We start from the raw sequence: 222,446 nt of genomic DNA on the forward strand, positions 1-222,446 counted from the left end.
CTTTCTTCGACAACCTGATCCGGGAACTCGACAAGGTCGAATTCCTGCGCCCGCCGGAAAAGCGGGAGACCATGCTGGTCAACCTGCGCAACATTTTTACGCGGATGGACCCGACCAAGCAGGACATGCATACTTTGCATGGGGTTGTTATGGCGATTGCCGAAGGCCGCAAAGGTCCGGCCAAGGGCGGCGTGCTCGACGGCGAACAGGCGACCCGGCTGCGCGCGCTGCTGGCCGAGCACGGGCAGGGCGCGGCGGCGCCCGGCGACAACAGCACGGTTCGCGGGCTGGCCCGGCTGCTGCGGCGCAACCCGACCGACGCCGAGCGGATCCTGTGGCAGGCACTGACCCGCGACCGCCGGTTCGCCGGACAGTTCAAGCGGCAGACGCCCGTCGGCCGCCACATCCCAGATTTCGTCTCCTTCGTGCACCGGATCGCGATCGAGCTGGTCAACGCCCACGAGTCGGAGGCCATCGTTGCCGACCGTGCCGGCCGAAGGGCATGGCTGGAAGCGCGCGATTACCGGGTGGTCGAGATGGCGGTGGCCGACGTCGAGCGCGACCTCGATGGCGAACTCGCGCGGCTGGAGGCCAGCCTTCGGCAGGCGAGTTAGTTAGTAGGGTGGGCAAAGGCGCGTAGCGCCGTGCCCACCACCCATCCAAACGGTTGTCTTGCATGGTTGGCACGCTTCCGCCTTCGCTCGTTGAGCTACGGCGGACAAGTCGCTTGGCGTATCCTACGTACCGGACAAAAAAACGCGAAAACAACCCCATGCAAAGTAGAACGGGCGCAAGCTAGACCGCCACGAGCTGCGCCGCCGGGCCAGCGGCCCGTTTCGGCTTCCTCGCCTTGGAAGGTCCGAACAGGTTGCCGGCGGCAAGGCCTGCGGTGTCGGCAACGCCGGGATCGCGGGTCACCATGGCGGCGACAATGGCGCCGTCGATCAACAGCGCGAGTTGATGCGCCAGCATTTGCGGCTCGCCCGCGCCCATTTCACCGGCGAGTTTCTCGATATGTGCGAGCACGACCTTCTTGTGCTTCAGCGCGATGGCGCGGAACTGCTTGGCGTCCTTGTCATGCTCGCCGACGGCGTTGATGAAGGGGCAGCCGTAGAAACGCTCTTCGGCGAACCATTGCTTCAATGCTGGAAAGATCCGCGTCAGCTTCGCCTGCGCGTCGCCGCCGCCGGTTTCGATCGATGTGATGAACCATTCGCGCCACTGCTTGCCCTCGCTTTCCAGCACGGCATGCACCAGGTTGGTCTTCGATCCGAACAATTTGTAGAGCGTGGTCTTCGCGGTGCCGGCTTCGTTGATGATGGCATCGATGCCGGTGGCGTTGATTCCGTATCGGCAGAACAGCCGCGTCGCCGCGTTGAGCAGGCGTCCGCGCGCGGATTCCTCGTCGCCTGCGCCATGCGCTGCCGCGACCGGTTTCTTCTTCGGAACTGATTTGCCCATGCGCGCCAGTTAATCGAACCGCGGCGCAATCATCAAGCTGCATCTTTGCGCTCAAATTAATCGCGCTGCCGCGGCAATTGCATCGCGCTTGTGCAACGCGGCGCTGACCGATTTCGAGGCAGAGACAGCTAAGCGGCGAGAGAAGTTCGGCTTTTGGCAAAGCTCGCGTCTGGCACGCTTCGTGCAGGAAACAGACCGTTCGGTATCCTACCCCCTAGGGAGAGAAATGATGACCGCGGTCGCACAAAAAACAGTACTCACAGGCTGCCTGGCTCCGATCGACAAGAACGGGCTGGAACAGCTGATTGCCAACGGCAAGGCCAATCCGAAGGTCATCAAGACCTTGAAGTGCAAGACGGTGGCGGAAGGCAAGTTCCGTCACGCCAACTACATCCGCAACCTCGCGCCCTATATCGTCGACGAACCGCCGGGCCTGCTCGGCGACGACACCGCGCCCAATCCGTCGGAAGCCTCGCTCGCGGCACTCGGTTCCTGCCTCGCGGTCGGCCTTCACGCCAATGCCGTTCACCGCGGCTGGATCGTCAACAAGCTCGAACTCGAGCTCGAAGGCGACCTCAACATCACAGCGGTCTGGGGCACCGGCGACGTCAGCGAGAAGCCGGTCGGCTTCACCGACGTCCGCGTCAAGGTCGACATGGAATGCGAGGGCGTTCCGAAAGCCGAGATCGATGCGCTGGTGGATCACGTCAAGAAGTGGTCGCCGGTCGCCAACACCTTTACCCGCCCGGTCAATCTCGAAGTCAGCGCTTAAGCAGCCACGACAGCCAAACGGGGTGCGGAGGGTTTCATGGGTTCATTGGCGGTATCCAGGCTCGCGGTTGACGACGTCCTGCCATCGGCATCGATCGCCGATCAGGTCGCCGTCATCGCGCGCAAGAACCTCGCACCCCAGGCGGTGGCGATCGACGAAGGCACAGTTTATCCCGACGAGTTGCTGCGGCGGCTTGGCGACGTCGGGGCTTGGGGCAGTCATCAGCCGGAGAATGGCGCAGCCGACCTGCGCTGCGCCATTCAGTCGATCGCAGCACTCGGCGAAGTCTGCGGCGCCACCGCCTTCATGGCGTGGTGCCAGAACACGCTGGTCTGGTACGCGTCCAACTCGGACAATCCCGCGCTCGTCGCCAAATTCGCGGAAAAATTTGCCTCGGGGCAAATTCTCGGCGGTACCGGTCTCTCCAATCCGATGAAGAGCTTCTTCGGCATCGAGAAGCTCAAACTGAAGGGACGCAAGGTCGAGGGCGGTTATGTCGTCAAGGGCGCGCTGCCCTGGGTCTCCAATCTCGGTCCCGACCATTATTTCGGCACCATCTTCGAACGCGAGGATGAGCCGGGCAGCATCGTGATGTTCCTGGCCGATTGCTCCAATCCCGGGATCACCCTGCAGCCGTGCAAACCGTTTCTCGCCATGGACGGCACCGGCACCTATGGCGTGCAGTTCCGCGACGTCTTCGTGCCGGATGAACTGATCCTAGCCGAAACCGCACGTCCGTTCGTCAAGAAGATCCGCGCCGGCTTCATCCTGCTGCAGGCCGGCATGGGGCTCGGCCTGATCAAGGATTGCATCCAGATCATGGACGAGGTCGACGCGCCGCTCGGCCACGTCAACCGCTATCTGCCGCAACAGCCGGTGCAGTTTCGCGAGCTGCATGCCGAGTTCGAGAAGGAGACGATGGCGCTGGCGCGCGATCCCTACAATGCCGATGACAGCTACTGGCGCCGCGTCGTGGCGCTACGGCTTCGTCTCGGCGACGCCAGCGTCGCGGCCGCGCATGCGGCGATGCTCCATTGCGGCGCGCGCGGATATCTGAAGAGCCATCGCGCCCAGCGCCGGCTGCGCGAGGCCTATTTCGTCGCCATCATCACCCCCGCCACCAAGCAGCTTCGCAAGATGCTGGCAGGCGATGAACACTAGAGGATTTCGGATCGACCACCCACTAGCAACCACAAAACAGGAGAGGCCTGCCATGACGGACGTGCTGATTTCTGCCGGTGAACTCGCCGAATTCTTGAAGAAGGAACCCTGTGTCGTCATCGACACCCGCAATCCCGATGCCTACGGCGCCGGACATCTCCCCAACGCCGTCAACGTCCACGAAATCTTCACCTACCTTGCGACCTCGACGCCGGAAGGCATGGCCGAACTGAAGACGAAGTTCGCCGATGCGTTCGGCGCCGCCGGATTGTCCGGCAAGGAAACCGCCGTCATCTACGAACAGTCGATGAATTCCGGCTTCGGTCAGTCCTGCCGCGGCTATTACCTCCTCACCATGCTCGGCTATGCCAAGATCAAGGTTCTGCATGGCGGCTACGACGCCTGGGCGGCTGCCGGACTGCCGGTGACGAAAGACGTGCCGTCGCCGGTGAAGGCGTCGTTCTCGATCGTGCCTGTGGCAGGCGACATCCTGATCGATGCCAAGACCATGCTGGCCGCTGTCGGCAAGCCCGGCATCGCGCTGCTCGACGTGCGCGATATCGACGAATGGATCGGCGAAAGCTCCTCGCCCTACGGCAAGGATTTCTGCCCGCGTAAGGGACGCATCCCCGGCGCGGTTTGGCTCGAATGGTACCGCATGATGAAGCCGACCGCCGAAGGGCCGCGCTTCAAGTCCAAAAACGAGATCCTGGCGGAATGCGCCACCGTCGGGATCACCCCGAACACGCCAGTCTATCTCTACTGCTTCAAGGGCGCGCGTGCCTCCAACACCTTCCTCGCTTTGAAGAACGCAGGGGTGAAGGACGTCCGGATGTATTTTGGCTCCTGGAACGAGTGGTCGCGCGATCCGTCGCTGCCGATCGAGGAGGGCTTGCCAACGGATGCCCGGATAACAGGCAGGGCGGCATAAAACGTGCATGTTGCTTACGGCCCGGCCAGCAAAGGCCGGGCCGTGAATCAATGACCGGATCGCGGCGGAATGGGACTTCCGCCGCGCCGGTGTGACAAAGGGGCGCAGCATGTCTACTTTCGATGATCCCTTCGATTCCGACCGCGCGCTTTCGCGGGCCGGCTGCATCTGCGGCCAGCATCGCTCCGCGGCCGAACATGAGCATGCGACGCTGGCGCTGCGCTGCGAACCGGTGCCGACCGAGAGTGAGGAAAAACGCTACCAGGGCGTCGTGGCCTCCGCGGTGGTTCGCGCGATGTTTCCCAGGGATGCCGCGCGCCGCGCCTTTCTGAGATCGGTCGGCGCCTCGACCGCGCTGGCCGCGATCTCGCAATTCTTTCCGATCAAGGCCGCGACCGAAGCGTTCGCCGACGCCGGGGTGCCCGAGAAAAAGGATCTCAAGGTCGGGTTCATCCCGATCACCTGTGCGACGCCGATCATCATGGCGTCGCCGCTCGGCTTCTATGCCAAGCAGGGCCTCAACGTCGAAGTCGTGAAGACCGCCGGCTGGGCCGTGATCCGCGACAAGACCATCAACAAGGAATACGACGCCGCGCACATGCTGGCGCCGATGCCGATCGCGATCTCGCTGGGACTCGGTGCGCAGCCGATCCCGTTCGCAGTGCCGGCGATCGAGAACATCAACGGGCAGGGCATTACGCTTGCCATGAAGCACAAGGACAAGCGCGATCCCAAGGACTGGAAGGGCATGAAGTTCGCCATTCCGTTCGACTATTCCATGCACAATTACCTGCTTCGCTACTACCTCGCCGAACACGGCCTCGATCCCGACACCGACGTGCAGCTCCGCTCGGTGCCGCCGCCGGAAATGGTCGCCAATTTGCGTGCCGACAACATCGATGGCTTTCTGGCGCCCGACAACATCTGCCAGCGCGCGATCTATGACGGCGTCGGCTTTCTGCATATCCTGTCGAAGGAAATCTGGGACGGCCATCCCTGCTGCAGCTTTGCCGCGAGCAAGGAATTCATCACGGGATCGCCGAACAGTTTTGCGGCGCTGACACGCGCCATCGTCGACGCCACCGCCTATGCCTCGAAGGCCGAGAACCGCAAGCAGATCGCGGAGGCGATTGCGCCTGCCAATTATCTCAACGCCCCGGTCACGGTGCTGGAGCAGGTCCTCACTGGCACCTACGCCGATGGTCTCGGCGGTATCAAGACCGACGCCAAGCGCGTCGATTTCGATCCGTTCCCCTGGCAGTCGTTCGCGGTCTGGATGCTGACCCAGATGAAGCGCTGGGGCCAGATCAAGGGCGATGTCGATTACAAGCAGGTCGCCGAACAGGTCTATCTCGCCACCGACACCGGCAAGGTGATGACCGAGATGGGACTGACGCCGCCGTCGTCCTCGTACAAATCCTTCGCCGTGATGGGTAAGACGTTCGACCCGACCAAGCCGGACGATTATCTGGCGAGCTTCAAGATCAGGAAGGTGACGTGAGCGAGGTAACTGCTTCTGCTTTGCCTCTCCCCGCGTGCGGGGAGAGGTCGGATGGCGCGCGGCAGCGCGCGATCCGGGTGAGGGGGACTCTCCACGAGCGCAGTCTGCGGAAGCAGCCCCTCATCCCGACCTTCTCCCCGCAAGCGGGGAGAAGGAGATGACCTTCTCTCTCCGCTTTCGCGCCGCCGTGGTTTCGATCGCGCTGTTCGCAGCGTTCCTCGGCATCTGGCACCTCGCCACGCGCTCGACGTCGGCTGTTGCCACCATGACGCCGGAATACGCCAAGCTGATGGGGCTGACGGCAACGCAGGGCAAGTCGGCGATGCCGGGTCCGCTCGATGTCGGCGCCAAATTGTGGGAGCACCTCAAGCGGCCGTTTTACGACAATGGCCCGAACGACAAGGGCCTCGGTATCCAGCTCGGCTATTCGATCGCGCGTGTCGGCCTCGGCTATCTGCTGGCGGTGATCGTCGCGATCCCGCTCGGCTTCCTGATCGGCATGTCGCCCTTGATCAACAAGGCGCTCGATCCGTTCATCCAGGTGCTGAAACCGATCTCGCCGCTGGCCTGGATGCCGCTCGCGCTCTACACCATCAAGGATTCCAGCATCTCCGCGATTTTTGTCATCTTCATCTGCTCAGTGTGGCCGATGCTGCTCAACACCGCCTTTGGGGTCGCCGCGGTGCGCAAGGAATGGATCAACGTCGCCCGCACGCTGGAGGTCGGCACCGTCAGGCGCGCCTTCACCGTGATCCTGCCGGCCGCGGCGACGACGATCCTGACCGGCATGCGCATCTCCATCGGGATCGCCTGGCTCGTGATCGTCGCGGCCGAGATGCTGGTCGGCGGCACCGGCATCGGCTACTTCGTCTGGAACGAGTGGAACAACCTCTCGATCACCAACGTCATCATCGCCATCCTGCTGATCGGGGTCGTCGGCATGTTGCTCGACCAGGTGCTGGCGCGCTTCACGCGCCTGGTCACGTTTCCGGAATGACCCTGACATGACCGACAAGTTCATTTCGATCGAAGGTATCGCGCGGCGCTATCCCGGCGTCGATGGGGCTACCACCACGATCTTCGAAAACCTGTGGCTGTCGATGGGACGCGGCGAATTCGGCTGCGTGATCGGCCATTCCGGCTGCGGCAAGACCACGGTGCTGAACATTCTGGCCGGCCTCGACCAACCGAGCGAAGGCACGGTCATTGTCGACGGGCAGGCGATCGAGGGCACCAGCCTCGACCGTGCCGTCATTTTCCAGAGCCATGCGCTGTTGCCGTGGCGCACGGTGCTCGGCAACGTCGCCTATGCCGTGACCTCGAAATGGCGCAACTGGGACCGCGCCAAAGTGAAGGCCCACGCGCAGACCTTTATCGACCTCGTGGGCCTGACCGGCTCGGAGCACAAGCGCCCATCCGAACTGTCGGGCGGCATGAAGCAGCGCGTCGGCATTGCGCGTGCGCTCTCGATCACGCCAAAAATCATGCTGATGGACGAGCCGTTCTCGGCGCTCGATGCGCTGACCCGCGGGACGCTGCAGGACGAGGTGCGGCGGATTTGTCTGGAGACCGGCCAGACCGCCTTCATGATCACCCACGATGTCGATGAAGCGATCTATCTCGCCGACAAGATCTTCCTCATGACCAATGGCCCCGGTGCCGTGCTGGCCGAGATCGTCGAAAATCCGCTGCCGAAGGACCGCGGCCGCATCGATCTGCACCGCCACCCCTATTACTACGCGCTGCGAAATCATATCGTCGATTTTCTGGTCAGCCGCAGCAAGACCTTTACCGCCACCGTGACCAACCACGACCCCCGCAACGTGCCGACGGTGCGGCCTGGTCTGCCGGATCTGGCGATTGCGTCGGTAGGAGATGATTCAAGGCAGGCGTCATGGCCGGGCATAGCAGGCGCAGACTGCGTAAACTTGTCTGCGTCCCGGCCATCCACGTCTTCCTAGACTGAACAAGAAAAGACGTGGATGCCCGGGACAAGCCCGGGCATGACGGGTGCCAAGGAGACGACACATGAAACGCGAAGACCTCACTGAAAAGCTGCTCGACATCAAGCGCGAGAAGGGCTGGAGCTGGAAGCACATCTGCGAAAAGATCGGCGGCTATTCCGAGGTGCTGATAACAGGCGCCATTCTCGGCCAGATGAAATTGACAAAACCGCAGGCCGCCAATGCGGGTGAATTGTTCGGGCTGTCGAAATCCGAGACCGCGATGCTGAACGAGGTGCCGATGCGCGGCACCGGCACGCCGATGCCGCCGACCGATCCCTTGATCTACCGCTTCTACGAAATGGTGATGGTCAACGGCCCGGCCTGGAAGGCGCTGATCGAGGAGGAATTCGGCGACGGCATCATGTCGGCGATCGATTTCGACATGGTGATGGAGCGCGTCGCCAATCCGAAGGGCGACCGGGTCAAGATCTCGATGTCCGGAAAATTCCTGCCGTACAAGTATTACGGCGCCAGCGGCAACGTGCCGGAATACGGGTTCAAGGAGGAGTAGCGGTCACGTCATTCCGGGGCGCGTCGCAGACGCGAACCCGGAATCTCGAGATTCCGGGTTCGCGCTTCGCACGCCCCGGAATGACGACAGGCCTTACGTCCCCGCCTTCACCTGCGTGACCGCGAGTGCCATCAGCTCGTCCATCTTGACGCGGATCTGCTGCTCGCTGAGGGCGACGCCCTTGGCCGTGATATCGCCCATCACCTTGCTGAGCACGTCGCCGTCGCCGGCTTCCTCGAAATCGGCGGCAACCACTTCCTTGGCGTAGGCGGTGGCGGCATCGCCGGTAATTCCGAGCTTTTCAGCCACCCATTGCCCGAGCAGCTTGTTGCGGCGCGCCTCGGCCTTGAATTTCAGCTCCTCGTCGAGGGCGAACTTCTTCTCGAAGCCTTCCTCGCGCTTGTCGAAAGTGGTCATTTCTGTGGTTCCAATCCCGGCAAATGGTAAACGCGGTCGCATTGCGGCGGTCCGCTCGCACACCTAGATAGAGGCGGCGAATCGGCAAAACAACGAGCCGTTAAGCCGCAGGGCAACCGGTATAAGTTGGGCCCAACCGGGCCGGATCGATTGTGCTGGATAGGCCAATCAGGTAGGTTGCCCCCAGGTCAGGTTCTTGTTCTGTTTCCAGTGCTTGTATTCGAGTTCCCGGCCTTCACGGCAGCTCCGTCGTGGTCGTAACCCTTGTCATCCGGAGCACACCAAATTCATGGATTTCAACAAAACACGGTACATCCCAATGAGCCGTCGACGCCGCATTTATGAAGGCAAGGCCAAGGTCCTGTATGAAGGCCCGGAGCCGGGAACCCTGATCCAGCACTTCAAGGACGATGCGACCGCGTTCAATGCCAAGAAACACCAGGTGATCGAGGGCAAGGGCGTCCTCAACAACCGGATTTCGGAGTACCTGTTTCAGCACCTCAACGACATCGGGGTGCCGACCCATTTCATCCGCCGCCTCAACATGCGCGAGCAACTGATTCGCGAAGTCGAGATCGTGCCGCTGGAGGTGGTGGTGCGGAACGTGGCGGCGGGATCGCTGTCGCAGCGTCTCGGCATCGAGGAAGGCACCCAACTGCCGCGCTCGATCATCGAGTTCTATTACAAGAACGACCAACTCAACGACCCGATGGTCTCGGAAGAGCACATCACGGCGTTCGGCTGGGCAACGCCGCAGGAAATCGACGACATCATGGCGCTCGCCATCCGCGTCAACGACTTCCTGACCGGGCTGTTCCTCGGCATCGGCATCCGTCTGGTAGATTTCAAGATGGAATGCGGCCGCCTGTTCGAGAACGACATGATGCGGATCATCGTCGCCGACGAGATCTCGCCGGACTCATGCCGGCTGTGGGACATCAAGTCGAACGAGAAGCTCGACAAGGATCGTTTCCGCCGGGATCTCGGTGGACTGCTGGAGGCCTATACCGAGGTCGCCAAGCGTCTGGGCATTCTGATGGAGAACGAGCGTCCGGCCGGCAGCGGCCCGGTGCTCGTCAAAAGCTAGGACGTCATTCCGGGGCGCGGGCGTAGACCGCGAACCCGGAATCCAGAAGTTTATTGCGCGAGATTCCGGATCGACCCGCTGCGCGGCTCGTCCGGAATGACGGGGTTGATATGAAAGCACGCGTTACCGTTACGTTGAAGTCCGGCATTCTCGATCCGCAGGGCAAGGCCATCGAAGGCGCGCTGAAAACGCTCGGCGTCGATGGCGTCGCCAGCGTGCGTCAGGGCAAGGTGTTCGACATCGAACTCTCCGGCTCCGACAAGGCCAAGGCGGAGGCGGCCCTGAAAGCCGCCGCCGACAAGCTGCTGGCCAACACCGTGATCGAGAACTACCGGGTCGAACTTCTCTAGGCTGCAATCAATGAAATCTGCCGTTCTCGTCTTTCCCGGAATCAATCGCGAGCGCGACATGGCGCGCGCCTTGAAGCTGGCATCGGGCCATGAGTCCGCGATGGTCTGGCATGCCGAGACCGCGCTGCCCAAGGGTACCGACCTCGTCGTGGTGCCCGGCGGGTTTTCCTATGGCGACTATCTGCGCTGTGGCGCGATTGCCGCGCGCGCGCCTGTCATGGATGCGGTGCGGGCGTTTGCCGCCGAAGGCGGCTTCGTGCTCGGCGTCTGCAACGGTTTTCAGATCCTCTGCGAAGCAGGTCTTCTGCCCGGCGTGCTGATGCGCAACGCGCGGCTGAAATTCATCTGCAAGGACGTGCATCTGCGGGTCGAACGGTCAGACACGCCGTTCACGCGCGGCTACAACGCCGGCCAGGTCATTCGGGTGCCGGTTGCCCATGGCGAAGGCAATTACGAGGCCGACGAAGAGACGGTGAAGCGGCTCGAGGGCGAGGGGCGGGTGCTGTACCGTTACTGCTCGGCGGAGGGTGTGGTCGACGAGGCCTCCAACATCAACGGCGCCGCGGATTCGATCGCCGGCATCGTCAACGAGCGCGGCAATGTGCTCGGCATGATGCCGCACCCGGAAAACCACGTCGAAGACATCATGGGCTGCACCGACGGCCGCGGCCTGTTTGCCGGCCTTGTGGCACACCTGGAAAAAGCCGCGTGAACTCATTCGTGGCCAGACTGGCGGTCGCGCTCGCGGCGCTCTCGTTCGTGATTCCCGCGCAGGCGCAGGATTTTCCGAAGCATCCCATCACCATGATTGTGCCGTTCGCAGCCGGCGGCACCTCCGACGTGATCGCGCGTGCGGTCGCCGAAGAGATGGGCAAGGCGCTGGGTCAGCCGGTCGTGATCGAGAATGTCGCGGGCGCCGGCGGCTCGACCGCACTGGCACGCGCCGCGCGCGCCGACGCGGACGGTTACACCATCGCGATCGGCAACGCCGGCACCAGTGCCGCGACCTACACGATCTATCCGAAACTGCCGTTCACGCCGGACTCGTTCGCCCCCATTGCCATGGTGGCGAAGACGTTCGGCATCGTCGCGCTGCGCAAGGACTTTCCGGCCAAGAACCTGCAGGAGTTCATCGCCTATGCGAAGAGCAATCCCGGCAAGATCAATCTCGGCCATGCCGGCGTCGGTTCGTCGAACTTCCTGATCTGCAAGAGCTTCGTGCAGGCCGCCGGCATCGACGTCACGCTGGTCGGCTATCGCGGCGCCGCACCTGCGCTGACGGATGCGATCGGCGGACAGATCGACGGCGTCTGCGATGCCGCCGCCTCGGTGTCGCAGGCGATCGACGACAAGCTGGTGCGGGGCCTCGTGGTCGGCTCGACCGTGAGGCTGGCAACCTTGCCCGATCTGCCGACGTCGGCGGAGGCGGGCCTTCCCGAATTCGAGGCGCAGGGCTGGAACGGCCTGTTCGCGCCAAAGGGCACGCCGCCGGCGATCATCGAGAAATTGAACGCGGCGGCACGCACGGCGGTCGAAAGCGAGCCGGTGAAAAAGCGCTTCTACGATCTCTCCACCGTCGCCCCCGACGCTAGCGAGCACACGCCCGACGTGCTCGGGAAACTGGTGACGCGCGATGTCGAGAAATACCGCAAGCTGCTGGAAGAGAAGAAGTAGGCGACAGAGCCTATTCGCCTGCGGCTGGGTCCGGAGTTTTGCCGCGCAACCGGTTGAGCCACTTCCCATACTGGTCTTTCGGAATCGTCATCGCGGCGACGCCGGCCATCACGAGCACGAGACCGAGCGCGAGATTCGCCGGTACGGATTCACCGAGCAGCAGCACCGAGAGGCCGACGCCGATCGGAATGCGCAAGTAGCCTTGCGCGTTGGTGGTCAGCGTGCCGAGCCTGCCGAGGCACATGTAGAACAGCATCAATCCGAACGCGCTGGAGAAGATCCCCATCGTGGCGGTGGCGATCAGGGCCTCGCGTGTCGGGTGCAAGGTCCAGGGATGCTCGACGATGAGCGCGACCGGCAATAGCAGCGTGCCACCGAACAGCAGCGATCCGGCCGCGACCACCATCGGGTCGTAATCGGACAGCCGCAATCCGAAGATGGTCGCGCACGCAAACGAGACGGTGGCGAGCAGGATCACCATTTCGGCAAACAGGTTGCTGGAGAGCCCGCCCAGCGCGTCGAGGCCGATGATCACGGCGGTGCCGGCAAGACCCAGCATCGCGCCGGCGAGCTTGAGCAGCGTCGCCGGCTCGTGCCGGGTGATGCCCCAGGTGATCAGGAACGCGAAGATCGGCGTCGTCGAGGCCAGCACCACGGTGGGGGCCGCCGGCACAAATTGCTGCGCCCAGGTGATCATCAGGAACGGGATCGTCGAATTGATGGTCTGCTGGAACGCGAACAGCTTCCAGGCCTTGATGTCGGTCGGGATCCGCAGGCCGCGCGCGTACAGGATCGCGAGCAGGAACAGCGCTGCGATCAGCGAGCGCGCCGAGATGAAGGTGATCGGCGGGATCGAACCGAGTCCGATCTTGGTCAGCGGATAGGTCGAACTCCAGCAGCACGCCAGCGCCAGCAGCAACGCATAATCGCGCCAGCCGCGCGGGGCTTTTGCAACGCCGGCCGGATCCGACGGTGATGCAGGCGTTGATTCGCCTTCGATCGCGGCATTGCTCTTCGGCAACTTGATGGCTCCCGGCACGTCCGCTTGTTTATCAGGTGGTGCGCGGAAGGTGCGAAAAAACTACGGTGTTGCGGGGGACGCTGCCGTCGGCGGCTTCCGCTTCACCCGCTTGATGGTGCCGGAAAACGTGAACAGCGAACGATCGCCGGATTTCAGCGTGCCGCGCAGGAAGATCAGCGAGCCGCCGGCGCGGGTGATCTCGCCGTCGCATTCGATCAACTCGCCCTCGCGGGCGGCGTCGAGGAATTCGCAGGAAAAGCCGATGGTGACGCCGGGGCTGTCGAGGTGGGACGAGGCGATCGCGAACAGGCAATAATCGGCGAACGACATGAAGGCGCCGCCATGGACGTTGCGCATGCCGTTGAGGTGCTTCTGTTCGACCCGGAACGCGCACTGCACCTTGCCGTTTTCGTCGATCCGGTGCCAGTACGGCCCGTTATGGGTCTCAAAACTGTCACGGGTCCAGGTGCGCCAGCCCTTGAATTCGCCCTTGGTTGCGACGTGCAGATCGGGGCGGTGGCGGAATGCATTTTTGGGGAGCTCGTTCACTAAAAATAGCCCTTCAATTGCGTGTTTCAGCCCTTAAATCCGATCCGGGAGCGATGTGCAAACGCCGATCCCGCAAGGCTCCCCCCGCAAAGCTCTGGACAGGGCGGAAATGCGCCATAAAAGGCCTTTTCGCACCCCGTCGATCTACCTAATAAGAGACCCATGAACCAACCCCAGATCACCCCCGAACTCGTCGCCAGCCATGGCCTGAAACCCGACGAGTATGAGCGCATCCTGAAACTGATCGGACGGGTACCGACTTTCACCGAGCTCGGGATTTTCTCGGCGATGTGGAACGAGCACTGCTCGTACAAGTCCTCCCGCATCCATCTCAAGGGGCTGCCGACCAAGGCGCCGTGGGTGATCCAGGGCCCCGGCGAGAACGCCGGGGTCATCGACATCGGCGACGGCCAGGCGGTCGTGTTCAAGATGGAGAGCCACAACCATCCGAGCTACATCGAGCCGTATCAGGGCGCGACCACCGGCGTCGGCGGCATCCTGCGCGACGTGTTCACGATGGGCGCGCGGCCGATCGCGTGCCTCAACGCGCTTTCGTTCGGCGCGCCGGAACATCCGAAGACGCGCCATCTGGTGTCGGGCGTGGTCGCCGGTGTCGGCGGCTACGGCAATTCGTTCGGTGTGCCGACGGTCGGCGGGCAGGTGCGCTTCCACACCCGCTACGACGGCAACATCCTCGTCAACGCGATGGCGGTCGGCCTCGCAGAGACCACCAAGATTTTCTACGCGGCGGCCTCCGGCGTCAACATGCCGATCGTCTATCTCGGCTCCAAGACCGGCCGCGACGGCATTCACGGCGCCTCGATGGCGTCGGCCGAGTTCGACGACGATTCCGCAGAGAAACGTCCGACCGTTCAGGTCGGCGATCCCTTCGCGGAAAAGCTGCTGCTCGAAGCCTGCCTCGAAATCATGGAAGCCGGTTGCGTGATCGCGATCCAGGACATGGGTGCGGCGGGCCTGACCTGTTCGGCGGTCGAGATGGGCGCCAAGGGCGATCTCGGCGTCGACCTCGATCTCGACGCGGTGCCGACGCGCGAAACCGGCATGAGCGCCTACGAGATGATGCTCTCGGAAAGCCAGGAGCGCATGCTCATGGTGCTCAAGCCCGAGAAGGAAAAAGAGGCCGAGGCGATCTTCAAAAAATGGGGATTGGACTTCGCGGTGGTCGGCTACACCACGCCGAGCAAGCGCTTTGTGGTCAAGCATGGCGGCGACGTCATGGCCGACCTGCCGATCAAGGAACTCGGCGACGAGGCGCCGCTTTATGATCGCCCGCATGTGGCGTCGGCATTGTTGCCGATGGTTCGCGCCCAGGACGTGAAGCCGCCGATCGGAATTATGCCCGCGCTGGAGAAACTGATCGGCACGCCGGAGCTTTGTTCGAGGCGCTGGGTCTGGGAGCAATACGACCACGTCATTTTGGGCAATACCGTGCAGCGCCCCGGTGGCGATGCCGCTGTCGTGCGCGTGCAGGACGGCCCGAAGGGGCTGGCGCTCACCGTCGACGTGACGCCGCGTTATTGCGAGGCCGATCCATATCAGGGCGGCATGCAGGCGGTCGCCGAAGCCTGGCGTAACATCACCGCCGTCGGCGGGCGGCCGCTTGCGATCACCGACAATCTCAATTTCGGCAACCCGGAACGGCCCGAAATCATGGGCCAGTTCGTCGGCTGCCTGAAAGGCATCTCCGAAGCCTGCCGCACGCTCGACTTCCCGGTCGTGTCCGGCAACGTCTCGCTCTACAACGAAACCAACGGCCGCGGAATCCTGCCGACGCCGTCGATCGGCGGTGTCGGCCTGCTCGACGATTTCACCAAGTCGGCGACGCTGGCCTTCAAGGCGTCGAACGAAGCGATCCTCTTGATCGGCGATACCCAGGGCTGGCTCGGACAGTCGGTTTACCTGCGCGACATCTGCGGCCGCGAAGAAGGCGCACCGCCGCCGGTCGATCTCGCAGCCGAAAAGCGCAATGGCGACGTGGTGCGCGGCATGATCCACGCCGGCACCGCGACCGCGGTGCATGATATCTCCGACGGCGGGCTTCTGATCGCGCTGGCCGAGATGGCGATGGCTGGTGGCATCGGTGCCCAGCTATTGGCAGCGCCGAGCTCGATCGTGCCGCACGCTTACTGGTTCGGCGAGGACCAGGGCCGCTACATCGTGACGGTGCCGGCGGCGGAAGCAGGTCTCGTACTGGCCAAGATGAAGGGCGCCGGCGTCCCCTGTGTGCGCATTGGTTCGACAGGTGGGGATGCGATTGCGGTCGCCGGCGAGGCGCCGGTCGCTGTGACCGCGCTCAAGTTAGCGTTCGAGCATTGGCTGCCGGCCTATATGAACGGCAAGGCGTCCTGATTTCGTAGCCCGGAAGAGCGAAGCGATATCCGGGATTTCCAGAGACACGGTCCCCGGATGTCGCGGAGCCCGTCATCGGGCGCGCCTTCGCGCGACCCGTTGGCTCATCCGGGCTACAGGGGTTAAAGTATCCGCGTCGCGCCGGGAATCTTCCGCAGCGCCGCCGTCGCGGCCCAGCTCAATATCACCGTTAGCACGAACGCCGTCATTGCCTTGACGACGGCGGGCAGGTCGTAATCGAACAGCCAGTATTGCAGCCACAGCACGATCGGATAGTGGACCAGGAACATGCCGTAGGCGTCCGCCTGCATGGGATCGAGCATGCTCCGGCCGGATTGCTTGAATCTCAGGAAGTAGGCCAGGATCAAAAACAGGATGGCCACGCTGAAGAGCGCGAAACAGAAACCGTAATCCGATTCGTACCATTCCGGCAGCCGCACCGGATTCCCCAGTATTTCGCGCTTGATGTAGATCAGCACCCACATCGCGCAATACGGAACGAGCGCCAGCAACACCCAGTTCCAGGTACGCTGAGCGAGCTTGCCGTCTGCCGCCAACAGCCCGCGATTCATATTCAGGACGCCGATGCCGGCGCCGAAAAAGAAATAGCTCGCATAGAGCAGCACGCGGCCATGCTGGACCGAGAACGGCCCGAACTCGAACCAGCTGCCAGCGCCAAAGTGAATTCGCCCGGGAACGTAGAGCGCGGCGGTGACAGCAAACATCACGACGAAGAATTCCCCGGGCCGGTCGTGACCGTTCAGCGACAGGCGGTTGATCGGCTCGAGCAGGGTGGGTGATAGCCGAAACAGCAGGCATGCAACGAGGTCGAAGCCGAACAGGACCCAGAGGAACCAGACCGGCCCGCTCGGCCACGGGCCGACCGTAATCGTCTTCCACCAGAACTCGGCGAAACCGATCTCCGGATTCTGCCGCAGCGAGATGGCGTAGTAGGCGATCGGAATGATCGTGAACGCGCAGATCACGAACGGCAGGCCAAGCCGAAGCAGTCGGTCCTTCAAATGGTTCGCTGGCCCCTTCCGGGTAATGCTCGGCCACACAAACAGCCCGGAGAGGAAAAAGAACATCGCCATGAAGAAACTGTCGGTAGCGAGCACGATCATGTCGAAGCCAAAGAAAGACTTCGGATCGGTGTGGCCGAAATAGGTATAGGGGATGATCGCGTGGTGAAGCAGGACCACGAGCGTCAGGAAGGTGCGGGCGCGATCGATCGAGAAGTTGCGCGCTTTGGCTTTGGGTACGGCGTGAACGTCGGCCGGTCCAACGGATGAAACGGTTGTCATGGGCACCCCGCGCAAGTTGATTCAAGCCAACTCTACCCGCAGGTACCGTCCGGGCCAAGCAGCCGGGCGACTAATTGAAGCAGGCTACGCCACTTCCTCGATCGTCACCTTGTCCGGATAGAACGCCAGGTAGCCGGCGATCTCCGCCATGGCCGGGAACGGCGTCTCATAGGTCCAGATCGAGTTCTCGAGGCTCTTGCCGTTGGCATTGACGCTGAAATAGCTCGCATCTCCCTTGTAGGGGCAATGCGTGGTCCGCTCGGTGCGGGCAAGCAGCGCCATATTGGCGTCCGTGCGTGGCACATACTGGACAGCTGGATAGCTCGCTTCCTTCAGGGTCAGCGCATGGGTGGTATCTGCAACCACTACGCCGCCGGCCGAGACACGGACGCGCTTCGGGTTTGCCGTAATGGTGATCGGGTGGTCGGGACCGGGGAGTTTCATGGCGGGCAGCCTCTTTTTCGGTCATTTCGTCGCAATACGACGTGACCGGATATCACATGTTCAAAACGTCTGGAGCGGGAATATAGTGCAGGAAAGGGTGACCTAGAAGAGCGTACGCGCTAGGTTCGGCTGTCACGGTTGCGCGAGCGGACCCTGATTCGAAGTATTTGCGTGATGCGAAACATCTGACGGAGACATGCTGGATGCCGATGGACGCCCACGATATCGAATCGATGATCAAGGCAGCTATTCCCGATGCCGAGGTGACGATCCGCGATCTCGCAGGCGACGGCGACCATTACGCCGCGACCGTGATCTCGGAATCCTTCCGCGGCAAGTCGCGGGTCCAGCAGCACCAGATCGTGTACCAGTCGCTGAAGGGACAGATGGGCGGCGTGCTGCACGCGCTGGCGCTGCAGACCGGCGTGCCGGGAGGCTAGCCGCAGGGTCGGGCGGAGCGGGGCGCACCGATGGCGGACAATCCACGCGGCGCGATGTGGCGCCCGATCATGCCGAACCAGCACAGCCGCGTCACCTATGCCGAGCTGTTCTTCGACCTCGTCTTCGTCTACGCGGTCACGCAGATCTCGCACACGCTGCTGGCCGACTTTACCCTGCTCGGCGTCGTGCATGTCACGCTGCTGTTTCTCGCGGTGTGGTGGGTGTGGGTCTTCACCTCCTGGATCACCAACTGGCTCGATCCCGAAAAGGCGCCGGTCCGGCTGTTGCTGTTTGCGCTGACGCTCGGCGGGCTGGTGCTCTCGACCTCGATCCCTTCGGCGTTCGACGGACGCGGTCTGTGGTTCGCCATCGCCTATGCCGCGATGCAGGTCGGCAAGACGGTATTTCTATGGATCGTGACGCCGTCTTCGCGGCCGCCGGCGCGCATGAATGCGGTCCGCATCACGACCTGGCTTGCGGTGTCGGCGATATTCTGGATCGCCGGCGGGTTGATGGAAGGTCAATCGCGGCTGGTGCTGTGGGCGATTGCGCTGGCGATCGAATATGTTTCGCCGGTGGTACGATTCTGGATCCCGCGATACGGCGCGTCCTCGATCGCGGACTGGGTCGTCGAGGGCGGCCACATGGCCGAGCGCTGCGCCGGCTTCATCATTATCGCGCTCGGCGAATCCATCGTCGTGACCGGTGCTACCTTTGCCGACCTGACCTGGACCACCGAAAACGTCGTGGCGTTCGCCTCGGCCTTCGTCGGCAGTCTGGCGATGTGGTGGATCTATTTCCACAAGGGCGCCGAAGCCGGCTCCGAGCAGATTTCCAGGTCGAGCGAGCCGGGCAGGCTGGCGCGGCTGGCCTATACCTACCTTCACATGCCGATCGTGGCCGGCATCATCGTGTCAGCGGTGGCCGACGAACTGGTGCTGAAGCACCCGGCCGGTCATTCCGATCTCAAGACGGTACTCAGCGCGATCGGCGGTCCGCTGCTGTTCCTGTTCGGAACGATCCTGTTCAAGCACAGCTTTCGCGGCTTTCTCCAGCTCTCGCACGGCGTCGGCATCGTCGCATTGTGCGGGCTTGCATGGTTCGCCGGCGATCTGTCGCCGCTGATGCTGTCGATCATCACATCGGCAATCATGGTCGTGGTCGCGGTGTGGGAATCGATTTCGTTGCGATCCAGGCCGGAAGAGCCGGAACAAGCCTGAAGCTATTTTTGCTCGACGACGTTTTTGAGGACGAGCGTCGAAAGCTGGACGACGAGCGCCCGGAGTCTGGCATTTTCCTCGAGCAGCGACTCCGTCTCGCTGCTGACCTCGGCATCCCAGCCATCGTCGTCATGGACGGACGGCGAATCCACGGGTTGTCCAGCATCGCCAGACAAAAAATACGCTTTACCCATCACTGGTACCCCCTGGCACGAACTCACCCCAGCCAAGTCGTCAGGACAGGATTGGCTGAGTCGGAGTCAAAATTTGGACGTTTCGGAGGGGAAACCGCAGCAGGGATGCAGCGATTTGCTGACGTAATCGATCAAGGTTAGGAATCGTTAACCATTCTCTGCCACATTCCACCTGCATGGTGTTGAGGCGCGCGGCGGCGCAGACACCATGCTTTCACTTTGACCAGCGCGACCACCCTCAGTCCCCACGGTTCCCGTGGCTGGGAACACGCGCCGATGAAACAAAGTGAAGCAAGAATTCTGATTATTCAGCAGTGGGATCTGTGGATTTCAACGCGGCCGCTCGATGCGGGCGGCCCCACCGGCAAAGACTCGCTGAAATTCTTCCACGAACTTCAGGACGCAAAGTCGCCGCTTCTGGATTTCCAGGCCCGCGGCCAGGATAAATGGCGAATCATTCACGCCTGGCTGCTGGATGCCGAGCGATTGTCCGACCACTGGATATCCCCGGCGCCGCGGATCGTGCCGGGCCGCAGGCCGCGACCGGCCCGTCACAAGTCCAAGGCCAGGAGCTGTGGCGGCGGGATCGAGTGACGGCTGGTCGCCGGGTGTCAGCCCTCGGCCACCAGCGCATGCACCGAAAACATCCGTTCGGCGTCGGTCCAGGAGTCGCGGATCGACCAGCCGGATTGGCGCGCGAGCGCGGTAAAGCGTTCGAGGCTGTATTTATAGCTCGACTCGGTGTGGATGCTTTCGCCGGGGCGGAATGAAAAATTCTGTCCCAAAATCCGCACCGACTGCGCCTTCTTGGCGATCAGGTGCATCTCGATGCGATGACGCTCGCGATTGTAGATCGAGCGATGCATGAAACCGGAAATGTCGAAATTGCCGCCGAGTTCGCGGTTGATGCGGACCAGCACGTTGAGATTGAAGCGTGCGGTGACGCCGGCGGCATCGTTGTAGGCATCGTAGAGCACGCGCTCGTTCTTTTCGAGGTCGACGCCGATGATCATCTGTGCGCCTTCGCCGAGAATCTGGCGCGCGCTGCGCAGGAAGGCGCTGGCTTCGTGCGGCTCGAAATTGCCGAGCGTCGATCCCGGAAAGAAGCCGACCTTCGGCGGGCCGGATATCTCGGCCGGCAGCGCGAACGGCGCGGTGAAGTCGGCAGCGACCGGATAGACCGCAAGATCGGGAAAATCCTTGCGCAAGGCATCGGCCTGGGCGTTGAGGAAATCGCCGGAGATATCGACCGGGACATAGGCGCCGAACTCACAGCGCTCCAGCAGCAGGCGAACCTTGGTGGTGGCGCCGGCGCCGAATTCCACCAGTGCGGCGCCCTTCGGGATGATCGCGGCGATCGCGTCGCCGCGGCTGCGCAAAATCCCGAGCTCGGTGCGGGTCGGATAATATTCGGGGAGCACCGTGATCTGCTCGAACAGCTCCGATCCCGCGGCGTCGTAGAAATATTTCGGCGACAGCCGTTTCGGATGCTGCGACAGGTTGCCGATCACGTCGCCGGCAAAGGCCGAGGTCGCTTCGTCGAACCGGTGCACTTGGGTCAAAGCGGCGGCATGCACATTCATGATACTCTCCTGAACGCGCTTTCCGGCGCGCCTTGATCGGCGGAAATTCAGACGTAGTCGGCGAGGCGTAACCCCGTAAATTGCCAGCGGTGGTGCGGATAAAAGAAGTTGCGGTAGGTAATGCGGCTGTGACCGGCGGGCGTTGCGAACGAGGAGCCGCGCAGCACCAACTGGTTGACCATGAACTTGCCGTTATATTCCCCGAGCGCACCTTCGATGGCGCGGTAGCCGGGGTAGGGCGAGTAGGAACTGCGGGTCCACTGCCAGACAATGCCGAAGGCATCGTTGAGCTGGCCGGCGCGGGCAGCGACCTCCCATTCCATCTCGGTCGGCAGATGCTTGCCGGCCCAGCGCGCGAATGCGTCCGCCTCGTAATAACTGACATGGCTGACCGGGGCCTGTCGGTCGACCGGCTGCAGGCCGCCGAGCGTCATGATCCGCCATTCGCCGCCTACCTGGCGCCAGTGGCCGGGCGCCTGCCAGCCTTCGTTATTGACAGCGGCAAAGCCGTCCATCAGCCACAGTGTGGCCGTGCCGTAGCCGCCATCCTTCATGAAGGCGAGCCATTCGGCGTTGGTGACGAGGTTGCGGGCGAGCCTGACCGGGCCGACCAGCGCGCGATGCGCCGGCTTTTCGTTGTCGAAATGAAAGCTGTCGTCGGTATGGCCGACGGTGTGGATGCCCTCGTTGAGGGCGACCCATTCCTCAGCCGTTCGCTGCGACGCCGGGAAGCGCCACGCCGCATCGTAGGCCGGCGGAATCGGGTTCTGCGCAAAGGCGTGCAGGATGTCGGTCAGCATCAATTCCTGATGCTGCTGCTCGTGATTGAGGCCGACCTCGACCAGGGGAACCAGTTTGGCCAGCGTGGCCTGATCGGCGGTCTGGAAGAATTTCACGACGGCGGCGTCGACATGGCGGCGATAGGCAGTGACTTCTTCCGCGCTCGGGCGGGTCAGATGGCCGCGCTGGTGGCGGGCGTGCCGCGGTCCGGCGCTGACGTAATAGGAATTGAACAGGAAGGCGTAGTCGGGATGAAACGGCTGATAGCCCGGGCTGTGCTCGCCGAGCAGGAATTGCTCGAAGAACCAGGTGGTATGGGCGCGGTGCCATTTCGCCGGGCTCGCGTCCGGCATCGACTGGATCAGCTGGTCTTCGGGGCTCAAGGGCGCCGCCCGGCGCTCGGTTTCGTCCCGGACGACGAGGTAAGCCTCGACCAGATTCTGGGCGAGGCTGCCGGAATCGGAGAAAAGTGACGGGGCTGACGTGGCCAACAAGGCCGCGGCGGATACTGATTTCGTCACTGGTGTCTCCGGTCAAGAGAGAGAACGTTAGTCTGGCGAACTGGTTCCTGACGGACAGTCCGTCCTAGATAGGGGTTCCGCTCCGGGAAAAAAGCCTCCCCGGGCGATGATATTGGTGCCGTCAGATGATGGCCGGTCCCGCCCCGGGCCGTGGACCGGGCCCCGCGCATGCCAGCTCCCCGGCATTTTACTTTGGATGCACAACGGTTTGGGCTACATATATGGCCAGTAAGCGGGTTAAATCGTCCCGTCAGACCTAGCGGCAGGGGGCGGTGCCCCAAAAGGAAATGAAGATGAGCATCGAACAATTCATCGACAATGAAGTGAAGTCGAACGACGTCGTGCTGTTCATGAAGGGGACGCCGCAGTTTCCGCAGTGCGGTTTCTCGGGCCAGGTGGTGCAGATCCTCGATCACGTCGGCGTCGGCTACAAGGGCCTGAACGTTCTGGAATCCGCCGACCTGCGCAACGGCATCAAGACCTATTCGAACTGGCCGACCATTCCGCAGCTTTACGTCAAGGGCGAGTTCGTCGGCGGCTGCGACATCATCCGCGAGATGTTCCAGGCCGGTGAATTGCAGCAGCTGTTCGCCGACAAGGGCGTCACCGTCAGCGCGGCGGCCTCGGCCTGAGCGACACCGCGCGCCTGATCGGCAAGGCGCGGCTGGAAGTTGTTGTTGCCGATATCACCGGTCTGCGCGTTGACGCCATCGTCAACGCCGCGAATTCGTCGCTGCTCGGCGGCGGCGGTGTCGATGGCGCGATCCATCGGGCTGCCGGTCCCGAACTGCTTGCCGAATGCCGCACCTTGCATGGCTGCGCCACCGGCGACGCCAAGATCACCAAGGGCTACCGGCTGCCGGCCAAACATGTGATTCATGCGGTCGGGCCGGTCTGGCACGGCGGCGACGCTGGCGAGGATCAATTGCTCGCTTCCTGCTATCGCCGCGCACTCGAACTGTGCCAGGCCAGCGCACTATCCTCCGTAGCCTTCCCTGCAATCTCCACCGGCGTCTATCGCTTCCCTGCCGATCGCGCGGCCGGCATCGCGGTTGCCACCGTCGCCGAGGCGCTGGCCACAGCGCCCGTTGTGACGCGCGTGGTGTTCTGCTGCTTCTCCCGCGACAGCGGCCGCTTGCATGAAGCGGCTTTGGCCGGGGTCGGGAGCCCTTGTGCCGGCTGACACCGCAGCTACACTCCCCGGCGATTTCCTGGGAGGGGGTCTAATGAATTCTCGTCACATGTTGCGTGCGCTGGCCTGCGGCGCGCTGTTGCTGGCGGTTGCGCCCGCGGTCCGCGCCGAAGGCACTTTCGATATTCCACCCGGCGCCCATTTCAATCCGGACAAGCTTGCGAAGGTCACGGAGTTTTTCAAGAACGAGGTTGCCACCGGCAAGATCTCCGGCGCAGACGTCCTGATCCAGCAGCGCGGCAAGCCGGTCTATCACGAGACGTTTGGCGTGCAGGACGTGGTGTCCAAGGCGCCGATCACGGACAAGACCATCTTCCGCTTGTCTTCGCTGACCAAGGCGATCACCTCGGTGGTCGCGATGGAGCTGATCCAGGACGGCAAGCTCAAGCTCGATGATCCCGTCTCGAAGTACATTCCCTCGTTCGCCAATACCAAGGTCGGCATCGAGAAGAAGGCCGAGGACGGCACCAAGACGCTTGAACTGGTGCCTCAAACTCGCCCGATGACGGTGCTCGACCTGATGCGCCACACCTCCGGCATCACCTACGGCTTCTACGGCGACAGTCTGGTGCGCAAGGCCTACAAGGACGCCAATATCTATGCGGGCGACTTCGACCTCGCCGAATTCGCCGAACGGATCGCCAAGCTGCCGCTGCACAACCAGCCCGGCGCGCTCTGGCAATACGGCCATTCCACCGACATCCTGGCGCGGATCATGGAGATCGTGTCCGGAAAATCGCTGTTCGAGATCGAGAAGGAAAAGCTGCTCGATCCGCTCGGGATGACCGACACCGGCTTCTTCGTCACCGAACCGGAGAGGCTCTCGCGGCTCGCCCAGCCATTGCCGAATGACAGTGATTTTCGTGTCGGGCGCCAATACCGGACTGAAGTGCGCCAGAAGTGGGAATCCGCCAGTGGCGGCATGGTCTCGACCATGGCGGACTTCTCGCGCTTTGCGCAGATGCTGCTCAATGGCGGCAGCTTCGAGGGCAAGACCTATCTCAACCCGAAGACATTCGAAATGATGTCTACCGACTATGCCGGCAAGGGCTCGGACGTCGAGCGGGACTATTTCTATTTTCCCGGCGACGGTTTTGGCATGGGGTTGGGACTTGCGGTGCGAACCGATGCCGGCAACGCAAAGCCGCCGCCGCCGGGATCGCTCGGCGAGTTGAAATGGGACGGCGCCAGCGGCTGCTACATGGTGATCGACCGCAAGCAGGAGATGATGTTCGTGTTGCTGGAGCAGACGCCGACCGAACGCCAGCGCGTCCAGCGAACCCTCAAGCAACTGGTCTATGAGGCGCTGGAGAATTAACCAAAGCGTTTTCAAGCGAAGTGGAGACCGGTTCGCGTCAAGAAAACGCGTCAAAATAAAAAATCTAGAGTCCGTTCCGATCTCATCGGAATGGACTTTAGTCAGCTTGATCTACCCGCTTCACTTTCTCGCGAAGTTCATCGACCAGCACGCGAATGTTCTCGCTGTAATCGATCGGCAGGACAACCAGGTGCACGCCGCCTGCGGCAAAGGCGCGCTCGAGCGTCGGGATGATCGCCTCCGTGCTTTCGATCCTTGCGCCCTTGGCGCCGTAACTCTCGGCGTACCGGACGAAGTCCGGATTTCCAAAGGTAAGGCCGAAATCGGGAAAACGATCGACCGCCTGCTTCCAGCGTATCATCCCGTAGGCGGAATCTTCCAGAACCAGCACCACGAGATTTAACTTGAGTCGTACCGCGGTTTCCATTTCCTGCGAGTTCATCATGAACCCGCCGTCGCCGCACACCGCGAGCACCCGGCGTTCCGGATAAAGCATCGCCGCCATCATCGCCGACGGCAATCCGGCCCCCATGGTCGCGAGCGCATTGTCGAGCAGCAGCGTGTTCGCGACCAGCGTTCGATAGTTCCGCGCGAACCAGATCTTGTACATGCCGTTGTCCAGCGCGACGATTCCGTTTTCGGGCATAACCTGCCGCACGTCATGGACAATACGTTGCGGCGTCGGCGGCCATCGCGCTTCCGTGGCCCGGTCGGCTATTCGGTTCAGAATGCCGTCACGGAGACTTAACAACGCGCCGGCATTGGGCAGGCGGCCCTCGAGGCGGTCGGCCAACAGTTCCAGGCTCGGGCCGACATCGCCGACCACCTCGCATTGCGGATAATAGACCTGTTCCACATTGGCAGGCGTGTAGCTGACGTGAATGACCTGCGGCCCGCCTGGGCCCATGATGAAGGGCGGCTTCTCGATCGTATCGTGGCCGATGGCGATGATCAGGTCGGCGCGGTCGATCGCTTCATGGACATAATCGCGTTCGCTGAGGGCTGCTGTCCCCATATACAATTTGGTGCCGCCGGGCGCGGTGCCTTTTCCCATCTGGGTCGTAAAGAACGGAATCTGGGTGCGTCGAACGAATCCAGCGATTCCCGTCGTGCTTCGCGGCCGGGAAGCCGCGGCGCCCAGCATGATCAACGGCCGCTTGGCCTTCAGGATCATCTCGGCCGCGCGATCGAGCGAAGCACGGTGGGCGACCGGAATTTCAATCGGATGCTGCGCGACCATCGCAACCGGTTCGGATTCTTCGCCGGCGATGTCCTCGGGCAATTCCAGCAGGACAGGGCCGGGCCGTTCCTGCGTGGCAATCCGGAAGGCATCGCGCACCAGGGTCGGAATCGTTGAGGTGCTGACGATCTGCAGCGAAAGCTTTGTCAACGGCTTGAACGTGCCGACCACGTCGACGATCTGGAATTTCGCCTGACGGCTGCTCATGATGCCTTTCTGCCCGGTCAGCATCACCATCGGCATCGCGCCCAGCAGCGCGTAGGCAGCACCCGTCGCGAGATTGAGCGCGCCGGGGCCAAGCGTCGTGATACAGACACCGGGCTTTCCCGTCAGCCGGCCGTAGGTGGCCGCCATGAAGGCCGCAGCCTGTTCATGCCGGGTCAGGATCAGCTGGATCGACGATTTCCGCAGGCTTTCGACGACGTCGAGATTCTCTTCGCCAGGAACGCCGAAGATGCGGTCCACGCCCTCGTTCTCGAGCGCGGCAACCAACAAGTCGGAGCCTTTGGGCATCGTAACCTCCGGCGATTTTTTCAACGGTGAGCCATAGCTGAATAACAGGATTCCGCTGCGATCTGTATGCCTTCAGTTGCCCTGACCGAAGGCAATCACACCCCGCGCACGATCTCGCGCACCAGTCCGACGGTTTCCTCGATCATCTCGGCCGTCACGTCGAGATGGGTGCAGGCGCGAATGCGGCCATCCATGACAGCCAGCAGCACGCCGCGCTTGCGCAACGCCTCGACCATCTTGTCGCCGCTGATCCCGGCTCCGTCAGGCTTGAAGAACACCAGGTTGGTTTCGGGCTGCTGCACCTCGACGCCGTTGATCTGCGACAGTCCGCGCGCCAGCGCCCGCGCATTGGCGTGATCGTCGGCGAGGCGGTCGACGTGATGGTCGAGCGCGTAGACACAGGCTGCGGCGCAAATGCCGGCCTGCCGCATCGATCCGCCGAGCCGCTGTTTCCAGCGCCAGACATCGTCGATGAATTGGCGGGTACCTGCGATCGCGCCGCCGACCGGCGCGCCGAGACCCTTGGAAAAATCGATCCAGGCCGAATCCCAGCCCGCGGCCATGTCGCGCGCGCTGATGCCGGTCGCGACGCAGGCGTTCAACAGCCGCGCGCCGTCCATATGGGTGACGAGCCCATGTGTCCTGGCGATTTGCACGATTTCATCGAGCGCCGTCTTCTTCCAGATCGTGCCGCCGCCGATATTGGCGGTCTGTTCGACGCTGACCACGGTTTGCGGCGGCTGGTAGCGCGAGCGCGGGTGAAGGGCGGCGCGAAAGGTTTCGGGCGAAAACTGACCGTCGTCGCCGGTCAGCGGCGTGATCTGGAATCCGCCGAGCGCTGCATGCGCGCCGCCTTCGCGGGCGATGATATGCGCGCTGACATGGGCGAGGATTTCATCGCCCGGCCGGCACCAGGCCAGGGTCGCCGCGACGTTGCACATGGTGCCCGACGGCATGAACACCGCGGCTTCCTTGCCGAGCAGGTCGGCGACGCGTTCGCACAACAGGTTGACCGTCGGGTCGTCGCCGATCTGCTCGTCGCCGACATCGGCCTTCGCCATCGCCTCGCGCATCGCTGGTGTCGGGCGCGTCTGCGTATCCGACAACAGGTTGATGCGGACAGGGGCAGCCTTGGGGTCGCGCGGGGCAGGGGTGTAGTGCATGGGATTTTTCGCTTGCCTTTACAGCGGCCATTCAGCCGTGGATGTGTATTTATACACTTGATACAGCAGTCTACAGTGTGTATAAATGCACATGAATTCGAAGGACATCATCTCCGCCTTGAGAGCGGATGGTTGGATTCAGGTTGCCCAAAAGGGGAGCCATGTCCAGTTCAAGCATCCGACCAAGTTGGGTCGCGTGACCGTGCCTCATCCGAAACGGGACATTCCGATGGGCACGTTCAGGAGCATCGAAAAGCAGGCCGGACTGAAATTGAAATAGCGAACGCACCGATGCGGTTGTCCGGAAGAGGAATAGAAAATGCGACAGTACATCGCCCTGATCCATAAAGAAGCCGACAGCGACTACGGCGTATCGTTTCCTGATCTTCCCGGCGTCATCAGCGCCGGAAAGACTCTCGACGAGGCGCGCGACATGGGCGCGGAAGCTTTGGCGCTGCATCTGGAAGGGCTTGCAGCAGACGGTGAAGCCGCGCCCGAGCCAAGTTCGTTGGAAGAGATCATGAAGGACGCGCAGAACCGGGATGGCGTTGCGGTGCTGATCGCGGCACCTGCCTCCGACGTAAAAAGCGTTCGCATCAATGTAACGATGCCGGCCGATGTGCTCGATCAAATTGATCGCTACGCCGAGCGAGAAGGCTTCACGCGCTCCGGCTTTCTCGCCCAGGCGGCAAAGAAGGCGATGGCGGTTTGATCAACGCGGGATCACCTCGATATTCAAACGATCTTGGTATCCTCGATAGGTTCAGCCACAAGTCTGAGGCCGAATGAAGCGATCACTTTTCTGACGGTGTCGAATTCGGGCTTCGTTGTGCCGCTCAGCGACTTGTAGAGACTTTCCCGGGAAAGACCTGTTTCTTTTGCGACCTGCGTCATGCCTTTTGCACGAGCGATCGTGTCAAGGGTATCGCAAATGGACTTCGGGTCGTCTGTCGCCAGCGCCTCCGAAAGGTAATAGGCCATCGCTTCAGGGCTTTTGAGATAGTCCGCGGCATCGAATTTTGATGTCTTGACCTTCGTCTTGCGTTTCATAAGTCGACGGACCGTTTTGTTTCGCACACCCTTCGATTGCTATCGTATCCTATAGGATACAATAGCAAGAAAGCAAACAAAAAGGCCCCGGAAAACCGGGGCCTTTGATGTCTCGTAACCGCTGTAATGATCAGCGCGAATAGAATTCGACGATCAGATGCGGCTCCATCTGCACGGCGAACGGCACGTCCGACAATGCGGGGATGCGGGTGAACTTCGCCGTCATCTTGGAGTGATCGGCTTCGATGAAGTCGGGCACGTCGCGCTCGCCGAGCTGGCTTGCTTCCAGCACGTGGGTGAGCTGCTTCGACGATTCCTTGACCTCGACGAGGTCGCCGGGCTTCAGCTTGTAGCTGGAGATGTTGACGCGGCGGCCGTTCACCTTGACGTGGCCGTGGTTGATGAACTGGCGCGCGGCGAACATGGTGGCGACGAACTTGGCGCGATAGACCACGGTGTCGAGACGGCGCTCGAGCAGGCCGATCAGGTTTTCGCCGGTGTCGCCCTTCATGCGGCCGGCTTCGACGTAGATGCCGTGGAACTGACGCTCGGAAATATTGGCGTAGTAGCCCTTGAGCTTCTGCTTGGCGCGGAGCTGCACGCCGAAGTCGGAGAGCTTGCCCTTGCGGCGCTGGCCGTGCTGGCCGGGGCCGTATTCACGGCGGTTGACGGGGCTCTTCGGGCGGCCCCAGATGTTCTGGCCCATACGGCGATCGATCTTGTATTTCGCCTCACTGCGCTTAGTCATCGCGTCCTCTGATAGGTTTGAGTTTTGAGGAAACGCGCCCTCCTGTGCACCGGGATTCCCGGGGCCGACAGGTCCGCCTCGAAAGCTCGGGGAGGACCACGGGTCGCGAAACGCAACGCGGGCCGAAAACGGCCCGCGAGCAGGCGGTTTCTAGGGATATTCGACCCCGCTGTCAAATCCTCTCCCGGCCCGCTATGACTGGTTGGCGCGGGCATCTCCAAGGCTTTTTTCCAGGGCATTTTTAGGCACAAAGGGACGGGTTTGGGAGCATGCAGCCTGCAGTGGTCGTTACCGGTGCTTCCTCCGGACTTGGTGTTGAATTCGCCCGGCTGGCGGTTGCCGAAGGGGCCAAAACGGTCCTGATTGCCCGCAATATCGGTGATTTGCAGCGATTGGCGGCCGAAATCGACCCTTCCGGGCAGTTCACGGTGGTGCTCAGGATCGACCTGGCCGCACCGGATGCCAGCGAGACCATCGCGCATGAGCTCAAGGTGCGCGATCTTTATTGCCACACTCTCATCAACAATGCCGGTTTCGGGCTGTTTGGCGATGCCGTGGAACTCGACCGCGGGCACCAGCTCGGGATTATCGCCGTCAATATCCGCGCGGCCACCGACCTCATGCTGCGATTCCTTCCCGACATGGTCGAGCGCCAGGCCGGCCGCATCCTCAACGTGGCATCGGTGGCCGGTTTTGCGCCGGGCCCCCGGATGGCCGTGTATTTTGCCAGCAAGGCCTATCTGGTTTCGCTCTCGCAAGCGCTCATGCGCGAGGTCAGGAGTAGCGGCGTCACGGTGACCTGCCTGTGCCCCGGGCCGCTGCGCACGCCGTTCCTGACCCGTGCAGACGCGCAGCAGGTGCGGCTGTTCAAGCTGTTGCGAAAGCTTCCCGTCGACGAGGTCGCGCACGAGGGTTGGGAGGCCATGAAGGCGGGCCGCACGCTTTGCATCCCCGGTATCGGCACCAAGGCGGCCATCGCCGTAACCCGGTTTGTGCCCCGTGGATTGCTGCTTGCCATGGTCACGCGGCTGCAGCGAGGCCGGTAGATTTCCGGTACCCACTTCGCTTGAAAACGCTACGCTTAGGTCTCACCCGGCGGGATGATCGGGCCGCGCGAGCGCCAGCCCTCGCGGTTCAGGAGATCGACGAGGCCGGGGAAGAAGCGGTTGAGGCGCCACAGCACGTGCGCCAACAAAGTCACCAGCACCAATCCCCGGTCGCGCTTGATGGCATCGACGGTGGCCTCGGCGACCCGCTCCGGCGTGGTGTAGAGCGAAGCCGGGATTTTGGGCAGCTTGGAATAGATTCTGGACGGGCCGTCCGGTTCGACCATCGGCGTCTTCACCAGGCCCGGACAGATCACGCTGACGCCGAAATTCTTGCGGTGATAGTCGTTGCGGATCGCGAGCGTAAAGCCCACCAGGCCGTATTTGCTGGCCTGATAGGTTGCGAGCTGTCGAACCGGCACCAGCCCGAAGATGCTCGACATGTTGACGATATGGGCTTCCTCGGCGCCCGCGAGTTTGTTGATCAGGTGAGTCGTGATCTGGATCGGCGCCAGAAGATTGATCGCCATCAACCGGCGCCAGTCGCTATCCGCCACATTGCGTTGCTGCCCGTACAGGGCGATGCCGGCACAATTGACCAGGATATGCAGCGGACCGGTCGAAAACAGACCGTCCAGCATCTTGGTGATTTCCTCGGGCTGCAAGAGATCGCAAACGACGCCGGTCACCTTGACGCCGTGTTGCTTGATCTCCTGCTCGGCCTGCGCGAGCTTAATCGCATCGATATCGCTGATGACGAGGTCGACACCCTCGCGCGCCAGCGCCACGGCAATCGCCCGGCCGATGCCGGAAGCTGCGCCTGTGACGAATGCTGTACGCCCGCGTAGAATCTTCATTGGCCTGCTGTCCGCCCGTCGATGCCGTCGCCAATATCCGGCGACCATCCATCGGGGCGTTTGGGTGAACTATCGGGAAATCCTGCCAACCTGTCGCGAGGCGATCCGCTCGTGCGATGCCGGCTCCTGTCCTTCGGGAGCCAGTGCGAGCAGTTCGTCCGCAACCTGGTTATTCAAGATTTGCTCAAGACGTGAAAGCGCGATGCCGATATCGGCGGCATCGGTGATGCGATGGTCCCAGCGAACCATCACATCGATGAAGCCGTCATCGGTAACCCTATCATAGCTGAAAATATAGGGACCGGGACCGAGCGCCTCGACTTCTCCGCCGCCAAAAGCGGCGACCGAAGTGATGAGGAGCGTGCCGAAAAAATTGCCGCGTTGCCGGCCGATATTGAGGCCGATCGTCCAAGCGAGGCGCCGCAATGGCAGCGGCAGCCGGGTCACGCTCAGGGTCTTGCGGAAAAACGGCGTCGATTCGATCGGCTCTGACTTGGCTTTTCGGAGCGAGGCATCGGCCTCCATCAGCGGAACGAGATCCGGCGCCTTGATGGGGAACAGCATCACGCCATCCGGCGACGCAGTTGGCGCCACCACGATATTCGCGACCGTTTGCGGCAACTCGTAAAAGCGTGCGTAAGGCCATTTCAGGAACACCGTGCGCAGGCGCGGCTCTTCGCGGGCCAACGCCGCAAAGCCCTTGGCGAAAATCACGGCCCAGGCCGGCCGTTGGCTCAGCGCGCTTCGGGCCGAGGCCAGCCGCGCGATGTTGAGCGTCCGGCGTACCGCGACGAAAGGGACGCCCCTGGAGGCGTGCATGAGATCGATGACGACGCGGCGCGGCGTTGTGATTTTTCGAACCGTTCCGCGCATCGCTCCGCTCTAGTTCCCGCCATAGGCCAATCAGAAGGCCGGCGGGCCCAGCCCGCCGACCTCTGATCTAGCACGAACCAACCGGTTTGACGCCAGATGGTTCACTTCAGGGGGCGGGCTTGGCCAACGGCTCGCCGGCCTTGACGATGTAAACCCCAAGCACTTTGAAGGGCTTGTCGCCGGCCTTGGCGTCGTGAACCGCGCCTTCCGGGATCTGGTAGGATTCGCCGGCCTTGATCTTCATTGGCGGCTTGCCGTCGATGGCGAGTTCGAGCTCGCCTTCGAGCACATAGCCGGTTTCCATGCCGGGATGGGTATGGCGGCCGGCGGCGCCGCCTGCGGGGACTTCGGCGATCGCGGTGACGGTGTTGTAGCCGGCGGGGAAGTCGAGCTTTTGCAGCGGCGTCCGCTTGATGCCGGGTTGCTGGGCGATGGCGACGCCGGCGATTGCTGCGATGGATAGTCCGAGCAGAATTTTCTTGATCATGTGTTTTCTCCCTGTGGAGAAACTCTAGCAGCGTCGACGCCGGGCGGAAAGCGCGCGGGCAGGGGCGCTTCGCCGGTTCTCATAATTTTTCTGGGCGCGATTTTTTCTACCGCTTGATGCCCTCGAAACTTGCCGCGATGCCGCGCTGGAACAGCGACGAGTCAAAGCCCAGCGCCAGCGCGACATAGCCGCGCTCGATCATCCGGTTGGCTTGTTCGGCGGTGCGGGCGACGCCGCCGATCGGCACGCCGCTTTTGAGGATACCGGCTTCGGCGCGCGCCATCAGCGCCTGTACTTCGGGATCGTCGGGCAGGCCGCGCTTGTTGATGGAGGTGGCGAGATCGCCGGGGCCGATCACCGCGAGGTCGATGCCGGGCGTGGCCATGATCTCGTCGATGTGGTTGACGGCCTCGACATGCTCGATGGTGATCATGCAGATCATGTCGTCGTCCGCGGTCGCCATATAGTCGGCCATCGACACGCCCCAGCGGAACGGCGCGTGAAACGGTCCCCACAGCCGGTCGCCCTTCGGCGGATAGCGCACGCTGCGCACGGCCTTTTCGGCATCCGCGCGGCTGCAGATCATCGGAAAATTGATCCCGAGCGCGCCGATGTCCATCGGTGCCTTGGCGAGCCAGGGTTCGTTGGCGGCGATTCGCACCATCGGCACGCATGGCGTGCCAGCGGTAGCCGTGATCATGCCATGCGCCGAACCGAGATCGATCGGGCCGTGCTCGAGGTCGACGATGATCCAGTCGATCCCGGACCGCGCCATGATCTGCACGGTCTGGATCGAAGGGATGGTCGCGATCGCGCCGAAGGTCGGGCGACCCTCCCGCCACAGTTGTTTGAGACGGTTGAGCGGCGCGGGCTGTGCGGAGGTCAAGGCGGAAACTCCCTGATCGTATGGTAGGTGAACGATATGATAGGGACAAATGCGCGGCGTTTCGAGCGGGATGTTTTCGAGCGCGTGCAGTTGAAGCGCCATCATTCTGTCGCAAGAAACCAGCACCGCATGCGCGGGTCTGGCTTCAAGGATATCTCTGTGATGATCGATCGACGTCATTTTCTGGTCGCGGCCTCGGGCCTGGTGCTTTCGCCTGTCCTGGCAGAGGACGCCCCGCCGGCGCTGGCGGCGTATGAACGCGACACCGGCGGGCGGATCGGCGTCTATGCCGAAAATCTTTCCACCGGTGCGAAGATCGCCTGGCGCGCCGAACAGCGTTTCGTCATGTGCAGCACCTTCAAGGCTTCGCTGGCCGCCTTGATGCTGGCGCGGGTCGACCGCGGCGAGGATCGTCTGGAGGACATGGTCGCCTACGGTCCAAAGGACATCCTCGATTATGCGCCGGTCGCGAAACAGAATCTGGCCCACGGGGCCATGTCGGTGTCGGACATGTGCAAGGCCGTCGTCGAACTCAGCGACAACACCTGCGCCAACCTGTTGCTGGCGCGGGCCGGCGGCCCCGCGGCGCTGACCGCGTTCTGGCGTTCGACCGGAGATACCATCTCGCGCCTCGACCACAACGAACCCGAACTCAATCGCTCGCCGCCGGGCAATCCCCATGACACCACCACGCCATCAGCGATGGCGGGAAACCTGCGCCGCTTCCTGCTCGGCCCGGTGCTGACGCCTCCTTCGCGCGAACATCTCACCGAGTGGATGGTGGGCTGCAAGACCGGCAACAACCGGCTGCGCGGCGGCCTGCCTGGGGATTGGAAGGTCGGCGACAAGACCGGCAACAACGGCAAGGACGCGTCCGGTGACATCGCGATCGCGTGGCCGAAATCAGGCGGCCCGGTGCTGGTCTGCGCCTACACCCAGGGCGGTTCGCCGACCGCGCCGCAATTCGAAGCCGTGTTCAAGGAGATCGGCGCGATGGTGGGCCGGCAGTTGGTCTAGCGGCGGAGGCTCACGCAGGGACACGGCCGCCGAAGAATGGCATCAGCGCCTGGCTCAGCGTGTGCGGCCGCTTCGACGTGAAGATCATTTCGGCGCCGGCCTGATCCGTTGGGCCGTTGGCCGGGCCGAGCAGATCGGACACGCGGCGGGCAATGGCGGGGGCGGGATCGATCCAGTCGACCGGCCATGGCGCGAGTTGTACCAGCCGGTCCAGCAGCAGCGGATAGTGCGTGCAGGCGAGCACGACGGTGTCGGTGCGGTGGGCATCGCTGGCGTCCTTGCCGACAAAGCAGGGCGCGAGTTCGGCGGCGATATCCTCGTCGCTCACGTCGTTGCCGCTGAGCGCGGACTCGGCGAGCGAGGCGAGTTCGGCCGAGCCCACCAGCGTCACCTCGCAGCCCTGCGCGAAATCCGCGATCAGCCGCTTGGTGTATTCGCGTTTGACCGTGCCCTTGGTGCCGAGCACCGACACGCGCTTGGTCTTCGAGCTGGCGCAGGCCGGCTTGATCGCGGGTACGGTGCCGACGAACGGCACCTGATAGGCATGGCGCAGATGCGACATGACCAGCGTGGACGCGGTGTTGCAGGCGATCACCACCAGATCGGGCGCATGGCTTGCGATCAGTTCGCCGATCAGCGGCACCACGCGCGCGATGATCTGATCCTCGCCATGATGGCCGTAGGGAAAGAACGCGTCGTCGGCGACATAGACATAATGGGCATCGGGCCGGGCGCGGACGATCTCACGCAACACCGTGAGGCCGCCGAGGCCGGAATCGAACACGAGGATCGTTGGGGGATAGGACACGCCGCTCTTTTAGCCGATCCACGGTTACCATTCAGTTGTTTTTGCAGGCCATGGGGCCCGCGCGATGAATGGCCCGCGGGTCGCACACGCAGTTTTGAACGATTCAAATCGCCTTGGAAGGAATGGAAAGCTATCAGGGCAAGTCATTGCAGATACGGACAAAACCGCAAACGTTCTGCTGCACGCGAGAGGCCGGGAGACTGAACTGAAATGCTGCGCAATACGTCATCGAGCTGGGGCCGCCTGTCACGCTGGTTCCACTGGGGCCTCGGCCTGGTCATTATTGGCATGCTCGCCTTTGGCTGGTGGATGAACCACATTCCGGCCCGGGCGGACCGGTTCTTCTACCGCTCCATCCATGCCGATATCGGCTATCTCGTGCTGTTTCTGATGGTGCTCCGCCTGATCTGGCGCGGCCTCAATCCGACGCCGGCATTGCCTTCGGACACGCCGCGGTGGCAGCGGTTCGCGGCAAGCATCAGCCATTGGTCGCTCTATGCCGTCACCATGGTGGTAGCCATGCTGGGCTGGGCGCATTCCGGCGCGCGCACCCCGGATTATTCCAGCTTCTTCGGACTGTTCCGCGTTCCGCAGATTACCTCGCCCGACAAGGCCGCCGCCGCGGCCTGGGAGGATCGTCACATCCTGTTTGCCTATGTGCTGCTGGCGCTGATCGTGATCCATGTCGGCGCGGCGCTCTGGCATCACTTCGTCAAGGGCGATCGCGTGACATCGCGCATGGTCGACGGGGCGCCGGGTTGAGCCCAAGATCTGGACGAAGATTTAGAACCTCTCCAATCAAAAGCGGCTTTTTGTCTCTTCACGGCGTGGCTGTCGGCAGCGTATGCCATCTCGCCTGATCTTCAGCCATCATTGAAAGAACCGACATGTCCCTTTCGCGAACGCTTTCGAAGGCCGTCATTTTCGCCGCCGTCGCCGCGCTGCTCCCGATCGCCGCCACCGCTGCCGCGAACGCGCAGGCCGCGACCGAAATCCAGCTCAGCTACAAGGACAAGAAGTTCGAGCCGGCGGAAATCAGCGCGCCCGCCAACACGCCGATCGTCATCAAGCTGAAGAACCTGGATTCCAAGCCGATGGAATTCGAAAGCAAAGCCCTGAAGATCGAGAAGGTGGTCGCCGGCTCCAGCGACGCCACCGTCAACGTCCGCGCGCAGAAGCCGGGCCGCTACGAATTCGTCGACGAATATAACGAGAAGACCGCGCGCGGCGCGCTGGTCGTGAAGTAAGAAAAAGCCGTGATTGCCGCACTGATCATCGTTTTCCGTGAAGTCTTCGAGGCCGGTCTGATCATCGGCATCGTGCTTGCGGTTACGCGTTCGGTGCCGCATCGCAATCAGTGGATCGGCGGCGGCGTGCTGGCCGGCGTGCTCGCCGCCTGCGTCGTCGCCGTCTTTGCGGGCGCCTTGTCGAACCTGTTTGCCGGCATGGGACAGGAGCTGTTCAACGCCGCCATACTCGTGATCGCGGTCGTGATGCTGACCTGGCACAATGTCTGGATGGCGCGTCACGGCGCCGAGCTTGCCGGTGAACTGCGCGTCGCCGGGCAGGCGGTGGTGGAAGGATCGAAATCGCTGCTCGCACTGGCGGTGGTGGTCGGCGTCGCGGTGCTGCGCGAGGGCAGCGAGGTCGTGCTGTTCCTCTATGGCGTGATCGCCACCGGCGGCGATACCGCTTGGGGCGTGGCGCTCGGCGGCCTCGCCGGCCTCGCGCTCGGTGTGATGATCGGTCTTCTGACCTATTTCGGCCTGCTGCGCATTCCCGCACGCGCGCTGTTTACGACCACGACGATCCTGATCGCATTGCTGGCCGCCGGCATGGCGGCGCAGGCGGCGGCCTTCCTGGAGAAGGCCAATTGGCTGACCGCGATGGACAACGTGGTGTGGGACTCAGGCTGGCTGCTGTCCGACTCCAGCATTCCCGGCAAGGCGCTGCACACGCTGATCGGCTACACCGACCAGCCGACCGCCATTCAGCTCACGGTCTATCTGGCGATCCTGCTGATCACCTTCGTGCTGATGCGGCTCTATGGCGCGCCGGCGAAGACGGTGGCGCCCGCGCGGGGCTGAGGCCAACGGGCGCAGCGGGGTTCAGCTCGCGCCGAACACCCGCTTGAAGATCGTGTCGACGTGCTTGAAGTGATAGCCGAGGTCGAACTGTTCCTCGATCTCGGCATCCGTCATGAGCTTCTTGACGTCGGGATCCTTCTTCAGAAGCGTCATGAAGTCGCCTTCGCCGCGCCACACCGGCATCGCGTTGCGCTGCACGAACTTGTAGGCGTCCTCGCGGCTGGCGCCCTTTTGCGTCAGCGCGATCAGGAGCCGCTGCGAATGCACGAGGCCGCCGAGGCGGTCGAGATTCTTCTGCATGTTGGCCGGATAGATCAGCAGTTTTTCGATCAGGCCGGCGAGGCGGTTAAGCGCGAAGTCGAGCGTCACGGTAGCGTCGGGGCCAATCATGCGCTCGGCCGATGAGTGCGAGATGTCGCGCTCGTGCCAGAGCACGACGTTCTCCATCGCCGGCATCGCATAGGCGCGCACCATGCGCGCCAGGCCGGTGAGGTTTTCCGACAGCACCGGGTTGCGCTTGTGCGGCATCGCCGACGAGCCCTTCTGGCCTTCGGAGAAGAATTCCTCGGCCTCCAGCACTTCGGTGCGCTGCAGATGGCGGATTTCGGTGGCGAGCCGCTCGACCGAGGAGGCGATCACGCCCAGCGTTGCAAAGTACATCGCGTGGCGGTCGCGCGGGATCACTTGCGTGGAGATCGGCTCCGGCACCAGCCCCATCGCTTTCGCAACATATTCTTCCACGCGCGGGTCGATTTGCGCGAAGGTGCCGACGGCGCCCGAGATCGCGCAGGTCGCGACTTCCTTGCGCGCGGCGATCAGCCGCTCGCGGGCACGGCTGAATTCGGCATAGGCGTAGGCGAGCTTGAGCCCGAACGTGACCGGCTCGGCATGGATGCCGTGGGAGCGGCCGATCGTCGGCGTCATCTTGTGTTCGAAGGCGCGCTTCTTCAGCGCTGCCAGAACCTTGTCGATATCGGCGATCAGAAGATCGGCCGCGCGGGTCAGCTGGACGTTGAGGGTGGTGTCGAGCACGTCGGAGGAGGTCATGCCCTGGTGGACGAAGCGCGCCTCGGGGCCGACGATTTCGGCGAGGTGGGTCAGGAAGGCGATGACGTCGTGCTTGGTTTCGCGCTCGATCTCGTCGATGCGCTCCACATTGAAGGTGGCGTCCTTGGCCTTGGCCCAGATCGTTTTGGCGGCCTCTTTAGGCACCACGCCAAGCTCCGCCTGCGCGTCCGCGGCGTGCGCCTCGATCTCGAACCAGATCTTGAATCGGGTCTGCGGCTCCCAGATGGAGGCCATTTCCGGGCGGGTGTAGCGGGGGATCATCGACGACTCCGGCGAATTGTTTTTTTACGCCGTGCTTTAACAGAGCGGTCCAAGCCAGACAAACGGCCAGAGGAAATCATCAGGGGAAGCCACACAAGAAACGTCAGGAGCGACAACGCGAGGGGCACGAGGGCAGCAAGAGGGCCTGCGGCGGGCAGGGCTGCCGGACCTTGAGGGGGGGGGGGACCCCAGCCTGGCCGTCCAGTCCCGCATCCAGCGCATCCCAGCCATCGCCGAACATTGAATGACAGATATTGAAATCTGTCAGCGAGACATGCTATATCCCTTTTCGACGCCATCGGGTGTCACCTCCTGCTCGTTGGCCCTGAGCCCGGGGATTTAAAGAGGACTACGCCAATGACCATCGAAATCATTCATTTGACTACACAAATCCAACTCTGGCTGAATCAGAAGGTGGCCCGCCATTTGGCGGCGCAGGCCCAGCGCCTGGAACCGGTAAAGCATTAACCCGTTAGGGGGACTGATGACCGCCCGTCTCGTCGTTTCGCAGGTACGCCAATGAACGAAGTCGTGGTTCTGACCCCCGAACGCATTCTGGAGGTGACGGAAGACGTTTTGCGCCGTTATGGGCTCGCCAAGGCGACCGTGGTCGATGTGGCCCGGGCGCTCGATGTCAGCCACGGCAGCGTCTACCGCCACTTTCCCAGCAAGGCCTCGCTGCGCGAGGCCGTCGCCAAGCGCTGGCTCGACCGCGCCAGCGCCCCGCTTCTGGAGATTGCCGAAGCGACCGGTCCGGCCCCCGAACGGCTGGAACGCTGGCTGCGCACCATGTTTGCGATCAAGCACAAGCGGCTTGGCGATGACCCCGAGATGTTCGCGACCTACCTGACGCTCGCCCGCGAAGCCTGCAAGGTCGTGAAGGGCCACAAGGATTGCCTGGTCGATCAAATCGCGCAGATGCTCTCGGATGGCGTGAAGCAGGGCGTATTCGAGGTCGCTGACCCCAAGGTTTCCGCGCGCGCCATTTTCGACGCCACCAGCCGTTTCCATCATCCGGCCCATGCCGACGAATGGAACGATCCGGATACGCAGGCCAGGATCGACGCGCTGCTGACGCTGCTGCTCCGGGGACTGGAAGCGCCCTGCAAGGGCTGATTGCTCTTTCTCTCGCGACCTATACCCTCTCTTTCGTCATGGCCGGGCACAGCCGTCCTAAGGACGGCGTCGCTTCCGCTCGCCTATGTCCCGGCCATCCACGTCTTCTTTAGAGACCGCAAAGACGTGGATGCCCGGGACAAGCCCGGGCATGACGGATGGATATTTGATATCCCTCAAGTCACGCCCACTACGCGGGCGCGATGATGGATGCGGAGGAACACTTGCGGCTCGCGGTCTTTGCCGACATCCATGCCAACCGGCAGGCATTCGAGGCGTGCCTCGATTCCGCGCGGGCGCGCGGCGCGGAGCGAATCATTTGCCTCGGCGACATCGTCGGATATGGCGCCGACCCGGAATGGGCGGTCGAGACGGTGATGGACCTCGTCAAGGACGGGGCGATCGCCGTCATCGGAAATCATGACCATGCCATCGGCACCTCCTCCGAAACCATGAATGCCGAAGCCCAGGCCGCCATCGAGTGGACGCGGGGCAGGCTAAGCGCGCCGCAGCGGCGCTTTCTGGCGGAATTGCCGCTGAAGCGCGAGCAAGACGATCGTCTCTACGTGCATTCGGAAGCTTCTCACCCGGCGCAATGGCATTACGTGCGCAGTTCATCGGATGCCGCGCGCAGCATCGAGGCGACCGCCGCCCATGTCACGTTCTGCGGACACATCCACAAGCCCGCGCTCTATTCGATGTCGTCTGCGGCCAAGATGACGAGCTTCATCCCGACATCCGAAACGCCGGTCCAGCTCCTGAGCGGACGCCGCTGGCTTGCGGTCGCGGGTTCGGTCGGCCAGCCGCGCGACGGCAATCCGGCGGCGGCCTTTACCATGCTCGATACCGCGACGCGCGAGATCACCTTTTACCGCGTGCCCTATGACGTCATCGCGGCGGCCGACCGGATACGCGCCAACGGCCTGCCGACTTGGCTCGCCGATCGCCTGCTGATCGGGAGGTGAAGGATGGCAAAACCTTCGATCGTTTCAGGCGCGCAACTGGACGGTTTTACGATCGGGGAATGCGTCCATCGCGGCGGCATGGCGACGCTGTGGACCGTGACCCACCCCGGCATCACGGTGCCGCTGCTGATGAAAGTGCCGCGCGTCTCCGAGGGCGAGGATCCGGCGGCGATCGTCAGCTTCGAGATGGAGCAGATGATCCTGCCGCGGCTGGCCGGACCCCATGTCCCCGGCTGTTTCGGCACCGGCGATTTCGCCCGTCAGGCCTATGTCGTCATCGAACGCATCGCGGGCCAGACGCTGTACAGCCGGATCAACGAACTGCCGATCCCGTATGAAGAGGCAAGGGGGATCGCCGGCAAGATCGCGACCGCGCTCGCCGACTTGCACCGGCAGAACGTCATTCACCACGACATCAAGCCGAGCAGCATCATGTTTCGCCCCTCCGGCGAGTGCGTGCTGATCGACTTCGGATTGTCGCACCACAACCTGTTGCCGGACCTGCTGCAGGAAGAGTTCCGTCTGCCTTACGGCACCGCGCCCTACATGGCGCCGGAGCGGCTGCTCGGCGTGCGCGACGATCCGCGCAGCGATCTGTTTTCGCTCGGCGTATTATTGTACTTCTTCACCACGGGCGTGCGGCCGTTCGGCGAGAGCGAAACGCTGCACGGCATGCGGCGACGGCTGTGGCGCGACCCGTATCCGCCACGCCAGTTGCGGCCGGACTATCCGCCCTGGCTGCAGGAGATCGTGCTGCGCTGTCTCGAGATCGAGCCGGTCTGGCGGCATCCGACGGCGTCGCAACTGGCGTTCGATCTGGCCTATCCCGATCAGGTCAAGCTGACCGCGCGATCGGAACGGCTGAAACGCGATCCGATCGGCACGGTGTGGCGCCGCCGCTTCAACGGCGGAATGACCCAGCCGAAACCGAAGTCGGACGTCGCCGTCCAGCTGGCATCGGGTCCGATCGTGGCCGTCGCGCTCGACACCGAGGATGGTTCGGGGCCGCTCAACGAGTGCCTGCGCATGACGGCGGCGCATCTGCTGGCGACACTGCCGTCGGCGCGGCTTGCCTGCCTGAATGTGCTGAAGCTCGGTCGCATCACCATCGACAAGACGCTCGACGAACAGGGCAACAACAAGCACATCGACCGCCTCGTCGCGCTCCGGCACTGGGCTTCGCCGCTTGGACTCGACGAGAGCCGGCTGACCGTTCATGTGCTGGAGGCGACCGATCCCGCGGCCGCGATCCTGGAATTCACCGGGATCAATCAGGTCGACCATATCGTGATCGGCGCGCGGCGGAATTCGATGCTGCGCACGCTGCTCGGCAGCGTCTCGGCCAAGGTCGCGGCTGAAGCCGCCTGCACCGTGACGGTGGTGCGGCCGCCGCGGTTGGCGGCGGCGCAGGAAACCGCCAACGGCTGACGCTACGTCGACAGGATATTGCGCTGCACCTCGCTATTCCCGGACCCGATGCTGGTAATTCAGGCTCAGGGCAAGCATAGTTGCGGCATCACAATTCCGGATGGATTCATCGGCGTCGATGATGCGGACTCTCCCCGATCAACGCCGGTGATTTGCGGAAATGTTGTTCGGACAACCGGAGTCCTGCCATGTCTCTTACGGTTTCCAGCGAATCAAACCCCCGCCACCCGTTCGATCCCGCCGAAATGGGCGCCATCGCGCATCTTTACCGGGGCGAGGTCTATCGCTCGACGATCTGGCGAACGCGGCTCGACAACACGACCAACTGGTCGATCGTCACGATGGGCATCGCGCTGTCGACGACCTTTTCGAGCCCGGAGGCGTCACCCCTGCCTCTTGTGCTGGTAGGGCTGCTCCTTGCGGTGTTTCTCGGCATGGAGGCGCGGCGCTATCGCTATTTCAATGTCTGGCGCGCCCGGGCTCGCTGGCTGGAGATGAATTTCTATGTGCCAATATTCACCGGTGAAGCGCGCGACGATAGCTGGCAGGTGATTCTCGCGCGCGACTACACGGCGCCGCGCCACCACATTTCGTTTTTCCGCGCGGCTGGACGGCGTTTGCGTCGCAACTACGTCTGGATTTTCGCCATCCAGGCAATCGCCTATTACGGCAAGATAGCCATCCATCCGACGCCTGCGGCGACCTTGGCCGAATATTTCGATCGCGCCGCCGTCGGACCGATTCCGGGCTGGATCGTTCTGATGACAGGCTTTGCCTACTATTTCGGCTGGCTGGCGTTCGCGCTCGGCACGATGTGGCTCGACCAACAGCAGCACGGGGCCAAGGGCGACACGGTGGCGATGGGTTAGCGACAGCGCGCAAGAGCCGGAACGCCAGAGCGTTTTCCAGCGAAGCATGCCCTCGGACTTGATCCGTGGGTGGAACCGGTTCGCGTCAAGAAAACGCGTCAAATCAAAAATCTAGAGCCCCGTTCCGATTCCATCAGAACGGAAACGACGCTAGTGCTCACTCGAGCGTCTGGACAGGCGGTGTCTTCGTTGACGGCGCGGGGGGTGCCGCAGCCGGGGCGGGGGCCGCGGCTTCGCTCCGGGAACTGGCGACGCGCGGATTCTTTTCGCCGCCCGGGCTCACCGCTTCTGCTCGGGCACCGCGCACGCTCTCGCTGGAAGCCTGCCGTCGCTGTCGCGAGGCGCGGGACCGGTCCAGTCCCCACGACCGCGCGATGGAAGGCCCGGCCGAATAGCCGATGAACGCGCCGGCGACCGCGCCGATCGGACCCAGCACCACGGCGCCGGAAACCGCGCCGAGCGCGGCGTCGCCGGCGCGGTTCTGCGCCGATGCCGCGGACGACGCGAGTAACAGGATTGTTGCCGCGCTGGCGAAGGTCTTGATCATCTTCCTGAGTCCTTTGAGTACAGTCATCAATGCTGGTCTGTCTTTGTGGCCACACCATGAAGCTTCGGGTTCCATTGCATGCGGTTCGGCATGCCGGAACAATCGCCCGCGCAGGGGATTGTTGAAGTCATCTCGGCGCTCTGACCCGGTTCACCGGATGTCCTGCGCGAGGTTCCTTCCGACCCGAGCGATTTCGCTCGAAACCAGACGAGGCTGAAATGAAGAAAGCTGTTCTTGTTACCGCCGCTCTCCTGATCGGAGCATCCCCTGCATTCGCACAGAAGAGCAAAGGCGCTTCCGAATTTTCGCCCGGCGACCAAATGCGGGATTCCCGAACGCAGACCACAAAGGGGGCGTCTGAATACGCGCCTGGCGATCGCATGAAGGAGCCGGGAACGACGGGAATGTCGAAGGGCGCCTCTGAACTGTCACCCGGTGACAAAATGAACGATCGGCGCAAGAAATAGCGCCGAGGGTTCCTGCGACTGAACCGGACAATTCGATTCCGAAACATGCGAGGCCGCCTCCCGGGGCGGCCTCATTGTTTTGGCTTCGTCTGCGGCCCGGACCGGAAACGGGTTTCGGGTGGTCGACACATCGATTGGCGGGCAATTTGTCGGCGTACTCTGAATTGGAAGGGACCAAGGATGCGCCTCTACTATCACCCACTATCGTCAAACGCGCGCCGCGTCGTGATGACGGCGATCCACTTGAACGTCAGCCTTGATCTGGTTGTGGTCGATCTTCTGAAAGGAGAACACAAAGGCGCTGAATATCAGCGACTAAATCCAAACGGAAAAGTCCCGCTGTTGGACGACGACGGGTTCATGCTGTGGGAGTCTCACGCCATCATGCAATATCTGGTGGATGGATCGCCGGGGCAGGATCTCTACCCGGGGGATGCCAAGGCGCGCGCTGACGTCAATCGGTGGCTGTTCTGGTCAGCCTATCACTTTACGCCGGCAGTCGGTTTCATCAGCAGGGAACGCGTCTCGAAGAAAATGGTTGGCGGGTCCGGCGGGCCCGATATGGCCGAGATCAAGCGCGGTGAGGCGTTGCTCGCGGCAGCAGCGCAGGTGCTCGACGATCACCTTGCTCGAAACAGGTGGATTGCGCAGGACAAGCTTACCTTGGCCGATCTGGCGATTGCCGCGCCGCTGATGCACACGGTCGCGGCAGAGTTGCCGGTCACGGGTTACGCGAACGTGCAGGCGTGGTTTGCGCGCATGCAAATGCTCGACGCCTGGAAGAAGGCGGCGGTTACTCCCTAGGCGCTCCTCCCGCGCCACGCGCTGCTTCGCTGCCTGTGCAAGCGCAATCTTCGCGCAGCCCCTGCGACAAAACAACCCGACGGGAAAATCACCAAAAGTCTGTCCAGCCCTTCGCGCAAAAATATTTCCGTTGCACCGTCGCGCAAATCAGAAGTCTAACTCCGCCCGTCTCGCGGCAACAAGAGGGGCGATCGCGATCGTCACGACGTGCGGTGGGATGCGGTGGATGCGAAGGCTGCGACTGACGAGCGTGGTCATTGCGTACGGTGAAATCGTTTGGGTCCGACGCCCCGGTGCTGGCGTCAAGTTCGAAGGCGGCTAACGCTGCTTAAGAGCGATGGTGGCAAGAAAGCCGGTCACCAGGACGAAATCGTATAAGCCGTAAAGCCATTGCGCAGGGGAGGCCGGTGTGTTTCCGCCAAACCTGTATGCTCGTGCGCGTGTTTGATGCACTGTTTTGCGCGCGAGACCGCGGGTGCAGCGTGCACCCGGTCTTCCCTGCGCCCTCTTCACTTCAAGAGGGCAAACGAAATGTGAAACTTCGGGCGCTATGCGCCGCGAGATCGAGAACACGTATTTGCTGTTTGGAAATTGAATCCGGACCTCGCCACGTCATGCGAGGAGCGCAAGCGACGAAGCAATCCAACTGTCCCTGAGCTGAGGTATGGATTGCTTCGCTTCGCTCGCAATGACGTTGGAAATTCGTAGGGTGGGTTAGCGAAGCATACCCCACCAATCCATACGCACGGACAGATGGTGGGTTACGCCTTCGGCTAACCCACCCTACAAAGCTCAAATCGCTTCGCCGCGCGCGAGTTCGGCCGCATTGCGGATCGCCGAAATATTGGCCTTGTAGGATTCCACCGTGCCGCCCTTGAACACCGCGGAGCCCGCGACAAAGGCGTTGGCGCCGGCGGCGGCGAGCTGGCCGGACACGTCAGGGCCGACACCGCCATCCACCTCGATGTCGATCGGGCGTCCTGCCGTCATCGCCCTGATGTCGCTGACCTTGCCGAGCGCGGATTTGATGAACGTCTGGCCGCCGAAGCCGGGATTGACCGACATCACCAGCACGAGATCGATCAGGTCGATGACATATTCGATCGCGCTCGCCGGCGTACCCGGATTGAGCGAGACGCCTGCCTTCTTGCCGAGCGCGCGGATCGCCTGCAGCGAGCGATGCAGATGCGGGCCGGCCTCGGCATGGACGGTGATGTGATCGCAGCCGGCCTTGGCGAAGGCTTCGAGATAGGGATCGCACGGCGAGATCATCAGATGCGCGTCGAAGATCTTCTTGGTATGCGGGCGCATCGCCTTGATGACGTCGGGGCCGTAGGAAATATTGGGAACGAAATGTCCGTCCATCACGTCGAGATGGATCCAGTCGGCGCCGGCCGCGTCCACGGCGCGGACCTCTTCGCCGAGCTTGGCGAAGTCCGCCGCCAGGATCGACGGTGCGATGACGAGGGGACGTGACGCGAATGGCTGAGACATGTGCGTTTCCCGAAGTTCTTGCAAAGGAGAGGAATAACTCCGCGTAACATGCAGCAGGGCCCAGGGCAATGCAGCGGCAAAGCTCTCCTGTGGGCGGAAAAATCTGCCGCATGCGGGCACCAATTGCCGACCCGGCGGGACCTTTGAGACAGAGAAAAGCCCGGTTCTATTGGGTTTTTCGCCGTGGCACGGGCCTTGCTGAGCTACTCCGCAGAAGCTGAGCCGCGCGATGCGGCATTGTCGGAGTTCGGCCATGTTACCTGCCTTAACCGCTGCGTCCGCGGCGATCGATATCCTCAAGTCGCTGACGTCGTCGAAGTCGTCGTCCACGACGACCACAGGCTTCACACAGGCCGCTTCCAATCCGTTCGATCTGTCGGGCAGCAGCAGCACCCAGGCCTCGACCGCCACGAGCACGGGTTCCAGCAGCGGCTGTTCGCAGATATCGCCGCAGACCATGAGCGCGCTGCTCGACGCCCAGAGCCAGTCCTCGACGGGATCGACCACAGCGTCGTCGGCCACGAGCGCCTCCGATGCGATGAAGGACCTGTTCTCCAAGATCGACGCCGATGGCGACGGCAAGATCACCAAATCCGAATTCGAGAACGCGCTCGGCGCCGGCGGCACCAACCTCAAGGCGGCCGACAGCGTATTCGCCAAGCTCGACAAGAACGGCGACGGCTCGGTCAGCCTCGACGAAATGTCTTCGGCGCTGAAGGGCGCCGGCGGCAAGGGTGGTCATCACCATCACGGTGCGGGCGGTTCCGGAAGCGCCAGCGGTTCAGGAAGCGCGGACGGATCCAACACCGATCCGCTGCTGGCGGCGCTGCAGGGCGCTTCCTCTACCTCCACCACCAACAGCGATGGCTCGACCACAACGTCGTTGACCTACGCCGATGGATCCAAGGTCACGATGACCTCGCCGGCCAGCAATAGCTCATCGAGCTCCGCGAGTTCGTCCTACAATTTCATCGAGCAGATGATCCAGCGCGAGGCCAACTCGATTGCGTCCTCGGCGAAGTCATCGCTGTCGGTCAGCGTCTGAACCTGAGATCCGGCGGGCATAGCGTTTTCGAGCGAAGTGAACACCGGTTCGCGTAAAGAAAACGCGTCAAACCAAAGAGCCCTAGCCGAAGCGATTCCCCCACGCCGGTAGCGCGCCCAGAAAGGGCAGCGCAGTCGCCGCATGGACGCCGCGCGCAATGGCGCGGGCGACCGTATTGGCGGCCACCATGCCGAGTTCGGTCAGACCGAACAGCGGATCGATCGGCTTCTGGCCGGTCGCCGCCGCAAACACCACGTCGCCATCGAGCGGTGCGTGGACGGGATAGATCGCGCGCGCCATTCCGGTTTGCGCGATCATCGCCAGCCGTCTCGCCTGCGGCTTGGTCAGCACGGCATCGGTCACCACCACGACGAGCGTGGTGTTTTCCGCGGCGTTCGCTTCCGGACCGCCCTTGAGCCGCGCCTTCAGCATGTCGGGATTGAACGACGGCGGAAGTCCGCGTCCGCCGAACTCGTGGCCCACTTCGAACGGGGCCGCCCAGAACCACGGGCCGTCGCCGACCGTGACGCTGCCGACGGCGTTGACCACGGCAAGTGCGGCGACCCCGACGCCGGCTTCGGTTCGCGCCGAAGCCGAACCAAGTCCGCCCTTGAAATTGGCCGTGGTGGCGCCGAGACCGGCACCGACGCTTCCCAGCGCGAAATCGGAGCTCGCGGCGCGGGCCGCGGCGTAACCGAGGTCGCGGTAGGGCGGAAAGCGCCCCCATGCCTTGTTGCCGCCGTTCAGGAGGTCGAAGCAGATCGCGCCCGGCACGATCGGAACGACGGCGTCGCGGATCCGCAGGCCGCGGCCCTGTTCGGCCAGCCAGGCCTGCACGCCGCCGGCGGCATCCAGGCCGAGCGCCGAGCCGCCAGAGAGCGTGATCGCGTCGATCGCATCGACGGTGCCTTCGAGGTGAAGCACCGATTCCTCGCGGGTGCCGGGGCCGCCGCCGCGGACATCGATCGACGCCACCGCAGGAGCATCGAAAATGATCGCGGTGACGCCGGAGGCGATCGCCGCATCGTCGGCATGACCGACGCGAACGCCGGCGATATCGGTGAGGAGATTTTTCAAGAAACCCTGTCCACTGGCCCGTCCAGGCGGGCCTTCTGCACCCGATATATCAGCCGCGCGGAATGCTTCAACTGGCAAGCGCCAGCCGGAGCATCCTGGCCAGCTCGGACTTGCGATAGGGCTTGGCGAGCAGCAGCACGCCGGAATCGAGACGGCCGTGATGGACGATGGCGTTCTCGGTATACCCTGATGTGTACAGGATCTTGAGCGAAGGCTTCCGCCTCAACGCCTCCTCGGCCAGTTGGCGGCCGTTCATGCTGCCCGGCATGATCACATCGGTGAACAGCAGATCGATCGGTGCGGTGTCGATGATCTTGAGGGCGTCGGCGGCATTGGCGGCCTCGAGCGTGGTGTAGCCCAGGCTCTCGATCTGGGTCACCACATAGCGTCGCACCATCGAATCGTCCTCGACGACGAGGACCGCTTCATGACCGCCCTCGACACTGGCCGAGATCAGTTCCTCCGCGGCGGTCTGGTTCAATCCGGTCGCGCGCGGCAGGTACATCTTGACGGACGTGCCGTGGCCTTCCTCGCTGTAAATCTTGATGTGCCCGCCCGACTGCTTGACGAAGCCGAACACCATGCTGAGGCCGAGCCCGGTGCCCTTGCCGACTTCCTTGGTGGTGAAGAACGGATCGAATACCCGCTCGAGCAGGGCTGCCGGGATGCCGGTGCCGGTGTCGCTCACGGCGACCATGACGTAGTTGCCCGGCGTTACCTCGCTGTGCATGTCGGCATAGTTTTCGTCGAGATAGACGTTGTTGGTTTCGAGCGCGAGCTTGCCGCCATGGGGCATCGCATCGCGGGCGTTGAGGGCCAGATTCAGCACCGCCGTGGTGAGCTGGCTCGGATCGACCAAAGCGGTCCAGGCGTCGTCGGCCAAGATCGGCTTGATTTCGATATGCTCGCCAAGCGTCGGATGCAACAGCTTGGCGGCCTCCAGCACCAGCGAATTGACGTCGATCTCACGGGGCTGCAGCGGCTGCTTGCGGGCAAAGGCCAGCAGATGCTTGGTCAGGCTGGCGCCGCGTTCGGCGGCTTCGTCGATCAGCTTGGCGATCGATACGAGCTCGGGCTGGCCGGCGACGGCCTCCTCGAGAATTCCGATGGTCCCGGTGATCACGGTCAGGATGTTGTTGAAGTCATGGGCGACTCCGCCCGTCAGTTGGCCGATCGCGTCCATCTTCTGCACATGCCGCATCTGGGCCTCGGCGTTCTGCTTTTCCGTCAGGTCGCGGCCGATGAAGAAGTGGCGCCTGACCGGTTCCGACCATGTCCCGCTCCAGTTCAGCGAGACCGCCTTGCCGTCCTTGCCGACGTAGCGGGTCTCGAAACTGCGCTTGCTCTGCCCCCGCCGCGCCGTTCGCATCTCGTTGCGGGTGTTTTCGAGATCGTCGGGGTGGATGAACTCGACCGCGCTGTGCCCGATCATGTCGGCCGGCGCATAGCCGAGAATGGTGGTGACGCTCGGGCTGACCTGGATGAAATTTCCGGCGGTGTCGGTCACCAGGATGAGATCGTGCGAGGTCTCGAAGATGCGCTGCCGCTCTTCGACTTCCCGGTTGAGCGCTTTCAGGGTCCGATTGCTTTCGGTGATGTCGCGCGCCGTCTTGGAAGCGCCGATGATGTCGCCGGAAGCCGACCGGATCGGGGAGACGCTCAAGGAAACCTCGACACTGCTGCCGTCCTTGTGCATGCGCGAGGTTTCGTAATGCTGGATCCGCTCGCTGTTGCCGACACGCGCGAGGATGTCGCCGACCTCGGCGCGCCGGTCCGGCGGGACGATGATGTCGATGTGCTTGCCGACGGCCTCGGCAGACGTATGGCCGAACAGGCGCTCGGCGGCCCCGTTCCAGCCGGTGATGGTGCCGTCGAGCGCCTTGGTGATGATGGCATCGTTGGATGATTCCACGACCGCGCTGAAAATGCGTTCGCGCTCGGTGCGAAGATTTCGTTCGGAGGCCGCCTGATGGCGGAGCTTTCCGAGCAGGCGCGCCAGTTGCGCCTGCAGGCTGACATTGTCGATCAACAGCACGGCCAGCACGAAACTGGCGGCGCACAGCCCATAGATGCGGCCGAGATAGAAGCCGAGATCGAAACGCGCCACATTGAGGATGGCCGACATGGCGATGTCGAACAACCAGGCGCAGAGCACGACCATCAGCCAGATGTCGAGGACGGAATGCGGCTTGCGAAACCAGAGCATGGCCAGGGCCGCGAGGCTGAGACACCATACGGTCGACACCACGCCGAGCATGACGGGCGTGTAATGCCCGTCTTTCAGCAGGATGGGCAGAATGTCATGGCCGCCGGTGGCAACCGCGGTGAATGCGGCCATCGCCACGGCCACCGCGGCAATGCTTACCCCGATCGCCCGCCCAGGCGAGGCCTGCATCCTCATGCCGTTATCGCGTGCCTTCAGCGCCGCATAGCCGAGCACCAGCAGCGGAAATCCGCCGTGCCAGACCATGTAGAGCCAGACGGTGGTTTGAGGGCCCGCGCCGAGCAACCCGCCGGGCGCGAACAGGCCGGGAAAGGTGAGGGCGTGGACCACGGCGGCGATGGCCGTGAACAGATAACCGCTTGCAAGCAGCAGCAGCGCCCGCGAGCGCGAAACCCCGAACTGCGAAAACAGCAGGACCGCGGTGATCAGGTCGTTGATGGCCAGCGCGGATTGATAGCTGGCGACGAACGCCGGCACCGGGGCCAGCGGCACGCCGGCAAAAGGCACGGCGCATGCGAACAGCAGCGCGGAGACGACGACGATCGAAGCAGCCGCCCTACGATCCCTGCCGGTCGCGGGCATGGTCGAGAGAAAGATGTTGCGCTCGCTACCTGTCTGCATTCTCGTCTCCGGCAAACTGGCATCGTACGCGCCAAAAGATTCGCATCGGTCACGCACCATAACGTATTCGCAGCGACCGGGAGTCCAGCCGATAAGTGGATATCAACCGGGAGGAATTCGTTGCAGTCTGTCTGTGATCGGGCGGCCCTGCAGGCCGGGCGAGCGCCGGTACCTCAGAGATCCGACGCGGGTTACGCGGAATCAACTCAAGGTTACATGTTACCTAATTGGTGCGGGGACGGAAAGGCGGCCGGGTGAGTAACCGGCTCTTTACCACCGGACGGAATAATGGTTGCGTCATTCCATAGAAAACCGGGAACTTCGCGTCAGGCTGTCGCACGATCGAGCCCGAGAGAATCTCATGCCCCGCGTCCTTGTCATTGACGACCAATCCGATGTGCGCGCGATGATTTCCATCGTGCTGCGGATCAACCAATTCGAAATCGTCGAAGCTGCCAGCTCGCCGGCGGCACTGAAGGCGTTCGAGGAGCAGGGCTTCGATCTCGCGATCGTCGACATCTTCCTGCAGGGCACCAATGGATACGATTTGATCGGCACGCTGCGCGAACGCATGCCCGATTTGCCCGTGGTCGCGATATCCGGAATGACGGCGCTGGACTTCCTGTCTGAGTCGCCCGGTCTGTCGGATGTGGTCTGCCTGCAAAAGCCGTTTCGGCCCCACGACCTGATGCGCGCGATCGAGGCGGCGCGGGGATCGGTCCGGCCATCGGTCGCCACGGCGCGCTAGCCTACCGTTCGGCACGTCGCAGACCATTGGCGTCGGCCGTTGCCTCCTGTGGCGGAAGGAGATCGGCCGCAGCATGGTGTGACGATAGCGGGACGGAGAGGCGGCAAATCAGGCCTTCGGGTCGCCAATCGAATTCCGCTTTGCCGCCCAGTTGTGACTCGATGCTCGCGATCACGCTTCGTGTTCCAAAGCCGCGCGTGGTCGGTTTCTCGACCCGCGGTCCGCCGGTTTCCGCCCACACAATTTTCAGAAGTCCCGCGTGGTTCTCCCAGTCGACCTTTAGCCGGCCCGACTGCGCCGACAGGGCGCCGTACTTGGCCGAATTGGTGACGAGTTCGTGCAGCGCCAGGGCAACCGTTTGCGCGGTGGCGGGCAACAATTGAACTTCCGGGCCGGACAGCACGACCTGTTCGCCCATCGCATAGGGCGCGAGTTCCTCTTCGATCAGCTTCCTTGTTTCGGCGCCTTGCCAGCTCGACAGCGAAAGCACGGTGTGCACCCGCGCGAGCGCATTGATCCGGCCCTCGACCGAGTGAATGTAGGACTTCACGTTTTCGCCGCGCGTCAGCCGGACGATCGACTGCGCCAGCGCGAGCGCGTTCTTGGCGCGGTGATCGACTTCCCGGGCCAGCAGGCTCTGACGTTCCTCGGCCTGCTTGCGCTCGGTGACGTCGACGGTGACGCCGCTGACACGGATCACGCGGCCGTCCTTGTCGGTGCTTGCCGCTGCCGTTCCGGTGCACCAGCGCACTTCGCCGGTAGGCCGCACGATCCGGAATTCCGCCTCGTATGATTTCGCGCCCCTGGCGAAGCTCGCCCATGCCTCGCGCAATTCGTGAAGGTCGTCCGGATGAAACACGCTCTGGATATTGCCCGGCGTCAGTTCAAAGCTGCCGGAATCGACGCCGAGAATTTGATACTGGCCCTCGTCCCACAAGCAGTCGCCATTGGTCCAGTCCCAGTCCCAGGATCCCATCTTACCGGCGGCGATCGCCAGGCTGCGGCGCTGCTCGCTCTCCACGAGACGGGTGTGGGATTCCTCCAGTTCGGCGGTGCGGGCGCGAACGCGGTCCTCGAGTTCGACGTTGAGCCGCTCGAGCTCCCGGGTCTTGCGGTAGAGCTCGGCGAACACCTTGATCTTGGCGCGCAACACTTCGGGCACGACCGGCACCGGGACGTAGTCGACCGCGCCCATTTCGTAGCCGCGCAGGCGGTCGATATCGCTGACCTGGATCGCCGAGATGAAGATCATCGCCGTCTTTTGGAAGCGGGGATGTTCGCGGATCATGGCGGCGAGTTCGAAACCGTCGAGTTCCGGCATGCAGACGTCGACCAGAATGATGGCGACGTCGTTCTTGAGCAGGAACTCGAGCGCTTCGCGGCCGGACGAGACCGAGACCAGGTTCTCGCCGAGTTCCTTCAGGATCACCTCGTAGGCGAGCAGCTTCGCCGGCTGATCGTCAACCAGAAGAATGTTTACTTTCGCATGTTCCATCATCTGCGTGCGCCGATCAGCGGTGTAGCCACATTCGAATGGCGAGCAGCAACTGCTCGGTGTTGACGGGCTTGGCGAGATAGTCGGACGCGCCGGCCTCGAGGCATTTTTCGCGGTCGCCCTTCATGGCCTTGGCGGTCAGCGCGATAATGGGAAGGCGGCCGAACAGCGGATTTTGCCGGATCACGCCCATGGTCTGATAGCCGTCCATCTGCGGCATCATGATGTCCATCAGCACGATGGCGATGTTGGGGGTCGACTCCACCAGCGCAATGGCCTCGTGACCGGTCGTCGCCGTCAGCACCTTCATGCCGCGCCGTTCCAGCACGCTGGAAAGGGCAAAGATGTTGCGGGCGTCGTCGTCCACCAGCAGCGCGGTCTTGCCAACGAGATCCTCATCGGAACTATTGAGCTTCTCCAGCATCCTCTGCTTCTCGACCGGCAATTCCGTGATCACACGGTGCAAAAACAGCGACGTTTCGTCGAGCAGGCGTTCCGGCGACTCCACGCCCTTGACCACGATGCTGCGGGCCATGGTGTGGAGTTCCGCATCTTCTTCCGCCGAAAGTTCCCGCCCGGTGAACACGACCACCGGAACATTCGACAGCGCTTCGTCGTTGCGGATCTGGTCGAGCACCTCGAAACCGCTCATGTCGGGCAGCCGCAGATCCAGCACGACGCAGTCGCACGGGGTGTCGCGCAGCATCGACAGCGCGCCGGCGCCGGTATCTGACGTCACGATTTCGATGTCGTCGTGATCGAGCAGGGCCTTGATGCTCAACTGCTCGGCGGCGTTGTCTTCGACGATCAGGAGGCGCTTGCGCCGCGGCCTGGCATATTCCCTGATCTGGCTTAGCGCCGCGCTGACGCCCTCGGTCGTCGTCGGCTTGTTGACAAAGGAGAACGCGCCGCGCGCCAGCGCGTGCTGGCGGTCTTCGTCGAGCGTGATGATCTGGACCGGGATGTGCCGGGTCAGCGGATTGTGCTTGAGCTGGCTCAGCACCGTCCAGCCCAGCATGTCCGGCAGGAACACGTCGAGTGAAACCGCCGACGGCTGGAACTGCTTGGCGAGTTCAAGCGCCTCGGCGCCGTGATTGGCGACCAATACCTTGAAACCCTTGTCGCGGGCGAGATCGATCAGCACCCGGGCATAATGCGGGTCGTCCTCGACGATCAGCAGAATCGTATCTCCCGGCTCGAGATTGAGCCGGTCGTCCGGCAATTGCTCGATCACCCGCTCCTGGGTTGCCGCGGCCTGCAACGCCGGTGCCGTGACGAAGGGCGACGGGGAGGGCGCGCGCGGCGCGATCGTGGGTCCGGCATATTTCAGCGGCAGATACAGCACGAAGGTGCTGCCCTTGCCCGGTGCGCTGCGCAGATGGATTTCGCCGCCGAGCAGGCTCGCGAGTTCGCGGCTGATGGCAAGGCCCAAACCTGTGCCGCCGTATTTGCGGCTGGTTCCGGCGTCGGCCTGCTGGAACGCCTCGAAGATCAGCTTCTGCTTTTCCAGGGGAATGCCGATGCCGGTGTCGGTCACCTCAAAGGCGACGACGGCGGGCGCGTGGTTCAGGATCGGGTGATCGGTGCTCCAGCCGCCGACGGCGGCCGACACGGTCAGCTTGACGCCGCCCTCGGCCGTGAACTTGAAGGCGTTCGACAACAGGTTCTTGAGAACTTGTTGGAGCCGCTTGGAATCCGTCACCATGCTGCGGCTCAGATTCTCGTCGACGCTGATGCCGAACGAGAGATGACGGTTTTCGGCTTCGTGCTTGAACGGCCGTCCGACGGTTTCCAGCAGGTTCTGCGTCAGGATTTCCTCGGCGTCGACGGTCACGGTTCCGGATTCGATCTTGGAGAGATCGAGAATGTCGCTGATCAGGTTCAGCAGATCGGTACCGGCGCCGTGGATGGTCCGGGCGAACTCGACCTGCTTCGGCGACAGGTTGCCGTCGGGGTTCTCGGTGAGCTGCTGGCCGAGAATCAGGATGCTGTTGAGCGGCGTGCGCAGCTCGTGCGACATGTTGGCGAGGAATTCCGATTTGTATTTCGAGGTCAGTGAGAGCTCGGTGGCCTTTTCCTCGAGCGCGCGCCGGGCCTGTTCGATTTCCTGGTTCTTTCGTTCCACCTCGACGTTGCGTTCGGCGAGCTGCTGCGCCTTCTGTTCGAGCTGTTCGTTGGTCTGTTGCAATTCCTTCTGCTGGGTCTGCAATTCGCCGGCGAGCTGTTGGGATTGCGTCAACAGGCCTTCGGTCTGCATCGTGGCCTCGATCGAGTTGAGCACAATGCCGATGCTGTCGGTGAGCTGCTCGAGGAAGGTCATCTGCGAGGTCGTGAACGAGCTGACCGAAGAGAGTTCGATCACGGCCTTGACCTGGTTCTCGAACAGAACCGGAAGCACGACCAGGTTTTTCGGGGTCACGCGCAGCAGCGCCGAATTGATCGGCGCGGCGTCGGTCGGGATGTCGGACACCAGCCGCTGCCGCTTGTCCATGGCGCACTGGCCGATCAGTCCGTCGCCGAATTGCACGGCCAGCGGATGGGGATTGATGCTGTCGCCGGCATAGGCCGAGAGCAGGCGCAATTGCGGATTCTCCGGATTCTCCACTTGGTAGATCACGCCCATATGGGCATTGATCAGCGGCGCCAGCTCGGTCAGCAGCAGACGTCCCACCGTGGTGAGGTCGCGCTGTCCCTGCAGCATGTTGGTGAACTTGGCGAGGTTGGTCTTCAGCCAGTCCTGCTCGGTATTGACCTGCGTCGTCAGGCGCAGGTTGCCGATCATGGTGTTGATATTGTCCTTGAGCTCGGCTACTTCGCCGCGCGCATCAACCTGGATCGAGCGCGTCAAATCGCCCTTGGTCACGGCGGTGGCGACCTCGGCGATCGCGCGGACCTGAGAGGTGAGGTTGGCGGCAAGCAGGTTGACGTTGCCGGTGAGATCCTTCCAGGTGCCGGCGGCGCCTGGCACGTTGGCCTGGCCGCCCAGCCGTCCCTCGACGCCGACTTCGCGCGCCACGCTGGTGACCTGGTCGGCGAAGGTGGCCAGCGTTTCCGTCATGTTGTTGATGGTATCGGCGAGCGCGGCCACTTCGCCCTTCGATTTCACCGTCAGGTTCTGTTTCAGGTCGCCGTTGGCGACCGCCGTCACCACCTTGACGATGCCGCGAACCTGTTCGGTAAGGTTGGCGGCCATGAAGTTCACGGTGTCGGTGAGATCCTTCCAGGTACCGGCCACGCCGGGCACCTGCGCCTGACCGCCGAGCTTGCCCTCGGTGCCGACCTCGCGCGCGACGCGCGTCACTTCGCCGGCAAACGCGTTCAACTGATCGACCATCGTGTTGATGGTGTTCTTCAGTTCGAGGATTTCGCCCTTCACGTCGACCGTGATCTTGCGTGAGAGGTCGCCGCGCGCGACGGCGGTGGTGACTTCGGCGATGTTGCGGACCTGCGTGGTGAGGTTGGCCGCCAGCAGGTTGACGTTGTCGGTGAGGTCCTTGAACGTTCCGCCGACGCCGGGCACCACGGCCTGGCCGCCGAGCCGTCCCTCGGTGCCGACCTCGCGCGCCACGCGGGTCACTTCGGCCGCGAACGAGCGCAGCTGCTCGACCATCGTGTTCAAGGTGTCCTTGAGCAGCAGGATTTCGCCGCGGACGTCGACCGTGATCTTCTTGGACAGGTCGCCGCCGGCGATGGCGGTCGCGACTTCGGCGATGTTGCGGACCTGGGCGGTCAGGTTCGAGGCCATGAAGTTGACGTTGTCGGTGAGGTCCTTCCAGGTGCCGGCGACCTCCGGCACTTCGGCCTGGCCGCCGAGCTTGCCTTCGGTGCCGACCTCGCGCGCCACGCGCGTCACTTCGGAGGCGAAGGCGTTGAGCTGGTCGACCATCGTATTGACGGTGTTCTTCAGCTCGAGAATTTCGCCCTTGACGTCGACCGTGATCTTCTTGGAAAGGTCGCCCTTGGCGACAGCCGTGGTCACCTCGGCGATGTTGCGGACCTGACCGGTCAGGTTGCCGGCCATCGAGTTGACGTTGTCGGTGAGGTCCTTCCAGGTGCCGGCGACGCCGGGCACGTTGGCCTGACCGCCGAGCCGGCCTTCGGTGCCGACCTCGCGCGCCACGCGCGTCACCTCGCCAGCAAAGCGATTGAGCTGGTCGACCATCGTGTTCAGCGTTTCCTTGAGCTGCAGGATCTCGCCGCGGACGTCGACCGTGATCTTGCGCGACAGGTCGCCGCCGGCAATGGCGGTCGCAACTTCGGCGATGTTGCGAACCTGTGCCGTCAAATTGCCGGCCATCGAGTTGACGCTGTCGGTGAGGTCCTTCCAGGTACCGGCAACGCCGAGCACGTTGGCCTGGCCGCCGAGCTTGCCTTCGGTGCCGACCTCGCGCGCGACGCGCGTCACTTCGCCGGCGAAGGCGTTGAGCTGGTCGACCATGGTGTTGAGCGTTTCCTTCAACTGAAGGATTTCGCCTGACACGTTGACGGTAATCTTCTTGGAGAGGTCGCCCTTGGCAACCGCCGTCGCGACTTCGGCGATGTTGCGGACTTGGCCGGTCAAATTGCTCGCCATCGAGTTGACGCTGTCGGTGAGGTCCTTCCAGGTGCCGGCGACGCCGCGCACCAGCGCCTGGCCGCCGAGTTTGCCTTCGGTGCCGACTTCGCGCGCCACGCGCGTGACTTCGCCGGCGAAGGCATTGAGCTGGTCGACCATCGTGTTGACGGTATCCTTCAGCTCCAGAATTTCGCCGCGCACGTCCACCGTAATCTTTTTGGAAAGGTCGCCGTTGGCGACCGCGGTCGTCACTTCGGCGATGTTGCGGACCTGCGCCGTCAGGTTCGACGCCATCGAGTTGACGCTTTCCGTCAAATCCTTCCAGGTGCCGGCGACGCCGAGCACGTTGGCCTGGCCGCCGAGCCGCCCTTCGGTGCCGACCTCGCGTGCCACGCGCGTCACTTCGCCGGCAAACGCATTGAGCTGGTCGACCATCGTGTTCAGCGTTTCCTTCAACTGCAGGATTTCGCCCGACACGTTGACGGTGATCTTCTTGGACAGGTCGCCGCCGGCGATCGCGGTGGCGACGTCGGCGATGTTGCGCACCTGCGCCGTCAGGTTGGAGGCCATGAAGTTGACGTTGTCGGTGAGGTCCTTCCAGGTACCGGCCACGCCGGGCACCTGGGCCTGACCGCCGAGCTTGCCCTCGGTGCCGACTTCACGCGCCACACGCGTCACTTCGGAGGCGAACGAGTTGAGCTGGTCGACCATCGTGTTGATGGTGTCCTTCAGCTCCAGGATTTCGCCACGGACGTCCACTGTGATCTTGCGCGACAAGTCGCCGCGCGCGACGGCGGTGGTGACGTTAGCGATATTGCGGACCTGTGCGGTGAGGTTGCCGCACATCGCGTTCACGGAGTCGGTGAGGTCCTTCCAGGTGCCGGCGACGCCGGGCACGATGGCCTGGCCGCCGAGCTTGCCGTCGGTGCCGACTTCGCGGGCGACGCGGGTCACTTCGGAGGCAAAGGAGCGAAGCTGGTCCACCATCGTGTTGATGGCTTCCTTGAGCTGCAAGATCTCGCCGCGAACGTCGACCGTGATCTTCTTCGACAGGTCGCCATTGGCCACCGCGATGGTGACTTCGGCGATGTTGCGGACCTGGCCGGTGAGGTTGTTGGCCATCGAGTTGACGCTCTCGGTCAAATCCTTCCAGACGCCGGTCACCTCCGGCACCTGGGCCTGACCGCCGAGCTTGCCTTCGGTACCGACCTCGCGCGCCACGCGCGTCACCTCGGAGGTGAACACGCTGAGCTGCTTGATCATGGTGTTGACGATGTTGGCCGACTGCAAAAATTCGCCGCCGAGCGGGCGGCCGTCGACATCGAGTTTCACGGTCTGCAGCAGGTCGCCCTGCGCGACCGCGGCGACCGCGCGGGTGACTTCACGGGTGGGCCACAGCAAATCGTCGATCAGCGTGTTGACCGAGCCTTCCATGTCCGCCCACGATCCGCTCGAAAGATCGAATTTGACGCGCTGTCGCGTTTTGCCTTCGCGGCCGACCACCTGTCCGACGCGCTCCAGTTGCTGCGCCATGCGCTGGTTGGCGGCGACGATTTCGTTGAAGGTGTCGGCAATCTTGCCCTCGATGCCGATGTGATCGCCGGTCATCCGTACCGAAAAATCGCCGGCGCGCATCGCCTGCAGCGCGTGCAACAGATCCTGCAGCGGGTCGGGCTTTCCGTTCGAGTTCGATTTTGCGTTCGCGGCTGGCTTGCGCTTGGCAGCGCGAGATGATGCTCCAGGGGAAAGGTCACTCATCGTGTTTCCTTGAGGCCGGTTCGCGCGAATCTAGCGGCAGGTGTGCGACTCCCCAGCATACAACTGCCAGCCCAGCTTCAGATCAAGCGGGAACCGTTGTAAGCGCAGTGAAATCAATGACATGGAACCTACCCGGGTCGCTAATGCGCTTGCGCGCCTTTGGTTCCATCGCGCGCGCCATATTTTTTGTCCGGAAAACAAAACAAAAACGCCCCGGCAAGCCGGGGCGTTTGCAGTTCCAATCGGGAACGATCGTCGGAAGCCCGATCAAGAGCCTTTGGGATTGATCTCGGTGTAGTTGCCCGTGGCGTCCCATTTGTAAACGACGTAGTCGAGCTGCTTGATGTCGCCCTTGGCGTCGAACTCCAGCTTGCCGATCACCGTGTCCCAGGCGCCGGCCTTGATCGCGTCCATGACTTTTTTCGGGTCGGTGGTGCCGGCCTTCGCCGCCGCCTGCGACCAGACCTGCATCGCGGCGTAGGTGTAGAGTGTGTAGCCTTCCGGATCGATGTTCTTGGCCTTGAAGCGTTCGACGATCGCCTTCGCGGTCGGCTTGTTGCGCGGGTCGGGGCCGAAGGTGAACAGGGTGCCTTCACCGGCGGGGCCGGTGATCGAAGCGAACTCCTTGTCGGCCAGCGCGTCGCCGGCCATCAGCACGGTCTTGAGGCCCTGGTCGCGCATCTGCCGCACCAGCAAGCCGGACTCCTGATGGTAACCGCCGACATAGACCAGATCGATGTTGTCGCGCTTCAGGCGCGAGACGATGGCGTTAAAATCCTTGTCGCCCTTGTTATAGGATTCGAACATCTTTTCGGTGAAGCCGGCCTTGTTCAGCGCCTTCTTGGTTTCGTCGGCGAGACCCTTGCCGTAGGTGGTCTTGTCGTTGAGGATGGCGACGTTCTTGTCTTTGTAGTTCTTCAGGATGTACTCGGCGGCAACCAGGCCCTGCTGATCGTCGCGGCCGCAGACGCGTGCCACGTTCCAGAGCTTGCGCTCGGTGAACAGCGGGTTGGTCGAGGCCGGCGTGATCTGCAGCACGTTGCCATCGGCATAAGCCTCGGAGGCCGGGATCGACGACGACGAACAATAGTGACCCGCCACGAACGGGACCTTGGAAGAGGCGAATTTTTCGGCCACCGAACGCGCCTGCTTGGGATCGCAGGCATCGTCGCCGACCTGCAGCGCCAGCTTCTTGCCGAGCACGCCGCCGGCGCTGTTGAGATCTTCCACCGCCTGTTCGGCGCCGTTCTTCATTTGCCGGCCGAATGCGGATTCGCCGCCCGTCATCGGGCCCGCTACACCGACGGTGATGTCCTGCGCCAGCGCGCTTGCCGATAGCGCCAGCGATGCGCCGAATGCCAGGCCGATGAGTTTCAGTGACTTCATGAGATTTCCTCGCGGGGTGGTCGATTTCGGGAGCACCCGGCGGGCCGGGTACGAAAATCAGGTCCATTCTCGGCTGATTTTACCGCGAAGTCATCGGCAATTTTCGGGCAAATCCACGGTCGGTTCGCAGCATCTTGCCGCAGTATCGGCCATCGCCGGCCCGGCGCTACCCCCGCCGGCCGCCTTCCAGATAGGCAGCGCGGATTTCCGGGCGCTGCAGCAATTCGCTGCCCGTGCCCGACAGGGTAATCAGGCCGTTGACCATGACGTAGCCGCGATGGGCGAGTTTCAGCGCATGATTGGCGTTCTGCTCGACAATCAGCACGGTCAGGCCATCCTGCCGGTTAAGCGTCCGGATGGCGTCGAAAATCTGCCGCGCGATCAGGGGCGCCAGTCCGAGCGACGGTTCGTCCAGCATCAACAGGCGCGGGCGGCTCATCAAGGCGCGGCCGATCGCCAGCATCTGCTGCTCGCCACCGGACAGCGTGCCGCCGCGCTGGGTCATGCGTTCCTTGAGCCGCGGGAACAGCGTCAGAACCCGCTCGAGACCGCTGGCGCGATCGGCCTCGCTGCTATCGGTCGCATCCGCGCCCATCTGCAGGTTTTCCGCCACGCTCATGCGCGGAAAAATCCGGCGGCCCTCGGGCGACTGGGCGATGCGCATCCGCGCGATCTCGTGCGTCGGCACCTCGGTGATATCCTGGCCGTCGAATTCGATTTCGCCGGAGCGGGCGCGGGGCCTGCCGAAGATCGTCATCATCAACGTCGACTTGCCGGCGCCGTTGGCGCCGATCAGAGCGACGATCTCGCCGGCATTGATCTCGATATCGACGCCCTTCAGCGCCTCGATCTTGCCGTAGGAGGCGCGCAGCGACCGGACCGCGAGCAGGGGCGTTGGGGATGACGCGGTCACGTTCCGCTCTCCATCACGGCGATGGCTTCCTCCTCGTCGGCGCCGAGATAGGCGGCGATCACCTTGGGATCGTCGCGAACCTGTTGCGGCGTGCCTTCGGCGATCTTGACGCCATAGTCCATCACCACGACGTGGTCGGAGATTTCCATCACCACCGACATGTCGTGTTCGATCAGGAGGATCGAGGTGCCTTGTTCGGCGCGGATCGACAGCAGCAATTCGCTCAACGCACCACTTTCCCGTGCGTTCAACCCGGCGGCGGGCTCGTCGAGGCAGAGCAGCGCCGGTTCGGTGCACATCGCGCGCGCGATTTCCAGCCGCCGTTGATCGCCGTAAGGCAGATTACCGGCGGCATCGTCGGCGCGGCCCAGCAGCCCAATGCGATCGAGCCATGTCCGCGCCAGGTCGATCGCATGCTTCTCGGCCTTGCGCCACGAGGGCGCGCCGATCAGGCCTAGGAACGTCAGCCCGGACGCGCGCATCAGCGCGTTGTGCTGTGCCACCATCAGGTTTTCCAGCGCCGTCATGCCGGGGAAAAGCCGGATGTTCTGGAACGTGCGGGCGACACGGGCGAGCTTCGAGATCCGGAAATCGTTGAGCCGTTCGAGCTGGATATTGCGGCCGTCGTCATGCGTTAGCCGGATGCTGCCGTCGCTCGGCTTGTAGAAGCCGGTGATGCAGTTGAAGACCGTGGTCTTGCCGGCGCCGTTCGGGCCGATCAATGCGGTGATCTGGCGACGTTCGGCGCCGAAGGAGAGGTCGTTGACGGCGACGATGCCGCCGAAACGCATCGACAGGTGATCGACGGACAGGATGTGATCGCCGTTCATCCGTGTCCCTCCTTGACGAGGTCGGAAGAGATCGCCTGGTTGCGCTCCAGGAACACGGTCGGCGCGCGATGGCCGATCAGCCCGCGCGGGCGCCAGATCATCAAGAGCACCATGGCGACGCCGAACACCAGCATGCGGTACTGGTCAAAACCACGAAACAGCTCGAAGCCGCCGATCATCGCCAGCGCCGCCAGCGCCACGCCGAGTTGCGAGCCCATGCCGCCCAGCACCACGATCGCCAGCACCAGCGCCGATTCCTGGAAGGTGAAGGATTCCGGGCTGATGAAACCTTGCCGGGTCGCGAAGAACGCGCCCGCAAAACCGCCGAACATCGCTCCGGTCGCAAACGCCGTCAGCTTGGTCGTGGTGGTGTTGATGCCGAGCGCGCGGCAGGCGACTTCGTCCTCGCGCAGCGCTTCCCAGGCACGGCCGATGGGCAGGCGTCGGAGACGGATCGTGACCCAGTTGGTCAATAGCGCCAGCGCCAGGATCAGATAGAACAGGAACACGATGCGGTGGGTCGGCGAGAATTCGATGCCTAACCTCGCCGCCAGTCCGTCCTCGCCCGGCGACAGCGGAATGCCGAACATGGTCGGGCGCGGAATGCCGCTGATGCCGTTCGGCCCACCCGTCAGGCTCTGCCAGTTGATGATGACGAGGCGGATGATCTCGCCGAAGGCGAGGGTGACAATCGCGAGATAGTCGCCGCGCAGCCGCAGCACGGGAAAGCCGAGCAGCACGCCCCAGAAGGCGGCGAGGATGCCGGCCAGCGGCAGGCAGACCCAGAACGACAGCCCAAAGTTGGTCGCCAGCAGCGCGTAGGAATAGGCGCCGACCGCATAGAACGCGACATAGCCGAGGTCGAGCAGGCCGGCGAGGCCGACCACCACGTTGAGGCCCCATCCCAGCATCACATAGGTCAGCACGAGAATGCCGAGATCGAGAATGTAGCGCTGGTCGTAGAAGATGACCGGCACCAGAAACGTGAACACCAGCAGCGCCGGCGCAACGAGACGTCCCGCAACCGACAGCGCCGATTGCACCGGTGCCGGAACTACCCTGATGGTGCCGACCGGTCCCCACCATTGCCGCAGCAGTTCGACGACGATGCTGCCGCCGAACACGACGGCGACCATGGCGGCGAGATCGCCGAACCGGGTCCAGTAGATCAACTGGCCCCGCGGACCTGCCTCGGTGCGCACGCCGATCATCAGCGAGAACAGCACCAGCGCGACCAGCGCGCTGATCAGCGCTTTCTTGAAGATGAAGGCGACCCCCGGAGCGCGCGAGGGCTTTGTGGACAAGGCCTGCGTGGAGACGGCGGGGGGTGCGTTCACGCGGCCGCCCGTCAGACTTTTTCGACTTCGGGCCGGCCGAGCAGGCCGGTCGGAAGGAAGATCAGCACGATGATCAGGATCGAGAACGCGGCGACGTCCTTGTATTCGACCGAGAAGTAGGCCGACCACAGCGTCTCGATCAGGCCGATCAGGAGTCCGCCGAGCATCGCACCTGGCAGCGAGCCGATGCCGCCGAGCACGGCGGCGGTGAACGCCTTGATGCCGGCGACGAAGCCCATGAAGAAATCGACGAGGCCGTAATAGAGCAGGTACATCATGCCGGCGACGGCGGCGAGCGCTGCCCCGATCACGAAGGTCATGGAGATGGTGCGGTCGACGTCGACGCCGAGCAGCGACGCCATGGTCTGATCCTGCTCGCAGGCGCGCATGTCGCGGCCGAGCCGGGTGCTCGACACCAGCCAGGTGAACAAAGCGAGCAGCACGACGGTGGTGATGACGACGACGATCTGGATGTTGGACAGTTGCACGGCGAAGCCGCCGGCGCCTTCATGCAGCGTATAGCCGCCGGTGATGATCGGCGGCACCGGCTTGACACGCGCGCCCTGGGCGACCTGCGAATAATTGGTCAGAACGAATGACATGCCGATCGCCGAGAGCATCGGCGCCAGGCGGAACGAGTGCCGCAGCGGCCGGTAGGCGATGCGCTCGATGGTCCAGCCGTAGAGCGCGGTGATCGCCATCGATACCAGCAGCACGATCAGCAGGATCAGCGGGATCGCGGTCAGGCCGAACGAGACCAGGATCAGGAATGTGATCAGCGCGATGAAGCCGCCGATCATGAAGATGTCGCCATGGGCGAAATTGATCATGCCGACAATGCCATAGACCATGGTGTAGCCGATGGCGATCAGGCCATAGATCGAGCCGAGCACGAGGCCGTTGATCAGTTGCTGGGCGAAATAGTCCATGCGCTGCCGCTGCTAGAGAACAACAACGCGGCAAGAGCCCCCGGCAGCCCAAGACGACGCGTCGTGCCGTTTTCTAACAGTGGGAACCCGGGGCGGCAACAGCGCCGGCTGCGGCCCAAAGGGCTTGTACAGAGCTAGTTTTCCGGGAGCCGGGTTCCGGCGTCACAGTCCGGCCACGGCTTTGCCGCGCAATGATCCTCAAGGAACCGCTGTTCCCTCGAAACCAACGCCGGGGCTTGCCGTTGATACCGGCTTCGTTCAACAAGGGAGATCCCGAATGAGCAACCAGAACCAGAATCCGGGCCAGCAGAACCAGCAGCCGGGTCAGAAGCCGGGGCAGCAGCAGGGCGGCGGGCACAAGCCCGGCCAGCAGCAGCAGGACCCGAACCGTCAGAAACCCAATCAGGACCGCTAGTCTGGACTGACGCCAGAGATCAGAGGAAGGCCCCGCCGGGAGGCGGGGCTTTTCTTTTGTCGGCGCCGGTGGTCAAGATATTGACTTCGCTGGCAACCGTTTCGGCTGCGCCTGAGGTTAAGTTGGCGGCCGTAGTTCGCCCGACAGCCAGCCGAGCACGTCGGATTGGATCGGATCGGCCGCTTCGAGAATCCTCTCCACATGATTGCACTGCCGGCATTCGAACGTTCGAGCATTGATCCCCAGCCGCGCCGGAGTTATCCGGGCCGCCACCATCTCGGCTGCGCACATTGGGCATATTCTGGATGCAATCTTGCCGGTTGATATATCGCGCGAGAAATGATGCCCCATCACCAGTCTCCTCGATCGGACCAAGCTCACCGCCAGCGATTGATGCGATGGGCGGCGTAGCCGATCGTAGGGCCGATCAAGATCGGGTCACTGGTCAATATTGCTCACACGGCGAGGTTCAATCGGGATTCTTTTGGAAACGAATTCCTGACCTGCGATCGACGAATTTTGTCACCTTTAAATCAATTGCCGGCGCTCTCGCGCAGCAGACGCTCGAATGCTTGCGTCACGTCGTTCGTCATCTTGCTTCGACTGCAAAAAAGGCGGCCCTTTCGGGTCGCCTTTGTTGTTTGAACGTGGACGCGCTTACTGGCAGAGATGCCGGCGACCGTCTTCACCGCGAAATACCGTTCCCGGCTCGCAGACGAATCCGTTCGGATTGTAGGCGCCGTATGAGCCGTCGTAAGCCACAGCCGGGCCGGGGTCATAGGCGTAGGAATCGTCATAGTAACCGGTATCGCCGTAGCCATAACCGTATCCATAGCCGCCTAGTGCGGCACCAGCGATGACGCCGGCTGCAATGCCGGGTCCAAATCCGCCGCGCCGGAAGCCGCCGCCGCGATAATTACCGCCGCCGAACCGCGCGCCGCCGGATGCAAGGCGTACTCCGCCCATTCCGCCGCCGGCAAAGTGGGGCACGGCGCCGCCGCCAAAGTGCGCGCCACCACCACCGCCGTGACCGCCACCAGGACCGCGTGCGAGTGCGGGAGAAGTTGCAAGCGCGATCGCGACACAGGCCGCGCCAAAAATCTTCAGTTTGGTCATTTCAATCCTCCATGAATTGTCATGAAGAGAACAGGCGCTGGTCGCGAATGTTCCGAGGGGATCGTGTCCAAAGTTTCACCTGCGCACGCGTCATCGTGATGACGGTCGAACCGTCAGCGCCGCGTCAGGCCGATACCGCCGCGCGCCGGGACAGCTATCGCTTCAACAATCCCAGTTCGGCGACGATCGCGGCGGCTTCCTTGACGGCATGATTGGCCGCCGGCACGCCGCAATAGATCGCCTGCTGCAGCAATATTTCCTTGATGTCGTCGGGCGTGAAACCGCCCTCAGTGAGTGCTGCGCGCACGTGCAAGCGGAATTCATCCCACTGGCCCAGCGCGACCATGGTGCCGATCACGAGCACGCGGCGGGTGCGGTGGTCGAAATGCGGGCGGGTCCAGATATCGCCCCAGGCATAGCGCGTGATCAGGTCCTGGAAATCGGTATTGAACGCGTTGCGGTTGGCGACGGATTTGTCGACCCATTCATTGCCGAGCACTTTTCGACGTTGCATCATGCCGTCGTCGCGGCGCTGGTTGTCGTCCATGATTTCTCCTTCCCGTCATTGCGAGGAGCGAAGCGACGAAGCAATCCATTCTTCTTTTCGTGGTGAGATGGATTGCTTCGCTGCGCTCGCAATGACGGCTGTTAGAGTTAGCGTTGCGTCAGGAAGCCGACCACCGCGTCGGTGAAGGCGTGCGGTTGCTCGACATTGGAAATATGCGCGGCGTCCAGGATCGTCATGCTGGCGCCGGGGATTTTGCTGCGGATGTATTCGGCGGCTGATATCGGCGTCGACATGTCGTGACGTCCGGCGATTACCAGCGTCGGGCTTTTGATCGTCGGCAACTCTTCGCGCAGATCGAGCGTCGACAGCGCCTCGCAGCAGGCGACATAGCCCTCGACCGGCGTGGTCAGCATCATCGCCTTCATGTTGGCGGTGATCTGCGGCTCGCGCTCGCGAAAGTCCGCGGTCAGCCAGCCCGACATTACGGCGTCGGCGACCGCGGCGATGCCGCCTTCCTTTACCGCCTTGATGCGCTCATGCCAGCGGGTCGGGTCCGGATAGTGGCAGGCGGTGTTGGCGAGAATGATCTTGCCGAATCTGTCGGGCGCGTTTGCTCCCAGCCATTGCCCGACCATGCCGCCCATCGACAGGCCGCACCAATGCGTTTTCGCAATGTTGAGATCGTCGAGGATCGCCAGCACGTCGCGGCCGAAGCGCTCCATCGAATAGGGGCCGGGCGGCACGTTCGATTTGCCGTGGCCGCGCCGGTCGTAGCGGATGACGCGAAACACTTGGGCGAACGCCTTCATCTGCGGCTCCCACATCGCCATGGTGGAGCCCAGCGAATTCGACAGCATCAGCGTCGGTCCGCCGTCGCGGCCTTCGACGGATACGTTGAGCAGGCACCCGTCGGCGTCGATCATCGGCATCTGAAATTCTCCAGGCTCTTACTTGTCGTCGATTGAAGCGAGCAGGCGGTCGATCAGGGCCTGCGAGGCGCCCTGATAGGCCATCGGCTCGAACAGTTTTGCAAGGTGGTCGGCGCCGAGCTGCGCGGTGATTTTCGAATCTGATGTCAGCACGTCGCGCAGATGTTTCTTGCCGGCGGCGGCTTTCTTGCTGGCCGCCTCGATCAGGTGATGCGCGTCGCTCTTGCCGATCTTTTCGGCCAGCGCCATCGTCACCGCTTCTGCCATGATCAGCCCATGGGTCGCATCGAGATTGAGCCGCATCCTGACGGCATCGACCTCAAGTCCTTCGGCGATGTCGACGATCGCCGCCAGCGCGCCAGAAGTGACCAGCAGCAGCGTCGGCAAGGTCGGCCATTCCGCGTGCCAGGGTCCGGCGCTGCGCTCGTGATCCTGCACTTGGGCTGCAAAAATCGTGGCGGCGAGATTGGGCGCCATGGTGGCCGCGGCAAGTGCACTGGCTGCGGCCACCGGATTGCGCTTGTGCGGCATCGTGGACGAGCCGCCGCGGCCTTCGCCCGACGGTTCGAAGGCTTCGCCGACGTCGGTTTGCATCATCAGCGAGACGTCGCGCGCGATCTTGCCGCAGGTTCCTGCGAGGATGGCGAACACGGCAGCCGCCTCCGCAATGCGGTCGCGATGGGTGTGCCAGGGCGCGTCGGGCAGCGGCAGTTTCAGTTCCTGCGCCAGTCGTTCGGCGACCTGCAATCCCTTGTCGCCGAGCGCGGCAAGCGTCCCCGCCGCGCCGCCGAATTGCAGCGCCAGCGTCTCGCTGCGCAATCGCTGCAGCCGTTTCCGCGAGCGCTGCAGCGCCGCGGCATATTCGGCGAGTTTCAGCCCGAACGGCATCGGCAGCGCGTGCTGCAGCCAGGTGCGAGCCACGACCGGCGTGTGGCGATGCGTTCGCGCCAGTGCCGCAAAACCCGCGACGGCGCGGCCGGTGTCGGCGAGCAGGGCATCGATGCCGGCGCGCAGGCCGAGCATGGCGCCGGTGTCGATGACGTCCTGGCTGGTCGCGCCCCAATGGACATAGCGCGCGGCGTCGGCATCAACCTTCGCGACACGGGCGGTCAGTGCCTTGACGAGGGGGATCGCAAGGTTGCCGGATCGCGTGGCGGCCTCGGCCAGGGCTGCGAGGTCGAATGATTCGGCCCGGCAGGCGGCCGTGATCGGTTGGGCCGCGCTGGCCGGAATCACGCCTGACGCGGCTTCGGCGCGCGCCAGGCCGGCCTCGAAATCCAGCATGTTTTGCAGGCATACGACATCGTCGCAGATCGCGCGCATCGCAGCACTCGACAGCATCGGCGCCAACAAAGGGGAGAGGGACGTGCTCATTTGCGCGCGACCTAACCATTCCCGCCTGTCCCTGCCAATGCCCTCGTTGCTTTCGGGGTTTGCGGTATCCGTGCCCGTCTGCGGCGCGTTGCGAATATGCATCGCTCAATGTCGGAACGCGGTCTTTCCTTTCGGCCGGGCGTGGCTTACTTGGGGACATAGACCAAGGCGATTTCAGGAGGCAGCCCCATGGCCATGACGATGACCGGCGAAGTTCAGCTTGCGGCGCCGCGCGAGGCCGTGTGGGCCAAACTGAACGATCCGGAAGTGCTGAAGGTCTGCATTCCCGGCTGCGAGGAGCTGGAAAGGACCGAAGACAACGGCTTCCGCGCCACCGCCAAGATGAAGGTCGGGCCGGTCTCCGCCCGCTTCAAAGGCAAGGTCACGCTCAGCGACCTCGACCCGCCGAACGGCTACAAGATCTCGGGCGAAGGCGAGGGCGGGGTCGCCGGTTTTGCCAAGGGCGGCGCCACGGTGGCGCTGGCCGAAAAGGACGGCGGCACGCTGTTGAGCTACAATGTCGAGGCGCAGATCGGCGGCAAGCTGGCCCAGCTCGGGCAGCGCCTGATCAACGGTTCGGCCAAGAAACTGGCCGATGAATTCTTTGCCAATTTCGCCAAAGCTGTTCAGGGCTGATCCGGTACAGGGCTGCCCCGAAAAAGGCCGAGCCGCAAAAGGCTGCCGGACTGTCCCGATTGCCAGATCAGGCCATGCCCCAAGCGGGGGGCTCCTGAGGTTGCTCATTGCCGGGATGGCCCATATTATGGCCTTGGAATGATTTTAAACGCCTGCGCGGCCGATATGCGGCGGTGCAGCTCAAGAGAGTGCTGATGGCCAAGATTTCCCTGATCGTGAACGGCAATCCCGTAAACGCCAATATCGACCCCCGTACCCTCCTGGTCCAGCTTCTGCGGGAAAATCTCCGGCTGACGGGCACCCATGTCGGCTGCGACACCTCGCAATGCGGCGCCTGCGTCGTCCATCTCGACGGCAAGGCCGTCAAGTCCTGCACTACGCTTGCGGTGATGGCCGACGGCCACGAGGTCCGCACCATCGAGGGTCTGGCCGCCGACGGCGCGCCGCTGCATCCGATGCAGGAGGCTTTTCGCGAGCATCATGGCTTGCAGTGCGGCTTCTGCACCCCCGGCATGATCATGACCGCGGTTGATATGGTGCACCGCAAGGGCCATGATCTCTCCGACCACGTCATTCGCGAAGAGCTCGAAGGCAATCTGTGCCGCTGCACCGGTTATCAGAACATCGTTGAGTCGATCGCCGCCGGCGCCAAGGCGATGGCCAAATCCGATCTCGCCTAATCGAATTCATCGCGACCCGCGATCAGGAACGTCTCATGTACGAATTCAAATATCATCGCCCGGCGACCGTGCGGCAGGCCGCCAATCTGCTGCTGAAGAACGAAGACGCCAAGGTGATCGCCGGCGGCCACACGCTGGTGCCGGTCATGAAGCAGCGGCTCGCCAGCCCGCCGCATCTGGTCGACCTCTCCCACATCGAAGGTCTCGGCGCGATCGAGATGAAGGGTCGTTCGCTGGTGATCGGCGCGACCGCGAAACATGCCGAGGTCGCGACGTCGCCGATCGTCGGCGAAGCGATTCCGGCGCTGGCCGAACTCGCCGCCCAGATCGGCGACCCCGCGGTGCGTCATAAAGGCACCATCGGCGGCTCGCTCGCCAACAACGATCCGACCGCGGATTATCCGGCGGCGGTGCTGGCGCTCGGCGCCACCATCGTCACCAACAAGCGCAGGCTGAAGCCGGAAGAATTCTTCCAGGGCCTGTTCACGACCGCGCTGGAGAACGACGAGATCATCACCAAGGTGATGTTCCCGCTGCCAAAGAAGGCGGCCTATATCAAGTTCCGGAACCAGGCCTCGCGCTATGCGCTGGTCGGCGTGTTCGTCGCCAAGCGGCCTTCCGACGTGCGTGTCGCCGTCACCGGCGCCGGCTCGGACGGCGTATTCCGCGCCGAGGCGTTCGAAGAGGCCCTGAAGAAGCGCTTCTCGCACAAGGTGCTCGACGGCATCTCGGTTTCGGCCGACGGACTGAACAGCGATCTGCACGGCAGCGCCGAATATCGCGCGCATCTGATCGGCGTGCTGACGCGTCGCGCTGTCGAAGCCGCGACGGCGAAGTGACGTTGATCTTATCAAGACTGGCCTGCTCATGAGTGCATCGGCGTTACCGAAATCCGTCGATGCGATGCTCGAACTCCTGACCTCGCGCGGCTATCTGGCCGAGCGGTCGCTGGCGACGGTGACCTTTCTGTCGCTGCGCATGGGCCGCCCGCTGTTCCTCGAAGGCGAGGCCGGCGTCGGCAAGACCGAGATCGCCAAGGTTTTGTCGGCAGCGCTCGGGCGCAAGCTGATCCGGCTGCAATGCTATGAGGGCCTCGACGTTGCCTCCGCGGTCTATGAGTGGAACAGCGCGTCGCAGATGATCGCGATCCGGCTGGCGGAAGCCGCCGGCGATACCGATCGCGATCAGCTTTCATCGGACATCTTCGCCGAAAAATTTCTGATCAAGCGGCCGCTGCTGCAGGCGCTGGAGCCGGACATGGCCGGCGCGCCGGTGCTGCTGATCGACGAACTCGATCGCGCCGATGAGGCGTTCGAGGCTTACTTGCTGGAAATTCTCAGCGATTTCCAGGTCACGATCCCTGAGTTCGGCACCATCAAGGCGCCGGAGCCGCCGATCGTCATCATCACTTCGAACCGCACCCGCGAAATTCACGACGCGCTGAAACGGCGCTGCCTGTATCACTGGGTCGATTATCCCGACGCCGAGCGCGAGTTGGCGATCGTCAAGTCGCGCGTTCCCAACATTTCCGCAAAACTGTCGCAGCAGGTCGTCCGCTTCGTGCAGATGCTGCGCGACCAGGATTTCTACAAGTCGCCGGGCGTCGCCGAGACCATCGACTGGGCCACCGCGCTGACCGAACTCGATGCCCGCTCGCTGACGCCGCAAGTGGTTGGCGACACGCTCGGCGCGCTCCTGAAATACCAGGACGACATCGCGCGCATGCAGGGCGACGCGCTACAGAAGGTTTTGAAGGAAGCGACGAGCGACTAATTCGCCATTCGCTGGCGCGCGGGAGCGCGAACATATGCCGATCGATCACCTCAATCCCCCGACAGGGCATATGGCCGACAACGTGGTCGGCTTTGCCCGCGCGTTGCGGGCGGCAGGCCTGCCGGTCGGGCCGGGGTCGGTGATCGATGCCTTGAACGCGCTACAGGTGATCGAGATCGGCAACCGCGGCGACGTCTACACCACGCTGGAGGCGATCTTCGTCAAGCGTCATGAACATGCGCTGATCTTCGCCCAGGCGTTCGACCTGTTCTTCCGCGCCGCCGAGGACTGGAAGCAGATGCTGGATTCGGTGCCGCTGCCGGACCACGCCAAAAAGAAGCCGCCGCCGGCCTCGCGCCGGGTCCAGGAGGCGCTGGCGCAGCCGTCGATGCGTGAGGAAGTGGCGCAGGAGCAGCAGCAGGAGTTGCGGCTGTCGGTCTCCGACAAGGAAATCCTGCAGAAGAAAGATTTTGCGCAGATGAGCGCGGCTGAAATCGCCGACGTCACCCGCGCCATCGCCAATATGCGGCTGCCGCAGGCCGAGTTGCGCACCCGCCGTTACCAGCCCGACGCCAAAGGGCTGCGGCTCGACATGCGCCGGACACTGCGTAGCTCCTTGCGCACCGGCGGCGAGATCATCGATATCCGAAAACTTGGCCGGATCGACAAGCCGGCGCCGATCGTGGCGCTGCTCGATATCTCCGGCTCGATGAGCGAATATACCCGCCTGTTCCTGCACTTCCTGCACGCCATCACCGATGCCCGCAAGCGCGTCTCGGTGTTCCTGTTCGGCACCAGGCTGACCAATGTGACGCGGGCCTTGCGTGCGCGCGATCCCGACGAGGCGCTGGCGAGCTGCTCGTCGTCCGTCGAGGACTGGGCCGGCGGCACCCGCATTGCGACCTCGCTGCACTCGTTCAACAAGCTGTGGGGCCGCCGCGTGCTCGGGCAGGGCGCCATCGTGCTCTTGATTTCCGACGGGCTGGAGCGCGAGGCCGACGACAAACTGGCATTCGAGATGGACCGGCTGCACCGGTCCTGCCGCCGCCTGATCTGGCTCAACCCCTTGCTGCGCTATGGCGGGTTCGAGGCCAAGGCGCAGGGCATCAAAATGATGCTGCCGCACGTTGACGAATTCCGTCCGGTGCATAATTTGAGCTCGATGGGCGAGCTGATCGCGGCGCTGTCGGCGCCGCCTCCGCCGCACCACCGCAGCCTGATCCGATCCGCAGCCTGAGAGAGGGCCTTAAGATGCTCAACCGCGACGAAGACATCCTGCAGGCGGCCGAAACCTGGCAGAAGGCCGGCCATGGGGTAGCTCTGGCGACCGTGGTCGAAACCTGGGGCTCGGCGCCGCGCCCGGCCGGCTCCAGCCTTGTCATCAACGATGACGGCACCTTTTTGGGCTCGGTTTCCGGCGGCTGCGTCGAAGGCGCCGTCGTCACCGAGGCGCTGGATGTGATCGCCAGCGGCAAACCCAAAATGCTCGAATTCGGCGTCGCCGACGAGACCGCCTGGAACGTGGGCCTCTCCTGCGGCGGCACCATCCGCGTCTTCGTCGAGAAGGTGAGCCAGTCGTGAAACTCGAAACGCTGACACAGGTAAACGCCCAGCGCGCCGCGCGCCGGCCGGTCATCGTGATCACCGATACCGCCAATGGCGAGCAGCGGCTGGTCAAGGCGGAGGACATCGCCACCGATCCCTTGCGCGCCGAATTGTCAAAGCAGCTCCGCATGGGCAAGAGCGGCATGATCGAGGCCGGCGGCAAGAAGTTATTTCTCAACGTCTACGCCCCGACCGCGCGGCTCGTCATCGTCGGCGCGGTCCATATCAGCCAGGCGCTGGCGCCGCTGGCGCGCTCGCTCGATTACGATGTGACGGTGGTGGATCCGCGCACGGCGTTTGCGAGCCCCGAGCGTTTTCCCGACGTGCCGCTGGTCGCGGAATGGCCCGACGTCGCGCTGCCGCCGCTCAACATCGATCACTACACCGCCTTCGTCGCGGTGACGCACGATCCCAAGATCGACGATCCGGCGCTGCTGCATGCCTTTGCGCGTGACTGCTTCTATATCGGCGCGCTCGGTTCGCGAAAAACCCATGCCAAGCGCGGCGAGCGGCTGAGGGCGCAGGGCGCCTCCGACGCCGATATCGCGCGCATCCGTGCCCCGATCGGGCTCAACATCGGCGCGGTGTCGCCGGCGGAGATCGCGGTCTCGATCATGGCGGAGATCACCGCTGAACTACGAATGCCCAAAGAAAACGCGAAAGAACAAGCGGCATGAAATTCGGTCCCGCCCGTCCGGCCGACGCGATTGGCGGCGTCACCGTGCACACCCTGCGCCAGGGCGCGCTGGTGCTGAAGAAAGGCACCACGATCGGGCCCGCTGAAGTCGAGGCGCTCACCAAAGCCGGTGTTGCGGAGATCGTCGTGGTGCGGCTGGAGGACGGCGACGTCTCCGAAGACGTCGCCGCGGCCAGCATCGCGAATGCCGTTGCCGGCGACGGCGTTAATGTCGAGCGCGCCTTTACCGGCCGCGCCAATCTGTTCGCAGCCAAAGCCGGCGTGCTGGTGGTGGACCGCGCCGCGGTCGACCGCATCAACGGCGTCGACGAAGCCATCACGTTTGCGACGCTCGGCGCCTTCAAGCCGGTGGTCGAAGGCGAGATGATCGCGACCGTCAAGCTGATTCCGTTCGGCGTCGAAGCCGCCTTGCGCGATGCCGCGGTCGCGGTGGCAGGCAAGGGGGCGCTGAAAATTGCGCCTTACACCATCAAGCGTGTCGGCGTGGTCTCGACCTTGCTGCCGGGGCTGGCGCCGAAGGTGATCGAGAAAACCCTGCGCGTCACCGCGGAACGGCTGGCGCCGGCCGGCGCCACTATCATCGCCGAACGCCGCGTGCCGCATGATGAGGCCGTGCTGGCAACCTCGATCAAGGAACTGCTCGGGCTCGGCGCCGAACTCGTGATCGTGTTCGGGGCGTCGGCGATCGCCGACCGCCGCGACGTGATCCCGGCCGCGATCACCGAAATCGGCGGCGCCATCGAGCATTTCGGCATGCCGGTCGATCCCGGCAATCTGCTGTTGATCGGCAGCGCCGGTGGCGTGCCGGTGCTGGGCGCGCCGGGCTGCGCGCGCTCGCCGGTCGAGAACGGTTTCGACTGGGTGCTGATGCGGCTGCTCGCGGGCCTCAAGGTCACCCGCACCGAGCTGACCGGCATGGGCGTCGGCGGGCTGCTGATGGAAATCGTCACGCGGCCGCAGCCGCGTACCGTTGCCGAGATCGAGGCCAACCGCAACGTCGCCGCGATCGTGCTCGCCGCCGGACGCTCGACGCGGATGGGCGGTCCCAACAAGCTGCTCGCGGAACTCGACGGCAAGAAGCTGGTGCGAACCGTGGCCGAGCAGGCGCTGGCCTCGAAGGCCTCGGAGGTGATCGTCGTCACCGGCCATCAGGCCGAGCTGGTCGAACAGGCGCTGGCCGGCCTCAAGGTCAGATTCATCCGCAACCCGGATTTCGCCGGTGGACTGGCGTCTTCGGTGAAAGCGGGGATCGCGGCGGTGTCGGACAAGGCCGACGGCGCACTGGTGTGCCTCGGCGACATGCCGCTGATCGATAGCAAACTGATCGACCGCCTGATCGAGACCTTTGCGCCCGACCGTGGCCAGTTGATCGTGGTGCCGGTCAACGACGGCCGCCGCGGCAATCCGGTGCTGTGGTCGCGGCGTTTCTTCCGGGAATTGATGACGCTCGACGGCGACGTCGGCGCCCGTCACCTGATCGCCAAGCACGCCGAAGCCGTGGCCGAAGTCCCGGTCGAGGGCGTCAGCGCGTTTCTCGACATCGACACCCCGCAGGCGCTGGAAGCGGCGCGTCGGGGGTAGGCGCGCGGCCACAGGACACTCCGGCGGGCGCCGGCTTCCCGGGGTTCCGCCGAACACCTATTTGCCTCGCGGTGGTCACGACTTCCGCGTCATTGAGATGCAGATAGCGCCTTCGCTTAACGTTTCAATCCGGGGTCACCCGATGCCAACTGTGATGGTCCGCGCGACCACGATCCTCGGCGAGTTCGAGCAGGTTCAGGCCGAACTCATCGGCAAGGCCGTGATCCTCAGCGATGGAAAGGCCGGGACGGTCGAAACGGTCTGGCTGGATGAATTGCACGGCCTGCGAATTTCAATCAGGGGCCACGATGGCAGGTGGCCGATCTCCACCATAAAGCTGGTGCAGACGCGCTGAATTCACGGGGCCTTTTCCTGCGGATGCAACCATTCAGGGCGGCATGGATTGCCATAGGACGCCGACCCAACCGCTGGAAGGTCAAAAATGCAAATCGCGCCAGAGATCACCTTCGAAGGTTCAGAATCATCGGACGCTGCTCGATCCCAGATATTGAGCGAGATCGAGCGGCTGGAAACCCATCATCACCGAATCACAGGCTGCCGCGTCAAGGTGATCGCCCCCAGCCACAAGCATCGCCACGGTGTCGGGTTTCAGGTCCACATCTGGTTGACGATGCCGCCGCACGAAAACATTGTCGTGAACCAGTCGGGCACAAATGACGTGCGACATGAACATGCTCAAGTAGCCATCAAGGACGCTTTCGCGGCGCTTCGGCGTCAAGTCGATTCCCTTGCCGCGTAGGCAGTCGGCTCTTTGATTACCGGTCCTGTTGGTTTTCAAGACCCGTCGGTTTAGACGGCGCTATCGACGCGAGCGATCAAACTGTTTTCGCCAGCGATTTGTATGGTGCGGTGACCGAACATCTCGACCGCGTACCGGCATTCACCGGCCCGATCCGTCAATACGGCGACGACCGTCCCGTGAGCATGATTGCTGAATGCTTGATCGACCTTGTCACCAATTGCGAATTTGGCAGCCATGAGAATCCTCCTGCCTGCAGGCTTTGCGTCCAGTCAGGTTTAAGTGAGGCTTCTTTGCGATCCATAAGATGGCCCACGCCCGCGGGCGATCGGCAGCGGCGTGGTAGGCGCGCGCGCAAGGGCCGGTTGAGCCGTCAAACCTGATTAAGCCGGCGTGCCCACGATAAGAGGAATGCCGCCGACGATCGCGACAAGCTGGACCGCATTGCACAGCATGCCACCCCAATGCAGCCGACGCAGCCGGCGCACCGCATCGGGATCGCCGGCGTCCCTGGCACTCAGGTCGGCATCCATCCGTCGCAGAAACCAGCGGCGCGCCGTGAACGCGAAAGCCGCGATCAAGCCGATGGCAACGGCGCCAACCAGTCGACCCTCCACGGCAAAGGCGACCGTCCCGATCACACCGGCAATGGTCAGCAGGAGGAAGTACGCATTGAACAGGCCGCGCAGCAACTGGGTGACAGGCGGGATGTCGAGCTTCACCAGCAGAAAAGCCGGCGCCGCCAGCAGGCAATAGCCCATCGGCAGCAGCAGGATGACGGTGGCGAACAGGAGGACTGGATCTGGCATCATGCGGCCACCCTTTCCTTCGGCGGAGAGCTTTCCGGTTGAGCCTTGCAACAATATCCACCGGAGATATTTTCGGCACTATTGGGCTTTGGTCGAATTCGTAGGGTGGGCAAAGCGCAAGCGTGCCCACCATCTTCGAACGCGGATTGCGTTCGGTGGGCACGGCGCAAGGGCGCCTTTGCCCATCCTGCGAGATCAGTCGCTGCCGCCTTTTTCAACCTTCCGTTCACCAAGTTGAAACTCCCCTACGGCTAGATTCCGGCCGGACTGCCTCGGGGGAGGGGATTTTGATCGTTTCGACTGCTGCCGCGCAACGCCGCGCGTTGTTCATCCTGGCGCTGACAGTGCTGCTGGGGACATCGCGTTTCATCACCGAAACGTGGGCGGCCGGCGCGCTGGCGGTCGGCAAATGCGGCGCCTTTGGCCAGGCCTATGACTATGCCGCCGAGGCGCCGGCGCGCGCCGCCGCGCTGAAGCAATGCAAAGGCGACTGTACGGCGGTGACCATGAAACGCGCCTGCGCCGCATTGGCGGTCGACATGGCCAATCCCTGCGGTCCCCACGGCTATGCCGTGAAACCGAAGATCTCCAGTTCGCTCAACGCCGCCACGAAGAAGTGCTACGAATTCGGCGGCAAGGAATGCGTGATCCGCGCCTGGGCCTGCGACGCCAAGGGCTGAGCTACTTCTGCGCCGCTTCAACGATCGCCTGCAGCATCGGGCGGGTCGGCGCGAAGAACGTCGTGCCGGTATGCGGCGTCGAGAAATCGAGCAGACGGTCGTAGGCGCCCGGCGGATCGCCGATATACATCCGTTGCAGCATCTTCTCGATCACCCAGAGATAGCGGGAATAGCCGATAAAATAGGTTCCGAATTCCTGTTTTCCCGGCCGGCCGAACGGCATGTTGTCGCGCAGGATGTCATATTCGTTACCGTCGGCATCGGTGATGGTGTTCAGCGACTTGTGCGATTTGCGTGGCGCGTCGTCGTCATCGATTTCGATATTGTCGATCTTGGTGCGGCCGATGATTTCTTCCTGCAGATGCGTCGGCGTTTTCGCCCATGCGGCAAGATCGTGCAGATATTTCTGGACGACGACATAGCTGCCGCCGGCGAAGCCGGCGTCTTCGTCGCCGACCAGTGCCGATGCCGGCAGGTCGAGGCCGGTCGGGTTGGCCGTGCCGTCGACAAAGCCGAGCAGGTCGCGGGCATCGAAATACCGGAAGCCCGAAACTTCGTCGATCACAGTCACGGCGGCGCCGAGACTGTCGAGCAGGATTCGTTCGAACTCAAAACACATATCGGGACGTTCGGACCGGATATGGAACAGCAGGTCGCCTTGTGTTGACGGCGCCGCATGAACCGCTCCCTTGATCGGCGCAAACGGTTTCAATTCCTTCGGCCGGCTGTCCGGGTGAAGGCGATCCCAGAGATCGCGGCCGATCCCGGCGATGCAAGAAAGTCGGCCGCCAAGATCGCGGAATCCGACCGTCTTGACGAGATCGTCAAGCCCACCGAGGACGGCGGCGACCTTCGCAAGCGCGGCCTGTTCGCGTGCAACCGTGACCACCAGAAACACCGCCGCCGTCGACAGCGGCGCGTCGACGCTCTGCGCGTCGATTGGCACCCGGTCCCAATTTTTGCCTGACATTTTCGAATTCTCTGCCTGCCCAGGGCAGAGTATCGCGATCGCAAGCGGACACGCAACAGCGGAGGGAAGTGGCTTTCTGCTCGGCAATCGTATATCGCCAACGCCAAGTGTTACATCGGAGCCATCATGCAATTCGACACCAAGATCGCGGTCGTGATCCGGACCGATCTCGAACCGTGGCAAAAACTCAACGTGGCTTCGTTTCTGGCGGGCGGCATTGCCGCGGCGTATCCGGAATGCGTCGGCGAGCCCTATGGCGACGGCTCCGGCACCCAATACCTGTCGCTGATCGGTCAGCCGATCCTGATCTACGGCGCCGATCGTCCGGCGCTGTCGCGCGCGCTCGAACGCGCGCTGGCCCGCAACGTCACGCCCGCAGTCTATACCGAGGACATGTTCAAGACCACGCATGACGCCGCCAACCGCGAGGCGGTCAGGGCCGTGATCCGTGCCGAACTCGACCTGGTTGGGCTGGCGATGCGCGCCGAGCGCAAGGTGATCGACAAGATCATCGACGGGCTGAAGTTTCACAGCTAGCGCCTGGAAAGAATGCCGTATAATTTTCACGGCAGGCACGTCCCGCCGGGCTTGGCCCGCTTGCTGCTGCTAAAGTATATTGGGCGATGGCTGTCAGCTCGCCCGATCTGAAAGCATTCCTGGTCGCCACACCTTTCTTCGGTGGCCTCTCGGACGCGGGCCTCGATTTCCTGGTCTCCATGCTGGTCGAGCGCCGCTTCGACGCCGGCGCCACGGTGGTAGCGGAAGGCGAACCGGGGCGCTCGATGTTCGTCGTTCACTCCGGCGAGCTGGTGGTGAGCCGGCTGGGAAATTCGGGGCGCGTCATTCGCATGACGGGTCTCGGACCCGGTGATTTTTTCGGCGAGATGACGCTGATCGAAATGCAGAACCGGTCGGCGACCGTCGTCGCGGAAAGTCCGACCGTACTGTACGAGCTGACCGCGCAAAATCTCTACACTTGTTACAAGGCCGACATCCACGCCTATGTGATGGTGTTGCAGAATATCAACCGCGAGCTTTGCCGGCGTCTCCGCCGCGCCGACGGTCGCATTGCCGAGCTCATTCGCGCGGGCGAATGACGCAGATCCGCGATGCACGTCAGGCGCGAGACGCATGACAGGATCGTTGACGGGTTGAAGTTTCACGGCTGGCGCGCGGACTGTGTCGGTGGCCGCTGCATCGCAGCGAAGAGTGCGCCCTGATCAATTGCGCGTAACTTCGTACGGTATCGGGCAGACAGACGTCTTCCCGTTGTCCAACAGTGGAAGGGGGGTGGCGAGTGAGGAAACGGCGATGGGCACAATTGGAGCGGTTTTTCAGCCGGAGTTGATCAAGCTGATGAAGTCAGTCCTCGACGATGCAGTCGTGGCGCTTCCGGAATCCAGGCGTACGTCGACGATGATGGCCGACATGGCTTCGCAAATTCTTGCGTGCGCCGCCAAGGGCGAGCGCGACCCGGCGGCACTGAAAAATGCCGCGCTGCTGGTCGCGGTCGAGTGTTCGCACTATTCGCACGACATCTCGCCGGAGCGGCGTGCAGTTTAGCGAGTGTTGCGCCTCATCGCTTCGGCGACCAGCCATAGGCCTTGGCGCAGGCGCCGCCCATCAGCATCGCCCGCTCGCTGCCGTTCAGCCGATCGGTCTTGAGGAACGGCACCACGGCCTGCTCGTAGTTGACGACGGCGAACGCGCGGGTCCAGTCCGTGCCCCACAGGCAGCGATCGAAACCCCAGGCGTCGAACACGCGCGCCAGCGGATCCCAGATGTCGGGGAAGGGGTAGGGCTGCCGCGACAGCGTGCAGGCGCCACTGACCTTGATTACGGCGTTCGGGCGTTTGGCCAGTGCCAGCACTTTCGGCAGGTCGGCCCAGGGCTCTGTCGGCGCGGGCGGATGGCGTGGCTGCAGGATGCCGAGATGGTCGACGATGAAGCGGGTGTCGGGATGGCGATCGATCAGCGCCGTGCCGGCGTCCACATTATCCCAGCACAGCAAGTTGACCGGAAAGTCGTAGCGCACGGCGGCGCGCGCGATCCGGTCGATGCCGGGGTGGTCAGGCGCGCGTCCGTTTTCCTTGGTCAGCATGATGCGGATGCCGACCGCGCCCGGCGTCTTCTTCCACTCGGCGACCACATCGGCCACATCGGGATTGTCAGGGTCGACCGGCTTGACGATCGCCATCCGGCCGGGATGGGCGCGTTGCACTTCCACGGCATAGCTGGCGTCGTAGCGGTACATCGAAAAGGAGGAGATGAAGATCGCGCCGTCGACACCGACCTTGTCCATCGCCGCCACCATCTCGTCGCCGGTGACGTGGTCGGGCCAGTTCGGCACCATGTGCCAGGGCCGCTTCGGCGTGTTGGCCTCATAGGCGTGGACCTGGGAATCGATAATGGTCATGGGGCGCGTTCCTCCGTGCCGGGCGATTGTTGTGCCCAGTGATTTCGAACATTGCAGCAGGTTCGAGCAGCGAGGGCAACGCGCGCGGTGCATTGCAGCTGTTTGAAATTCAAATAGAACGCGTGGGCAGTCGCTCTCCGCGTCGTCCCGGCGAACGCCGGGACCCATACGCCGCAGCCGGTTGATGAAGATTCGTAGGATGGGTGGAGCGAAGCGATACCCATTAACACCGCCCGTGAAGGGATGGGTATCGCTGCGCTCCATCCTATGGCGCCGTCATTGCGAGGAGCGGAGCGACGAAGCAATCCATCTCGCCACGTGAAGAAAGAATGGATTGCTTCGCTTCGCTCGCAATGACGCAGATAAGCCCTTGCTGCCATGTGATAATTCCCGGGTAACACCGAGGTGAAATTGAATCGAAGTTGGCTTCATTGACAATGACTGACTAGTCAGTCATAAATAAAGCATGACGAAGAAGCCATCCAAAATGGTCTCGCCAAAGCGGCCGGCCACTCAGCCTGCTTCCAATCGTGCCGAACGCGCGGCGGAGCGGCGGGGGGCCATCGTCGAAGCGGCGATGGACGAGTTCATCGCGCGCGGCTTTGCCGCGACGCGGCTCGACGACGTCGCCAAGCGCGCCGGCGTCGCCAAGGGCACGATCTACCTGCACTTCAAGGACAAGGAATCGATGTTCGAGGAACTGATCCGGACCGCCATCGTGCCGCTGGTCATGAGCCTTGGCGCCGCGCCGCCGCGGCCCGATGCGACGGTGCGCGACATGGTGGAGGGCTTTGCCAAAACCTTCATCGAACAGGTGGCGACGACGCGGCGCGGCGACATCGTGCGGCTGATCGTGGCGGAGGGGCCGCGCTTTCCCGCCGTCGCCGATTTCTATTACCGCGAGGTGGTCTCGCGCGGCCTTGCCGGCATGCGCGCCATGATTGAGCTCGGTATCGCGAGGGGCGAAATCTCAAACAAGAACCTCGCGCGCTTCCCGCAGATCCTGGTGGCGCCCGCGCTGATCGCCGTGATCTGGCAAAGCCTTTTCAGCAAACACGCCCCACTGGACGCGATCGAGATGCTTCAGGTGCATCTCGACCTGGTTTTTGGCGAACGGAGGACGACATGACCTCGTCGCAAGCGAGAGTGATCGTGAGCGCGCTGGCGCTGGCCGCCATGCTGGCGGGCTGCAACGAGCGCAGGGATCCCGGCTTTCAGGGCTGGGTCGAGGCCGACATGATCTTCGTCAGTCCCGACGAGTCCGGCCGCGTCACCAAGCTCAACGTGCGCGAGGGCGACGAGGTCAAGCCCGGCGCGCCGCTCTACACCGTCGACGATGATTTGCAGCAGGCCGATCTCAACCAGAACAACGCCACGTTGGCTAACGCGCAGCAAACCTACGACCGCGCCGCCTCGCTGAGCAAGACCGGCTCAGGCACCCAGGCCAATCTCGACTCCGCGGTCTCGGCGCTGCGCGTGGCGGAAGCCCGCGTCAACACCTCTCAGACCCGGCTGGCGCGGCGCAGCGGCTTTGCGCCGGTCGGCGGCACCATTCAGCAGATCTATTTCCGCGAAGGCGAGATGGTGGCGGCGCAGCGGCCGGTGGTGTCGATCATGCCGCCCGGCAACATGAAGCTGCGTTTCTTCGTGCCCGAGACCGAATTGCCGAAACTTGCGATCGGTGACGAGGTCAAGGTCAGCTGCGACAACTGTGCCGCCGATCTCACCGCAAAAATCTACTTCATCGCGACGACGGCCGAATATACCCCGCCGGTGATCTACAGCCTCGATGAGCGCAACAAGCTGGTCTATCTGATCCAGGCGCGGCCGAGCCGGCCGGACAGTTTGCGGGTCGGCCAGCCGATCAGCGTATTCTTCAATGCCCGTACACCAGTGGCGGACAAGCGATGAGTTCAGCGCCGTCATCAGCGCCCGACATCGCCATCGATGTCGCGGGCCTGTCGAAGTCGTTCAGCGGTCGCGAGGTCGTGCATGACCTGTCGATGCAGGTGAAGCGCGGCACCATCTACGGCTTCCTCGGCCCGAACGGTTCCGGCAAGACCACCACCATCCGCATGCTGTGCGGTCTGCTGACGCCGGATGCCGGCGATGGCACCTGCCTCGGCTATAACATCCGCCGCGACGCCGACAAGATCAAGCGCCAGGTCGGCTACATGACGCAGCGTTTCAGCCTGTATCAGGACCTCTCGGTGCGGGAGAATCTGGAATTCGTGGCGCGGCTTTACGGGCTGCGCAACGCCCGTGGCGCCGCGCGCGACATGATCAAGCGCATCGGCCTGACCGGCCGCGAGGAGCAACTGGCCGGCGAGCTCTCCGGCGGCTGGAAGCAAAGGTTGGCGCTCGGCGCCTGCACCTTGCCCAATCCGCAATTGCTGCTGCTGGACGAGCCGACCGCCGGCGTCGACCCCAAGGCGCGGCGCGATTTCTGGAACGAGATTCACGCGCTGGCCGCCGATGGGCTGACGGTGCTGGTCTCCACCCATTACATGGACGAAGCCGAACGCTGTCACGAGATCGCCTATATCGCGTATGGCCACCTCCTGGCGCATGGCACCGTGGATGAGGTGATCGCAAAATCGGCGCTGTCGACCTACACCGTCACCGGCGGCGATCTCAATGCACTTTCCGCCGAACTTACCGGCAAGCCCGGCATCGACATGGTGGCGCCGTTCGGCACCAGCCTGCATGTCTCCGGCCGCGATAAATCCGCGCTCGAGGCCACCGTAGCGCCCTACCGCGACGGCAAGGGTTGGCACTTCCAGCATAGCGAGCCATCGCTGGAGGATGTGTTCATCGACCTGATGAGCCGCTCAAAGGACAATTTCCAATGAGCGCGAACGAAGCCTATCGCCAGAGCCATGACGTCAAGGAGCCGCCGTTCGGCTTCTGGTGGCGCAGCTATGCGATGCTGATCAAGGAATTCATCCAGCTTCGCCGCGACCGGGTCTCGTTCGCGATGATCGTGATGCTGCCGGTGATGCAGCTCGTCCTGTTCGGCTTTGCAATCAATACCACGCCGCGCAATCTGCCGACCGCGGTATTGCTGCAGGAGGACAGCGACCTCGCGCGCTCGGTGCTGAAGGCGATCGAAAACACCGCCTATTTCCGTTTCACCCGCGAGGTCCATACCGTCGCCGAGTTCGACGATCTGCTGCAGTCGGGCAAGGTGCTGTTCGGCGTCGAAATCCCGCGCGGTTTTGAGCGTTCGGTGCGGCGCGGCGACAAGCCGGCGCTATTGGTCGCGGCCGACGCCACCGATCCGGTGGCGGCGGGTTCGGCGCTCGGCGCGCTTGGCGCCATCGTGCAGACCGCGCTCGAGCACGATCTGCATACCGGCGATCCGCCGTCGATGCCGTTCGAGATCCGCACCCATGCCCGCTATAACCCGGCGGCCTCGTCGCGGCTCAACATCGTGCCCGGTCTGGTCGGCACCATCCTGACCATGACCATGCTGATCTTCACGGCGCTGTCGGTGACGCGCGAGATCGAGCGTGGCACCATGGAAAACCTGCTGTCGATGCCGATCAAGCCGGTCGAGGTGATGTTCGGCAAGATCGTGCCTTACGTGCTGGTCGGCTTCATCCAGGCGACGCTGATTGTCGGCATCGGGGTGCTGCTGTTCGGGGTGCCGATCCTGGGCAGCCTGTTCACGCTGGCGCTGCTGTCGACGCTGTTCATCACCACCAATCTGGCGATCGGCTACACCTTCTCGACCATCGTGCAGAACCAGCTGCAGGCGATGCAGCTGTCGATGATGTTCTTTTTGCCGAGTATTCTGTTGTCCGGCTTCATGTTTCCGTTCGCGGGCATGCCGGTCTGGGCGCAATATATCGGCGAGGGTCTGCCGCTGACGCACTACGTCCGCATCGTTCGCGCCATCATGCTCAAGGGCGCGACGCTCCAGAACTTGCAGTACGACACGATTGCACTCATTGCACTGATGCTGTTGGCGATGACGATCGCCGTGACACGCTTCCGTCGCACGCTCGATTGATGCAGAATAGCGACTGAATATCTCGCCGTCATTCCGGGGCGATGCAAAGCATCGAACTGGGATGTGCTATTGCACATCTGAGAATCTCGAGATTCCCCGGGGTGCAATTGCACCCCTGAGGTCTGGTGCTGACGCACCGTCCCGGAATGACAGGGAGTTGGAATGCTGGGGTTGTGGGGAAACAAGACCGAAAGCTGGGCGGTATCCGCCGAGTTTCAGCACGCATTGATGCAGCAGGTGATGCGCACCGAGCTGATCCGGGTCAAGGCCCTGATCGGGACGACCGCGATTCTCGCGGTCCTGATTCTGATTCTTCACACAATAGACCCCTATGCGGTCGAACATCTCTGGCATGGCCGTCTCAAGCCGAACGACCTTTACAGCATACTGATCCCGTTCATCCTGTTCGAGCTGTGGGTCCATGTCAGCATCAGCCGATATCTGAGGCTGGATCGCGACCTGCCCATCTATCGGCGCTATCTCGGCGCACTGATCGAAACCTCGATGCCGACGCTGGCGCTCGCGATGCACATCGACAGCATGGGACCGGTGGAGGCGCTCGGCTTCGTGGTGCCGCTGACCTATTTCATTTTCATCATTCTCTCGACCTTGCGGCTGGATTTCTGGCTCTCGACCTTTACCGGCTTCGTCGCGGCGGCCGAGTTGTTCTACATGGCGATGTTCTATCATCGTGCCGGCAGCGCCGATCCTGCGCCCGACCTCTACTATCACTCCGTGCGCAGCGTGATGGTGCTGATCTGCGGCATGCTGGCGGGCGCCGTGGCGGTGCAGTTGCGCCGGCAATTCGCGGCCAGCATCATGGCCGCGACCGCGCGCGACCGTGTCACCAACCTGTTCGGCCAGCACGTCTCGCCGCAGGTGGTGGCGCGGTTGATGGCGGAAGGCACCAGCACCGGGAGCGATATCCGCCGCGTCGCTGTCATGTTCGTCGATTTCCGCAGCTTTACCACGGGCGCGCGGACGCGTTCGCCCCAGGAGGTGGTGGACCGGCTCGACGGCGCGTTCGCCGTGCTGGTGGATATCCTCGATCGCCACGGCGGCATCGTGAACAAGTTTTTGGGCGACGGCTTTCTGGCGCTGTTCGGCGCGCCGCTGGAGGCGCATGACGCGGCGCATCAGGCGGTTGCCGCGGCGCGCGAGATGCTGGAGGCGAACGAGCGGATCAACAAGGGTTCAGGCTGGCCGCTGCGCATGGGTATTGGTGTCCATTTCGGTGAGGTGGTCGCGGGCAATATCGGCTCGCCGCGGCGTAAGGAATATACCGTGATCGGCGATACCGTGAATTTCGCCGCGCGGCTCGAAGCGCTCAACAAGGATTTCAATTCGCAGTTCCTGATCTCGCAAGCCGTTCACGACGCGCTGGGCGAGGAATGCCGTGACGCGGTTTCGCTCGGCGAGGTCACGGTCAGGGGCTATGACCAGCCGGTAAGCGTCTGGCGATTGGGATAGCGCGTCCTGTTCGCGACAACGCAGAGATCCTCGCCGCGCGATGCCGATTCGCTCAGAGCAATCGGCGCAATACTGTCGTTGACGAATTGAATCAGGGGATGTCTCTTCCGTGTCGAACCGGAGTATCGACATGCAGCGGCGTTACATCACCTGCGACGTCTTCACCGACCGCGCCTTTGGCGGCAATCCGCTCGCGGTGGTGCTCGACGCCGGCGGCCTTTCGACGGCGCAGATGCAGGCAATCGCCAGCGAGTTCAATTATTCGGAGACGACCTTCGTGCTGCCGCCTCAAGAGCCGGCTCATGATGCGCAGGTCCGAATCTTCACAGTGCGTTTAGAAATCCCGTTCGCCGGCCATCCCAATGTCGGCACTGCCTTCGTGCTGGCGAGATTGGCTGAAAAGCCGCCGGCGCGGCTGCTGTTCGAGGAAAAGGCCGGACTGGTGCCGGTGGAGATATTGACCGAGCAGGGCAAGGTCGTCAGCACCGAGCTGACCGCGCCGCAACCGCTGAAACGGCTGTCGCAGCTTAGCGCCGACCAGGCGGCCGCCTGCCTGTCGCTGTCGGCGGGCGATGTGAAAACGGACCGGCACGCGCCGCAGATCGTTTCGGTCGGGCTGTCGTTCCTGGCGGTCGAACTCACCTCGCGCGAGGCGCTGCGACGCGCGCGGCCGGATGCCCCGGCCTTTGCAAGGACCTTCCCATGCGACGGCAGCGACGCGGTCTATCTCTATACGCGCGACGTGCCGGCCGGCGAAAAGCCCTGCGATCTGCAGGCGCGGATGTTTCATCCCGGCGCCAGCGGATTGTCGGAAGACCCGGCGACCGGAAGTGCGACGGCCGCCGCCGCGGCGCTGCTCGCCGATCTCGATTCCACGCGCGACGGTGAACTGAAGCTGACGATCGGGCAGGGCGTCGACATGGGGCGGCCAAGCCTGTTGAAGACGCGCGTGCGCAAGCAGAACGGCGCGATCGCTTCGATCCATGTCGGCGGCGGCTGCGTGCCGATGATGGAAGGGACGTTTTGGCTACAGGGCGAGGGGTGAGGCTTCCGCCGTCATTGCGAGTGAAACGAAGCAATCCATCTGGCAGCAAAGGAAGGATGGATCACACCTGCGGCGCCACCAAATTCTCGATCTTCACGCCGTCGCGGTCCTCGATCACCTCGGCGATCCAGCGCCGGTGGCAATGGGCGTGGTCGCGCTCGTAGCAGAGAATGCAGACCGGACCCGACTGCTTCACCAGCGCGGAGAGTTCGTCGAGCTCCTCCCGCGCTTGCGGCGTCTTCAAATGTTTGGCGTAGATCTTGTGCAAGATATCGAATTGGCCGCTCCGGGCGGCGATGCGGCCATCCTTGGGTGTGCCGAGCCCGCGCAGATGCAGATACGATATACCGCGCTCGTCGAGGCCTGCCGCCAACTGGTTCTTGGAAAAGCCCGGCCGCCGCGACGATGCCACCGCCCGCACGTCGACCAATAGCTTGACGCCTGCGTCTTGCAATTCGTCGAGCACCGCCTTGGCCGGCGTCTGCTCATAGCCGATGGTGAAGAGCTTCTTGGCTCGGGCCATGAGGCGCTCCGGTCACTTCACCCGTTCGATCAATTCCATCGCGCCGGCGGGCGCGCGGATCTTGCCCTCGTGGATCACGTAGGCGAACACGTCGCGCGGCGCCTTCTTCGGCTTGTTCGCGTCGACGCGCGGCAGGTCGTCAGGCTCGCCGCCGCCGGCCCAGGCCTGAAACCGCTTGGCCCAGGCGTCGAGCTGCTTCGGCGGATAGCAGGTCTTGAGTTCGTCATTGCCCTTCTGCAGTCGCGCATAGACAAAGTCGCTGGCGACGTCGGCGATGGCCGGATACTTGCCATGTTCGGCAAACACCACGGGCGTCTCGAATTGACGTATCAGCGCGATGAACTCCGGCACGGCGAAGCTGTCGTGCCGAACTTCCACCACATGGCGTAGCGCGCGGCCGTCGAGTTTGCGCGGCAGCAATTCGAGAAACTTGCCGAAATCGGCTCCGTCGAATTTCTTGGTCGGCGCGAATTGCCAGAGCACCGGACCGAGGCGGTCGCCGAGCTCGAGCACGCCGGAGTCGTAGAAGCGCTTCACCGAATCACCGGCCTCCGCCAGCACGCGGCGGTTGGTGGCGAAGCGCGGCCCCTTCACCGAAAACACGAAGCCATCGGGCACTTCGCGCGCCCATTTGCGAAAGCTCTCCGGCTTCTGCGAGCCGTAATAGGTGCCGTTGATCTCGATCGAGGTCAGCTTCGATGCGGCGTAGGACAATTCCTTCGCCTGCGTCAGCTTCTCCGGATAAAACACCCCGCGCCACGGCTCGAAAGTCCAGCCGCCGACGCCGATATAGATGTTGCCGCTGCTTGATTTCGGGGGCTTGCTCACGGAGGGGGCTCATTGGGATCAAGAGGGAGGAGTGGACGATCTTAACCACATCGGCCCTGATTGACCAGTTTGTCGCAAATCGTCTCGGTGCGCGGCAGTCTCGCTGCAAAAAAGAGGCCCCGGAAAACCGGAGCCTGTTGCTTGGAGCCATCGGAGGCAATTCCGTGTCTTGTGTTCAGGATTTGCCGTGCGTCTCCGGCGTCTTGCCGATGAGACCCCCGAACGGTTCGAAGGTTTGCCTGGCAAGCTTGCGGTGAAGTTCGCGGATCTTCTGCGACTCGGCCACCGAGTTTTCGTAGGCCCGCTTCACGAATTCGGTTTGCACCTCCATCGCCTTGTCGAGCGAGCGGGCGCCGGTGAGCTGCTCGAAAAAGGACCCGAACTCCTCGAACGATTTCCGGGTGTAGTCGCGATAGGCATTGGCGAGGGTTTGCAGGCTGACGGGCGAGGCGTCGGCCGTGGCAGGTTCGGCCGGCGAGGCGGCATCAGTCGGCAAGGCGGCGTCGACCAAGACGGCATCAGGCTCAGCGACCATGGCTTCAGCGACGACGGCTTCAAGCGGTTCGCTGACGGCCGGCTGCAGATCCGCTTGGGGAACCTGCTCCTGTTCCCGCTCCGGGGTTTGCATCTGAACCGGTGCCGGGCTCTCCGCTGGATTCGATTTCTGGCGCCGCGCTTCCCCCTTCTTGTTGCGTCGCCCGGACCTGGCCGCCGGTTTGGTCTCGTCTGTACTCGACATCTTGTTCCCCTATTCAATGTCAAACCAAAGGTTGAAGCTCCGCCACGTTTGCGCTGGAATCGCGGTTCTTGCTTGTCAGTTGAAGGGCACTCGCGTGATGACATTTGGGAGAACGGCATCCGCCGGGGCGGGACTGCACACAAATTATTGCTAGATTGCATCGGAAACGTTCAGAAGAGGCGCTGCAGTCATGAAATTGTTGCAAAGGGAGACGGTATGCGTGCGATCATTCTGGCCTTGATGGTGGCGATGACGACATCATCAGCAATGGCCGATGAGACCGATGATGCGCATCGCCTGGCGGTGTCGGGGCGTGACGACTACTGGAACTGCCTTGCCCGGGAATTCCCGCGCGAGAGCAACAAGAGCCTGTCGGAACAGGATTTCGGCGCGCTGATCGCCAGCGCCTGTCCGTCCGAGCGGCAGAATTTCCGGGTCGCACTGGTGGATTTTCTCGGGCTGCAATTCCCGACCAACGAGGCCGGCGCCAACATGACCACCGCCAACAATGCCATCGCGCTGGCGCAAAAGGACATCGTGACGGCGTTTGCGCGGCGCAAGGCCGCGGCGAAGTAACCATGGCGGGGCGGCCCTATTCCTCCCCACCGGCTTTCCGTGATATCAATCCGTCGGTCGGGCGTTGAGGATTGTCGGGTATGAACTCTCAGTCGATAGCGGGTATTCTGGGCGCCATTATCGCGTCGATTGTGCTGGTGGTCGCGATCGCCTACGGGCCGATCGGCCAGTTCGGCAAGCCCGCCAAACCGGCCGGCGTTCAGCCGGGGCAGGCAGCACCGGCTCCCGCAGCGCCGGCTCCCCGCGGGCCGGTGATCCGGGAAGTGCCCAATCAATAGGACACCGGCAGCTCCCTTGCGGAACGCCCCGGGCAGCCGTATCTATCTTCTAACGGCGACGTCGACGCTTCATAGCTCCGGCGCTGGGACGACCATGAATAGGCTGGCAGCGCCGGATGTACGCGCGCCCTCTGTTCGTGGTCGTTGGCATTTCTAGAGCGTTTTCAAGCGAAGTGGCGGCCGGTTCGCGTCAAGAAAACGCGTCAAAACAAAAAGCCGGCCTGTTTTGACCCGTTTTCCCCCACTTAATACCCGGTCCGCGAGCCCCGCCTTGGCATCATTGGCGGCTGCGGATATACGCTGGCCCCATGAATGACGCCATCAAGCCGGGCCCCGAAACCCTGTCGCAGGCCACCGGTTTACCGCAGCTTTCGGTCGTGGTCCCCACCTTCAACGAGCGCGACAACGTCACGGTATTGTACCGGCGGCTGGAAGCCACGCTGGCCGGCATCCCCTGGGAAGTCGTGTTCGTCGACGACAATTCGCCCGACGGCACCTGGGAAGTGGTGCGCGGGCTGGCGCGGCAGGATCCCCGCGTTCGCTGCATCCGCCGGATCGGGCGGCGCGGCCTGTCCGGCGCTTGCATCGAAGGTATCCTGGCTTCGAGCGCGCCCTATGCGGCGGTCATCGACGCCGATTTGCAGCACGACGAAACCCAACTGCCGAAGATGGTGGGGCTGCTGCAGAGCGGCGAGGCCGAACTCGTGGTCGGCAGCCGCTACATCGAGGGCGGCAGCGCCGACAGCTTCAACAAGAGCCGTGCCGGCGCCAGCCAACTGGCGACCGAAGTCGCCAAGCGCGTGCTGAAGGTCGAGATTGCCGACCCGATGAGCGGCTTCTTCATGATCCGCCGCGACAAGTTCGAGCAACTGGCGCCGCAGCTCTCCACCCAGGGCTTCAAGATCCTGCTCGACATCGTCGCCACCGCGCAAGACAAGCTGCGCACCATCGAGGTACCGTTTACGTTCGGATCGCGCCAGCACGGCGAGAGCAAGCTCGATTCCATGGTGGCGCTGGATTTCCTTGGCCTGGTGCTGGCGAAGCTGACCCACGACGTGGTGTCGCTGCGCTTCCTGCTGTTTGCGATGGTCGGTTCCATCGGCCTCATCGTGCATCTGACCACGCTGTTTATCGCGCTCGAGTTCTTCAACGTGCCGTTTCCGGAGGCGCAGGCCGCCGGCGCGCTGGTCGCCATGACCAGCAATTTCATCCTCAACAATTTCCTGACCTATCGCGACCAGCGGCTGAAGGGTTTTGCGATCCTGCGCGGCCTGTTGCTGTTCTATCTGGTCTGCAGCGTCGGGCTGTTCGCCAATGTCGGCGTCGCGTTCTCGGTCTACGACCAGGAGCCGATCTGGTGGCTCGCGGGCGCCGCCGGCGCGCTGATGGGCGTGGTCTGGAATTACGCCATGTCGGGACTGTTCGTCTGGCGCAAGCGATGATCCCAAAATGAACCCGAACGAGGCGCGGTCTGTCCTCAACACGGTTCTGATTGTTCTGGCGCTGGTGGCGCTGCGCCTGGTGGCCGCGGCCTTCACGCCGATCACCTTCGACGAAGCCTATTACTGGATGTGGTCGAAGCATCTCGCCGGCGGCTATTACGATCATCCGCCGATGGTCGCCCTGGTGATCCGGCTCGGCACGCTGATCGCGGGCGATACCGAACTCGGCGTGCGGCTGGTCTCGATCCTGCTGGCGCTGCCGATGAGCTGGGCGATCTACGAGGCGACGTCGGTCCTGTTCGGCGGCAGGCGCGTGGCGGCGACCGCGACGATCCTTCTCAACGTCACGCTGATGGCGGCGGTCGGCAGCATGATCGTGACGCCGGACGCGCCGCTATTGGTCGCTTCGAGCTTCGTGATGCTGGCGCTCGCCAAGGTGCTGCAAACCGGGCGCGGCGCGTGGTGGCTGGCGGTCGGCGCTGCGGCCGGTTGCGCGCTGCTGTCGAAATATACCGCGCTGTTCTTCGGGCCGGCGATCCTGATCTGGCTCGTCGTCGTGCCGAAACTGCGGCACTGGCTGATCTCGCCGTGGCTCTATCTCGGCGGCGTCGTTGCGATCCTGATGTTTGCGCCGGTCATTTGGTGGAATGCCGATCACCACTGGGTTTCCTTCATCAAGCAGATCGGCCGCGCGCGCATCGAGGATTTCCGCCCCGTCTTCATCGGCGAACTGATCCCGACGCAGGTCGTGTTCGCGACGCCCGCAGTGTGGATCCTCGGCGCGATGGGGCTCTATGCGCTGTATCAACGCCTCGCCGGCGCGCTGGCGGCGTGTGTGCTGGTCAACACCATGTTCTGGACCATCGTGGTCTATTTCGTCTGGCATTCGCTGCACGCCCGTGTCGAGGCGAACTGGTTTGCGCCGGTTTATCCGGCGTTTGCAATCGCGGCTGCGGTTGCCGCCCATCTCGTCCAGTGGGCGCCGCGCGAGCAGCGCGTGGTCGACTTCTGCCGGCGCTGGGCGGCGCCGGGCGGCATCGTGATGTTCGCGCTGCTGGTCGTGCAGGCCAATACCGGCATGCTCTCGGGTTATCGTCGCGATGCCACGGTCCGCAGCGTCGGCGTCGGCTGGCGCGAAACCGCCGGCGAGATCGAAGCGGTGCGGGCGCGCGTCGGCGCCACCTGCGTGCTGGCGCCGGATTACGGCACCACCGGCTGGCTCGCCTTCTATTTGCCGAAGGGCACCTGCGTGGCCCAGCAGAGTCAGCGCATCCGCTGGGTCAACATGCCCGAGCCTTCGGCGGCGCAGCTCGCCGGCAAACTGCTCTATGTGCGCGATGTCGATCAACCCTCGCTCAAAGAGGCTTTCGCCCGCGTCGACAAAGTCGCGGACGTTGCGCGCAAACGCGGTCCGCTGCTGATCGAGACCTACGCGCTCGATGTGATGGAGCGGCCGACAGGTGAGGTGTTCAACCGCTCGCCGCCGCCGGAACTGAAGTAGGGCGGATACGCGAAGAAACTCGACATTTCCGGCATCCACTGGCCGGTTGTCGAATGTGGCCACATCGTGATCTGTCCCGTATCGATACGGACAATTTCTGCAACAGTTCCATGCAGTTGTGCTTGCCATGGAACTGCCCGCCTTTAATCGGCATTTAACTAAAACTCGCCTTAATGACGCTCCGCACCTCTGCGAAATGCTGCCCCGGGAACTTACGGGCGCAACATCAACGAGGGACTTGGTGGAATTGTTGTGGGCGGCGTGTAAATGAGTATGAGTACCGGTGCGTATCGCCGTGCGGCTTCCGGCCGCAGGAAATCCTCCCGTCGAATCTTTTCCCAGCATCTTCTCGGCAGCGTCGCAGTTGCAGGCCTCGTGCTGGGCTGTGCGTGGACGGTCTACAGCAATGTCTTGAGCGGCGGCATCTATCCGTCGATGAACACTGCGGCGGTTGATGCGCATGTGGTCAAGCGATCGGTCGCCGCTGCCGCGCGGCCGGCACGGTCTCCGTCCAACAGCGCGATGGCCGCATTGTCCGATCCGGCAGCGCAAAGTTCGCGCGCCGAAACGCTGTCACCTCAAATTATGTTTAACGAAAGGTTTGCAGCGTCGGAGCCGCAAAGCATCGCGCCGGCGCCTGTCGATGCCGTGAAGGTGGCTGAAGCGTCACCGCCAGACGATGCGAAGCCGATCGTAACACCGAAACTTGCCGAGGCGCCGAAGAAGATCGACGCGCCCAAGCTCGCGGAAGCGCCGAAGTCGAAGGAAGCCGCACCTGCCCAGGTCGCGCTGAACGTTCCGGCGCCGAAGCAGGCGGATGCAAAATCCGCCGCCAAAACACCGGGAGCATCGGTACGCGACATGGCGCAACGCGCCAAGGCCGCGGTGATGTCGATTGCTTCCAACGACAAGCCGAGCATGGTCGAAAAGCTTTGGGGCAAGCAGCCTTCGCACGGGTCGCTACTGTCTTTCGCGTCCGCCGACGCCAGCGTCACCGGCAGCCTGCCGGATACCAAGGCGCAAAACCCGATGCTCGGCGGGTCGCCGCCCTACGACAGGCAGACGGCGGTCTACGACATCTCGGCGCGCATGGTCTATCTGCCCGACGGCACCAGGCTGGAGGCGCATTCCGGCCTCGGCTCCAAGCTCGACGATGTGCGTTATTCGAATGTCCGGATGCAGGGCGTGACGCCGCCGCACATCTACGAACTGACACCGCGTGAGGCGCTGTTCCACGGCGTGCCGGCGCTGCGGCTCAATCCGATCGGCGGCGAGGACAAGATCTTCGGCCGCAGCGGATTGCTGGCGCACACCTACATGCTGGGTCCGAACGGCGATTCCAACGGCTGCGTGTCGTTCAAGGATTACTACGCCTTCCTGCGCGCCTATCGCGAGCAGGGCATCAAGCGCCTCGCGGTGCTGGCGAAGGTGGAGTAGTCAGACCAGCGCGCCTTCGCCGCGGGCGATGATCGCGAACCGGTCGGACAATTCAGCAAGCGCGATGTCGTGAATGGTGGCGGCCGCGATCGTTCCGCCGCGTCCGTCCGGCAGGTCGCGCGTGGCGCAGCTATCGGCATCGACCATGATCCGGAAGCCGAGATCGAGCCCGGCGCGGGCGGTGGAGCTGACGCACATATGCGTCATGAATCCCGCAAGGATGATGTCCTTGTGACCGGTGGCGGCGAGCAGCGCCTGCAGATCGGTGCCGGCAAACGCATTGGGCAAGCCTTTTTCGATGACCGGCTCGTTCTTTAGCGGTGCCAGCGCGGACACGATCGCGCCGCGTTCGGCGCTGCGATCGAACAGCCCGCCAGGGCGTCCTTTGTGGGCGATATGAAAGATCCGCGTGCCGGCCTCGCGTGCCCGCGCCAACAGTTTTGCGGCACTGGCGATCGCGCTTGTGGCATCGGGCAGGGCGATCGGCCCTTCCAGGTATTCGTTCTGCAGGTCGATCATCACAAGTGCGGCGTCGCGCAGGCGCGGCGGCCTGAGGTCGGCGCCGGACAACTCGAGCAGGGTTTTGGGGGCGGCCATTTGCGATCTCCGGGTCTGAATGTCTTCAGGCCGGTATAACGCGGGAAAGACCTGCTGTTGTGCAGGGATATCGCAGCTATTGGCTGCGATATTGCAGGCTTGCGGCTCGCTTCTGAAGACGCCGCGAGACTAGGCGGTGGCCGGCCGGCGCGCTAGATTTCGATTCATGTCGCAGCCGGATTTTCAGCCGACCCTGGTCGGCCCCACCATCACCGTCAGACCGGTCAGAGCGGCTGACTGGAGCGAACTGTTTGCAGCCGGCTCCGATCCGGAAATCTGGAAAGTGCATCCGGTGCCCGATCGCCATACCGAGGCGGGATTCCGAAAATTCTTTGACGGTGCGGTCAGCTCTAAAATGGGGTTTGCGTTCGTCGACCGCGCGACCGACAGACTGATCGGCTCGAGTCGCTACTATGGCTATGAGCCCGAATTGAGCGAGATCGAGATCGGCTGGACTTTTCTCGCCCGCAGCCACTGGGGCGGCCGCGCCAACCGCGAAGTAAAGCGCCTGATGCTCGACCACGCCTTTACGTTCGTCGACACCGTCGTGTTCTGGGTCGGCGACGAAAACTGGCGCTCGCAGGGCGCGATGACCAAGATCGGCGGCGTCAAGCGCGAGGGACTGTTTACCCGCGAGCTGTCCGGCGACCGGCCGTATTTCATCTTCGAGATCACCAAGGACCGGTATCAGCAGGGCGGGCGGGCATTGGTAGGTTGAGATTCCGGAGCGTTCTCGTCATGCCGAGTTCGCGCTTCGCGCGCCCGGGAATGACGGGGTAGGGAGATCAAACAAAAACCCCGGCATCGCTGCCGGGGTTTTCGCATTCTTGTAATCGCCTGAGTGGCTGGACTTAGAAGTCCATGCCGCCCATGCCGCCGCCGGGGGGCATGCCGCCGGCGCCTGCGCCGCCCTTCTTGGGCAGTTCGGCGATCATGGCTTCGGTGGTGATCAAGAGAGCCGCGACGGAGGCCGTGCTGGATCGCCGCACGGACCACCTTGGTCGGGTCGATGATGCCCTTGGCGACCAGGTTGCCGTATTCGCCCGACTGCGAGTCGAAGCCGTAGTTCTACTGGTCCTTATCGAGGATCTTGCCGACGATGACGGAACCGTCTTCGCCTGCGTTGATCGCGATCTGGCGGGCCGGCGCGGACAGCGCCTTGCGCACGATCTCGCCGCCGGTCTTCTGGTCTTGGCAGCGCCGCTTATTGCGGAGAAGCGACGGCCGTAGTTTTAAGAGCGGAACAGCCTCGTCGATCGAGAGCAGCTTTGCCGTGCGCCGGAATTGGAACCGCATCTTCCGCAGTCTTACGGTGTTCCCCATGCGTATTTTATGGTTGCGTCCGGCGGCTCATTTGCGTCTAATTTCTTACGACGCAGCGGGCAGAGAGTGCGGGCAGAGAGTCTGCCTCGCTGCCGGGTGTTTGGAGCTTGTTGCTTGTTGACAGAGCGAGAGCGTATTTGTGTGAGTGCGTGTAGAGAAAGTAGATTGAAATTTATGTTAATACGGCTGTTCCGCGACACTCCGAATGGAGAACGCTGCGGACGCGTCACCGCGGGTCCCCCGCAGTGACACCTCGCGGCGGAACGGGCAATCGCCTTCTTGCAGCATTGCTGGCATCGGACCTCGATCTGCTGGGGCCCGAGCTTGAGGTGATCGCGCTCGGTCAGGACGCGGTCCTTTCGCGGGCGGGTGACGATATCGAGTACGTCTTCTTCCCTCACAGCGGCGCCATCTCTCTGATGATCGACATGGCGGACGGACGCACGGTTGCCACCGCCGTAATTGGACGTGAGGGGGCAGTTGGCACGCTTTCGGTGCTCGGGTCGTCACCTTCGGCCATTACCGCGGTCGTTCGTGCGGCGGGCACAGCTGCCCGGATTCCTGCATCGCGATTTCACGCCGCCTTCAGCCGCAGTCCCGCGATCCGGCGTGCTGTCCAAACCCACATCAGGGCGATGTTGATACAGTTCCAACTCGGTTCGGCCTGTAATGCGCTGCACCCGGTCGAAGCTCGCATGGCTCGCTGGCTGCTCCAGCTTAGCGACCGCGTCGACCATGATGTGCTCCCGCTCACCCAGCAGGCGCTGTCGCAAATACTCGGTGTGCGACGCACGACGGTAACGCTCCTGATGCGCAATCTGCGCGCGCGCGGAGCGATCAGGTCCGATCGACGAGGCCTGATCGAGATCGACCGAGCGCGGCTCGCGGCGGCAGCGTGCGAATGCCACAACGTCTTGCGTCTCGAAGTCGAGGAGATTTTCTCGATGAATTCGGTGCAATCGCGCGCGGCGGTTCTGCGCGAAGACGGGCGCATCCCTGAAATTGAACCGGGCGATGCAATGTGAGCGCGCTTCCGCGCGATCGCTTGACCTCCCACGTCTTAAGCTCCCACGTCGCGACTTGCCGCTGCGGCGTTCCAGGAAAGCCCCATCAAGGAGCGGATCCTCCGCCCGATCGGGTTCTCTGCCGCCAATCACGTCCGAGTGCTGACTCGGATGCCGCCTCGTGTTTGGCAAGCTCGCGCAGCACCTTCGCCGTCTGGCGCAGCTCGTTGCGCCCAGGGCCCGGCTTGAGCCGTCGTGCTTGGTCCAGAAAGTCCTTGGCCTGCAGCAGCCAAGTGGACGTTTCATCTGAGATTTGCATGCGCGCCATGGTGTCCCTCCATCGCGATTATCGCTTGATCTGCGTCGACGATTACGCCGGGGAGCCCGCGCTGCGACGCCGCCCCGGGATGCTCGGCTCGTCGACCCAGGCTTCCCGCGCAAACCACGCGTGATCGGTGCGACAGATCGGGCAACGGGTGCGCGAGAAAAACACGGCGCGGCGCCCAAAGCTCTCGCGATCAGTCTTGATGCCGGTGGGAATCGCGTGTCCGGTTTGCGGACACTTGACCATGACCATACCCATTTTTCGCCCTCCCTTGCGTTTGGTTTTTATTGTCTTGCAGAAAAGCCCCGGCCGGTTGGAGTGCGCCTCTTGTCGGTGCGGTCACTTGGGGGGCATCGCGCACCTTGTTTGATCGAGCATTGGCCAGTGGGGGCCTGCATGCTCGCCTGGGCTTGTTCCAACCGGCCGGATCCCTCCTCAAACCCCGTCCTGGACATGAATAGGCCGCGCGTTTTAGCCGGCCTGGTGGAGAACCTTCGTAAGGTGCTTCCTGATCGGCTCACCCGTTTCCGTCGCAAGCGTCTGGGCAAGCGCCCACAATTCCTTGTTCTGGTCGGATGCGGTTTCGAACGCCTTGCGCGTTTGCGCCGCGGACAAGGCAAAGGCATCGGTAGCTGACTTGCTGCCGAAAAGGTGGACCCAGAAATCGAGCGCGGATGCGGCATTGGCGTTTGAGATTTCGAACATCTTGAGCCCGTAGTCGGTCGCGCTTCTGGCATTGCTCGAATAGGTCTCGCGCAGCGCTTCCGCCATCTCCTGCGACCCGGCCTTGATCTTCTCGCAGCCTTCCCGCGCCCGGGTGTAGCCCTGCTCGGCGAGCTCGCCGATCACCCCGGGCAAGGCGAGCTTCGGGAAGTCCAACAACGGCATCCCGAAAACATTCGTTCCGTTTGGCGTGACTTTCATTTCGTTTTCACTCACAGCAGCATTACCTTTCTCAAGCGAAAGCATTCCCCGCGACGCTCGCTAGCGTCACGAGAGCTCACGCTCCGTGTTCGATCGGTTTTGGATGAGCTTTGATCAGCCCCGACGCCAGTGTGCGCCGGGAGAAACGGGACTGTCGGTTCGGTTTGCGACTCTCGCCTCAATTTTTTTTGAGATTGTCAATACAAACCAACTTATATTTGCGGGGTGATCCTGTGCATAACGGTGAATATCCTGAGGAGCACAAAGCTTCTTCTTCAGCGTAGCGTTGCAAATGAGACTTCGGCGCTCACTGCGTTGTGGCGGCCGTTCGCGTCGTCTGCCGCAAACAAAAACCCCGGCATCGCTGCCGGGGTTTTCGCATTCTTGTAATCGTCTGAGTGGCTGGACTTAGAAGTCCATGCCGCCCATGCCGCCGCCGGGGGGCATGCCGCCGCCTGCGCCGCCCTTCTTGGGCAGTTCGGCGATCATGGCTTCGGTGGTGATCAGCAGAGCCGCAACCGAAGCTGCGTTCTGGATCGCCGCACGAACCACCTTGGTCGGGTCGATGATGCCCTTGGCGACCAGGTTGCCATATTCGCCCGACTGCGAGTCGAAGCCGTAGTTGTACTGGTCCTTCTCGAGGATCTTGCCGACGATGACGGAACCGTCTTCGCCTGCGTTGATCGCGATCTGGCGGGCCGGCGCGGACAGCGCCTTGCGCACGATCTCGACGCCGGTCTTCTGGTCGTCGTTGGCGGTCTTGATGCGCTTGAGTTGCTCGGAGGCGCGCAGCAGGGCGACGCCGCCGCCCGGCACGATGCCTTCTTCAACCGCCGCACGGGTCGCATGCATCGCGTCATCAACGCGGTCCTTGCGCTCCTTGACTTCGACTTCGGTCGCGCCGCCGACGCGGATCACCGCGACGCCGCCAGCGAGCTTGGCCAGACGCTCCTGCAGCTTCTCACGGTCGTAGTCCGAGGTGGTTTCCTCGATCTGCGCCTTGATCTGCTGAACGCGGGCTTCGATGTCGGCCTTCTTGCCGGCGCCGTTGACGATGGTGGTGTTTTCCTTGTCGATCATCACCTTCTTGGCGCGACCGAGCATGGCGAGCGTGACGTTCTCGAGCTTGATGCCGAGATCTTCCGAGATCGCCTGACCACCGGTCAGAACGGCGATATCCTGCAGCATGGCCTTGCGGCGATCGCCGAAGCCCGGCGCCTTGACGGCAGCGACCTTCAGGCCGCCACGCAGACGGTTGACGACGAGGGTGGCGAGGGCTTCGCCTTCGACGTCTTCCGCGACGATGACCAGCGGCTTGCCGGTCTGCACCACGGCTTCGAGCAGCGGCAGCAGCTCGTTCAGCGAGGAGAGCTTCTTCTCGTTGATCAGGATGTAGGCGTCGTCCATTTCAACGCGCATCTTGTCGGCGTTGGTGACGAAGTAGGGCGAGATGTAGCCGCGGTCGAACTGCATGCCTTCGACGACGTCGAGTTCGGTCTCGAGCGACTTGGCTTCTTCAACCGTGATGACGCCCTCGTTGCCGACCTTCTTCATGGCGTCGGCGAGGAACTTGCCAATCTCGGCGTCGCCGTTGGCGGAGATGGTGCCGACCTGGGCGATTTCCTCGTTCGAGGTGACCTTCTTGGAGTTCTTGACGAGGTCGGCGACCACGGCTTCCACAGCCAGGTCGATGCCGCGCTTCAGGTCCATCGGGTTCATGCCGGCGGCAACCGACTTGGCGCCTTCACGGACGATCGCAGCCGCAAGCACGGTCGCGGTGGTGGTGCCGTCGCCGGCAGCATCGGCCGACTTGGAAGCGACTTCGCGCACCATCTGTGCGCCCATGTTCTCGAACTTGTCCTCGAGCTCGATCTCCTTGGCGACGGTGACGCCGTCCTTGGTGATGCGGGGAGCGCCGAACGACTTGTCGAGCACGACGTTGCGGCCCTTCGGACCGAGCGTCACCTTGACGGCGTTGGCGAGAATGTCGACGCCGCGCAGCATGCGGTCGCGGGCATCGACGCCGAATTTGACTTCTTTAGCTGACATATTTGATTTCCCTGAGTTGATGTCTGGGTCTCACCCTTTGGGAGGCGCCTCGCAGGCGCCCCTCAGGGTGAGCGTGTGCGGCGTAAAGCTTAGGCGGCCTTCTTCTTGGTCGCGGGAACGTCGGTGAGGACGCCCATGATGTCGCTTTCCTTCATGATCAGCAGTTCCTGGCCGTCAAGCTTGACCTCGGTGCCGGACCACTTGCCGAACAGAACGCGGTCGCCGACCTTGAGGTCGATCGGGATCAGCTTGCCAGCTTCGTCACGGCCACCGGGGCCGACGGCGGTGATTTCGCCCTGCGACGGCTTTTCCTTGGCGCTGTCCGGAATGATGATGCCGCCAGCGGTCTTCTCTTCGGCGTCGATGCGCTTGACCACGACGCGGTCGTGAAGCGGACGGAATTTCATGCAGTCCTCCTAAGTTTCTGAAGATGTTGTCATATTCTGGAAATTTGGCAGTCCGCGCCAGCGAGTGCTAGCTCGGCTGCGCTGGACATAGGCCAGTCTGAGGCGGGGAACAAGGCCTTCTAGCAGAAAAATTGGCACTCAAATGTGACGCCTGCCAATTTCGTTAAGCATCGTTAATTGCCGGAAGAAGCCGCCGACCCCGTATTAGCACGTGCGGTAAGCTGCTGCTAACGCGAACTTTTTCAACAGATCGTTAAACATTTAGGCTTGTGATGGGTTGGTATCGTGCGTCACATTTCTCTCATGTGAGCGCATCTCCGCCGGGGTGGCTCGGTGCGGCCACCACGTGAAATGCGCTTCCTACAATGGAGGTTGGCATGGTCTCGCGGGTTGGGGTTGTTTCCGACGATTTCCGGAAGCAGGTTCTCGGTTATGGGCTGACGACGGCGCAAATCCTGTATCGGATGCCGGATCATCCCTCGTTGCTTCAGACCTATGTCTGGCAGAACTACGATCTGTTTCCGAAATTTCCGGCGCTGAAGGATTTCCTCGCCTTTTGGGAGGAAAAGCTCGAAGGCCCGCTGTTCTCGGTGACCGTCGCACATTCCAAGCTGATCAAGCCGGCCGAGCTTCGCGCGATCGACGGCGTGTTCCGACTGCATTGAATAGCGGGACCGAAGCTTCGTAGGGTGGGCAAAGCGAAGCGCGCCCACCGCTGCAGAGCAATAGGATGGAGAGATGGTGGGCGCGGCGCGAAGTGCGCCTAACCCACCCTACGAAATCCATTTTTGTGTTAGCCTCCGTGCCACCAACAAACGGGGAGGCTACCAATGGCCAAGCAAAAGACGGCATCAAGAGCCGCGGCAAAAACTGCGGTGAAGAAGAAATGGGCGGGCCACAAGACATCAGCCAAATCGTCGGCGCGCAAGACCGTGAAGTCGAAGGCGAGGGGGCTATCGGCCGTCAAACCCAAAGCGGCCAAGGCGGTCAATAAGGCGGTCAAGTCGAAAGCGCGGCCGAAGCAGCGCATCGCCATCAGCCATCACCGCGAAGAGGATTTTAAGGCCGACGGCCTGCGCACCTACGCGCAGTACCGCGACCTCGGCATTGCCGAGGCGAGCCACGGCCTGGCGCAGGCGCATGTGATCCGGCTGATCGGGCCGTGCAATCCGGCGGAAGTTTCAAAACTGCATTACCACGACGTCGAATTCCAGATGGTCTACGTGCTCAAGGGCTGGGTGAAGACCTACATGGAAGGCCAGGGCGAGACGCTGATGAAAGAAGGCAGCGCCTGGACCCAGCCGCCACGCATCAAGCACCTGATCATGGATTATTCCGACGACGTCGAATTGCTGGAAGTGATTTTGCCGGCGGAGTTCAAGACGGTGGAGTTGTCGAGCTGAGCGGCCGCGTCGCGTCTCTCACCGTCGTCATTGCGAGCGAAGCGAAGCAATCCATCTCCCCACTTGCGGCGGTATGGATTGCTTCGTCGCTACGCTCCTCGCAATGACGACTTACGTAATCACACCCACGATCGCGCCCATCAAACACGTCGTCAGCGTGCCTGAGACGATCGACTTCAGCCCGAGCGCATTGATCTCGTCGCGGCGCGCGGGCGCCATGGTGCCGAGGCCGCCGATCATGATGCCGAGGCTGGCGAAGTTGGCAAAGCCGCACATCGCATACAGCATGATCAGCCGCGAGCGCGGGTCGAGCGCATCGGTGCCGAGTTTTGCGAGATCGACATAGGCGATCAATTCGTTGAGCACGGTCTTGGTGCCCATCAGGCTTCCCGCGGTGACCGCCTGCGACCACGGCAGGCCCATCAGCCAGCACACCGGCGCCATCAGATAGCCGAGCAGCCGCTGCAGCGAAATTCTGGCGCCGCCGATGTCGGGCAGCAGGCCAAGAATGGCATTGGCCAGATACACCAGCGCTACCAGCACCAGCAGCATCGCGATGATGTTGAGCAGCAGTTCGAGCCCTGAGGTGGTGCCCTTGACGATCGCGTCCATCGTGCTGGACGCGTGCGCGTCGGGGTCAGCCAGCATACCGCCGGTGCGCTGGTCCGAAGTCTCCGGCACCATGATCAGGCTGATCAGGATCGCGGCCGGCGCGCCGAGCACGGACGCGATGACGAAATGCGCCGCCGCATCCGGGATCAGCGGCGCCAGCAGCGTGGCGTAGAGCACCAGCACGGTGCCGGCGATCCCGGCCATGCCGCCGGTCATCACCAGAAACAATTCGCTGCGGGTCAGTTGCGCGAGATAGGGGCGGATGAACAAGGGCGCCTCGACCATGCCGAGGAAGATATTGGCCGCGGTCGACAGGCCGACCGCGCCGCCGACGCCGAGCGTGCGCTCCAGCAGCCAGGCCATGCCGCGCACGATCGGCGGCAGCACGCGCCAGTAGAACAGCAGCGTCGTCAGCACACTCATCACGAGGATGATCGGCAGCGCCTGAAACGCGAGGATGAAATCCGCACCGGGCGCCTTGAGATCGAACGGCAGCGTGCCGCCGCCGAGATAGCCGAACACAAAGGAAGTACCCGCGCGGGAGGCGGCTGCGATCGTGCCGACGGCATCGTTGATGGCGCCGAATGCTTTTGCCACGGGCGGCAGCTTGATCAGCACCAGCGCGGTCACGACCGTGACCGCAAGCCCGATCGCCATTTGCCTCACCGAGACCGCGCGGCGGTTTTCGCCAAGCGCCCAGGCCAGTGCCAGCAACGCCAACACGCCCAACGCCGATTGCAATTGCAGCATGATCCCAAGCCCCCTCGTGCGATTATGGCCGCGGCAGTTCAAGGCGGCAATGCCGGGCAGCCATTCAACGCCGGCCATTGACAAGGGACGGGGGCTCGGCCACCGCTCAGCCATGCCCGCTGTCACGCCCGCCCGCGCCGACGCTCTGTTGAAGGACAGGTCGTTCCTGTTTTTCCTGCTGTCGCGAAGCCTGTCGCGGTTCGCCAGCCAGATCTCGGCGGTCGCGATCGGTTGGCAGATCTACGACATGACCGGCAGCGCGTTCGACCTCGGAATGGTCGGTTTCGTTCAGTTTCTGCCGACGGCGATCCTGCTGTTCGTTGCGGGCCACGCCGCGGATCGCTTCGAGCGCAAGCGCGTCGTGCAGCTTTGCCAACTGGTCGAAGTGCTGACCGCGCTGTTTCTTGCCGTCAGCACCTATGCCGGGACGTTGACGGAAATCCAGATCTTCATCGCGACATTCGTACTGGGGATCGCCGGCGCATTCGAGAGCCCGGCGCTCGCCGCTTTGTTGCCGCTGGTCGCCCCGCAAGGCTCGCTGCAGCGGGCCACCGCCATTTCCAGTGGCGCCGCGCAGGTGGCGACCATCACCGGTCCGGCCATCGGCGGACTTGCCTTTGCGATTGCCCCAAGCCTGCCTTACGCGATCATGGCGGCATTTTTGGCTTTCGCCGCCCTCTTCATGGGCGCGATCAGCGCGACCCAGCCCGTGGTGGTGAGAGATACCGCGACGCCGGACGATCTGTTTGCCGGCGTCAGGTTCGTCCGCAACAACCCGTCGATCCTGGGAACGATCTCGCTCGACCTGTTTGCCGTGCTGCTGGGTGGTGCGACGGCGCTGTTGCCGATCTATGCCCGCGATATTCTTCAGACCGGTCCGCTCGGCCTCGGCATCCTGCGTGCCGCGCCGGCGGTGGGCGCCTTGTTGATGACCGCGTATCTCGCGCGCCATAACATCGAGCGTCGCGTCGGGATGCGAATGTTTCAGGCGGTCATCGTGTTCGGCGCAGCCACCGTGGTGTTCGGACTCTCACACTGGATGTGGCTGTCGGTGCTGTCGCTGGCGATACTCGGCGCCGCCGACACCATCAGCGTGGTCATTCGCTTCTCGCTGGTGCAGCTCGCGACGCCCGACGAGATGCGCGGCCGGGTCGGCGCCGTGAACTTCCTGTTCATCAACGCGTCGAACCAGCTCGGCCAATTCGAGAGCGGCATCACCGCCGCGCTGTTCGGCGCCGTGCCGGCCGCTGTGCTCGGCGGCGTCGGCACCATTGCCATTGCGCTATTGTGGATGAAGCTGTTCCCGACGCTGCGGAATGTCGAGCGGCTGGAGTAGGGGTTTAGTTCGTCGTCCCGGCGAACGCCGGGACCCATACGCCGTGTCCTCTCGGTGAGAACGCGAGTGTCAGCGACCTTTTAAATCAACTGCTGCACGGAGTATGGGTCCCCGCCTTCGCGGGGACGACGAATGGAGAGATTACCCCCGTCCCACGAACGGCATCTTGCTCGCCATGACCGTCATGAACAGCACGTTGGCGTCGAGCGGCAGGCCGGCCATGTAGGCGACGGCATCGCCGACCGCCTTGGCGTCCATGCGCGGCTCTTGCTTCATCGTGCCGTCGGGCTGCATCACGCCGGGGCCGGCCACCATGCGGTCGGTCATTGGCGTTGCGGCATTGCCGATGTCGACCTGGCCGACCGCGATGTCGTACTTGCGGCCGTCGAGGTTGGAGGCCTTGGTCAGGCCGGTAATGGCGTGCTTGGTCGAGGTATAGGCCGCGGAGTAGGGCCGCGGCGCGTGCGCCGAGATCGAACCGTTGTTGATGATGCGGCCGCCGCGCGGGTTCTGGTCCTTCATGATGCGGAAGGCATGCTGGGTGCACAGGAACGGCCCGGTGAGGTTGGTGTTCACCACCGCCTGCCACTGTTCGAGGGGGAGATCCTCGAAATTGACCGGCGGCGCGCCCATGCCGGCGTTGTTGAAGAGCACGTCGAGCCGGCCGTAGGTCTCCATCACCTTGGCGAACAGCGCCGCGATCGAGGCCGGGCTGGTCATGTCGGCGGACACGCTCATGCTCTTGCCGATGTTGTCGCCGAGCTTCCTGGTCTCTTCCAGCATTTCCAGGCGGCGCCCGGCGAGCACCACGGTGAAGCCGGCATTCATCAGCGCCAGCGATGCGGCGCGTCCGACCCCGGTGCCCGCACCGGTGACGACTGCGATCTTGTTTGTTGCCTCGGCCATTGTTTCCTCGCCTTCAGTTTTTTGTTTCTGTTTCGGTCTTGTAGGGTGGTCTTGGAATATTCTGGTGCGCCGCGCGCAAGGCCGCCGACCAGCGCGAGCGCAGATCGTGGAAATAGGGCTCGCCCGCTTCGATACGGTGGTTGAGATCGGCCTCGCAGGCATCGGTGCGCACGACAAGCACGTCGATCGGCAGGCCGACGCCGAGGTTGGAGCGCATCGTCGAATCCATCGAGATCAGGCTGGTCTTCAGCGCCTCATACAGTTCGACGTCGTAATGCATGGCGCGGTCGAGCACCGGCTTGCCGTATTTGTGCTCGCCGATCTGCAGATAGGGCGTGTCGGTGGTGCATTCGATGAAATTGCCGGCGGTGTAGACCATGAACAGCCGCATCTTGGAGCCCTTGATCTGACCGCCGAACAGAAACGACACGTCGAAGGAGACGTCTTCCGACTTCAGGGCCTCGCCCTCGGTGGCGTGCACGTTGCGGATGGCGCGGCCGATGCGCTGCGCCGCCTGGAACATGGTAGGCGCGTTCATCAGGGTCTCGATTTCGCCGGTGTGCGGGTCTTCGAGGCCCTCGGTCAGCGTCGAGAGTACCGACTGGCTGATCGCCAGATTGCCGGCGCTGGCGATCGCCATGATGCGCTCGCCGGGCTTGGAGAAGATATGAAGCTTGCGAAACGTCGAGACGTTGTCGAGGCCGGCATTGGTGCGGGTATCCGCGATCATCACCAGACCGTCCCGTACCAGCACTCCGCAGCAATAAGTCATTCCAGATCCCCGAACCGTCCGAATTACCGGCGGGCAACTAGTAGCCAATTTCGCCCCACCGTCCAACCCCCATTCCCGGTGCCGCGGCGCCTGGCCCAGCCGATCCGCCGCGGCTCAGGCTCTGGCCAGGATGACGTGCGCCTGGATCTTGGCGGCGACTTCGCCCGCACCATGGCGCTGCGCAATCACGGCTGCCGCATAGTCGGTGGCGGCCTGCAGCCGGTCCGAACCTCTGGCCTCGATCTCGTTGCGCAACGGCGTCCCCTGGCAATAGGCCGTCGCAGCATGAAGGGCTGAGGCCGCGCGGCTCACGGCCTCCCGAGTCTCGATCGTGACGTCCAAAAAACCGGCTTTTGCGAGGTCGCTGCGGATCAGCGCGACGTCGTGGTAACCGTGCGGCGTCCGGGCCATGAAGCGGGGTGGGTCGTCCGGAAAAAACGTCGCCAGCGCTTGGGTGACGTCGTTGGCGAATACGTTCTCCTCGATGCGATCCCAGACATTGAAGAGAAAACTTCCACCCGGCCTCAGCACTCGCTTTGCCTCCCGGTAGCCGGAGGGGCGATCGGGGAGGAACATCATGCCGAACTGGCAGCAGACGAGGTCGAAGGTCCCGTCCTCGAACGGCAGCGCCTGCGCATCCGCCTGGCGCCAGCTGATCCGGCTGTCGGTATTTTGCCGCGTGGCGGCATAATCGAGCATCGGCTGATTGAGGTCGGTTGCGACATAGCGGGCATCGGCCGAGAGTGTCGCAGCCAGCGCGCGCGTCACAACGCCGCTGCCGGCCGCGGTTTCCAGCACGGCCTTGGGCGCAAGCGCTGCGGCCCGTCGCGCCATGTCCGCGGCATAGCTCTCAAAGATCAGCGGAACCATATGGCGGTCATAGTTTTCCGGGATCGAACCCGTGAACGCCTTGTCGGCTTCCGACATCGCCGCCCTCCCGAATTGCCTTCGATCAACAGCAGTTCTATAGAAAAAGAAAACAATTGGGGAGGTTATCGTGCGCGCCAGGAATTTGCCGGGTCAATTCGTTGTCGCGCCGATCGCGTTGCTGTGCATCGCAGTGATGACCGCGACCCCCGCCGCCGCCCAGAAGAAGGGCGGCACGCTGAGGCTCTATCACAACGACAACCCGCCCTCGACCTCGTTGCTCGAGGAATCGACCATCGCCTCGGTAATGCCGTTCGCGGCCGTCTTCAACAATCTGGTCGTGTTCGATCCGGCGAAGGTGCACGAGAATATCGACACCGTGATCCCGGATCTGGCGGAAAGCTGGTCCTGGGATTCAACCAACACGAAATTGACCTTCAGGCTCAGGCAGGGCGTGAAATGGCATGACGGCCAGCCCTTCACCGCCAAGGATGTGCAGTGCACCTGGCGGATGCTGATCGGCAAGGGTACTGCGTCCGACTTCCATCGCAACCCGCGCAAGGTCTGGTACACCAAGCTGCAGGACGTCAGCATCAACGGCGATTACGAGGCGACCTTCGAACTGAGCGAGCCACAACCCAGTCTCCCGGTGTTGCTCGCCAGCGCTTTCTCGGCGGTTTACCCCTGCCACGTTCCGCAGCAGGTGATGCGCACCAAGCCGATCGGCACCGGTCCATTCAAGTTCGTCGAATTCAAGCGCGGCGATTCGATCCGGCTGGTGCGCAATCCCGACTACTTCAAGAAGGATCGCCCCTATCTCGACGAGATCAGCGTGCGGACCATCGACAACCGCGCCACGCGAATGCTGGCTTTCGCGACCGGCGACTACGACATTACCTTTCCGTCCGACGTCAGCATTCCCCTGATGAAGGACATGAAAGCCCGCGCGCCGAATGCGATCTGCGAGTCGATCACGACGGGAACGCAGATCAACCTGATGGTCAATCGCGTCAATCCGCCGTTCGACAATCCGGACATTCGCAAGGCGATGTCGCTGGCGCTCGACCGCAAGGCCTTCAATTCGATCCTGATGGAAGGGACGGCGCGGCTCGGCGGCGCCATGCTGGCGAAGCCGGAGGGCGAGTGGGGCATGCCGCCGGAAATGGTCTCGACGCTGACCGGATACGGTCCCGACACCGACAAGAACATCGCGGAGGCGCAGGCGATCATGCAGAAGCTCGGCTATAGCGACGCCAAGCCGCTGCCGATCAAGATCCAGACGCGAAACCTGCCGACCTATCGCGATCCCGCTGTCATCGTCGCCGACCAGCTCAAGAAGATCTACATCGTCGGCGAGCTCGACATCCTCGACACCCCGCGATGGTATGCGCGGCTCGCGAAGAAGGACTATACGATCGGCCTCAACGTCACCGGCGTCAGCGTCGACGATCCCGACGGCAACATCGTCGAGAATTATTCGTGCAAGTCCGAACGGAACTACACCCAGTATTGCAACGCCGACATCGACCGGCTGCTGGGCGAACAATCGCGCGAGCTGGATAGAGCCAAGCGCACCAAGCTGGTCTGGGACATCGAGCGGATCCTCGTCGAGGACGCGGCGCGGCCGATTATCCTGCACAGCTCGGCCGGCAATTGCTGGCAGCCCTACGTGAAGAACTTCAAGCCGCACGACAACAGCCAGTACAACAACCTGCGCTTCGAGGACGTGTGGCTGGATAAGTGACGGCTGCGTAGGGTGGGTGCCCACCATGAGGCCCGCGGCCATCCTTCGAGACGCGGCAAACGCCGCTCCTCCAGCGACAACGGCGAAGCCGTTGCGCGGGGATGAGGACTTTCTTCGTGGTGAGACCTACGACTGGCTCTGCCACTGCCCGGAGCGTCCGGCCCGGTCGACCTTGACCGCCACCGTCAGCGTCTCGGCGCCGCCGCCGTAGCGGGTGCCGCGCACCGGGGCTGCGCCGAGATAATCCAGCCCGATCGCGACGCGGGCATGGGCGTCGGTGGTGCAGATGGCGTTGGCGGGATCGAACCCGACCCAGCCGAGATCGGGCACAAAGGCTTCCGCCCAGGCGTGCCCGGCCTGCTGGTTCACGGTGCCGTCGGAGCGCAGGAAATGGCCGGACACGAACCGCGCCGGCACCCCGCCGGAGCGGGCGCAGGCGATGAAGATATGCGCATAGTCCTGGCAGACGCCGCGCTTGAGCGTGAAGGCTTCCGCCGCCGAGGTTCCACTGTTGGTGGGATCCTCGTCGAACGTCATGTGTTCGTTGATCTGCACCATCAGCGCATGCAGGAAGCCGAGGATATCGCCGTCGGATTCCGAGCGCAGTTCGCGGGCGAAGGTTGCCATCGCCGGATTGACTTCGGTCAGCGTGGTCGAGCGCAGGAAGAAGCTCGGCGGGAACCGCTCGTCGGTGCCGCGCAGCACGCCGCCGGTGTCGTGGGTCTCGATCAGGCCCTCGACCCGGATGGTGAGGTCGGCGATCGGCCCGTGCGTCAGCACATGGGTGACGTTGCCGAAGGCATCCTCATGGGTGTCGAGCCGCGAATCGGTCGAGACGTCGACATGCCATTCGGCGACGTACTGCCCGTCATGGCTACCCGGCGTCAGGCGCAGGATCTGGATCACGCCGGTGGCCGGCGGCTCGTAGCGATAGCTGGTGGAATGGGCAATTCGCAGGCGCATGGCTTGACCAGGATAAGGTTAGGATCGTCATGCCGGGCATTAGCGCGAAGCGCGTCTTCACGCCAGACGTCCGGGCATCCACGTCTTTGTACCGGAACGGCATAGCAAGGCGTGGATGGGCGGGATATCTAGCGCGAAGACGCGCTTCGCGCTACTGCCCGGCCATGACGGAATTTAAGCGCGCGCAACTTTAACTCGTCAGATCAGATATTGCTTGGTGATGATTTCGCCGAGCCGGGCGTTATCCGAAATGAATTCCTGGATGAATTCATGGACGCCATGCTGGAAAATGTCGTCCATATGGCTGTGTTCGAGCCGGTTGCGGACGCCGCGGGCATGGCGCTGGGAGGCGCCCTGGCGGCCATAGGCGACCCCGATCTGGTCGAGGTTCCGCACCAGGTTGCTGTAGCAGCTCGCCAGCGACCGCGGCAGCGTGTCGTTCAGGATCAGGAGATCGGCAATCAGCCAGGGTTTCAGCGTCTCGCGGTAGACCCAGTGATAGGCGGTCAGCGCCGACACCGAGCGCAGGATCGAGGTCCACTGATAGTAATCGAGCGGGCCGCCGACATGCTCCTCCTCGGGCAACAGCACGTGATACTTGACGTCGAGAATGCGGGCGGTGTTGTCGGCGCGCTCGAGGTGCAGGCCGAGCCGCGAGAACCAGTAGGCGTCGTTGCGCAGCATGGTCCGGTAGGCCGAGCCGTCGAACCGCAGCGAGGTCTCCTGCACGAAGCGCAGGAATTTCGCCAGTTCCTCGCGGGTCGACGTGCCTTTGCCCCAGACCTCCTGCAATTCGATCCAGGCCGAGTTGATGGTGTCCCACATCTCTGAGGTCAGCGCGGTGCGGACCGAGCGCGAATTGAGCCGGGCGGCCTCGATGCAGTTCTTGATCGAGGACGGATTGGACGGCGAGAACGCCAGATACTCGACGACGTTCTGCTCGTCGGCTTCCTGATAGGCCTCGTAGAAGCTGGCGCTGACCCCGGCGGTGAGAAGCGCGGAATCCCACTCGTTGGTCTTGCCGATATAGGCGGCGGGCAGCGCGGTGACGCGCAAGGTCGCGTCGATGGTGCGCGCGAGATATTCGGCCCGCTCGACATAGCGGGCCAGCCAGTACAGGTTTTCGGCGGTGCGCGACAGCATCTCTATTCGTCCAGTATCCAGGTGTCCTTGGTGCCGCCGCCCTGGCTCGAATTGACCACCAGCGAACCTTCCTTCAGCGCGACCCGCGTCAGCCCGCCCGGCACGATGGTGACGTGATCGCGTCCCGTCAGCACGAACGGCCTGAGATCGACGTGGCGCGGCGCAAGACCGGAAGCCGTGCAGGTCGGGCAGGTCGACAGTGCCAGCGTCGGCTGGGCGATAAAGCCTTCCGGTTCGCGCTTGAGCTTGTCGCGGAACGCCTCGATCGTCGCTTTAGTTGCGGCAGGGCCGATCAGCATGCCGTAGCCGCCGGAACCGTGCACTTCCTTGACGACGAGTTCGCCGAGGTTATCGAGCACGTAGGACAGGTCCTTTGGCTCGCGGCAGCGCCAGGTCTGGACGTTCTTCAGGATCGGCTCTTCGGCGAGATAGAACTTCACGATCTCCGGCATGTAGGAATAGATCGCCTTGTCGTCGGCAATGCCGGTGCCGACTGCATTCGCCAGTGTGATGTTGCCGGCCGCATAGGCCGACATCAGCCCGGGGACGCCGAGCGCCGAATCCGGGCGGAAGGTGAGGGGGTCGAGGAAGTCGTCGTCGACGCGGCGGTAGATCACGTCGACGCGCTTGAGGCCCTCGGTGGTGCGCATGAACACCTCGTCGTTCTTGACGACGAGGTCGCGGCCCTCGACCAGCTCGATGCCGAGCTTGTCGGCCAGGAACGAGTGTTCGTAATAGGCGGAGTTGTAGACGCCGGGCGTCATCAGCGCGACCGTCGGTTCCGCCGAGGCCGAAAGCGGCGCCACCGAACGCAACGCCGACAGCAATTCGTCGGGATATTTTTCCACCGGGGCGACGCGGTGGCGGGCGAACAGATCCGGAAACAGCCGCATCATGATTTCGCGGTTTTCCAGCATGTAGGAGACGCCGGACGGCGTCCGCGCATTGTCTTCCAGTACGATGAAATCGTTGGCGTCGACCCGGACGATGTCGATCCCGGCGATATGGACATAGACGTCGTGCGGCACGGCCTGGCCGTTCATCTCGGGCCGGAACACCGGGTTCTGGAAGATCAGGTCGTCGGGAATGATGTTGGCGCGGAGGATGTCGCGGCCGTGGTAGATGTCGCGCAGGAACATGTTGAGCGCGCGAACCCGCTGCTTCAGGCCCTTTTCCAGCAGGGTCCATTCCTTGGCCGAGAAGATCCGCGGGATCACGTCGAAGGGGATCAGCCGTTCCTGGGCTTCGGCGTCGCCGTAGACCGCGAAGGTGATCCCGATCCGGCGGAACAGCAGTTCCGCTTCCTGGCGGCGATACTCCAGGGCGTCGGGCGGCGTCTCCTTCAGCCAGCGGGAGAGCTCGTGGTAAGCCGAGCGGAGGTCCCCGCCGGGGCCGTTCATTTCATCAAACGCGACTGCCATAAATCCTGACTATCTCTGGAAGCCATACGACACAGTGCATGACTTGACGGGATGGTAGCAAGGGCCGGGCCAGCGCGATATGCATTGGCCGGCGGCATTTGGTATGGGTAGTTCGCCGTGCTGCCCTAAAATCAGGCTGCCGGGTGCTTATTTCGGCAGCAAACCCCCGTGACTTCAATGCGTTGCTTGCGCAATGTCGTCCGGGGACAGGTGGGGAAGAGAGACATGAGTGAGATCGTCACGGCGGGAATTCTGGTCATTGGTGACGAGATCCTGTCCGGCCGGACCAAGGACAAGAACATCGGCTTTATCGCCGAATACCTGACCAATATCGGTATCGACCTTAGGGAAGTCCGGGTTGTCGCCGACGACGAGGCCGACATCATCGCCGCGCTTGATGCGCTGCGGCATCGTTACAATTACGTCTTTACCACCGGCGGCATTGGCCCGACCCATGACGACATCACCGCCGACAGCGTCGCCAAGGCGTTCGGGGTAGGCATCGACCATCACCCCGAGGTGGTGGCGCGCTTCAGGGAGCGCTGGACCGAGCAGGACCTCAACGAGGCGCGGCTGCGCATGGCCCGCGTTCCCGACGGCGCCGAACTGATCCAGAGCGCGACCATCCTGGCGCCCGGCTTCAAGCTCGGCAATGTCATCGTGATGGCCGGCATCCCCACCATCATGCAGGCGATGATGGACATCGTCGCGCCCAAGCTGAAATCAGGCGTGCGGATGCTGTCGGACACGGTTCGCGCCGACGCGCGGGAAGGCGACATCGGCGGCCCGCTGCGGGATATCGCCAATGCCCATCCCGACACCATCATCGGCAGCTATCCGTTCCAGGACGAGGACAAGAAGCCGAACACCAATCTCGTCGTCCGCTCGCGCGATCCCGAAAAGCTCGCCGCCGCGATGACCGCGGTGAAGGAGATGCTGGCGGCCATTCACGCGGCGCGCTAGGCCATAGCGTTTTCGAGCGAAGTGGGCACCGGTTCGCGCTGGGAAAACGGGTCAAAACAAAAAGCTAGAGCTGCGAGTTCAAAAGTTGCAGGAGAACACAATGGCTGCGGATGCACCGACACTCAGCTCGCAGGAGCGGGCCGGCAAGGCCTTTCCGGTGTCGTGGGACCAGTTTCACCGGGATTGCCGGGCGCTGACCTGGCGGCTCAACGAGGTCGGGCCATTTCATGCGGTGGTCGCCATCACCCGCGGCGGGCTGGTGCCGGCCGCGATCGTGGCGCGCGAACTTGGCGTGCGCGTGATCGATACCGTCTGCATCGCGAGCTACGATCACGACAAGCAGGGCGAGCTTCAGGTTCTCAAGGGGGTTTCCGCCGACACCGCCAAGCTCGGCGGCGGCACCGGCAAGGGGCTGCTGATCGTCGACGACCTCGTCGATACCGGCAAGACCGGGCGGCTGGTCCGCGACATGATGCCGGACGCGCATTTCGCCACCGTCTACGCCAAGCCGATGGGCCGTCCGCTGGTCGATACCTACATCACCGAAGTGTCGCAAGACACCTGGATCTTCTTTCCCTGGGACACCGCGCTGTCGTTCCAGCCGCCGATCCGCGACGGGGCGGCTTAATTCAGCGTCATTGCGAGCGAAGCGAAGCAATCCATGCCGCCGCAAAAAGATGGATTGCTTCGTCGCTTCGCTCCTCGCAATGACGGTGGCTGGTTGTAGGCTCTCTCATGCCCCTCCAAAACCGCGTCACCCCCACCGGCGACATCGTCGCCGATCCGCATCGCGGCATTTTCACCGGCAACCGTGGCATCATCCACGATCCCGCGACCAAAACCCTGCTGAAAAAACGCTGGTCGAGCCCGGCCTGGCTCACCTGCGTCTGCGAATTCCGCGGCTGGCGGCGCCAGGTGATGGGCGGCCGGAGCTGGACCGAACTGTTCTTCCTCGACGAGGCGACCGCGTTCGCGGCCGGCCACCGCCCGTGCTTCTTCTGCCGCCGCGACGACGCCAATCGCTTTCGCGCGGCGTGGGAGGCTGGCAATGGTGTGACGGATCTGCGCGCAAAGGAGATGGATGCCGTGCTGCATCGCGAGCGGCTGGAACGCGGCAAGAAGCGGCTGCATCCGCTGCCGGTACCGCTAGCCGAATTGCCTGACGGCGCGATGGTGCAGCAGGGGGCGGAAAGCTTTCTGGTTCTGCAGGGCAGGGCACTGTTGTGGTCGATGGCTGGTTATCGCAAGGTGGACAACGCGATCAAGGGCGCGATGTTGCTGACGCCGCCATCGACCTTGCGCGCGATATCAGCGGGCTATCGGCCGGTGCTGCATGCAAGTGCGGCACAGCCAATCGTGTAAGGCGCAACGGCTCTATTCTTCGTCATGCCCGGGCTTGACCCGGGCATCCACGACTTTCTTTCTGGCGCAGGCAAAGACGTGGATGGCCGGGTCAAGCCCGGCCATGACGGGCATTAGGCTGTGTCATCTCACCCCAACCTCTCCCGCGCCAGCTTCGCTCCCGCACCGAGCGCCATCAGTTTCGCTTCCGCGATATCGCGGCGCATCGGCGCCATGCCGCAATTGGTGGTCGCGATGATGTTGCTCTTCGGCACGAATTTCGCGACCTGCTCGATCACGGCAACCACATCCTCCGCGGTCTCGACCGTATCGCTGGCAACGTCGATGACGCCGGCCTGGACGATCTTGCCGGTGAGCAGCGCGAGCAGATCCAGCGGCACCTTCGAATTGCGGCATTCGATCGCGACCTGCTGGATCGGGCTCTTGGCAATCGCCGGGAAAATATCCTCGTACTGCCGCCACTCCGTGCCCAGCGTTTCCTTCCAGTCGGTATTGGCCTTGATGCCGTAGCCGTAGCAGATGTGCACGGCGGTGGCGCAGGTCAGCCCCTCGGCCGCGCGCTCCAGCGCCTTGATGCCCCAGTCGGAGACTTCGTCCATGTAGACGTTGAAGGCGGGCTCGTCGAACTGGATCACGTCGACGCCGTCGGCCTGCAGCGCCTTGGCTTCCTCGTTCAACAGCTCGGCAAAGGCGAACGCCATCTTGACCCGGTCGCCGTAATATTTGTCGGCGATGGTGTCGATGATGGTCATCGGACCGGGCAGGGTGAATTTCAGCTTGTTCTTCGTATGGCTGCGGGCGACGCGGGCCTCGTCGGCATGGACGCGGCCCTTCAAGGCCAGCGGCGCCACCACCTGCGGCACCATCGCCTTGTAGCGGTCTTTACGGATGCCCATCTCGACCTTGTGGGCGAAATCGATGCCCTCGATCTTCTCCAGAAAACCGTGGACGAAGTGCTGGCGGGCCTGCTCGCCCTCGGTGACGATATCGACGCCGGCGTCCTCCTGCAGCTTCACCGCCAGCATGGTGGCGTCGCGCTTGGCGCGGGCGAGTTCGTCGCCTTTGGACTTCCAGGGCGCCCACAGCGTGTTGGGCTCGGCCAGCCATTCCGGCTTCGGCAGCGATCCTGCGATGGTGGTTGGAAACAGCATGACGGCCTCCCGGCAGGTTCTGATTGTCTGATTGAGCGCCTGTCTGCCATGTCTTATGATCGCCGTACAGAACAACAAAAGTCGCCGTTGCCGGGGAATAAACCCGAGGTGACGGCATCGAGGGAGCCATGATCGACCTGCACTACGCGCCGACGCCGAACGGCTGGAAAATCTCGATCATGCTGGAGGAACTCGGGCTTCCCTATACCGTCATTCCCGTCAACATCCGCGCCGGCGAGCAGTTTCGGCCGGAGTTTCTGGCGATCAGCCCCAACAACCGGATTCCGGCGATTGTCGATCATGTGCCCGCCGATGGCGGCGGGCCGTTTTCGGTGTTCGAGACCGGGGCGATCCTGACCTATCTCGCGGAAAAGACCGGCCGCTTTCTGCCTGCCGACATGCGCGGCCGCTCGCAGGCTCTGCAGTGGGTGATGTGGCAGATGGGCGGGCTCGGGCCCATGCTGGGCCAGCACGGCCATTTCGCGCTCTATGCGGCCGAAAAAATCCCCTATGCGATCGAGCGCTACCGCGACGAAGCAGCGCGGCTTTATCGTGTACTCGATAGCCAACTGGGCAAGACCGGCGCATATGTCGCAGGCTGCGATTATTCGATCGCCGACATCGCCTGCTTTCCCTGGGCCATGACTCACAAGGCGCAGGGCTTTACGCTCGACGATTATCCCAACATCAAGCGCTGGTACGCTACCGTCCGTGCCCGGCCGCAGGTTCAGGCGGGGCTTGCGATCGGCAAGTTCGTGAAAGAGCCGTTCGACGAGGAGGCGCGGAAGAACATGTTCGGGCAGGCTGCGAAGGAGATGGCGGGCAAGCGCTAGGTCGCCGCTCCGCCGTCATTGCGAGGAGCGAAGCGACGAAGCAATCCATTCTTTCTTCGGGTCGTGAGATGGATTGCCTCGCGGAGCCTGTCATCGGGCGGCGCTTCGCGCCGACCCGGTGGCTCGCAATTACGGTGGAAAAACACAGGTCACAATAACTAAGGAAAAAACCCCCATGATCGAATTCTTCTTCGACTGTTCCAGTCCCTGGACCTATCTCGCCTTCCACAACATCCAGCCGCTGGCGAAAGAGCTCGGCGTCGACATCAGCTGGCGGCCGATCCTGGTCGGCGGCATCTTCAATACCGTCAATCCCAGCGTCTACGCGCAGCGCGAGACGCCGGTGCCGTTGAAGGCGCGCTACATGAAGAAGGACCTGGCCGACTGGGCGCGCTCGGCGGGGCTCGCGATCAAGATGCCGCCGACGGTGTTTCCGGTGAACAGCGTCAAGGCGATGCGCGGCTGCATCTGGTCGGGCAGGGAATCCGGCCAGCAGATGGTGCCGTTCGCCCGCGCGGTGTTCGAGACCTATTGGGGCGGCGACAAGGATATTTCGCAGGATTCGGTGCTGACGGAGGTCTGCAAGAAAGCCGGCGTCGATCACGTCAAATTCTTCGAAGGCATCGGCCAGCAGGCCATTAAAGACCAGCTCAAGGCCAACACCGATGAAGTGATGGCGCGCGGCGGTTTCGGCTCGCCGACGATTTTCGTCGGCAAGACCGACATGTATTTCGGCAACGACCGGATGCCGCTGATCCGCGAAGCGGTGCTGCGCCTGCAAGAGAAGGCCGCCTGATGCCGAAAGCCGTTGTCTGCCGCGAACTCGGCCCGCCCGAGAGCCTGCGGCTGGAAACCTTTGCCTCGGCGCCTTTGTCGCCGGGGCAGGTGCGCGTCGCCGTTCGCGCCGCCGGGATCAATTTCCCTGACGTGCTGATGGCGGCAGGCGAATACCAGCTCAAGCCGCCGCTGCCGTTCACGCCGGGCGTGGAAGCCGCGGGAGATGTCGTCGAGGTCAATGATGCAAAGGGCGTCGCGGTCGGTGACAAGGTCATCGTCAAGATGCGGCACGGCGCCTATTGCGACGAGGCCGTCGCCACGCCATCGCAACTGGTGTCGCTGCCCAAAAACTTCGATTACGCCGAGGGGGCGACGTTTCTGGCCGGCCACGGCACGGCGTATCACGCGCTGATCGACCGCGGCCAGCTAAGGCCGGGCGAGGTGCTGCTGGTGCATGGGGCCGGCGGCGGCGTCGGCTTGGCCGCCGTCGAGATTGGCAAGATGCTCGGCGCCACCGTGATCGCGACCGCTTCCAGCGACGAGAAGCTCGAAATCGCCAGGGCGCGCGGCGCCGATCATCTCATCCGCTACGACCGGGAGCCGTTCCGCGATGCCGTCAAGCGCATCACCGACGGGCGCGGCGCCGACGTGGTGTTCGATCCCGTCGGCGGCGAGGTGTTCGAGAACAGCATGCGCTGCATCAGCTGGGGCGCACGGCTGTTGATCATCGGCTTCACCGGCGGCATCGGGCTCGCGAAGACCAATCTGCTGATGATCAAGGGCGCCAGCGTCCTCGGTGTCCGCGCCGGCGAAGCGGTGCGGAAAAACCCGGCGCTGGGCGAAGTCAGGATCAAGGCGTTGCTGGAATGGGCGGAGGCCGGAAAAATCCGCCCCAACATCTCCCACCGCCTGCCGCTGGAAGATTTTGCTCGCGCGATGCGGCTGCTGATCGACCGCAAGGCGATCGGACGGGTGGCGCTGACGATGGGGTGATGGAGCGTAGGGTGGGCAAAGCGCAGCGTGCCCACCATTACCATCGTTGTGCGAAGATGGTGGGCACGGCGCAAGCGCGCCTTTGCCCACCCTACGGCTAGTTATTCCGTCATTGCGAGCCACCGGGTCGGCGCGAAGCGCCCGCCCGATGACAGGCTCCGCGAAGCAATCCATTGTGCGGCAAAGAAAGTATGGATTGCTTCCGCCTTCGCTCGTCGAGCTACGGCAGACAAGTCGTCGCTTCGCTCCTCGCAATGACGTTTGATAGACGCCCGCGATGACCGCTTCGCGGTCACTTATACCCGCGCTCGTCCCACCACGGGAAATAGTCGGGCATATTGGCCGACACCTTGTCCTTGAACTGCGCCGGACGCTTTTCCAGGAACGAGACCACGCCTTCCTTGACGTCGTCCGAACGCCCACGCGCATAGATGCCGCGGCTGTCGACCTTGTGGGCTTCCATCGGATCGTCGGCGCCCATCATCCGCCACATCATCTGCCGGATCAGCGCGACCGATACCGGCGCGGTCTTGGCCGCGAATTCCTTGGCCATTGCGCGCGCGGTCGGCAGCAGGTCGTCAGGCGGCACCACCTTGCTGACGAGACGGCCGGCGAGGGCTTCCTGCGCCGGGAACACGCGGCCGGAATAGCACCATTCCAGCGCCTGCGAGATGCCGACGATGCGCGGCAGGAACCAGCTCGATGCGGCTTCCGGCACGATGCCGCGCTGGGAGAACACGAAGCCGAAGCGCGCGGCCTCGGACGCAATGCGAATATCCATCGCCAGCTGCATGGTGACGCCGATGCCGACCGCGGGGCCATTCACCGCCGCGATCACAGGCTTCAGGCACTTGAAGATGCGCAGCGTCACCTGGCCGCCGCCGTCGCGGACCTGCGGATCGCTGTAGTCGACGCTGCCATCGGCGAGCCGCTTCACCGGCCCGCGCCGGGCATCGCGGTCGAAAGTGTTGGCGCCGGAGGAGAGATCAGCGCCGGCGCAGAAGCCACGTCCCGCGCCGGTCACGATGATGGCGCGGACGTTGTCGTCCTTGTCGGCGGCGTCGAACGCGTCGATCAGTTCCTGCTGCATGGTGCCGTTGAAGGCGTTGAGCTTGTCGGGCCGGTTCAGCGTGATGGTGAGAATCTGATCCTCGACCTCGTACTTGATCGTCTCATACGCCATGGGGAGTTTCCTCTGCTGTTGTTGTTTTGCTTATTTCGTCGCGTTCATACAACGTCATGCCCGGGCTTGTCCGGGGCATCCACGCCTTTCTTCCGTTTCGGGCAAAGACGTGGATGGCCGGGTCAAGCCCGGCCATGACGACGTTAGCTACGCCGTCACTTCTTCGGCGGGTTCGGCCACGGCTTCTGCGGGCCGCGTAGGCCCTCGAACGCCTTGGCCATGCCGAGCACGCCGAGATCGTCAAAGCGTCTTCCGACGATCTGCACGCCGATCGGGAAACCCTTCTTGTCGTAGCCGCCATTGATCGAGGCGGCCGGGTTCTCCGACATGTTCCACGGCACGGTGAAGGCGATGTGTTCGAACGGCTTGAGCGGATCGTTGAGCGGGGCGGCGAATTCGGCCGGAAAATTCACCACCGGCGACACCGGCGAGATGACGTAGTCGACCTCGCAGAACAATTTTGCCGCCGCGGCCCGGATCGCCATGGTGGCGTTAAAACCCCTGACGACGTCGACGCCACTGAGTTTGGCGCCGGTCTCGGCCCATTGGTAGATATAGGGCAGCGCCTTGGCGCGCTGCTCGGGCGGCAGCAGCGAGAGATCCGACCACATCCGCGCCCGCCAGAAATGGTCGAGCCCGTCGAGCATCTCACGGGTCAGGATGCCGTCGACTTCGGTGAGGACGGCGCCTGCGGATTCAAAAGCCTTCGCGGTCTTGATCGCGACGTCGCGGACCTCCTTCTCCAGCGCCTGGCCGGTACCGGCATCGAGCATCAGTCCGATGCGCAGCTTGCGCGGCGATTTGTCCAATGCCTTCCAGTTGATCTCGATCGCGGGCAGACTCATGCCGTCGCGCCGGTCGGGCCGCGACAGCACGCTCATCATCAGCGCGGCATCGTCGACGGTGCGGGTCATCGGCCCGGCCACGCGGCCGACATAGGGCGGATCGACGGGAACGCGCCCCAAGCTCGGCTTCAGCGCGAACAGACCGTTCCAGCAGGCGGGCAGGCGCACCGAGCCGCCGATGTCGGTGCCGAGATGCAGCGGACCGTAACCGGCAGCGCCCGCGGCGCCCGCGCCGGCGGACGATCCGCCGGGGTTCTTGCTGATGTCCCAGGGGTTGCGGGTGAGGGGGTGGAAACTGGAAAGCCCCGAAGACAGCATGCCGTAGTCCGGCATCGTGGTCTTGGAGAAGATGATCGCGCCGGCCTCGCGCAGCCGCGCGGCGGGCGGGGCGTCCTTCGGCGCAGGCACCAGCGGCATGCTGGCGGCGCCGAGCGGCACGGGCTGGCCTTTGGTCGCAACATTGTCCTTGATCGTGACCGGCACGCCGTCGAGCGCGCCGATCGGCTTGCCGTTGTTCCAGCGCTCGGTCGACTCTTTGGCGGTGGCGCGCGCGCCTTCGGGATCGAGCAGATAGAGCGCCTTGATGTGCGGCTCCCACACCGCGACATGCGCGAGCACTTCTTCCAGCACTTCCGAGGGCGAGAATTGCCTGGCGCGATAGCCGGCAATCAGGTCGACGGCGCTGAGGTCGTGCAGCGACGTGATCGCTTCCTCGGGCGCCGGTTTATGCATGGGAACCTACCGGCAGGCGGGTTTCGATGATACGCGCAAACATGCTGGCGCCGATCGGGAGGATCTTGTCGTCGAGGATGTAGCCGGGATTGTGCACGGGCACCGAGCCCTCGTGGCCGACCCAGAAATAGGCGCCGGGCACCGCCTGCATCATGTCGGCGAAATCCTCGCTGCCCATCTTCGGCTGCGAGCGGGTGATGACCTTGGACGGATCGACCACGGTCTTCGCCACCTGCTCGACCACCTTGGACTGCTCGACCTCGTTGACCAGCACGCTGAAGGTGTCGCGGATGTCGGCGGTGATCTCGCATTGGAAGGTCGCGGCGATGCCGGCGCAGATCGTGCGCATGCGCTCGCGGATCAGTGCGCGCACGCCGTCGTCGAACGCGCGCACGGTGCCGCAGAGCCTGGCGTCGCCGGGAATCACGTTATAGGCCGAGCCGGCATGGATCTGGGTGATCGAGAGCACCGCGGCCTTCAAGGGATCGACGTTGCGGCTGACGATGGTCTGCAGCGCCTGCGCCAGCGTCGTTGCGATCACCACCGCGTCCTTGGAGCGCTCCGGCATCGCGCCATGCGCGCCATAGCCCTGGATGACAATGTCGAAGAAGTCAGCTCCGGCCATCGCCGGTCCCGGCAGGATTGCGATCTCGCCATGCTCGAGGTCCGGCGCATTATGCAGGCCGTAGACCTCGTCGCAGGGGAATTTCTGGAACAGGCCGTCCTTGATCATGGCACGGGCGCCGCCGAGGCCTTCTTCGGCGGGCTGGAAGATGAAGTGCACGGTGCCGTCGAAATTCTTGGTTTCCGCCAGGTAACGCGCGGTGCCGAGCAGCATGGTGGTGTGGCCGTCATGGCCGCAGCCGTGGAAGCGGCCGGGGATGGTCGATCGCCATTTCAGGTTGGTGTTCTCTTCCATCGGCAGCGCGTCCATGTCGGCGCGCAGCCCGATCCGCTTGGTGCCGGTACCTTTGCCCTTCAGCACGCCGATCACGCCGGTGCCGCCGATCCCGCGATGCACCTCGATGCCCCATTGCGTCAGCTTGTCGGCGACGATGCCCGAGGTGCGCACCTCCTCGAAGCCGATCTCGGGATGGGCGTGCAGGTCGCGGCGGATCGCGGTGAGTTCCTCGGCATAGCCGTCGATGCGTTCGATGGTGGGCATGGTTGTTATCCCGTGATGGAAGTTGAACGTGCTTTGGCCGGCGGCGTGAAGGCGGGGCCGTTCGGCTTGATGCGAATGCCCGGACGCAACCGCGTCCAGGGTAATGAGGCGGTATCCGCCGGCATCGCGCCGGGGGCGGCGCAGATCAGCAGTTTCTCGGCGATCGGCTCGAAATCGGCGCGAAAATGCACCGAACTCTTGTTGACCAGGATGGCCTGCTCGGTCGGTTCGATGCCGACATAACGGTACATCGACTGATCCGCGAGCTGCGCCTTGTGCGAACTCACGACCACGCGGACGTCGCCGATGCGCAGGGCTGCAGAGGGGCCCATGTCCATGTCGCGGCCGCCATAATAGGGGCCGGGCGCCACGAATTTTCCGTCCGACAATTTCTCGACGACGAAGGTCTCGGTGTAGGGCGCGTCACCAGGAATGCCGGACTTGCCGCCGAGCGCGAGCGTGACGGTGGCGCCGACGCCAGCCGCGTGCGCGGCCCTGGCCGATTGCGGATCGTAGATCACGCCGGTTGCGGCGCGGGTGGCCTTGTTGCGGACCAAAGCGCGCAGCATGCCGGTGGTGTCGGAATCGCCGCCGGCGCCGGGATTGTCCTGGGTGTCGGCGATGATGATCGGCCTCGATGCGGTCTTCGCCAGTTCCATGGCATGGCGCACGCCGTCGTCGGGCGAGAAGATGCGGCCGTCGAAATCGTCCTCATGGCCTTCGATCAGTGCGACGACCTTGTCCGCCGCCGCATCGGCGTCGGCCTGGGTCTTGCCATAGGCGAACACGCTCGGCCCGCAATCCCGGAAATCGGCGGCCGGGAAGCCCGGCGCGAACGACAGCGTCGGCACGGCCTCGCTCTCCAGATCCCCGAGCTGCTGATAGATGCCTTTGGTCGGCTGGTCGTTGGTGCATTGCCAACTGATCGGAATCAGGAACGGCAACTGACGGAACGCCTTTGCAAAGCGCGTCTTGGTCTTCAGGACAAGCGCGAGATGTTTTGCGGCGGCGCGGCCGGTGTCGGCCATGTCGACATGGGGATAGGTGCGGTAGGCGATCAGCGCATCCGCATGCTCGACCATGTCAGGCGTCACATTGGCGTGCAAATCGAGGCTGACGACCAGCGGTAAATCCGGGCCGATCACCTGGCGCACGCGGCGCAGGATCTCGCCTTCGCCATCGTCGAAATGCTCGGTCACCATCGCGCCGTGCAGGTCGAGATAAACCGCATCCAGCGCGCCGGCATGGGCGATGCCGTCGACCATCACCTTGACGATGCGCTCGAACGCATCCCTGGTGACATGGGCCGAGGGGCTGGCGCCGCAGGAGACCGTCGGCACCATGTCCCAGCCGTTGGCTTCGGCCGCTTCGACAAAGCCGGCGAGGCCGACATTGATCTTGCGCATCACCTTGAGCACATCGGCGCCTTGCGCCATCGCCGGCCAACCGCCGCCATGGACGAAATCGGCATAGGTCGCCTTCGTCGGCGCGAAGGTATTGGTCTCGTGCAGGAAGCCGCCGACGGCGATACGGGTCATCAGGGTGTCTCGATTGAATTCCGGTGCGACGTTAGACTCGTCATTGCGAGAAGCGCAAGCGACGAAGCAATCCAGATTTGCATGGGGCTTACGCCGTCATTGCGAGCGAAGCGAAGCAATCCATACTGCAGAGCAAAGATAGAATGGATTGCTTCGTCGCTTGCGCTCCTCGCAATGACGGGGAGAGAGCGTCACTCCGCGGCGATACCGGCCGAAACCGGCCGGAAATTGGCGAAATCCCAGCCGCGGCCGGGGGCTGCTTCGAGCAGCGCGCGGGTATAGGCCTGTTGCGGATGTGTCAGCACCTGCGCGGCCGGTCCCTGTTCCACGACCCGGCCATGCTGCATCACGGCGACGTCGTCGCAGATTTGCGCGGCGACACGCAGGTCGTGGGTGATGAAGAGCAGCGCGATGCCGAGCCGGCTCTGGATTTCATCGAGCAGTTCCAGCACCTGTGCCTGCACGGAGACGTCGAGCGCGGAGACCGCTTCGTCCGCCACCAGCACGTCGGGATCGAGCGCCAGCGCGCGCGCAATCGCGATGCGCTGGCGCTGGCCGCCGGAGAATTGGTGCGGGTAGCGCGAGATCGCATCCGGCGGCAGGTCGACCAGTTCGAGCAGTTCGCGCGCCTTCGCCAGCGCGTCGGTGCGCGGCATGCCGTAATTGATCGGGCCTTCCGCGATGCTCTCGCCGATGGTGACGCGCGGATTGAGCGATCGATACGGGTCCTGGAAGATGATCTGGATGCGCTGGCGGTGCGGCTGCAGCAGCCGGCGGGACAGGTCGGAAATTTCACGCCCCGCCAGGCGCACGCCGCCGGAAGTCGGGTCGATCAGGCGCACGATGCAGCGCGCCACTGTCGACTTGCCGGAGCCGCTTTCGCCGACGATGCCGAGCGTGCGGCCCTTGCGCAGCGTCAGCGTCACGTCCTGGGCGGCGGCGACCTCGCGGGCTTTGCCGAAGAAGGAACGTTCGCGATAGACCTTGCAGAGGCCGTTGGCCTCCAGCACGACGGGTTCGGTGCTTTCCTCGCGCGCCGCCCGCGGCACCAGGCTCGGCACCGCCGACAGCAGCTTGCGGGTATATTCCATCGTGGGCTGGCGCAGGATGGTGTCGAGCGCGCCGGTTTCGACCAGCCGGCCGCTGCGCATGACAGCGACCCGGTCGGCGATTTCGGCGACCACGCCCATGTCGTGGGTGATGAACAGCACGGCGGTGCCGTGATCGCGTTGCAGGTCGCGGATCAAAGTGAGGATCTGCTTCTGCGTGGTGACGTCGAGCGCCGTGGTTGGCTCGTCCGCGATCAGGAGTTTCGGCTCCAGCACCAGCGCCATCGCGATCATGATGCGCTGGCGCTGGCCACCGGAGAGTCGATGCGGATAGGAGGCGAAGATGCGCTCGACCTCGGGCAGCCGCACCTGTTCCATCATCGCCAGAATCTTCTGGCGGCGCGCGCGGGCATCGAGATCGGTATGGACGCGCAGCACTTCGTCGATCTGGCGGCCGACCGGCACCACCGGATTGAGCGCCGTCATCGGCTCCTGAAAGATCATCGCCATGGTGGTGGCGCGCAACTGGCGCAGGCGGCGGTCGCTGGCGGCGAGCAGTTCCTCGCCGACCAGCCTGACGCTGCCGGCGGACGGCACCAGCGCGCCCTTCTGCAGCAGTCCCATCACCGTCAGCGACGTCACTGACTTGCCCGATCCGCTTTCGCCGACCACGCACAGCGTCTCGCCTTCGTGCACCTGCAGGGAGATGCCGTCGATGATGCGCTTGGCGGCCGGATCCTTGCCGAGACCGACGACGAGGTTTTGGATGTCGAGGACGGCGTTGGTCATGCTGACACCTTCATCGTCATTGCGAGGAGCGTAGCGACGAAGCAATCCATTCTTTCTTTGCGCCGCAAGATGGATTGCTTCGCTTCGCTCGCAATGACGGGGACTGTGTTCACTTCGCGCCCTCCCGCTGCTTCATCTTCGGATCGAGCGCGTCGCGGGCGGCGTCGCCGATCAGGTTGATGCTCAGGATCGCGATCGAGAGCAGGAGGCCCGGCCAGAAGATCAGCGACGGCTTGATCTGGAAGTAGGCGCGGCCCTCGGCCATGATGTTGCCCCAGGTCGGGGTCTCCGGGTTGATGCCGGCGCCGAGGAACGACAAAATCGCCTCGGTGAGAATGGCGGACGCGCAGACATAGGTGCCTTGCACGATCAGCGGCGCGATCGTGTTCGGCATCAGATGCAGCCACATGATCTTGGGCAGGCTGGAGCCGACCGAGATCGCGGCCTCGACATAGGGTTCCTCGCGCGCCGACAGCACCACCGAGCGCACCAGCCGCGCCACGCGCGGAATTTCCGGGATCGTGATCGCGATCAGCACCGTCATCAGGCTGGCGCCCGACAGCGAGACCACGGCAATCGCGAGCAGGATGCTCGGGATCGCCATCAGCCCGTCCATCACCCGCATCATCACGGCATCGACCCATTTGAAGAAGCCGGAGACGAGGCCGATGACGAGCCCGATGCCGATCGAGAAGATCGCGGCGCCAATGCCGATAACAAGCGAGATCCGTCCGCCATAGATGATGCGCGACAGCACGTCGCGGCCGTAGCCGTCGGTGCCGAGCCAGTGCAGGGCGGTCGACGGCTTCAAGCGCTGCGCCGGCGCCAGCAACTGCGGATCGTGCGGCGCCAGCAGCGGCGCCAGGATTGCCATCAGCACGATCAGCCCCAGCAGAACGGTCGCAACAGCGATGATCGGCGTCGAGGTGAGAAAGCCGAGTTTTGGCCGAAACGGCGTGGTAACCGGTATCGACGGTTCGGGGAGGGTTTCGATGGCCATCAGTACCGAATCCTCGGGTCAAGCAGGGTATAAGCGACGTCGATCAGCAAGTTGACGGCAACATAGATGCCCGACGTCAAAAGGATCATCGCCTGGATCACCGGATAGTCGCGCGCCAGCACCGCATCGACGGTGAGGCGGCCGATGCCGGGCAGGTTGAACACGCTCTCGGTGACGACGACGCCGGAAATCAGAAGCGCAAAACCTGTCCCGATCACGGTGATGACGGGGACCGCGGCATTGCGCAGCGCGTGGTGCAGCAGCACGCCGGTCTCGCTGATGCCCTTGGCGCGCGCGGTGCGGACGTAATCCTCGCCGAGCACGTCCAGCATCGCGGCCCGCGTCATGCGCGCGATCAGCGCGACATAGATAAAGGACAGCGTGCAGGTCGGCAGGATGATGCGTTCGAAGAACGGACCGAAGCCGGCGGTGATGCTTTTAAAGCCCTGCACCGGCACCCAGCGCAGGTCGATCGCAAAGATCTGGATCAGGACATAGCCGATCACGAACACGGGCACCGAAAACCCGACCACCGACAGGCCCATCACGAAACGGTCGATCCAGGTGCCGTGCTTCCATGCCGCGATCACGCCGAGCGGGACCGCGACCAGGATGGAGAGGATGATGGTGCACAGCGCCACCGAGATCGAAGGCTCGACGCGCTGGCCGATCATTTGCAGCACCGGTACGTTCGAGATCAGGGAGACGCCGAGATCCCCGTGCAGCAGCCGGCCGATCCAGGTGAAGAACTGGATATGCAGCGGCTCGTTGAGGCCGAGCGAGGTGCGGATAAGGTCGAGCTTTTCCGGCGTCGCATTGTCGCCGGCCAGGATCGCGGCGGGATCGCCGGGCGTCAGCCGCAGCAGCAGAAACACGAACAGCGCAACCACGCCCATCACGGGGATGGTGGCGAGGATGCGGCGAAGCAGATATCCGAGCATTTTGATCCGTTACAAATGTGGCAACCGCTCATTCGGTCGGCACAGCCTCTATTCTCGGCCGGTAGCGTACCAGTTCAGCAAGTCTCGTGCCATTGGATGGCTACGTAGATCCACCTAGCCCGCTTCATTGGAGCCACAACTTAAGCCGTCATGCCCGGGCTTGTCCCGGGCATCCACGTTCTTTGACGACCGCAGCAAGCAAGACGTGGATGGCCGGGTCAAGCCCGGCCATGACGACTGCGGTACGTTTTCGAACTCACTCCAGCGTCGCCAGAAGCCCGGCCATCAGCCGGCCGCGTTCGGCCAGGCTATCCACCTCGATGTGCTCGTTGAGCGTATGGGCGTCGGCGCCGCGGACGCCGAGGCCGTCGAGCGTCGGGATCCCCATGGCGCCGGTGAAATTGCCGTCGGAACCGCCGCCGGCGCTGGCATGGGGGAGTTCGTGGCCCATCGCCTTGGCGAGCTCGCGCGCCTTTTCGTACAGCGCCAGGGTGCCGGCATCGGGCTCCCAGACCGGGCGGGTTACGCCGCGGGTCACCGTGAAGGAGACGTCATTGGCGCTGCCGGTCAGCGCCAGCATCCGTTCGACGCCGCGGTCGAGATCGGCCTGGCGCTTGGCCATGCTCAGCGCCTCGCCGGTGCAGGTGGTGGCGACGCAGTTGACCCATTGGCCGCCATGCACGATGCCGACCGAGAAGGTGCAGTCCTCCGTCGTCATGCCGTCGATGGCGATGATCTGGCGCGCCATCTCCCTGATCGCGGAACGTCCCGAGGACAGCGTGGCGCCGGCATGGCTCGGCTTGCCGACGGCTTCGAGGTTGAACCGCGCGATCGCGTAACGCCCGGTGACGACGCCGTTATTGAGCCGTCCCGGCTCCGGCACCAGCACGTATTTGTTGCGCGCGGCTTCCGCCTCGATGATGTCGCGGGTCGAGGGCGTGCCGACTTCCTCGTCCGGGGTGAACAGCACCGTGACCGGCAGCGGCGTCGTGAACGCGGCGCGGGCGAGCTGCCGGATCGCTTCCAGCGCCAGGTAGTTGCCACCCTTCATGTCGAAGATTCCGGGGCCGAAGCATTTGTTGCCGTCGCGCCGCCACTTCAGCTTTTCGATGGTGCCGACGGGATGGACCGTATCGAGATGGCCGGCGATCAGGATGCCGGGCTGGCCTTGCCTGGGATGCGGAAAGCGGGCGCGAATGCAGCCGGCAAATCCCTGCCGGCCGGCGATGCGTTCGATGGTCGCACCCATGATCGCCATGTCGCGCGCGGCGAGGTCGAGCATGCGCTCGACGGCGGGCGCATCCCAGGTCGGGCTTTCGCATTCCACCCAACCTCGCAGCCCCTGCAGCATGGTCTCGGAATCAAAGGGAAGATTGGCCGGGTTCATGAAATTTCTCTCTGCTGGAGCAGCTTCGCGCGGGCTTACGAAAATCGCATGCGGCGGATTTGTAAAGTCAAATAGCGGCTGTTTCCTCATTCATTTGTATACGTTCGATCTCGCCAAAACCGGATTGACGCGCCACGCGCTTGGTGCAAGTCTCAAATAGTCTGGATTTACAGCGTGTTAGTTCGGCCAAAGTGCGAACCTTGGTTCGCCCAAATAACGAACGACATGCATAATGAATCAGCGGGCTTTGACCAGTTTCACGTCAGGAGAGATCGAATGTTCCACATCACGCGTTGGAAGCGTCCAACGGTAGCGTCCGCATTGTCGGCTCTCGCGCTTTCGGTGGCGCTGACGTCACAGCTGGTGACGTCGCAGGCGATGGCCGCCGGCAAGACCATCACCGCGGTGATGCACGCCGATCTCCGTACGCCGGGCATGCAGACCACCGCCTACATCGTCCGCGATTTCGGCTACATGATCTACGACACGCTGCTGGCGCAGGACTCCAGCTTCAAGATCCAGCCGCAGATGGCGGAGTACAAGATCTCCGACGACAAGCTGACCTACACCTTTACGCTGCGCGATGGATTGAAATTCCATGACGGCACGCCGGTTACGGCGGAAGACTGCGTGGCGTCGCTGAAGCGCTGGGGCAAGGCCGATGGCATGGGCCAGAAGCTGATGGACTTCACCGCGAGCCTCGAGGCCACCGATGCCAAGACCATCACACTGAAGCTGAAGGAGCCCTACAGCCTGGTGCTGGAATCGATCGGCAAGCCGTCCTCGCTGGTGCCGTTCATGATGCCGAAGCGATTGGCGGAAACGCCGGCCGGGACGCCGATTCCGGAATTGATCGGATCCGGCCCCTTCAAGTTCGTGCAGGCCGAATTCCAGCCCGGCGTCAAAGCGGTGTTTTTGAAAAACACCGACTACGTGCCGCGCAAGGAGCCGCCGAGCTGGACCGCCGGCGGCAAGGTCGTGAAGGTAGATCGCGTCGAATGGATCACGATGGCCGACGCGCAAACCGCGGTGAACGCGCTGCAGTCGGGCGATATCGATTTCATGGAAATCCCGTCGTTCGACATTCTTCCCGTGCTGGCAGCCAACAAGGACATCAAGATCGACACGCTCGACAAGGTCGGTTTCCAGACCGTCGGCCGGATGAATTTCCTTTTTCCGCCCTTCGACAACGTCAAGGTACGCCGCGCCGCCTTCATGGCGATGAACCAGAAGGACGTGCTGGATGCGCTGATCGGCAACCCGGAATATTACAAGCTTTGCGGCGCGGCCTTCGTCTGCGGCACGCCGCTTGAAACCGACGTCGGTTCGGAAGCGGTGGTCAAGGGCAACGGCATGGCGGAAGCCAAGAAGCTGCTCGCCGAATCCGGCTATGACGGCACGCCCGTCGTGATTATGGCGCCCGGCGACGTCGTCACGCTGAAGGCGCAACCGATCGTCGCGGCCCAGTTGATGAAGGAAGCCGGTTTCAAGATCGATCTGCAGGCCACCGACTGGGGCACCGTCGTGTCCCGCCGCGCCAGCCAGAAGCCGATCAAGGAAGGCGGCTGGAACATGTTCTTCACCAACTGGAACGGCGCCGACCTGTCGAACCCGATCGTCAACTTCGCGATCGGCGGCAAGGGCAAGAACGGCGGATGGTTCGGCTGGGCGGACGATCCGAAGATCGAATCGTTGAAGAACGATTTTGCGCGTGCAACGACGCCTGAAGAGGCGAAGAAGATCGCAACCGAGATCCAGAAGGAAGCCTACGAGCAGGTGATCTATATTCCGCTGGGCCAGTACACCCAGCCGAGCGCATGGCGGAAGTCGCTGACCGGCGTGCTCGACGGCCCGGCGACGCCGATCTTCTGGAACATCGACAAGAGCGAGTAGGGCGAAGGCGCGCTCTACGCGTCATTCCGGGGCGATGCGAAGCATCGAACCCGGAATCTCGAGATTCCGGGTCTGGTCCTTCGGACCATCCCGGAATGACGTGCTCATTTCGTCGCTTACGCTCCTCGCAATGACGTGAAGGCGATCAGCAGTGGCTGTCGCGCACCGATTCCTGTCCGTCGTTCTGCAGTGGCGGGTGAATCTGCGGCAGCGACGAGGGCGCACGCGTCCCGAGCGGTTTGCGTCCGGTCGCGGCAGGTTTGGAAGAAGGTTCGCTGGCCATGTCGTCATGCTCCGATTTGCTGCATGACAACATTTTTGTAGCCGTCAGGTTCCGCTCACACCGGATGGGCGGCCAGATGTTCCAGCATCAATTCGCACACCCGCGCCGGCGCCTGATCGGCCGCAAAATGACCGACGCCGGGCAGCACCTCGAAGCGATAGGGCGCGGCGATGAAATCGACCGTGCCTTCGGCGGCGACGCGGCCGACGGTGTCGTCGGCGTCGCCCCAGATGTAGAGCGTCGGCACGCGGATCGGACCGAGCGGCCCGCGGATGGCGCCGCGCGCGCGGTACCAGGCGAGTGCGGCCTCCATCGCCTCCTTGTTGCCGAGCACGGCAAGGTGCTGTTCGATCGCATCAACCGGAACGCCGTTTGCGGCCAGCCGATCGCGCAGCCATTTTGCATCGTCGGCGAGCACGACGTCGGCGGCGTCGGGTTCGAGAAACGCCTTGTGGTGCCGCGAGCGCTGCGCCTGATCGCCGTCGACCATCTCCAGCGCGCGGTTGAAGGCGTTCGGATGCGGCCGCGACAGAATGGTGAGCGAGGCCAGCCGTTCACGATGGCGGTCGGCGAGGCCCCAGGCGATGCTGCCGCCCCAGTCGTGACCGGCGAGGTGAAACCGCGCGTCGCCATAGCCGCTCTCGGCTACGATCGCCATCGCGTCGTCCATCAGACGGTCGATCAGGTAATGTGAGAACTCGCGGCTGTCCGGCCGGGCGCCGGGCGAATAGCCGCGCTGGCTCGGCGCGATGGCGCGATAGCCCATGTCGCCGAGGGCTGCGACCTGCGCGCGCCAGCAGTTCATCGATTCCGCAAAGCCGTGCAGCAGCAGCACCAGCGGCGCACCGGGCGCGCCGGCGGCAAGCGCGTCGAAGGTCAGGTGCGGCGCGATCGTGATCTGTTCGAGAACCGGCATGCGACCATCCTGGGCTGGCCAGTTGCGGATGGCAATCCCGGCCGGTCGATGGCGAGACGGATTCGCGAGGCCGGTTGCGGAATTGTGCAACATCCGCAAAGTGATGTATTGGGAAGCCCACAAACCGTCGAATGCTTGGGAGGGAAACCAACGTTGCACTATCTGAGGTCGATCCTGTTCGCGGCGGCGGTCGTGATCCTGACGATTGTCGTGTCACTGACGGTACCCTTCCTGTGGCTGTTCAAGGCCAGCAGCGCGACGGTTCGCGCGGTTTCGCAGGTCTGGGTCAAAGGGATCATGTTTCTCTTCAGGGCCGTTCTCGGGCTCGACTACCGGGAATACGGGCGAGCCAATGTTCCCGACGGCCCCTGCATCATTGCCTGCAATCACCAGTCGCTGTGGGAAACGGCGGCGCTGAGCGCGATTTTCCCGGACGCCAGCATCGTTGCCAAGAAGGAGCTGAGCCGGCTTCCGATCGTCGGCTGGTTTCTGCAGCGCTACCCGATGATCCTGGTCGATCGCGCCGCCGGCCGGCACGCGCTCAAGCAGATGGTCGAGGAGGCCAAGCGCGCGGTCGCGGAAGGCCGCAAGGTGCTGCTGTTTCCGCAAGGCACGCGGCAGGCGGTCGGCGATCCCATGGTGTTCCAGGCGGCCGGCATCTCCGCTCTCTACACCACGCTCGATGTGCCGGTGGTGCCGGCGGCGTGCAATTCCGGTTTGTTCTGGGGCAAGAAGACGCTGATGATCCACAGCGGCACCGTCAAGCTCTCCTATCTCCCGCCGATTGCGCCCGGCATGAACCGCAAGGAGTTTCAGCCGATGCTGGAGAAGATGATATCGGAGGAGAGCGAGAGGCTGGTCCGCGAAGGCGAGGCGAAGGTTTCGCCCTAGCCCGCGCGACGCCCGGCAAGCGAGCCGGCCAACGGCGCGATGAAGGCGAGGCACCAGGTGAACTGCGCAATGGTCGGATCGACCAGCGCGATCGCCGTTCCGCACAGGAATACGACGACGGGGAACACGGCCGTCACCAGCAGTTGCGAATCCGGGCGGTCCCTGAGGGCGAGAACCCACAACAGCGCGTTCAGCGTGGCGATAGACGTCAGATGGATTCCGTAGACGATCGCGACCACGCTATCGAGCCGGTAGCCGCCGTAAAGTCCGTTGGTCACCGGCAGGATGATGATCGTCAGCAGAAAAAGCAGATTGAGGAACACCACGCCGCGGCCGGCCTCCGGCGCCACCGCGAGCCGGCGATGATGGCTGAACCAGAACAGCCCGGCGACGACGAAGGAGATCGCCAGCGCGATGACCGGTTGCGCATAGACGCGAACGAGGTCGATCCAGCCGGGCGCGCTCTTGAAGCTGGAGGCCTTCGGCAGGTCATAAGCGAGCAGCGTCATGGCAACGCCGAAGATGGTATTGCTCAGCATTTCCAGCCGGCGCATTTCGAACAGATGAAGTTGCGGCATGTCGTCCCTTGCTTCACCAGTCGGCTGCGCCACGCGTAGCCCGTAGCGGAGGCTGCATCGCTGTCGGTCGTCGTTTTCGCTGCGCTCAAGCTATGCCGGACACGCTTCGCCCAAACGGTCTCAAGGGCTGCGCCACGCATAGCCCTCGGGCGCCTGGCTTGCCAAGCCGTAGCTCGCGGCCACACGGCCGGCCTTCGCCTAAGGCCTCGGCGCGGCAGCCCTCTCTCGCTTCGCGAGCGAAGGCTGGTGCGGGCGGTGGGAGTCGAACCCACACGACGTTGCCATCGAGGGATTTTAAGTCCCTTGCGTCTACCAGTTCCGCCACGTCCGCATTATTGATTTGCATAGCTTTTTTGCCCCTTAATCGCAAACGTTTTGCAGTTTTTCCCTCGCGTTTTGCAAAACACGTTCACGCTCCGTCCTTGATGCGATTAAAGCAGCGCGTGATGCTGAACCTCGTCCTCGACGTGACGTGTGCAGTGCGCGCCCATGCGGGTGGACTTGTCGCCGATCAGCCTCGCCACTTCGCGGCACTCGGCCAGGAAGTTCGGTGGCTGCCGCGGGCGCCGAGCACGGACGATGGTGGGAGCCCCGCAGGCCAGCAACGCCACTGCGTCAATTTTGGTGATGGGCTTATTCGGCCATCGATCGATTGAGGCGCTGCGGGACGAGCGCCGAGCCGTTTAAAGTCAGGCGGCGCGGCCGCTGGACGATGAGACGCTCTCTGCATCGGGCGCGTTGAAGGTAAATCCTCACGAATTAGATGCAGGTGGCGAGGAGCAGCGGTGGACCGAAGGTTACAGCGGTCGCGACGAGGGCAGTTATAAGGGTCCATGTGACGGTCCGATGCAGAAACGTGCCAGTTGGACCGAAATCGGGGTCAGTGCCAGCTCGGGTGATGTCGCGCCACATCCAGCCGATCACGATCAGATGGACGAAGAATACCACGGCGAGCCCCAACCGCAGCGAGCCGGACGCCCAGGCAAAAGCGCAGCCGATGGCGTGGAGCGCGTAGAGCGCGACCAGCGCACTGCACCAGACTGCGAATCCCGCCGCGAGCCACCATAGCCGCCTTGCTGGTATCGCACGCTCACTCACGGTCGAGCCGCCAGCATCGTCACGAGCGCAGGCAGAGCGAGAACAAGGCCCATTGCAATGACTCCTGTAACCAGCGTGTAGTCGAGCCATAATCGCGTGAGGCGTAGATCCAGTACGCGCCGGGACGCAATGAAACCGGCACCGACACGCAGGAAGTTGCTGACGAGGAAGAGAAGGCCGATACCGGCGTGGAGAGCCACATAGCCGAGCAGCGCCGCCGCGGTCGCGCCGAGCGCATGCTCGCTCGGATGTGGCGCGACATCGACGATCAACCCGACGGCGGCGGCGATGGCCGCAAGAAGCGCCGGCACGGCGAGACCAATCCAGCCGCGCGCCCTGCCACCAGTGGTGACCGCTCGCAGCGAACCGCGCGCCGCCGCGGCAGCTGCAGCAAGGGCCGCGACGGCGAACACGGCGAGCATGCGGCTCGGTTCGGGTGTGATCGCCGCGGGCCAATTCGGCGCTGCGATCCAAAGATAGAAGGTCCCGAACAGCAACGATGTGAAGAGAGTGCCGTCGGCGACCAGCGTGCAGATCAGCGCCAACCACGCCGGCGCTTCGGCCACCTCGGTATGAGGTGGCAAGCTGATGCCTTGACCGACGGGCATAGGACCGAAGTCGCGCGCGAGACCGGCGCGGTTCGCGGAGAACACGAACATGCCGGCGGTCACTAGCGCAACGACCAGGGCCAGCAGGTAGAACTTAAACAGAAGCGTCAGGACCGCCGCTGCGGTCGCGAGCGCGGTAAAAAGCGGAAGGTAGGTCGGTTGCGGCAGCACGATCAGTTGTTCGGGCTCGCCGGTCGTCATGTTTACGCCTAGCGTCTCCTGCCAGCCGTTACGCGTGAAGCCGAGATAGCCTTCGCCTCGCGCCAGCGACAGTGCGAGATCGTCGGGAGCGATCGCGTCGGACCGTGTTAGATGCGGGATCGAGGCGAAGGCATACGGTGCAGGCGGGATCGACATAGCCCATTCCAGTGTCGCCGCGCCCCAGGGATTGCGCCGCACACGACGCCCGTAACGGAGTTGAACGAAAAGGTCGATCACCACCAGCGCGAAACCAATCGTCATGACGAACCCCCCAACCGAAGACAGCAGGTTGAGCCAGTTCCAGCCTTCATTGCCCCGATAGGTATAGATGCGGCGGGGCATGCCGAGCAGACCTGTCAGGTGCATCATAAAGAAAGTCAGGTTGAAGCCGACGAAGACCAGCCAGAAGGCCGGTACCGACAGCCGGTGCACGGCGGTGCGCCCTGTCAACAATGGCAGCCAATAGTAAAAAGCCGCCAGCATAGGGAAAGCGAGGGCGCCAGCCACCACATAGTGCATGTGGGCAACGACGAAATAGGTGTCATGGGCCTGCCAATCGAACGGCACCATGGCGAGCATTACGCCAGTCAGTCCGCCCATCACGAAGATGAAGAAGAAGCCGAAAACGTAAAGCATTGGCACGCTCCAGCGTGGCTTGCCGTGTGCCAGCGTGGCAAGCCAGGCGAAGATCTGTACTGCTGTCGGCACGGCGACGATCGCCGAGCCTGCGGAGAAAAAGGCGAGCGCGAGATGCGGGATACCCACGGTAAACATGTGGTGCACCCAAATGCCGAAACTCAGGAATGCGAGTGCCACAATCGCGACGACGATCGCCCGGTAGCCGACAAGCGGACGACCGGCGAATACCGGAATGATCGTCGACAGAACCCCGGCCATGGGCAGGAAGATGATGTAAACGTCCGGATGACCGAACAGCCAGAACAAGTGCTGCCAGAGCAGAGGGTCGCCGCCTCGGGTGGGGTCGAAGAACGGCAGGCCGAAGGCGCGCTCGATCTCAAGCAGGATTGAGCCGAGGATGAGCGGCGGAAAAGCCACCACCATCATCAGCGCAGTGACCAGGATGTACCAGCCGAAGATCGGCATCCGGTCGAGCGACATGCCGGGCGCACGTACCTTCAGGATCGAGACGACGATCTCCACGGCCAGCGACAGCGCCGATATCTCGACGAAGGTCACGCCGAGAAGCCAGACGTCGGCGTTAATGCCCGGAGTGTACACATTGGAGCTCAGCGGCGTGTACATGAACCATCCGCTGTTGGGCGCAACCCCCGCGATCAAGGACACGGTCAGGATCGTGCCGCCGAACAGATAGCACCAGTAGCCGTAGGCGGTGAGCCTGGGAAAGGCGAAATCACGCGTGCCGAGAATCTTCGGGGTCAAATAGACCGCGAAGCTTTCCACCATCGGGATGGCGAAAAGGAACAACATCATGGACCCGTGCATGGTGAAGACCTGGTTGTAGGTCTCTGGATCCATGAAGGCTGCGTTGGGCGTCGCGAGCTGAACGCGGGTCAGCATGCCGAGCACACCAGCGATGGCGAAGAAGGTGAATGACGTGATCATCATGCGCATGCCGATCACGGAATGGTTGACCGCCGCGAGGCGTTGTAACCCCGGCCCGGTGGCCCAGATCGCGGCGAGCTCGCGGTGCAACCGCAACGCCGGAGGTCCCTGCGGCAGCGGCTCGACGGGTTCACTCATTTTCTCTCCGACTCCCCTGATACGGCCGCCCGCGCAAGCGCAGCGGAGAATTCCTCCGGGCGATGGACGATGACATCGAATCGCATCCCCGCGTGACCGAGACCGCAAAATTCGTTGCATTGGCCTGCGTAGCGGCCCGGTTGATCGGCCTGAATGCGCAAGCGGTTCACATGCCCGGGCACCGCATCGATTTTGCCGGCGAAGCGGGGTATCCAGAAGGCGTGGATGACGTCCTGGCTGGTGACAAGGATGTCGACCGGAGTGCCTGCGGGCAGGTGCAAGACGTTTCGAGTTTTCACCCCGTCATGATCGGGGTAGCGGAAGGTCCAGACCCATTGCCGACCCACTGCCTCGATCCGTGGCGGCGCCAGTCCAGGTAACGGCAGGAGCCTCTCACCGGCGATCAACGCATAGGCGACAAGAGGCAGCAGGACGACGGCCGGCAGAACCAACCCGCCGAGCACGATCCAGCGTCCGGGCGACACGTTCGAGCCCCAGCCCGGACGCCGGATCACCATCGCGAACAGCACCATCACGAGCGCGAAGAGAATTCCCGCACCAACCAGCATCAACCACCACAGCGTGGCGATCGAAGCCCCGGCCGGCCCCGAGGGATCTAGCGTCGACAGTGGCCCATTGCAGCCGGGAAGTACTGCGAGCATTCCGACTTGGATCAGCGCGTACAAGAGACTACGATGTCTGCTTGAAGGATGTTTCGATTGACGCGATGGAGGAGGACGATGGCAAAGCAACGCGATCTCAAGACTCAGCCCCGGAGTGAGGTCCAGCTGGAACTGCTTCGACTTGATGTCGGTTCGGCGATGGCCCTCGTTGGGCACCCGATTCACGTGATGATGGTGCATTTCCCGGTCGCATTCGTGATCGCGACCCTCGGCGTCGATATATTGTACTGGTGGTCGGGAGACGCGTTCTGGGTGCGGGCTGGACTCTGGTCGGCCGGCATGGCGTTCTGGAGCGGCGTGGCCGCAAGCATCGTCGGCACCGGTGAGCTGTTGCTTGTGCGCGGGATCCGGCTTCTTGAAGCAAGCTGGTCTCATGCCGTGGCGGCGATGACGCTGGTTGCGATCGGGGGAGCCAACTGGGGTCTGCGCCTGATCGATACCGCGGCGATCTTGCCGCACGGCCTCGCCCTCTCGGCCCTCGCGTCGGTGATGGTGGGCTTCGCCGGCTGGCACGGGGGCAAGCTTGTGTTTGATCATGGCGTGGGGATTCTGATTTCGCCGAAGGACTGATGCAGCCAACGCCCGAGTCCGCCGGGCTCGAACAAATGCGCAGCGAATTGGTTCGAATCAATGTGCGGCTTGGCCAGCACCACCCAGATAATTGCGGTGATCAATACGATGTAAGCGCTCGTCAGCGCCACGTAGGGAAATCGACCGAACTGGCCCTTAGGCGAGAACAAGGGCGGGAGAATGAGGCCGGCGACGACGTGCAGCATCGCCATGGCTCCGACCAGCGCCATTTTCAGGGAGAACCATTCCACGAAGGTGGTCTGCAAAAAGATGAGTGCCGTTCCGCTGGCGATGGCGACGAAGGCGGCGGGGGAGGCCATCTCTACGTAGACGAACCGAGCTACCCGGTGCAGTCGGTCGAGATCCAACCCCGCCTCGAGTTTCCTCCGCTGCCAGAAAAGAAACGGCAAGACGATCAACCCGGCCGACCAGAGCGCGATCGCGGCAAGATGGACGAACTTCAGAGAGGTCGTCATAGCGCTGGTTCGCTCGATCGCAAGTTGGACCACGCGATCCAGACCCCCGCGCCTAGATAAGGTAGCATCGCCGGTACCCACATCAGCAAACCAGCAAGTTGCTGATCAGTGAGCGGCGCGAGCCCCCAAGCTGCCGTACTTGCGAAATGCACCGGATAGAGTGGCCTGGACGCGAACACGATCAACGCGCCGAGAAGGCCCATCTGCCCAATCGTTGCAGCGAGTGCAACCAGCGCCGAGCCGGACTGCGCCGGCACCAGGATCGCCCGCCACAACAGCCAAGCGCTTCCAAGGAGCGAAGTCTGCATCAGCCAATAGGCCGGCACGCTGGCGAGGCCCCAAGCATAAGGTCCCGGTGTGTGCCATAGCCAAAGGATGACTGCATGTGCCGCAACAAGCATGGCGAGTGACGGCGTTCCTGCGCGTCGTTGCGGAAACGCCAGTGCCAAAAGAGGGGCTACGGCGGCGATCAACAAGACGTGGTGCAATACCCGCACCGAAAACAACGCTGACGACAACGCACAAAGCGGCGAGACAAAGATAACGAGCATCAGCACGATCGCGCCCCAGCCTGCTCGCGTGTTGGAGGATCGGCTGCGGGCAACCGCAAGCGCCAAGGCTGCGAGTATTGCAATCAGCAGCGGATCGACATTCCAGCGGGTCCAGAGGTCGTCCGGGACGGCGGCGGGACCGCAATAGGCGATCATGGAATTCGGCACGATGCGGCTCTCCCGGTCTGCGGCTCCGCCAGCTTTTCCTCAATCAGACGCCGCATAGTAGACTGGAACAATTGGGAAGAATAGCGGCGGTTAAACAGAGCTACGCGGCAACGCGGGGCGAACTGACGGGTTACTCAAGTCTAACAATTCTTATGGACCACTCTATTTGCCCGCGAATTCGCAACCGAGATGTCATGGGTGGAAATCTTTTTGGAGGGCCTTATAGTTTGCGATACTACTAAATTCGGCCGTGCCATCATACCGTATCGTGGATGACGGAAGTCTGACCATGATCACGGTAGAAGGATCAGCTCATGCAGCTTCTATATAGTTTGCGCGGGGCCGTTTGGATCCTCGTCTACCTGCTGTTCATTCTCGCTCCCTTGTTCGCGCTCCTGGCTGGTTCGCATGCGCCGACGCGCGATTTCTGGACAGAATTCTCTGTTGCCCTCGGCTACTCCGGCCTTGCGATGATGGGCCTGCAGTTCGGTCTCACCGCGCGCTTCCGGTACGTCACCGAGCCGTGGGGCGAAGACGTGATTTACCATTTTCACCGTCAAATTTCGCTCGTAGCGGTCGGCTTGGTCGTAGCGCATCCCGTCATTCTGGTGATCGTTCAGCCGGAATTACTCGCGCTGTCCAATATGCTCGAAGCGCCGTTGAGTGCCCACCTCGCTCTTCTGTCGATTTTCTCGGTGATAGCGCTCGTGGTGACAGCCCTTTGGCGCGCGACGTTGAATCTCAAATACGAGACATGGCATTTCACCCATATCGTGCTCGCGGTCGTTGCCATCACCGCGGGGGTCGTGCACATGGTGGGATCGAGTTTCTATCTGGCGGATCCCTGGAAGCAGTCTCTGTGGATAGGCCTGACGATTTTTTGGATCGGACTGCTGCTTTACGTGCGCATCGTCAAGCCGCTGGTCATGCTTCGCCGTCCGTACCGCGTCTCGGAGACGCGTCAAGAACGCGGCGAAACGACCACGTTGGTGATGCAGCCGGAGGGCCATCCGGGATTTCACTTCAGCCCCGGCCAGTTCGGCTGGTTGACGGTCTGGGGGAGTCCCTTCAAGATCACCGCGCATCCATTCTCATTCTCGTCCAGCGCCGCAGCGAAGGGGGGCGGCGTCGAGATGTCGATCAGGAATCTGGGTGACTTCACTAAAGAGATACAGAGAGTGCCGGTGGGCAAGCGTGTCTACCTCGACGGACCGTACGGCGCGTTCACAATCGGCAACCCGGCGGACATGCACGTATTAATCGCCGGTGGTGTCGGTGTTACGCCGATGATGAGTATGATCCGCACGCTCGCTGATCGCGGCGACAAGCGGCCCGTGATTCTGCTCTACGGCAGCAAGGACCGGGAATCGATTACCTTCCGCGAGGAGCTGGAGTTGCTGGAAGCGCGGCTCGACCTGACGGTCGTCCATGTGTTGGCGAACCCGCCGGCGGGCTGGACCGGCGAACAAGGTTTCATCAACGCCGAGATGTTCAAGCGTCATCTGCCGCCACCTTATTCCGATCATGAGTACTTCATCTGCGGACCCGGCGTGATGATGGATGCAATTGAAAAAGCGCTCGCCGAGATGGGGGTGCCGATGGCGAAATACCATTCCGAACGCTATAGCTTCGTCTAGGGAGGTCCCGATGCGCCGCGTGTTTGCTGACAGAGTGGCCTTTGCCACAGGGGTAATCGTGATCTTGATGTCGATCCTATTCGCGCTCTCCCGCGTGGCCGGGTAGGCGAGGATAAGATAGGACCCCGACCGGTCTCGGTATCGACTTGCGGGAGCCGCAGCCCGTCGCATCCCCCGGCCCGTTTTGCGAGGAGCGTCATGAGTGCTTACATCGTTGAACTGCTCGGCATCCTGATCGCTCTCGGTCTGCTCATCTTCCTCGCCTTTCGGGGGTACACGCTGCTGTTGGCGGCGCCAGCGGCGGCGATCGTGGCCGCCGCATTCTCTGGAGAACCGCTCCTCGCCAAATGGACGCTGACCTTCATGCAGGCTACGGGGCGCTTCATCACAAATTTCTTCCCGCTCTTTCTGCTCGGAGGCGTATTTGGCAAGCTCATGGATGACAGCGGCGCAGCGCTTTCCGTCGCCCGCTGCATGACCGAGCGACTGGGAGAGAAGCGAGCCGTCATGGCGGTGGTGTTGGCCTGTGCGCTGCTCACTTATGGTGGCGTCAGCCTCTTCGTCGTGGCTTTCGCCGTGTTTCCTGTGGCGGCCGCGTTGTTTCGACAGGCAGAGGTTCCGCATCGGCTGATCCCGGCGGCGATCGCGCTTGGCGCCTTCACCTTCACGATGACGGCTCTGCCGGGCACCCCGGCCATTCAGAACGCCATCCCGATGGCATATTTCGGCACCACGCTGTTTGCAGCGCCGGTTCTCGGCTTCATAGCATCCGCGATCATCCTGGGCTTTGGCCTGTGGTGGCTGCGCCTGATCGAGACGCGCGCGCATCGCGCCGGCGAGAGTTACAGCGCCGAAACGCCGGTAGCAACCGACGATCAGTTCGTGCGTGAGCGCGCCGCGAACGCGGACAATTTCGATATCGCCGAACTGCCGCACGGCCATCGCAGCGAGGAGTTACCGTCCTTTGCGCTGTCGGTGGCGCCCATTCTGATCGTTCTCGTAGTCAACCTCCTTATGAGTTTGTTCGTGCTACCACGCGTATACACCGGGTTTCTCGCCGAGCCGCGGTTCGGCGAAACCTCGCTCTCCGCAGTGAGCGGAGCCTGGTCTATCGTGACGGCGCTTGCGATCGCCTCGCTGATTTTGGCGGTGATCCATCGCAAGCGCATACCGGAGTTGCGCAAGACCCTCGATGCCGGCGCCAATGCCTCCGTGCTGCCGGTGCTCAATACAGCCAGCTTGGTGGGATTCGGCGCGGTCGTTGCGGCGTTGCCGGCGTTCGCTGTGGTCCGCGACGGATTCCTGGCGGTACCCGGCGGGCCGCTCGTGTCGATTGCCGTCGCCGCCAACGTGATGGGTGGTATCACTGGCTCAGCATCAGGCGGATTGGCCATCACGTTAAACTCGTTGGGTGAAACGTATGCCCAACTGGCCGCGAGCATGGGCATTCAACCTGAGTTGATGCACCGCGTGGCCGCCATCAGCTCCGGTGCGCTCGCTATGCTGCCGCACAACGGCGCAGTCGTTACCCTGCTCGCAATCTGCGGGGCTACCCAACGAGGAAGCTATCGCGAGATCATGATGGTGGGACTCGTGGGGCCGTTGATCGCACTGACTGTTGTCATCGCGCTTGGGAAACTATTCGGGGCATTTTGAACCCTGCCTTCCCCGCCTGCGCCTCATGTCATCGTGCAAGCCAGCCACCGTCCACGGGTAACGCCACTCCACTAAGTTGCGCCGCGGCGTCCGAGCAGAGGAATGCGGCGAGCGCTCCAAGCTCCTCCGGGGTAGTAAACTCAAGCGAGGGTTGTTTCTCACCGAGCAGCTTCGCTCTCGCTTCCTCGGGATCCAGCTTATCGCGAGCAGCTAGGGCGTCGATTTGCTTTTGTACCAGCGGCGTGAGCACCCAGCCGGGACAGATCGCATTGCAGGTGATGCCGGTGGTCGCCGTCTCCAGCGCCACGCCTTTGGTAAAGCCGACGACGCCGTGCTTGGATGCCACATATGCGGATTTGTCTACCGAGGCGACCAGTCCGTGCACCGATGCAATGTTGATGATCCGCCCCCAGTCCCGCGCAAGCATTTGCGGAAGCGCCGCACGAGTGGTCAAAAACACTGCGGTCAGGTTGATTGCAATCACTGCATCCCAGCGTTCGAGCGGAAATTCGTGCACCGGTGCAACATGCTGGATGCCGGCGTTGTTGACGAGCACGTCGACACGTCCGAACTCGCGCATCGCATGCTCGATCAGCCCCGTGGCATCGGCTGGCTTGGACAGATCGGCGGCGCTAAAGGCCACGCGTACGCCATGGGCCGCAGCAATCTCCCCGCGCAGCTTGTCGATCGCTGCGGCCTCGCCGAAGCCGTTGATCATGAGATGTGCACCCGCAGCAGCAAGCGCGCGAGCGATCCCGAGTCCAATGCCGCTCGTCGAACCGGTAACGACAGCCACCTTGCTCTTTAACATGAGCACCTCCATTAAGGCCTGACAGATATCGAATGGGTCCCCATCGAAAACCTGTGGCTGCCCCCGCCCGCACATCGAAGGTTTCATGATAATCTCGATGCGGCTAACGCCGGTCGCAACCGCGACGTTCCACTATACGTCTGCTCCACCGATTTGGGAAAGCACGCTTGGGGGTCCCGGACGATGCTGATTGAACCAACTGACATGTCGTTCGGACCACTACGTGGAGCGCGGTGCTGATCTGCCGGCCGGCGAAGGGCGCCTATTGGAACGGCAGGAAAATCGGAACCAGCAGCACGCTCACGATCGCCACGATGGGTCGGGGCGAATCTGGCTAATCAGCGCCGCGAGGCGTAAATTCGCTGGACGGTCATTCGTTTTGGAGTTCGCAGCGTGTCAACGACGCAGCGGGCCGCCAACTGATGTGGCCGAATAATAAGGATGGGTGATATGGACAAGCTAAAGTGGGCAGTTTTCATATTTGCAGTCCTGTCGATCGTCGGTGGGGCGGTTGTGTACATGACCGGCCAACAGGGGTTGAATCGAGACTCCTTTTTCGTCGCCGTTTTTGGATCGCTGACATTTGGTCTTGGTTTGTGGCTTCTTACACGAACTTTGTTTCGCAGGTAGAACCGCTTAAAGTAGCGATGGCGAAATCCAACTAGACTAGGCCAGGGCGGCTCAAGCCAGGCAGTACACCGCTGAACTACTCTCAGCCCAAGGCTGCCGTGCTCGAGGTATGCCGGCAGATCTCGGAAAACCTGCGGGTCCACCGCTTCGATCGCGAGTTGATCATGCTGAGCGAGGATACCCAAGCAAACCCGCCGTTTTCAGCGTGCTCCGCGGATTGGTGTACGACGTCGACGACGGGCTATAGCCCGCGAGCCACGTTACCTGGGTGTTGCTCGGCAATCGCCCGCCGATCTGCTTCCAGGTCGACAGCGAATTGAGGATGCGCCGTTGCGGGCCGGACAAGGAACCGCTGCCAGACGCAACACCGGTCTTCGCGTTGCCGTCGCACTCGACTTCGAGGCGGCCGACGAAATGGTGACCGGGTCGTTATGGATGTCCGTCCACCTTGACGGTGACGTCTTGGTCTAGAAGCGCCTTCATCCGACCGATGACGGATTGTCCCTCGCGGCGCAACTTATCCAGTTCGCGATAGCACTTCTCAAGTGCGCTTCGAAAGGCGCACTATCCGAGCGGACTCTTTTGATTTCGTCTTATGATCTTAAGCGTGAGCAGGACGGCACCAAGGGCAAGCAATAGAACGCCGACAACAGTTGTACCGGTAGATTCGAACGTCACGCCAACCGCTGTCAGTAGGCATCCGATGATAACTGAGATAAGCCCGCCTAGCTTTTTTACCAGGAGAACGTGTCCATCACTCGTGCTCGCTACCATGACTAAGCCTCACTCTTTCAGATGATTGTACCATGTCCACCGGTTCTCGTCGCTCGCTCGGGTAGGGCAGCAGCTTAGTCGCGCAGAACCCAACCGTAAACTCGTGTAATTATGTTCTGAATCTCTCGTCGCTCGGCCTCTGCTGTTAATGACTCTTCGACTCAATTGCGCACGAACACGATTGCGTCAGTCTGGTTTACCCAGTTGAATGTTGCTGAAGTCGTGAGAGCAGCAAGAAGTATGCGATCGACGTTCCTCCCAGATTGGATGGCTGAGCTGCTAACTGCTGCGCCGATTGCAAGTTGACAGCTTATCTACGTGAGCGTTAACTGGAAACCTGCGTCGAGTTTGTAGAATGGAGCGCCGAATGGCCCCCTTCGACGGAGTAGTGTTATGGCGTCGCTGGAACGGCTTTACAATTTGCCTGCCCTTGAGATGACGCAGTCGCTCGTGCAAGACCCGCACCGCCGCTCTAAATCGAATAGTGACGGCAAAAACTTCCAAGCCTACCCGGCGCTCGCCCGAGTCGCGAGCGGGCTGTTCGGTGTCTTTGTCATCGGAGCCAGTAGACGCATCTGCTGTGCCGGAGACGTAGACTACGAATTCACTATCATGAGCGTGTCGAAGCCGTTCCTGTTTGCGCTGATCTGCGGGACGATCGGCCTCAAGGAAGCGCGAGCGAAACTCGGCGCGAACGCCACCGGACTTTCATTTAACTCACTTGCCAGGATCGCCGCGAATCCGTTGCTGCCGAAGGAAATCCAGGCGCAGGTCGATCTCGGCGACATCACTTGCGGCAGCAACGACCAGTTGCGGAGCGTGATGGAGAAGACGACCGCCACGTCCCAGCAGGTCCAGGAAGCACTGCGCGTGAATACTGAGGCGCAACTGCGTGCGCTGAAGATCGGACTGTTGTTCATGGCAGGTCTCCAGCTGCTGGCGGTAATCCGGCCGACCAGCCTTCGAACTACCTTCCAGGAGCGATCCTAAGCGAGAGCCAAGGGCAACGACCCGAGATCGACCTGTTCTCGCTTGCGAGACACGTTCCAATCCACGGAGAGTCGAAGAAGACGTTGACCAAAGGAGAGAGCCAGTGGATGTAATCGATCGGCGCAGCGCGCTGCGTGGTATTCTATGTGTGGCCGTCGCCGCGGGTTTCAGCGCGAGTTCGCTCCCCAACACAGTCGAGGCCATGCCACTCGCCCTGGAAAAAGGCCTCCGGAACGAGGCTGACGATCTTAAAGTCAAGGTTCAAGCCGTCGCCAGCGGTCCGTCGCGGCGGCCCAGCCGTCCGCCGCCCCGCCCCGTTCCCCGTCCGCGCCATCGTAGGCACCGTCGTTGGGTCTGCCGGTGGCACAGGGGCCGTCGGGTGTGTGGCTGGCGGTGGTAACGGCTATGCGGATCCCATCACAGTTTCCCGAGACTAAGTCGTTCGTATTCGCGCTTCCGCTGACGCGGCTGTCGATATGCTTCTGTGTGGCGCGAGCGGCAACCGAAGCCTCCAAACTTCCATTAGCAAGTGATGGCGTATTTTTGAGACGCGCCGCATAGGCATGGTATTCTGAGGCGATGAAGAGTCTGCGTGGCGCCTTTATGATTCGTTGAGGTCTCGCCCGCAAGGCGAGAGGTGACTAGCAAAAACGAGCGCCGCGAAGCATGACAACGCGATTCCTTGAGGAAAGGGTTAGTGATGAGAAGACATCAGGCCAAGGAAATCGTTGCAAAGCTGAGAAATGTCGAAGGATTGGTCGCCAGTGGCAGACGGATTTCGGAGTGTGTGCGGGAAATCGGCGTAACCGAAGTAACTTACTATCGGTGGCGAAATAGGTACGGAGGCCTCGAGAGCGATCTGGCCGAGTATTTGACCGAGCTTGAATCCGAGATCACCCGGCTGCGCCGGCAGGTATCGGATCTGACACTGGAAAAACTCATCTTGGTGGAGGCGACGACGGAGGCTCTCAACCCGGAGCTTCGTGCGACCTACGTGCTTCGCGCCAAGGCAGCGTTTGGTATCTCCGAAAGGCGCGCCTGCCAGGCGCTGGGGCAACATCGATCGACTCAACGCAAGATACGGGCGCGCCTCTCGTTGGAAGCGCCACCGGCGACCCAATGCCATTCGGCAGATGTGAGTTCGCTCTCCACGAACCCGCCCGATCGTCGGCCGATGCCGCGGGACAGCACGAGGCGTGGCGCCCAGGACTCCGCGCAGGCGAGCGTGCCTACACCGATCCAGGCTTCGGCACGTCCACCCGTGCAATAAGTTTGGTCGGCTAGCGCGACGGACCCCGACGCCCGATCTTGCGCTGAGTCTCGCGGCGTACTGCGGGCAAAGTGTTCTGCGGAGGAAAAGGATACGAACCATGTCGAATGACGATCGCAGCGCTGCCATCCCAGTCGATCAGACGTTCACAGTTGATGCGGGCCTGCGCGCCCACATGCTACGCGTATATAACTACATGGCCACTGGCGTTGGCCTAACCGGCCTCGTCGCGATGCTGACCTATCAGTTCACCGGTCCCGAGCTGCTGCAGAGTCCGCTGATGTGGGCCTTCATGTTGGCGCCGTTTGCGCTGGTGTTCTTTATAGGCGCTCGCATCAACAAACTGTCGGCGGAAACGGCGCGACTGCTATTCTTCGTCTATGCGGCGTTGGTGGGATTGTCGCTTTCGACAATCTTCCACGTCTATACCGGCGCCTCCATCACACGCGTGTTCTTCATTTCAGCCGCGACCTTTGGGGCACTCAGCATCTGGGGTTACGCGACCCGGCGCGACCTGTCGGGATTCGGCGTGTTCCTGTTTATGGGCGTGATCGGCATTGTGATCGCAAGCTTGGTCAACCTGTTTCTGAGGTCCGCCGGGCTCGACTGGATCATCTCCATCGTTGGCGTTGGTGTCTTTGCGGGCCTTACGGCCTACGACACCCAGCGGATCAAGGGGGTGTACGACAGCAACGACGATGCCACTTCCGCGGGCCGCAAGGCCGTGATCGGAGCGCTATCGTTGTATCTCAACTTCATCAACTTGTTCATGATGCTGCTGCGGCTGGCGGGCAACCGGCGCTAGACTAGGGCAGTCTTACGGTTCGGCATCGGCTGCGACAGGCGATGTTAAAGTTTCGTAAGCCGGTTGTCTTGAACGTGCGCGAACGCCATCTGACGTTCGATTGCCGCGCGGGAAGGCGGTGATACCTCGTGAAGGTTCGAGGCGCTGCCGGCGGCATCGGCCCGGCCGGCCAGAAGATTGCCCAGATGATGTTCAAATCTCTCAAGACGTTCTTTTCGACTCTCGTCGAGCATGAACGGCAGTCGCCCACGGTCAGTAAGCTCCAGCTTGCGACCGCAGCATTGCTCACGCGTGTAGCGACCGTTCACATCGAACTGTCGCAGGCGAGGCGGGCGAAACTTCACGCTGTTCTCAGCTCGCATTTTGATCTGGACGACCGGGCCACCGCGATGCTGCTGGAGGAATCTGCTGCGGTCAACCGGACCGCCGTCGATCTCTACGGTTTCACCCGCCAGCTCAATCAGCTTCTGAACGACGAAAGTCGCCGCGGGCTCGTTCGGATGATGTGGGAAGTTGTGTACGCCGACGGTAGAGTGAATGAACTCGAGCACAACATCATCTGGCGTGTCGCCGATCTGCTGGGGGTGACCACGCGACAGCGGGTGGAGCTTCGCCAGCAGATTGCGCCCGACCGCGTTGCCTTGCTCGCTGGAATTGCCAGCCGGCATTTTCACCAGGGCGTTGCCGCTCCGGTGGTGACAAAAAGCCGCTGACCAAACGCCTTCAGACTAACGTTCGAACCGGACCACTCGGGGCGCCAGGTACCGCTTTGGCTATTGCAGTGCGCTGCTTCGGTCATTAACGGAGTAGTTCTCGCAGTCGAAGTACTCGACGAACGAAATCTGGTTGACGTCGGCGGATTTCATCCGTGATCTCAAAGCAGGGTCGTGGAAGCTGTGGCTGAAATGTTCGAGGCTTGCAGGGACGACGCTGACATGAATGCACCGCCAGGGCGCTGAAGCCATAATCGAAGACTGTTGGAGAAATGATGGATGTCGAAAATCTGCCGTTTGGCGGTGCTGTGTGCGTCCATGGTTGCTCTCACAAGGCCGGCGTTCGCGCAAGCTCAACCTATTCGAGTCGGAGGGTTGACCTGTGATGCCGCGCCGCGCGTGGGATTGGTGGTTGGCTCGCGGCAGAACCTGCGGTGTGTCTTTCGGTCGAATGCAACGGGGAGGCAATACGGCTACACCGGCACGATAGGACGGATCGGCCTCGATATCGGTATCACCGGCGGGGGAAGATTGTTCTGGGGAGTGTTCGCACCGACCTCGCATGTCGGATAGGGGGTGCTGAGAGGAACCTATGTGGGTGCCAGCGGCAATGCGTCGTTTGGTCTCGGCCTGGGCGCCAACGTACTCGTTGGCGGATCCCATCGCACGATTTCCCTGCAGCCGCTGTCGGTCGAAGGCCAGGTTGGTATCAATTTGGCGCTGGGGGTGGCCCGGCTGACGCTACGATAAACGGCGGATGGCTTCGCCGCATCAGGGCCGCGATGAAAGCCGGTGGTCCAGCTTCGTTGAGGCCGGACGAGGGGAAGGCAATTGGCGATATTTCTGAGCGTACTTAGCGTCGCCTGCGCTATCGGAGCTGCTGTCTCGCTTCTGCGCTACGACAGCAAGCATTTCGACCTGCTGGTCCTGTCCAGTGTGATTTTTCTGAGCGCCGCGATACCATCATTTGAGGTCGATGCTTCGCTTGAAGAGTTGAAATCGATCAATCATCGCCTGATAAACGTTCAAACCGGGATCGAAAAACTCCAGGCACATTGATCGGGCGTTGAGCACTGCTCGATCGGTTCCAGCGCGACTTACGTTTTGAACGGACCACTTGGTTGAAGCCGCTTGGCCGGTTTATTTACGCGCTTGGCTGCCCAAGATACAATGCGCGCCGGCAAGCCATCTACCCACCTCCTAACAATTTGTCAGGAAAATCTCATGTCAGATCTTGTTGCTACCGTCTAAGCTAGGAGTGAGTATTCATGTCGCTTTCGATTGGGATTCTTACGGTACTGACCGGGCTCGCCATTATGGGGTTCGGCCTCTTCATGTTCTATGCGTGGCTTCCGGTGTTCTATGCGTTGGTCGGTTTCGATGTGGGAATCCTATTGGGGCGAGCGTTAACGGGGGATGTTGGCACGACTACGATTGTCCTCGGAATTGCCGGCGCGTTCATTCTCGGCGTCTCCTCCTATGTTCTTGAGCCCTATAGACGTGTACTGCTTGGGGTTTCCGGCGGAATCCTGTTCGGCCTTTCCGTAAGCTCCGCTTTCGGACTCGATGGTTGGTTGGGTGGCTTCTTTGGCAGAATATTCGCGTTAGTTTGCGGCGCCGTCGGAAGTCTGCTTGTGCCGCGATTTTTCGACATCTTTATTATCGCTGCATCTGCCGTCGGCGGCGCAGCCATGGTGTTGATAGGCGCAAACCACATTTTCCCCGGGGTCCAACTTATTGACCCCGCCGCTGGCGGCGCTTTGCCGTCGCTAATCACGATAATTTTGGCCGCCGCCGGCATGGGTTGGCAGCGCCAAAACATCGCAAAATGGGTTCAAATGCTGCCCACTGGCCACGCCGTTTCAGAGTCTTCGGTAGAGGATCGAAAGTAGAGGGCCGCCGAGTCAATTGATCTGCGATCGGAGAAAAAAACCGGGATACCATTCACCAATCCTTGAGGTAGATCTGGAATGGATAATTTCTTGGCGCGACAGAGGGGGTTGTTTGTCGCCACTGCTTTCGCGACGCTTGGATCGATGCTGGTGGCTACAACCTCTTACGCACAATCATCAAGAGGATGCCGTGCCTACGCGGAGGATTATGCCGAGCGCTATTCAGCCGGCAGCGCGTGGGGCGACGCCTTTCGTATCCGCGGACGACCTGGTGCCTCTAATGTAATGGCGACCAGCGCAGCGCGTCGACTTCGCAAGTCAACGCTGATTGACAATGCATACGCACGATGCATGCAAGACCGATGGCCGTGAGTATCGAGGCCGATGCAAGAAGTGTGGCAGCGAGATGCGGGAATCATCCACCAAGCAGCTGCGCTCGGTAACTCCCATTCCCTCCAGCACCACTGACTTGTTCTCTACTCGGAGCCGGTCGCGCCGCGGTCGGCAAACAGGTCTCAGCGGCAATATCGAGACGCTACCCGATGTGATCCGCGATGCGTGCGAACCCAGCAACGACCATGGCGCCAGTAGTAGTGGTTACGCACATGCCGCCGACTCCCGGCGGCCGCACCTGCGACCGCCCCGACAGCCGCTCCTCGACGACCGCCGATCGCGCCGCCGATGATTGCGCCGCCCACCGCGCCGCGTCCGGCCGAGCTTTGCGCGAGCGCATCCGCCAAGGGAATTGTCGTTGCCAGCACCAGGAAAAACAACAACGATCGAATCCGATGCATCGGGCACTCCTCAAAACGTTTGATTTCTTACGGTTGCGCGCCAGATTCCTCGCAGGACGAAAACGAGGTTCGACATAATGCGTTGCCGTCGTTCTCCACTCCTTGCGAAGCGACCGGCAGTCGCGCGGCTATTGAATGCAACGACGATGTCGCTTCAGTCAACGCTGCTCTCGGTCAGGTGGTCCACGATGGATGTTAGTTTGTGACGGGGCGCAGCGTTGGCGCCGCCACGGCAGAGGAAGCCTCGCCGAGTCGTAAACTGGCGGAATTGTGCCAAGTCTCGCGACCACGGTGATTGGACCGCTGTCCGGCCCAGGAAATTCCATGCCGAGCGGATCGCCTCCGTCGCCAAGCGCAAAATGTCGACATATTATGGCGTCGTGTAAGATCAAGCGGAAGGCGGGGCCGCGCCAAGATTACGAAATTAGAACCTGAAGCCCGCAAACCTTATGGGGTTGATCATGAGGGTAGACAATGTTCCGGCAGGCCCGGGCCATTCCGGTAAGGCCGATTCCTGGCGCCGGCATCTTCCTTATCTCCTGATTTTGGCACTGGCGCTCGCCGGCGTCGCTTACGCGAACATGTCGCAAAAGTCCCTTGCCGGCTATTGGGAGTTGCTTGCCCTGATATCCGGTGGAGTGTGTATTTTCACCGAATGGGGAAAGATCGAAGACAAACAGGCGCGTGTTCGGCTGGTTTGGACCCAGGCTATCCACTGGATTGCTGTCCTCGTTGCCATGAACATCATGTTGCTGTCCGGTGTTCAGCAGCTGCTGCCTGCGCCGGCCACCAGTCTGGTCCTTCTGATGTTGCTGGCGCTGGGCTCTTTTCTGGCCGGACTCAATCTTGCTTCGCTCGAATTGTGCTTTCTTGGGCTGGTTTTGGCTCTCACCGTTCCAGCAGTCTCGTGGGTCAAACAATCCATGCTCTTCGTCATTCTCGCCGGAGCCTTTGTGGTCGGCATTGGCATAACGTTTTGGTCAAGCCGGAAAGAAAAGTGATCGATCGGAACAAACCGTTCAGGTCTGCATCTAGCCGCCGAACCGCAGGGTAAGTCCAGCAACTCCCGCCGCAGGATTGGCGCCAATCTGGCCTGCGATGGAGCGTGGCTGCAGCATCGCAGAGCGACTTGAGACGTCTCAGCGAGAGATCGTCGGCAGAGATGCTCTGATTCGCTCCGAGAAATCGGCCGCGCCATCGGCCGCCAGTGCCGCCTCGTTAATCCGAGAGCGTCGGCGCAGTTCATCGAACGGCAGCGTCGTATCCATCCGGCCCGAGTAATAGAGGTAACCGTCGACGAGGCCGTTGAAGAGATGTCGGATGTCAAATCCGCCGCTCCTCCCGACGGCGTTCGCGTAACGCACGATGTTGATCGTGCAACTGTTCGCCAGCAGATTATAGAATTCGGGGCGATCGGCGAGTTGGTTGATCCGCCCAAGGTAGACCAGGAAGAGCCGGCGCACATCGTCGGTGGAGGTATTGAGGCGATAGAGGTACGCGGGCTCCCCTCGGTAGTTGGTGCGCACCCGCACGAGGTCGCGCTCGTCGCCTACCACGTAGATCAACTCGAATTGCTTGAACAGCGAGGCGACAGGCGCGAAACCCTCGCCGACCTCCGGCCGGGTTTCGATGGAGATACTCAACGGCGGCGCATTGTCGAAAATGAAGCTCACGAACGTATGCCCGATCGGCCCTTCAGTGAAGTAGGATATATAGAAGTCGAGGGCGATCAAGTGCGACAACAACACCTCCCGGTCCTCATAGCGGACCGTGAAATCATTCCGGGTACGGTAGTCGAAGTTGCGGACACCGGTGAGGCGCACGCGGTCGCCGTCGATGATGGCTCGCGGCATCACCGCGACTTCTGGTCGCCAGTTGCGATCATGTGAGGGTTGGATGGAAATCCACCATGCGACCACGCCGAGAAACAACACGATCGCCATCGCGGACATGCGTCGCCGACGCGAGAACCAGATGGCCCATATTGTGAACGCCGCAAAGGCTGCCGCCAACGCCAAACGCATCCCGCCCCATGGCAGGTTCGAATAGTAGATGGCCAGCGTAGCCCACACGATCGGCATGGCCCAGCACAGAGACACGATGATCGCAACCAGCCAGCCGAGGGGCCTGAACAGGAAGCTGCGAAGCGAACTCATTGGCTTCTCCCGCCGTTTCATTCTACCGACCGCACGCGGCGTCGCCGTTCGCAAAGGCGAAAAGGTATGCGTCATTTCGCAGCCCAAGGGACAGCAGGCGAATCTACACCGAGCGGACTTCACTTGTTAAGCCCGCTCTGGTAGATTTCGAATGCTGCATGACCTCCTCGCTCCGTTTCAAGTCCTTGGCATCGATGAGCATGGTGAGATCTACCGCAAGGCATTCAGGCGGCCCCGTGGTTCGTTGTTTGCACTGCCTGCCGCGATGCCATGCTGGTATTGCTAGGCGCCAGGCCTGCAGGTCGTTCATCGTCGACTGCGTACCATTCGATCAACGGCGTATACCCCATGACAATCAGCGGCATCGTGCGAGACCGTCCCGTATTGGTACTGTATGGTTTGATGATTGTCTCACTCGCGGCGTTGCTGCCGCTTCCGCCGTTGTTGCAGGATCAGAGCTACCATCAGTTCGCCGACCAGCGTGAATTGTTCGGCATACCGAATTTCTGGAACGTGGTCTCGAATCTGTCTTTCATCGCCGTCGGAGCTGTAGGCCTGTTGCAGGTTCGTCGCAAAGCAACAACCATTGTGCTGTTTACGGGGCTGTTTCTAACCGGCTTCGGTTCGTCGTATTACCACTTGAATCCGAATGACGGCACCTTGTTCTGGGACAGGCTGCCGATGACGTTGTGCTTCGCCGCAATCCTTGCCGCCGTCGTCGAGGAGCGCGTGGATGCGAGCGCCGGAGCGATGTTGCTGCGGCCGCTGCTGGCAATCGGGATTTTCAGTCTGCTGCTGTGGCGTTGGACCGATGATTTGCGGCTCTACGCATGGGCGCAATTTTTTCCTTTTTTCGCTTTGGTCCTGATTCTTCAGCTCTTCCCGCCGAAATATACTGGAACATTCTATTGGATCACCGCTGCAGCCCTCTATGCGTTGGCCAAGCTGCTGGAATTCCTTGACGAGAAGATCTATTCGGCTGGCTCGATTCTGAGCGGACATACGCTCAAGCATCTCGCTGCAGCTGCCGCCGGGTTCGCGATCCTCCGACTTTTCCAGACTCGCCGGCCAATCGATGGCGTCGCGTAGAACGAATACGCCCGGCTGATCGGGATCACGTCGAAAGGGCATTTTTGCAAAACGGATTGATGAAGAGCCCTATGAAAAGGATCCCGGAGATCGTTCCGACCGGGCTCCAGGAAGTGGTCCGTACAAGATGTTAGTCCTTAAGCTTCAGCTTGCATCATCGGTATGGGTCCGCTAGTCGAAAGCGTCGGGCGTTGGCAGTCGATAACCCGGCAATGGACGCGTGCATACCGAGTGCAATGCGACTTCTGCTCCGGAGGTATTTCCATGACTTCCATCTCCCGACGGAGTTTTGTCGTAGCGCTTCCGCTTATAGCCGTCGGACTGGCCTCCGCGGCTCGCGCGCAAGGCGATCCGCCAGCGAATGCCAGCGCAACGCTGTTCCAGAATGTCCGCATCTTCGATGGCAAGAGCGGTTCGCTCTCCGCGCCGTCCAGTGTGCTCGTCAAGGGCAACATCATTGAACGCATCTCGACGGCGCCTATCGCTGTCGAGCCAGGCGTGGTCGTGATCGCCGGCAATGGCCGAACGCTGATGCCCGGCCTGATCGACGCACACTGGCATGCGATGTTGATACGGCCCACTCCAGTTCAGTCGGTCAACGGTGACGTGGGATACAACAATATCGCGGCGGGCGCTGAGGCGACGGACACGCTGATGCGCGGCTTCACTACGATCCGTGACGTGGGTGGTCCCATATTCGGACTGAAGAGCGCTATTGACTCAGGGATTGTCCCGGGTCCCCGTATTTACCCCTCAGGGGCTATAATCACGGTAACCAGCGGGCACGGGGATTTCCGCCAGCTGTCCGAGCTGCCGCGCACGATCGGCGGCATGCTCAGCCGCATGGAGCAGGTTGGCGGCAGTATGGTCGCCGACAGCCCCGACGAGGTACGCGTCCGCGTCCGCGAGCAACTCATGCAGGGCGCCTCCCAGATCAAACTGACGGCCGGCGGTGGTGTTTCCTCGCCGTTCAGCCCGATCGACGTGGTGACTTTCACGGAAGCGGAACTGCGGGCGGCCGTCGAAGCGGCCGAGAATTGGGGTACCTATGTCACCGTGCACGCCTTTACGCCGGCGGCTATTCAGCAGGCCATTGCCGCTGGTGTGAAGTGTATCGAACATGGCTTCCTGATGGACGAGGCAACCGCCAAGCTGATTGCCGAGAAGGGCGTGTGGTTGAGTCTGCAGCCTCTCCCCGAGGATTTGAGACTGGGCTTTCCGGTAGGCTCAGTCCAACGAGCCAAGGCTGATGAAGTCTGGCCCGGCATAGCCCGGACATACGAGATGGCGAAGAAATACAAAATCAAGACAGCGTGGGGCACCGATGTCCTGTTCTCCCAAGCGCTGGCGCAGCAACAGGGGGCAATTCTGGCCTCGCTTGTCCGTTGGTACAGTCCGGCCGAAGCGCTCGCCATGGCGACCGGGACCAACGCCGAACTGCTGGCCTTGTCAGGCAAACGCAGTCCGTATGCTGGCAAGCTCGGCGTCGTGGAGCAGGGCGCACTTGCCGATCTGCTGCTTGTCGATGGCAATCCGCTGGAGAATATCAACCTGATCGCCGACCCCGCCAAGAACTTCAAGGTCATCATGAAGGACGGCAAGGTCTACAAGAACACGCTCGGCGGTTGAGACCAGCCTCGAATCGACTGCCTGGCATCGGTCCGACGCCGGATTGTGCCGATGACTAAACCCGGCTGCATCACGTGATGCAGTGCCCGCGTTGGAAAAATCGGCGAAGTCCATATCGACTCCGGAGTTGGTGAGATGAGCTCGGCGATCGACGAAGCGACGATAGCGGCGCGCCAACCGGTTCTTGTCGACCTCGCCTTGCAGGGGGGCGGCTCGCACGGCGCATTCACCTGGGGGGTGCTCGACCGGCTGCTCGAAGAGCCGTGGATCAGAATCGAGGCGATCTCGGGAACCTCCGCCGGAGCCATGAATGCGGCGGTGTTGGCGGATGGATGGTCAATGGGCGGCGCCGATGGTGCGCGGGCCGCACTGGACGCATACTGGCGGCGTGTTTCCCGTGCCGCCGCCTTCAGTCCTCTGCAGCGCTCCCCCCTGGAACGGATGATGGGCCGCTGGACGCTCGATGCTTCACCTGTCTATCTCGCCATGGATCTGATGTCGCGTGTATTCTCGCCCTACGACCTCAACCCCACCGGCTTCAACCCGCTTCGCCAGGTGCTGGCCGAAAGTATCGATTTCGAGCGGCTGGCAACATCTCCGATCAAGCTGTTTATCACCGCCACAAACGTGCACACCGGTCGTGGACGAATCTTTCGCAACGGCCAAATCACGCCGGATGTGCTTTTGGCCTCCGCGTGCCTTCCCACGATGTTCCGGGCTGTCGAGATCGACGGTGAGCCCTATTGGGACGGCGGTTTCGCCGGCAATCCCACCATCACGCCTCTTATCCGCGAGAGCGACGCGCATGATACCATCCTGGTTCAAATCAATCCGAGGGAGCGCCGGAACACACCGAAAACAGCAGGCGATATCCTGGACCGCCTCAACGAAATTTCCTTCAACGCGCCGCTCCTGAAGGAGCTGCGCATGATTGCGCTGCTGCGCCAGGCCGCCGATCCCGGACATGGCGAAGGGGCGCGCTGGGCGGGCATGCGAACTCACCGGATCATGACCGACAGACTGGCTGAATTCGGCGCGTCGTCAAAGCTCAACGCCGAATGGGAATTCCTCGAGATGCTCAAGGTGGAGGGCCGAAAGAGCGCCGCCGATTTTCTGACCAGGCACGGCGTTGATCTCGGCAGCAAGTCGAGCTCCGATCTCGATGCGCTGCTGACGGAGTGCTGAGGGCGTGCGCCTCCTTGTGAATCTTGCTTGCAGCGATCATGAGGCCCGATGAGTGTCGTCGGAATCCTGATCGCTCCGGGTTTTCTGGTCTGGCTCGCTTATAGGGGCTGGAGTATTCTGCTTCTCGCTCCGCGGTGTGCCCTGATTGCTGCGCTGCTGGCAAATTGGACTCCGACCTTCATGTGCAACGCGGCGCGCTGGCAGTGGCGATCGTGGTGTTGATCGCGACGAATTTCAACCACTTGCCCATCCTGCGGGCGAGGATGGGTGCCGCAGCGAACGCTGCGGTGCTGCCTGCCTTCGAAACCGTGAAGGCGTGGGTGCTCGGCATCGAGGGTGGGCCGCTGGTCTCGTCTGCCGCGGCGACCAATATTCTTGCCGCCCTCACGGGCTCGGCATCGGGTGGTCTGACCGTTCCCCTTGATGCGCTCGGGCCGACCTATATGCAGACTCGCCTCGATCCCGGCCTGATGCACCGCGTAGCGGTGATCGGCGCGGGCACACTCGACACTTGCCGCACAACGGCGCGGTGGTCACGGCTGCTTGCCGTTGGTGGATCGAGGCATGGCGAAGCTATCGCGATATCGTCATGAACGCGATTGTCGGTCCGATCATCTCGCTTGTCGCCGTTATCGGGCTGGGGTCCGGGCTCGGTTCATTTTGATCGATGTCGAGAGGTTTGCATGGCGGGCCGCTGAATCCAGCCGCATTCCGGCGAGCGTGACCTAAAGACAGAAAGTCGGCGCGTATCGGCAGATACGGCATCGGAATTGATCTATTCTCGACGAAGCATTATTAGAGACTTCTGCTTTCGAGGCTCCTGAATGAAGGCCGATGGCATACCGAGGATTTCGACTGGCATCGCTGCCGCCGTGCTGCTCCTGGTGGCGGTCTACTACGGCACCGAAGTCCTTGCGCCATTGACGCTCGCCTTCTTCATCATTGCCATTGTCTGGCCGTTGCAGCAGTGGCTGCAACTGCGATTGCCGGCGCTGGTAGCTCTTGCCATCACGATCATTGTTACTGCCGTGGTGTGCCTTGGCTTTGCATCGCTGGCCGCCTTGGCCTTTGGGCGGGTCGGCCGTTCGCTGGTCGCCGACGCGTCGCGCTATCAAGCGCTTTACGAGGTGGCGGTGGCTTGGCTCGAAGATCGGGGAGTCTCAGTCGCCGGCTTATGGGCTGAGCATTTCAATACCGGATGGCTGTTGCGTGCTGCACGGCAGGTCACGGGACGCGTGAACACGACGCTGACTTTCTGGTTGGTAACATTGGTGTATGTCATGCTTGGGTTGCTTGAAGTCGACGATGCTCGACGAAAAGTCCAGGCGCTTGGCAACCAGGGCGCCGCGCGCATTCTGATTGACGCGACTGCCGCGACCGCGGTCAAGTTTCGAAAATACATGCTGGTCAGGACGCAGATGAGCGTCATGACGGGTCTGCTCATTTGGGCGCTCGCATGGATCACCGGGCTTCAGTTTGCGGCCGAGTGGGGAATCATCGCGTTCGTGCTCAACTACATTCCGTTTATCGGTCCTCTCATCGCGACGCTGTTTCCAACCCTGCTCGAAATGACGCAGTTTTCCACGTGGCAGGCGGTATCGGGAATATTCCTTGGCCTGAATTTGATTCAGTTCGTCGTCGGCAGCTACATCGAGCCACGCGTGTCCGGAGACGTGTTGTCTATTTCGCCCTTCGTCGTGCTGTTTGCCGTCTTCTTCTGGACCTTCATGTGGGGATTGGTCGGCGCCTTCATCGGGGTTCCGATCGTCATCGCAATCTTGACATTTTGCAGCTACCACCCGGGCAGTCGATTTATCGCAGATCTGCTCGGAGGGCCTGTGAAAGCTGTTGGTTCCCTGAACAGAAATCGCGAAGCCCCACAAGGCGATACTGCGGAATTGCCGAAATAAGCTCGCGCTGGTGGTCGTCACGACTGCGCGCACTCAACGAGGACGAGTCGGTGCTGCGGACGATAGGAAGGCCTGTCTGCATGAACAGAAGCAGGCCGGACCAACGCCATGTTGCCTAATGACCGCTGTTGGGCATGAAACGTGACTTCCAGTTCGCGCGAACGCCGCGCGGAGGGGCCGTGGATGTGTTTCAGGCCGCGGCCGCTGCGCAATTCAGAGAGGCCGCCACCTGGGCGCGGCCTCCGCGGTTGTGGTCTGATCTATTGCTTGGCGGCTTCGCCGGCGTCTCCCTTGGGGCCGGCCGGACCCGACGGGCCCGCGGGTCCCGGAGGACCTGCCGGCCCGGGCGGTCCGGGAAGGCCGCAGTTTTCTATCACCACTTCTCTCTTATCCTCCCCGGAGGTAATTTCGACGATGCAAGTCGAGGGGAACTCAGGTCCAACCCAACGAAACCCTCCGGTTGAACTGCTCTCGACTTGCACTGTTTTGCTTGGGCCGATTTTAAGACGCACGCTGTGCTCGCGCGGTCGTCTAACCCTTCCGACGATCACTAACTCGCCGCGCGTTATGGCCGCCGTCGTGATAAATATTTCCGCACGGGCATTTTCGCTCAATGTGATCACGCAGGCAGTTGCAACAGTTGCAACGGCGCCGATAAACTTTGCGGGCATGGCTATCCCCTACATTCTGTCGGAACGCTAAATTCGATCACTAAAACCCACTGTGAACAAGAGCGCGACTGCGCGCGCCGACCAAAGCCAAAAAGCGGCCAGACACACACCGGCGGGCCTCCCCGTGTCATGGCCGGCCATCGCCCGAAGGGCGTCGGTCAGCGCCAACCACAGACACGATGTCCCCAGTGCCACCAGCGACGTCCCCTCTGCCACCAGCAACCCCAACGACGGTGACGGCTACGCATGTGGCGATGCGGGCGGACCATCACCGTTTGCGCCGTCTGCGTCGCCTCGGCTCCTCTAGGCGTGATACCCCAGCCGATCATTGTAAAACCGGCGACGGCAACTACCGAGCCAGGCAAGATATCTGCGAGGAAGTTGCGGCGACTCATTGCTCTCACGGTGTTTTCTCCCTTGTCGGAATACCTTTTCAGTCGATGTGTATCTTAGCGCAAATTCTCAACGGATTTGGGAGCGCAACTGCGCCGTATCTGAATCGCAGCCGGTTCCGTCAGCTTGGCAGATGACCGGGGAAGGTGTTCAGAACACCCCGCGCGGTTCTATGAATTGCATGACGGCTCCAAAGAAGTCGGTGCCGATGACGAGCCCGATCTTGGGATAACACCCCGTTAAATAGAGTGATGCCTTCTGCTGTGGTGGGCCGCACATGACCGATGATCGACGCGCTCGTCGGGGACTGACGCGGATCGATTGCGTGCAATGACAACCCGGCGCGCGCGCTTGCGCGTCGTCACCGGTTTAGACGAGATGAAAAGAGCGACGAAATTGTTTTGCAAAATGCGCGGGTGAGAAGCCAAAACGACGGGTTCGCAACTGGCCGTTTTGCAGGATTTTGTAACGCGATCAATGGTAGCAGGAGATTTTAAGTCCCTTGCGTCTACCAGTTTCGCCACGTCCGCTTTATTCAGGAGATCCAGCTACTTAGCGCATTTACCGGAGAAGTAAAATCGGGATATTCTCCACCCAAACGCCCCATCAAGCTTTGGGCGAGGGCGGCCGCCAAAGCAAAGCCTCAATGCCGACATCCGGGCCTGCTTTAGGCAATCTCAACATTATCCACTTAACGAAGGTCCGATGCCTGCACACTTGTCCTATCGCCAGCCGATTTCGCGCACAGCCTTGGCGCTGGCGCTGCTTTTGCTCGGGGCCGGGCTGTCCGGCTGCGCCGAGATGAGCGACAGCATGACGTCGGCGTTCGCCGATCCCGCCAAATACGATCTCTACGAGTGCAAGCAGCTCGAGCCGGAACGCAAGAACCTGGCGAACCGTTCGGCGGAGCTGCAGGGCCTGATGGCGAAGGCCCAAACCGGCGTCGCCGGGCCCGTGGTGGCCGAACTCGCCTATCGCAACGAATACATCGCGGTGCGCGGCCAGTCGAAACTGGCCGAGGAAGCCTGGCGCAAGAACAGGTGCCAGGACGCGAAGCCGGAAGTGAAGGTTGAGCCGCCGGTGGTGGCGCCGGCGCCGGTGATCCGCGGTGCTCGTTCGTCGAAGTCCGGCAGCGCGGTTCATTAGAGACTTTTAGACACAACTTCCGCTCTTGCCCGACGGGCAAATCACCCCAGATGTGGGTCAATCCGCCGCCGCGAAAATATTTCGCTGGCGCCGTCGGGCAAATCAGTCGTTCAACTCCCGCCATCCTGTCCCACCAGAGGGGCGTTGGCCATCGTCGCGAACGAGGGGCAGGGAGCGGTGGACGCAGCAGCACGCGAGACGAACGGGTTGCAGCGTACGGTGAAATCGTTTGGGTCCGACGCCCCGGTGCTGGCGTCAAGTTGGCGGAAGCGAAAGCTGAAGCTGATGATGGTGGCAAGAAAGCCGGTCACCAGGACGAAATCGTATAAGCCGTAAAGCCATTGCGCAGGGAAGGCCGGGTGTTCTCCGCTGAACCTGTATGCTCGTGTGCAGTATTTTTAATGCACATCGCACGCGAGACCGCGGGTGCAGCGCGCACCCGGTCTTCCCTGCGCCCTCTGATTTCGAGGGCAAGGTTTTCTTGCAAAACTCCGGGCGCATCGCGCCGCGAGAACGAAATGTCGTATGCGAGATTCGTAGGATGGGTGGAGCGAAGCGATACCCATCAATACTGCCGGTGTGGCGATGGGTATCGCTTCGCTCCACCCATCCTACAAGACGGATTGCTTCGCTTCGGGCACCATCCCTCACACCCGCCAGTCGTAGATCCAGTCCTGGCGCGCCAGCATGCGTTGCGGGCCCATGGTCTTGATGGCGAGGTCGCGGGCCAGCGCCAGCGGTCCGGCGAGATGATAGATGCGGCCCTGCTGTCGCGCGGCGCGCTGCACCTGCAGCACGCGGGCGCGCCGCGATTTGCCGTAGCGCTTCAAGGCCGCCGGGATGCCCGCTGTGTTGTCGCCGGCGCTGTCGCCGAGTGCCTTGGCGAGCACCGCGGCATCCTCGATCGCCATGCCGGCGCCTTGGGCTGCAAACGGCAGCATCGCGTGCGCGGCGTCGCCGAGCAGGGCGATCGAGCCCGCGCTCCATTCGCCGAAATCCGGCACCGTGAACAGCGCCCATCGCCGCCATTCGTCGACCGCATTGACCAGCATCCGCGCGGTCGCGGGCCAGCGCGACGCGAACGCACCCTTGATGTCGTTGGCTTCGCCGGGAGCACTCCAGCCCGGCCTGTTCCAGGTGCCCGGCACGACAGCGACGACGTTGATCTGACGCCCGCCGGAGATCGGGTAGGCGACGAGATGCGCATTCGATCCCATCCAGAGCTGCACCCGCGCCGAAGTATATTCGCGCGGCAGCGCGGTCGCATCGAGCGTGCCGCGCCAGGCGATCAGTCCGGAGAATTGCGGCTGCACCTCCGGGAACAGATGATGCCGCACAGAAGACCAGATGCCGTCGGCCCCGATCAGCGCCACTGCCAGTTCCTGCTGCCGTGCATTGCCGCGGCGCTGCACCACCGTCAGCCCCTTGGCATGCGCGGTCACGTCCTCGAACTGGCAGCCGAGCCGCAAATCGATATCGGGGTGCTCGTTGACCGCGGCCTGGAGGGCGGCCTGCAGATCGGCGCGGTGGATCACCCAATAGGGCGCGCCGGCGCGAAACGACGCGGCTTCGCCGAGCGGCAGGCGGGCGATCTCGCCGCCGGCCCGCGCGCTCATGATGTTGATGGATTCGGGCGTCACGGCACGGCCGGCGAGCCGCGGCTTAAGCCCGAGGTCGACCAGGATGCGGCTGGCGTTGGGCGAAAGCTGCAGGCCGGCGCCGGCTTCCTCCAGCCGTTCGGCCTTCTCCATCACGACGACGCGAAAGCCCTTGGCGGCAAGCGCGAGTGCTGCGGTCAGCCCACCGATCCCGGCACCCGCGACGACGATGGTGCGGGTCGCTGCCACTAGGAAAGCCCCTTGGAAATCAGGCGACCTTGTCCTTCAGGACGCATTCGGGGGGACGCGCTTCGCCCGCGCCGAGGTCGGTGGCAAAGCGGTACAGGGTCGAGCAATACGGGCAGATGATCTCGTTGTCGTTGCCGAGATCGAGAAACACATGCGGATGGTCGAACGGCGGGTTGGCGCCGACACACATGAACTCCTGCGAGCCGATCTCGATCACCGGAACGCCGGCATCGTTATGGAAGTGCGGGACGACATGATCGGACATCAGCTTCACCTTGAATAGCAACGACGGACGGACACAATCGACACGACGCCGCGGCACGAAACGCCGCGCACCATAATGGCGGGTGCGGATGATTCCTAGAGCCAGAGTTCCCGGAGACAGATTTCTTGGAGCCCCGATTCCTGAAGATCACAGACGGTCTCTTGGGCTCATTTGCTCATGCAAATTCGACACAATCTTGTCGTCCCAGAGAAGCCCTTCTTTCGTCGGGGCCGTTGTGTCGTAAAAGCGGCAGACCCATCTCAGGTAGGACGAAAACACAGGGATTTTTCGGCAATGAGGCGGTTACGGATCGGTCTGGCGCTGGCAGGTATGGCGGTGTGCGTGACGGCACTCGCGCAGGTGGCGCCGCATGGCCGCGACGCCTTTGCGATTCTCGCCGCGCAGGACGACCCGGCTGCGCTGGCCGATCTCCAGGTCAATTCTGCTATGCGGAATAACCCGGCGCTGGTCGCCGGCAACATCGAGGCGGCGCTGACAGCTGAAGACGCCGATCTGGCGGCCAGCTTCGTCGAACTGGCGCGCGATCGGAACATCGCCGTCAGCGACGACCTGTCGAAGCGCGTCACGGATGCCGTCACGGAAACCAATTCGACCTCGCATTTCGCCAAGCGCTTTGCCACCGGTCTGGTGACCGGGAATGCCGACGATGTCGCCAGCCTGTCAGGCACGGTGGCCGGCGATCTCTTCGTGTTCGGCGATATCAGGGACGTCGTGCGCGAAGGTAAGCATCTGGCGATGGGCGAGGACACCGACCGGCTGGTGCTGGGCCTTGCGGCCGCAGGCCTTGCGGTGACCGCCGCGACCTATGTCTCCATCGGCGGCGCCGCGCCGGTGCGCGCCGGTCTCACCATGGTCAAGGATGCCCGCAAGGTCGGGCGGCTCGGCGAGGGGCTGACGGAGTGGGCCGGCCGTTCGGCGCGCGAAGTCGTCGATGCGCCCGTCCTGCAGCAGGCGGTGGCGACAGGTTCCGTGCTGCGGCCAAGCGAGACCGTTAGCGCGATAAGAGCGGCGTTCCGCGCCGAGAAGGCCGGCGCGCTGGTGCGGCTCGCCAAGGACGTCGGCCGCGTCGGCGAAAAGGCCGGCATGCGCGGCGCGCTCGATACGCTGCGGATCGCCGAAGGCCCGAAGGATGTCGCCCGCGCCGCGCGGCTGGCGGAAGCCAAGGGCGGGCAAACCCGCGCGCTCCTGAAGATTCTCGGCCGCGGCGCGCTGCTGCTGGCGGCCGGCGCGTTCAATCTGTCGATGTGGGTGTTCGGCGCGCTGCTGGCGCTGTTCGGTTTCCTGTCGTCGATCAAGGCGACCACCGAGCGCGCGACCGAGTCATGGCTGCGCCGCAAGAAGGCGCGCCGCCTCAGGAAGCAACTCGCGGCCGCGCGCCTGCCGCAAGGTCCGGCTCTGGCGGGTGCCCCCGCGCACGGCTAGACTTGCGGTCCTCCAGAGATCGCCAATTCTGATCCCCAAAAACGGCAGAAACGGATTGAATGATGCCGAGTTTCCACAACGGCGCTGTTGAAATTGCCTATCTCGACGAAGGCGAGGGCGATCCGATCACTCTCGTGCATGGCTTTGCCTCGAGCAAGAACGTGAACTGGGTCTATCCGACCTGGGTGTCCGACCTGAAGAAAGCCGGCCGCCGCGTCATCGCGCTCGACAATCGCGGCCACGGCGATTCCGCAAAACTCTACGACGCCGCGCAGTACGAGATATCAATCATGGCGGATGACGTCATCGCGCTGATGGATCATCTCAAGATCGCCCGCGCCGACGTCATGGGCTATTCGCTGGGCTCGCGGATGACGGCTGTGCTGGCGCTGAAGGCGCCGCAGCGGCTGCGCTCGGCGATTCTGGGCGGCATCGGCATCGGGCTGATCGAGGGCGGCGGCCCCGGCGAGAATGTGGCGGCAGCCCTCGAAGCGCCGTCGCTGGAGGACGTCACCGATCCGGTCGGGCGTACCTTTCGCGCCTTCGCCGACCAGACCCGTTCCGACCGCCGTGCGCTCGCCGCCTGCCTGCGCGGCTCGCGGCGATTGATGACGCGTGAGGAAGCCGCTGCCATCACCGGCGTGCCGGTGCTGATCGCGGTCGGCACCGCGGACGAGATCGCCGGCTCGGCGACGGCGCTCGGTAAGATCATTCCGGGCGCGCAAGTGCTCGACATTCCGAACCGCGACCACATGCGCGCCGTCGGCGACAAGGTCTACAAATCCGGAGTCATCGATTTCCTGTCACGCCGGCCGTGACGGTTCGTCGCTGCCGGCAAAATGCCGGAACGCGGCGATCAGCACCACCAGCGTCGCAAGCCACGCCATCCGCGCGCCATAGCGATCATGCGGGCCGGAGATCACGGCGCAGATGACGGCGTTGCCGAGCAAAGCGAGCGACACCGTGCCGGCGAGCAGCGTGAGATCGTCGAACGGCCGCAGCCGTAGCCCGTGGCCGAACAGGATCACCGCCAGCAGCATCGAAGCCAGTGCGGTGGGAACATGGATCGTGTTGATCGCGGTGAAGTCCAGATGCCCGCGCTGCTGGCGCGCCGCGCGCATCGCCTCCAACTGGGCTGGAAGAAAGTGCTCGAAAATACCGTAGGTGTGGCCGAGCCAGACGTTGCTGCCTTCGCCGGTGGCGACATGGACCAGTTGCTGCGCGGTGCCGGCAAACGCCGCCTTGGCCTGCCAGGCCGGATATTCGGCGAGCGAATGCAGCACGATGAAGCCCATCTCGTCGTTCAGTCCCTGAAAGCGGCCGAGCGTGTTGAACATGCTGTTGCCCCACAGGAACTGGTCGGCGGTGGCCGGCAACCGGTCGCGATAGGGGCAGAGCTTCAGTTGCTGCTGCGGGCAGTGGTCGCCGAGGTAACGCGCGACGATGCCGTCCTGCATCATCCGTCCGAACGCCACGCCATAGCCGCCGGGCGTCCAGGCCAACTGTCCCGACAGCGCGAAATTCGTCGACAGCAACAATGCAGCACCGGCGACGACGGTGAAGCTGCCCTGGGTCAGTCCGGCAATGGAGATCCGCCCGCGCGAAAATGGCCGCGCGATCCACCCCACGGCGCACAGTCCAAGCAGCACCCCGAGCGTGGCGCTGTGGGTTGCGGCGGCAAAGGCCGTCAGGCCGAACAGCAGGCATTTCTCCGGCGTCGAGGTCCGCTCGCCATGCACCGCCAGGATGAAGAGCGACAGCACCGACAGGCCTGCGAAAATATCGGTCAGGAGCATGCTGGCAAGCCATGGCAGTGCGGTGGTCAGGATCAGCACCAGGCTTATCGCCAGAAGCCGCAACGGCTGGGCCATGCCGAGCACGCGCAGCGTCAGTTGCAGGATCCACAGCGTGGCCAGCGCCTGGATCGCGAGGTTGATCCAGAAGGCGGAATCCTCGCCGAAATGCAGATAGAGGCCGAACGCCGTCGAGCGGCTGGGCACCAGGTAGCCTTCGTACCACCGTGCCAGGTAGCCGCCGGTGTCCCACTGGAGCAGCGGATAGCCGTTCCAAAGAGCAGGGGCGAGCAACATCAGGGGAATGGCGGCAGCGGTAATCCAGACCGCCGGCGAATAGGCGATCCGCGCGTGTAAAATCTGCGTATTGATGTCACTTCCCCCGGTTTCGGCCAGCCTGCCGGGAATGCCGGGGAGCTCGAAATTCACCAATAGTCGGACGTCGCCCGGCTTGATTTTCGGAAATTGCCAACCACCTTGATCTAACCCGGAACCGATTCCGGGCATTCGGCGGGGGTACTCTGTCGAAGCCGCCCCGGGACAGAAGTCCACCAGCCGTGCTATAATATCCCGACCAACCAGCGAATTTGCGCGATAAGCCCGCGAGAGACGCCGAGAGAAATCAAATGGCAGTGCATCAGGTCAATCCGCAGGGTTCGAAGCTGGCCGCGCTCGATCCGATCTGGGATCGGGTGCGGGGCGAGGCGGAAGACATCGTCCGCCGCGAGCCGGAGCTGGCGTCCTTTATCTATTCGACGGTGCTGCATCACGAGCGCCTGGAAGCGTCGGTAATCCATCGCCTCTCCGAGCGGCTCGATCATCCGTCGCTGTCGGGTGACCTGATCCGTGGGACCTATGACGAGGCGCTGCGCGACGAACCCGATCTCGGCAACGCCTTCCGCGCCGATCTGGTCGCGGTGTTCGACCGCGATCCGGCGACCTCGCGCTTCATCGATCCCTTGCTCTACTTCAAGGGTTTTCACGCCCTGCAGACCCATCGCCTGGCGCACTGGCTCTATCAAAAGGGTCGCAAGGATTTCGCCTATTACCTGCAGAGCCGCTCGTCGGCGGTGTTCCAGACCGACATCAATCCGGCCGCGAGAATCGGCCGCGGCATTTTCCTCGATCACGCGACCGGCTTCGTCTGCGGCGAGACCGCCGTGATCGAAGATGACGTTTCGATCCTGCACGGCGTCACGCTTGGCGGCACCGGCAAGGAGAACGAGGACCGTCACCCCAAGATTCGCCATGGCGTGCTGATCGGGGCGGGCGCGAAGATTCTCGGCAATATCGAGATCGGCCATTGCGCGCGCATCGCCGCCGGATCGGTGGTGGTCAAGCCCGTGCCGCACAACGTCACGGTTGCCGGCGTTCCCGCCAAGATCGTGGGCGAGGCCGGCTGCGCCGAGCCGTCGCGCACCATGGATCAGATGATCAACGCCACCGGGCTTTGATTCATAAGGCTTTCTGGCCGCCATCTTTGTGAAGATACGGCTAGCGGTCGGCGTCGTCTCGTCCTAAAACGTCCCGGAAAATCCCAAGAATCTGATCAAGAATCTGGTTCAAGAATCCGATTGGAGATGACCCGTGGACGTTCAGGAAGTCAGAAAGCTCGACGCCTATCTCAAGCGCGTGTTCGGCAATCCGAAGATCCGCGTCGTGCCGCGGCCGAAAAAGGACGACTCCGCGGAGGTCTATATCGGCGAGGAGTTCATCGGCGTGCTGTTCGTCGATGACGAGGACGACGATCGCTCGTTCCAGTTCCAGATGGCAATTCTCGAGGAAGACCTCGCCGATCTCGGCTGAGACGAGGGGTAGCTCTGCTACCGCGGGTAGCTCTGCTACCCCTTCTGGCCGTGCATCTGCACGGTCAAACGCTCCATCGCGTTTGCCACGTCGCGCCATTTCGCAAGCCAGCTTCTCGGAAAGCGGAACGTCAGGTCGGCGCCGTCGACGCGGCGCTCGCTCAGGCACATGCCGGGCGTCATGCCATCGCGCGTGCAGCGGGCGTTGAGGGCGGGTGCGCCGGCCGAGAACAGATCCTCATTGGCATAGGGCGAGCCGTCGCGGAACGCGCGCATCGTCAACCCGTCGTCGATCGGCGTTGAGGCCTGGTCGAGGTAGCGCGGGTAGATGGTGCGGACCCTGGTGTCGGGCGCCAGCGTGTCGTGGTGGGCTGATATCGACAGGAAGATCCGGTCGATCGGCTGCTGGGTGCCGTCCTCGACCATGTCGGCGCTGATGTGCCTGGGCGCCTCGGGAGCCTCGAGCGACGGGAACACGAAGCTGAGATCGACGCGCTCCTGCGGCCCGGAATGGCGCTGGATTTTGCGGCGGATCGCCGACGTCGGCACGTTGAACAGGGTTGTGCCAACGCTGACCGGCAATCGCTCCGGACCGGTTGCGGCGCCGGCGCCCCAGGTCGGCCACAGCAAATAGGCGACCAGCGCGACAGCGCCTGCGGTCAGCGTTGCCGCCACCAGGATCAGGGCCATGTGGCCGCGCGGATCCCTCCGCGTGTCGCGGGCGATGTGCTGGGCCGTCGAGAGGAAGGTCATGAAGGAGGCATCGTTAAGTTCGAATCACTTGGCGAATATGCCATGTGTCCGGACATTTCCGCATGATTTCGCCGGACTCGTGGCGGCCCGAGCCATGCGCCATCGATGTTGCAACCGCCGGCTGTTAACCTTTCCTTAAGGATGAGGTGGCGGCGGACCGCCGATTTTGCGAAAGCAGGCGCGGTTTAGTCGAGTAGCGGAAGTATCCATGTCGCCTGATGCGTTGAATTCCCTGTTCTCCCTCTGCATCGGCTTTGCGCTCGCAGGCGCCTTGGCCAGCGGCTATCAGGCGATGGCGGAGCGGCCGGCGGGTTTTGCATTGCTCGGCGAGGGCGTGGCGCCGAAGACCTTCGCCGCGGTTCCGTTTCTGGTCTTTGCCGCACCCTTCATCATCATGCGGAACACGCTGCGCGGCGCCAAGATCGAGCGCCGGCGCTTCGAGTTCGTGATGATGGCCACCGTGCTCGCGGGCTTCTGGAGCCTGATGTCCGGCACGTTCGTGGTGATGACGCTGCGCGCCGCCGGCGTGCTGGCCTGAGGCCGGCAATCTGCCTCGCTTGATCCCGCGCCAGCGGCTATGCCAAGGTCTCCGTGAACGGAGACCTTTTTGTTATGGCGATCTACGAACTCGACGGGCAGGGCCCTGACCTCCCGGCAAGCGGCAACTATTTCATCGCGGATACCGCCGACGTCATCGGCAAGGTGCGGCTGCTGGAGCAGGCCAGCGTTTGGTTCGGCGCGGTGTTGCGCGGCGACAATGAGTGGATCGAGATCGGCGAAGGCTCCAACGTGCAGGACAATTCGACCTGCCATACCGACCGCGGCTTTCCGCTCACGATCGGCAAGAACTGCACTGTCGGCCACAACGTCATCCTGCACGGCTGCACACTGGAAGACGGCGCGCTGGTCGGGATGGGCTCGATCGTGATGAACGGCGCCAGGATCGGCCGCGGCAGCATCGTCGGCGCGGGATCCGTCATCACCGAGGGCAAGGAATTTCCCGAACATTCGCTGATCATCGGTTCGCCCGCGCGCGTCATTCGCACGCTGTCGCCCGAACAGGTCACCGCGATGGGAAGCGCGGCGCGGTTCTATGCCCTTAATGGCCCGCGGTTCAAAAAAGGCATGAAGAAGATCGGCTGAAGCATCCCGAGTGAGACATGCCGGCTGTAGCCGTCTCGCTCAGCTTCCTTCCTACTCGTTTGCCTCGATCGTGCCGGCGACCTGCTCATGGCCGGCAGCCCAGAGCGCATGCTGTTCGCTGCCATCCTGATAGGGATTGGCTTGCGCAGGAATACCCTCGCGCGCCGCGCGCTGGCCTTGTTCGAACGGGTCGGGGTCGGTGGTCATGAGGAGGCCTTTCGCGTTCTCGATCTCGTCTTCCCTGGCGTCGCCGCCCGGGAAGGCGCCGCGCTCTTGCGTAGCGCATCCCTGAGATCGATCGGGATGCCGTGCTTCTTGAGGACGTCGGCAAAGGCTTCATCAGCCAGTTCCTGAATCGTCGCCATCCGGTCGCGTCCAAGCTGGGTGAGCTTGGCGAACGTGTCTTCGTCAAACGCGATCAATTTGCGCACGTGTCGTCGGCTCCTGGCCGGAGGCTCTGGTGGCTTCAATGATTGGTGAAGCCGATGGTTCCTGGAACAAGCCGGGCGCGCTCCCGTTAAACTGTAAAGGGAGATTTTCGATGATCCGGGCATCCGCAATTGTCGCGATCGCGGTCGGCGCGATTCTGCTTTCACCGGCGATATCCTTTGCCTTTGCCCAGAGCGCCGGCGGCGCCTCTGCTGGCAGCAGCGGCGCTGCAAGCTCGCCGGGCGCGGCGATCGCACCCGGCACCAACAGCGCCGGCACCGCGCAATCATCCGGCGCGAACACCGCGCCGGGAGTGACGACCGGCTCGGCAGGATCGCTCGGAACGGGCACGGCGCCAACGACAGCCACGGGCAGTGACACTGCGATCAACGCCGAGAACAAGACGATCGACCGCAAGCTGAACAGCATCTGCCGAGGCTGCTAGCGGTGCCCAGCGGTCGGTCGCGCAGAAGTGAGAAAATTGTTCAGGCGACAGGCGGCAAGTCGCCATAGATTTGTGGCGGGATCCTTATGGGTCTGACGCCGGAAGCGTCATTTGGTTCAACGCGAATGATCACGGAGGATGAGATGTTACGTAAAGCGATGATCGCGTTATTCGCGATGGCGTCAGTTGCCGTGCTCGCACCGGGCAGCGCGTCAGCGCGCGGCGGGTTTGGCGGCGGAGGATTTCACGGCGGCGGCGGTGGTTTTCATGGTGGTGGCTTTGGAGGCGGTGGCTTCCGCGGTGGCGGTTTTGGTGGCGGCGGCTTCCGCGCCGCAGCCATCGGCGGCGGCGGTTTCCGTTCAGCCGCGATCGGCGGCGGTGGATGGCGCGGTGGCGGATGGCACGGTGGCGGTTGGCACGGCGGATTCCGGCACCGTGGATTCCCGTTTGTCGCCGCCGCGGTCGGTGCCGGTCTCGGCTACGGCCTCTACGGTTACGGCTACGACGACTATGATTACGGCTACTACGGCGCCTACCCGGCCGCCTATGACGACTCGTATTATTACGGTGACGACGGCGGCTGCTATGTCGTTCGGCAGCGCGTGCTGACACCCTATGGCTGGCGCATCCGTCCCGTGCAGGTATGTAACTGAAGTCTCTGCTTTCCAACGGGTTTCGCCGAACCAAGCGCTCGGCGGAAAACCCGGAGATGAGCGATTGGGAATGAAACACGCGGCCCCGGTGTTTTGATCACCGAGGCCGTTGTGTTGCGTAGTGGTACGCCGTTTGCATCGCAGCAGGGATGTTGAACATGCTCACAACCCCGGCTTTGACGTTTGTCTTCCTGGGCATCGTTGTCAGTTTGGGCACAGCGTTGGTGTGGGTGCTCTGGGAATTCGAACAAACGTCGAAGCATGCTCTGTCGAAAGCGCATCGTCCCCGCGATCGCGTGAGATAGGCCGTATCAAACAGCCGGCGCGCAGCCTTGGCTGCGCGTCCGTTATGCTGTGCGCTCTAACGCTTTAGCCTAACACGCCGTACTTCTTGAACCACGCCTGCATGTTCGCCCACGCATCGTCGGCGGCTTCCTTGCGATAGCTGGCGCGATAGTCGGCGTGGAAGCCATGTGGGGCGCCCGGGTAAAGCTTGAACTCGGCGGTCTTCTTGTTCTCCGCGAGCGCCGCCTTCAGGGCTTCGACGGTGGCGACGGGGATGCCGGTATCCGCCTCGCCGTAGAAGCCGATCACCGGCGCCTTCATCTCCGGCGCAAGCTGCGTCGGGCTCTTCGGCCACAGCGGGTTCGGCGGATCGACCGGCGGACCATAGAACGCCGCGCCTGCCTTCAGCGTGGGGCTGTGCGCGGCATATTCCCAGACCGTCCGTCCGCCGCGGCAGAAGCCGATGATGCCGAGCCTGGACGTATCGCCGCCCTGCGACTTGGCCCAGGCGACGGTACTGTCGAGATCGGACAACAGCTCGGCATCCGGTTTCGAATTCACGATCGGCAGCAACTGCGGGATGTCAGTGATCTTGGTGAGATCGCCGCCCTTGCGGAAGTAATAATCCGGCGCCACCGCGAACGCGCCGAGCTTGGCGAGGCGCCGCGTCACATCCTTGATGTATTCGTGCAGGCCGAAGATCTCCATCGCCACCAGCACCACCGGCGGGTTCCTGACGCCGTCGGGCTTGGCGAAATAGCCGGGCATCTCGCCGTCAGCGACTTTGATTTTGGCGTCACCGGTGGTGAGACCGCTGGTGTCGGTCTTGATCACGTCGGCCCGCACCGGACCCGCGGCGAGCGTGTAGCCGGCGGCAACGGCGGCGGACGCGGTCATGAAGCCGCGGCGCGAGAATGGCGCGACCTTTGTCAGTCCGATGACATCCGAGGTTAGCAACGGTTCCGTACTCATTGGGAATCCTCCATTTTTCAGGAGGCGCATTCAGCGGATAAACCATGCTGAACGCAAATCACCTGCTTGCGAGGATTTGGCAGGCTTGAGGCGATGAGGACATGCCGGGAAGGGACGATTGCAGGGCACAAAAAACAAGGCCGTCGACGCAGTATACCGTCAACGACCTTGCCAGCCCCGGACATTGAAATCGGCTCACGCCATCCGGTAAACTGCACGATGACCCGGATTTTCACTTGCGTATGTGAACCAGTTCACACTTGGCCCGAAAAAGTTCCGGCGGGCCCATTTTTGCCATCCCGAGGCCTGAAATGGCCATGAAGGTTGCCGGCCAGGATTGAACGCGGGGCTTTGGGCCGGCGACCGATGGGAACCGTCGTCCCGGAGTGGCTGCCGCCGCCATGAAGACACTGATCTTACTGTGCGTCGTGCTGGCTGCCGGGCTTGCCGGGTGGATCGCCTGGCAGCGCACACCACGAAAGCACGATCCGGTCGAATACTTCAGCGGGTGGGGTGGATACGGGCTCCCGATCCGCCTGACCGGCCGGATTACGAAAGACGAGGCAGATGCCATCGCCGCGCGGGGAAACGCCTACCTGATTGGTTATTTCGACGGCGACAACAGGCTGGTCCGCAACGTCAAGATGCTGCGGGGCGAGGTCTTCTTCGAGCACGTCTACGATTATTATCCGAACGGCCGGCTCAGGCGGGTCAAGGCCACCAACCCAGAGGGTGTGGAGACCGTGCGGGAGTATCGGCCATCCGATCGTGCGGGGTTTTTCTGGTAGCGCGCTGGCGGCCCCGGATCGCGTCCGGGGCGTTAGGTCGTCAGGCGTTTTCAATCAGCCTTGCGTCTTGCCGCGCTTGCGGTTCACGCTCCTGATCGCGTGAGGCTTGGCCGATCCGCCGGCCGACCGTTTGCGGGTCGCGGGCGGGTTGGCCGGCTCGGACGCCCGCACGCTGGCAAAGGATTGCCGCAGCCCGTCGATCGATTCGGTCAGCGTTCCGACCTGTTCGGAGAGTTTGCGCGTGTCGGCCTGCTGTGCGGCCAGCAGCCGGCGCACGGTCAGCAACTGATCCTGGACCACCTGGAGCTGGTCGATCGATTCCTGCTGGGTCACTTCCAGGCCCCTGGTCTTTTCGACCAGTTGCTCGGAGGCCTGCGCGGTACGCGCCTGCAATTGCCGGGTCGCGACGACGCGATCGGTCTCGGGCGTGGTGCCGGTATAGGCGCGCCAGAGCGTCATGGAGCCTATTCCCAACAGCACGATGGCGAGGGCCACCGCGCCGATCGCGATCGGCTGTCCGCCGAAGCGTGCGAAGGAACTGGTACTCCGGGAGGTGAGTTCGGGCATGAGACTCCAAAGCCGGACGTGATTTGCAATGCCCTCGATTACCACAGGCGCGGCGGCGCTAAAACCCGGGATTTACCCGTCTTGTGCGGGATTCCGGGTAAAACCTTGTGGAATCAGCCTTTTCCGGGGCGGCTGCGGCTCGCAACCAACCGGCGGCGGGAATGGATCGCTAGCGCCAGTTCAGCGGCTGCCATGCCACGGTGCATTGGCTGTCACAGCTGTTGCAGTGAACCGGCTGGTCGAAGGTGTTGGCCAGCTCCCATTGCTGCGACCTGTTGCTCCACTGCGCGATGGCGTGACAGATCAGATCGTCCGACTGGCAGCGCGCGCACACCGGCGCGAACCGCGTGTCACGCTGACTGGTATTGGGGCTGGCAGTGGGCCTTGGGCCCGAGTTCGGGTTGAACGGATTGACAAGTAAGGCATGCCGCATCGGATCCCCGTCCGTCAGAGCTCGCTCTCGCGAGAGTCGTCAGCATAGGCGCGGAGTGACGTGAATGTCTTCAGCGCAGGCGCGCGCTCTTGTGGATTGCGCTGAGAAAATCATCGCGCGTTGCCGATGTTCCACACCAGCGATGAGCGCGACACAAAAAGATGCGGCCAGCCTTTGGGGGAAGGCTGGCCGCGCGCGAACCGGTCTGGGACGGGGAGGGGTGGGAATGTGACCGGGTCGCGGGTTGGTAGATCCTTGTTCGTTAGCGATCGCGTGACGAGGCGGTTGCGAGCGCCGGGCGGTTGTCACCGAGCGAGACCCACACATTGGGATCGCTCTGCGACTGACGCTTGACGAAGCGGTAGCCGGTCTCGGTCCACGCCACGACGTTTTCGTTCTGGTTGTCGAGAACGAACTCGCCCTTGTCTGTTTTCACGGTCAGCACCGCATGGCCTTCGCCCTTCTTGTCGCGCACCACCGTGATCAGCAGCGCTTCGCGCGGCCATCCGGCATCGATCAGCATCTTGCGCTTCAGAAGCACATAGTCCTCGCAGTCACCGTAACCGTCCGTCGGCAACGACCACTTCTCGATCACACCCCAATGATCCATGTCGGTGATCGGCTTGATGGTTTCGTTGACCCACTTGTTGACCCGCAGCAAATCCCGCCAAGCCGTCTGCGACATCACGATGTCGCGCGGCTGAGATGCAGCGCCGCGGCACTCGCCGGGATTCTCGGCGCAGAATTCGACCCAACCGATCGGCGAACGCGTGGTGTCGCCGAGGCTGGCATAGAGTGCGTCGGCGGCTTTCGCCGGGACGCTCATTGAAGCGCTCATTCCCAAAAGGATGGCGATTACAGCCAGTCCCTTCCCCTGTCCCCTGAACAACATTGCGGCCCCCGTTTCTTGTTGGGACCATGTTTTGCACAGAGGTTTTGCGGTGCGCCTAAGTCAGGCAAGTACATTTGACGCGAATACAAGTAAAAGCCGCAGAAAATTCGATCTATACTTGAATCGAATTAGATTAAAATTTGAAACAACTGCAATTGATTCAAATTTTATGCATTAACGCGCCAGGCGCTGCGGCAGTGGCGGATTCCAGCGGAAAAGCCGCCGGCATTAACCGCATCTTGCGGGCATCGGATCGCGCAAAAACGGCCTCGGGCCGTGCGGAGGATGCCTTCGCGAGGTCCAAAACCAGGGATTTGGGGCGTCTGGCGCTTTACCGCGTGGTAACCGCGTCGATGGGCAGCACACCGGATGGCTCACGAATGCGCTTTGGCGAGGCCTTCCGCGGGACTTCGAGGCGACGGATACGGCCGCCGGGGTCGAAACCCCGGCGGAGCGTCGTTCGAACGATCGTCGCTATTTGAGAGCGGCCTGACCGGCCAGCGACACCACATTGTCCTGCGAACCGGAGCCGCCGCTGACGCCGATGGCGCCGACCACCTTGCCGCCGACCAGCAGCGGATTTCCACCGCGTGACGCGATGACGTCATCGAGGGTTGTCAGATAGGCAAAGTAGGGTCCCTTGCCGATCAGCGTTTCGAACACCAGGGTCGGACGGCGGTAGCGGGTCGACGTGCGGGCCTTGTGCTGCGAGACGCCGATGGAGGCGTATTGGCAGTTGTCCTGCTTCTCGAAGTAAACGAGATCGCCGCTCGGGTTCACGATCGCGACGCAGAACGCATTCCAGTTTCGCTTGGTGGCTTCCGCGACGGCGGCGGCGGCCACCATCTTGGCGGTCTCGAGGTTGATCGGCTCGCCATAGGGCGGCGGCGTCAACGCGTCCGGGACCGCATCGTTGGGATTGTCGGGGTTGGGCGGCACCTGGGCAAAGGCTCCCGTGCCAATCAAGAGCGCAACGCATACGACGCTTGCCAGCGCAATCAGACGACGCATTCAATCCTCCCAAGGGTTTGTTTTTCGGCCCCGGTCCTGACCAGTTCCGGGGCGCTGCGACGATAGCGCGTTTTCCGGTCGTTTCCGACGCCAGAATCAATCGGTCGCGGTATCCGACCGGATATATCGCGGATATCGCGGCGGGGGCCACATCCGGCCGGCGGCCCAATCAGTGCTTGGCAAAGCGCAGCACCCATGCATCCATGGGCAAAAAACAGGGAGGCTCATATGAAACGGTCCGTCTGGATTTTGCCGGCATGGCTGTGTCTGACCGTAGCTGTGCAGGCGCAAGGGAAGATCAATCCCACCGATCCGCAACCGACCTGCCAGATGTGTCCCGGCACCTACATCCCCGTCAGCGAGCTCGATGCCTATACGAAAAAGGCGCTCGACGAAAAGCTGCTCGACCAGCAGGTGCGGGACATCGATATCGGCAAAGCCAATATCGGCATCGGGATGGTCCATCGCGGCAAGCTCGACAAGCCGAATCCGGATTCCGTCGCCGAACATGACCAGATCAGCGAGGTCTATCATGTGCTGTCGGGGGCTGCGACGCTGGTGCTGGGTCCCGATATCGTCAACCGGCAGCGACGGCCGGCGACGATGCGTACCGTTGTCGAGTTCAACGGACCCGGCAACAACGGCTCCGAGGTTCGTGACGGCATCGCCTACGAGATCAAGGCCGGCGACGTCGTCGTCATTCCGGCCGGCACCGGACACTGGTTCACGAAGATCGAGGACCACATCGACTATCTGATGGTGCGGATCGATCCGGACAAGGTCACGCCGCTGAAGAGCGAGGCGCAGTCCAAGGATTATCTGTCGAAGCCGGCGAAGAAGGGGGACTAAAGCGTTTTCAAGCGAAGTGGGAACCGGTTCGCGTGAAGAAAACGCATCAAAAAAGAAGCTCTACCGGGCGGTGACCGCGTCTTCGAGCGTGTCGCTGTTCTGCTCGTGGACGAACTCGAGCGCAAAGCCTTCTTCGAGGTTGCGCACCACCCGCGACTGGACCTTGCCGAGCATGACCAGCGATTTCAGCGGCGGGCGGTTTTCGGCGGCGATCGCCGCCCCCGACAGCGACAGGTCGATGATCCGGCAGGTCATCTTGCTGCCGTCCTCGAGCGTCATCAGCGCGATCGGGTTGCGCGGCACGATACGGTCGTGGCGGCGGTCTTCCGGCAGATTGAGGATATCGCGGTTGGCGAGCCAGGTGAGCTGGGCGGCGAGCTTGTCGCGCTTGCGGGCGGTGGCGCCGACCGTCATGGCAAAGCCGTTATCGATGATACGGGTGATGCGGCCCTCGACCCGGCCGATATGGTCGAGATAGGCGATCACGCGATCGCCGACATTGCCGATGCCGGGCGCCAGCAAGGCGAGCCCGCCCGGCGACATATTGATGATCTGGCAGGGAAATTCGCGGCGGTCGGGCAGCATGTAGCGGCCGAGCAGGTGGACCTTGACGCGCTGAAAGCGCCGTCGCTCCTGGGCGGACGGTACCGTAGGTGATTTCTTTTGCGCAAACGACATCTGGCCACCCGACAGCCGGTCCTTCGGCGTCAAATGACCCTAAGGCCGACAGGGTTAACGAGCGGTTAGCAGCGGTTGCATCAAGGGTGGGCATCGCGCGGCGTGCGGTCGCGGCGCCACAATCCGGTTGAAACCCGGCAGCAGCCGCGGACCAGACTGCAACATGACGGTGCTACCGGAGCAGCCGTCCTGCAATTTGCCGGCTCCATGAATCGGAACCGATCGCAAGATCGAGCATCTGCAACAGCGCGACCGTCGCGGTGGCTTTGTCGCCGGCTTCGTACCGGGCATCGGCGCGATTGGCATCTCAGCCCGCTTCACATAGGCTCGCGTTTGCCCGCGCAAGGACAATCAACAATCGCCGCAAGAAATCACGGACGGGCCGGAGGAAATTCCATGGGGCCCATTCGCGTATGCACCTATGACGGTCCCGGCGCGCAGCCGGTCATTCGCAACGTGCCGTGGCCGAAAATTCCGAAGAAGGGCGCGCTGATCAAGGTCGGCGCCTGCGGGGTCTGCGGCACCGACCTGCATATCCTGAAAGGTCATTGGCCAAAACCGTTGCCATGGCCATTCACGCTCGGCCATGAGATCGGCGGCGTGCTGGTCGAAGTCGGTTCCGAGTTCAGGGAAGACTTCATGAGCAAGCCGCTCAAGGTGGGATCGAAGGTCATGATCCCGCCGCTGATGCCATGCGGCCAGTGCTATTACTGCATCCATTATCCGCAGAGCGCCAACAAGTGCCTGACGCCGGTCTATTACGGCCGCTATCTCGGCTTCGACAAGGCGCCGCATCTGTGGGGCGGCTGGGCCGAATATGTCTATGTCGATCTCGGCGAATTGCCGGGCACCAAGATCTACAAATTGCCCGACGACATGTCACTGCGGCTGGGTGCGCTGTCGGAGCCCTTGACCTCCTGCATCCGCGCCTTCAACCGCGCCACCCGCGCCGGCGGCTTTAGCTGGGGCGACACGGTGGTGATCCAGGGTTCCGGCCCGATCGGAATTCTCGCAGTCGCTGCCGCGCAGGAAATGGGCGCGGGCAGGGTGATCTGCGTCGGCGCGCCGGAGACGCCGCGGCTGGCGCTGGCGCGCAAGTTCGGCGCGGAGGCGACTGTTGATATCGATCAGCTCAAGTCGCCGGAAGAGCGCATCAAGGCGGTGCGCGACATCGTCGGCGGTTTTGGCGCCGATCTGGTGATGGATTGCTCGGGTCATCCGAGTGCCGGCCCCGAGGGTATCGAGATGCTGCGTGATGGCGGCACCTATGTCGAGATGGGCCAGTTCACCGATGCCGGTTCGATCAACACGTCATGGCACCGCATCTGCACCAAGGATCTCAACGTGCTGGGCTCGTGGGGATTTACCGGTAACGATTTGCCGCTCGGCGTCGACATGCTCTATCGCACCCGCAACAAGTATCCGTGGCTCGACATGCAGACGATCTATCCGTTTACGGAAGAGGGCATCGGGCAGGCGGTTGCGGACGCGATGGCGATGAAGACGGTGAAGTCGACCATCGTGCCGTGGCCGGAACTGGTGGAATGATACGGTTGCGCCGCGTGCTGCGTGCTGCGGTCCTGTGCGGCGTATTGGCGCTGATCGGGCCACATGCAGCCTAGCGTGTCGCGCAACTTGCGTTGAGGCGCTGAAATTGAAATCCGCCATTGTGCCGCGGCCGAAACTGATGAGAAGATGAGGAGGCGTCGACAAGCGGCATAACAACAAGCCGCCCAACAATAAGAACAGGGAGACGAACTCATGAAGTGGCAAGCGGTCATCGCTGCGACACTCATCTCGGTAACATCCATCTCGGTAACATCGGCGGCAGGTGCTGCGGACAAGAAATATGGTCCGGGCGTGACCGACACCGAAATCAAGCTTGGGCAGACGTCTCCCTATAGCGGACCGGCCTCGGCCTACAGCGTCATCGCCAAGGCCCAGCTCGCCTATTTCAAGATGATCAACGACCAGGGCGGCATCAACGGGCGCAAGATCAACCTGATCAGCATCGACGATGCCTACAGCCCGGCCAAGACGGTCGAGCAGACGCGCAAGCTGGTCGAGCAGGAAGAGGTAGCGGCGATCCTCAATCCGCTGGGCACGCCGACCGGGCTCGCGGTGCGGAAATATCTCAACGACAAGAAGGTGCCGCAACTGTTCGTCGGCGCCGGCGCCACGCTGTGGGGCGACCACGAGCATTTTCCTTACTCGATCGGCTTCCAGGCCTCGTATCAGGCCGAGACCGCGGTCTACGCGAAATATGTTCTGACCAAGAAGCCCGACGCCAAGATCGCGCTGTTCTACCAGAACGACGACGCCGGCAAGGACTACGGCAACGGCTTCAAGAAGGGATTGGGACCGGACAACGTCAAGAAGATGGTGGTGGCCGAAGCGACCTATGAATCGACCGATCCGACCATCGACAGCCAGATCGTCAAACTGAAAGCGTCCGGCGCCGACGTGCTGTTCATGCATGCGATTCCGAAGCAGGCGGCGCAGGCGATCCGCAAGATCGGCGAGATCGGATGGAAGCCGGACATGTTCTTCCTCGCGGCGACCTCGACATCGATCACGTCGGTGCTGAAGCCGGCCGGCTTCGACCACTCCAAGGGGATCATCTCGTCCTATTCGTTCAAGGACCCGAACGATCCGCAGTGGCAGAAGGACAAGGACGTGCAGGACTGGGCCGAGTTCATGAAGAAGTATTTTCCCGACGGCAATATCCAGGACCAGCTCATCGTCTATGGCTATGTCGTGGCGGAAGCCACCGTGCAGGTGCTCAAGCAGTGCGGCGACACCCTGACCGGCGAGAACATCATGAAGCAGGCGGCCAATCTCGACATCGCGTTGCCGATGATGTTGCCGGGCATCAAGTTGAAGACGTCGCCGACCGATTATTTTCCGGTTGAGGCGATGCGACTGGAACGCTTCAACGGCGAGGCCTGGGAGCTGTTCGGCGATGTGATTGGCGCGGACTAATACGTCGTCGCGCGTTGTGGAGACGGGTTCCCTGCAGCAAAGCTACTTCTGTACGAGCTGGTTCAGATCCTGCTTGATCGAGGCGAGGAGCTGTTCCAGCCGTTCCGGTCGAAACGCCGCTTGCTCCGGAACAGTGGCTTGAACCGGCCGCTCGGGCAGCGCGGTGCGCTCGGTCAGAACCGGACGCTCGGTGAGGGCGGATCGCTCGGGAAGCGAGGGGCGTTGCGGGAAAGCAGGTCGATCCGGGAACGATTGTCGTTCCGGGATCGTAGGTCGATCCGGGATCGCTGGCCGATCCGGGAACACCGGTCGAACCCGCTGCTCGGGAAAGGTCACGCGGACGGGCTCGCCGGGCTGAGCGTCAGCCTTGACGAATTCACCGTGCAAAACGTCCTCGCGGCGGCCCATCACCCACAGGATCGCCCAATAGGATACCGCCAAAACAATAAGGCTGAAAATACCGATCTCAAACATGGCTCACTTCCAATAGGCCAAGTATCTGTGGGAACGGCGATTTTGGTCAAGTCCGCGCAAGGCGATTGTTCATCGGTGCGTTGTTTGGGTACCATTAGGGTTACTGCTGTGCCCGGCCGGGCCGGCCCAGAAAAATGCCAGAGGGCGGAGGAATGAGATGCCGGGAGTGAAGCGGGAACGCGCCGATGCCGTTGGCGTGCTGACACTGGATGAGCCGGCGACGCTGAATGCGATGACGCCGGATCTGCTCGGCGATCTCGCCATCGCGATCGGCGAGATGACCGACGATCCGCAGGTGCGGGCGCTGGTGCTGACCGGCGCCGGCCGCGGCTTTTGTTCGGGCCAAAATCTCAAGGCCGCGCAAATCCTCGGCGACGACATCGTCGCCGGCGTGATGCGTTATTACTGGCCGACATTCAAAGCCCTGCGTGAATGCCGTGTGCCGATCGTGGTCGCCGTCAACGGCGTGGCGGCAGGCGGCGGATTCAGCCTTGCGATGGCAGGCGACATGATCGTCGCAGCGCGTTCGGCGAGCTTCATTCAGGTGTTCAGCCGGATCGCACTGGTCCCCGATCTCGGTTCGACCTGGCTGTTGCCGCGCCTCGTCGGCCGGCAGCGCGCGCTCGAACTGATGCTGAGCAACGAGCCGCTCTCGGCAGAGCAGGCAAAAGAATGGGGACTGGTCCGCGAGGTCTTCGACGAGGCCGCACTTCTGGACGGCGCGCTGGCGCTGGCGCGCAAGCTTGCGGCCGGTCCGACGCGCGCGCTGGTCGCGACCCGCGGGCTGATCGAACATAGCGAGCATTCCAGCTATGCCGATCAGTTCCGGCGCGAAATCGAGGTCCAGGCGGAAATCCGCACCAGCGCCGACGCCGTGGAGGGGCGTAACGCCTTTCTCGAGAAGCGCGCGGCGCGGTTCAGCGGACGCTGAACGCGCTCGTTACTTGCACGATGGCGGTGCAGCGAACATCATGAGCCTGTGAGAGCGTTATTGAAAGGACAGGCCGTCATGCGGATCGACAATGTCGCCGACCTCATCGCGGAGACTCTCGCCCAGGCCGGCGTCAAGCGCATCTTCGGTGTGGTCGGCGACAGCCTGAATGGCCTGACCGACGCGTTGCGCAAACGCGAAACCATCGACTGGATTCACGTCCGGCATGAGGAGGTTGCGGCCTTCGCGGCGGCGGGTGAAGCGCAGATCACTGGCGAGCTTGCGGTATGTGCGGGGTCGTGCGGTCCCGGCAATCTCCATCTCATCAACGGCCTGTTCGACGCCCATCGCAGCCGCACGCCGGTACTGGCGATCGCAGCGCAGATTCCGTCCGGCGAAATCGGCGGCGGCTATTTTCAGGAGACGCATCCACAGGATCTGTTTCGGGAGTGCAGCCACTACTGCGAACTGATTTCCGACCCCGCACAGCTGCCTTACGTTCTGGAAAATGCCATTCGCGCCGCGGTCGGGCGGCGCGGTGTCGCGGTTATTGTCATCCCCGGCGACGTCGCATTGCGGGGCGCGCCGAAGCGCGGCATCTCGCCGAACGCAGGTCTGTTGCCGGCAGCGCCCGTCGTTCGGCCGGCCGAACCGGAATTGACCGCCCTGGCCGAACTTCTGAATGGCGCCAAACGGGTCACGCTGTTCTGCGGTCGCGGCTGTGCCGGCGCACATGATGGCCTGATAAAGCTTGCCGAGACGCTTCTGAGCCCAATGGTGCATGCGCTCGGCGGCAAGGAATATGTCGAGTTCGACAATCCCTACGATGTCGGCATGACCGGGTTCATCGGCTTCTCGTCCGGCTATGCCGCGATGCATGCCTGCGACGTATTGCTGATGCTGGGGACGGATTTTCCCTACAAGCAGTTTTTCCCGACGGATGCGAAGATCGCCCAGGTCGACATCCGCCCCGAAAATCTCGGCCGCCGCTGCAAACTCGACCTCGGCATCGTCGGCGATGTCGCTGCCACGATCGGCGCGCTGCTGCCTAAGCTGACGGCGAAGGGCGGCCGCAAGCATCTCGACGACAGCCTGATCCATTACAAGAAAGCGCGCGCCGGGCTGGACGAACTCGCCCGCGGCACGCCCGGCCAGAAGCCGATCCACCCGCAATATCTGGCGTGTCTGTTGAGCGAGCAGGCGTCGGAAGACGCTGTCTTCACCGCCGATGTCGGCACGCCGACGATCTGGGCCGCGCGCTATCTGAAAATGAACGGGCGCCGGCGCCTCGTCGGCTCCTGGGTCCACGGCTCGATGGCCAATGCGATGGCGCATGCAATCGGCGTTCAGGCCTCGCAGAAGGGGCGGCAGGTCGTCTCGATGTCGGGCGATGGCGGGTTTGCCATGCTGATGGGAGACCTGATCACGCTGACGCAGATGAAGCTGCCGGTGAAGGTGGTGATCTTCAACAACGGCGTGCTTGGGTTCGTGGCGCTGGAGATGAAGGCCGCCGGTTTCATCGAAACCGGCGTCGATCTGCAAAATCCCGATTTCGCGGCGATGGCCCGCGCCATGGGCATTCATGCGGTGCGGGTCGAGGATCCCGGCGATCTGCCGAACGCGATCCGCGACGTGCTGGCCCATGACGGTCCCGCCGTACTCGACGTCGTGACGGCGACCCAGGAATTGTCGATGCCGCCGACCATCACGGTGGAGCAGATCAAGGGCTTCAGTCTATGGGTGCTCCGCGCCGTGATGAGCGGTCGCGGCGACGAGGTTCTCGATCTGGCAAAGACCAACCTGTTGCCACGGTGAGCTGATGAGTTTTCGCGCGCCGGCGTAAGTAGCACGCAAGGAAGAGTAGAGCGACCTCCGCCGTACATCGAGGAACCAGGGCATGTACTCATTAAGCGACCGTCCGCCTGATGTCCGGTCAACCCCCAACAGCGGCCCAATTGCGGACATTCTCCGGAGTCGCAGATGGGCCAATACCGACCGTGAGTTCACTTTTGCCGACTACCATCCCGATGCCGACTACCATCCCGACGAACCTGGGGCATCACAGGGAGGTCGCGCCCTATTCGTGGATAACTTCGATGGCCCAGCGCAGCCCAAGGCGGCAATCTCTTCGAAAGATATTGCCCCCAACATCTTGTCATCAGACGGTAGGTGGATTCTGTTATATACTGTTTGTAGCACGGTCCCTGGGCAGTTCATACCAAAGGTATCATCCGAATAATTGCTCATACGCTTGGCCCAGGCACAGCTGCAATCATTTTTACAGTTCGAAGCTGGCCGACGCATCGCAGTTCACTAGTCTTGGAGCGGGCTTGTAAACAAGGAGGCCGACCATGACCGCAATCTCCTCTTCACCCACCCGGCGCAGCCTTCTCGCAGGGTCAGCCGCAACTGGTGCCGTTAGCTTGCTTCCAATACATTTCGTCGCCGCACGCGCGCAATCGAAGCAAGGAGGGTCCCCGCTTGGTACGACCAAAGCCGACGCAATTCTTCCCTTCCGCGTCAATGTCCGGGGTGAAGACCTCGCTAATCTCCGCCGGCGCCTCGCGGCCACGCGCTGGCCCACCAAAGAGCTCGTTGAGGATCGGTCGCAGGGTGTGCAGCTGGCGACGCTGCGGGCGCTCGCCCGCTACTGGTCGACTGAGTACGACTGGCGCAAGTGCGAGGCACGGCTGAACGCGCTGCCACAGTTCACGACCGTGATCGACGGGGTGAAGATCCATTTCATCCACGTCAAGTCCCGGCATGAGAATGCGCTGCCGCTGATCATGACGCACGGCTGGCCTGGCTCGGTCATCGAGCTCCTCGATACCGTCGGTCCCCTGACGGACCCGACCAAGTATGGTGGCACTCCCGACGATGCATTCCACCTGGTGCTGCCGTCCTTGCCTGGCTACGGCTTCTCGGGTGAGCCGACCGAACTCGGCTGGGACACCGCGCGCATCGCGCGTGCGTGGGCGGTGCTGATGGATCGCCTCGGCTACACGCGCTACGTCGCCCAGGGTGGCGACGTAGGAGCGGCAGTAACGGATGCGATGGGGCGCCAGGCACCCAAGGGACTTCTCGGCATCCACGTCAACTTGCTCGCGGGTGTGGCGGCAATGTCCGACAAGCTGCCCGCAGAATCCGAGAAGGAACGCGCGGCGCAGAAGGCGGCCGCGACGTTTAGGGCGAGTGGCTTTGGCTACTTCCTGGAGCAGTCGACGCGGCCACAAACGATCGGCTACTCCCTGCTGAATTCACCCCTCGGGCTCGCGAGCTGGATGCTCGACCATGACACGGACAGCTACTACAAGATTTCCCGAGCGTTCGTGGAGGGTAAGCCCGCGGGCAATCTCACCCGGGACAGCATCCTCGACAACATCACGCTGTACTGGCTGACGGGCACTGGGGCCTCGGCCGCACGGTGGTACTGGGAGGCCGGACAGGCCGCAGCCCGTGCGGCCGGCAAGTCTCCTCCTGCGGTCGCGGTTCCCGTGGGATTTACGACGTTCCCCGGCGAAATCTTTGCTGCGCCCCGAAGTTGGGTCGAGATTATGTACCCCGGCCTCGCCTACTTCAGCGAGGTCGAACGTGGCGGACATTTCGCCGCCTGGGAGGAGCCGAAGCTGTTTTCAGATGAGGTACGCGCAGCCTTCAGATCATTGCGCAAATAACGGGAGGCTCGACGCCGACGATGTTGAGCACGCGCGTCAGATTGTAGGTCAGCGCACGCCGCGCCATCTCCGTGAATTACGAATTACGGTGACAGTGCACTAAATTTCTCTGCCATACCGCATATCGCTCCGCTCATGCGGGCTACGGCCTCAAATCTGCCTTGCAACGCGACCTGCTTCGCACTCCCGTGCAAGCGAAATCTTGCGGCAGGCGCTGCGACAAAACAACCCGACGGGCAAATCACCAAAAGTCTGTCCAGCCCTTCCGCTAAATATTTCCGTTGCCCCGTCGGGCAAATCAGACGTTTAACTTCGCCCGTCTCCCGCGATGAGAGCAACTGTGCTGAAGTAGACCGGTGATCGGCTGGCCTCAAGGCTGGCGCGAGGCGCGCCCCCGCCTTCGGCGGCTTACGGCCTTGACGCCGTCCGCTCCGCGGTCTGTTGGCTAGGCATGCGCTCGGTCGAGGACCGAGCGCGGTGAAGTGCGCTCGCTCAATTCAGTGCGTAACGGCTGGGATCCCATTTCTGCCGGCGTGCGATCATTGTGTTGAGGATGATGATCAGCTTTCGCATGCAGGCGACGAGCGCAACCTTCGGCTCCTTCCCCTTGGCAAGTAGCCGTTGATAGTAGGCCTTGAAGACAGGATTGTTCTGTGTGGCCGCGCCGAGGCACGGCATGTAGAGGGCGTTTCGGACCCAACGGCGGCCGCCCTTGATGTGGCGTTCGCCGCGGCGCTTTCCGCTATCATCGTCATAAGGGGCAACGCCTAACAACGCCGCGGCGATCTCGTCGCTCACTTGGCCAAGCTCCGGCATTCCAGCAATGAGGTTCGCTGAGCTCGTTTCGGCAAAGCCCGGCACGCTCTCGACGATCTCGGCGCGTTCGGCAAGATGAGGTGTGGCCCTGACCTGGGCCGAGATCGCGACTTCGAGCTTGGCAATTTCCTCGAGCAAGCTCTTCAAGATACGGGTCCGCGCTTTCCGAGCCTGTCCTGGTGCAGCATGCTCGTTTTGAGCTTCCAGTCGTATCTTGAGATCGACCAGATTGAGACGAGCTTTCACCAGCGCCTGCAGCTCTTCGCGCGCGGCATCGTGCACTTGGCCCGGCGCCTCGCTGAACGTCTCTGCGAACCAAGCGATCATCTCTGCATCAATCGTATCGTTCTTGGCCAGGCGTCCGGCCGACTGCGCAAAGCTGCGGACTCGCTTGGGGTCGACGATCCGTACGGCGATGCCGGCCAGACGGAGCACCTTCCCCCAATCGCGCTCATAGCCGCCGCTGGCCTCCATCACCGCCCTGTTCACCTTGTGCTTGCGAAGCCAGGCAACCAGCTTGCGATGACCCTGGGCAGTGCTCGGATACGTCTGCCGCAGCGCCAACTCGCGAATGCACGCATCGACCTTGTCCTTTGCTACATCGATGCCGACGACAACGAGACCATTTTGTGCCATCATCCACTCCCTTCCTTGCTCGGTACGGGCTCAACGGCCCTTGCAACTGTTCGGGTTGAGGAAGACACCGGAGCTGTCCCTCGCTCTCATACAGGCTCTGCCGCTTTGGGGCGTTACGGGCTCAGTTCCAGCAACGGGCGGTTCTGCTTCAACCGCCCGTTCGCACATTCTGCCAGTTTTTGCCGACACAAGGGGCGCTCGCGATCGTCACGACGTGCGGAGAGATGCGGTGGACGTAAGGCTGCGACTGACGAGCGTGGTCCTTGCGTACGGTGAAATCGTTTGGGTCCGACGCCCCGGTGCTGGCGTCAAGTTGGCGGAAGCGAAAGCCGAAGCTGACGATGGTGGCAAGGAAGCCGGTCACCAGGACGATCTCGTATAAGCCGTAAAGCCATTGCGCAGGGAAGGCCGGATGCCTCCGCCAAACCTGTATGCTCGTGTGCACCATCTTGTTGCAACTATCGCACACGAGACCGCGGGTGCGGCGCGCACCCGGTCTTCCCTGCGCCCTCTACTCTTTGGGGGCGAAACGATCCCAATCCAGCTCGGGCGCATCGCGCCGCGAGGACGCGGAGCCATGTGGTGCTTCATTGTTTGAAATGTGAATCGCGGGATAACCCGCGCCAGCGTCCTGGCCGCCGCTTAGCGCAGGCCCTCATACACCATGAAGCCACGCGCGATCGCGAGCTTGCGCAGCGCGCGGGGCACCAGCCTTTCCGGCCGGTGCAGATAGCGCCATGACGTCAGCCTGAAATCGCGGAGCGTGCCGAGATCGCTTTCGAACGGCGCCAGCGAGCCGGTCAGGCTGACCGGCTCATGCGCCCGATGGTTGAACGGCAGCAACAGCAATTCCAGATGCGCGGTGCGGCCGTCTTCCGAAGTCGCGGTGATGCCGGCGATCGCGGCCAGCATTTCCTCGGCGACGTAGCTGATGACGTCCTCGATCTCGCGGCGGGCGCCAGGTGCAAACAGCGTCGAGAAGCCGACGTCTTTCAGGTCACGGCCGAGCAGGGCGGAGACCCGCGTTCCGGCGACGCGGAACGGATAGCCGGCGTCGTTGTCGTAGGACAGCACGAAGATGTCGCCGAGCAGTTCGCGGACCGCGCCCGGTTCGATCTCGCTGCGGTCCGGCGCGCGCGCGTCGCCGCGTTGTGCGTCCCAATAGGCGAAGAAACCGCGGCTCGATGGATGTTTCATTGTAAGGCCTTGCCCTGCGCCTGCCTTTGGCGGGACAGATCTGTCCCGCTTTCGTGCACGCGCCTTCCCTTGGTTGTTGTGCAGGAGGGGCTTTGCAGCGTCCATGCCGCCGACGCATTTTGGCCGGCTTGGGCACGGCTTTGCGATGTTAACGTTAAATTAACTACGAGGTTGGCGATCGCGATCTGACCTGCGTAGAGTGGAACGCATCAGATGGCGCCGGCGTTTCTCCGGCGCGGTTGGTACACAGGTGGCGTCAAACAGTTTGGTCGTCGCGCGGGGAGGGGTGGGGATGTGATCCCGGCTCCGGGGCGCGAAAAGATCGGCGAGACAAGGGAGAGCGTTCTCAGCGCTCTCCCTTGTTGATTCTATTGACGTTTTCCCCGCGGGCCTTTCCGCCGGGAGGCCCAGCGGTGCAGGATCGCTACGAAAAAAGCACGCGCAATACCTACGATGCGCTGGCAATGGATTTCGACCTCGCTGATTGAGGTGTGCGCCGCTCACGCCGCTCCAGCCATCCGATAATCCCGTCGTCAACGCATGCACCTTGGAGGCGAGGTGCTTGTCAGGGAGCTAGTCCGCTTTGCCATTTCATCGAATGGGACAGCATTGCTCGCTTGAAGAGCATCGCCGCCAGTCACATGTCATAAGGATCGGGGATCGTTGGCCCGACACACTGGCAACGCACCCACCGCCTCATTGAAGGTCGCGTGCGTCCAAATAGGAGCGAGCACGGGCTGCGTTCGAGTACCGCTCGACACAGTACCTCTACGCAAACGCAACGGCACGAGCCGTCGAGGGAGACCTTGGCGGCTTTTGCGTGTGGGTCATTTGGAAGCTTTTGGCATCGGTTTCCCGTCCAGCCAATCCTCGTTGTCCGCCATGTCGTTTAGGGCCTTAGGGCCTTCTCGCGCCTATGTTCCAGAGCGCCCTTCCGCAGTGACTTGGATTTATCACCGCGTTTGCCGGCTTCCTCAGCTTCCTTTCGCAAATCGTCAGCCTTGGACATGGTCCCCTCCTAGGCTTCAGCACACACCCTGAATATGCGCCCGGAGTCGGGCCTTTTCCAACCCGGAACCTCGCCACAATCAAACTGACCCACTACCCAATTGCGGGCACCGCGCTGTGCCGCCTTCTGGTCGAATGGAACCATCCACTCGGCTCGCGCTTAATCTAACCCAGGGTCACATTCCGTGCTGATCCGTGCCCCGGCAGGGTCAGCGTTTGGCGTCGAGACAAATGGTTGAGAGGTTCGCTTCCCCGCAGGTTTTCATCCGACACCATACAGCGTCCCCGATTTGCGACGTCGTGGTTTCAGTTCGGGGCCAGGAAATGGTTCTCTGCTGTCCGAGTTATTCTCAGGCACTGAAATGGGCACGTTTGGAATGCAAGTCCTACAAAATTCCAGAGGCTGATCTTGAACCACTTGGCGGGCTGGACTACGACGAAGAACTGCCGTTATTTTTGCGCGCTCCCCCAAACAACTAATTGACGCCTGCTCACGGCGCTTCAGCCATCCGATAATCTCGTCGTCAACGCAGTGGATCTTGGAGGCGAGGTGCTCGTCGGCGAGCTTCGCTCCACCGTAGCAGACGATGACATCGCAATCGGCAGCGTAGCTGACCGATGTCTGCTTTCAGGGGTAAAGCAGAAATTCCATTTCAAGGGTGTCAGGACCGTTTTTGACCCAAGCGGAAGTCAGCGGCTTTACGAGCTTCGCCTTTCCTTGGCAGCCACCCACTCCCGTTTGCATTTTGGCCGTCCGGAGCCCGGGGAGGGCCGCCAGGCTTCTGCTCAATCGGTGCATTACCGGCTTTGACCCTTACACGGCCAATCTCGACCATGCACACGGCCAAGACCCAAAGTGTTCGCTAGCCACAACGGAACCGTTTCCTCTTGAGGCCCATAGCGTATTACGGGCACTACGGGCCCGCCGCATGGATCGACCCGGTCGTCCTCAGGGCGATAACGATATCGTGGAACAATATAGTAATCCCAGTAAGGAGTTGTCCTTACCACGGGCACCCTGATGAGAGGCCTTTCCCGTGGTTCACGAACGACTTTGGCCTTCTGCGCATGCGCTGCGACACTAAACGTCCCCAGGTTACACAACACCAGGGCGGTTCCGAGAGCGAACGCTACGGTCATTATCCTCATGCCTTGGCCTCCTTGCCACACACAGCCTAGACCCAACTCGGACATCCGGCGACGTTCGACTTCGCGCCGCTGTTGAGCGTATATCGGACATCAAAGGCACCTGATCCGCAACGCCTCATTTTATGAAGACTAGCGGCCCATCTGGCTTGGCGAAGCCGCGCGGCCCTGGGGGGCCTTGCCGCCGACGATCCAGCGCATTGCAGGATCGTGACGAAGACGTTCGGCATAGCAGCCATCGAGAGTAGGAGATCATGATGTTTATCGCAATGAACCGTTTCCGGGTTACCAAAGGGTCTGAAGCAGCCTTCGAGCAGGTCTGGATGTCGCGCGACAGTCATCTCGAAAAAGTCCCGGGCTTCGTAGAGTTTCACCTTCTCAAAGGTCCCGAGGCCGAGGATCACACGCTTTATGCTTCTCATACCGTCTGGGAAAACCGTGCCGTGTTTGAAGCGTGGACCAAATCAGAGGCGTTCCGTGCTGCGCATAGTCGGGCAGGGGATAACAAGCCGCTGTATCTGGATCACCCCCAGTTCGAGGGCTTTGAGGTTCGCCAGACGGTGGGACGCGGCAAGGTCGCGTAATACGCACGGACATTTTGCTGTCCATCGCAAGCGCGTGAGAACCCGTCAATGTCCGTTCTTGGATTGCCGGCTCAACCGGTCGACGCAACACAGGCGTTAAATCTCTCTGCTGGGGTTTCAAATTGCAAGGTCTCACGTGGTCGTTCGTTGAGCTGACGAGCCACTTTGTTCAGATGGGCTTGCGAATGTACCGACAAGTCGGTGCTCTTCGGAAAATACTGTCTCAGCAGGCCATTGGTGTTCTCGTTCGACCTGCGCTGCCACGGGCTTTGCGGGTCGCAAAAATAGACGTCGATTTTGGTCGCCAACGTAAAGCGGCGATGATCCGTCAGTTCCTTTCCCCGGTCCCAGGTCAGGGACTTATACAGCTCCTTTGGTAGCTTCTTCGCCTGCTTGATGAGTGCGGTGACGACCGTTCGGGTGTCCTTACCGGCCACCTTGGCCAACATCACGTAACGCGTATGACGCTCGACCAAGGTCGCGATGTAGCTGTTGTTCGGCCCGGACAGGAGATCGCCTTCCCAATGGCCAGGCACCGCTCGATCTTCAACCGCCGCCGGTCGCTGACGGATTGAGACGATATCCTTGATATGCCCCCGTCTGTCGCCGTTCGGATCAACCGGCTGGGAGCGACGCATTGAGCGCTTCGATCGAAGATGACTAAGCAGCTCTTTCTTGAGCACGCCACGTGTTTGTACAAATAAGCTGCGGTAGATCGTCTCGTGTGACACCTGATTACACTCGTCTTCAGGATGGGTTCTCTTCAGCCAACCGGCTATCTGCTCGGGCGACCAATCCAATCTGAGCTTCCCCGCCACAGCTCGCCGTAGCCGCGGACTGTTCGCCAATTTACAACATTTTGGACGACGAGCCCGCGCCCAGGCATTCTCGTCCGCAAGCGCCGCACGGTAGCGATCACAGCCGCCATTGCGGCTCATTTCCCGGCTCACCGTCGAGGGTGAGCGGCCAAGCAACCTGGCGATCGATCGGGCCGATCGACGTGCCGTAACGCCTCTGGAAATCACCTCGCGTTCTGCGAGCGTCAATGCCAGCCTGGAGCGACACCGCTCGGCAGGACGAATCCCACCATGCGGCGCCACCAAAAAATAGATCGACGATGACTGCTTGCCAAAAGCTCGTCCGATTGCCTTTAGCGACTCTCCGCGCTTCCAGCGATCCCATAACTCCGTTTTCTCTGCCGCAGTAAACCCTCTATGAAATATGTGAGTTGCGTCGACCGGTTGAGACCACCGATGAACAGCGGAAAACATGTGCTCGTATTGAGCTTTTCCGGTTTTGACCCGACTCGGACATTGCCCCGCATTCAATTAACCGGCCACGTTGCAGTAACTGTATCGGCCGCGCTAAGAAAGATGATGACGCTTCGCTCTATTCCTGCGCCTCTCTGGATGGCCGCTGCCCTTTTCCCGATGGTGGTGTCGCAAATTGTGCGACTGCAACAATCCGATCCAGCAGCATGGATTTTTTGGGATTACGCTGGCCGCCTCGGAACTTTGGCAATTCTGGGCGTCATTCCTGCTGCGCGAGCAATAGCCTTCCGAATTGAACCATTCAGAATGCCGCAGTGGGAAGCATCCATCTGGATCGTCGGCATCGTCCTCGCCGACCACTATGTGGGTGGTTGGATCCGACGCACCATGAATGCAGCGCTGCCCTCAACAGTGCTCGGGACATATCCTGAAACGCATGGTTGGCTACACTTCTTCGATATTGTTTTTGGTCTTGCGCTAGTTGCCTTAAGTGAGGAGATCATATTCCGTCGCTGTGCGCGTCATCTGTTCCAAAATTATTTGGAGGACGGCTATGCGTTGGTTTGCGTCACATCTCTGCTGTTTGGGGCCTATCACTGGTGGACAGGTGTCGGGAATATCGGCGAGGTCGTGTTGATAGGGTGGTTGTTGATGCTGTTGTACCGCCGATCCGGGGCGCTTTGGCCGGCGGTTCTTGCGCACTACCTGACCGATATCGTGGACTTCGCCTTTTAAGACACTCATGGGTCACATTTTTCGGTCAGCCGCGTGAGCTAAGCTCTCCGCCTTCATCGGTTGATGAAGGCGCGAGCCGATGTCGGATATTGGCACTTTTCGGACATGGCGCGATGTCTGACCTAGGTCCGTTATGCGCATATAGAGCGGACATGGAAACCGATCATGGATCGGTCGTCGCGGACCTCCGAAAACTGGTGCCGGTCGCCGAGGGACCATCCACGCACCGGCTGACGGGGTTTCTTTAACGCGCTACTCTCCGTCCTTCGCGCCAGAGGTGCTCTCAGCGCTCTCCCTTTTTCTTTTCTTCTGCCAAAACGCGGTTTTCGGTGTCCCGGACGCGGTGCAGCGCCTCTTGGCGGTGCTCCGCAGAGCCGGGACCTACACTGGGATCCTCAAGAATTGAGTTGGCTCGTCAGGTCGCTCCAACCGGGATTGGATTCTTCAATCAATTTGATCTTCCAGGCCCGCCGCCACCGCTTGAGAGAATGTTCTCGCGCGCGGGCCTCAAGAATGGAATCGAACGCCTCAAAATGGACCAGCAGGTCGACCCCATATTTTTTGGTGAAGCCGCGAACGAGCTTCGCTTTATGTTCTGACATCCGGCGCGCCAGATTGTTGGTGACGCCGACGTAGAGCGTTCCGTTTCTTTGGCTCGCAAGGATATAGACGAAGAACGGTCCGTTCATGTCGATCAAACCCGGATCGGCGTCGTTGGGCAGGGTTCAGTCTTGCAAAACTGTCTTACGTTGCCAACGTGTGGGTCCCGGCTCTGCGTCGCGTCACTGCGTGCCGTGCCGCGTCCGGGACACGAGGTCTTGCGTGCTGTCGCCTGTCCAAGACGCGGTGCAGCGCCTCCTGGGGTGCGCCGCAGAGCCGGGACCCATGAACTTGATTGCGAACTTCACCACGGCCCTGATTTTGTGCACTTGCACAGGGCGGGCAAAGCCGCCTATCTGGGCTGATAACGCCCAAAACCGCCTCGTAAGGTTCCGGACCCTTGGACTCCCCGCCCGAATCCCACCTGGAACTGCCGCCGGAACCCCCGCGCGAGCCGATCCTGACGCTGCCGGGTGCGCTGACGGCCTATGTTGCGCTGATCGCGCTCATTCATTTGCGGGTGCTGCTGCCGCCGGAGGCAGAAAACTGGACCATCGACGTCTTCGGCTTCATCCCGAAGCGCTACGATTCCACGCTGCTCGACATCACCTTTCCGGGCGGCGCCGGCGCCAAGGTCTGGACCTTCGTCACCTATTCGCTGCTGCACGCCAATCTCAGCCATATCGGCTTCAACGTGCTGTGGCTGCTGCCGTTCGGCAGCGCGCTGGCGCGCCGGTTCGGCGCCGTCAGGTTCTTCGTGTTCATGACGGTGACGGCGGCGGCCGGCGCGGTGGCGCATCTGCTCACCCATGAGCACGCGATCGCGCCGATGATCGGCGCCTCGGCATCGGTTTCCGGCACCATGGCGGCGGCGATCCGGTTTGCCTTCGTGCAGGGCAGCTTCCTGTCGTTCAGCCGGGGCGATGCGGAAGCCGCCGCCAGGGTTCCGGCGTTGTCGCTGGCCGATGCGCTGCGCAACAAGCGCGTGCTCGGATTTCTCGGCGTCTGGTTCGGCGTCAACATCATCTTTGGGGTCGGCTCGATTGCGATCGGCGCCGACGGCGCCAGCGTCGCTTGGCAGGCACATATCGGCGGATTTCTTGCCGGCCTGATGCTGTTCTCGCTGTTCGACCCCGTGCCGCGGGCGGCGCCGCATGCTGCGGATGCGTCCTCGCCGGATGGATCAGGCCGCATCTGATCGGCGCTTGCAGCGCACGGCGATTTCATCCATCATCTTCACAGGTCGTAACCCAAGCCAAAGGCTGCCGCTGAGCAAGACAGCCCTGCTTATTGACCGCGCCCGCAACCTATCCGGCGCGAAACTGTTGATTGAAGACTCAACGAACATGTCGGGCCCCTTGCGGGGCGCGAGCGGATTCAGGGAGGCGACAATGACGGTACGAGCAATTCTCGACACCAAGGGCCATCAGATCCTGACCGTGGAGCCGGACGCCAAGCTGTCGGCGGCGGTCAAGCTGCTGGGCGAACGCAAGATCGGCGCCGTGCTGGTGATGAGCGAAGGGCGCCTGGAGGGTATCCTGTCGGAGCGCGACATCGTGCGCGTGCTCGGTGAGCGCGGCGCCAGGGTGCTCGATGAGCCCGTCACCAGCAGCATGACGCGCAAGGTCGTCAGTTGCAGACAGTCCGACACCGTGAGCGGCATCATGGAAATGATGACGCTCGGCAAGTTCAGGCATCTGCCCGTGGTCGAAGACGGCAAGGTGGTCGGCCTGATCTCGATCGGCGACATCGTCAAATGGCGTGTCAAGGAATACGAGACCGAGCAGGAAGCGCTGCGCGACTACATCAAGACGGCCTAGCGCTATTCCTGGCCCGTTGCCTTGTCGGCGGAAGGGCCCGTCTCCGCCGCGGGTGCCAGAATGTGGATGGCCTCCTGGATCGAGTCGATCGCGCGTTCGGCCGCGCGCGCGCCATGGGCGATCAGGTCGCCGGCGCGGTGAAAATCGAAAAAACCGATCTGTCCGACGCGGGGCGAGATCAACAGATCCGGCGGATCGCCGGCCAGTCGCGCACGGGTGATGCGGTCCTGCATGATGTTGAAGGCGTCGACCATGACGGTGGAGATGCCGGGCCGTCCGTCGCCGCCGAAGAATTCGCGTTTCATGGTGCGCTCGGCGGAGAAGAATTTGCCGAGTCCCCGTTTCGGCGGCTCCGGCGCAGTCTCTGCTGCGACCGATACCGAGGGGTCGGCCGAGGATCCATGCGAATAGATCGTCGTGGAATGGGTAAAGACGTCGCTGGAGAGATTGGCGGCGATCACGATCTCCGCGCCGAGCGCGCGCGCCGCCGATACCGGCACCGGATTGACCAGCGCGCCGTCGACCAGCCAGCGATCGCCGATCAGGACCGGCGAAAATAATCCAGGCATGGCGTAGGAGGCGCGCATGGCGTCGACCATGCGGCCGTGAGTCAGCCAGATCTCGTGGCCGGTGCGAACCTCGGTGGCGACGGTCGCGAACTTCACCGGCAGATCCTCGATCAGGCTGCGGCCCAGCGTGCTTTCGATCTCGGCGGCGAGTTTGGCGCCGCTGAGCAGGCCGGAGCCGTTGAGGCGGATGTCGAGGTAGGAGAGGATATTTCGCGGCTGCAGGCTGCGGGCCCATTCCTCCAGTTTGTCGAGATGTCCCGCCGCGTAGGCCCCGCCGACCACCCCGCCCATCGAGGTCCCCACCACGACATTGGGAACGATGCCATGCGCGGCCAGCGTCTTGATGATGCCGATATGGGCGAAGCCGCGGGCGGCGCCGCCGCCCAGCGCCAGCCCAATCACCGGCCGCCGGACCGTGCCAAGCCCCACCTTGTCGCGGCTGTCGGAGCCTTTTTGGCCGCGCCCCATCCAATTATCCAACACGAAAACTCTCCTGCGGCCTCAAGATATTCGCCGCCGCGCCGTCTTGCCAGAATCGCCTGCAGCATTTGCTATGCATGGTTTATGCCCGGCGAAAGCGGCCTAGACAGCGAATGTGACTGGACCACGACCGCTGGGTTAACATCGGGAGTTCCCGCGGGTTCCGGCGACGGGCTCACGGCCGCCGCTGGAGGCTTGAATTTGCCGCGTTTTCAGTGAAAAGCATGCCCATGACTTCGAGCGGTAACGGGATCAGTGGATACGGGCGGGCCGGCTGGCCTTTCCCGGCGCTGGCGCTTGCTTTGGCGCTGGTTTGGCTGCTGCCGGCCTCAAGCTCCGCCCAGATGTTCTCGGATCGGCCGCCGCCGGTACCGCCGGCCGCGGTTCCGGACGCGCTTGGCGGCCCGGCCTTGAATCTGGCGCCGCCATCGGGCCCGGCGTCGATTCCGCCGAGCATTCCCGCGCCACTGACCCAGCCCACCATCGTGCCGCCGTCGATCGCCACGGTGCCGCCGTCCACGGCACCGCCGGGCGCCTCGACCGCAGGCCAGGCGGTACTGTCGCTGACGGCGCGCTACGGCAAGGATCTGCCGGTCATCAATAATGGGCTGGTGTGGCGGGTGTTCTCGGACAAGCCCGACGAGACCGGCACCTTCAAGCTGATCCGCGAGGATCGCGGCGCGACCCCGAACATCGTGCTGCCGCCGGGCAACTATGTCGTCCACGTCGCGCTCGGCCTCGTCAGTGCGGTGCGCGCGGTGAGTTTGAAATCCGAGACCGACCGTGAGGCCTTCGTGCTTCCGGCCGGCGGCCTGCGTATCGAAGGCCGCGTCGGCACCTCAAAGATTCCGCAGAACCAGATTTCGTTCGCGATCTACAAGGGCAGCCAGTTCGAGACGTCCGAGCGCGGCGCGCTGGTGCCCAACGTCTCCGCCGGCGACGTCGCGCTGCTGCCGGAGGGAACCTATTACATCATCTCCAACTACGGCGACGCCAATTCCGTGGTGCGCTCCGATATCCGGGTCCAGGCCGGCAAGCTGACCGACGTGATCGTGACCCACCGCGCTGCCGTCATCACGCTCAAGCTTGTCAGCGACAAGGGCGGCGAGGCGCTCGCCAACACCGCATGGTCGGTGATTACGCCGGGCGGCGACGTGATCAAGGAATCGATCGGCGCGTTTCCGCGCGTGGTATTGTCCGAAGGCGAATACCGCGCCATCGCCAAGAACGAAGGCAAGGTGTTCGAGCGGCCCTTCAACGTCGTCAATGGCGTCGATGGCGAGGTCGAAGTCGTCGCGCGCTGATTCCTTGCGTCGGCTGGTGCCGAAAAATCATTTCGCCGCTGTCATAGTCTCTAATTCGCACTAACCATCGCGCGACTTAAAACTGTCATAATCGCTGCATCGGCGTACCGCCTCCGCAATTTTTACACGGCTTTAAACCCGGCTGCATTGGATGCCACCGTTGGGCATTGGCGTAGCGGGGCATGTCATGGTGGTGGCGGAGAAGTCGTCAGGGACTGAGAAATTCAACAACGATGTGTTTGGCGATGTTCCGGTCCTGCAACGCAAATGGAAGGCGGCGTTGCGTCCGGGCGAAGCATTGCCCCGCTATGAAGACGTCATGCTCGGCAGTCTGGGCCGGCTCGCGGATCACATCGCTCTGCTCAGGGACAGCCATGGCGCGCTCGCCGTCTCGCACACCGGCCGCTATATCCAGCAATGGCTCAACGACGAGCGCTGGGATATTCCGCTGACGGCGCTGCCGCCGGATTGTGCGACCGCACTCGGCGAAGCGGCATCGAACGCGCTTGCCAACAGCCGTCCCTATCTGGCGTCGGCGCATTGCGTGCGCGACGGGCTGGTGCGGACCTACGACGTGCTGGCGCTGCCGACGTCGTCGCGCTGGGGCGGCACGCTGATCGGCACCTATGTGAACGAGCGCGATAGCCAGTACAATCTGCTCGATACGATCTTCTCCGCCACCGACGACGGCGTGCTGTCGCTGGCGGCGATCCGAGATGCCGGCGGGCAGCCGTCCGATTTCCAGATCGTCCATCTCAACCAGGGCGCAGCCCGGCTGCTGCAGCAGCCATCGACCGCGCTGCTCTGGCACCGGCTAAGCGCGGGTGGAAACCTGTTGTGCGCGCCGGAGGTGATCCAGCGCTTGCGCGACATCATCCGCGACGGCAATGGCGGCCAGATCGAAATCGACCGTGCGGATCGTTGTCTGCGGTTGGGCGTGACGGCATTCGGGGACATGCTGTCGCTGACGTTATCGGATGTCACGGCGCTGAAACGAAGCGAAGTCTCGTTCCGCCTCCTGTTCGACAACAATCCGATGCCAATGTGGGTATTCGATGCCGAGACCACGCAGTTCGTGGGTGTCAACGACGCCGCCGTGCAGCATTACGGCTACAGCCGGGAAACCTTTCTCGGCATGCAACTTCGCCAGATCTGGCCGGAGGACGAATGGGCGCCCCATAGCCAGGCGTTGCAGCAGGTCGGCGAAGTCTACAATTCGAGCCGCGACTGGCGCCATCTCAAGGCCGATGGCAGCGAGATCCATGTGCTGACATTCGGGCGGCGGGTCGCCTTCGACGGCCGCGACGGTTATCTGGTGGCCGTGGTCGATATCACCGAGCGCCGCAAGGCAGAGGCCCGCATCGCCCATATGGCCCACCATGACGGCCTGACCAATCTGCCGAACCGGGACTATTATCAGGACCGGCTTCGCGAGGCGCTGGACCGCGGCAAGCCGGGCAGCCGGCGCGTCGCGGTGATGTGCGTCGATCTCGACCTGTTCAAGAACGTCAACGATTGCTTCGGTCATCCCATCGGCGACCGCCTGCTGAAGGCGGTGGCCGAGCGGCTGAGATCCGAGGTGCGCGGTGACAATCTCGTCGCCCGGCTGGGTGGCGACGAATTCGCCATCGTCTTGGCCTCTGAAGTCTCGCCGAACGAAGTCAGTGATTTTGCCGACCGGCTGATCGCGGTGCTGAGCGAACGCTATGACATCGACGGCCTCGAGGTCGTCGTCGGTGCCAGCATCGGCATTGCGCTTTCGCCTGGCGACGGCGCCACGAGCGAAGAACTGATGCGCAACGCCGACATGGCGCTCTATCGCGCAAAGTCGGACGGCGGCGGCGTTCACCGTTTCTTCGAGCGCGAGATGGATCGGCAGGCGCAGAAGCGCCGCGACATGGAACGCGACCTGCGCCGGGCCTTCGCCAACGGCGAGTTCGAACTGCATTATCAGCCGCTGGTGGATATCGCCGCCAACCGGATCAGCGGGTTTGAATCGCTGTTGCGCTGGCGCAATCCCGACAAGGGCATGATCTCGCCGGCCGAGTTCATTCCGGTTGCCGAAGATATCGGATTGATCGTTCAACTCGGCGAATGGGTGCTGCGGGAAGCCTGTACGGAGGCGATGAACTGGCCCAAGGACGTCAAGGTCGCGGTCAATCTGTCGCCGGTCCAGTTCCGCAGCCGCAATCTGGTTCAGGTGGTGATCTCGGCGCTGGCGCATTCCGGATTGTCGCCGCGGCGGCTCGAGCTTGAAATCACCGAGTCGGTTTTTCTTGCCGAGACCGAAGCCAATCTGGCGATCCTGCATCAGCTTCGCGAACTCGGCGTCAGCATATCGATGGACGATTTCGGCACCGGCTATTCCAGCCTGAGCTATCTCAGAAGTTTTCCGTTCGACAAGATCAAGATCGACCGCTCGTTCGTGAAGGACCTGGCCGAGCGCGACGATTGCGTCGCGATCGTGCGCGCGATCTCCGGCCTCGGCCGCAGCCTCAACATCACCACGACCGCCGAAGGCGTCGAGACCACCGACCAGCTCGACTGGCTACGTGCCGAAGGCTGCAATGAGGTGCAGGGCTTTCTGTTCAGCGCGGCAAGGCCGGCCGCCGAAATCGCGGCGCTGTTGGCAGGCTTCGGCTCGCGCGCCACGAAGGCGGCGTGAGGATCAGAACCGCGTCACGATGTCCGACAGCGCCGGGCGAGGGCGATCCTCGGCGGCCTTCGACGGCGTGCCGATATGGATGAAGCCGGCGAGCTTTTCGTCCGGCTTCAGCCCAAAGCCGTCGAGCACGTCGCGATCGAAGGCGAACCAGCCGGTGAGCCAGTTGGCACCGTAGCCGAGTGCGGTCGCCGCGGTGACGATGTTCATCGCACTGGCGCCGGCGGATAGTTCCTGTTCCCACGCCGGTACCTTCGGGTGCGGTCGGGTAAAGCTCACCACCGCGATCACCAGCGGCGCATCCATCAACCGGCGCTTTTCCATCTCGATGTCGGCGGGCGGCGCACCCGGGTTCTTCTGGGCGAAGACCTGCGCAATAATCTCACCGGCGCGGACGCGGGCGTCGCCCTCGAACACGATAAAGCGCCAGGGCGTCATCTTGCCGTGATCCGGTACCCGCGCGCCGATGGTCAGGATGGTGTCGAGTTCTTCAGGCGAGGGGCCTGGGCCGCTCATTTCGCGGGGCTTTACCGAACGGCGGATTTTCAGAAGTTCAAGAGCGTCAGGCACGAGGGTCTCTTTCGTCGGACAAAGGAGGACTTCCTATCACGCAGATAGGTACACAATGCGCCGGATCAAAGCGAATTTAGATCGATTATGAACAGATTGGGTCCGTGAGTTCGGGCGACAAGTAGGGCACAAGGGGCTTGGTCCCAGTGTGGGACTATGATAAGGACTGGTGTCGTGAGGGTGATAGCGCTTAGCACGATCAAGGCCTTTCTCAAGCGTGGCGAAGGCGTGGCCGACGCCAACGAACCCGTTATGGCCTGGTTTCGGCAGGTAAGGCAGGCGGATTGGACAAAACCTGCAGACGTAAAGCGAGATATTCGCAGCGCCAGTATTCTCAAAGACGGTCGCGTGGTCTTCAATATCGCTGGCAACAAATATCGCATTGTGGTGTGGATCAATTATCCCTATCGCGTGGTCTACATCAGGTTTATCGGCACCCATCGGCAGTATGACGTCATCGACGCGCAGACTATTTGAGGTTCAGTCATGGATATCGCACCGATCAAGTCCCACCGCGACTATCGCCGCGTTCTCAAGGAGATCGAGGGGTTGATGAGTGCCCGGCGCAATTCACCCGAAGGGGACCGGCTCGACGTCTTGGTAACACTGGTGGAAGCGTGGGAGCGAAAACATTACCCGCTTGATCTGCCGGACCCGGTCGAGGCGATCCGCTATCACATGGAACAGAGCGGGCTACAGCCGAAAGATCTCATCCCGTTTATCGGCAGTCGAAATCGTGTACATGAAGTGCTCAATCGTCGGCGCGAGCTAACGCTCAATATGATCAGACGACTTCATCAGGGATTAGGTATTCCTGCTGAGTCCCTGATCAAAATCGGACAGACCAAGGCTGCTTAGACCTGCCTTGCAAGATTCATGTCGGGGGTCAGGTCTTGCCTGGTTTTAGCGGCATCTTCGCCGCGCGCTCCAGCAGATCCTTGCCCAGGTCTTCCAGGATGGCCCTGGTCGCCAGGAACAGGCTGTGGCCTTGATCGGTTTCGATCGCCAGTGCCACGACATCAGGCTGGTTTGGATCCGGGATGAGCTGGTAAGCCCGGATCGGATAGGCCGGCAGTTCCTGTTCTTCCGTGCTTTCGGCCATCAGGCTTCCAGCCTTGCCCGCTTCACGTCCGGCGGAGTTGCTTCCTCGACCAGCGCGGCAATCGCATCGGCGGTCGGCAAGACCGTTTGGCCTTCGCTGCCGAGACGACGGATCGATACCGAATGGGCCTCGGCTTCCTTCTTGCCGACGACGAGCAATGCGGGGATCTTTGCCAGCGAATGCTCGCGGACCTTGTAGTTGATCTTCTCGTTGCGCAGGTCGAGCTCGACCCGCAAGCCGGCGCGGCGCGCGGCGGCGGCGACCACCTTGGCGTATTCGTCGCCTTCGGAAGTGATGGTGGTGACGACGGCCTGCACCGGCGCCAGCCAGAGCGGAAAGTTGCCGGCGAAGTGTTCGATCAGGATGCCGATGAAGCGCTCCATCGAGCCGCAGATCGCGCGATGCACCATGACCGGCGCCTTCTTGGAGCCGTCGGCGTCGATATAGAACGCGCCGAAACGCTCCGGCAGGTTGAAGTCGACCTGCGTGGTGCCGCATTGCCAGTCGCGACCAATGGCGTCGCGCAGCACATATTCGAATTTCGGGCCGTAGAACGCGCCTTCGCCGGGATTGATCTCGGTCTTGATGCGGTTGTGGCCCTGCGTCTTGATCTCCTGCAGCACCGTCGCCATCACGCGCTCGGCATGGTCCCACATCTCGTCGGTGCCGACGCGCTTCTCGGGCCGGGTCGACAGCTTGACCGTGAGTTCGCCCTCGAAGCCGAAATCGGCATAGGTCGACATGATCAGGTCGTTGATCTTGAGGCATTCCTCGGCGAGCTGGGCTTCGGTGCAGAACACATGCGCGTCGTCCTGCGTGAAGCCGCGCACGCGCATCAGGCCGTGCATGGCGCCCGACGGCTCATAGCGGTGCACTACGCCGAATTCGGCGAGGCGCAACGGCAGGTCGCGATAGCTCTTCAGGCCGTGCTTGAAGATCTGCACGTGGCCGGGGCAGTTCATCGGCTTCAGCGCGAACCAGCGCTTGTCCTCGGCCTCGTCGCCGGCCGATTGCGCCGCGAACATGTTCTCGCGGTACCAGTCCCAATGGCCCGAGGTCTCCCACAGCGCCTTGTCGAGAATCTGCGGCGCGTTGACCTCGCTGTAATCACCGGTCAGGCGGCGGCGCATGTAGGCAATCAGCGCCTGGAAGATGGTCCAGCCCTTGGCGTGCCAGAACACGACGCCGGGGCCTTCTTCCTGGAAGTGAAACAGATCGAGCTCGCGGCCGAGCCGGCGGTGGTCGCGCTTCTCGGCTTCCTCGATCTGCTTCAGATAGGCGTCGAGTTCTTCCTGCTTGGCGAACGCGGTGCCGTAGATGCGCGTCAGCATCGGGTTGTTGCTGTCGCCGCGCCAATAGGCGCCTGCGACCTTCATCAGCTTGAAGGCGCTGCCGACCTTGCCGGTCGACGACATATGCGGGCCGCGGCAGAGGTCGAACCAGTCGCCCTGGTAGTAGATCTTAATCGGCTCGTCGCCGGGGATGGTGTCGACCAGTTCGACCTTGAAGGCCTCGCCCTTGTCGCGGAACACCTGTTTTGTTTTCTCGCGCGACCAGACCTCTTTCGTGAACGGCTTATCGCGCGCGATGATCTCGCGCATCTTCTTTTCGATCGCAGCGAAATCTTCCGGCGTGAACGGTTCGTTGCGGAAGAAGTCGTAGTAGAAGCCGTTCTCGATCACCGGGCCGATCGTGACCTGGGTGCCCGGCCACAGCGCCTGCACGGCTTCGGCCAGCACATGCGCGGCGTCATGCCGGATCAGTTCCAGCGCGCGGGGGTCGTCGCGGTTGATCAGCTCGATCTTGGCATCGTGCGAAACCGGATCGTTGAGGTCGGTGACGACGCCGTCCAGCGCCATCGCCACGGTACGCTTGGCGAGCGACGGCGAGATGCCCTTGGCAATCTCCAGTCCGGTAATGTCCTTGGGATATTCGCGGGTCGCGCCATCGGGGAAGGTGACGGCGATTTTCATTTGGGGTTCGGCCGGCTTCAAGTTCGCAAGGCCATACTGGAATCCCGGGGCAGGCGTATTCTGGTCAGGCATATCAGTCTCCTAAAGCTCACTCCTGCGAACGAGCGCAGGTAAGCGTAGGCAGCGGTATAGCAGGGGATTCGGCTCCTGCAATCGGGCAAAATCGAGAAAATCGCGCCTGATCGGTCAGAATGGAAGCGATTGATCGCGCCGGATGTTGCGCGCAACCTGTCCGCGTCAAGGGGTTGTGAGGCTGGCGTGCATTGTCTAGCCTCACTACCTGTGTTTTTCAGCGCCACAGCTTGATCGTGCCGGTTTGATGATGTTCCGCCTTCTCCTCGTCGCCGTCCTGCTGCTGGCCCACGGCGAGCTGCGCGCTGAACCATCCCCCGCCGAAAAGAACGGATTTGCACCGAGGCTGATCATTTATAATGCCAGGGGGTCGGCGGATTCATGCGGCCCGGGTTGCGATCGCTGGATTGCCGTCGAAGGCCAAGTCGATGCCGACGCGGCCTCGCGCATTCGCCGCTTCCTTGCCGATGCCAAAGACACCAAACGTCCGTTCTATTTCCATTCACCGGGTGGAGCGGTCGAGCAATCCTACATCATCGGCCGCCTGCTGCGCGGCCGAAAGGCGGTGGCCCGGGTTGGACGGACCCTTGCAAAGGCATGCATCGGAGGAACCCAGGTCGACGCGGCCTGCCTCAAGATCAAGACCGCCGGCGGCGAGGTCGAGGCCGAACTCACGACCCGTAATGCGATGTGCAATTCGGCTTGCACCTATCTGTTTCTCGGCGCCACGACCCGCGAGGTTGCGCCCGATGCGGCGGTCGCTGTCCATAATTCCAAGCTGACGCTGGTGGTTCACGGACAGCCCCCGCCGCGGCTGGTCGCGGAATTCAGGGAGCGCGGCATGGCGCGAGCCGATCGTGAGCGTGCGGCCTTTGTCGTCTCGATGGGCATCAGCCGCGAACTCGACGATCTCATCAAGACCGTGAAATTCGAAAGCATTCACGTCCTGACGCGGACCGAGCTCTATCGCTTCGGCATCGACACGCGTCCGTTGCCGGAAACCGCATGGACGCTGGAAGCCGCGGCTCGCCCATACGTGCGCAAGTTCGCCGCGGCGAAGCAGGGGAATGGCGCATCGTTTCGGGCGATGGAGTGGCGTCTGTTCTGCGAGAACGGAAGGCGCGCGCGGCTGATGTTTGTCCGGGAACTGGAACAGGGCGCCGCCGGCACCAGCACGGTGATGATGATGGCGGGTACGGAAAAGTCCGTGGCCTTCGGAAAATTCCCGGCGCGCGTCGGCAAATACGAGGTCTGGAGCGACGTGGTTGCGCCGGAGGCCATGCAGGCAATACTCGAATCGTCCCGCCTGCAGATGGGCGAGAGTACACAGACCACGGAAGGCAAGACCAGCCTTGCGACGTTCGACATCGACACGCTGGGCCTGGGCGCGTCATGGCCGCAGCTTCTGGCGTCGTGCCCGGCAACCGGTCCCCGACCGGCGGCGTCCACCAACGCGGCTCCCGCGAATTGAGATCGGGATCGACAAGGTCCGCGATTGATCGTCGGCCATGCAATTGGATGCAGTTGCATTAAAGTTGCTAGCTGATATACGCGACGCCTCGTGAAACGCTTCGCCCCCACTGCATTGATGCTCGGCAACATCGCCACCGGCTGCTCGGTACTGGCGCCGGCCGGCATGCTCAGGGAACTGTCCGACGGTCTCGGCGTCAGCGTCACGACCGCCGGATTGCTGATCACCTTCGGCGCGATCGTGCTCTGCGTCGGTTCCCCGGTCACCGCGTGGCTGACCTCGAGGATCGAGCGCCGCACCTTGCTTACCGCGACGCTGCTGGTGCTCGCACTCACCAATGCCGCCTCCGCTTTGGCACCCGATTATACGAGCCTGCTGGTCCTTCGCCTGATCATGCTGGCGGTCGGCGCGCTCTATACGCCGCAGGCGGTGGGAACCGCGGCCCTGATCGTGCCGGAACAAAAGCGCGGCAGCACCATCGCTTATGTCTTTCTCGGCTGGTCGCTGGCGGCCGCGATCGGGCTGCCGTTGATTACGTTTGCGGCGAGCCGCTATGGCTGGCGGGCGGCCTATGGCGGCATCGGCGCGATCGGCTGCGTGAGCGCCGCGTTGCTGATGTGGCGCCTGCCGGGCGGATTGATTGGCGTGCCGGTCGATCTGAAGACATGGACCGACGTCGGCCGCAACCGGACGATCATCATGTTGCTTTTGATCACGACGCTGCAGACGTCCGGCCAGTTCGTGGTGTTCACCTTCATGGGGCCGCTGCTGGCGAAGCTGACCGGCGCGGGTGCGGACGCGATCGGGCTGGTATTTGCCTGCTACGGCGTGTGCGGCTTCCTCGGGATTGTGATTGCAACCCGCTTCGTCGATTCCTGGGGCGCATGGAAGACGTCGGTGCTGTTCACGACACTCGTGCTGACCGGTGTGACCGGGTGGGCGCTCAGCGCCGGCATCTATCCGCTGATGGCGGTTGCCGTGGCAATCTGGGGACTGGGATTTGCTTCCGCCAATTCGATGCAACAGGTGCGGCTGGTCGGCGCCGTTCCCTCGCTTGCCTCCGCCTCGGTGTCGCTCAATACGTCGATGCTCTATGTCGGCCAGGCCACAGGCTCCGCGATCGGCGGCTTTCTGTATGCGCGGGATCTTCTCCACGCGACCGGTTACGTCGCAACCGCGTCTGTCGCGCTGGCGCTGGCGATGGTGATCGTGACGAAACCGAAGACGACTATTGGTCGAGCGTGACCTTTTCCGAAAATCGCTAGCGGAGCATCTAGTCCGAAATCCGCGTCAGGATTGCCCTGAAGTGGACGCCGGGCAATTGCAACGCGGTGCCTTCGAAGTCCACCATGCTGCCATCGTCGCCCCCTTCAGCGTCAGCGTAATCATGTCGGTTCCGAACAGCGGCTTGAACGCCGGATCGTCGTTGTGGCGTTGCGTCGTCACCCTGGCCTGAATGCCGTCGGGTTTGTCGGCGTAGCTGCCGATGAAGGCGAAAGCTGAATTGCCGCCGCGGAGCTTGCCGTTGATGGCGTAAATCATGCCGGAACCAGTTCCATGAACCGTATGAAATTCAACTTTGTATAAGCCTTCCTGCAAAACCTATTCCCGGAAATTGCGTCCCCAATAGCCGCACCCCTATGGCGCGTGCGTTCACCGAACAATGCGGTGTGACACAAATCACGCGACCATCAACATCACATTTCATACGGAACTTTTTCGCGCGCGTTCGTGCGCGACGTCAGCGGTATGATGAGAAGGTGAGGGCGATTGTGACAGCGCTGACGGCGCTGATTACCGGTTTGCAGGCGACGGCGCGCTGGCCATCCTGGTGAATGCCGGCGACTCGGCCATCTTCACCAGAATTTCTCTAACGGGATTTTCCGTCCAGGCTTGCGTCACGTAATCGCGATGGGTGACGCCGGCGGGCGTCTGCACGAACACGACGCTGCCGGGCCGCAGCGGTCCATTCATGTTCTCGGTGACGGTGATGCCCTTGCTGCGCAGCGTCTCCATCAGTTCCCGGTCACGCGGTTTGGTGTAGCGGGTGTAGGAACTGACGAAGAAGCCGGAGCGGTTTTTCTCGATCCACGACGCGAACTTGTCCAGTTCGCCATAGACGGCATCGAGCAGGAACACGCCGCGGACGCGGTTGGGAATGCCGCCGACCTCGAGGCTCCAGGCGGTCGGCAGGAAACCGCCGCTGTAGCCGACGATCACGATCGGCATGTTGGCGAACGTCTGCGCCGACTTCGGATCGCCGTAGAGACGGGCGAGGTGGCTGGCCGATTCATCGATGAAGCGCTTGAAGCCGCCGGGCTCCCAGAATTTGCCGGCGCTGGAATCCGCAGCGTTCACCGCCAGCTGCGGCGCCAGCAACACGGCGTTGACGCCGGAATCCGAGATCTGCTGCGGAACCAGTTGGCGGTCGCGGACGTCGCGTTCCAGCGTCGCGCCGTTGCCGTGGAAGAACACCACGATCACGCCGGGCTTGCGGGCATCGAACGTCTCGGGGACGTGCACCAGCACGCGGCTGTCGTTGTAGGTTTCATTTTGCCAGTAGACCCGGCCGCCATAGCTGCGATGGCCCTTGCGCTCGCCGTTCGAGATATTGAGGAACGGTGCGTCGGAGCGCGGGTTGTTGCCGAAATAGGGGAAGGCGGAGGACTTCATGCTGACCAGCGTGGTCAGCTCTTCGCGCTCGGTCGGCTTGGGAAGGGTCAGGGTCGGGTTCAGCGATGCCACCCGGACCGGCTCGGTGCGAACCGTCCGCTGGGACGGTGCAAGGGCGACCTGCTTCTGGATCTGGGGGAGGCTTTCGTTCGCGGTCGGGAAACGGTCGTTGAATTGCGGCTTGGGGAAACGTTCTTCGAAGCTATCGCCGGTGCCTTGCGTGTTCGCCGCCAGCATGCCGGCGCTCGGCGCCTTGCCGCATTGAACCAGAACGAACGACAGCGGCACAAACAACGCAGTCATCGCAACCCAACGCCATCGCACCGGCAGGGCATGACGATGCTTGCCCGGGAAAGTCACCGGATCGGCATGATCAACTTTCTGGAACTTCGGATTAGCTCCGACCATCCACCCCTTGCCCCAAGGACCACCCAAGAGATCCACCGTTGACCGGCGTATGCTCGCACGTGTTTAGGCGACGTTACGCTTCCGGAAAAACTCCCCACATCCGGAAGCCATAAGGAGACCATCAAATCGTGTCGCGATTGTGGGCCTGCCAAGCGCTTTGCGTAATGTCGCGCCATGCCGGACAAGGCGGCAATGTGGTAAAAGGTAATTAGGCACCGAAATCTGACTTCGATTTAAATCATTGTTAACGCTGCTTGAATTGGGAGGCTGCAGCCTGCACCATGAATGGATTCAGGCGTGCGGCACTGAAGGTACGGTCCGTTATGGCGGCATCAGAGACGGGAAGCGCGGCTTTGACCGGACCGCTCCCCGGTCGCGGCTCGACCGTTTCGGTCCTGGTAGCGACCGCGATCGTCGTCGCGGACATGATCGGCGTCGGCGTCTTCACCAGCCTCGGCTTCCAGGTCAAGGACATCCCCTCCGGCTTTTCGATCCTGTTGCTGTGGACCGTCGGCGGCGTGGTCGCCCTGTGCGGGGTGTTTTCCTACAGCGAGCTCGGTGCGATGTTTCCGCGCTCGAGCGGCGAATACAACTTTCTCGGCCGGGCCTATCACCCGGCCTTCGGTTTTCTGGCCGGCTGGGTGTCGGCCACCGTCGGCTTCGCGGCGCCGGTGGCGCTGGCCGCGATGGCGTTCGGCGAGTACGGCAAATCGGTATTTCCGAACGCGCCGCCGCTGGCGCTTGCCATCGGCGTGGTCTGGCTGGTGTCGCTGGTGCAGCTCACCGGCGTCCGGCATTCCTCGACCTTTCAGTTGGTGGCGACCATTCTGAAGGTGTTGCTGATCGTAGCCTTCCTGGTGAGCGGATTTGTGATCGGCACGCCGCAGCCGGTCACCTTCGCGCCATCGGCTTCCGACTTCAGCTATATCGCCAGCGCGCCGTTTGCGATCAGCCTGGTGTTCGTGATGTATTCGTTCTCCGGCTGGAACGCCGCGACCTACATCATCGGCGAGGTGCACGAGCCGGAGCGCAATGTGCCGCGCGCGATGCTGACGGGGACGCTGATCGTGCTGGCGCTATACGTCACACTCAACGCCGTGTTCCTGCACACCGCGCCGATGGACAGACTGGCGGGACAGCTCGACGTCGCCCGGATCTCCGGCAGCTATATCTTCGGCGAGATCGGTGGCCGCATCGTCGGCGCGATGATCTGCTTCGGGCTGATCTCCTCGATCAGCGCGATGATGTGGATCGGGCCGCGCGTGATGATGACAATGGGCGAGGACATTCCGGTTTTGCGGCTGTTCGCCGGCAGGTCGACCGGCGGCGCGCCGGCCTTCGCCATTTTGTTTCAACTGGTGGTGGCGAGCCTGATGCTGTTGACGCGCAGCTTCGAGGCGGTGCTCGACTTCATCCAGTTCGCGCTGCTGTTCTGTTCGTTCTTCACCGTGCTCGGCGTCATCAAGTTGCGGATTACGCGGCCGGATCTGCCGCGGCCCTATCGCGCCTGGGGATACCCGGCTACGCCGGTGGTTTTCCTGCTCGTGACCGGCTTCATGATGTATTATTTGTTGACGGAGCGCCCGCTGCAGTCGGCCCTCGGTATTTTGATCATGCTTTCAGGACTTTTGATTTATGCCGTTTTCCGTCAGCGGGCAGGTGATCCCGTGACGTCAGTGCCGGGTCGCGAATGAACATGATGCCGTCTGTAAGGGTTGCGACGCTCGTGGCCGCCGTGTTGTTCGCGGCCGTAGCTCCCGTTCGCGCCGCCGAGACCGCGACGGTGGACGACACCGCAAAATTTCTCGCCGGAATGATGCCGTCGGCTGACTCACCGCTTGTGCCACTGACCAGGGATCCGGGCTGGCAGCGGCACGCCAAGTTCTTCGATTCCGCCTTTGCCCAGCTCGAGCAACGCCAGATATCGAAAATTCGCGGCTGGTCGGACACCAATCTGGCGGCACCGCGGCCGACCATGTTCTACATGTTCTCGGGCCCGGATTTTCTCTACGCCAATGCGTTCTACCCGAAGGCGACGACCTACGTGCTGAGCGCGCTCGAACCTCCGGGCTCGGTCCCCGATCTCGCAAAATTGCCGCGCGGCAGCATCGGCGCCGCGCTCTACAACGTCGAACGCTCGATGGGTTCGATCCTGAACTTCAGCTTCTTCATCACCAAACAGATGAAGGTCGACCTGCGTGCCGACCAGATCAGCGGCACGCTGCCGGTGCTCTATGTGTTCCTGGCGCGCTCGGGCAAGACACTCAAGTCCGTCGAGTCGATCACGGTCGACAATCAGGGGGCCGTGCATCCGGCCAGCGAAAGTGCGGCAGCCAGTGCGGTTCGCGGCGCGCGGATCACTTTCAAGGGGGAGGATGGCGTCGACAAGACGTTGTATTATTTCTCGACCGATCTTTCCAATCCCGGCGTGAGGGCGAGCGGCTTCCTGAAATTCTGCGCGACGCTGGCGCCCGGCAACAGCCTGATCAAGAGCGCGTCCTATCTGCTTCACTCCGGCAATTTCACAGCGACGCGCGACTTCATCCTCGCCAACAGCTCAACCATCATCCAGGACGATTCCGGAATCCCGCTCACCTACTACAGCGCAAAGAAATGGCGCTTCTTCCCGTTCGGACGTTACGCCGGACCGATCAGCGAATTCCCGGGGCGTTATCAGGAGTCCTACGCCGAACTGTTCCGGCAGGCGCAGCCGATTGATTTCGGCATCGGCTATCGCTGGCGAACGCATGAATCGAATTTGCTGCTGTCGGTCAGGCTGCCGGACGACGGCACCGCGAACTCCGAGGCGACCTCGTCAACCGAACCGCCGCTTCCGCCGCGCCCGCGGAAACCGCGGCCGCCGGCGCCGGTTCCGCCGCCGCCCCGGAGCGGCTTCTTCTTTTTCGGCCGCTGACGGCGATCCCGATCGCACACCGCGATCACCATCGCACGCTTTGGCTGGGTTCGATGAAGGCCGTTGTATTCTGCGGTTTCGGACCGCTGTCGAAGTAACGCCAGGCGGTGACGATCACGATGAGCAGCGCGAGTACCGCCAGCAGGTCGATCTGCCTGGGGTCGTGACCGTGATGGCTGATTTTCCAGCGCATTATTTGTTTCCTCCGGTCGGAGCAACAAACCAATTCGCGACGCAAACCTAAAGTTCCACGCGTGGCAGCAATGCGAATTGATCAGGCGTTGACGCCGCGCCAGCGTCCGTAGCGCCATGGCAGATACCACCGTGCGTTCGGCGGTCTCGTCTGCGGCACGTTATCGATGCCGGAGGTTCCCCAAGGCTGGCAGCGTGATATCCGCGCCAGCGTCATCCAGCCGCCGCCCCATAGTCCGAAACGTTCGATCGCCTCGTCGCCGTAGACCGAACATGTCGGCAGGTGCCGGCAGTTGTAGCCGACCAGCGGCGACAGCGTATGCCTGTAAACCCAGATCAGCGCGCGGCCGCCGTTGCGCGGCAGGCGCCGCACCGGGCTGGCACATTCCGTGCATCGTTTGTGAGGTGACGAAGGGTGATCTGCGGGCGACATGTTGGACTATGTACGTAGTTTTCCGGTGGTTCCCAAGCAGGGAACCCAATCCGCGCAGATATTTGCGCCACAGTTTGCAATTATCGCACCGCGCGAGCGGCGCTGCAGCAAAGGTCGTATGGACGATGCAGGTCAGCACGGTTACCGTTTCGATAACGCTTCGATGACAGAATCAAGAAGCGTTGAACCGGGGTCGTTGCCGCTGCTCGTTTACGGGGCTTGGGGGAAGGAACCAAATTGAGGTTTGTGAGGTCGCAACGAATTGGCGGCTGGGCCCTTCTCGGTGCCGTCGCCATCTGTCTCGGATTGCCGGGCGCGGTCACGACGCTGGGCAATTCGGCGCTGGCCGGCACCACCCTCGAAGAACGCAAATTGCCGATGCACTTCAACTGGGTCGCGTGCCAGCCCGACTGCAAGGGCTGGGTCTCCGCCGTCGGCATCGTCACATCTGACAGTCCCAAGGAATTCGACGAATTTGCACGCCACCGTCAGCTCGACGGCGCCACCATCGTGCTGGATTCCAGCGGCGGTTCCGTCAACGATTCCATCGCGCTCGGACGGCGTTTCCGCGGCCTCGGCGCGATGACGACGGTCGGCGTCACGGTGCGGACCCAGACCGCGCAGGGCGAACGTGCCAGCATCGTGCCGCAGGCTTGGTGCGAGTCGATGTGCGTGTTCCTGCTGTTGTCGGGTAAGACCCGTTACGTGCCTGAAGCGGCCCACGTCCGCGTCCACCAGATCTGGATGGGCGATCGCGCCGACGATGCCAAGGCGGCGAGCTATACCGCGCAGGATCTGATGATCGTGGAGCGGGATATCGGCCGGCTCGCCAAATACACTTTTGATATGGGCGGCGCCGGCGATCTGTTGTCGCTCGCGCTGAGCGTGCCGCCATGGGAAGATCTGCACGAACTGTCGGCGGCGGAGTTGCGGCTGACCAATCTCGTTACCACCGACGCGGTTGCCGACGTGCTGCCGCATGACAGCCCGTCGATCCCGGTGGCCGAACTGAAGCCCAGCGAGGCGAAACCCAAGCCGACCCAGGACCGCTTCGTCAGTTCCGCGGTCAAAGGCGACGCGCCGGCGCAAGCCGTGAAGTCGACCAAGACCGCCGAGGCGATGGTTCCGACCGGCGGTGCGGCAAACGCGCCCGGTCAGACGGGGAAGTAAGCTGCATCTCACTAAGCACTGGATCATCCGCGAAGGCGGATGATCCAGTACGCCGTGGCGTTCGTGGGTAATCGAGAATTCCCGGCGTACTGGATACCCCGCCTTCGCGGGGTATGACGGCGGTAATATTGTCGGGACCCTTACGCCGAGGCCGGCTGGCTGGCCCTGGCTTCGATCTGGCCGATGGCGTCGACCACGGCGTCGAAGGTCAGCATGGTCGAGGCGTGGCGCGCCTTGTAGTCGCGCACCGGTTCGAGCAGGCCGATATCCGCCCATTTGCCCTGTGGGGGGCTGCCGTTCTCCTTCAGCATCTTGCGAACGGTCTCGCGCAACTCGCGCAATTCATTGGCGTTCGATCCGATGACGTGGCTGGCCATGATCGAGGAGGAGGCCTGGCCGAGCGCGCAGGCCTTCACATCGTGGGCGAAATCGGTGACGACGTCCCCATCCATCTTGAGGTCGATCTTGACGGTCGAGCCGCACAGCTTGGAATGGGCGGTAGCGCTGGCATCGGGGTCGGGGAGGCGGCCGAGACGGGGGATATTGCCCGCCAGTTCGATGATCCGCTTGTTGTAAATGTCGTTCAGCATGGATCGAGGTTCCGGGCAGCCCTGCGCAAGCGCCCCTGTAACTGCCCTTGGCGGCAAGGTTTCATCGTCCTATATATGGACATGAACGACGGAAAAACAGCCCGGCCGTTTCGCTGAAGGCGCCCGAAACGGAAACAAATTCGGCTGCCATCGTGTAATATGATGGGACTCAGGCGCCCGGCGGCCAAACCCGCCCCGTCTGCCCGGTGACACTCCGGTCCCAAGGACCGGTCGAACGGAGAAGACATGGACGCGCTGATCAAATCCCTCCGCCCCGGCAAGGGCTCCGACATCAAGGCGCCCGATGTGGCGCCGGACACCCGCCCCGCGGAGCTCGACCCCTCCGAATTCCTGGCCGCCGCCGTCCGTGCCGACCAGCCGCGCCCGTCGCGTGCCGAGGCCGAGCAGGCGGTGCATACGCTGCTGAACTATATCGGCGAGAATCCCGCCCGTGAGGGGTTGCTGGATACCCCGCGCCGGGTGGTCGAGGCCTTCGACGAACTCTATCAGGGCTACCACCAGTGCCCGGCCGAAGTGCTCGACCGCACCTTTGGCGAGACCGCGGGCTATGACGATTTCGTCCTGATCCGCGATATCGAATTCACCTCGCAATGCGAGCATCACATGATGCCGTTCTACGGCAAGGCGCATATCGCCTATACGCCGGTCGAACGCGTGGTGGGCTTGTCGAAGCTGGCGCGGCTGACCGATATCTTTGCGCGCCGCCTGCAGACCCAGGAACATCTCACCGCGCAGATTGCGGCCGCCGTCGATGAAATTCTCAAACCGCGCGGCGTTGCGGTCGTGATCGAGGCGGAGCATACCTGCATGTCGGTGCGCGGCGTCGCCAAGCACGGTGCGACGACGTTCACCAGCCGCTATACCGGCATGTTCCGCGACAATCCGGCGGAGCAGGCCCGTTTCCTGTCCATGGTGCGAGGGCTGCGCTGACCCTCGCTTCGATTTCCGCGAGGGCTGCCCGTGTCCACTTCTGCCGATACCCGAGATACTGATACCCGAGACCGCGAGGAAGGGCTGGCGTTCCAGCCCAAATTCGACGCGTCCGGTCTTCTGACCTGCGTGGCGACCGATGCCGTGACCGGCGATGTGCTGATGGTCGCGCACATGAACGACGAGGCGCTGCGCAAGACGGTCGCGAGCGGCGAGGCCTGGTACTACAGCCGTTCGCGCCAGGCGCTGTGGCGCAAGGGCGAAAGCTCCGGACACACCCAGCGCGTGGTCGAGATGCGAATGGATTGCGATCAGGACGCGATCTGGATTCGCGTCGAGCAGCATGGTGCGGCGTGCCACACCGGGCGGCATTCCTGCTTCTATCGCAAGATCGATGCTGCCGATGGCGACACGCGGTTGTCATTTGTCGATGCAGATCGTCAGTTCGATCCGACGAAGGTCTATCGCAAATAGACTCAATTGATCTATGTCAAAACGGAGGTGCGAAGCCATTGAGCTTCGTTGCTACCGTGGATGCGATATGCAAGAGTTCCATCTCGTCGTCGAGATGGGGCAACAACGGTGACGCTTCGATTCCTGCAAATAGCTTCTCTCCTGGTGTCGATCGCGCTTCCGTTTGGCGCCGCACGCGCGCAGGAGCGTGCGCCCGACACCATGGCCGCGCGCGTGCTCGCCTGTGCGTCGTGTCACGGCGCCGAGGGCGAAGGCACCAGCGACGTGTATTTCCCGCGATTGGCGGGCAAGCCCGCGGGCTATCTCTACAACCAGCTGGTGGCGTTCCGCGACGGGCGGCGCAAATACCCGCCGATGAACTATCTGCTGGAATTTCTGCCCGACGAATACCTGAAGAAGATCGCCGAACATTTTGCCTCGTTGCGGCCGCCGTTTCCGCCGCCCGCCGTTCCCACCGTCAGCAAGGAAATCCTCGCGCGCGGGGAATCGATCGCGACAGGCGGCGATCCGCAGCACGGCGTGCCGGCCTGCGCGGGCTGCCACGGCGCGAGCTTCGGCGGCATGGAGCCGGCGATACCGGGTCTGCTCGGCCTGCGCGCCGGTTACATCAGCGCACAGCTCGGCGGCTGGCGTTACGGCACGCGGACCGCGGCGGCACCCGACTGCATGCAGATCGTCGCCGGCCTGCTGACCGAAGACGACGTCAAGGCGGTGGCAGCCTATCTGTCGTCGCGCCCGGCGCCGACGGACCCATCGTTCGCCAAGCAAGGCAGCCTGCCGATGCCGCTGTCCTGCGGCAGCGAGCCGAACTAAGGGAGATCGCACACGTGCCGAAAACGTTGAAAGCGCTGCTCCCGGCCTTCGCCGCCATGTTGCTGCTGATCGGCTCTATGCAGGCAAGCGCACAGGATGCGGCGCTGTTGCAAAAGGGCGAATACCTCGCGCGCGCCGGCGACTGCATTGCCTGCCACACCGCCCGCGAAGGCAAGACTTTTGCCGGCGGTCTGCCGATGAAGACGCCGTTCGGCACGCTCTACACCTCGAACATCACGCCCGATCCGCAAACCGGGATCGGCATGTGGACGTCCGACCAGTTCTTCCAGATGATGCACAACGGACGCTTCCCCGACGGCGGGCTGGTCTATCCGGCGATGCCGTTTGCGTCCTACACCAAGGTGACGCGCGAAGACAGCGACGCGATCTACGCTTATCTGCGCTCGATTCCGCCGGTGAAGCAGCGCAACCGCGAACACGACCTGAAATTCCCCTTCAACAACCGCTCGCTGATCCTCGGATGGCGCACGCTGTTCTTCACGGAGGGCGAGTTCAAACCCGATCCGACCAAGTCGGCGGACTGGAACCGGGGCGCCTATCTGGTCGAAGGGCTCGGCCATTGCGGCATGTGCCACACCGCGATCAATGCGCTCGGCGGCAGTTCGGACTCGCAGGCCTTCGAGGGCGGATTGATTCCGATGCAGAACTGGTACGCGCCCTCGCTGACGTCGAACAAGGAAGCCGGCCTCGGCGACTGGAGCCTTGAGGAGATCTCCGACTATCTGCGCAAGGGTGTCTCGAGCCGCGGCGCGGTCTACGGGCCGATGGCGGAAGTCGTCTACAACAGCCTGCAATATCTCAACGACGACGATACCCGCGCGATGGCGGTCTATCTGAAGAGCCTCACGCAGGGGACATCGCCGGAGAAGCCGTCGCAGCCGCTGCCATCGGCGGAGAGCAGCCTGCTGCTCAGCCTGGGCAAGCAGATCTACGACCGCGAGTGCGCCAGTTGCCACGGCACGGTGGGGCTCGGCATGCCGCCGCATTATCCGCCGCTGGCCGGCAACCAGTCGATCCAGATGGTTTCCGCCGTCAACGCGATCCGGATGGTGCTCAATGGCGGCTATCCGCCCGGCACGTCGGGCAATCCGATGCCCTACGGCATGCCGCCGTTCGCGCACCGGCTGTCCGACGACGAGGTCGCGGCTGTCGTGACCTATATCCGCACCTCCTGGGGTAATCGCGGCGAGCCGGTCTCGGCGCGGCAGGCCAATGAACTTCGCGCGGCAACGCTGAACTGAGGCGCGTCATGATCAATTCAACTCCGCCGCAGGCGACCACACTGGGCTCCGAGGAAGAGCGCGTCGACGCCATCGTCCGCTCCGGTCCGGGCGGCGCCGTGGCGGTCGCCGGCATCGCGACCGCGATCGTGATCGCGCTGTGGTTTGCGTTCTATCTCCTGGTCTTCCTGCCCAGGAGCGTGTGAGCATGACGTCAGAGGTGGACCATGGCATCGGTGAAGCGGTCGCCGCCCGCATCGAGCGGCGATGGGCGACGCTGTCGATCGTGATCGTCGGTGTGCTGGTCGGCACGGCGACGTACATCGGCATCCATCAGGCGACGATGCCGCAAGGCCACGTCGAAACCGCCGATCCCAAAACGCTGCATCTTTCCGGCGAGTTCGTCGAAAGCAATCTCGGCAGTGCAGTCGAGGCCGACGGCTCCGTCACGGTGCGCGCGATCGGGCAGCAATATTCCTTTACGCCGCAATGCGTCGTGGTGCCTTCGGAGACCCCGATCAAGTTCCGCGCCACCAGCGCAGATGTGGTGCATGGCCTTTTGATCGAGGGCACCAACATCAACATCATGCTGGTCCCGGGCTATGTCTCCGACCTGCCGGTGCGCTTCAAGGCGCCGGGGGATCACGTGATGCCGTGCCAGGAATTCTGCGGCATCGGGCATCAGGGCATGTGGGGCAAGGTCAAGGTGGTCGACAAGACCGCATTCCTCAACCTGATGGCGTCGAAGCGGAGGCTGACCTGTGTTGACTAACAAGCGGCTCATCCTCTCGCACTTCTGGCTCGCCTTCATCGTATTCGGCGCGGCGCTGGTGCTCGGCGCCTGGCAGATGTTCGTGCGCAGCCCGCTGAATGCCTGGAACTTCAATCCGGAATTCTATTATCGCTCGGTCACCGCGCACGGCTCGGCGATGGGTTATGTGTTCCCGACCCTGGTCGCGATGGGCTTTGGCTATGCGATCACGGAATCAGCACTGGAAAAGCCGTTGGTCGGCCGCCGCTGGGCGTGGGCGGGTTTCTTCCTCGTCGCCGTCGGCGCTGTGGTGGCGATGATCCCGGTGTCGCTCGGGCTCGC

224 protein-coding genes, 1 tRNA gene and 3 pseudogenes (2 of these 228 cut by a window edge) are annotated in these 222,446 nt (G+C 62.7%); 126 read left to right on the forward strand and 102 right to left on the reverse strand.

All coding sequences use genetic code 11. The annotated features are described in order from the left end of the window. Window positions 1-614: the 3' portion of a TrmJ/YjtD family RNA methyltransferase gene (locus BLR13_RS31595; RefSeq protein ID WP_074815507.1), read on the forward strand. It extends 592 nt beyond the left edge of the window; the window shows 614 of its 1,206 coding nt (coding positions 593-1,206); the start codon falls outside the window, past its left edge; the stop codon is at window positions 612-614. Window positions 615-795: 181 nt separating this feature from the next. On the opposite strand, the gene BLR13_RS31600 is transcribed toward BLR13_RS31595, so the two are convergent. After that, window positions 796-1,461 carry a TetR/AcrR family transcriptional regulator gene (locus BLR13_RS31600; protein ID WP_074815504.1) on the reverse strand — a complete coding sequence of 222 codons (666 nt, stop codon included), beginning with the start codon at window positions 1,459-1,461 and terminating at the stop codon, window positions 796-798. A gap of 229 nt (window positions 1,462-1,690) precedes the next feature. Between BLR13_RS31600 and BLR13_RS31605 the strand changes: the two genes are divergently transcribed. From BLR13_RS31605 to cynS, 7 genes are all read left to right on the forward strand, one after another. Beyond that, a complete protein-coding gene (locus tag BLR13_RS31605) occupies window positions 1,691-2,233 on the forward strand; it encodes an OsmC family protein (RefSeq protein ID WP_074830885.1) in 543 nt (180 codons plus the stop codon). A 36-nt stretch (window positions 2,234-2,269) separates the two neighbouring features. Further along, entirely contained in the window at window positions 2,270-3,394 is a 1,125-nt protein-coding gene (locus BLR13_RS31610; protein WP_074815501.1) for an acyl-CoA dehydrogenase family protein, read from the forward strand. A gap of 52 nt (window positions 3,395-3,446) precedes the next feature. Next, entirely contained in the window at window positions 3,447-4,325 is an 879-nt protein-coding gene (locus tag BLR13_RS31615; RefSeq protein WP_074815497.1) for a sulfurtransferase, read from the forward strand. A gap of 109 nt (window positions 4,326-4,434) precedes the next feature. Beyond that, entirely contained in the window at window positions 4,435-5,826 is a 1,392-nt protein-coding gene (locus BLR13_RS31620) for a CmpA/NrtA family ABC transporter substrate-binding protein (protein WP_074815493.1), read from the forward strand. A 157-nt stretch (window positions 5,827-5,983) separates the two neighbouring features. Continuing rightward, complete coding sequence (gene ntrB / locus BLR13_RS31625) at window positions 5,984-6,823, forward strand: nitrate ABC transporter permease (protein ID WP_074815491.1); 840 nt, start codon at window positions 5,984-5,986, stop codon at window positions 6,821-6,823. 7 nt (window positions 6,824-6,830) lie between these two features. Next, on the forward strand, window positions 6,831-7,787 hold the full coding sequence (locus BLR13_RS31630; protein WP_074815489.1) for an ABC transporter ATP-binding protein: 957 nt from the start codon (window positions 6,831-6,833) through the stop codon (window positions 7,785-7,787). A 67-nt stretch (window positions 7,788-7,854) separates the two neighbouring features. Next, a complete protein-coding gene (cynS, locus tag BLR13_RS31635) occupies window positions 7,855-8,343 on the forward strand; it encodes a cyanase (RefSeq protein WP_074815486.1) in 489 nt (162 codons plus the stop codon). 93 nt (window positions 8,344-8,436) lie between these two features. Here the strand turns inward: cynS and BLR13_RS31640 are convergent, their stop codons facing one another. Next, window positions 8,437-8,760 carry a DUF1476 domain-containing protein gene (locus BLR13_RS31640; protein WP_074815484.1) on the reverse strand — a complete coding sequence of 108 codons (324 nt, stop codon included), beginning with the start codon at window positions 8,758-8,760 and terminating at the stop codon, window positions 8,437-8,439. Window positions 8,761-9,079: 319 nt separating this feature from the next. On the opposite strand from BLR13_RS31640, the gene purC reads away from it, so the two are divergent. The 4 genes from purC to BLR13_RS31660 all read left to right on the forward strand — a co-directional run bounded on the left by purC (window position 9,080) and on the right by BLR13_RS31660 (window position 11,871). Continuing rightward, window positions 9,080-9,847 (forward strand): phosphoribosylaminoimidazolesuccinocarboxamide synthase, encoded by a 768-nt coding sequence (gene purC, locus BLR13_RS31645; protein ID WP_171944915.1) that lies wholly within the window; start codon window positions 9,080-9,082, stop codon window positions 9,845-9,847. A 110-nt stretch (window positions 9,848-9,957) separates the two neighbouring features. Beyond that, on the forward strand, window positions 9,958-10,197 hold the full coding sequence (gene purS, locus BLR13_RS31650) for a phosphoribosylformylglycinamidine synthase subunit PurS (RefSeq protein ID WP_074815481.1): 240 nt from the start codon (window positions 9,958-9,960) through the stop codon (window positions 10,195-10,197). Between the two features lie 10 nt (window positions 10,198-10,207). Continuing rightward, window positions 10,208-10,909 carry a phosphoribosylformylglycinamidine synthase subunit PurQ gene (purQ, locus tag BLR13_RS31655; RefSeq protein WP_074815477.1) on the forward strand — a complete coding sequence of 234 codons (702 nt, stop codon included), beginning with the start codon at window positions 10,208-10,210 and terminating at the stop codon, window positions 10,907-10,909. Then, window positions 10,906-11,871, forward strand: a complete 966-nt coding sequence (locus tag BLR13_RS31660) for a tripartite tricarboxylate transporter substrate-binding protein (protein WP_074815472.1) — start codon at window positions 10,906-10,908, stop codon at window positions 11,869-11,871. Before purQ ends, BLR13_RS31660 begins: the two co-directional genes overlap by 4 nt. A gap of 10 nt (window positions 11,872-11,881) precedes the next feature. Here BLR13_RS31660 and BLR13_RS31665 read toward each other — a convergent pair whose 3' ends face one another. Both BLR13_RS31665 and BLR13_RS31670 read right to left on the reverse strand, forming a co-directional pair. Continuing rightward, complete coding sequence (locus tag BLR13_RS31665; protein ID WP_244525297.1) at window positions 11,882-12,871, reverse strand: DMT family transporter; 990 nt, start codon at window positions 12,869-12,871, stop codon at window positions 11,882-11,884. An 81-nt stretch (window positions 12,872-12,952) separates the two neighbouring features. Beyond that, window positions 12,953-13,441: a PaaI family thioesterase gene (locus BLR13_RS31670; RefSeq protein ID WP_074815469.1), complete on the reverse strand. Its 489-nt coding sequence runs from the start codon at window positions 13,439-13,441 to the stop codon at window positions 12,953-12,955. Window positions 13,442-13,603: 162 nt separating this feature from the next. Between BLR13_RS31670 and purL the strand changes: the two genes are divergently transcribed. Beyond that, window positions 13,604-15,811: a phosphoribosylformylglycinamidine synthase subunit PurL gene (purL, locus tag BLR13_RS31675; protein WP_074815468.1), complete on the forward strand. Its 2,208-nt coding sequence runs from the start codon at window positions 13,604-13,606 to the stop codon at window positions 15,809-15,811. Window positions 15,812-15,933: 122 nt separating this feature from the next. Here purL and BLR13_RS31680 read toward each other — a convergent pair whose 3' ends face one another. Beyond that, a complete protein-coding gene (locus BLR13_RS31680) occupies window positions 15,934-17,115 on the reverse strand; it encodes an acyltransferase family protein (RefSeq protein ID WP_074815465.1) in 1,182 nt (393 codons plus the stop codon). An 84-nt stretch (window positions 17,116-17,199) separates the two neighbouring features. After that, a complete protein-coding gene (locus BLR13_RS31685; RefSeq protein WP_074815462.1) occupies window positions 17,200-17,559 on the reverse strand; it encodes a DUF427 domain-containing protein in 360 nt (119 codons plus the stop codon). A 203-nt stretch (window positions 17,560-17,762) separates the two neighbouring features. On the opposite strand from BLR13_RS31685, the gene BLR13_RS31690 reads away from it, so the two are divergent. Continuing rightward, complete coding sequence (locus BLR13_RS31690) at window positions 17,763-17,999, forward strand: BolA family protein (protein ID WP_074815459.1); 237 nt, start codon at window positions 17,763-17,765, stop codon at window positions 17,997-17,999. Between the two features lie 30 nt (window positions 18,000-18,029). After that, the gene (locus tag BLR13_RS31695) at window positions 18,030-19,220 is read left to right on the forward strand and encodes a low temperature requirement protein A (RefSeq protein ID WP_074815457.1); all 1,191 of its coding nucleotides are present in this window, start codon (window positions 18,030-18,032) and stop codon (window positions 19,218-19,220) included. 2 nt (window positions 19,221-19,222) lie between these two features. On the opposite strand, the gene BLR13_RS40720 is transcribed toward BLR13_RS31695, so the two are convergent. Next, a complete protein-coding gene (locus BLR13_RS40720; protein ID WP_143039586.1) occupies window positions 19,223-19,414 on the reverse strand; it encodes a hypothetical protein in 192 nt (63 codons plus the stop codon). Between the two features lie 219 nt (window positions 19,415-19,633). Here BLR13_RS40720 and BLR13_RS31700 point away from each other — a divergent pair, with 219 nt between their 5' ends. Continuing rightward, window positions 19,634-20,008 (forward strand): hypothetical protein, encoded by a 375-nt coding sequence (locus tag BLR13_RS31700; RefSeq protein ID WP_143039585.1) that lies wholly within the window; start codon window positions 19,634-19,636, stop codon window positions 20,006-20,008. 17 nt (window positions 20,009-20,025) lie between these two features. Here BLR13_RS31700 and egtD read toward each other — a convergent pair whose 3' ends face one another. Both egtD and egtB read right to left on the reverse strand, forming a co-directional pair. Further along, entirely contained in the window at window positions 20,026-20,997 is a 972-nt protein-coding gene (gene egtD / locus BLR13_RS31705; RefSeq protein WP_074815450.1) for an L-histidine N(alpha)-methyltransferase, read from the reverse strand. A 47-nt stretch (window positions 20,998-21,044) separates the two neighbouring features. After that, on the reverse strand, window positions 21,045-22,298 hold the full coding sequence (gene egtB / locus BLR13_RS31710) for an ergothioneine biosynthesis protein EgtB (RefSeq protein WP_074815447.1): 1,254 nt from the start codon (window positions 22,296-22,298) through the stop codon (window positions 21,045-21,047). Window positions 22,299-22,591: 293 nt separating this feature from the next. On the opposite strand from egtB, the gene grxD reads away from it, so the two are divergent. Genes grxD through BLR13_RS31725 form a run of 3 tightly spaced genes read left to right on the forward strand, consistent with a single transcriptional unit; the run spans window position 22,592 to window position 24,808 of the window. Continuing rightward, entirely contained in the window at window positions 22,592-22,930 is a 339-nt protein-coding gene (gene grxD, locus BLR13_RS31715; protein ID WP_171944914.1) for a Grx4 family monothiol glutaredoxin, read from the forward strand. Beyond that, complete coding sequence (locus BLR13_RS31720) at window positions 22,927-23,481, forward strand: O-acetyl-ADP-ribose deacetylase (protein WP_074815440.1); 555 nt, start codon at window positions 22,927-22,929, stop codon at window positions 23,479-23,481. Before grxD ends, BLR13_RS31720 begins: the two co-directional genes overlap by 4 nt. A gap of 43 nt (window positions 23,482-23,524) precedes the next feature. Continuing rightward, a complete protein-coding gene (locus tag BLR13_RS31725) occupies window positions 23,525-24,808 on the forward strand; it encodes a serine hydrolase domain-containing protein (RefSeq protein WP_074815438.1) in 1,284 nt (427 codons plus the stop codon). Window positions 24,809-24,905: 97 nt separating this feature from the next. Here BLR13_RS31725 and BLR13_RS31730 read toward each other — a convergent pair whose 3' ends face one another. Beyond that, entirely contained in the window at window positions 24,906-26,561 is a 1,656-nt protein-coding gene (locus tag BLR13_RS31730) for an acetolactate synthase large subunit (protein WP_074830882.1), read from the reverse strand. Between the two features lie 95 nt (window positions 26,562-26,656). Next, window positions 26,657-27,724 (reverse strand): threonine aldolase family protein, encoded by a 1,068-nt coding sequence (locus tag BLR13_RS31735; protein ID WP_074815435.1) that lies wholly within the window; start codon window positions 27,722-27,724, stop codon window positions 26,657-26,659. 91 nt (window positions 27,725-27,815) lie between these two features. On the opposite strand from BLR13_RS31735, the gene BLR13_RS31740 reads away from it, so the two are divergent. After that, window positions 27,816-28,004, forward strand: a complete 189-nt coding sequence (locus tag BLR13_RS31740) for a type II toxin-antitoxin system HicA family toxin (protein WP_074815433.1) — start codon at window positions 27,816-27,818, stop codon at window positions 28,002-28,004. 39 nt (window positions 28,005-28,043) lie between these two features. Continuing rightward, window positions 28,044-28,436: a type II toxin-antitoxin system HicB family antitoxin gene (locus BLR13_RS31745; protein WP_074815431.1), complete on the forward strand. Its 393-nt coding sequence runs from the start codon at window positions 28,044-28,046 to the stop codon at window positions 28,434-28,436. A gap of 23 nt (window positions 28,437-28,459) precedes the next feature. On the opposite strand, the gene BLR13_RS31750 is transcribed toward BLR13_RS31745, so the two are convergent. Together BLR13_RS31750 and rpsD are read right to left on the reverse strand one after the other, a co-directional pair. After that, a complete protein-coding gene (locus tag BLR13_RS31750) occupies window positions 28,460-28,774 on the reverse strand; it encodes an addiction module antidote protein (protein ID WP_074815428.1) in 315 nt (104 codons plus the stop codon). A gap of 130 nt (window positions 28,775-28,904) precedes the next feature. Further along, on the reverse strand, window positions 28,905-29,522 hold the full coding sequence (rpsD, locus tag BLR13_RS31755; protein WP_074815426.1) for a 30S ribosomal protein S4: 618 nt from the start codon (window positions 29,520-29,522) through the stop codon (window positions 28,905-28,907). A 269-nt stretch (window positions 29,523-29,791) separates the two neighbouring features. Between rpsD and BLR13_RS31760 the strand changes: the two genes are divergently transcribed. Further along, window positions 29,792-30,568 (forward strand): SDR family NAD(P)-dependent oxidoreductase, encoded by a 777-nt coding sequence (locus tag BLR13_RS31760; protein WP_074815424.1) that lies wholly within the window; start codon window positions 29,792-29,794, stop codon window positions 30,566-30,568. Between the two features lie 35 nt (window positions 30,569-30,603). On the opposite strand, the gene BLR13_RS31765 is transcribed toward BLR13_RS31760, so the two are convergent. The 4 genes from BLR13_RS31765 to BLR13_RS31780 all read right to left on the reverse strand — a co-directional run bounded on the left by BLR13_RS31765 (window position 30,604) and on the right by BLR13_RS31780 (window position 33,671). Beyond that, window positions 30,604-31,425, reverse strand: coding sequence for an SDR family NAD(P)-dependent oxidoreductase (locus BLR13_RS31765; protein WP_074815422.1), 822 nt, complete (start codon window positions 31,423-31,425; stop codon window positions 30,604-30,606). Window positions 31,426-31,494: 69 nt separating this feature from the next. Then, window positions 31,495-32,298, reverse strand: coding sequence for a hypothetical protein (locus tag BLR13_RS31770; RefSeq protein ID WP_074815419.1), 804 nt, complete (start codon window positions 32,296-32,298; stop codon window positions 31,495-31,497). Window positions 32,299-32,404: 106 nt separating this feature from the next. Beyond that, window positions 32,405-32,785: a cupin domain-containing protein gene (locus BLR13_RS31775; RefSeq protein ID WP_074815415.1), complete on the reverse strand. Its 381-nt coding sequence runs from the start codon at window positions 32,783-32,785 to the stop codon at window positions 32,405-32,407. Between the two features lie 106 nt (window positions 32,786-32,891). Beyond that, the gene (locus tag BLR13_RS31780) at window positions 32,892-33,671 is read right to left on the reverse strand and encodes an HpcH/HpaI aldolase family protein (RefSeq protein WP_074830881.1); all 780 of its coding nucleotides are present in this window, start codon (window positions 33,669-33,671) and stop codon (window positions 32,892-32,894) included. Between the two features lie 159 nt (window positions 33,672-33,830). Here BLR13_RS31780 and bla point away from each other — a divergent pair, with 159 nt between their 5' ends. Further along, window positions 33,831-34,688: a class A beta-lactamase gene (gene bla / locus BLR13_RS31785; RefSeq protein ID WP_083387686.1), complete on the forward strand. Its 858-nt coding sequence runs from the start codon at window positions 33,831-33,833 to the stop codon at window positions 34,686-34,688. Window positions 34,689-34,698: 10 nt separating this feature from the next. On the opposite strand, the gene murI is transcribed toward bla, so the two are convergent. Then, entirely contained in the window at window positions 34,699-35,496 is a 798-nt protein-coding gene (murI, locus tag BLR13_RS31790) for a glutamate racemase (RefSeq protein ID WP_074815412.1), read from the reverse strand. A gap of 210 nt (window positions 35,497-35,706) precedes the next feature. Between murI and BLR13_RS31795 the strand changes: the two genes are divergently transcribed. The 3 genes from BLR13_RS31795 to BLR13_RS31805 all read left to right on the forward strand — a co-directional run bounded on the left by BLR13_RS31795 (window position 35,707) and on the right by BLR13_RS31805 (window position 37,583). Next, on the forward strand, window positions 35,707-36,258 hold the full coding sequence (locus BLR13_RS31795; RefSeq protein ID WP_074815407.1) for a cytochrome b: 552 nt from the start codon (window positions 35,707-35,709) through the stop codon (window positions 36,256-36,258). Window positions 36,259-36,383: 125 nt separating this feature from the next. Further along, window positions 36,384-36,743: a cupredoxin domain-containing protein gene (locus BLR13_RS31800; protein ID WP_074815404.1), complete on the forward strand. Its 360-nt coding sequence runs from the start codon at window positions 36,384-36,386 to the stop codon at window positions 36,741-36,743. Between the two features lie 9 nt (window positions 36,744-36,752). Then, entirely contained in the window at window positions 36,753-37,583 is an 831-nt protein-coding gene (locus BLR13_RS31805) for an FTR1 family iron permease (RefSeq protein ID WP_074815401.1), read from the forward strand. Window positions 37,584-37,604: 21 nt separating this feature from the next. On the opposite strand, the gene purB is transcribed toward BLR13_RS31805, so the two are convergent. Next, complete coding sequence (gene purB / locus BLR13_RS31810; protein ID WP_074815397.1) at window positions 37,605-38,912, reverse strand: adenylosuccinate lyase; 1,308 nt, start codon at window positions 38,910-38,912, stop codon at window positions 37,605-37,607. A 519-nt stretch (window positions 38,913-39,431) separates the two neighbouring features. Between purB and BLR13_RS31815 the strand changes: the two genes are divergently transcribed. The 4 genes from BLR13_RS31815 (at window position 39,432) to BLR13_RS31830 (ending at window position 43,290) form a co-directional block, all read left to right on the forward strand. Further along, a complete protein-coding gene (locus BLR13_RS31815; protein ID WP_074815393.1) occupies window positions 39,432-40,028 on the forward strand; it encodes a TetR family transcriptional regulator in 597 nt (198 codons plus the stop codon). Between the two features lie 224 nt (window positions 40,029-40,252). After that, the gene (locus BLR13_RS31820; protein WP_074830878.1) at window positions 40,253-40,993 is read left to right on the forward strand and encodes a metallophosphoesterase family protein; all 741 of its coding nucleotides are present in this window, start codon (window positions 40,253-40,255) and stop codon (window positions 40,991-40,993) included. Window positions 40,994-40,996: 3 nt separating this feature from the next. After that, entirely contained in the window at window positions 40,997-42,421 is a 1,425-nt protein-coding gene (locus tag BLR13_RS31825; protein WP_074815390.1) for a serine/threonine protein kinase, read from the forward strand. A gap of 188 nt (window positions 42,422-42,609) precedes the next feature. Further along, on the forward strand, window positions 42,610-43,290 hold the full coding sequence (locus BLR13_RS31830; RefSeq protein ID WP_074815387.1) for a DUF2270 domain-containing protein: 681 nt from the start codon (window positions 42,610-42,612) through the stop codon (window positions 43,288-43,290). A gap of 157 nt (window positions 43,291-43,447) precedes the next feature. Here the strand turns inward: BLR13_RS31830 and BLR13_RS31835 are convergent, their stop codons facing one another. After that, window positions 43,448-43,837 carry a hypothetical protein gene (locus tag BLR13_RS31835; protein WP_074815384.1) on the reverse strand — a complete coding sequence of 130 codons (390 nt, stop codon included), beginning with the start codon at window positions 43,835-43,837 and terminating at the stop codon, window positions 43,448-43,450. A 218-nt stretch (window positions 43,838-44,055) separates the two neighbouring features. Here BLR13_RS31835 and BLR13_RS31840 point away from each other — a divergent pair, with 218 nt between their 5' ends. Together BLR13_RS31840 and BLR13_RS31845 are read left to right on the forward strand one after the other, a co-directional pair. Beyond that, the gene (locus BLR13_RS31840; protein WP_074815381.1) at window positions 44,056-44,304 is read left to right on the forward strand and encodes a hypothetical protein; all 249 of its coding nucleotides are present in this window, start codon (window positions 44,056-44,058) and stop codon (window positions 44,302-44,304) included. A 180-nt stretch (window positions 44,305-44,484) separates the two neighbouring features. Beyond that, window positions 44,485-45,108 (forward strand): glutathione S-transferase family protein, encoded by a 624-nt coding sequence (locus BLR13_RS31845; RefSeq protein ID WP_074815378.1) that lies wholly within the window; start codon window positions 44,485-44,487, stop codon window positions 45,106-45,108. 792 nt (window positions 45,109-45,900) lie between these two features. Here BLR13_RS31845 and rpe read toward each other — a convergent pair. Then, window positions 45,901-46,602, reverse strand: coding sequence for a ribulose-phosphate 3-epimerase (gene rpe / locus BLR13_RS31850; protein ID WP_074815375.1), 702 nt, complete (start codon window positions 46,600-46,602; stop codon window positions 45,901-45,903). Window positions 46,603-46,855: 253 nt separating this feature from the next. Between rpe and BLR13_RS31855 the strand changes: the two genes are divergently transcribed. Further along, window positions 46,856-47,647, forward strand: a complete 792-nt coding sequence (locus BLR13_RS31855) for an EF-hand domain-containing protein (protein ID WP_074815373.1) — start codon at window positions 46,856-46,858, stop codon at window positions 47,645-47,647. An 81-nt stretch (window positions 47,648-47,728) separates the two neighbouring features. Here BLR13_RS31855 and BLR13_RS31860 read toward each other — a convergent pair whose 3' ends face one another. Both BLR13_RS31860 and BLR13_RS31865 read right to left on the reverse strand, forming a co-directional pair. Continuing rightward, complete coding sequence (locus tag BLR13_RS31860; protein ID WP_074815371.1) at window positions 47,729-48,724, reverse strand: P1 family peptidase; 996 nt, start codon at window positions 48,722-48,724, stop codon at window positions 47,729-47,731. A gap of 67 nt (window positions 48,725-48,791) precedes the next feature. Beyond that, window positions 48,792-51,569 (reverse strand): PAS domain S-box protein, encoded by a 2,778-nt coding sequence (locus BLR13_RS31865; RefSeq protein WP_074815366.1) that lies wholly within the window; start codon window positions 51,567-51,569, stop codon window positions 48,792-48,794. 361 nt (window positions 51,570-51,930) lie between these two features. Between BLR13_RS31865 and BLR13_RS31870 the strand changes: the two genes are divergently transcribed. Beyond that, entirely contained in the window at window positions 51,931-52,317 is a 387-nt protein-coding gene (locus tag BLR13_RS31870) for a response regulator (RefSeq protein WP_074815363.1), read from the forward strand. Window position 52,318: 1 nt separating this feature from the next. Here the strand turns inward: BLR13_RS31870 and BLR13_RS31875 are convergent, their stop codons facing one another. The 7 genes from BLR13_RS31875 to BLR13_RS31905 form a co-directional block, all read right to left on the reverse strand. Further along, a complete protein-coding gene (locus tag BLR13_RS31875; protein WP_074830876.1) occupies window positions 52,319-53,812 on the reverse strand; it encodes an HWE histidine kinase domain-containing protein in 1,494 nt (497 codons plus the stop codon). 16 nt (window positions 53,813-53,828) lie between these two features. Further along, window positions 53,829-60,125: a HAMP domain-containing protein gene (locus tag BLR13_RS31880; protein ID WP_074815361.1), complete on the reverse strand. Its 6,297-nt coding sequence runs from the start codon at window positions 60,123-60,125 to the stop codon at window positions 53,829-53,831. Between the two features lie 267 nt (window positions 60,126-60,392). Beyond that, entirely contained in the window at window positions 60,393-61,511 is a 1,119-nt protein-coding gene (locus BLR13_RS31885; protein WP_074815358.1) for a branched-chain amino acid ABC transporter substrate-binding protein, read from the reverse strand. A 166-nt stretch (window positions 61,512-61,677) separates the two neighbouring features. Next, window positions 61,678-62,424 carry an ABC transporter ATP-binding protein gene (locus BLR13_RS31890; RefSeq protein WP_074815354.1) on the reverse strand — a complete coding sequence of 249 codons (747 nt, stop codon included), beginning with the start codon at window positions 62,422-62,424 and terminating at the stop codon, window positions 61,678-61,680. Then, on the reverse strand, window positions 62,421-63,254 hold the full coding sequence (locus BLR13_RS31895; RefSeq protein WP_074815350.1) for an ABC transporter ATP-binding protein: 834 nt from the start codon (window positions 63,252-63,254) through the stop codon (window positions 62,421-62,423). The genes BLR13_RS31890 and BLR13_RS31895 overlap by 4 nt, the downstream gene beginning before the upstream one ends. Next, window positions 63,251-64,558: a high-affinity branched-chain amino acid ABC transporter permease LivM gene (livM, locus tag BLR13_RS31900; protein WP_091977657.1), complete on the reverse strand. Its 1,308-nt coding sequence runs from the start codon at window positions 64,556-64,558 to the stop codon at window positions 63,251-63,253. The genes BLR13_RS31895 and livM overlap by 4 nt, the downstream gene beginning before the upstream one ends. Before the next feature lie 44 nt (window positions 64,559-64,602). Continuing rightward, the gene (locus BLR13_RS31905) at window positions 64,603-65,520 is read right to left on the reverse strand and encodes an ABC transporter permease subunit (RefSeq protein WP_074815344.1); all 918 of its coding nucleotides are present in this window, start codon (window positions 65,518-65,520) and stop codon (window positions 64,603-64,605) included. 277 nt (window positions 65,521-65,797) lie between these two features. Between BLR13_RS31905 and BLR13_RS41195 the strand changes: the two genes are divergently transcribed. Next, on the forward strand, window positions 65,798-65,935 hold the full coding sequence (locus tag BLR13_RS41195; RefSeq protein ID WP_171944912.1) for a hypothetical protein: 138 nt from the start codon (window positions 65,798-65,800) through the stop codon (window positions 65,933-65,935). 657 nt (window positions 65,936-66,592) lie between these two features. Here BLR13_RS41195 and BLR13_RS31910 read toward each other — a convergent pair. The 4 genes from BLR13_RS31910 to BLR13_RS31925 form a co-directional block, all read right to left on the reverse strand. Then, window positions 66,593-67,051 carry a hypothetical protein gene (locus BLR13_RS31910; protein WP_074815338.1) on the reverse strand — a complete coding sequence of 153 codons (459 nt, stop codon included), beginning with the start codon at window positions 67,049-67,051 and terminating at the stop codon, window positions 66,593-66,595. Between the two features lie 154 nt (window positions 67,052-67,205). Next, complete coding sequence (locus BLR13_RS31915) at window positions 67,206-67,598, reverse strand: carboxymuconolactone decarboxylase family protein (RefSeq protein WP_074815335.1); 393 nt, start codon at window positions 67,596-67,598, stop codon at window positions 67,206-67,208. 107 nt (window positions 67,599-67,705) lie between these two features. Then, on the reverse strand, window positions 67,706-68,488 hold the full coding sequence (pcaD, locus tag BLR13_RS31920; protein WP_074815333.1) for a 3-oxoadipate enol-lactonase: 783 nt from the start codon (window positions 68,486-68,488) through the stop codon (window positions 67,706-67,708). Window positions 68,489-68,506: 18 nt separating this feature from the next. Beyond that, on the reverse strand, window positions 68,507-69,862 hold the full coding sequence (locus BLR13_RS31925; protein WP_074830875.1) for a 3-carboxy-cis,cis-muconate cycloisomerase: 1,356 nt from the start codon (window positions 69,860-69,862) through the stop codon (window positions 68,507-68,509). Between the two features lie 189 nt (window positions 69,863-70,051). Here BLR13_RS31925 and BLR13_RS31930 point away from each other — a divergent pair, with 189 nt between their 5' ends. The 10 genes from BLR13_RS31930 to BLR13_RS31975 all read left to right on the forward strand — a co-directional run bounded on the left by BLR13_RS31930 (window position 70,052) and on the right by BLR13_RS31975 (window position 77,594). Next, window positions 70,052-70,498 carry a CoxG family protein gene (locus BLR13_RS31930; RefSeq protein WP_074815330.1) on the forward strand — a complete coding sequence of 149 codons (447 nt, stop codon included), beginning with the start codon at window positions 70,052-70,054 and terminating at the stop codon, window positions 70,496-70,498. A 194-nt stretch (window positions 70,499-70,692) separates the two neighbouring features. Then, window positions 70,693-71,178 (forward strand): (2Fe-2S)-binding protein, encoded by a 486-nt coding sequence (locus BLR13_RS31935; protein WP_074830873.1) that lies wholly within the window; start codon window positions 70,693-70,695, stop codon window positions 71,176-71,178. A 35-nt stretch (window positions 71,179-71,213) separates the two neighbouring features. After that, window positions 71,214-72,017, forward strand: coding sequence for an FAD binding domain-containing protein (locus tag BLR13_RS31940; RefSeq protein ID WP_074815327.1), 804 nt, complete (start codon window positions 71,214-71,216; stop codon window positions 72,015-72,017). 28 nt (window positions 72,018-72,045) lie between these two features. Beyond that, window positions 72,046-72,951: an AAA family ATPase gene (locus BLR13_RS31945; RefSeq protein WP_074815324.1), complete on the forward strand. Its 906-nt coding sequence runs from the start codon at window positions 72,046-72,048 to the stop codon at window positions 72,949-72,951. Between the two features lie 34 nt (window positions 72,952-72,985). Continuing rightward, on the forward strand, window positions 72,986-74,188 hold the full coding sequence (locus tag BLR13_RS31950) for a vWA domain-containing protein (protein WP_074815320.1): 1,203 nt from the start codon (window positions 72,986-72,988) through the stop codon (window positions 74,186-74,188). A gap of 14 nt (window positions 74,189-74,202) precedes the next feature. Then, window positions 74,203-74,532 carry an XdhC family protein gene (locus BLR13_RS31955; RefSeq protein WP_074815317.1) on the forward strand — a complete coding sequence of 110 codons (330 nt, stop codon included), beginning with the start codon at window positions 74,203-74,205 and terminating at the stop codon, window positions 74,530-74,532. After that, window positions 74,529-75,233, forward strand: coding sequence for an XdhC family protein (locus tag BLR13_RS31960; protein ID WP_074815314.1), 705 nt, complete (start codon window positions 74,529-74,531; stop codon window positions 75,231-75,233). Before BLR13_RS31955 ends, BLR13_RS31960 begins: the two co-directional genes overlap by 4 nt. Then, the gene (locus tag BLR13_RS31965; protein ID WP_074815311.1) at window positions 75,230-76,834 is read left to right on the forward strand and encodes an NTP transferase domain-containing protein; all 1,605 of its coding nucleotides are present in this window, start codon (window positions 75,230-75,232) and stop codon (window positions 76,832-76,834) included. Before BLR13_RS31960 ends, BLR13_RS31965 begins: the two co-directional genes overlap by 4 nt. A 142-nt stretch (window positions 76,835-76,976) precedes the next feature. Then, window positions 76,977-77,189 carry a photosystem reaction center subunit H gene (locus BLR13_RS31970; RefSeq protein WP_074815306.1) on the forward strand — a complete coding sequence of 71 codons (213 nt, stop codon included), beginning with the start codon at window positions 76,977-76,979 and terminating at the stop codon, window positions 77,187-77,189. An 87-nt stretch (window positions 77,190-77,276) separates the two neighbouring features. After that, complete coding sequence (locus BLR13_RS31975; RefSeq protein WP_074815302.1) at window positions 77,277-77,594, forward strand: HPF/RaiA family ribosome-associated protein; 318 nt, start codon at window positions 77,277-77,279, stop codon at window positions 77,592-77,594. A 50-nt stretch (window positions 77,595-77,644) separates the two neighbouring features. Here the strand turns inward: BLR13_RS31975 and BLR13_RS31980 are convergent, their stop codons facing one another. Both BLR13_RS31980 and BLR13_RS31985 read right to left on the reverse strand, forming a co-directional pair. Continuing rightward, window positions 77,645-77,833, reverse strand: a complete 189-nt coding sequence (locus tag BLR13_RS31980; protein WP_074815299.1) for a hypothetical protein — start codon at window positions 77,831-77,833, stop codon at window positions 77,645-77,647. Between the two features lie 144 nt (window positions 77,834-77,977). Next, window positions 77,978-78,406, reverse strand: a complete 429-nt coding sequence (locus BLR13_RS31985; protein ID WP_091977659.1) for a hypothetical protein — start codon at window positions 78,404-78,406, stop codon at window positions 77,978-77,980. Between the two features lie 284 nt (window positions 78,407-78,690). Here BLR13_RS31985 and BLR13_RS31990 point away from each other — a divergent pair, with 284 nt between their 5' ends. Then, a complete protein-coding gene (locus BLR13_RS31990) occupies window positions 78,691-79,083 on the forward strand; it encodes a DUF4189 domain-containing protein (protein ID WP_074815296.1) in 393 nt (130 codons plus the stop codon). Between the two features lies 1 nt (window position 79,084). Here the strand turns inward: BLR13_RS31990 and BLR13_RS31995 are convergent, their stop codons facing one another. Then, window positions 79,085-80,053: a Dyp-type peroxidase gene (locus BLR13_RS31995; protein WP_074815293.1), complete on the reverse strand. Its 969-nt coding sequence runs from the start codon at window positions 80,051-80,053 to the stop codon at window positions 79,085-79,087. Window positions 80,054-80,179: 126 nt separating this feature from the next. Here BLR13_RS31995 and BLR13_RS32000 point away from each other — a divergent pair, with 126 nt between their 5' ends. The 3 genes from BLR13_RS32000 to BLR13_RS32010 all read left to right on the forward strand — a co-directional run bounded on the left by BLR13_RS32000 (window position 80,180) and on the right by BLR13_RS32010 (window position 81,616). Beyond that, the gene (locus tag BLR13_RS32000; protein ID WP_074815290.1) at window positions 80,180-80,590 is read left to right on the forward strand and encodes a DUF2000 family protein; all 411 of its coding nucleotides are present in this window, start codon (window positions 80,180-80,182) and stop codon (window positions 80,588-80,590) included. An 86-nt stretch (window positions 80,591-80,676) separates the two neighbouring features. Continuing rightward, window positions 80,677-81,150, forward strand: coding sequence for a Crp/Fnr family transcriptional regulator (locus tag BLR13_RS32005; protein WP_074815286.1), 474 nt, complete (start codon window positions 80,677-80,679; stop codon window positions 81,148-81,150). Window positions 81,151-81,364: 214 nt separating this feature from the next. Next, entirely contained in the window at window positions 81,365-81,616 is a 252-nt protein-coding gene (locus BLR13_RS32010; protein ID WP_074815283.1) for a hypothetical protein, read from the forward strand. Between the two features lie 13 nt (window positions 81,617-81,629). Here BLR13_RS32010 and BLR13_RS32015 read toward each other — a convergent pair whose 3' ends face one another. Continuing rightward, a complete protein-coding gene (locus BLR13_RS32015; RefSeq protein ID WP_074815280.1) occupies window positions 81,630-82,469 on the reverse strand; it encodes an amidohydrolase family protein in 840 nt (279 codons plus the stop codon). Window positions 82,470-82,935: 466 nt separating this feature from the next. Between BLR13_RS32015 and BLR13_RS32020 the strand changes: the two genes are divergently transcribed. The 6 genes from BLR13_RS32020 to BLR13_RS32045 all read left to right on the forward strand — a co-directional run bounded on the left by BLR13_RS32020 (window position 82,936) and on the right by BLR13_RS32045 (window position 88,999). Continuing rightward, window positions 82,936-83,598 carry a TetR/AcrR family transcriptional regulator gene (locus tag BLR13_RS32020; protein ID WP_074815276.1) on the forward strand — a complete coding sequence of 221 codons (663 nt, stop codon included), beginning with the start codon at window positions 82,936-82,938 and terminating at the stop codon, window positions 83,596-83,598. Next, window positions 83,595-84,380: an HlyD family secretion protein gene (locus BLR13_RS32025; RefSeq protein WP_074815273.1), complete on the forward strand. Its 786-nt coding sequence runs from the start codon at window positions 83,595-83,597 to the stop codon at window positions 84,378-84,380. Before BLR13_RS32020 ends, BLR13_RS32025 begins: the two co-directional genes overlap by 4 nt. Continuing rightward, entirely contained in the window at window positions 84,377-85,321 is a 945-nt protein-coding gene (locus BLR13_RS32030; RefSeq protein WP_074815270.1) for an ABC transporter ATP-binding protein, read from the forward strand. The genes BLR13_RS32025 and BLR13_RS32030 overlap by 4 nt, the downstream gene beginning before the upstream one ends. Further along, a complete protein-coding gene (locus tag BLR13_RS32035; protein ID WP_074815267.1) occupies window positions 85,318-86,484 on the forward strand; it encodes an ABC transporter permease in 1,167 nt (388 codons plus the stop codon). The genes BLR13_RS32030 and BLR13_RS32035 overlap by 4 nt, the downstream gene beginning before the upstream one ends. A 162-nt stretch (window positions 86,485-86,646) precedes the next feature. Then, window positions 86,647-87,954, forward strand: a complete 1,308-nt coding sequence (locus BLR13_RS32040) for an adenylate/guanylate cyclase domain-containing protein (protein WP_074815265.1) — start codon at window positions 86,647-86,649, stop codon at window positions 87,952-87,954. A 130-nt stretch (window positions 87,955-88,084) separates the two neighbouring features. Continuing rightward, window positions 88,085-88,999: a PhzF family phenazine biosynthesis protein gene (locus tag BLR13_RS32045; RefSeq protein WP_074815262.1), complete on the forward strand. Its 915-nt coding sequence runs from the start codon at window positions 88,085-88,087 to the stop codon at window positions 88,997-88,999. A 61-nt stretch (window positions 89,000-89,060) separates the two neighbouring features. Here the strand turns inward: BLR13_RS32045 and BLR13_RS32050 are convergent, their stop codons facing one another. The 3 genes from BLR13_RS32050 to BLR13_RS32060 form a co-directional block, all read right to left on the reverse strand. Further along, window positions 89,061-89,522 carry a DUF488 domain-containing protein gene (locus BLR13_RS32050; protein ID WP_074815259.1) on the reverse strand — a complete coding sequence of 154 codons (462 nt, stop codon included), beginning with the start codon at window positions 89,520-89,522 and terminating at the stop codon, window positions 89,061-89,063. Between the two features lie 12 nt (window positions 89,523-89,534). Beyond that, complete coding sequence (locus BLR13_RS32055) at window positions 89,535-90,350, reverse strand: DUF72 domain-containing protein (RefSeq protein ID WP_074815256.1); 816 nt, start codon at window positions 90,348-90,350, stop codon at window positions 89,535-89,537. A 175-nt stretch (window positions 90,351-90,525) separates the two neighbouring features. Next, a complete protein-coding gene (locus BLR13_RS32060) occupies window positions 90,526-90,978 on the reverse strand; it encodes a phasin family protein (protein ID WP_244524977.1) in 453 nt (150 codons plus the stop codon). 327 nt (window positions 90,979-91,305) lie between these two features. On the opposite strand from BLR13_RS32060, the gene BLR13_RS32065 reads away from it, so the two are divergent. The 5 genes from BLR13_RS32065 (at window position 91,306) to BLR13_RS32085 (ending at window position 96,323) form a co-directional block, all read left to right on the forward strand. Further along, entirely contained in the window at window positions 91,306-91,665 is a 360-nt protein-coding gene (locus tag BLR13_RS32065; RefSeq protein WP_074815254.1) for a hypothetical protein, read from the forward strand. Window positions 91,666-91,745: 80 nt separating this feature from the next. Continuing rightward, entirely contained in the window at window positions 91,746-91,943 is a 198-nt protein-coding gene (locus tag BLR13_RS32070) for a hypothetical protein (RefSeq protein WP_074815251.1), read from the forward strand. A 308-nt stretch (window positions 91,944-92,251) separates the two neighbouring features. Further along, window positions 92,252-93,385 (forward strand): glycosyltransferase family 2 protein, encoded by a 1,134-nt coding sequence (locus BLR13_RS32075; RefSeq protein WP_074815248.1) that lies wholly within the window; start codon window positions 92,252-92,254, stop codon window positions 93,383-93,385. A 7-nt stretch (window positions 93,386-93,392) separates the two neighbouring features. Continuing rightward, window positions 93,393-94,886 carry a glycosyltransferase family 39 protein gene (locus tag BLR13_RS32080; RefSeq protein WP_074815246.1) on the forward strand — a complete coding sequence of 498 codons (1,494 nt, stop codon included), beginning with the start codon at window positions 93,393-93,395 and terminating at the stop codon, window positions 94,884-94,886. A gap of 273 nt (window positions 94,887-95,159) precedes the next feature. Beyond that, a complete protein-coding gene (locus tag BLR13_RS32085) occupies window positions 95,160-96,323 on the forward strand; it encodes a tlde1 domain-containing protein (RefSeq protein ID WP_244525298.1) in 1,164 nt (387 codons plus the stop codon). Here the strand turns inward: BLR13_RS32085 and BLR13_RS32090 are convergent, their stop codons facing one another. Beyond that, a complete protein-coding gene (locus tag BLR13_RS32090) occupies window positions 96,324-96,920 on the reverse strand; it encodes a cysteine hydrolase family protein (protein ID WP_074815244.1) in 597 nt (198 codons plus the stop codon). It abuts the gene before it with no gap. Window positions 96,921-97,086: 166 nt separating this feature from the next. Between BLR13_RS32090 and BLR13_RS32095 the strand changes: the two genes are divergently transcribed. Next, the gene (locus BLR13_RS32095; RefSeq protein ID WP_074815241.1) at window positions 97,087-97,638 is read left to right on the forward strand and encodes a GNAT family N-acetyltransferase; all 552 of its coding nucleotides are present in this window, start codon (window positions 97,087-97,089) and stop codon (window positions 97,636-97,638) included. 133 nt (window positions 97,639-97,771) lie between these two features. On the opposite strand, the pseudogene BLR13_RS32100 reads toward BLR13_RS32095, so the two are convergent. Continuing rightward, a pseudogene (locus tag BLR13_RS32100) lies at window positions 97,772-98,111 on the reverse strand (TCP-1/cpn60 chaperonin family protein); the annotation flags it as partial. A gap of 377 nt (window positions 98,112-98,488) precedes the next feature. On the opposite strand from BLR13_RS32100, the gene BLR13_RS32105 reads away from it, so the two are divergent. After that, complete coding sequence (locus BLR13_RS32105; RefSeq protein ID WP_074815238.1) at window positions 98,489-99,268, forward strand: Crp/Fnr family transcriptional regulator; 780 nt, start codon at window positions 98,489-98,491, stop codon at window positions 99,266-99,268. Window positions 99,269-99,353: 85 nt separating this feature from the next. Here BLR13_RS32105 and BLR13_RS40730 read toward each other — a convergent pair whose 3' ends face one another. The 5 genes from BLR13_RS40730 to BLR13_RS32125 form a co-directional block, all read right to left on the reverse strand. Further along, entirely contained in the window at window positions 99,354-99,575 is a 222-nt protein-coding gene (locus tag BLR13_RS40730; protein ID WP_143039582.1) for a hypothetical protein, read from the reverse strand. A 42-nt stretch (window positions 99,576-99,617) separates the two neighbouring features. Next, window positions 99,618-99,830: a hypothetical protein gene (locus tag BLR13_RS42020; protein ID WP_074815235.1), complete on the reverse strand. Its 213-nt coding sequence runs from the start codon at window positions 99,828-99,830 to the stop codon at window positions 99,618-99,620. A gap of 213 nt (window positions 99,831-100,043) precedes the next feature. After that, a complete protein-coding gene (locus tag BLR13_RS32115) occupies window positions 100,044-100,541 on the reverse strand; it encodes a phasin family protein (RefSeq protein WP_244524978.1) in 498 nt (165 codons plus the stop codon). A gap of 363 nt (window positions 100,542-100,904) precedes the next feature. After that, entirely contained in the window at window positions 100,905-102,545 is a 1,641-nt protein-coding gene (gene groL, locus BLR13_RS32120) for a chaperonin GroEL (protein WP_074815233.1), read from the reverse strand. Between the two features lie 89 nt (window positions 102,546-102,634). Further along, a complete protein-coding gene (locus BLR13_RS32125; protein WP_027539690.1) occupies window positions 102,635-102,952 on the reverse strand; it encodes a co-chaperone GroES in 318 nt (105 codons plus the stop codon). Window positions 102,953-103,329: 377 nt separating this feature from the next. Here BLR13_RS32125 and BLR13_RS32130 point away from each other — a divergent pair, with 377 nt between their 5' ends. Continuing rightward, window positions 103,330-103,617 carry an usg protein gene (locus BLR13_RS32130; protein WP_074830865.1) on the forward strand — a complete coding sequence of 96 codons (288 nt, stop codon included), beginning with the start codon at window positions 103,330-103,332 and terminating at the stop codon, window positions 103,615-103,617. Window positions 103,618-103,782: 165 nt separating this feature from the next. Continuing rightward, window positions 103,783-104,355 (forward strand): cupin domain-containing protein, encoded by a 573-nt coding sequence (locus BLR13_RS32135; protein WP_074815229.1) that lies wholly within the window; start codon window positions 103,783-103,785, stop codon window positions 104,353-104,355. Between the two features lie 111 nt (window positions 104,356-104,466). Here the strand turns inward: BLR13_RS32135 and BLR13_RS32140 are convergent, their stop codons facing one another. After that, window positions 104,467-105,717 (reverse strand): NupC/NupG family nucleoside CNT transporter, encoded by a 1,251-nt coding sequence (locus BLR13_RS32140; protein ID WP_074830863.1) that lies wholly within the window; start codon window positions 105,715-105,717, stop codon window positions 104,467-104,469. Window positions 105,718-105,829: 112 nt separating this feature from the next. Here BLR13_RS32140 and BLR13_RS32145 point away from each other — a divergent pair, with 112 nt between their 5' ends. Further along, window positions 105,830-107,053, forward strand: coding sequence for an MFS transporter (locus tag BLR13_RS32145; RefSeq protein ID WP_074830861.1), 1,224 nt, complete (start codon window positions 105,830-105,832; stop codon window positions 107,051-107,053). 141 nt (window positions 107,054-107,194) lie between these two features. Here the strand turns inward: BLR13_RS32145 and BLR13_RS32150 are convergent, their stop codons facing one another. The 3 genes from BLR13_RS32150 to BLR13_RS32160 all read right to left on the reverse strand — a co-directional run bounded on the left by BLR13_RS32150 (window position 107,195) and on the right by BLR13_RS32160 (window position 109,658). Continuing rightward, window positions 107,195-107,959, reverse strand: coding sequence for an SDR family oxidoreductase (locus tag BLR13_RS32150; protein WP_074815226.1), 765 nt, complete (start codon window positions 107,957-107,959; stop codon window positions 107,195-107,197). Between the two features lie 13 nt (window positions 107,960-107,972). Further along, complete coding sequence (locus BLR13_RS32155) at window positions 107,973-108,731, reverse strand: proteasome-type protease (protein WP_074815222.1); 759 nt, start codon at window positions 108,729-108,731, stop codon at window positions 107,973-107,975. 114 nt (window positions 108,732-108,845) lie between these two features. After that, window positions 108,846-109,658, reverse strand: a complete 813-nt coding sequence (locus BLR13_RS32160; protein WP_074815218.1) for a class I SAM-dependent methyltransferase — start codon at window positions 109,656-109,658, stop codon at window positions 108,846-108,848. Between the two features lie 136 nt (window positions 109,659-109,794). Between BLR13_RS32160 and BLR13_RS32165 the strand changes: the two genes are divergently transcribed. Then, on the forward strand, window positions 109,795-111,342 hold the full coding sequence (locus tag BLR13_RS32165; protein WP_074830859.1) for an ABC transporter substrate-binding protein: 1,548 nt from the start codon (window positions 109,795-109,797) through the stop codon (window positions 111,340-111,342). A gap of 126 nt (window positions 111,343-111,468) precedes the next feature. Here BLR13_RS32165 and BLR13_RS32170 read toward each other — a convergent pair whose 3' ends face one another. The 3 genes from BLR13_RS32170 to BLR13_RS32180 all read right to left on the reverse strand — a co-directional run bounded on the left by BLR13_RS32170 (window position 111,469) and on the right by BLR13_RS32180 (window position 114,869). After that, window positions 111,469-112,305 carry a transglutaminase family protein gene (locus BLR13_RS32170; protein WP_074815216.1) on the reverse strand — a complete coding sequence of 279 codons (837 nt, stop codon included), beginning with the start codon at window positions 112,303-112,305 and terminating at the stop codon, window positions 111,469-111,471. Window positions 112,306-112,503: 198 nt separating this feature from the next. Next, entirely contained in the window at window positions 112,504-113,448 is a 945-nt protein-coding gene (locus BLR13_RS32175) for an alpha-E domain-containing protein (RefSeq protein WP_074815214.1), read from the reverse strand. A 2-nt stretch (window positions 113,449-113,450) separates the two neighbouring features. Then, window positions 113,451-114,869 (reverse strand): circularly permuted type 2 ATP-grasp protein, encoded by a 1,419-nt coding sequence (locus BLR13_RS32180; RefSeq protein ID WP_074815212.1) that lies wholly within the window; start codon window positions 114,867-114,869, stop codon window positions 113,451-113,453. A 225-nt stretch (window positions 114,870-115,094) separates the two neighbouring features. Between BLR13_RS32180 and BLR13_RS32185 the strand changes: the two genes are divergently transcribed. The 3 genes from BLR13_RS32185 (at window position 115,095) to BLR13_RS32195 (ending at window position 117,194) form a co-directional block, all read left to right on the forward strand. Beyond that, window positions 115,095-115,832: a competence/damage-inducible protein A gene (locus BLR13_RS32185; protein WP_074815211.1), complete on the forward strand. Its 738-nt coding sequence runs from the start codon at window positions 115,095-115,097 to the stop codon at window positions 115,830-115,832. Window positions 115,833-115,932: 100 nt separating this feature from the next. Next, window positions 115,933-116,460, forward strand: a complete 528-nt coding sequence (gene gpt / locus BLR13_RS32190) for a xanthine phosphoribosyltransferase (RefSeq protein WP_074815208.1) — start codon at window positions 115,933-115,935, stop codon at window positions 116,458-116,460. A gap of 107 nt (window positions 116,461-116,567) precedes the next feature. After that, window positions 116,568-117,194 (forward strand): hypothetical protein, encoded by a 627-nt coding sequence (locus tag BLR13_RS32195; protein WP_074815205.1) that lies wholly within the window; start codon window positions 116,568-116,570, stop codon window positions 117,192-117,194. A 128-nt stretch (window positions 117,195-117,322) separates the two neighbouring features. On the opposite strand, the gene BLR13_RS32200 is transcribed toward BLR13_RS32195, so the two are convergent. Next, window positions 117,323-118,345, reverse strand: a complete 1,023-nt coding sequence (locus BLR13_RS32200) for a methionine synthase (RefSeq protein WP_074815202.1) — start codon at window positions 118,343-118,345, stop codon at window positions 117,323-117,325. A 128-nt stretch (window positions 118,346-118,473) separates the two neighbouring features. On the opposite strand from BLR13_RS32200, the gene BLR13_RS32205 reads away from it, so the two are divergent. The 3 genes from BLR13_RS32205 to BLR13_RS32215 all read left to right on the forward strand — a co-directional run bounded on the left by BLR13_RS32205 (window position 118,474) and on the right by BLR13_RS32215 (window position 120,948). After that, window positions 118,474-119,178: a glutathione S-transferase N-terminal domain-containing protein gene (locus BLR13_RS32205; RefSeq protein ID WP_074815199.1), complete on the forward strand. Its 705-nt coding sequence runs from the start codon at window positions 118,474-118,476 to the stop codon at window positions 119,176-119,178. A gap of 175 nt (window positions 119,179-119,353) precedes the next feature. Further along, window positions 119,354-119,974: a 2-hydroxychromene-2-carboxylate isomerase gene (locus tag BLR13_RS32210; RefSeq protein WP_074815197.1), complete on the forward strand. Its 621-nt coding sequence runs from the start codon at window positions 119,354-119,356 to the stop codon at window positions 119,972-119,974. Further along, on the forward strand, window positions 119,974-120,948 hold the full coding sequence (locus BLR13_RS32215) for an NADPH:quinone oxidoreductase family protein (RefSeq protein WP_074815194.1): 975 nt from the start codon (window positions 119,974-119,976) through the stop codon (window positions 120,946-120,948). Before BLR13_RS32210 ends, BLR13_RS32215 begins: the two co-directional genes overlap by 1 nt. A gap of 292 nt (window positions 120,949-121,240) precedes the next feature. Here BLR13_RS32215 and BLR13_RS32220 read toward each other — a convergent pair whose 3' ends face one another. The 8 genes from BLR13_RS32220 to BLR13_RS32255 form a co-directional block, all read right to left on the reverse strand. Then, window positions 121,241-122,131 (reverse strand): crotonase/enoyl-CoA hydratase family protein, encoded by an 891-nt coding sequence (locus BLR13_RS32220; protein ID WP_074815191.1) that lies wholly within the window; start codon window positions 122,129-122,131, stop codon window positions 121,241-121,243. Window positions 122,132-122,286: 155 nt separating this feature from the next. Continuing rightward, window positions 122,287-123,708 (reverse strand): amidase, encoded by a 1,422-nt coding sequence (locus BLR13_RS32225; protein WP_074815189.1) that lies wholly within the window; start codon window positions 123,706-123,708, stop codon window positions 122,287-122,289. Further along, window positions 123,701-124,873, reverse strand: coding sequence for a M20 aminoacylase family protein (locus BLR13_RS32230; RefSeq protein ID WP_074815186.1), 1,173 nt, complete (start codon window positions 124,871-124,873; stop codon window positions 123,701-123,703). Before BLR13_RS32230 ends, BLR13_RS32225 begins: the two co-directional genes overlap by 8 nt. A gap of 5 nt (window positions 124,874-124,878) precedes the next feature. Then, window positions 124,879-126,411, reverse strand: coding sequence for a M81 family metallopeptidase (locus BLR13_RS32235; RefSeq protein ID WP_074815183.1), 1,533 nt, complete (start codon window positions 126,409-126,411; stop codon window positions 124,879-124,881). A 191-nt stretch (window positions 126,412-126,602) separates the two neighbouring features. Beyond that, on the reverse strand, window positions 126,603-128,249 hold the full coding sequence (locus BLR13_RS32240) for an ABC transporter ATP-binding protein (RefSeq protein ID WP_074815180.1): 1,647 nt from the start codon (window positions 128,247-128,249) through the stop codon (window positions 126,603-126,605). A 109-nt stretch (window positions 128,250-128,358) separates the two neighbouring features. Next, a complete protein-coding gene (locus tag BLR13_RS32245) occupies window positions 128,359-129,249 on the reverse strand; it encodes an ABC transporter permease (RefSeq protein WP_074815177.1) in 891 nt (296 codons plus the stop codon). Next, complete coding sequence (locus tag BLR13_RS32250) at window positions 129,249-130,190, reverse strand: ABC transporter permease (RefSeq protein ID WP_074815175.1); 942 nt, start codon at window positions 130,188-130,190, stop codon at window positions 129,249-129,251. The genes BLR13_RS32245 and BLR13_RS32250 overlap by 1 nt, the downstream gene beginning before the upstream one ends. 256 nt (window positions 130,191-130,446) lie before the next feature. Next, entirely contained in the window at window positions 130,447-131,577 is a 1,131-nt protein-coding gene (locus BLR13_RS32255) for a M20/M25/M40 family metallo-hydrolase (protein WP_074815172.1), read from the reverse strand. A gap of 276 nt (window positions 131,578-131,853) precedes the next feature. Here BLR13_RS32255 and BLR13_RS32260 point away from each other — a divergent pair, with 276 nt between their 5' ends. Then, window positions 131,854-133,470, forward strand: coding sequence for an ABC transporter substrate-binding protein (locus BLR13_RS32260; RefSeq protein ID WP_074815170.1), 1,617 nt, complete (start codon window positions 131,854-131,856; stop codon window positions 133,468-133,470). A 145-nt stretch (window positions 133,471-133,615) separates the two neighbouring features. Here the strand turns inward: BLR13_RS32260 and BLR13_RS40735 are convergent, their stop codons facing one another. Further along, on the reverse strand, window positions 133,616-133,753 hold the full coding sequence (locus BLR13_RS40735; protein ID WP_154070955.1) for a hypothetical protein: 138 nt from the start codon (window positions 133,751-133,753) through the stop codon (window positions 133,616-133,618). A gap of 55 nt (window positions 133,754-133,808) precedes the next feature. Continuing rightward, window positions 133,809-134,669, reverse strand: coding sequence for an alpha/beta fold hydrolase (locus tag BLR13_RS32265; protein WP_074815167.1), 861 nt, complete (start codon window positions 134,667-134,669; stop codon window positions 133,809-133,811). A gap of 153 nt (window positions 134,670-134,822) precedes the next feature. Here BLR13_RS32265 and BLR13_RS32270 point away from each other — a divergent pair, with 153 nt between their 5' ends. Beyond that, entirely contained in the window at window positions 134,823-135,560 is a 738-nt protein-coding gene (locus tag BLR13_RS32270; RefSeq protein WP_074815164.1) for a lysophospholipid acyltransferase family protein, read from the forward strand. Here BLR13_RS32270 and BLR13_RS32275 read toward each other — a convergent pair. The 5 genes from BLR13_RS32275 to coxB all read right to left on the reverse strand — a co-directional run bounded on the left by BLR13_RS32275 (window position 135,557) and on the right by coxB (window position 140,453). Beyond that, window positions 135,557-136,138, reverse strand: coding sequence for a TMEM175 family protein (locus tag BLR13_RS32275; RefSeq protein WP_074815162.1), 582 nt, complete (start codon window positions 136,136-136,138; stop codon window positions 135,557-135,559). The two genes, BLR13_RS32270 and BLR13_RS32275, sit on opposite strands and share 4 nt — an antisense overlap. A 244-nt stretch (window positions 136,139-136,382) precedes the next feature. Beyond that, window positions 136,383-136,469 (reverse strand) — tRNA-Leu (locus tag BLR13_RS32280). A 428-nt stretch (window positions 136,470-136,897) separates the two neighbouring features. After that, window positions 136,898-137,236, reverse strand: coding sequence for a hypothetical protein (locus BLR13_RS32290; protein ID WP_074815156.1), 339 nt, complete (start codon window positions 137,234-137,236; stop codon window positions 136,898-136,900). Further along, window positions 137,233-139,767 carry a cytochrome c oxidase subunit I gene (gene ctaD, locus BLR13_RS32295; RefSeq protein ID WP_074815153.1) on the reverse strand — a complete coding sequence of 845 codons (2,535 nt, stop codon included), beginning with the start codon at window positions 139,765-139,767 and terminating at the stop codon, window positions 137,233-137,235. The genes BLR13_RS32290 and ctaD overlap by 4 nt, the downstream gene beginning before the upstream one ends. Next, window positions 139,764-140,453 (reverse strand): cytochrome c oxidase subunit II, encoded by a 690-nt coding sequence (coxB, locus tag BLR13_RS32300; RefSeq protein ID WP_091976871.1) that lies wholly within the window; start codon window positions 140,451-140,453, stop codon window positions 139,764-139,766. Before coxB ends, ctaD begins: the two co-directional genes overlap by 4 nt. 54 nt (window positions 140,454-140,507) lie before the next feature. On the opposite strand from coxB, the gene BLR13_RS32305 reads away from it, so the two are divergent. After that, window positions 140,508-141,020 carry a DUF2231 domain-containing protein gene (locus BLR13_RS32305; protein WP_074815148.1) on the forward strand — a complete coding sequence of 171 codons (513 nt, stop codon included), beginning with the start codon at window positions 140,508-140,510 and terminating at the stop codon, window positions 141,018-141,020. On the opposite strand, the gene BLR13_RS32310 is transcribed toward BLR13_RS32305, so the two are convergent. Together BLR13_RS32310 and BLR13_RS32315 are read right to left on the reverse strand one after the other, a co-directional pair. Beyond that, window positions 140,984-141,496: a CopD family protein gene (locus BLR13_RS32310; RefSeq protein WP_074815144.1), complete on the reverse strand. Its 513-nt coding sequence runs from the start codon at window positions 141,494-141,496 to the stop codon at window positions 140,984-140,986. The genes BLR13_RS32305 and BLR13_RS32310 overlap by 37 nt on opposite strands. Continuing rightward, window positions 141,493-142,203: a cytochrome c oxidase assembly protein gene (locus tag BLR13_RS32315; RefSeq protein ID WP_171944911.1), complete on the reverse strand. Its 711-nt coding sequence runs from the start codon at window positions 142,201-142,203 to the stop codon at window positions 141,493-141,495. The genes BLR13_RS32310 and BLR13_RS32315 overlap by 4 nt, the downstream gene beginning before the upstream one ends. A gap of 326 nt (window positions 142,204-142,529) precedes the next feature. On the opposite strand from BLR13_RS32315, the gene BLR13_RS32320 reads away from it, so the two are divergent. After that, window positions 142,530-143,852, forward strand: coding sequence for a ferredoxin reductase family protein (locus BLR13_RS32320; RefSeq protein ID WP_074815142.1), 1,323 nt, complete (start codon window positions 142,530-142,532; stop codon window positions 143,850-143,852). Window positions 143,853-144,050: 198 nt separating this feature from the next. Continuing rightward, on the forward strand, window positions 144,051-145,508 hold the full coding sequence (locus tag BLR13_RS32325; protein ID WP_074815140.1) for a GntP family permease: 1,458 nt from the start codon (window positions 144,051-144,053) through the stop codon (window positions 145,506-145,508). A gap of 28 nt (window positions 145,509-145,536) precedes the next feature. Here the strand turns inward: BLR13_RS32325 and BLR13_RS32330 are convergent, their stop codons facing one another. Continuing rightward, window positions 145,537-146,319, reverse strand: coding sequence for a 3-hydroxybutyrate dehydrogenase (locus tag BLR13_RS32330; RefSeq protein ID WP_074830855.1), 783 nt, complete (start codon window positions 146,317-146,319; stop codon window positions 145,537-145,539). Window positions 146,320-148,116: 1,797 nt separating this feature from the next. Between BLR13_RS32330 and BLR13_RS32350 the strand changes: the two genes are divergently transcribed. The 8 genes and pseudogenes from BLR13_RS32350 (at window position 148,117) to BLR13_RS32390 (ending at window position 155,188) form a co-directional block, all read left to right on the forward strand. Next, window positions 148,117-148,713, forward strand: a complete 597-nt coding sequence (locus BLR13_RS32350; RefSeq protein ID WP_074815133.1) for a glutaminase — start codon at window positions 148,117-148,119, stop codon at window positions 148,711-148,713. 700 nt (window positions 148,714-149,413) lie between these two features. Next, window positions 149,414-149,983: a transposase gene (locus tag BLR13_RS32355; RefSeq protein WP_074815129.1), complete on the forward strand. Its 570-nt coding sequence runs from the start codon at window positions 149,414-149,416 to the stop codon at window positions 149,981-149,983. Between the two features lie 100 nt (window positions 149,984-150,083). After that, entirely contained in the window at window positions 150,084-150,788 is a 705-nt protein-coding gene (locus tag BLR13_RS32360) for a Bax inhibitor-1/YccA family protein (RefSeq protein ID WP_074815126.1), read from the forward strand. 128 nt (window positions 150,789-150,916) lie between these two features. Then, window positions 150,917-151,501, forward strand: a complete 585-nt coding sequence (locus tag BLR13_RS32365) for a TerB family tellurite resistance protein (protein WP_079587442.1) — start codon at window positions 150,917-150,919, stop codon at window positions 151,499-151,501. Window positions 151,502-151,819: 318 nt separating this feature from the next. Next, a pseudogene (locus BLR13_RS32370) lies at window positions 151,820-152,251 on the forward strand (DUF992 domain-containing protein). Window positions 152,252-152,332: 81 nt separating this feature from the next. Then, window positions 152,333-152,560, forward strand: a complete 228-nt coding sequence (locus BLR13_RS32375; RefSeq protein WP_074815123.1) for a hypothetical protein — start codon at window positions 152,333-152,335, stop codon at window positions 152,558-152,560. A gap of 209 nt (window positions 152,561-152,769) precedes the next feature. Next, on the forward strand, window positions 152,770-153,393 hold the full coding sequence (locus BLR13_RS32380) for a hypothetical protein (RefSeq protein WP_074815122.1): 624 nt from the start codon (window positions 152,770-152,772) through the stop codon (window positions 153,391-153,393). Window positions 153,394-154,648: 1,255 nt separating this feature from the next. Continuing rightward, the gene (locus BLR13_RS32390; protein WP_074830852.1) at window positions 154,649-155,188 is read left to right on the forward strand and encodes a hypothetical protein; all 540 of its coding nucleotides are present in this window, start codon (window positions 154,649-154,651) and stop codon (window positions 155,186-155,188) included. 138 nt (window positions 155,189-155,326) lie between these two features. On the opposite strand, the gene BLR13_RS32395 is transcribed toward BLR13_RS32390, so the two are convergent. Further along, the gene (locus tag BLR13_RS32395; RefSeq protein ID WP_074815112.1) at window positions 155,327-156,343 is read right to left on the reverse strand and encodes an Lnb N-terminal periplasmic domain-containing protein; all 1,017 of its coding nucleotides are present in this window, start codon (window positions 156,341-156,343) and stop codon (window positions 155,327-155,329) included. Between the two features lie 348 nt (window positions 156,344-156,691). On the opposite strand from BLR13_RS32395, the gene BLR13_RS32400 reads away from it, so the two are divergent. The 6 genes and pseudogenes from BLR13_RS32400 to BLR13_RS32425 all read left to right on the forward strand — a co-directional run bounded on the left by BLR13_RS32400 (window position 156,692) and on the right by BLR13_RS32425 (window position 164,366). After that, window positions 156,692-157,432, forward strand: a complete 741-nt coding sequence (locus tag BLR13_RS32400) for a ceramidase domain-containing protein (protein WP_074815109.1) — start codon at window positions 156,692-156,694, stop codon at window positions 157,430-157,432. Window positions 157,433-157,696: 264 nt separating this feature from the next. Further along, a complete protein-coding gene (locus BLR13_RS32405) occupies window positions 157,697-159,061 on the forward strand; it encodes a metal-dependent hydrolase family protein (protein WP_079587439.1) in 1,365 nt (454 codons plus the stop codon). Window positions 159,062-159,196: 135 nt separating this feature from the next. After that, window positions 159,197-160,246 carry a patatin-like phospholipase family protein gene (locus BLR13_RS32410; RefSeq protein WP_074815107.1) on the forward strand — a complete coding sequence of 350 codons (1,050 nt, stop codon included), beginning with the start codon at window positions 159,197-159,199 and terminating at the stop codon, window positions 160,244-160,246. 194 nt (window positions 160,247-160,440) lie between these two features. Next, window positions 160,441-160,910 (forward strand): annotated as a pseudogene (locus tag BLR13_RS32415) (GntP family permease); the annotation flags it as partial. Between the two features lie 160 nt (window positions 160,911-161,070). Continuing rightward, complete coding sequence (locus BLR13_RS32420) at window positions 161,071-162,156, forward strand: AI-2E family transporter (protein WP_074815098.1); 1,086 nt, start codon at window positions 161,071-161,073, stop codon at window positions 162,154-162,156. Window positions 162,157-163,925: 1,769 nt separating this feature from the next. Then, window positions 163,926-164,366 carry a twin-arginine translocation pathway signal gene (locus BLR13_RS32425; RefSeq protein ID WP_074815094.1) on the forward strand — a complete coding sequence of 147 codons (441 nt, stop codon included), beginning with the start codon at window positions 163,926-163,928 and terminating at the stop codon, window positions 164,364-164,366. A gap of 647 nt (window positions 164,367-165,013) precedes the next feature. On the opposite strand, the gene BLR13_RS32435 is transcribed toward BLR13_RS32425, so the two are convergent. Further along, window positions 165,014-166,213, reverse strand: coding sequence for an FAD-dependent monooxygenase (locus BLR13_RS32435; protein ID WP_074815088.1), 1,200 nt, complete (start codon window positions 166,211-166,213; stop codon window positions 165,014-165,016). A gap of 19 nt (window positions 166,214-166,232) precedes the next feature. Beyond that, window positions 166,233-166,478, reverse strand: coding sequence for a zinc-finger domain-containing protein (locus BLR13_RS32440; protein ID WP_074830849.1), 246 nt, complete (start codon window positions 166,476-166,478; stop codon window positions 166,233-166,235). Window positions 166,479-166,772: 294 nt separating this feature from the next. On the opposite strand from BLR13_RS32440, the gene BLR13_RS32445 reads away from it, so the two are divergent. Continuing rightward, window positions 166,773-167,921: a hypothetical protein gene (locus BLR13_RS32445; protein WP_074815085.1), complete on the forward strand. Its 1,149-nt coding sequence runs from the start codon at window positions 166,773-166,775 to the stop codon at window positions 167,919-167,921. A gap of 62 nt (window positions 167,922-167,983) precedes the next feature. Beyond that, window positions 167,984-168,739: an alpha/beta fold hydrolase gene (locus tag BLR13_RS32450; RefSeq protein ID WP_074830846.1), complete on the forward strand. Its 756-nt coding sequence runs from the start codon at window positions 167,984-167,986 to the stop codon at window positions 168,737-168,739. Here the strand turns inward: BLR13_RS32450 and BLR13_RS32455 are convergent. Then, window positions 168,725-170,143: a hypothetical protein gene (locus BLR13_RS32455; RefSeq protein ID WP_433994238.1), complete on the reverse strand. Its 1,419-nt coding sequence runs from the start codon at window positions 170,141-170,143 to the stop codon at window positions 168,725-168,727. The two genes, BLR13_RS32450 and BLR13_RS32455, sit on opposite strands and share 15 nt — an antisense overlap. 197 nt (window positions 170,144-170,340) lie before the next feature. On the opposite strand from BLR13_RS32455, the gene cysE reads away from it, so the two are divergent. After that, entirely contained in the window at window positions 170,341-171,168 is an 828-nt protein-coding gene (gene cysE, locus BLR13_RS32460; RefSeq protein ID WP_074815082.1) for a serine O-acetyltransferase, read from the forward strand. Between the two features lie 133 nt (window positions 171,169-171,301). After that, complete coding sequence (locus BLR13_RS32465; RefSeq protein WP_057843888.1) at window positions 171,302-171,520, forward strand: DUF3126 family protein; 219 nt, start codon at window positions 171,302-171,304, stop codon at window positions 171,518-171,520. 35 nt (window positions 171,521-171,555) lie between these two features. Here BLR13_RS32465 and BLR13_RS32470 read toward each other — a convergent pair whose 3' ends face one another. Continuing rightward, on the reverse strand, window positions 171,556-172,272 hold the full coding sequence (locus tag BLR13_RS32470) for a hypothetical protein (protein ID WP_074815079.1): 717 nt from the start codon (window positions 172,270-172,272) through the stop codon (window positions 171,556-171,558). A gap of 208 nt (window positions 172,273-172,480) precedes the next feature. Here BLR13_RS32470 and BLR13_RS32475 point away from each other — a divergent pair, with 208 nt between their 5' ends. Beyond that, complete coding sequence (locus BLR13_RS32475) at window positions 172,481-172,810, forward strand: DUF6949 family protein (RefSeq protein WP_074815076.1); 330 nt, start codon at window positions 172,481-172,483, stop codon at window positions 172,808-172,810. A gap of 74 nt (window positions 172,811-172,884) precedes the next feature. After that, a complete protein-coding gene (locus BLR13_RS32480; RefSeq protein WP_074815073.1) occupies window positions 172,885-173,415 on the forward strand; it encodes a gamma carbonic anhydrase family protein in 531 nt (176 codons plus the stop codon). Window positions 173,416-173,466: 51 nt separating this feature from the next. On the opposite strand, the gene BLR13_RS41200 is transcribed toward BLR13_RS32480, so the two are convergent. Both BLR13_RS41200 and BLR13_RS32485 read right to left on the reverse strand, forming a co-directional pair. Next, window positions 173,467-173,622 carry a ribosome modulation factor gene (locus BLR13_RS41200; RefSeq protein ID WP_171944910.1) on the reverse strand — a complete coding sequence of 52 codons (156 nt, stop codon included), beginning with the start codon at window positions 173,620-173,622 and terminating at the stop codon, window positions 173,467-173,469. Further along, entirely contained in the window at window positions 173,619-173,846 is a 228-nt protein-coding gene (locus tag BLR13_RS32485) for a hypothetical protein (RefSeq protein ID WP_074815069.1), read from the reverse strand. Before BLR13_RS32485 ends, BLR13_RS41200 begins: the two co-directional genes overlap by 4 nt. A 38-nt stretch (window positions 173,847-173,884) precedes the next feature. On the opposite strand from BLR13_RS32485, the gene BLR13_RS41205 reads away from it, so the two are divergent. Both BLR13_RS41205 and BLR13_RS32495 read left to right on the forward strand, forming a co-directional pair. Then, window positions 173,885-174,289: a hypothetical protein gene (locus BLR13_RS41205; RefSeq protein WP_349532606.1), complete on the forward strand. Its 405-nt coding sequence runs from the start codon at window positions 173,885-173,887 to the stop codon at window positions 174,287-174,289. Window positions 174,290-174,432: 143 nt separating this feature from the next. Further along, complete coding sequence (locus BLR13_RS32495; protein ID WP_074830844.1) at window positions 174,433-174,942, forward strand: hypothetical protein; 510 nt, start codon at window positions 174,433-174,435, stop codon at window positions 174,940-174,942. 369 nt (window positions 174,943-175,311) lie between these two features. Here the strand turns inward: BLR13_RS32495 and BLR13_RS32500 are convergent, their stop codons facing one another. Further along, window positions 175,312-176,199: a dienelactone hydrolase family protein gene (locus BLR13_RS32500; RefSeq protein ID WP_074815063.1), complete on the reverse strand. Its 888-nt coding sequence runs from the start codon at window positions 176,197-176,199 to the stop codon at window positions 175,312-175,314. A gap of 401 nt (window positions 176,200-176,600) precedes the next feature. Between BLR13_RS32500 and BLR13_RS32505 the strand changes: the two genes are divergently transcribed. Beyond that, complete coding sequence (locus tag BLR13_RS32505) at window positions 176,601-176,987, forward strand: DUF6156 family protein (RefSeq protein WP_074815059.1); 387 nt, start codon at window positions 176,601-176,603, stop codon at window positions 176,985-176,987. A 54-nt stretch (window positions 176,988-177,041) separates the two neighbouring features. Here the strand turns inward: BLR13_RS32505 and BLR13_RS32510 are convergent, their stop codons facing one another. From BLR13_RS32510 to BLR13_RS32525, 4 genes are all read right to left on the reverse strand, one after another. Further along, window positions 177,042-177,554: a hypothetical protein gene (locus tag BLR13_RS32510; RefSeq protein WP_074815055.1), complete on the reverse strand. Its 513-nt coding sequence runs from the start codon at window positions 177,552-177,554 to the stop codon at window positions 177,042-177,044. A 169-nt stretch (window positions 177,555-177,723) separates the two neighbouring features. Continuing rightward, a complete protein-coding gene (locus BLR13_RS32515) occupies window positions 177,724-177,987 on the reverse strand; it encodes a hypothetical protein (RefSeq protein ID WP_074815051.1) in 264 nt (87 codons plus the stop codon). Window positions 177,988-178,249: 262 nt separating this feature from the next. Beyond that, complete coding sequence (locus BLR13_RS32520; protein WP_074815048.1) at window positions 178,250-178,879, reverse strand: transglutaminase-like cysteine peptidase; 630 nt, start codon at window positions 178,877-178,879, stop codon at window positions 178,250-178,252. A gap of 474 nt (window positions 178,880-179,353) precedes the next feature. Then, a complete protein-coding gene (locus tag BLR13_RS32525) occupies window positions 179,354-179,890 on the reverse strand; it encodes a GlcG/HbpS family heme-binding protein (RefSeq protein WP_074815045.1) in 537 nt (178 codons plus the stop codon). A gap of 228 nt (window positions 179,891-180,118) precedes the next feature. Here BLR13_RS32525 and BLR13_RS32530 point away from each other — a divergent pair, with 228 nt between their 5' ends. Next, the gene (locus tag BLR13_RS32530) at window positions 180,119-180,739 is read left to right on the forward strand and encodes a hypothetical protein (protein ID WP_074815039.1); all 621 of its coding nucleotides are present in this window, start codon (window positions 180,119-180,121) and stop codon (window positions 180,737-180,739) included. Between the two features lie 60 nt (window positions 180,740-180,799). Here BLR13_RS32530 and BLR13_RS32535 read toward each other — a convergent pair whose 3' ends face one another. Further along, window positions 180,800-181,417 (reverse strand): PilZ domain-containing protein, encoded by a 618-nt coding sequence (locus BLR13_RS32535; protein ID WP_074830843.1) that lies wholly within the window; start codon window positions 181,415-181,417, stop codon window positions 180,800-180,802. A 396-nt stretch (window positions 181,418-181,813) separates the two neighbouring features. On the opposite strand from BLR13_RS32535, the gene BLR13_RS32540 reads away from it, so the two are divergent. After that, a complete protein-coding gene (locus BLR13_RS32540) occupies window positions 181,814-182,965 on the forward strand; it encodes a zinc-binding dehydrogenase (RefSeq protein ID WP_074815035.1) in 1,152 nt (383 codons plus the stop codon). 213 nt (window positions 182,966-183,178) lie between these two features. Then, complete coding sequence (locus BLR13_RS32545) at window positions 183,179-184,399, forward strand: ABC transporter substrate-binding protein (protein ID WP_074815031.1); 1,221 nt, start codon at window positions 183,179-183,181, stop codon at window positions 184,397-184,399. 42 nt (window positions 184,400-184,441) lie between these two features. On the opposite strand, the gene BLR13_RS32550 is transcribed toward BLR13_RS32545, so the two are convergent. After that, window positions 184,442-184,873 (reverse strand): hypothetical protein, encoded by a 432-nt coding sequence (locus BLR13_RS32550; RefSeq protein ID WP_074815027.1) that lies wholly within the window; start codon window positions 184,871-184,873, stop codon window positions 184,442-184,444. A 157-nt stretch (window positions 184,874-185,030) separates the two neighbouring features. Between BLR13_RS32550 and BLR13_RS32555 the strand changes: the two genes are divergently transcribed. The 3 genes from BLR13_RS32555 (at window position 185,031) to BLR13_RS32565 (ending at window position 189,478) form a co-directional block, all read left to right on the forward strand. Continuing rightward, complete coding sequence (locus tag BLR13_RS32555; protein ID WP_074815022.1) at window positions 185,031-185,804, forward strand: enoyl-CoA hydratase-related protein; 774 nt, start codon at window positions 185,031-185,033, stop codon at window positions 185,802-185,804. A gap of 78 nt (window positions 185,805-185,882) precedes the next feature. Continuing rightward, window positions 185,883-187,619: a ubiquinone-dependent pyruvate dehydrogenase gene (gene poxB / locus BLR13_RS32560; RefSeq protein ID WP_074830841.1), complete on the forward strand. Its 1,737-nt coding sequence runs from the start codon at window positions 185,883-185,885 to the stop codon at window positions 187,617-187,619. 536 nt (window positions 187,620-188,155) lie between these two features. Further along, window positions 188,156-189,478 carry an epoxide hydrolase family protein gene (locus BLR13_RS32565; protein WP_074815019.1) on the forward strand — a complete coding sequence of 441 codons (1,323 nt, stop codon included), beginning with the start codon at window positions 188,156-188,158 and terminating at the stop codon, window positions 189,476-189,478. Between the two features lie 492 nt (window positions 189,479-189,970). Here the strand turns inward: BLR13_RS32565 and BLR13_RS32570 are convergent, their stop codons facing one another. The 3 genes from BLR13_RS32570 to BLR13_RS32580 form a co-directional block, all read right to left on the reverse strand. Next, entirely contained in the window at window positions 189,971-190,933 is a 963-nt protein-coding gene (locus BLR13_RS32570; protein ID WP_091976312.1) for an IS110 family transposase, read from the reverse strand. 145 nt (window positions 190,934-191,078) lie between these two features. Continuing rightward, window positions 191,079-191,294: a hypothetical protein gene (locus BLR13_RS32575; protein ID WP_143039580.1), complete on the reverse strand. Its 216-nt coding sequence runs from the start codon at window positions 191,292-191,294 to the stop codon at window positions 191,079-191,081. Window positions 191,295-191,572: 278 nt separating this feature from the next. After that, the gene (locus BLR13_RS32580; protein ID WP_074815013.1) at window positions 191,573-192,127 is read right to left on the reverse strand and encodes a PAS domain-containing protein; all 555 of its coding nucleotides are present in this window, start codon (window positions 192,125-192,127) and stop codon (window positions 191,573-191,575) included. Between the two features lie 2,411 nt (window positions 192,128-194,538). On the opposite strand from BLR13_RS32580, the gene BLR13_RS32590 reads away from it, so the two are divergent. Further along, window positions 194,539-194,865, forward strand: a complete 327-nt coding sequence (locus BLR13_RS32590; RefSeq protein ID WP_074830840.1) for an antibiotic biosynthesis monooxygenase family protein — start codon at window positions 194,539-194,541, stop codon at window positions 194,863-194,865. 71 nt (window positions 194,866-194,936) lie between these two features. Here BLR13_RS32590 and BLR13_RS32595 read toward each other — a convergent pair whose 3' ends face one another. Further along, window positions 194,937-196,136 (reverse strand): IS30 family transposase, encoded by a 1,200-nt coding sequence (locus tag BLR13_RS32595; protein ID WP_244524980.1) that lies wholly within the window; start codon window positions 196,134-196,136, stop codon window positions 194,937-194,939. Here BLR13_RS32595 and BLR13_RS32600 point away from each other — a divergent pair. Further along, window positions 196,119-196,871 (forward strand): CPBP family intramembrane glutamic endopeptidase, encoded by a 753-nt coding sequence (locus tag BLR13_RS32600; RefSeq protein ID WP_157793748.1) that lies wholly within the window; start codon window positions 196,119-196,121, stop codon window positions 196,869-196,871. The two genes, BLR13_RS32595 and BLR13_RS32600, sit on opposite strands and share 18 nt — an antisense overlap. A gap of 395 nt (window positions 196,872-197,266) precedes the next feature. On the opposite strand, the gene BLR13_RS32605 is transcribed toward BLR13_RS32600, so the two are convergent. Further along, complete coding sequence (locus BLR13_RS32605; RefSeq protein ID WP_074830831.1) at window positions 197,267-197,560, reverse strand: GIY-YIG nuclease family protein; 294 nt, start codon at window positions 197,558-197,560, stop codon at window positions 197,267-197,269. 311 nt (window positions 197,561-197,871) lie between these two features. Between BLR13_RS32605 and BLR13_RS32610 the strand changes: the two genes are divergently transcribed. After that, the gene (locus BLR13_RS32610) at window positions 197,872-198,669 is read left to right on the forward strand and encodes a rhomboid family intramembrane serine protease (RefSeq protein ID WP_074815004.1); all 798 of its coding nucleotides are present in this window, start codon (window positions 197,872-197,874) and stop codon (window positions 198,667-198,669) included. Between the two features lie 193 nt (window positions 198,670-198,862). Further along, window positions 198,863-199,291, forward strand: coding sequence for a CBS domain-containing protein (locus tag BLR13_RS32615; RefSeq protein WP_074815001.1), 429 nt, complete (start codon window positions 198,863-198,865; stop codon window positions 199,289-199,291). Between the two features lie 2 nt (window positions 199,292-199,293). Here the strand turns inward: BLR13_RS32615 and BLR13_RS32620 are convergent, their stop codons facing one another. Beyond that, the gene (locus BLR13_RS32620) at window positions 199,294-200,343 is read right to left on the reverse strand and encodes a patatin-like phospholipase family protein (RefSeq protein WP_074814997.1); all 1,050 of its coding nucleotides are present in this window, start codon (window positions 200,341-200,343) and stop codon (window positions 199,294-199,296) included. A 227-nt stretch (window positions 200,344-200,570) separates the two neighbouring features. On the opposite strand from BLR13_RS32620, the gene BLR13_RS32625 reads away from it, so the two are divergent. Together BLR13_RS32625 and BLR13_RS32630 are read left to right on the forward strand one after the other, a co-directional pair. Continuing rightward, window positions 200,571-201,644, forward strand: coding sequence for a hypothetical protein (locus tag BLR13_RS32625; RefSeq protein ID WP_074814994.1), 1,074 nt, complete (start codon window positions 200,571-200,573; stop codon window positions 201,642-201,644). 187 nt (window positions 201,645-201,831) lie between these two features. Continuing rightward, on the forward strand, window positions 201,832-204,309 hold the full coding sequence (locus tag BLR13_RS32630; RefSeq protein ID WP_074814991.1) for a putative bifunctional diguanylate cyclase/phosphodiesterase: 2,478 nt from the start codon (window positions 201,832-201,834) through the stop codon (window positions 204,307-204,309). 3 nt (window positions 204,310-204,312) lie between these two features. On the opposite strand, the gene BLR13_RS32635 is transcribed toward BLR13_RS32630, so the two are convergent. Further along, window positions 204,313-204,876 carry a nitroreductase family protein gene (locus BLR13_RS32635; protein WP_074814988.1) on the reverse strand — a complete coding sequence of 188 codons (564 nt, stop codon included), beginning with the start codon at window positions 204,874-204,876 and terminating at the stop codon, window positions 204,313-204,315. Between the two features lie 174 nt (window positions 204,877-205,050). On the opposite strand from BLR13_RS32635, the gene BLR13_RS32640 reads away from it, so the two are divergent. Next, window positions 205,051-205,353: a type II toxin-antitoxin system HigB family toxin gene (locus tag BLR13_RS32640; RefSeq protein ID WP_074830829.1), complete on the forward strand. Its 303-nt coding sequence runs from the start codon at window positions 205,051-205,053 to the stop codon at window positions 205,351-205,353. Window positions 205,354-205,362: 9 nt separating this feature from the next. Continuing rightward, window positions 205,363-205,734: a helix-turn-helix domain-containing protein gene (locus tag BLR13_RS32645; protein WP_074814985.1), complete on the forward strand. Its 372-nt coding sequence runs from the start codon at window positions 205,363-205,365 to the stop codon at window positions 205,732-205,734. 28 nt (window positions 205,735-205,762) lie between these two features. On the opposite strand, the gene BLR13_RS32650 is transcribed toward BLR13_RS32645, so the two are convergent. Together BLR13_RS32650 and thrS are read right to left on the reverse strand one after the other, a co-directional pair. Further along, on the reverse strand, window positions 205,763-205,978 hold the full coding sequence (locus tag BLR13_RS32650; protein ID WP_074814983.1) for a hypothetical protein: 216 nt from the start codon (window positions 205,976-205,978) through the stop codon (window positions 205,763-205,765). Then, window positions 205,978-208,023: a threonine--tRNA ligase gene (thrS, locus tag BLR13_RS32655; RefSeq protein WP_074814980.1), complete on the reverse strand. Its 2,046-nt coding sequence runs from the start codon at window positions 208,021-208,023 to the stop codon at window positions 205,978-205,980. The genes BLR13_RS32650 and thrS overlap by 1 nt, the downstream gene beginning before the upstream one ends. Before the next feature lie 247 nt (window positions 208,024-208,270). On the opposite strand from thrS, the gene BLR13_RS32660 reads away from it, so the two are divergent. Beyond that, window positions 208,271-209,494: a hypothetical protein gene (locus BLR13_RS32660; RefSeq protein WP_074814978.1), complete on the forward strand. Its 1,224-nt coding sequence runs from the start codon at window positions 208,271-208,273 to the stop codon at window positions 209,492-209,494. Between the two features lie 117 nt (window positions 209,495-209,611). Then, complete coding sequence (locus tag BLR13_RS32665) at window positions 209,612-210,739, forward strand: MFS transporter (protein ID WP_074814975.1); 1,128 nt, start codon at window positions 209,612-209,614, stop codon at window positions 210,737-210,739. Between the two features lie 45 nt (window positions 210,740-210,784). Here the strand turns inward: BLR13_RS32665 and BLR13_RS32670 are convergent, their stop codons facing one another. Both BLR13_RS32670 and BLR13_RS32675 read right to left on the reverse strand, forming a co-directional pair. Continuing rightward, window positions 210,785-211,036, reverse strand: a complete 252-nt coding sequence (locus BLR13_RS32670; protein ID WP_244524981.1) for a hypothetical protein — start codon at window positions 211,034-211,036, stop codon at window positions 210,785-210,787. A 252-nt stretch (window positions 211,037-211,288) separates the two neighbouring features. After that, the gene (locus BLR13_RS32675; RefSeq protein ID WP_074814974.1) at window positions 211,289-212,575 is read right to left on the reverse strand and encodes an alpha/beta hydrolase; all 1,287 of its coding nucleotides are present in this window, start codon (window positions 212,573-212,575) and stop codon (window positions 211,289-211,291) included. A gap of 323 nt (window positions 212,576-212,898) precedes the next feature. On the opposite strand from BLR13_RS32675, the gene BLR13_RS32680 reads away from it, so the two are divergent. Together BLR13_RS32680 and BLR13_RS32685 are read left to right on the forward strand one after the other, a co-directional pair. Continuing rightward, a complete protein-coding gene (locus BLR13_RS32680) occupies window positions 212,899-214,269 on the forward strand; it encodes an APC family permease (protein ID WP_074814971.1) in 1,371 nt (456 codons plus the stop codon). A 2-nt stretch (window positions 214,270-214,271) separates the two neighbouring features. Next, window positions 214,272-215,489, forward strand: coding sequence for a hypothetical protein (locus BLR13_RS32685; RefSeq protein WP_074814967.1), 1,218 nt, complete (start codon window positions 214,272-214,274; stop codon window positions 215,487-215,489). A 25-nt stretch (window positions 215,490-215,514) separates the two neighbouring features. Here the strand turns inward: BLR13_RS32685 and BLR13_RS41210 are convergent, their stop codons facing one another. Both BLR13_RS41210 and yidD read right to left on the reverse strand, forming a co-directional pair. Next, window positions 215,515-215,682, reverse strand: a complete 168-nt coding sequence (locus tag BLR13_RS41210; protein WP_171944909.1) for a hypothetical protein — start codon at window positions 215,680-215,682, stop codon at window positions 215,515-215,517. An 81-nt stretch (window positions 215,683-215,763) separates the two neighbouring features. Then, window positions 215,764-216,114, reverse strand: a complete 351-nt coding sequence (gene yidD, locus BLR13_RS32690) for a membrane protein insertion efficiency factor YidD (protein WP_074814964.1) — start codon at window positions 216,112-216,114, stop codon at window positions 215,764-215,766. 237 nt (window positions 216,115-216,351) lie between these two features. Here yidD and BLR13_RS32695 point away from each other — a divergent pair, with 237 nt between their 5' ends. Then, window positions 216,352-217,284: a hypothetical protein gene (locus tag BLR13_RS32695; protein ID WP_074814962.1), complete on the forward strand. Its 933-nt coding sequence runs from the start codon at window positions 216,352-216,354 to the stop codon at window positions 217,282-217,284. 140 nt (window positions 217,285-217,424) lie between these two features. On the opposite strand, the gene BLR13_RS32700 is transcribed toward BLR13_RS32695, so the two are convergent. Beyond that, the gene (locus tag BLR13_RS32700; RefSeq protein WP_074814960.1) at window positions 217,425-217,874 is read right to left on the reverse strand and encodes an iron-sulfur cluster assembly scaffold protein; all 450 of its coding nucleotides are present in this window, start codon (window positions 217,872-217,874) and stop codon (window positions 217,425-217,427) included. A gap of 246 nt (window positions 217,875-218,120) precedes the next feature. On the opposite strand from BLR13_RS32700, the gene folE reads away from it, so the two are divergent. The 7 genes from folE to BLR13_RS32730 all read left to right on the forward strand — a co-directional run. After that, window positions 218,121-218,825 (forward strand): GTP cyclohydrolase I FolE, encoded by a 705-nt coding sequence (gene folE, locus BLR13_RS32705; RefSeq protein ID WP_074814958.1) that lies wholly within the window; start codon window positions 218,121-218,123, stop codon window positions 218,823-218,825. Window positions 218,826-218,855: 30 nt separating this feature from the next. Then, the gene (gene hisI, locus BLR13_RS32710) at window positions 218,856-219,299 is read left to right on the forward strand and encodes a phosphoribosyl-AMP cyclohydrolase (protein WP_074814954.1); all 444 of its coding nucleotides are present in this window, start codon (window positions 218,856-218,858) and stop codon (window positions 219,297-219,299) included. A 108-nt stretch (window positions 219,300-219,407) separates the two neighbouring features. Further along, window positions 219,408-220,112 carry a c-type cytochrome gene (locus tag BLR13_RS32715; protein ID WP_433994239.1) on the forward strand — a complete coding sequence of 235 codons (705 nt, stop codon included), beginning with the start codon at window positions 219,408-219,410 and terminating at the stop codon, window positions 220,110-220,112. A gap of 56 nt (window positions 220,113-220,168) precedes the next feature. Then, window positions 220,169-221,374 (forward strand): c-type cytochrome, encoded by a 1,206-nt coding sequence (locus BLR13_RS32720; RefSeq protein ID WP_074830828.1) that lies wholly within the window; start codon window positions 220,169-220,171, stop codon window positions 221,372-221,374. An 8-nt stretch (window positions 221,375-221,382) separates the two neighbouring features. After that, window positions 221,383-221,559 carry a hypothetical protein gene (locus tag BLR13_RS41215; RefSeq protein ID WP_171944908.1) on the forward strand — a complete coding sequence of 59 codons (177 nt, stop codon included), beginning with the start codon at window positions 221,383-221,385 and terminating at the stop codon, window positions 221,557-221,559. A gap of 2 nt (window positions 221,560-221,561) precedes the next feature. Then, entirely contained in the window at window positions 221,562-222,125 is a 564-nt protein-coding gene (locus BLR13_RS32725) for a cytochrome C oxidase subunit II (RefSeq protein WP_074814949.1), read from the forward strand. Beyond that, window positions 222,115-222,446: the 5' portion of a b(o/a)3-type cytochrome-c oxidase subunit 1 gene (locus BLR13_RS32730; protein ID WP_074814946.1), read on the forward strand. The gene runs 1,294 nt beyond the window's last position; 332 of the gene's 1,626 nt are visible here — the first part of the coding sequence; its start codon is at window positions 222,115-222,117; its stop codon lies beyond the right edge, outside the window. Before BLR13_RS32725 ends, BLR13_RS32730 begins: the two co-directional genes overlap by 11 nt.

The sequence above is a fragment of the Bradyrhizobium ottawaense genome, from assembly GCF_900099825.1.
GTDB classification, from domain to species: domain Bacteria; phylum Pseudomonadota; class Alphaproteobacteria; order Rhizobiales; family Xanthobacteraceae; genus Bradyrhizobium; species Bradyrhizobium ottawaense_A.

What these genes read in the sequence shown, in the direction of transcription:
- BLR13_RS31600 (WP_074815504.1), bottom strand. Translation starts at nt 1,461, where the DNA reads ATGGGCAAATCAGTTCCGAAGAAGAAACCGGTCGCGGCAGCGCATGGC.
- BLR13_RS31605 (WP_074830885.1), top strand. Translation starts at nt 1,691, where the DNA reads ATGACCGCGGTCGCACAAAAAACAGTACTCACAGGCTGCCTGGCTCCG.
- BLR13_RS31610 (WP_074815501.1), top strand. Translation starts at nt 2,270, where the DNA reads ATGGGTTCATTGGCGGTATCCAGGCTCGCGGTTGACGACGTCCTGCCA.
- BLR13_RS31615 (WP_074815497.1), top strand. Translation starts at nt 3,447, where the DNA reads ATGACGGACGTGCTGATTTCTGCCGGTGAACTCGCCGAATTCTTGAAG.
- BLR13_RS31620 (WP_074815493.1), top strand. Translation starts at nt 4,435, where the DNA reads ATGTCTACTTTCGATGATCCCTTCGATTCCGACCGCGCGCTTTCGCGG.
- ntrB (WP_074815491.1), top strand. Translation starts at nt 5,984, where the DNA reads ATGACCTTCTCTCTCCGCTTTCGCGCCGCCGTGGTTTCGATCGCGCTG.
- BLR13_RS31630 (WP_074815489.1), top strand. Translation starts at nt 6,831, where the DNA reads ATGACCGACAAGTTCATTTCGATCGAAGGTATCGCGCGGCGCTATCCC.
- cynS (WP_074815486.1), top strand. Translation starts at nt 7,855, where the DNA reads ATGAAACGCGAAGACCTCACTGAAAAGCTGCTCGACATCAAGCGCGAG.
- BLR13_RS31640 (WP_074815484.1), bottom strand. Translation starts at nt 8,760, where the DNA reads ATGACCACTTTCGACAAGCGCGAGGAAGGCTTCGAGAAGAAGTTCGCC.
- purC (WP_171944915.1), top strand. Translation starts at nt 9,080, where the DNA reads ATGAGCCGTCGACGCCGCATTTATGAAGGCAAGGCCAAGGTCCTGTAT.
- purS (WP_074815481.1), top strand. Translation starts at nt 9,958, where the DNA reads ATGAAAGCACGCGTTACCGTTACGTTGAAGTCCGGCATTCTCGATCCG.
- purQ (WP_074815477.1), top strand. Translation starts at nt 10,208, where the DNA reads ATGAAATCTGCCGTTCTCGTCTTTCCCGGAATCAATCGCGAGCGCGAC.
- purL (WP_074815468.1), top strand. Translation starts at nt 13,604, where the DNA reads ATGAACCAACCCCAGATCACCCCCGAACTCGTCGCCAGCCATGGCCTG.
- BLR13_RS31680 (WP_074815465.1), bottom strand. Translation starts at nt 17,115, where the DNA reads ATGACAACCGTTTCATCCGTTGGACCGGCCGACGTTCACGCCGTACCC.
- BLR13_RS31685 (WP_074815462.1), bottom strand. Translation starts at nt 17,559, where the DNA reads ATGAAACTCCCCGGTCCCGACCACCCGATCACCATTACGGCAAACCCG.
- BLR13_RS31690 (WP_074815459.1), top strand. Translation starts at nt 17,763, where the DNA reads ATGCCGATGGACGCCCACGATATCGAATCGATGATCAAGGCAGCTATT.
- BLR13_RS31695 (WP_074815457.1), top strand. Translation starts at nt 18,030, where the DNA reads ATGGCGGACAATCCACGCGGCGCGATGTGGCGCCCGATCATGCCGAAC.
- BLR13_RS40720 (WP_143039586.1), bottom strand. Translation starts at nt 19,414, where the DNA reads ATGGGTAAAGCGTATTTTTTGTCTGGCGATGCTGGACAACCCGTGGAT.
- egtD (WP_074815450.1), bottom strand. Translation starts at nt 20,997, where the DNA reads ATGAATGTGCATGCCGCCGCTTTGACCCAAGTGCACCGGTTCGACGAA.
- grxD (WP_171944914.1), top strand. Translation starts at nt 22,592, where the DNA reads ATGAGCATCGAACAATTCATCGACAATGAAGTGAAGTCGAACGACGTC.
- BLR13_RS31725 (WP_074815438.1), top strand. Translation starts at nt 23,525, where the DNA reads ATGAATTCTCGTCACATGTTGCGTGCGCTGGCCTGCGGCGCGCTGTTG.
- BLR13_RS31730 (WP_074830882.1), bottom strand. Translation starts at nt 26,561, where the DNA reads ATGCCCAAAGGCTCCGACTTGTTGGTTGCCGCGCTCGAGAACGAGGGC.
- BLR13_RS31735 (WP_074815435.1), bottom strand. Translation starts at nt 27,724, where the DNA reads ATGCACTACACCCCTGCCCCGCGCGACCCCAAGGCTGCCCCTGTCCGC.
- BLR13_RS31740 (WP_074815433.1), top strand. Translation starts at nt 27,816, where the DNA reads ATGAATTCGAAGGACATCATCTCCGCCTTGAGAGCGGATGGTTGGATT.
- BLR13_RS31745 (WP_074815431.1), top strand. Translation starts at nt 28,044, where the DNA reads ATGCGACAGTACATCGCCCTGATCCATAAAGAAGCCGACAGCGACTAC.
- BLR13_RS31750 (WP_074815428.1), bottom strand. Translation starts at nt 28,774, where the DNA reads ATGAAACGCAAGACGAAGGTCAAGACATCAAAATTCGATGCCGCGGAC.
- rpsD (WP_074815426.1), bottom strand. Translation starts at nt 29,522, where the DNA reads ATGACTAAGCGCAGTGAGGCGAAATACAAGATCGATCGCCGTATGGGC.
- BLR13_RS31760 (WP_074815424.1), top strand. Translation starts at nt 29,792, where the DNA reads ATGCAGCCTGCAGTGGTCGTTACCGGTGCTTCCTCCGGACTTGGTGTT.
- BLR13_RS31765 (WP_074815422.1), bottom strand. Translation starts at nt 31,425, where the DNA reads ATGAAGATTCTACGCGGGCGTACAGCATTCGTCACAGGCGCAGCTTCC.
- BLR13_RS31770 (WP_074815419.1), bottom strand. Translation starts at nt 32,298, where the DNA reads ATGCGCGGAACGGTTCGAAAAATCACAACGCCGCGCCGCGTCGTCATC.
- BLR13_RS31775 (WP_074815415.1), bottom strand. Translation starts at nt 32,785, where the DNA reads ATGATCAAGAAAATTCTGCTCGGACTATCCATCGCAGCAATCGCCGGC.
- BLR13_RS31795 (WP_074815407.1), top strand. Translation starts at nt 35,707, where the DNA reads ATGCTGCGCAATACGTCATCGAGCTGGGGCCGCCTGTCACGCTGGTTC.
- BLR13_RS31800 (WP_074815404.1), top strand. Translation starts at nt 36,384, where the DNA reads ATGTCCCTTTCGCGAACGCTTTCGAAGGCCGTCATTTTCGCCGCCGTC.
- purB (WP_074815397.1), bottom strand. Translation starts at nt 38,912, where the DNA reads ATGATCCCCCGCTACACCCGCCCGGAAATGGCCTCCATCTGGGAGCCG.
- BLR13_RS31815 (WP_074815393.1), top strand. Translation starts at nt 39,432, where the DNA reads ATGAACGAAGTCGTGGTTCTGACCCCCGAACGCATTCTGGAGGTGACG.
- BLR13_RS31825 (WP_074815390.1), top strand. Translation starts at nt 40,997, where the DNA reads ATGGCAAAACCTTCGATCGTTTCAGGCGCGCAACTGGACGGTTTTACG.
- BLR13_RS31830 (WP_074815387.1), top strand. Translation starts at nt 42,610, where the DNA reads ATGTCTCTTACGGTTTCCAGCGAATCAAACCCCCGCCACCCGTTCGAT.
- BLR13_RS31835 (WP_074815384.1), bottom strand. Translation starts at nt 43,837, where the DNA reads ATGATCAAGACCTTCGCCAGCGCGGCAACAATCCTGTTACTCGCGTCG.
- BLR13_RS31840 (WP_074815381.1), top strand. Translation starts at nt 44,056, where the DNA reads ATGAAGAAAGCTGTTCTTGTTACCGCCGCTCTCCTGATCGGAGCATCC.
- BLR13_RS31845 (WP_074815378.1), top strand. Translation starts at nt 44,485, where the DNA reads ATGCGCCTCTACTATCACCCACTATCGTCAAACGCGCGCCGCGTCGTG.
- rpe (WP_074815375.1), bottom strand. Translation starts at nt 46,602, where the DNA reads ATGTCTCAGCCATTCGCGTCACGTCCCCTCGTCATCGCACCGTCGATC.
- BLR13_RS31855 (WP_074815373.1), top strand. Translation starts at nt 46,856, where the DNA reads ATGTTACCTGCCTTAACCGCTGCGTCCGCGGCGATCGATATCCTCAAG.
- BLR13_RS31865 (WP_074815366.1), bottom strand. Translation starts at nt 51,569, where the DNA reads ATGCAGACAGGTAGCGAGCGCAACATCTTTCTCTCGACCATGCCCGCG.
- BLR13_RS31870 (WP_074815363.1), top strand. Translation starts at nt 51,931, where the DNA reads ATGCCCCGCGTCCTTGTCATTGACGACCAATCCGATGTGCGCGCGATG.
- BLR13_RS31875 (WP_074830876.1), bottom strand. Translation starts at nt 53,812, where the DNA reads ATGGAACATGCGAAAGTAAACATTCTTCTGGTTGACGATCAGCCGGCG.
- BLR13_RS31880 (WP_074815361.1), bottom strand. Translation starts at nt 60,125, where the DNA reads ATGAGTGACCTTTCCCCTGGAGCATCATCTCGCGCTGCCAAGCGCAAG.
- BLR13_RS31885 (WP_074815358.1), bottom strand. Translation starts at nt 61,511, where the DNA reads ATGAAGTCACTGAAACTCATCGGCCTGGCATTCGGCGCATCGCTGGCG.
- BLR13_RS31895 (WP_074815350.1), bottom strand. Translation starts at nt 63,254, where the DNA reads ATGAACGGCGATCACATCCTGTCCGTCGATCACCTGTCGATGCGTTTC.
- BLR13_RS31905 (WP_074815344.1), bottom strand. Translation starts at nt 65,520, where the DNA reads ATGGACTATTTCGCCCAGCAACTGATCAACGGCCTCGTGCTCGGCTCG.
- BLR13_RS41195 (WP_171944912.1), top strand. Translation starts at nt 65,798, where the DNA reads ATGAGCAACCAGAACCAGAATCCGGGCCAGCAGAACCAGCAGCCGGGT.
- BLR13_RS31910 (WP_074815338.1), bottom strand. Translation starts at nt 67,051, where the DNA reads ATGACCAAACTGAAGATTTTTGGCGCGGCCTGTGTCGCGATCGCGCTT.
- BLR13_RS31915 (WP_074815335.1), bottom strand. Translation starts at nt 67,598, where the DNA reads ATGGACGACAACCAGCGCCGCGACGACGGCATGATGCAACGTCGAAAA.
- pcaD (WP_074815333.1), bottom strand. Translation starts at nt 68,488, where the DNA reads ATGCCGATGATCGACGCCGACGGGTGCCTGCTCAACGTATCCGTCGAA.
- BLR13_RS31925 (WP_074830875.1), bottom strand. Translation starts at nt 69,862, where the DNA reads ATGAGCACGTCCCTCTCCCCTTTGTTGGCGCCGATGCTGTCGAGTGCT.
- BLR13_RS31930 (WP_074815330.1), top strand. Translation starts at nt 70,052, where the DNA reads ATGGCCATGACGATGACCGGCGAAGTTCAGCTTGCGGCGCCGCGCGAG.
- BLR13_RS31935 (WP_074830873.1), top strand. Translation starts at nt 70,693, where the DNA reads ATGGCCAAGATTTCCCTGATCGTGAACGGCAATCCCGTAAACGCCAAT.
- BLR13_RS31940 (WP_074815327.1), top strand. Translation starts at nt 71,214, where the DNA reads ATGTACGAATTCAAATATCATCGCCCGGCGACCGTGCGGCAGGCCGCC.
- BLR13_RS31945 (WP_074815324.1), top strand. Translation starts at nt 72,046, where the DNA reads ATGAGTGCATCGGCGTTACCGAAATCCGTCGATGCGATGCTCGAACTC.
- BLR13_RS31950 (WP_074815320.1), top strand. Translation starts at nt 72,986, where the DNA reads ATGCCGATCGATCACCTCAATCCCCCGACAGGGCATATGGCCGACAAC.
- BLR13_RS31955 (WP_074815317.1), top strand. Translation starts at nt 74,203, where the DNA reads ATGCTCAACCGCGACGAAGACATCCTGCAGGCGGCCGAAACCTGGCAG.
- BLR13_RS31965 (WP_074815311.1), top strand. Translation starts at nt 75,230, where the DNA reads ATGAAATTCGGTCCCGCCCGTCCGGCCGACGCGATTGGCGGCGTCACC.
- BLR13_RS31970 (WP_074815306.1), top strand. Translation starts at nt 76,977, where the DNA reads ATGCCAACTGTGATGGTCCGCGCGACCACGATCCTCGGCGAGTTCGAG.
- BLR13_RS31975 (WP_074815302.1), top strand. Translation starts at nt 77,277, where the DNA reads ATGCAAATCGCGCCAGAGATCACCTTCGAAGGTTCAGAATCATCGGAC.
- BLR13_RS31980 (WP_074815299.1), bottom strand. Translation starts at nt 77,833, where the DNA reads ATGGCTGCCAAATTCGCAATTGGTGACAAGGTCGATCAAGCATTCAGC.
- BLR13_RS31985 (WP_091977659.1), bottom strand. Translation starts at nt 78,406, where the DNA reads ATGATGCCAGATCCAGTCCTCCTGTTCGCCACCGTCATCCTGCTGCTG.
- BLR13_RS31995 (WP_074815293.1), bottom strand. Translation starts at nt 80,053, where the DNA reads ATGTCAGGCAAAAATTGGGACCGGGTGCCAATCGACGCGCAGAGCGTC.
- BLR13_RS32000 (WP_074815290.1), top strand. Translation starts at nt 80,180, where the DNA reads ATGCAATTCGACACCAAGATCGCGGTCGTGATCCGGACCGATCTCGAA.
- BLR13_RS32005 (WP_074815286.1), top strand. Translation starts at nt 80,677, where the DNA reads ATGGCTGTCAGCTCGCCCGATCTGAAAGCATTCCTGGTCGCCACACCT.
- BLR13_RS32010 (WP_074815283.1), top strand. Translation starts at nt 81,365, where the DNA reads ATGGGCACAATTGGAGCGGTTTTTCAGCCGGAGTTGATCAAGCTGATG.
- BLR13_RS32015 (WP_074815280.1), bottom strand. Translation starts at nt 82,469, where the DNA reads ATGACCATTATCGATTCCCAGGTCCACGCCTATGAGGCCAACACGCCG.
- BLR13_RS32020 (WP_074815276.1), top strand. Translation starts at nt 82,936, where the DNA reads ATGACGAAGAAGCCATCCAAAATGGTCTCGCCAAAGCGGCCGGCCACT.
- BLR13_RS32025 (WP_074815273.1), top strand. Translation starts at nt 83,595, where the DNA reads ATGACCTCGTCGCAAGCGAGAGTGATCGTGAGCGCGCTGGCGCTGGCC.
- BLR13_RS32030 (WP_074815270.1), top strand. Translation starts at nt 84,377, where the DNA reads ATGAGTTCAGCGCCGTCATCAGCGCCCGACATCGCCATCGATGTCGCG.
- BLR13_RS32035 (WP_074815267.1), top strand. Translation starts at nt 85,318, where the DNA reads ATGAGCGCGAACGAAGCCTATCGCCAGAGCCATGACGTCAAGGAGCCG.
- BLR13_RS32040 (WP_074815265.1), top strand. Translation starts at nt 86,647, where the DNA reads ATGCTGGGGTTGTGGGGAAACAAGACCGAAAGCTGGGCGGTATCCGCC.
- BLR13_RS32045 (WP_074815262.1), top strand. Translation starts at nt 88,085, where the DNA reads ATGCAGCGGCGTTACATCACCTGCGACGTCTTCACCGACCGCGCCTTT.
- BLR13_RS32050 (WP_074815259.1), bottom strand. Translation starts at nt 89,522, where the DNA reads ATGGCCCGAGCCAAGAAGCTCTTCACCATCGGCTATGAGCAGACGCCG.
- BLR13_RS32060 (WP_244524977.1), bottom strand. Translation starts at nt 90,978, where the DNA reads ATGCAAACCCCGGAGCGGGAACAGGAGCAGGTTCCCCAAGCGGATCTG.
- BLR13_RS32065 (WP_074815254.1), top strand. Translation starts at nt 91,306, where the DNA reads ATGCGTGCGATCATTCTGGCCTTGATGGTGGCGATGACGACATCATCA.
- BLR13_RS32070 (WP_074815251.1), top strand. Translation starts at nt 91,746, where the DNA reads ATGAACTCTCAGTCGATAGCGGGTATTCTGGGCGCCATTATCGCGTCG.
- BLR13_RS32075 (WP_074815248.1), top strand. Translation starts at nt 92,252, where the DNA reads ATGAATGACGCCATCAAGCCGGGCCCCGAAACCCTGTCGCAGGCCACC.
- BLR13_RS32080 (WP_074815246.1), top strand. Translation starts at nt 93,393, where the DNA reads ATGAACCCGAACGAGGCGCGGTCTGTCCTCAACACGGTTCTGATTGTT.
- BLR13_RS32085 (WP_244525298.1), top strand. Translation starts at nt 95,160, where the DNA reads ATGAGTACCGGTGCGTATCGCCGTGCGGCTTCCGGCCGCAGGAAATCC.
- BLR13_RS32090 (WP_074815244.1), bottom strand. Translation starts at nt 96,920, where the DNA reads ATGGCCGCCCCCAAAACCCTGCTCGAGTTGTCCGGCGCCGACCTCAGG.
- BLR13_RS32095 (WP_074815241.1), top strand. Translation starts at nt 97,087, where the DNA reads ATGTCGCAGCCGGATTTTCAGCCGACCCTGGTCGGCCCCACCATCACC.
- BLR13_RS40730 (WP_143039582.1), bottom strand. Translation starts at nt 99,575, where the DNA reads ATGGCGCGCATGCAAATCTCAGATGAAACGTCCACTTGGCTGCTGCAG.
- BLR13_RS42020 (WP_074815235.1), bottom strand. Translation starts at nt 99,830, where the DNA reads ATGGGTATGGTCATGGTCAAGTGTCCGCAAACCGGACACGCGATTCCC.
- BLR13_RS32115 (WP_244524978.1), bottom strand. Translation starts at nt 100,541, where the DNA reads ATGCTTTCGCTTGAGAAAGGTAATGCTGCTGTGAGTGAAAACGAAATG.
- groL (WP_074815233.1), bottom strand. Translation starts at nt 102,545, where the DNA reads ATGTCAGCTAAAGAAGTCAAATTCGGCGTCGATGCCCGCGACCGCATG.
- BLR13_RS32125 (WP_027539690.1), bottom strand. Translation starts at nt 102,952, where the DNA reads ATGAAATTCCGTCCGCTTCACGACCGCGTCGTGGTCAAGCGCATCGAC.
- BLR13_RS32130 (WP_074830865.1), top strand. Translation starts at nt 103,330, where the DNA reads ATGGTCTCGCGGGTTGGGGTTGTTTCCGACGATTTCCGGAAGCAGGTT.
- BLR13_RS32135 (WP_074815229.1), top strand. Translation starts at nt 103,783, where the DNA reads ATGGCCAAGCAAAAGACGGCATCAAGAGCCGCGGCAAAAACTGCGGTG.
- BLR13_RS32140 (WP_074830863.1), bottom strand. Translation starts at nt 105,717, where the DNA reads ATGCTGCAATTGCAATCGGCGTTGGGCGTGTTGGCGTTGCTGGCACTG.
- BLR13_RS32145 (WP_074830861.1), top strand. Translation starts at nt 105,830, where the DNA reads ATGCCCGCTGTCACGCCCGCCCGCGCCGACGCTCTGTTGAAGGACAGG.
- BLR13_RS32150 (WP_074815226.1), bottom strand. Translation starts at nt 107,959, where the DNA reads ATGGCCGAGGCAACAAACAAGATCGCAGTCGTCACCGGTGCGGGCACC.
- BLR13_RS32155 (WP_074815222.1), bottom strand. Translation starts at nt 108,731, where the DNA reads ATGACTTATTGCTGCGGAGTGCTGGTACGGGACGGTCTGGTGATGATC.
- BLR13_RS32160 (WP_074815218.1), bottom strand. Translation starts at nt 109,658, where the DNA reads ATGTCGGAAGCCGACAAGGCGTTCACGGGTTCGATCCCGGAAAACTAT.
- BLR13_RS32165 (WP_074830859.1), top strand. Translation starts at nt 109,795, where the DNA reads ATGACCGCGACCCCCGCCGCCGCCCAGAAGAAGGGCGGCACGCTGAGG.
- BLR13_RS32170 (WP_074815216.1), bottom strand. Translation starts at nt 112,305, where the DNA reads ATGCGCCTGCGAATTGCCCATTCCACCAGCTATCGCTACGAGCCGCCG.
- BLR13_RS32175 (WP_074815214.1), bottom strand. Translation starts at nt 113,448, where the DNA reads ATGCTGTCGCGCACCGCCGAAAACCTGTACTGGCTGGCCCGCTATGTC.
- BLR13_RS32180 (WP_074815212.1), bottom strand. Translation starts at nt 114,869, where the DNA reads ATGGCAGTCGCGTTTGATGAAATGAACGGCCCCGGCGGGGACCTCCGC.
- BLR13_RS32185 (WP_074815211.1), top strand. Translation starts at nt 115,095, where the DNA reads ATGAGTGAGATCGTCACGGCGGGAATTCTGGTCATTGGTGACGAGATC.
- gpt (WP_074815208.1), top strand. Translation starts at nt 115,933, where the DNA reads ATGGCTGCGGATGCACCGACACTCAGCTCGCAGGAGCGGGCCGGCAAG.
- BLR13_RS32195 (WP_074815205.1), top strand. Translation starts at nt 116,568, where the DNA reads ATGCCCCTCCAAAACCGCGTCACCCCCACCGGCGACATCGTCGCCGAT.
- BLR13_RS32200 (WP_074815202.1), bottom strand. Translation starts at nt 118,345, where the DNA reads ATGCTGTTTCCAACCACCATCGCAGGATCGCTGCCGAAGCCGGAATGG.
- BLR13_RS32205 (WP_074815199.1), top strand. Translation starts at nt 118,474, where the DNA reads ATGATCGACCTGCACTACGCGCCGACGCCGAACGGCTGGAAAATCTCG.
- BLR13_RS32210 (WP_074815197.1), top strand. Translation starts at nt 119,354, where the DNA reads ATGATCGAATTCTTCTTCGACTGTTCCAGTCCCTGGACCTATCTCGCC.
- BLR13_RS32215 (WP_074815194.1), top strand. Translation starts at nt 119,974, where the DNA reads ATGCCGAAAGCCGTTGTCTGCCGCGAACTCGGCCCGCCCGAGAGCCTG.
- BLR13_RS32220 (WP_074815191.1), bottom strand. Translation starts at nt 122,131, where the DNA reads ATGGCGTATGAGACGATCAAGTACGAGGTCGAGGATCAGATTCTCACC.
- BLR13_RS32225 (WP_074815189.1), bottom strand. Translation starts at nt 123,708, where the DNA reads ATGCATAAACCGGCGCCCGAGGAAGCGATCACGTCGCTGCACGACCTC.
- BLR13_RS32230 (WP_074815186.1), bottom strand. Translation starts at nt 124,873, where the DNA reads ATGCCCACCATCGAACGCATCGACGGCTATGCCGAGGAACTCACCGCG.
- BLR13_RS32235 (WP_074815183.1), bottom strand. Translation starts at nt 126,411, where the DNA reads ATGACCCGTATCGCCGTCGGCGGCTTCCTGCACGAGACCAATACCTTC.
- BLR13_RS32240 (WP_074815180.1), bottom strand. Translation starts at nt 128,249, where the DNA reads ATGACCAACGCCGTCCTCGACATCCAAAACCTCGTCGTCGGTCTCGGC.
- BLR13_RS32245 (WP_074815177.1), bottom strand. Translation starts at nt 129,249, where the DNA reads ATGGCCATCGAAACCCTCCCCGAACCGTCGATACCGGTTACCACGCCG.
- BLR13_RS32250 (WP_074815175.1), bottom strand. Translation starts at nt 130,190, where the DNA reads ATGCTCGGATATCTGCTTCGCCGCATCCTCGCCACCATCCCCGTGATG.
- BLR13_RS32255 (WP_074815172.1), bottom strand. Translation starts at nt 131,577, where the DNA reads ATGAACCCGGCCAATCTTCCCTTTGATTCCGAGACCATGCTGCAGGGG.
- BLR13_RS32260 (WP_074815170.1), top strand. Translation starts at nt 131,854, where the DNA reads ATGTTCCACATCACGCGTTGGAAGCGTCCAACGGTAGCGTCCGCATTG.
- BLR13_RS40735 (WP_154070955.1), bottom strand. Translation starts at nt 133,753, where the DNA reads ATGGCCAGCGAACCTTCTTCCAAACCTGCCGCGACCGGACGCAAACCG.
- BLR13_RS32265 (WP_074815167.1), bottom strand. Translation starts at nt 134,669, where the DNA reads ATGCCGGTTCTCGAACAGATCACGATCGCGCCGCACCTGACCTTCGAC.
- BLR13_RS32275 (WP_074815162.1), bottom strand. Translation starts at nt 136,138, where the DNA reads ATGCCGCAACTTCATCTGTTCGAAATGCGCCGGCTGGAAATGCTGAGC.
- ctaD (WP_074815153.1), bottom strand. Translation starts at nt 139,767, where the DNA reads ATGAGTGAACCCGTCGAGCCGCTGCCGCAGGGACCTCCGGCGTTGCGG.
- BLR13_RS32305 (WP_074815148.1), top strand. Translation starts at nt 140,508, where the DNA reads ATGGCAAAGCAACGCGATCTCAAGACTCAGCCCCGGAGTGAGGTCCAG.
- BLR13_RS32310 (WP_074815144.1), bottom strand. Translation starts at nt 141,496, where the DNA reads ATGACGACCTCTCTGAAGTTCGTCCATCTTGCCGCGATCGCGCTCTGG.
- BLR13_RS32315 (WP_171944911.1), bottom strand. Translation starts at nt 142,203, where the DNA reads ATGATCGCCTATTGCGGTCCCGCCGCCGTCCCGGACGACCTCTGGACC.
- BLR13_RS32320 (WP_074815142.1), top strand. Translation starts at nt 142,530, where the DNA reads ATGCAGCTTCTATATAGTTTGCGCGGGGCCGTTTGGATCCTCGTCTAC.
- BLR13_RS32325 (WP_074815140.1), top strand. Translation starts at nt 144,051, where the DNA reads ATGAGTGCTTACATCGTTGAACTGCTCGGCATCCTGATCGCTCTCGGT.
- BLR13_RS32330 (WP_074830855.1), bottom strand. Translation starts at nt 146,319, where the DNA reads ATGTTAAAGAGCAAGGTGGCTGTCGTTACCGGTTCGACGAGCGGCATT.
- BLR13_RS32350 (WP_074815133.1), top strand. Translation starts at nt 148,117, where the DNA reads ATGGCGTCGCTGGAACGGCTTTACAATTTGCCTGCCCTTGAGATGACG.
- BLR13_RS32355 (WP_074815129.1), top strand. Translation starts at nt 149,414, where the DNA reads ATGAGAAGACATCAGGCCAAGGAAATCGTTGCAAAGCTGAGAAATGTC.
- BLR13_RS32360 (WP_074815126.1), top strand. Translation starts at nt 150,084, where the DNA reads ATGTCGAATGACGATCGCAGCGCTGCCATCCCAGTCGATCAGACGTTC.
- BLR13_RS32380 (WP_074815122.1), top strand. Translation starts at nt 152,770, where the DNA reads ATGTCGCTTTCGATTGGGATTCTTACGGTACTGACCGGGCTCGCCATT.
- BLR13_RS32390 (WP_074830852.1), top strand. Translation starts at nt 154,649, where the DNA reads ATGAGGGTAGACAATGTTCCGGCAGGCCCGGGCCATTCCGGTAAGGCC.
- BLR13_RS32395 (WP_074815112.1), bottom strand. Translation starts at nt 156,343, where the DNA reads ATGAGTTCGCTTCGCAGCTTCCTGTTCAGGCCCCTCGGCTGGCTGGTT.
- BLR13_RS32400 (WP_074815109.1), top strand. Translation starts at nt 156,692, where the DNA reads ATGACAATCAGCGGCATCGTGCGAGACCGTCCCGTATTGGTACTGTAT.
- BLR13_RS32405 (WP_079587439.1), top strand. Translation starts at nt 157,697, where the DNA reads ATGACTTCCATCTCCCGACGGAGTTTTGTCGTAGCGCTTCCGCTTATA.
- BLR13_RS32410 (WP_074815107.1), top strand. Translation starts at nt 159,197, where the DNA reads ATGAGCTCGGCGATCGACGAAGCGACGATAGCGGCGCGCCAACCGGTT.
- BLR13_RS32420 (WP_074815098.1), top strand. Translation starts at nt 161,071, where the DNA reads ATGAAGGCCGATGGCATACCGAGGATTTCGACTGGCATCGCTGCCGCC.
- BLR13_RS32425 (WP_074815094.1), top strand. Translation starts at nt 163,926, where the DNA reads ATGCCTGCACACTTGTCCTATCGCCAGCCGATTTCGCGCACAGCCTTG.
- BLR13_RS32440 (WP_074830849.1), bottom strand. Translation starts at nt 166,478, where the DNA reads ATGTCCGATCATGTCGTCCCGCACTTCCATAACGATGCCGGCGTTCCG.
- BLR13_RS32445 (WP_074815085.1), top strand. Translation starts at nt 166,773, where the DNA reads ATGAGGCGGTTACGGATCGGTCTGGCGCTGGCAGGTATGGCGGTGTGC.
- BLR13_RS32450 (WP_074830846.1), top strand. Translation starts at nt 167,984, where the DNA reads ATGCCGAGTTTCCACAACGGCGCTGTTGAAATTGCCTATCTCGACGAA.
- cysE (WP_074815082.1), top strand. Translation starts at nt 170,341, where the DNA reads ATGGCAGTGCATCAGGTCAATCCGCAGGGTTCGAAGCTGGCCGCGCTC.
- BLR13_RS32470 (WP_074815079.1), bottom strand. Translation starts at nt 172,272, where the DNA reads ATGACCTTCCTCTCGACGGCCCAGCACATCGCCCGCGACACGCGGAGG.
- BLR13_RS32475 (WP_074815076.1), top strand. Translation starts at nt 172,481, where the DNA reads ATGTCGCCTGATGCGTTGAATTCCCTGTTCTCCCTCTGCATCGGCTTT.
- BLR13_RS32480 (WP_074815073.1), top strand. Translation starts at nt 172,885, where the DNA reads ATGGCGATCTACGAACTCGACGGGCAGGGCCCTGACCTCCCGGCAAGC.
- BLR13_RS41200 (WP_171944910.1), bottom strand. Translation starts at nt 173,622, where the DNA reads ATGACCACCGACCCCGACCCGTTCGAACAAGGCCAGCGCGCGGCGCGC.
- BLR13_RS41205 (WP_349532606.1), top strand. Translation starts at nt 173,885, where the DNA reads ATGATTGGTGAAGCCGATGGTTCCTGGAACAAGCCGGGCGCGCTCCCG.
- BLR13_RS32495 (WP_074830844.1), top strand. Translation starts at nt 174,433, where the DNA reads ATGTTACGTAAAGCGATGATCGCGTTATTCGCGATGGCGTCAGTTGCC.
- BLR13_RS32500 (WP_074815063.1), bottom strand. Translation starts at nt 176,199, where the DNA reads ATGAGTACGGAACCGTTGCTAACCTCGGATGTCATCGGACTGACAAAG.
- BLR13_RS32505 (WP_074815059.1), top strand. Translation starts at nt 176,601, where the DNA reads ATGAAGACACTGATCTTACTGTGCGTCGTGCTGGCTGCCGGGCTTGCC.
- BLR13_RS32510 (WP_074815055.1), bottom strand. Translation starts at nt 177,554, where the DNA reads ATGCCCGAACTCACCTCCCGGAGTACCAGTTCCTTCGCACGCTTCGGC.
- BLR13_RS32515 (WP_074815051.1), bottom strand. Translation starts at nt 177,987, where the DNA reads ATGCGGCATGCCTTACTTGTCAATCCGTTCAACCCGAACTCGGGCCCA.
- BLR13_RS32520 (WP_074815048.1), bottom strand. Translation starts at nt 178,879, where the DNA reads ATGTTGTTCAGGGGACAGGGGAAGGGACTGGCTGTAATCGCCATCCTT.
- BLR13_RS32525 (WP_074815045.1), bottom strand. Translation starts at nt 179,890, where the DNA reads ATGCGTCGTCTGATTGCGCTGGCAAGCGTCGTATGCGTTGCGCTCTTG.
- BLR13_RS32530 (WP_074815039.1), top strand. Translation starts at nt 180,119, where the DNA reads ATGAAACGGTCCGTCTGGATTTTGCCGGCATGGCTGTGTCTGACCGTA.
- BLR13_RS32535 (WP_074830843.1), bottom strand. Translation starts at nt 181,417, where the DNA reads ATGTCGTTTGCGCAAAAGAAATCACCTACGGTACCGTCCGCCCAGGAG.
- BLR13_RS32540 (WP_074815035.1), top strand. Translation starts at nt 181,814, where the DNA reads ATGGGGCCCATTCGCGTATGCACCTATGACGGTCCCGGCGCGCAGCCG.
- BLR13_RS32545 (WP_074815031.1), top strand. Translation starts at nt 183,179, where the DNA reads ATGAAGTGGCAAGCGGTCATCGCTGCGACACTCATCTCGGTAACATCC.
- BLR13_RS32550 (WP_074815027.1), bottom strand. Translation starts at nt 184,873, where the DNA reads ATGTTTGAGATCGGTATTTTCAGCCTTATTGTTTTGGCGGTATCCTAT.
- BLR13_RS32555 (WP_074815022.1), top strand. Translation starts at nt 185,031, where the DNA reads ATGCCGGGAGTGAAGCGGGAACGCGCCGATGCCGTTGGCGTGCTGACA.
- poxB (WP_074830841.1), top strand. Translation starts at nt 185,883, where the DNA reads ATGCGGATCGACAATGTCGCCGACCTCATCGCGGAGACTCTCGCCCAG.
- BLR13_RS32565 (WP_074815019.1), top strand. Translation starts at nt 188,156, where the DNA reads ATGACCGCAATCTCCTCTTCACCCACCCGGCGCAGCCTTCTCGCAGGG.
- BLR13_RS32570 (WP_091976312.1), bottom strand. Translation starts at nt 190,933, where the DNA reads ATGATGGCACAAAATGGTCTCGTTGTCGTCGGCATCGATGTAGCAAAG.
- BLR13_RS32580 (WP_074815013.1), bottom strand. Translation starts at nt 192,127, where the DNA reads ATGAAACATCCATCGAGCCGCGGTTTCTTCGCCTATTGGGACGCACAA.
- BLR13_RS32590 (WP_074830840.1), top strand. Translation starts at nt 194,539, where the DNA reads ATGTTTATCGCAATGAACCGTTTCCGGGTTACCAAAGGGTCTGAAGCA.
- BLR13_RS32600 (WP_157793748.1), top strand. Translation starts at nt 196,119, where the DNA reads ATGAACAGCGGAAAACATGTGCTCGTATTGAGCTTTTCCGGTTTTGAC.
- BLR13_RS32595 (WP_244524980.1), bottom strand. Translation starts at nt 196,136, where the DNA reads ATGTTTTCCGCTGTTCATCGGTGGTCTCAACCGGTCGACGCAACTCAC.
- BLR13_RS32605 (WP_074830831.1), bottom strand. Translation starts at nt 197,560, where the DNA reads ATGAACGGACCGTTCTTCGTCTATATCCTTGCGAGCCAAAGAAACGGA.
- BLR13_RS32615 (WP_074815001.1), top strand. Translation starts at nt 198,863, where the DNA reads ATGACGGTACGAGCAATTCTCGACACCAAGGGCCATCAGATCCTGACC.
- BLR13_RS32625 (WP_074814994.1), top strand. Translation starts at nt 200,571, where the DNA reads ATGACTTCGAGCGGTAACGGGATCAGTGGATACGGGCGGGCCGGCTGG.
- BLR13_RS32630 (WP_074814991.1), top strand. Translation starts at nt 201,832, where the DNA reads ATGGTGGTGGCGGAGAAGTCGTCAGGGACTGAGAAATTCAACAACGAT.
- BLR13_RS32645 (WP_074814985.1), top strand. Translation starts at nt 205,363, where the DNA reads ATGGATATCGCACCGATCAAGTCCCACCGCGACTATCGCCGCGTTCTC.
- BLR13_RS32650 (WP_074814983.1), bottom strand. Translation starts at nt 205,978, where the DNA reads ATGGCCGAAAGCACGGAAGAACAGGAACTGCCGGCCTATCCGATCCGG.
- thrS (WP_074814980.1), bottom strand. Translation starts at nt 208,023, where the DNA reads ATGCCTGACCAGAATACGCCTGCCCCGGGATTCCAGTATGGCCTTGCG.
- BLR13_RS32660 (WP_074814978.1), top strand. Translation starts at nt 208,271, where the DNA reads ATGATGTTCCGCCTTCTCCTCGTCGCCGTCCTGCTGCTGGCCCACGGC.
- BLR13_RS32665 (WP_074814975.1), top strand. Translation starts at nt 209,612, where the DNA reads ATGCTCGGCAACATCGCCACCGGCTGCTCGGTACTGGCGCCGGCCGGC.
- BLR13_RS32670 (WP_244524981.1), bottom strand. Translation starts at nt 211,036, where the DNA reads ATGATTTACGCCATCAACGGCAAGCTCCGCGGCGGCAATTCAGCTTTC.
- BLR13_RS32675 (WP_074814974.1), bottom strand. Translation starts at nt 212,575, where the DNA reads ATGGTCGGAGCTAATCCGAAGTTCCAGAAAGTTGATCATGCCGATCCG.
- BLR13_RS32680 (WP_074814971.1), top strand. Translation starts at nt 212,899, where the DNA reads ATGGCGGCATCAGAGACGGGAAGCGCGGCTTTGACCGGACCGCTCCCC.
- BLR13_RS32685 (WP_074814967.1), top strand. Translation starts at nt 214,272, where the DNA reads ATGATGCCGTCTGTAAGGGTTGCGACGCTCGTGGCCGCCGTGTTGTTC.
- BLR13_RS41210 (WP_171944909.1), bottom strand. Translation starts at nt 215,682, where the DNA reads ATGCGCTGGAAAATCAGCCATCACGGTCACGACCCCAGGCAGATCGAC.
- yidD (WP_074814964.1), bottom strand. Translation starts at nt 216,114, where the DNA reads ATGTCGCCCGCAGATCACCCTTCGTCACCTCACAAACGATGCACGGAA.
- BLR13_RS32700 (WP_074814960.1), bottom strand. Translation starts at nt 217,874, where the DNA reads ATGCTGAACGACATTTACAACAAGCGGATCATCGAACTGGCGGGCAAT.
- folE (WP_074814958.1), top strand. Translation starts at nt 218,121, where the DNA reads ATGGACGCGCTGATCAAATCCCTCCGCCCCGGCAAGGGCTCCGACATC.
- BLR13_RS32720 (WP_074830828.1), top strand. Translation starts at nt 220,169, where the DNA reads ATGTTGCTGCTGATCGGCTCTATGCAGGCAAGCGCACAGGATGCGGCG.
- BLR13_RS41215 (WP_171944908.1), top strand. Translation starts at nt 221,383, where the DNA reads ATGATCAATTCAACTCCGCCGCAGGCGACCACACTGGGCTCCGAGGAA.
- BLR13_RS32725 (WP_074814949.1), top strand. Translation starts at nt 221,562, where the DNA reads ATGACGTCAGAGGTGGACCATGGCATCGGTGAAGCGGTCGCCGCCCGC.